At 60.7% G+C, this 224,130-nt stretch carries 232 protein-coding genes, 5 tRNA genes and 1 pseudogene (2 of these 238 only partly in view); 139 read left to right on the forward strand and 99 right to left on the reverse strand.

Going from position 1 to position 224,130, the window contains the following annotated elements:
- From ACX3P0_RS02450 to ACX3P0_RS02555, 22 genes are all read right to left on the reverse strand, one after another.
- Positions 1–169, reverse strand: the 5' portion of a protein-coding gene (locus ACX3P0_RS02450) for a hypothetical protein (protein WP_459086289.1). The gene continues 50 nt to the left of window position 1, outside the view; only the first 169 of its 219 coding nucleotides appear in the window; it begins with the start codon at positions 167–169; its stop codon lies off the left edge, out of view.
- Positions 159–530 carry a hypothetical protein gene (locus ACX3P0_RS02455; RefSeq protein ID WP_459086291.1) on the reverse strand — a complete coding sequence of 124 codons (372 nt, stop codon included), beginning with the start codon at positions 528–530 and terminating at the stop codon, positions 159–161. Before ACX3P0_RS02455 ends, ACX3P0_RS02450 begins: the two co-directional genes overlap by 11 nt.
- A gap of 1 nt (position 531) precedes the next feature.
- Positions 532–1,368 (reverse strand): hypothetical protein, encoded by an 837-nt coding sequence (locus ACX3P0_RS02460; RefSeq protein ID WP_459086292.1) that lies wholly within the window; start codon positions 1,366–1,368, stop codon positions 532–534.
- On the reverse strand, positions 1,365–1,748 hold the full coding sequence (locus ACX3P0_RS02465) for a hypothetical protein (RefSeq protein ID WP_459086294.1): 384 nt from the start codon (positions 1,746–1,748) through the stop codon (positions 1,365–1,367). The genes ACX3P0_RS02460 and ACX3P0_RS02465 overlap by 4 nt, the downstream gene beginning before the upstream one ends.
- Positions 1,748–2,107, reverse strand: coding sequence for a hypothetical protein (locus ACX3P0_RS02470; RefSeq protein ID WP_459086296.1), 360 nt, complete (start codon positions 2,105–2,107; stop codon positions 1,748–1,750). Before ACX3P0_RS02470 ends, ACX3P0_RS02465 begins: the two co-directional genes overlap by 1 nt.
- A 189-nt stretch (positions 2,108–2,296) precedes the next feature.
- Positions 2,297–2,515: a hypothetical protein gene (locus ACX3P0_RS02475; protein ID WP_459086298.1), complete on the reverse strand. Its 219-nt coding sequence runs from the start codon at positions 2,513–2,515 to the stop codon at positions 2,297–2,299.
- Complete coding sequence (locus tag ACX3P0_RS02480; RefSeq protein ID WP_459086300.1) at positions 2,512–2,910, reverse strand: recombination protein NinB; 399 nt, start codon at positions 2,908–2,910, stop codon at positions 2,512–2,514. The genes ACX3P0_RS02475 and ACX3P0_RS02480 overlap by 4 nt, the downstream gene beginning before the upstream one ends.
- A gap of 12 nt (positions 2,911–2,922) precedes the next feature.
- Positions 2,923–3,165 carry a hypothetical protein gene (locus tag ACX3P0_RS02485; protein ID WP_459086302.1) on the reverse strand — a complete coding sequence of 81 codons (243 nt, stop codon included), beginning with the start codon at positions 3,163–3,165 and terminating at the stop codon, positions 2,923–2,925.
- A 26-nt stretch (positions 3,166–3,191) separates the two neighbouring features.
- A complete protein-coding gene (locus tag ACX3P0_RS02490; RefSeq protein WP_459086303.1) occupies positions 3,192–3,947 on the reverse strand; it encodes a hypothetical protein in 756 nt (251 codons plus the stop codon).
- Complete coding sequence (locus ACX3P0_RS02495) at positions 3,944–4,618, reverse strand: 3'-5' exonuclease family protein (protein WP_459086305.1); 675 nt, start codon at positions 4,616–4,618, stop codon at positions 3,944–3,946. Before ACX3P0_RS02495 ends, ACX3P0_RS02490 begins: the two co-directional genes overlap by 4 nt.
- On the reverse strand, positions 4,615–4,785 hold the full coding sequence (locus tag ACX3P0_RS02500; protein WP_459086306.1) for a hypothetical protein: 171 nt from the start codon (positions 4,783–4,785) through the stop codon (positions 4,615–4,617). Before ACX3P0_RS02500 ends, ACX3P0_RS02495 begins: the two co-directional genes overlap by 4 nt.
- Positions 4,782–4,961 carry a hypothetical protein gene (locus ACX3P0_RS02505; RefSeq protein ID WP_459086307.1) on the reverse strand — a complete coding sequence of 60 codons (180 nt, stop codon included), beginning with the start codon at positions 4,959–4,961 and terminating at the stop codon, positions 4,782–4,784. Before ACX3P0_RS02505 ends, ACX3P0_RS02500 begins: the two co-directional genes overlap by 4 nt.
- Positions 4,958–5,239, reverse strand: a complete 282-nt coding sequence (locus ACX3P0_RS02510; protein ID WP_459086309.1) for a hypothetical protein — start codon at positions 5,237–5,239, stop codon at positions 4,958–4,960. The genes ACX3P0_RS02505 and ACX3P0_RS02510 overlap by 4 nt, the downstream gene beginning before the upstream one ends.
- Before the next feature lie 111 nt (positions 5,240–5,350).
- Positions 5,351–5,608 (reverse strand): hypothetical protein, encoded by a 258-nt coding sequence (locus ACX3P0_RS02515; RefSeq protein WP_459086311.1) that lies wholly within the window; start codon positions 5,606–5,608, stop codon positions 5,351–5,353.
- Positions 5,605–5,949 carry a Lar family restriction alleviation protein gene (locus tag ACX3P0_RS02520; protein ID WP_459086312.1) on the reverse strand — a complete coding sequence of 115 codons (345 nt, stop codon included), beginning with the start codon at positions 5,947–5,949 and terminating at the stop codon, positions 5,605–5,607. The genes ACX3P0_RS02515 and ACX3P0_RS02520 overlap by 4 nt, the downstream gene beginning before the upstream one ends.
- Entirely contained in the window at positions 5,949–6,401 is a 453-nt protein-coding gene (locus ACX3P0_RS02525) for a hypothetical protein (RefSeq protein WP_459086314.1), read from the reverse strand. Before ACX3P0_RS02525 ends, ACX3P0_RS02520 begins: the two co-directional genes overlap by 1 nt.
- 38 nt (positions 6,402–6,439) lie before the next feature.
- Positions 6,440–6,673, reverse strand: coding sequence for a hypothetical protein (locus ACX3P0_RS02530; protein WP_459086316.1), 234 nt, complete (start codon positions 6,671–6,673; stop codon positions 6,440–6,442).
- 49 nt (positions 6,674–6,722) lie between these two features.
- On the reverse strand, positions 6,723–7,025 hold the full coding sequence (locus ACX3P0_RS02535; RefSeq protein ID WP_459086318.1) for a hypothetical protein: 303 nt from the start codon (positions 7,023–7,025) through the stop codon (positions 6,723–6,725).
- Positions 7,026–7,383: 358 nt separating this feature from the next.
- Positions 7,384–7,788, reverse strand: coding sequence for a type II toxin-antitoxin system PemK/MazF family toxin (locus tag ACX3P0_RS02540; RefSeq protein ID WP_459086319.1), 405 nt, complete (start codon positions 7,786–7,788; stop codon positions 7,384–7,386).
- A gap of 54 nt (positions 7,789–7,842) precedes the next feature.
- The gene (locus ACX3P0_RS02545; protein ID WP_459086320.1) at positions 7,843–8,070 is read right to left on the reverse strand and encodes a hypothetical protein; all 228 of its coding nucleotides are present in this window, start codon (positions 8,068–8,070) and stop codon (positions 7,843–7,845) included.
- 46 nt (positions 8,071–8,116) lie between these two features.
- Complete coding sequence (locus ACX3P0_RS02550) at positions 8,117–8,323, reverse strand: Arc family DNA-binding protein (RefSeq protein WP_459086322.1); 207 nt, start codon at positions 8,321–8,323, stop codon at positions 8,117–8,119.
- Between the two features lie 426 nt (positions 8,324–8,749).
- Positions 8,750–9,166 (reverse strand): hypothetical protein, encoded by a 417-nt coding sequence (locus ACX3P0_RS02555; protein WP_459086324.1) that lies wholly within the window; start codon positions 9,164–9,166, stop codon positions 8,750–8,752.
- Between the two features lie 89 nt (positions 9,167–9,255).
- Between ACX3P0_RS02555 and ACX3P0_RS02560 the strand changes: the two genes are divergently transcribed.
- The 41 genes from ACX3P0_RS02560 to ACX3P0_RS02760 all read left to right on the forward strand — a co-directional run bounded on the left by ACX3P0_RS02560 (position 9,256) and on the right by ACX3P0_RS02760 (position 41,106).
- A complete protein-coding gene (locus ACX3P0_RS02560; protein WP_459086326.1) occupies positions 9,256–9,477 on the forward strand; it encodes a hypothetical protein in 222 nt (73 codons plus the stop codon).
- On the forward strand, positions 9,474–9,950 hold the full coding sequence (locus ACX3P0_RS02565; protein ID WP_459086328.1) for a Cro/CI family transcriptional regulator: 477 nt from the start codon (positions 9,474–9,476) through the stop codon (positions 9,948–9,950). Before ACX3P0_RS02560 ends, ACX3P0_RS02565 begins: the two co-directional genes overlap by 4 nt.
- Positions 9,951–10,023: 73 nt before the next feature.
- Complete coding sequence (locus ACX3P0_RS02570; RefSeq protein ID WP_459086330.1) at positions 10,024–10,338, forward strand: hypothetical protein; 315 nt, start codon at positions 10,024–10,026, stop codon at positions 10,336–10,338.
- On the forward strand, positions 10,339–11,142 hold the full coding sequence (locus ACX3P0_RS02575) for a hypothetical protein (RefSeq protein WP_459086332.1): 804 nt from the start codon (positions 10,339–10,341) through the stop codon (positions 11,140–11,142).
- Positions 11,139–11,459: a hypothetical protein gene (locus tag ACX3P0_RS02580; RefSeq protein ID WP_459086333.1), complete on the forward strand. Its 321-nt coding sequence runs from the start codon at positions 11,139–11,141 to the stop codon at positions 11,457–11,459. The genes ACX3P0_RS02575 and ACX3P0_RS02580 overlap by 4 nt, the downstream gene beginning before the upstream one ends.
- Positions 11,460–11,948: 489 nt before the next feature.
- On the forward strand, positions 11,949–12,323 hold the full coding sequence (locus ACX3P0_RS02585) for a hypothetical protein (RefSeq protein ID WP_459086335.1): 375 nt from the start codon (positions 11,949–11,951) through the stop codon (positions 12,321–12,323).
- A gap of 6 nt (positions 12,324–12,329) precedes the next feature.
- On the forward strand, positions 12,330–12,749 hold the full coding sequence (locus tag ACX3P0_RS02590) for a hypothetical protein (RefSeq protein ID WP_459086336.1): 420 nt from the start codon (positions 12,330–12,332) through the stop codon (positions 12,747–12,749).
- A 137-nt stretch (positions 12,750–12,886) separates the two neighbouring features.
- A complete protein-coding gene (locus ACX3P0_RS02595) occupies positions 12,887–14,275 on the forward strand; it encodes a DEAD/DEAH box helicase (protein WP_459086338.1) in 1,389 nt (462 codons plus the stop codon).
- A complete protein-coding gene (locus ACX3P0_RS02600) occupies positions 14,272–15,252 on the forward strand; it encodes a DNA-methyltransferase (RefSeq protein WP_459086340.1) in 981 nt (326 codons plus the stop codon). The genes ACX3P0_RS02595 and ACX3P0_RS02600 overlap by 4 nt, the downstream gene beginning before the upstream one ends.
- Positions 15,249–15,656 carry a DUF1064 domain-containing protein gene (locus ACX3P0_RS02605; protein WP_459086341.1) on the forward strand — a complete coding sequence of 136 codons (408 nt, stop codon included), beginning with the start codon at positions 15,249–15,251 and terminating at the stop codon, positions 15,654–15,656. Before ACX3P0_RS02600 ends, ACX3P0_RS02605 begins: the two co-directional genes overlap by 4 nt.
- Positions 15,653–16,186, forward strand: coding sequence for an endonuclease domain-containing protein (locus ACX3P0_RS02610; RefSeq protein ID WP_459086342.1), 534 nt, complete (start codon positions 15,653–15,655; stop codon positions 16,184–16,186). The genes ACX3P0_RS02605 and ACX3P0_RS02610 overlap by 4 nt, the downstream gene beginning before the upstream one ends.
- A complete protein-coding gene (locus ACX3P0_RS02615) occupies positions 16,183–17,004 on the forward strand; it encodes a YdaU family protein (RefSeq protein WP_459086344.1) in 822 nt (273 codons plus the stop codon). The genes ACX3P0_RS02610 and ACX3P0_RS02615 overlap by 4 nt, the downstream gene beginning before the upstream one ends.
- Before the next feature lie 58 nt (positions 17,005–17,062).
- Entirely contained in the window at positions 17,063–17,392 is a 330-nt protein-coding gene (locus tag ACX3P0_RS02620; RefSeq protein WP_459086346.1) for a hypothetical protein, read from the forward strand.
- Positions 17,389–17,754, forward strand: a complete 366-nt coding sequence (locus ACX3P0_RS02625; RefSeq protein ID WP_459086347.1) for a hypothetical protein — start codon at positions 17,389–17,391, stop codon at positions 17,752–17,754. The genes ACX3P0_RS02620 and ACX3P0_RS02625 overlap by 4 nt, the downstream gene beginning before the upstream one ends.
- Before the next feature lie 846 nt (positions 17,755–18,600).
- Positions 18,601–18,822 carry a hypothetical protein gene (locus ACX3P0_RS02630; RefSeq protein ID WP_459086349.1) on the forward strand — a complete coding sequence of 74 codons (222 nt, stop codon included), beginning with the start codon at positions 18,601–18,603 and terminating at the stop codon, positions 18,820–18,822.
- The gene (locus ACX3P0_RS02635; protein WP_459086351.1) at positions 18,819–19,082 is read left to right on the forward strand and encodes a hypothetical protein; all 264 of its coding nucleotides are present in this window, start codon (positions 18,819–18,821) and stop codon (positions 19,080–19,082) included. The genes ACX3P0_RS02630 and ACX3P0_RS02635 overlap by 4 nt, the downstream gene beginning before the upstream one ends.
- Positions 19,083–19,087: 5 nt before the next feature.
- Positions 19,088–19,351 carry a hypothetical protein gene (locus ACX3P0_RS02640; RefSeq protein ID WP_459086353.1) on the forward strand — a complete coding sequence of 88 codons (264 nt, stop codon included), beginning with the start codon at positions 19,088–19,090 and terminating at the stop codon, positions 19,349–19,351.
- Between the two features lie 195 nt (positions 19,352–19,546).
- Complete coding sequence (nusG, locus tag ACX3P0_RS02645) at positions 19,547–20,131, forward strand: transcription termination/antitermination protein NusG (protein ID WP_459086354.1); 585 nt, start codon at positions 19,547–19,549, stop codon at positions 20,129–20,131.
- Positions 20,132–21,049: 918 nt separating this feature from the next.
- Complete coding sequence (locus tag ACX3P0_RS02650) at positions 21,050–21,241, forward strand: hypothetical protein (RefSeq protein ID WP_459086355.1); 192 nt, start codon at positions 21,050–21,052, stop codon at positions 21,239–21,241.
- Between the two features lie 156 nt (positions 21,242–21,397).
- Positions 21,398–22,279 (forward strand): DUF4214 domain-containing protein, encoded by an 882-nt coding sequence (locus tag ACX3P0_RS02655; RefSeq protein WP_459086357.1) that lies wholly within the window; start codon positions 21,398–21,400, stop codon positions 22,277–22,279.
- Positions 22,279–22,470 carry a hypothetical protein gene (locus tag ACX3P0_RS02660; protein ID WP_459086359.1) on the forward strand — a complete coding sequence of 64 codons (192 nt, stop codon included), beginning with the start codon at positions 22,279–22,281 and terminating at the stop codon, positions 22,468–22,470. The genes ACX3P0_RS02655 and ACX3P0_RS02660 overlap by 1 nt, the downstream gene beginning before the upstream one ends.
- The gene (locus ACX3P0_RS02665) at positions 22,460–23,080 is read left to right on the forward strand and encodes a YodC family protein (RefSeq protein ID WP_459086360.1); all 621 of its coding nucleotides are present in this window, start codon (positions 22,460–22,462) and stop codon (positions 23,078–23,080) included. Before ACX3P0_RS02660 ends, ACX3P0_RS02665 begins: the two co-directional genes overlap by 11 nt.
- Before the next feature lie 153 nt (positions 23,081–23,233).
- Positions 23,234–23,683 (forward strand): terminase small subunit-like protein, encoded by a 450-nt coding sequence (locus ACX3P0_RS02670; RefSeq protein ID WP_459086362.1) that lies wholly within the window; start codon positions 23,234–23,236, stop codon positions 23,681–23,683.
- A complete protein-coding gene (locus ACX3P0_RS02675) occupies positions 23,670–25,199 on the forward strand; it encodes a hypothetical protein (RefSeq protein ID WP_459086363.1) in 1,530 nt (509 codons plus the stop codon). Before ACX3P0_RS02670 ends, ACX3P0_RS02675 begins: the two co-directional genes overlap by 14 nt.
- Positions 25,199–25,828: an FkbM family methyltransferase gene (locus ACX3P0_RS02680; protein WP_459086365.1), complete on the forward strand. Its 630-nt coding sequence runs from the start codon at positions 25,199–25,201 to the stop codon at positions 25,826–25,828. The genes ACX3P0_RS02675 and ACX3P0_RS02680 overlap by 1 nt, the downstream gene beginning before the upstream one ends.
- 48 nt (positions 25,829–25,876) lie before the next feature.
- Positions 25,877–28,264, forward strand: a complete 2,388-nt coding sequence (locus tag ACX3P0_RS02685; RefSeq protein ID WP_459086367.1) for a portal protein — start codon at positions 25,877–25,879, stop codon at positions 28,262–28,264.
- On the forward strand, positions 28,261–28,512 hold the full coding sequence (locus ACX3P0_RS02690; RefSeq protein ID WP_459086368.1) for a hypothetical protein: 252 nt from the start codon (positions 28,261–28,263) through the stop codon (positions 28,510–28,512). The genes ACX3P0_RS02685 and ACX3P0_RS02690 overlap by 4 nt, the downstream gene beginning before the upstream one ends.
- Positions 28,513–28,638: 126 nt before the next feature.
- Positions 28,639–29,646, forward strand: a complete 1,008-nt coding sequence (locus ACX3P0_RS02695; protein ID WP_459086370.1) for a hypothetical protein — start codon at positions 28,639–28,641, stop codon at positions 29,644–29,646.
- A gap of 12 nt (positions 29,647–29,658) precedes the next feature.
- A complete protein-coding gene (locus tag ACX3P0_RS02700) occupies positions 29,659–30,639 on the forward strand; it encodes a DUF5309 domain-containing protein (protein ID WP_459086371.1) in 981 nt (326 codons plus the stop codon).
- 89 nt (positions 30,640–30,728) lie between these two features.
- Entirely contained in the window at positions 30,729–30,935 is a 207-nt protein-coding gene (locus ACX3P0_RS02705; protein WP_459086373.1) for a hypothetical protein, read from the forward strand.
- Positions 30,928–31,236 (forward strand): hypothetical protein, encoded by a 309-nt coding sequence (locus tag ACX3P0_RS02710; protein WP_459086375.1) that lies wholly within the window; start codon positions 30,928–30,930, stop codon positions 31,234–31,236. The genes ACX3P0_RS02705 and ACX3P0_RS02710 overlap by 8 nt, the downstream gene beginning before the upstream one ends.
- The gene (locus ACX3P0_RS02715) at positions 31,236–31,904 is read left to right on the forward strand and encodes a hypothetical protein (RefSeq protein ID WP_459086377.1); all 669 of its coding nucleotides are present in this window, start codon (positions 31,236–31,238) and stop codon (positions 31,902–31,904) included. Before ACX3P0_RS02710 ends, ACX3P0_RS02715 begins: the two co-directional genes overlap by 1 nt.
- Positions 31,905–32,492, forward strand: a complete 588-nt coding sequence (locus ACX3P0_RS02720; protein WP_459086379.1) for a phage adaptor protein — start codon at positions 31,905–31,907, stop codon at positions 32,490–32,492. It abuts the gene before it with no gap.
- 9 nt (positions 32,493–32,501) lie between these two features.
- The gene (locus ACX3P0_RS02725) at positions 32,502–34,271 is read left to right on the forward strand and encodes a hypothetical protein (protein WP_459086381.1); all 1,770 of its coding nucleotides are present in this window, start codon (positions 32,502–32,504) and stop codon (positions 34,269–34,271) included.
- Position 34,272: 1 nt separating this feature from the next.
- On the forward strand, positions 34,273–34,674 hold the full coding sequence (locus tag ACX3P0_RS02730) for a hypothetical protein (RefSeq protein WP_459086383.1): 402 nt from the start codon (positions 34,273–34,275) through the stop codon (positions 34,672–34,674).
- An 18-nt stretch (positions 34,675–34,692) separates the two neighbouring features.
- Positions 34,693–35,343: a hypothetical protein gene (locus ACX3P0_RS02735; protein ID WP_459086385.1), complete on the forward strand. Its 651-nt coding sequence runs from the start codon at positions 34,693–34,695 to the stop codon at positions 35,341–35,343.
- On the forward strand, positions 35,343–35,531 hold the full coding sequence (locus tag ACX3P0_RS02740) for a hypothetical protein (RefSeq protein ID WP_459086387.1): 189 nt from the start codon (positions 35,343–35,345) through the stop codon (positions 35,529–35,531). The genes ACX3P0_RS02735 and ACX3P0_RS02740 overlap by 1 nt, the downstream gene beginning before the upstream one ends.
- Positions 35,532–35,534: 3 nt before the next feature.
- Positions 35,535–37,730 (forward strand): carbohydrate binding domain-containing protein, encoded by a 2,196-nt coding sequence (locus ACX3P0_RS02745; RefSeq protein WP_459086389.1) that lies wholly within the window; start codon positions 35,535–35,537, stop codon positions 37,728–37,730.
- Positions 37,731–37,855: 125 nt separating this feature from the next.
- Entirely contained in the window at positions 37,856–38,215 is a 360-nt protein-coding gene (locus ACX3P0_RS02750; RefSeq protein ID WP_459086390.1) for a hypothetical protein, read from the forward strand.
- Positions 38,216–39,148 (forward strand): hypothetical protein, encoded by a 933-nt coding sequence (locus ACX3P0_RS02755; RefSeq protein ID WP_459086392.1) that lies wholly within the window; start codon positions 38,216–38,218, stop codon positions 39,146–39,148.
- 92 nt (positions 39,149–39,240) lie between these two features.
- On the forward strand, positions 39,241–41,106 hold the full coding sequence (locus ACX3P0_RS02760) for a hypothetical protein (RefSeq protein WP_459086394.1): 1,866 nt from the start codon (positions 39,241–39,243) through the stop codon (positions 41,104–41,106).
- A gap of 11 nt (positions 41,107–41,117) precedes the next feature.
- Here the strand turns inward: ACX3P0_RS02760 and ACX3P0_RS02765 are convergent, their stop codons facing one another.
- Positions 41,118–41,396, reverse strand: a complete 279-nt coding sequence (locus tag ACX3P0_RS02765) for a hypothetical protein (protein ID WP_459086395.1) — start codon at positions 41,394–41,396, stop codon at positions 41,118–41,120.
- A 61-nt stretch (positions 41,397–41,457) separates the two neighbouring features.
- Here ACX3P0_RS02765 and ACX3P0_RS02770 point away from each other — a divergent pair, with 61 nt between their 5' ends.
- Positions 41,458–43,383 (forward strand): hypothetical protein, encoded by a 1,926-nt coding sequence (locus tag ACX3P0_RS02770; RefSeq protein WP_459086396.1) that lies wholly within the window; start codon positions 41,458–41,460, stop codon positions 43,381–43,383.
- On the opposite strand, the gene ACX3P0_RS02775 is transcribed toward ACX3P0_RS02770, so the two are convergent.
- The gene (locus ACX3P0_RS02775; RefSeq protein ID WP_459086398.1) at positions 43,367–43,579 is read right to left on the reverse strand and encodes a hypothetical protein; all 213 of its coding nucleotides are present in this window, start codon (positions 43,577–43,579) and stop codon (positions 43,367–43,369) included. The genes ACX3P0_RS02770 and ACX3P0_RS02775 overlap by 17 nt on opposite strands.
- Before the next feature lie 98 nt (positions 43,580–43,677).
- A complete protein-coding gene (locus ACX3P0_RS02780) occupies positions 43,678–45,525 on the reverse strand; it encodes a DUF4214 domain-containing protein (RefSeq protein ID WP_459086400.1) in 1,848 nt (615 codons plus the stop codon).
- A gap of 132 nt (positions 45,526–45,657) precedes the next feature.
- On the opposite strand from ACX3P0_RS02780, the gene ACX3P0_RS02785 reads away from it, so the two are divergent.
- From ACX3P0_RS02785 to ACX3P0_RS02805, 5 genes are all read left to right on the forward strand, one after another.
- Positions 45,658–47,820, forward strand: coding sequence for a D-Ala-D-Ala carboxypeptidase family metallohydrolase (locus ACX3P0_RS02785; RefSeq protein WP_459086402.1), 2,163 nt, complete (start codon positions 45,658–45,660; stop codon positions 47,818–47,820).
- 92 nt (positions 47,821–47,912) lie between these two features.
- Positions 47,913–48,623: a glycoside hydrolase family 108 protein gene (locus tag ACX3P0_RS02790; RefSeq protein WP_459086404.1), complete on the forward strand. Its 711-nt coding sequence runs from the start codon at positions 47,913–47,915 to the stop codon at positions 48,621–48,623.
- A gap of 260 nt (positions 48,624–48,883) precedes the next feature.
- Positions 48,884–49,105: a hypothetical protein gene (locus ACX3P0_RS02795; protein WP_459086406.1), complete on the forward strand. Its 222-nt coding sequence runs from the start codon at positions 48,884–48,886 to the stop codon at positions 49,103–49,105.
- Between the two features lie 262 nt (positions 49,106–49,367).
- On the forward strand, positions 49,368–49,604 hold the full coding sequence (locus tag ACX3P0_RS02800) for an ABC transporter permease (RefSeq protein WP_459086407.1): 237 nt from the start codon (positions 49,368–49,370) through the stop codon (positions 49,602–49,604).
- A 179-nt stretch (positions 49,605–49,783) separates the two neighbouring features.
- Entirely contained in the window at positions 49,784–50,065 is a 282-nt protein-coding gene (locus ACX3P0_RS02805; RefSeq protein WP_459086409.1) for a hypothetical protein, read from the forward strand.
- Between the two features lie 7 nt (positions 50,066–50,072).
- Here the strand turns inward: ACX3P0_RS02805 and ACX3P0_RS02810 are convergent, their stop codons facing one another.
- The 3 genes from ACX3P0_RS02810 to ACX3P0_RS02820 are packed head-to-tail and all read right to left on the reverse strand — an operon-like array spanning position 50,073 to position 51,067.
- Entirely contained in the window at positions 50,073–50,312 is a 240-nt protein-coding gene (locus ACX3P0_RS02810) for a hypothetical protein (protein ID WP_459086411.1), read from the reverse strand.
- A gap of 23 nt (positions 50,313–50,335) precedes the next feature.
- Positions 50,336–50,614 (reverse strand): hypothetical protein, encoded by a 279-nt coding sequence (locus ACX3P0_RS02815; protein ID WP_459086413.1) that lies wholly within the window; start codon positions 50,612–50,614, stop codon positions 50,336–50,338.
- Between the two features lie 18 nt (positions 50,615–50,632).
- Positions 50,633–51,067 (reverse strand): hypothetical protein, encoded by a 435-nt coding sequence (locus ACX3P0_RS02820; protein WP_459086415.1) that lies wholly within the window; start codon positions 51,065–51,067, stop codon positions 50,633–50,635.
- A gap of 384 nt (positions 51,068–51,451) precedes the next feature.
- On the opposite strand from ACX3P0_RS02820, the gene mgtE reads away from it, so the two are divergent.
- Positions 51,452–52,870, forward strand: a complete 1,419-nt coding sequence (gene mgtE, locus ACX3P0_RS02825) for a magnesium transporter (RefSeq protein ID WP_459086416.1) — start codon at positions 51,452–51,454, stop codon at positions 52,868–52,870.
- A gap of 205 nt (positions 52,871–53,075) precedes the next feature.
- Positions 53,076–53,462: a MerR family transcriptional regulator gene (locus tag ACX3P0_RS02830; RefSeq protein WP_459078382.1), complete on the forward strand. Its 387-nt coding sequence runs from the start codon at positions 53,076–53,078 to the stop codon at positions 53,460–53,462.
- 120 nt (positions 53,463–53,582) lie between these two features.
- Here ACX3P0_RS02830 and ACX3P0_RS02835 read toward each other — a convergent pair whose 3' ends face one another.
- The 3 genes from ACX3P0_RS02835 to ACX3P0_RS02845 form a co-directional block, all read right to left on the reverse strand.
- Positions 53,583–53,855, reverse strand: coding sequence for a hypothetical protein (locus ACX3P0_RS02835; RefSeq protein WP_459078381.1), 273 nt, complete (start codon positions 53,853–53,855; stop codon positions 53,583–53,585).
- A gap of 3 nt (positions 53,856–53,858) precedes the next feature.
- Entirely contained in the window at positions 53,859–55,046 is a 1,188-nt protein-coding gene (locus tag ACX3P0_RS02840) for a Gfo/Idh/MocA family protein (RefSeq protein ID WP_459086417.1), read from the reverse strand.
- Between the two features lie 192 nt (positions 55,047–55,238).
- Positions 55,239–56,057: an SDR family oxidoreductase gene (locus ACX3P0_RS02845; protein ID WP_459086418.1), complete on the reverse strand. Its 819-nt coding sequence runs from the start codon at positions 56,055–56,057 to the stop codon at positions 55,239–55,241.
- A gap of 680 nt (positions 56,058–56,737) precedes the next feature.
- Here ACX3P0_RS02845 and ACX3P0_RS02850 point away from each other — a divergent pair.
- A complete protein-coding gene (locus ACX3P0_RS02850) occupies positions 56,738–58,252 on the forward strand; it encodes a DegQ family serine endoprotease (RefSeq protein ID WP_459086419.1) in 1,515 nt (504 codons plus the stop codon).
- Between the two features lie 43 nt (positions 58,253–58,295).
- Here the strand turns inward: ACX3P0_RS02850 and ACX3P0_RS02855 are convergent, their stop codons facing one another.
- Together ACX3P0_RS02855 and serB are read right to left on the reverse strand one after the other, a co-directional pair.
- Positions 58,296–58,868, reverse strand: a complete 573-nt coding sequence (locus ACX3P0_RS02855) for a GNAT family N-acetyltransferase (protein ID WP_459086420.1) — start codon at positions 58,866–58,868, stop codon at positions 58,296–58,298.
- Entirely contained in the window at positions 58,865–59,752 is an 888-nt protein-coding gene (gene serB, locus ACX3P0_RS02860; RefSeq protein ID WP_459086422.1) for a phosphoserine phosphatase SerB, read from the reverse strand. The genes ACX3P0_RS02855 and serB overlap by 4 nt, the downstream gene beginning before the upstream one ends.
- Between serB and miaA the strand changes: the two genes are divergently transcribed.
- Positions 59,751–60,674, forward strand: coding sequence for a tRNA (adenosine(37)-N6)-dimethylallyltransferase MiaA (gene miaA / locus ACX3P0_RS02865; RefSeq protein WP_459086851.1), 924 nt, complete (start codon positions 59,751–59,753; stop codon positions 60,672–60,674). The genes serB and miaA overlap by 2 nt on opposite strands.
- A gap of 120 nt (positions 60,675–60,794) precedes the next feature.
- Entirely contained in the window at positions 60,795–61,586 is a 792-nt protein-coding gene (locus ACX3P0_RS02870; RefSeq protein ID WP_459086423.1) for a GGDEF domain-containing protein, read from the forward strand.
- 59 nt (positions 61,587–61,645) lie between these two features.
- Here ACX3P0_RS02870 and ACX3P0_RS02875 read toward each other — a convergent pair whose 3' ends face one another.
- On the reverse strand, positions 61,646–63,475 hold the full coding sequence (locus ACX3P0_RS02875; RefSeq protein WP_459086425.1) for an ATP-binding protein: 1,830 nt from the start codon (positions 63,473–63,475) through the stop codon (positions 61,646–61,648).
- Between the two features lie 406 nt (positions 63,476–63,881).
- On the opposite strand from ACX3P0_RS02875, the gene ACX3P0_RS02880 reads away from it, so the two are divergent.
- From ACX3P0_RS02880 to ACX3P0_RS02900, 5 genes are all read left to right on the forward strand, one after another.
- On the forward strand, positions 63,882–65,663 hold the full coding sequence (locus ACX3P0_RS02880; RefSeq protein WP_459086427.1) for an acetolactate synthase 3 large subunit: 1,782 nt from the start codon (positions 63,882–63,884) through the stop codon (positions 65,661–65,663).
- 80 nt (positions 65,664–65,743) lie between these two features.
- Positions 65,744–66,316 (forward strand): acetolactate synthase small subunit, encoded by a 573-nt coding sequence (ilvN, locus tag ACX3P0_RS02885; RefSeq protein ID WP_459078371.1) that lies wholly within the window; start codon positions 65,744–65,746, stop codon positions 66,314–66,316.
- A gap of 59 nt (positions 66,317–66,375) precedes the next feature.
- A complete protein-coding gene (locus tag ACX3P0_RS02890) occupies positions 66,376–66,972 on the forward strand; it encodes a LysE family translocator (RefSeq protein ID WP_459086429.1) in 597 nt (198 codons plus the stop codon).
- Between the two features lie 201 nt (positions 66,973–67,173).
- A complete protein-coding gene (locus ACX3P0_RS02895; RefSeq protein WP_459078369.1) occupies positions 67,174–67,326 on the forward strand; it encodes a hypothetical protein in 153 nt (50 codons plus the stop codon).
- Positions 67,327–67,413: 87 nt separating this feature from the next.
- Entirely contained in the window at positions 67,414–68,541 is a 1,128-nt protein-coding gene (locus ACX3P0_RS02900) for an ATP-dependent DNA helicase (protein WP_459078368.1), read from the forward strand.
- Here the strand turns inward: ACX3P0_RS02900 and ACX3P0_RS02905 are convergent, their stop codons facing one another.
- Entirely contained in the window at positions 68,542–68,940 is a 399-nt protein-coding gene (locus tag ACX3P0_RS02905; RefSeq protein ID WP_459078367.1) for a SpoIIAA family protein, read from the reverse strand.
- Between the two features lie 112 nt (positions 68,941–69,052).
- Between ACX3P0_RS02905 and ACX3P0_RS02910 the strand changes: the two genes are divergently transcribed.
- The 4 genes from ACX3P0_RS02910 (at position 69,053) to ilvC (ending at position 73,635) form a co-directional block, all read left to right on the forward strand.
- Positions 69,053–69,793, forward strand: coding sequence for a pyridoxine 5'-phosphate synthase (locus ACX3P0_RS02910; protein ID WP_459086431.1), 741 nt, complete (start codon positions 69,053–69,055; stop codon positions 69,791–69,793).
- A 103-nt stretch (positions 69,794–69,896) separates the two neighbouring features.
- The gene (locus ACX3P0_RS02915) at positions 69,897–71,816 is read left to right on the forward strand and encodes a potassium transporter Kup (protein WP_459078365.1); all 1,920 of its coding nucleotides are present in this window, start codon (positions 69,897–69,899) and stop codon (positions 71,814–71,816) included.
- A gap of 104 nt (positions 71,817–71,920) precedes the next feature.
- Positions 71,921–72,580 carry a TetR/AcrR family transcriptional regulator gene (locus ACX3P0_RS02920; RefSeq protein ID WP_459078364.1) on the forward strand — a complete coding sequence of 220 codons (660 nt, stop codon included), beginning with the start codon at positions 71,921–71,923 and terminating at the stop codon, positions 72,578–72,580.
- Positions 72,581–72,615: 35 nt separating this feature from the next.
- A complete protein-coding gene (gene ilvC, locus ACX3P0_RS02925; RefSeq protein WP_459078363.1) occupies positions 72,616–73,635 on the forward strand; it encodes a ketol-acid reductoisomerase in 1,020 nt (339 codons plus the stop codon).
- Positions 73,636–73,777: 142 nt separating this feature from the next.
- On the opposite strand, the gene ACX3P0_RS02930 is transcribed toward ilvC, so the two are convergent.
- Positions 73,778–74,278 carry a BA14K family protein gene (locus ACX3P0_RS02930; protein WP_459086433.1) on the reverse strand — a complete coding sequence of 167 codons (501 nt, stop codon included), beginning with the start codon at positions 74,276–74,278 and terminating at the stop codon, positions 73,778–73,780.
- Positions 74,279–74,447: 169 nt separating this feature from the next.
- Between ACX3P0_RS02930 and ACX3P0_RS02935 the strand changes: the two genes are divergently transcribed.
- Both ACX3P0_RS02935 and ACX3P0_RS02940 read left to right on the forward strand, forming a co-directional pair.
- The gene (locus ACX3P0_RS02935; protein ID WP_459086434.1) at positions 74,448–75,557 is read left to right on the forward strand and encodes an endonuclease/exonuclease/phosphatase family protein; all 1,110 of its coding nucleotides are present in this window, start codon (positions 74,448–74,450) and stop codon (positions 75,555–75,557) included.
- 10 nt (positions 75,558–75,567) lie between these two features.
- Entirely contained in the window at positions 75,568–76,284 is a 717-nt protein-coding gene (locus tag ACX3P0_RS02940; protein ID WP_459086436.1) for an NUDIX hydrolase, read from the forward strand.
- A gap of 147 nt (positions 76,285–76,431) precedes the next feature.
- On the opposite strand, the gene ACX3P0_RS02945 is transcribed toward ACX3P0_RS02940, so the two are convergent.
- Genes ACX3P0_RS02945 through ACX3P0_RS02955 form a run of 3 tightly spaced genes read right to left on the reverse strand, consistent with a single transcriptional unit; the run spans position 76,432 to position 79,646 of the window.
- Positions 76,432–77,640, reverse strand: coding sequence for an ABC transporter permease (locus ACX3P0_RS02945; RefSeq protein ID WP_459086437.1), 1,209 nt, complete (start codon positions 77,638–77,640; stop codon positions 76,432–76,434).
- Positions 77,637–78,344, reverse strand: coding sequence for an ABC transporter ATP-binding protein (locus ACX3P0_RS02950; RefSeq protein WP_459086439.1), 708 nt, complete (start codon positions 78,342–78,344; stop codon positions 77,637–77,639). Before ACX3P0_RS02950 ends, ACX3P0_RS02945 begins: the two co-directional genes overlap by 4 nt.
- Before the next feature lie 3 nt (positions 78,345–78,347).
- Complete coding sequence (locus tag ACX3P0_RS02955; protein WP_459086441.1) at positions 78,348–79,646, reverse strand: efflux RND transporter periplasmic adaptor subunit; 1,299 nt, start codon at positions 79,644–79,646, stop codon at positions 78,348–78,350.
- A gap of 113 nt (positions 79,647–79,759) precedes the next feature.
- Between ACX3P0_RS02955 and ACX3P0_RS02960 the strand changes: the two genes are divergently transcribed.
- The 3 genes from ACX3P0_RS02960 to ACX3P0_RS02970 all read left to right on the forward strand — a co-directional run bounded on the left by ACX3P0_RS02960 (position 79,760) and on the right by ACX3P0_RS02970 (position 82,191).
- Positions 79,760–80,668 carry a PhzF family phenazine biosynthesis protein gene (locus tag ACX3P0_RS02960; protein WP_459086443.1) on the forward strand — a complete coding sequence of 303 codons (909 nt, stop codon included), beginning with the start codon at positions 79,760–79,762 and terminating at the stop codon, positions 80,666–80,668.
- A gap of 198 nt (positions 80,669–80,866) precedes the next feature.
- Positions 80,867–80,942, forward strand: a tRNA-Lys gene (locus tag ACX3P0_RS02965).
- Positions 80,943–81,063: 121 nt separating this feature from the next.
- Positions 81,064–82,191 (forward strand): metallophosphoesterase, encoded by a 1,128-nt coding sequence (locus ACX3P0_RS02970; protein WP_459086445.1) that lies wholly within the window; start codon positions 81,064–81,066, stop codon positions 82,189–82,191.
- Between the two features lie 45 nt (positions 82,192–82,236).
- Here the strand turns inward: ACX3P0_RS02970 and ACX3P0_RS02975 are convergent, their stop codons facing one another.
- The 3 genes from ACX3P0_RS02975 to groES form a co-directional block, all read right to left on the reverse strand.
- Positions 82,237–82,416 carry a CsbD family protein gene (locus ACX3P0_RS02975; RefSeq protein WP_459086447.1) on the reverse strand — a complete coding sequence of 60 codons (180 nt, stop codon included), beginning with the start codon at positions 82,414–82,416 and terminating at the stop codon, positions 82,237–82,239.
- Positions 82,417–82,566: 150 nt separating this feature from the next.
- Entirely contained in the window at positions 82,567–84,219 is a 1,653-nt protein-coding gene (gene groL, locus ACX3P0_RS02980; RefSeq protein WP_459078353.1) for a chaperonin GroEL, read from the reverse strand.
- Positions 84,220–84,280: 61 nt separating this feature from the next.
- On the reverse strand, positions 84,281–84,577 hold the full coding sequence (gene groES / locus ACX3P0_RS02985; protein ID WP_459078352.1) for a co-chaperone GroES: 297 nt from the start codon (positions 84,575–84,577) through the stop codon (positions 84,281–84,283).
- Positions 84,578–84,847: 270 nt separating this feature from the next.
- Between groES and ACX3P0_RS02990 the strand changes: the two genes are divergently transcribed.
- The 3 genes from ACX3P0_RS02990 (at position 84,848) to ACX3P0_RS03000 (ending at position 88,367) form a co-directional block, all read left to right on the forward strand.
- Positions 84,848–85,336 carry a MarR family winged helix-turn-helix transcriptional regulator gene (locus ACX3P0_RS02990; RefSeq protein ID WP_459078559.1) on the forward strand — a complete coding sequence of 163 codons (489 nt, stop codon included), beginning with the start codon at positions 84,848–84,850 and terminating at the stop codon, positions 85,334–85,336.
- Positions 85,333–86,517, forward strand: a complete 1,185-nt coding sequence (locus tag ACX3P0_RS02995) for an HlyD family secretion protein (RefSeq protein WP_459086448.1) — start codon at positions 85,333–85,335, stop codon at positions 86,515–86,517. Before ACX3P0_RS02990 ends, ACX3P0_RS02995 begins: the two co-directional genes overlap by 4 nt.
- Before the next feature lie 314 nt (positions 86,518–86,831).
- A complete protein-coding gene (locus tag ACX3P0_RS03000; protein WP_459086450.1) occupies positions 86,832–88,367 on the forward strand; it encodes a DHA2 family efflux MFS transporter permease subunit in 1,536 nt (511 codons plus the stop codon).
- Positions 88,368–88,432: 65 nt separating this feature from the next.
- Here ACX3P0_RS03000 and ACX3P0_RS03005 read toward each other — a convergent pair whose 3' ends face one another.
- Positions 88,433–88,870: a CAP domain-containing protein gene (locus ACX3P0_RS03005; protein ID WP_459086853.1), complete on the reverse strand. Its 438-nt coding sequence runs from the start codon at positions 88,868–88,870 to the stop codon at positions 88,433–88,435.
- 302 nt (positions 88,871–89,172) lie between these two features.
- Here ACX3P0_RS03005 and ACX3P0_RS03010 point away from each other — a divergent pair, with 302 nt between their 5' ends.
- From ACX3P0_RS03010 to ACX3P0_RS03020, 3 genes are all read left to right on the forward strand, one after another.
- A complete protein-coding gene (locus tag ACX3P0_RS03010) occupies positions 89,173–89,997 on the forward strand; it encodes a DUF2189 domain-containing protein (RefSeq protein ID WP_459086452.1) in 825 nt (274 codons plus the stop codon).
- Between the two features lie 119 nt (positions 89,998–90,116).
- Positions 90,117–90,977 (forward strand): TIGR01459 family HAD-type hydrolase, encoded by an 861-nt coding sequence (locus ACX3P0_RS03015; RefSeq protein ID WP_459086454.1) that lies wholly within the window; start codon positions 90,117–90,119, stop codon positions 90,975–90,977.
- 14 nt (positions 90,978–90,991) lie between these two features.
- Positions 90,992–91,969: a bifunctional riboflavin kinase/FAD synthetase gene (locus tag ACX3P0_RS03020; RefSeq protein ID WP_459078346.1), complete on the forward strand. Its 978-nt coding sequence runs from the start codon at positions 90,992–90,994 to the stop codon at positions 91,967–91,969.
- 16 nt (positions 91,970–91,985) lie between these two features.
- Here ACX3P0_RS03020 and ACX3P0_RS03025 read toward each other — a convergent pair whose 3' ends face one another.
- Entirely contained in the window at positions 91,986–92,540 is a 555-nt protein-coding gene (locus tag ACX3P0_RS03025) for an HdeD family acid-resistance protein (RefSeq protein ID WP_459078345.1), read from the reverse strand.
- Between the two features lie 178 nt (positions 92,541–92,718).
- Here ACX3P0_RS03025 and ACX3P0_RS03030 point away from each other — a divergent pair, with 178 nt between their 5' ends.
- The 3 genes from ACX3P0_RS03030 (at position 92,719) to ACX3P0_RS03040 (ending at position 97,643) form a co-directional block, all read left to right on the forward strand.
- The gene (locus ACX3P0_RS03030; protein ID WP_459086456.1) at positions 92,719–93,528 is read left to right on the forward strand and encodes a MipA/OmpV family protein; all 810 of its coding nucleotides are present in this window, start codon (positions 92,719–92,721) and stop codon (positions 93,526–93,528) included.
- Between the two features lie 222 nt (positions 93,529–93,750).
- Positions 93,751–96,771 (forward strand): isoleucine--tRNA ligase, encoded by a 3,021-nt coding sequence (gene ileS, locus ACX3P0_RS03035; protein ID WP_459086458.1) that lies wholly within the window; start codon positions 93,751–93,753, stop codon positions 96,769–96,771.
- 185 nt (positions 96,772–96,956) lie between these two features.
- A complete protein-coding gene (locus tag ACX3P0_RS03040; protein ID WP_459086460.1) occupies positions 96,957–97,643 on the forward strand; it encodes a hypothetical protein in 687 nt (228 codons plus the stop codon).
- A gap of 27 nt (positions 97,644–97,670) precedes the next feature.
- On the opposite strand, the gene ACX3P0_RS03045 is transcribed toward ACX3P0_RS03040, so the two are convergent.
- Positions 97,671–98,123: a nucleoside deaminase gene (locus tag ACX3P0_RS03045; RefSeq protein WP_459078341.1), complete on the reverse strand. Its 453-nt coding sequence runs from the start codon at positions 98,121–98,123 to the stop codon at positions 97,671–97,673.
- 90 nt (positions 98,124–98,213) lie between these two features.
- Here ACX3P0_RS03045 and ACX3P0_RS03050 point away from each other — a divergent pair, with 90 nt between their 5' ends.
- The 8 genes from ACX3P0_RS03050 to gltX all read left to right on the forward strand — a co-directional run bounded on the left by ACX3P0_RS03050 (position 98,214) and on the right by gltX (position 108,545).
- Entirely contained in the window at positions 98,214–100,379 is a 2,166-nt protein-coding gene (locus ACX3P0_RS03050) for a pseudouridine synthase (RefSeq protein ID WP_459086462.1), read from the forward strand.
- Positions 100,360–100,914 (forward strand): 16S rRNA (guanine(966)-N(2))-methyltransferase RsmD, encoded by a 555-nt coding sequence (gene rsmD, locus ACX3P0_RS03055; RefSeq protein WP_459086463.1) that lies wholly within the window; start codon positions 100,360–100,362, stop codon positions 100,912–100,914. Before ACX3P0_RS03050 ends, rsmD begins: the two co-directional genes overlap by 20 nt.
- Positions 100,915–101,007: 93 nt before the next feature.
- On the forward strand, positions 101,008–102,375 hold the full coding sequence (locus tag ACX3P0_RS03060; protein WP_459086465.1) for a M16 family metallopeptidase: 1,368 nt from the start codon (positions 101,008–101,010) through the stop codon (positions 102,373–102,375).
- Between the two features lie 3 nt (positions 102,376–102,378).
- The gene (locus ACX3P0_RS03065) at positions 102,379–103,734 is read left to right on the forward strand and encodes a M16 family metallopeptidase (protein WP_459086467.1); all 1,356 of its coding nucleotides are present in this window, start codon (positions 102,379–102,381) and stop codon (positions 103,732–103,734) included.
- On the forward strand, positions 103,731–104,609 hold the full coding sequence (locus tag ACX3P0_RS03070) for a patatin-like phospholipase family protein (RefSeq protein ID WP_459078336.1): 879 nt from the start codon (positions 103,731–103,733) through the stop codon (positions 104,607–104,609). The genes ACX3P0_RS03065 and ACX3P0_RS03070 overlap by 4 nt, the downstream gene beginning before the upstream one ends.
- A gap of 96 nt (positions 104,610–104,705) precedes the next feature.
- Positions 104,706–106,382 (forward strand): NAD+ synthase, encoded by a 1,677-nt coding sequence (locus tag ACX3P0_RS03075; RefSeq protein ID WP_459086469.1) that lies wholly within the window; start codon positions 104,706–104,708, stop codon positions 106,380–106,382.
- A gap of 261 nt (positions 106,383–106,643) precedes the next feature.
- On the forward strand, positions 106,644–107,066 hold the full coding sequence (locus ACX3P0_RS03080) for a hypothetical protein (RefSeq protein WP_459078334.1): 423 nt from the start codon (positions 106,644–106,646) through the stop codon (positions 107,064–107,066).
- Between the two features lie 105 nt (positions 107,067–107,171).
- Complete coding sequence (gene gltX / locus ACX3P0_RS03085) at positions 107,172–108,545, forward strand: glutamate--tRNA ligase (protein ID WP_459086471.1); 1,374 nt, start codon at positions 107,172–107,174, stop codon at positions 108,543–108,545.
- Here the strand turns inward: gltX and ACX3P0_RS03090 are convergent.
- The 4 genes from ACX3P0_RS03090 to dgcA all read right to left on the reverse strand — a co-directional run bounded on the left by ACX3P0_RS03090 (position 108,463) and on the right by dgcA (position 114,108).
- Positions 108,463–109,620, reverse strand: a complete 1,158-nt coding sequence (locus ACX3P0_RS03090) for a DUF2865 domain-containing protein (protein ID WP_459086473.1) — start codon at positions 109,618–109,620, stop codon at positions 108,463–108,465. The genes gltX and ACX3P0_RS03090 overlap by 83 nt on opposite strands.
- A 184-nt stretch (positions 109,621–109,804) precedes the next feature.
- A complete protein-coding gene (locus ACX3P0_RS03095; protein WP_459086474.1) occupies positions 109,805–112,132 on the reverse strand; it encodes an NADP-dependent malic enzyme in 2,328 nt (775 codons plus the stop codon).
- Positions 112,133–112,266: 134 nt separating this feature from the next.
- Positions 112,267–113,046 (reverse strand): SDR family oxidoreductase, encoded by a 780-nt coding sequence (locus tag ACX3P0_RS03100; protein ID WP_459086475.1) that lies wholly within the window; start codon positions 113,044–113,046, stop codon positions 112,267–112,269.
- 78 nt (positions 113,047–113,124) lie between these two features.
- Positions 113,125–114,108 carry an N-acetyl-D-Glu racemase DgcA gene (gene dgcA, locus ACX3P0_RS03105; RefSeq protein ID WP_459086477.1) on the reverse strand — a complete coding sequence of 328 codons (984 nt, stop codon included), beginning with the start codon at positions 114,106–114,108 and terminating at the stop codon, positions 113,125–113,127.
- Between the two features lie 78 nt (positions 114,109–114,186).
- On the opposite strand from dgcA, the gene ACX3P0_RS03110 reads away from it, so the two are divergent.
- The 4 genes from ACX3P0_RS03110 to ACX3P0_RS03125 all read left to right on the forward strand — a co-directional run bounded on the left by ACX3P0_RS03110 (position 114,187) and on the right by ACX3P0_RS03125 (position 118,267).
- A complete protein-coding gene (locus ACX3P0_RS03110; protein ID WP_459086479.1) occupies positions 114,187–115,374 on the forward strand; it encodes an MlaE family lipid ABC transporter permease subunit in 1,188 nt (395 codons plus the stop codon).
- Between the two features lie 4 nt (positions 115,375–115,378).
- Positions 115,379–116,197 (forward strand): ABC transporter ATP-binding protein, encoded by an 819-nt coding sequence (locus tag ACX3P0_RS03115; protein WP_459086481.1) that lies wholly within the window; start codon positions 115,379–115,381, stop codon positions 116,195–116,197.
- A gap of 8 nt (positions 116,198–116,205) precedes the next feature.
- Entirely contained in the window at positions 116,206–117,579 is a 1,374-nt protein-coding gene (locus tag ACX3P0_RS03120) for an MlaD family protein (RefSeq protein ID WP_459086483.1), read from the forward strand.
- A gap of 91 nt (positions 117,580–117,670) precedes the next feature.
- Positions 117,671–118,267 (forward strand): ABC-type transport auxiliary lipoprotein family protein, encoded by a 597-nt coding sequence (locus ACX3P0_RS03125; protein ID WP_459086485.1) that lies wholly within the window; start codon positions 117,671–117,673, stop codon positions 118,265–118,267.
- Positions 118,268–118,355: 88 nt separating this feature from the next.
- Here the strand turns inward: ACX3P0_RS03125 and ACX3P0_RS03130 are convergent, their stop codons facing one another.
- A complete protein-coding gene (locus ACX3P0_RS03130) occupies positions 118,356–124,643 on the reverse strand; it encodes a coiled-coil domain-containing protein (protein WP_459086486.1) in 6,288 nt (2,095 codons plus the stop codon).
- A gap of 282 nt (positions 124,644–124,925) precedes the next feature.
- Here ACX3P0_RS03130 and ACX3P0_RS03135 point away from each other — a divergent pair, with 282 nt between their 5' ends.
- A complete protein-coding gene (locus ACX3P0_RS03135; RefSeq protein ID WP_459086488.1) occupies positions 124,926–125,294 on the forward strand; it encodes an Hpt domain-containing protein in 369 nt (122 codons plus the stop codon).
- Positions 125,295–125,502: 208 nt separating this feature from the next.
- Positions 125,503–125,823, forward strand: a complete 321-nt coding sequence (locus ACX3P0_RS03140; RefSeq protein ID WP_459086489.1) for a 2Fe-2S iron-sulfur cluster-binding protein — start codon at positions 125,503–125,505, stop codon at positions 125,821–125,823.
- A 27-nt stretch (positions 125,824–125,850) separates the two neighbouring features.
- Here the strand turns inward: ACX3P0_RS03140 and ACX3P0_RS03145 are convergent, their stop codons facing one another.
- Entirely contained in the window at positions 125,851–127,326 is a 1,476-nt protein-coding gene (locus ACX3P0_RS03145) for an MDR family MFS transporter (protein ID WP_459086491.1), read from the reverse strand.
- A gap of 291 nt (positions 127,327–127,617) precedes the next feature.
- Positions 127,618–128,235: a DUF922 domain-containing Zn-dependent protease gene (locus ACX3P0_RS03150; RefSeq protein WP_459086493.1), complete on the reverse strand. Its 618-nt coding sequence runs from the start codon at positions 128,233–128,235 to the stop codon at positions 127,618–127,620.
- A 120-nt stretch (positions 128,236–128,355) separates the two neighbouring features.
- Between ACX3P0_RS03150 and folP the strand changes: the two genes are divergently transcribed.
- Positions 128,356–129,207 carry a dihydropteroate synthase gene (gene folP / locus ACX3P0_RS03155; protein ID WP_459086494.1) on the forward strand — a complete coding sequence of 284 codons (852 nt, stop codon included), beginning with the start codon at positions 128,356–128,358 and terminating at the stop codon, positions 129,205–129,207.
- Between the two features lie 82 nt (positions 129,208–129,289).
- On the forward strand, positions 129,290–129,814 hold the full coding sequence (gene folK, locus ACX3P0_RS03160) for a 2-amino-4-hydroxy-6-hydroxymethyldihydropteridine diphosphokinase (protein WP_459086496.1): 525 nt from the start codon (positions 129,290–129,292) through the stop codon (positions 129,812–129,814).
- Here folK and ACX3P0_RS03165 read toward each other — a convergent pair.
- Positions 129,804–130,352, reverse strand: coding sequence for a DUF924 family protein (locus ACX3P0_RS03165; RefSeq protein WP_459086498.1), 549 nt, complete (start codon positions 130,350–130,352; stop codon positions 129,804–129,806). The two genes, folK and ACX3P0_RS03165, sit on opposite strands and share 11 nt — an antisense overlap.
- A 125-nt stretch (positions 130,353–130,477) precedes the next feature.
- The gene (locus ACX3P0_RS03170) at positions 130,478–132,262 is read right to left on the reverse strand and encodes a chloride channel protein (RefSeq protein ID WP_459086499.1); all 1,785 of its coding nucleotides are present in this window, start codon (positions 132,260–132,262) and stop codon (positions 130,478–130,480) included.
- A 132-nt stretch (positions 132,263–132,394) separates the two neighbouring features.
- Here ACX3P0_RS03170 and ACX3P0_RS03175 point away from each other — a divergent pair, with 132 nt between their 5' ends.
- A complete protein-coding gene (locus tag ACX3P0_RS03175) occupies positions 132,395–132,832 on the forward strand; it encodes a MarR family winged helix-turn-helix transcriptional regulator (protein ID WP_459078315.1) in 438 nt (145 codons plus the stop codon).
- A 54-nt stretch (positions 132,833–132,886) separates the two neighbouring features.
- Here ACX3P0_RS03175 and ACX3P0_RS03180 read toward each other — a convergent pair whose 3' ends face one another.
- A complete protein-coding gene (locus tag ACX3P0_RS03180) occupies positions 132,887–134,773 on the reverse strand; it encodes an ABC transporter ATP-binding protein/permease (protein WP_459086501.1) in 1,887 nt (628 codons plus the stop codon).
- Positions 134,774–135,353: 580 nt separating this feature from the next.
- Here ACX3P0_RS03180 and ACX3P0_RS03185 point away from each other — a divergent pair.
- Positions 135,354–136,727, forward strand: a complete 1,374-nt coding sequence (locus tag ACX3P0_RS03185; RefSeq protein ID WP_459086503.1) for a class II 3-deoxy-7-phosphoheptulonate synthase — start codon at positions 135,354–135,356, stop codon at positions 136,725–136,727.
- Positions 136,728–136,794: 67 nt separating this feature from the next.
- On the opposite strand, the gene ACX3P0_RS03190 is transcribed toward ACX3P0_RS03185, so the two are convergent.
- Positions 136,795–137,865 (reverse strand): GGDEF domain-containing protein, encoded by a 1,071-nt coding sequence (locus ACX3P0_RS03190; protein WP_459086505.1) that lies wholly within the window; start codon positions 137,863–137,865, stop codon positions 136,795–136,797.
- A gap of 303 nt (positions 137,866–138,168) precedes the next feature.
- Here ACX3P0_RS03190 and ACX3P0_RS03195 point away from each other — a divergent pair, with 303 nt between their 5' ends.
- On the forward strand, positions 138,169–138,588 hold the full coding sequence (locus ACX3P0_RS03195; protein WP_459086506.1) for a GFA family protein: 420 nt from the start codon (positions 138,169–138,171) through the stop codon (positions 138,586–138,588).
- A gap of 77 nt (positions 138,589–138,665) precedes the next feature.
- Entirely contained in the window at positions 138,666–139,025 is a 360-nt protein-coding gene (locus ACX3P0_RS03200) for a diacylglycerol kinase (RefSeq protein WP_459078311.1), read from the forward strand.
- 6 nt (positions 139,026–139,031) lie between these two features.
- On the opposite strand, the gene ACX3P0_RS03205 is transcribed toward ACX3P0_RS03200, so the two are convergent.
- Complete coding sequence (locus tag ACX3P0_RS03205; protein WP_459078310.1) at positions 139,032–139,448, reverse strand: VOC family protein; 417 nt, start codon at positions 139,446–139,448, stop codon at positions 139,032–139,034.
- A gap of 152 nt (positions 139,449–139,600) precedes the next feature.
- On the opposite strand from ACX3P0_RS03205, the gene ACX3P0_RS03210 reads away from it, so the two are divergent.
- The 6 genes from ACX3P0_RS03210 (at position 139,601) to lpxK (ending at position 145,183) form a co-directional block, all read left to right on the forward strand.
- Positions 139,601–140,944, forward strand: a complete 1,344-nt coding sequence (locus ACX3P0_RS03210; protein WP_459086508.1) for a TldD/PmbA family protein — start codon at positions 139,601–139,603, stop codon at positions 140,942–140,944.
- Positions 140,931–141,737, forward strand: coding sequence for a 3'(2'),5'-bisphosphate nucleotidase CysQ (locus tag ACX3P0_RS03215; protein WP_459086510.1), 807 nt, complete (start codon positions 140,931–140,933; stop codon positions 141,735–141,737). The genes ACX3P0_RS03210 and ACX3P0_RS03215 overlap by 14 nt, the downstream gene beginning before the upstream one ends.
- 68 nt (positions 141,738–141,805) lie before the next feature.
- Positions 141,806–142,051, forward strand: coding sequence for a DUF4170 domain-containing protein (locus ACX3P0_RS03220; protein ID WP_459086512.1), 246 nt, complete (start codon positions 141,806–141,808; stop codon positions 142,049–142,051).
- Positions 142,052–142,065: 14 nt separating this feature from the next.
- Positions 142,066–142,842, forward strand: coding sequence for a lysophospholipid acyltransferase family protein (locus ACX3P0_RS03225; RefSeq protein WP_459086855.1), 777 nt, complete (start codon positions 142,066–142,068; stop codon positions 142,840–142,842).
- Positions 142,839–144,155: a lipid IV(A) 3-deoxy-D-manno-octulosonic acid transferase gene (gene waaA, locus ACX3P0_RS03230; protein WP_459086514.1), complete on the forward strand. Its 1,317-nt coding sequence runs from the start codon at positions 142,839–142,841 to the stop codon at positions 144,153–144,155. Before ACX3P0_RS03225 ends, waaA begins: the two co-directional genes overlap by 4 nt.
- A 2-nt stretch (positions 144,156–144,157) precedes the next feature.
- Positions 144,158–145,183, forward strand: coding sequence for a tetraacyldisaccharide 4'-kinase (lpxK, locus tag ACX3P0_RS03235; RefSeq protein WP_459086516.1), 1,026 nt, complete (start codon positions 144,158–144,160; stop codon positions 145,181–145,183).
- Positions 145,184–145,185: 2 nt separating this feature from the next.
- Here the strand turns inward: lpxK and ACX3P0_RS03240 are convergent, their stop codons facing one another.
- A complete protein-coding gene (locus tag ACX3P0_RS03240; protein WP_459078304.1) occupies positions 145,186–145,419 on the reverse strand; it encodes a DUF2093 domain-containing protein in 234 nt (77 codons plus the stop codon).
- 224 nt (positions 145,420–145,643) lie between these two features.
- On the opposite strand from ACX3P0_RS03240, the gene ACX3P0_RS03245 reads away from it, so the two are divergent.
- Positions 145,644–146,498, forward strand: a complete 855-nt coding sequence (locus tag ACX3P0_RS03245) for a DMT family transporter (protein ID WP_459086857.1) — start codon at positions 145,644–145,646, stop codon at positions 146,496–146,498.
- A 68-nt stretch (positions 146,499–146,566) separates the two neighbouring features.
- Here ACX3P0_RS03245 and mutL read toward each other — a convergent pair whose 3' ends face one another.
- A complete protein-coding gene (gene mutL / locus ACX3P0_RS03250; protein ID WP_459086518.1) occupies positions 146,567–148,393 on the reverse strand; it encodes a DNA mismatch repair endonuclease MutL in 1,827 nt (608 codons plus the stop codon).
- 164 nt (positions 148,394–148,557) lie between these two features.
- Between mutL and ACX3P0_RS03255 the strand changes: the two genes are divergently transcribed.
- The 13 genes from ACX3P0_RS03255 (at position 148,558) to ACX3P0_RS03315 (ending at position 161,741) form a co-directional block, all read left to right on the forward strand.
- Positions 148,558–149,742 (forward strand): glycine C-acetyltransferase, encoded by a 1,185-nt coding sequence (locus tag ACX3P0_RS03255; RefSeq protein ID WP_459086858.1) that lies wholly within the window; start codon positions 148,558–148,560, stop codon positions 149,740–149,742.
- Entirely contained in the window at positions 149,742–150,776 is a 1,035-nt protein-coding gene (gene tdh, locus ACX3P0_RS03260; protein WP_459086520.1) for an L-threonine 3-dehydrogenase, read from the forward strand. Before ACX3P0_RS03255 ends, tdh begins: the two co-directional genes overlap by 1 nt.
- 47 nt (positions 150,777–150,823) lie before the next feature.
- On the forward strand, positions 150,824–151,711 hold the full coding sequence (locus tag ACX3P0_RS03265) for a VOC family protein (RefSeq protein WP_459086522.1): 888 nt from the start codon (positions 150,824–150,826) through the stop codon (positions 151,709–151,711).
- Entirely contained in the window at positions 151,708–152,541 is an 834-nt protein-coding gene (gene kdsA / locus ACX3P0_RS03270; RefSeq protein ID WP_459086524.1) for a 3-deoxy-8-phosphooctulonate synthase, read from the forward strand. Before ACX3P0_RS03265 ends, kdsA begins: the two co-directional genes overlap by 4 nt.
- A gap of 67 nt (positions 152,542–152,608) precedes the next feature.
- Positions 152,609–153,883 (forward strand): phosphopyruvate hydratase, encoded by a 1,275-nt coding sequence (eno, locus tag ACX3P0_RS03275; RefSeq protein ID WP_459086526.1) that lies wholly within the window; start codon positions 152,609–152,611, stop codon positions 153,881–153,883.
- 129 nt (positions 153,884–154,012) lie between these two features.
- The gene (locus ACX3P0_RS03280) at positions 154,013–154,336 is read left to right on the forward strand and encodes an FtsB family cell division protein (RefSeq protein WP_459086527.1); all 324 of its coding nucleotides are present in this window, start codon (positions 154,013–154,015) and stop codon (positions 154,334–154,336) included.
- Between the two features lie 172 nt (positions 154,337–154,508).
- Positions 154,509–155,543 (forward strand): pyruvate dehydrogenase (acetyl-transferring) E1 component subunit alpha, encoded by a 1,035-nt coding sequence (pdhA, locus tag ACX3P0_RS03285; protein ID WP_459078297.1) that lies wholly within the window; start codon positions 154,509–154,511, stop codon positions 155,541–155,543.
- Positions 155,544–155,555: 12 nt separating this feature from the next.
- Entirely contained in the window at positions 155,556–156,938 is a 1,383-nt protein-coding gene (locus tag ACX3P0_RS03290) for a pyruvate dehydrogenase complex E1 component subunit beta (protein ID WP_459086528.1), read from the forward strand.
- A gap of 18 nt (positions 156,939–156,956) precedes the next feature.
- Positions 156,957–158,306, forward strand: a complete 1,350-nt coding sequence (locus tag ACX3P0_RS03295; RefSeq protein WP_459086530.1) for a pyruvate dehydrogenase complex dihydrolipoamide acetyltransferase — start codon at positions 156,957–156,959, stop codon at positions 158,304–158,306.
- 80 nt (positions 158,307–158,386) lie between these two features.
- Positions 158,387–159,832, forward strand: coding sequence for a dihydrolipoyl dehydrogenase (lpdA, locus tag ACX3P0_RS03300; RefSeq protein ID WP_459086532.1), 1,446 nt, complete (start codon positions 158,387–158,389; stop codon positions 159,830–159,832).
- Positions 159,833–159,910: 78 nt separating this feature from the next.
- On the forward strand, positions 159,911–160,168 hold the full coding sequence (locus ACX3P0_RS03305; RefSeq protein ID WP_459078293.1) for a GlsB/YeaQ/YmgE family stress response membrane protein: 258 nt from the start codon (positions 159,911–159,913) through the stop codon (positions 160,166–160,168).
- 136 nt (positions 160,169–160,304) lie between these two features.
- On the forward strand, positions 160,305–161,270 hold the full coding sequence (lipA, locus tag ACX3P0_RS03310) for a lipoyl synthase (RefSeq protein ID WP_459086534.1): 966 nt from the start codon (positions 160,305–160,307) through the stop codon (positions 161,268–161,270).
- Between the two features lie 12 nt (positions 161,271–161,282).
- A complete protein-coding gene (locus tag ACX3P0_RS03315) occupies positions 161,283–161,741 on the forward strand; it encodes a type II toxin-antitoxin system RatA family toxin (RefSeq protein WP_459086536.1) in 459 nt (152 codons plus the stop codon).
- On the opposite strand, the gene ACX3P0_RS03320 is transcribed toward ACX3P0_RS03315, so the two are convergent.
- Entirely contained in the window at positions 161,729–162,229 is a 501-nt protein-coding gene (locus ACX3P0_RS03320) for a CinA family protein (RefSeq protein WP_459086538.1), read from the reverse strand. The genes ACX3P0_RS03315 and ACX3P0_RS03320 overlap by 13 nt on opposite strands.
- A complete protein-coding gene (locus ACX3P0_RS03325) occupies positions 162,226–163,419 on the reverse strand; it encodes a bifunctional 2-C-methyl-D-erythritol 4-phosphate cytidylyltransferase/2-C-methyl-D-erythritol 2,4-cyclodiphosphate synthase (RefSeq protein WP_459086540.1) in 1,194 nt (397 codons plus the stop codon). Before ACX3P0_RS03325 ends, ACX3P0_RS03320 begins: the two co-directional genes overlap by 4 nt.
- 165 nt (positions 163,420–163,584) lie before the next feature.
- Between ACX3P0_RS03325 and dusB the strand changes: the two genes are divergently transcribed.
- The 8 genes from dusB (at position 163,585) to hflX (ending at position 173,700) form a co-directional block, all read left to right on the forward strand.
- On the forward strand, positions 163,585–164,598 hold the full coding sequence (gene dusB / locus ACX3P0_RS03330) for a tRNA dihydrouridine synthase DusB (protein WP_459086542.1): 1,014 nt from the start codon (positions 163,585–163,587) through the stop codon (positions 164,596–164,598).
- Positions 164,595–165,737 carry a two-component system sensor histidine kinase NtrB gene (locus ACX3P0_RS03335; protein ID WP_459086543.1) on the forward strand — a complete coding sequence of 381 codons (1,143 nt, stop codon included), beginning with the start codon at positions 164,595–164,597 and terminating at the stop codon, positions 165,735–165,737. Before dusB ends, ACX3P0_RS03335 begins: the two co-directional genes overlap by 4 nt.
- A complete protein-coding gene (gene ntrC, locus ACX3P0_RS03340; protein ID WP_459086545.1) occupies positions 165,734–167,194 on the forward strand; it encodes a nitrogen regulation protein NR(I) in 1,461 nt (486 codons plus the stop codon). The genes ACX3P0_RS03335 and ntrC overlap by 4 nt, the downstream gene beginning before the upstream one ends.
- A gap of 145 nt (positions 167,195–167,339) precedes the next feature.
- Positions 167,340–169,616: a sensor histidine kinase NtrY-like gene (locus ACX3P0_RS03345; RefSeq protein ID WP_459086546.1), complete on the forward strand. Its 2,277-nt coding sequence runs from the start codon at positions 167,340–167,342 to the stop codon at positions 169,614–169,616.
- Entirely contained in the window at positions 169,606–170,967 is a 1,362-nt protein-coding gene (ntrX, locus tag ACX3P0_RS03350) for a nitrogen assimilation response regulator NtrX (protein WP_459086548.1), read from the forward strand. Before ACX3P0_RS03345 ends, ntrX begins: the two co-directional genes overlap by 11 nt.
- 90 nt (positions 170,968–171,057) lie before the next feature.
- Positions 171,058–171,921, forward strand: a complete 864-nt coding sequence (locus ACX3P0_RS03355; RefSeq protein WP_459086550.1) for a D-amino-acid transaminase — start codon at positions 171,058–171,060, stop codon at positions 171,919–171,921.
- Positions 171,922–172,062: 141 nt separating this feature from the next.
- Positions 172,063–172,308 carry an RNA chaperone Hfq gene (gene hfq / locus ACX3P0_RS03360; protein ID WP_066989720.1) on the forward strand — a complete coding sequence of 82 codons (246 nt, stop codon included), beginning with the start codon at positions 172,063–172,065 and terminating at the stop codon, positions 172,306–172,308.
- Positions 172,309–173,700 carry a GTPase HflX gene (hflX, locus tag ACX3P0_RS03365; protein ID WP_459086551.1) on the forward strand — a complete coding sequence of 464 codons (1,392 nt, stop codon included), beginning with the start codon at positions 172,309–172,311 and terminating at the stop codon, positions 173,698–173,700.
- Positions 173,701–173,706: 6 nt separating this feature from the next.
- Here hflX and mazG read toward each other — a convergent pair whose 3' ends face one another.
- The 9 genes from mazG to ACX3P0_RS03410 form a co-directional block, all read right to left on the reverse strand.
- Entirely contained in the window at positions 173,707–174,531 is an 825-nt protein-coding gene (gene mazG, locus ACX3P0_RS03370; protein ID WP_459086552.1) for a nucleoside triphosphate pyrophosphohydrolase, read from the reverse strand.
- A 267-nt stretch (positions 174,532–174,798) separates the two neighbouring features.
- Positions 174,799–175,617: an MBL fold metallo-hydrolase gene (locus tag ACX3P0_RS03375; protein ID WP_459086554.1), complete on the reverse strand. Its 819-nt coding sequence runs from the start codon at positions 175,615–175,617 to the stop codon at positions 174,799–174,801.
- Positions 175,614–176,414 (reverse strand): TatD family hydrolase, encoded by an 801-nt coding sequence (locus ACX3P0_RS03380; protein ID WP_459086860.1) that lies wholly within the window; start codon positions 176,412–176,414, stop codon positions 175,614–175,616. The genes ACX3P0_RS03375 and ACX3P0_RS03380 overlap by 4 nt, the downstream gene beginning before the upstream one ends.
- Before the next feature lie 2 nt (positions 176,415–176,416).
- The gene (metG, locus tag ACX3P0_RS03385; RefSeq protein ID WP_459086556.1) at positions 176,417–177,967 is read right to left on the reverse strand and encodes a methionine--tRNA ligase; all 1,551 of its coding nucleotides are present in this window, start codon (positions 177,965–177,967) and stop codon (positions 176,417–176,419) included.
- 88 nt (positions 177,968–178,055) lie between these two features.
- Positions 178,056–179,111: a DNA polymerase III subunit delta' gene (locus tag ACX3P0_RS03390; protein ID WP_459078278.1), complete on the reverse strand. Its 1,056-nt coding sequence runs from the start codon at positions 179,109–179,111 to the stop codon at positions 178,056–178,058.
- Positions 179,108–179,782: a dTMP kinase gene (gene tmk, locus ACX3P0_RS03395; RefSeq protein WP_459086558.1), complete on the reverse strand. Its 675-nt coding sequence runs from the start codon at positions 179,780–179,782 to the stop codon at positions 179,108–179,110. Before tmk ends, ACX3P0_RS03390 begins: the two co-directional genes overlap by 4 nt.
- 65 nt (positions 179,783–179,847) lie before the next feature.
- Positions 179,848–180,969, reverse strand: a complete 1,122-nt coding sequence (locus ACX3P0_RS03400) for a D-alanyl-D-alanine carboxypeptidase family protein (protein ID WP_459086559.1) — start codon at positions 180,967–180,969, stop codon at positions 179,848–179,850.
- A 96-nt stretch (positions 180,970–181,065) separates the two neighbouring features.
- Positions 181,066–182,277, reverse strand: coding sequence for a septal ring lytic transglycosylase RlpA family protein (locus ACX3P0_RS03405; RefSeq protein WP_459086561.1), 1,212 nt, complete (start codon positions 182,275–182,277; stop codon positions 181,066–181,068).
- Between the two features lie 218 nt (positions 182,278–182,495).
- Positions 182,496–182,888, reverse strand: a complete 393-nt coding sequence (locus ACX3P0_RS03410) for a GFA family protein (RefSeq protein WP_459086563.1) — start codon at positions 182,886–182,888, stop codon at positions 182,496–182,498.
- A 667-nt stretch (positions 182,889–183,555) separates the two neighbouring features.
- On the opposite strand from ACX3P0_RS03410, the pseudogene ACX3P0_RS03415 reads away from it, so the two are divergent.
- The 4 genes and pseudogenes from ACX3P0_RS03415 to ACX3P0_RS03430 all read left to right on the forward strand — a co-directional run.
- Positions 183,556–183,678: pseudogene (locus ACX3P0_RS03415) on the forward strand (hypothetical protein); the annotation flags it as partial.
- Positions 183,679–183,876: 198 nt separating this feature from the next.
- The gene (locus ACX3P0_RS03420; protein WP_459086874.1) at positions 183,877–184,044 is read left to right on the forward strand and encodes a hypothetical protein; all 168 of its coding nucleotides are present in this window, start codon (positions 183,877–183,879) and stop codon (positions 184,042–184,044) included.
- 69 nt (positions 184,045–184,113) lie between these two features.
- Complete coding sequence (locus tag ACX3P0_RS03425; RefSeq protein ID WP_459086564.1) at positions 184,114–184,263, forward strand: hypothetical protein; 150 nt, start codon at positions 184,114–184,116, stop codon at positions 184,261–184,263.
- 338 nt (positions 184,264–184,601) lie between these two features.
- Complete coding sequence (locus tag ACX3P0_RS03430; RefSeq protein WP_459086565.1) at positions 184,602–184,757, forward strand: hypothetical protein; 156 nt, start codon at positions 184,602–184,604, stop codon at positions 184,755–184,757.
- Between the two features lie 105 nt (positions 184,758–184,862).
- On the opposite strand, the gene ACX3P0_RS03435 is transcribed toward ACX3P0_RS03430, so the two are convergent.
- The 4 genes from ACX3P0_RS03435 to ACX3P0_RS03450 form a co-directional block, all read right to left on the reverse strand.
- Positions 184,863–184,952: transfer RNA gene (locus ACX3P0_RS03435), tRNA-Ser, on the reverse strand.
- A 398-nt stretch (positions 184,953–185,350) separates the two neighbouring features.
- Positions 185,351–186,037 (reverse strand): calcium-binding protein, encoded by a 687-nt coding sequence (locus ACX3P0_RS03440; RefSeq protein ID WP_459086566.1) that lies wholly within the window; start codon positions 186,035–186,037, stop codon positions 185,351–185,353.
- Positions 186,038–186,068: 31 nt separating this feature from the next.
- Positions 186,069–187,418 carry a DUF4214 domain-containing protein gene (locus ACX3P0_RS03445; RefSeq protein ID WP_459086568.1) on the reverse strand — a complete coding sequence of 450 codons (1,350 nt, stop codon included), beginning with the start codon at positions 187,416–187,418 and terminating at the stop codon, positions 186,069–186,071.
- Between the two features lie 66 nt (positions 187,419–187,484).
- Positions 187,485–187,856, reverse strand: a complete 372-nt coding sequence (locus ACX3P0_RS03450) for a hypothetical protein (RefSeq protein WP_459086569.1) — start codon at positions 187,854–187,856, stop codon at positions 187,485–187,487.
- 251 nt (positions 187,857–188,107) lie between these two features.
- On the opposite strand from ACX3P0_RS03450, the gene ACX3P0_RS03455 reads away from it, so the two are divergent.
- On the forward strand, positions 188,108–188,515 hold the full coding sequence (locus ACX3P0_RS03455) for a DUF930 domain-containing protein (RefSeq protein WP_459086571.1): 408 nt from the start codon (positions 188,108–188,110) through the stop codon (positions 188,513–188,515).
- Positions 188,516–188,698: 183 nt separating this feature from the next.
- Positions 188,699–189,355 carry a TerC family protein gene (locus ACX3P0_RS03460; RefSeq protein ID WP_459078272.1) on the forward strand — a complete coding sequence of 219 codons (657 nt, stop codon included), beginning with the start codon at positions 188,699–188,701 and terminating at the stop codon, positions 189,353–189,355.
- Positions 189,356–189,379: 24 nt separating this feature from the next.
- Here the strand turns inward: ACX3P0_RS03460 and recJ are convergent, their stop codons facing one another.
- The 6 genes from recJ to ACX3P0_RS03490 form a co-directional block, all read right to left on the reverse strand.
- On the reverse strand, positions 189,380–191,164 hold the full coding sequence (gene recJ, locus ACX3P0_RS03465; RefSeq protein WP_459086572.1) for a single-stranded-DNA-specific exonuclease RecJ: 1,785 nt from the start codon (positions 191,162–191,164) through the stop codon (positions 189,380–189,382).
- A gap of 139 nt (positions 191,165–191,303) precedes the next feature.
- The gene (locus tag ACX3P0_RS03470; protein ID WP_459080950.1) at positions 191,304–191,633 is read right to left on the reverse strand and encodes a hypothetical protein; all 330 of its coding nucleotides are present in this window, start codon (positions 191,631–191,633) and stop codon (positions 191,304–191,306) included.
- Positions 191,634–191,703: 70 nt separating this feature from the next.
- Positions 191,704–191,871 (reverse strand): Thivi_2564 family membrane protein, encoded by a 168-nt coding sequence (locus tag ACX3P0_RS03475; RefSeq protein WP_459086574.1) that lies wholly within the window; start codon positions 191,869–191,871, stop codon positions 191,704–191,706.
- Positions 191,872–191,982: 111 nt separating this feature from the next.
- Positions 191,983–193,296, reverse strand: a complete 1,314-nt coding sequence (locus ACX3P0_RS03480; RefSeq protein WP_459086576.1) for a homoserine dehydrogenase — start codon at positions 193,294–193,296, stop codon at positions 191,983–191,985.
- 52 nt (positions 193,297–193,348) lie between these two features.
- Positions 193,349–194,566: an LL-diaminopimelate aminotransferase gene (locus ACX3P0_RS03485; protein WP_459086577.1), complete on the reverse strand. Its 1,218-nt coding sequence runs from the start codon at positions 194,564–194,566 to the stop codon at positions 193,349–193,351.
- 47 nt (positions 194,567–194,613) lie between these two features.
- Entirely contained in the window at positions 194,614–195,006 is a 393-nt protein-coding gene (locus ACX3P0_RS03490) for a hypothetical protein (protein WP_459080954.1), read from the reverse strand.
- Positions 195,007–195,104: 98 nt separating this feature from the next.
- Between ACX3P0_RS03490 and ACX3P0_RS03495 the strand changes: the two genes are divergently transcribed.
- From ACX3P0_RS03495 to ACX3P0_RS03505, 3 genes are all read left to right on the forward strand, one after another.
- Entirely contained in the window at positions 195,105–196,940 is a 1,836-nt protein-coding gene (locus ACX3P0_RS03495) for a PHA/PHB synthase family protein (RefSeq protein WP_459086579.1), read from the forward strand.
- A gap of 336 nt (positions 196,941–197,276) precedes the next feature.
- Positions 197,277–198,332, forward strand: coding sequence for a YcbK family protein (locus tag ACX3P0_RS03500; protein ID WP_459086581.1), 1,056 nt, complete (start codon positions 197,277–197,279; stop codon positions 198,330–198,332).
- A gap of 170 nt (positions 198,333–198,502) precedes the next feature.
- Positions 198,503–198,577: transfer RNA gene (locus tag ACX3P0_RS03505), tRNA-Glu, on the forward strand.
- A 301-nt stretch (positions 198,578–198,878) separates the two neighbouring features.
- On the opposite strand, the gene ACX3P0_RS03510 is transcribed toward ACX3P0_RS03505, so the two are convergent.
- The 5 genes from ACX3P0_RS03510 to pcsA form a co-directional block, all read right to left on the reverse strand.
- Positions 198,879–199,946, reverse strand: a complete 1,068-nt coding sequence (locus ACX3P0_RS03510) for a BMP family ABC transporter substrate-binding protein (RefSeq protein WP_459080970.1) — start codon at positions 199,944–199,946, stop codon at positions 198,879–198,881.
- 50 nt (positions 199,947–199,996) lie between these two features.
- Positions 199,997–200,971 carry an ABC transporter permease gene (locus ACX3P0_RS03515; RefSeq protein ID WP_459080971.1) on the reverse strand — a complete coding sequence of 325 codons (975 nt, stop codon included), beginning with the start codon at positions 200,969–200,971 and terminating at the stop codon, positions 199,997–199,999.
- A complete protein-coding gene (locus ACX3P0_RS03520; protein WP_459086582.1) occupies positions 200,971–202,068 on the reverse strand; it encodes an ABC transporter permease in 1,098 nt (365 codons plus the stop codon). The genes ACX3P0_RS03515 and ACX3P0_RS03520 overlap by 1 nt, the downstream gene beginning before the upstream one ends.
- Positions 202,065–203,642, reverse strand: a complete 1,578-nt coding sequence (locus ACX3P0_RS03525; RefSeq protein WP_459086584.1) for an ABC transporter ATP-binding protein — start codon at positions 203,640–203,642, stop codon at positions 202,065–202,067. Before ACX3P0_RS03525 ends, ACX3P0_RS03520 begins: the two co-directional genes overlap by 4 nt.
- A 156-nt stretch (positions 203,643–203,798) precedes the next feature.
- On the reverse strand, positions 203,799–204,635 hold the full coding sequence (pcsA, locus tag ACX3P0_RS03530) for a phosphatidylcholine synthase (protein WP_459086586.1): 837 nt from the start codon (positions 204,633–204,635) through the stop codon (positions 203,799–203,801).
- Between the two features lie 193 nt (positions 204,636–204,828).
- On the opposite strand from pcsA, the gene ACX3P0_RS03535 reads away from it, so the two are divergent.
- Positions 204,829–206,028 carry a UbiH/UbiF family hydroxylase gene (locus ACX3P0_RS03535; RefSeq protein ID WP_459086588.1) on the forward strand — a complete coding sequence of 400 codons (1,200 nt, stop codon included), beginning with the start codon at positions 204,829–204,831 and terminating at the stop codon, positions 206,026–206,028.
- Here ACX3P0_RS03535 and ACX3P0_RS03540 read toward each other — a convergent pair.
- Positions 206,017–206,979, reverse strand: coding sequence for an AEC family transporter (locus ACX3P0_RS03540; protein ID WP_459086589.1), 963 nt, complete (start codon positions 206,977–206,979; stop codon positions 206,017–206,019). The two genes, ACX3P0_RS03535 and ACX3P0_RS03540, sit on opposite strands and share 12 nt — an antisense overlap.
- A 122-nt stretch (positions 206,980–207,101) precedes the next feature.
- Between ACX3P0_RS03540 and hspQ the strand changes: the two genes are divergently transcribed.
- Positions 207,102–207,425 carry a heat shock protein HspQ gene (hspQ, locus tag ACX3P0_RS03545; protein ID WP_459081040.1) on the forward strand — a complete coding sequence of 108 codons (324 nt, stop codon included), beginning with the start codon at positions 207,102–207,104 and terminating at the stop codon, positions 207,423–207,425.
- Positions 207,426–207,466: 41 nt separating this feature from the next.
- On the opposite strand, the gene aspS is transcribed toward hspQ, so the two are convergent.
- A complete protein-coding gene (gene aspS / locus ACX3P0_RS03550) occupies positions 207,467–209,257 on the reverse strand; it encodes an aspartate--tRNA ligase (protein ID WP_459086862.1) in 1,791 nt (596 codons plus the stop codon).
- A 198-nt stretch (positions 209,258–209,455) separates the two neighbouring features.
- Between aspS and rnd the strand changes: the two genes are divergently transcribed.
- A complete protein-coding gene (gene rnd / locus ACX3P0_RS03555; protein ID WP_459080978.1) occupies positions 209,456–210,607 on the forward strand; it encodes a ribonuclease D in 1,152 nt (383 codons plus the stop codon).
- A 4-nt stretch (positions 210,608–210,611) separates the two neighbouring features.
- On the opposite strand, the gene ACX3P0_RS03560 is transcribed toward rnd, so the two are convergent.
- The 7 genes from ACX3P0_RS03560 to ACX3P0_RS03590 all read right to left on the reverse strand — a co-directional run bounded on the left by ACX3P0_RS03560 (position 210,612) and on the right by ACX3P0_RS03590 (position 216,570).
- On the reverse strand, positions 210,612–211,031 hold the full coding sequence (locus ACX3P0_RS03560; protein ID WP_459080979.1) for an MAPEG family protein: 420 nt from the start codon (positions 211,029–211,031) through the stop codon (positions 210,612–210,614).
- Between the two features lie 25 nt (positions 211,032–211,056).
- Positions 211,057–212,559: an IMP dehydrogenase gene (guaB, locus tag ACX3P0_RS03565; protein WP_459080980.1), complete on the reverse strand. Its 1,503-nt coding sequence runs from the start codon at positions 212,557–212,559 to the stop codon at positions 211,057–211,059.
- A 273-nt stretch (positions 212,560–212,832) separates the two neighbouring features.
- Positions 212,833–213,618 (reverse strand): PopZ family protein, encoded by a 786-nt coding sequence (locus ACX3P0_RS03570; protein ID WP_459086591.1) that lies wholly within the window; start codon positions 213,616–213,618, stop codon positions 212,833–212,835.
- Between the two features lie 227 nt (positions 213,619–213,845).
- Positions 213,846–215,231, reverse strand: a complete 1,386-nt coding sequence (locus ACX3P0_RS03575) for a TolC family outer membrane protein (RefSeq protein WP_459080983.1) — start codon at positions 215,229–215,231, stop codon at positions 213,846–213,848.
- A gap of 171 nt (positions 215,232–215,402) precedes the next feature.
- A complete protein-coding gene (locus ACX3P0_RS03580) occupies positions 215,403–216,071 on the reverse strand; it encodes a protein-L-isoaspartate O-methyltransferase family protein (RefSeq protein WP_459086593.1) in 669 nt (222 codons plus the stop codon).
- Positions 216,072–216,157: 86 nt separating this feature from the next.
- Positions 216,158–216,231: transfer RNA gene (locus ACX3P0_RS03585), tRNA-Cys, on the reverse strand.
- A 66-nt stretch (positions 216,232–216,297) separates the two neighbouring features.
- Positions 216,298–216,570: a PGPGW domain-containing protein gene (locus ACX3P0_RS03590; RefSeq protein WP_459080985.1), complete on the reverse strand. Its 273-nt coding sequence runs from the start codon at positions 216,568–216,570 to the stop codon at positions 216,298–216,300.
- 193 nt (positions 216,571–216,763) lie between these two features.
- Here ACX3P0_RS03590 and ACX3P0_RS03595 point away from each other — a divergent pair.
- The 3 genes from ACX3P0_RS03595 to ACX3P0_RS03605 all read left to right on the forward strand — a co-directional run bounded on the left by ACX3P0_RS03595 (position 216,764) and on the right by ACX3P0_RS03605 (position 219,140).
- A tRNA-Asn gene (locus ACX3P0_RS03595) sits at positions 216,764–216,838 on the forward strand.
- 92 nt (positions 216,839–216,930) lie between these two features.
- Positions 216,931–218,319, forward strand: a complete 1,389-nt coding sequence (locus tag ACX3P0_RS03600) for a tyrosine-type recombinase/integrase (RefSeq protein WP_459086594.1) — start codon at positions 216,931–216,933, stop codon at positions 218,317–218,319.
- Positions 218,320–218,558: 239 nt separating this feature from the next.
- The gene (locus ACX3P0_RS03605) at positions 218,559–219,140 is read left to right on the forward strand and encodes a hypothetical protein (protein WP_459086596.1); all 582 of its coding nucleotides are present in this window, start codon (positions 218,559–218,561) and stop codon (positions 219,138–219,140) included.
- A 180-nt stretch (positions 219,141–219,320) separates the two neighbouring features.
- Here ACX3P0_RS03605 and ACX3P0_RS03610 read toward each other — a convergent pair whose 3' ends face one another.
- The 4 genes from ACX3P0_RS03610 to ACX3P0_RS03625 form a co-directional block, all read right to left on the reverse strand.
- Positions 219,321–220,181, reverse strand: a complete 861-nt coding sequence (locus ACX3P0_RS03610) for a class I SAM-dependent methyltransferase (RefSeq protein ID WP_459086598.1) — start codon at positions 220,179–220,181, stop codon at positions 219,321–219,323.
- 681 nt (positions 220,182–220,862) lie between these two features.
- Positions 220,863–221,153, reverse strand: coding sequence for a Dabb family protein (locus ACX3P0_RS03615; RefSeq protein ID WP_459081010.1), 291 nt, complete (start codon positions 221,151–221,153; stop codon positions 220,863–220,865).
- A gap of 232 nt (positions 221,154–221,385) precedes the next feature.
- Positions 221,386–221,514: a hypothetical protein gene (locus tag ACX3P0_RS03620; RefSeq protein ID WP_459086599.1), complete on the reverse strand. Its 129-nt coding sequence runs from the start codon at positions 221,512–221,514 to the stop codon at positions 221,386–221,388.
- A 112-nt stretch (positions 221,515–221,626) separates the two neighbouring features.
- Entirely contained in the window at positions 221,627–222,100 is a 474-nt protein-coding gene (locus ACX3P0_RS03625) for an Lrp/AsnC family transcriptional regulator (RefSeq protein WP_459081012.1), read from the reverse strand.
- 154 nt (positions 222,101–222,254) lie between these two features.
- On the opposite strand from ACX3P0_RS03625, the gene ald reads away from it, so the two are divergent.
- Positions 222,255–223,370: an alanine dehydrogenase gene (ald, locus tag ACX3P0_RS03630; RefSeq protein WP_459081013.1), complete on the forward strand. Its 1,116-nt coding sequence runs from the start codon at positions 222,255–222,257 to the stop codon at positions 223,368–223,370.
- Positions 223,371–223,611: 241 nt separating this feature from the next.
- Here ald and ACX3P0_RS03635 read toward each other — a convergent pair whose 3' ends face one another.
- Positions 223,612–224,130 carry the 3' portion of an OmpA family protein gene (locus ACX3P0_RS03635; protein ID WP_459081014.1) on the reverse strand. The gene runs 39 nt beyond the window's last position, so only the last 519 of its 558 coding nucleotides appear in the window; the start codon falls outside the window, past its right edge — the gene reads right to left on this strand; its stop codon occupies positions 223,612–223,614.

Raw genomic sequence — 224,130 nt, forward strand, 5'->3', positions numbered from 1 at the left:
GTTCGCGCCGCAACGCGTTCATTTGACTTTCCAGTGTAGGAAGCCAGTTCGCCGCAGCCTTGCGATGATCCTCAACACCGCTCGACCTGTGCATATTGGTCAGCGCGTGGACGTGCAGCAGCGTCTCGATCATCAGGCGGGCATAGGTTGAGCCCAATTCACTCGCCATGGTCGCCTCCATCAAGAGCGCGCAGGGCGGCGATGAGATTGTCGTGCTGAGTGACGAGGGAATGGTTGACGAACGAGAATTCCTCGCAACCAACCGCATGGACCGGCACCCCGCACGCTAGAGCGGCCCCGGCTTCGATGAACGCACCTTTCAGGACTTCGCCAGGTTCGCGATACAAGAGAACGGCGGTCGCCTTCGACGCCTCAGAGATGCAGCGCGACCACAGGCTTTCGAAGCATTTTGTTTCGCCCTCGCCGGCTTCGTCAATCCATGTCGAGTTGATTGGAAGCCCTGCCGCTCGTAGTTCTCGCCACTTCGAAGCGTGCGCCGTTTTGCTTGCGGTGTAAATCGACCCGGTCATCCTACCGCCCTCCCGTAGCCGTAGGAGCGGTGGGGGCAAGGAAGTCTGCGAGTTTGTTCGGATCGAGAACGTACACTTCGCCTGTTCGCTGCTCGACCTTGGCTATGGCCAACAGCATTGCGTCAAGCTGTTCCTGCCGCCACCCGTCAGCCGTAGCTGGGGAGACGGAGAGGGCGGCGTGGGCCTCCGCTCGTTCGGCACGCAACCGCAATTCTCGGTTTTGGCTTTCAAGAATACCGTTGGCGCGGCCCATGTCGTCGATCTTGTTCTGCCAAAGGCTGGATATTGGCAGCGCCTCTACCTCTCCCGAAGGGGGCGGGGAGGCGAGCCTGTACCCAATCAATTCTCTAGCTAGTCTCCCCGCATCGTCTGCCCGAAGATTTGCCCACTCTTGCAACTCATCGTCATCAACGGGCGCTCGATACATATTAGCGCCCGCTTCCCCATTGGATGCGGAGAGTGCTTTCTTGGCCTCATTCATCGCATTGTCGAACTGATCGTCGTTATCGTATCTGGTGCGGCCCTCAATTTCCGAGATGGCCCACTCCAGCGCCTTCATCCCCTTCACCGCTAGGGCGGGCTGCGGAGCGACTGGATCGCTTTCGTACAATTCGGCGGCGTTCTTGTCCCACACAGCCTCAAAGTCTCGCCCAAGTGGCTCCACTGGCTCGCCTGCTTGGGGCTGCGTGGCGGCAAGATAGGCAGTGATGGCGGCCTCCATAGCGGGCGCGACATTCTCCATCGCATAAGGATGCAGGCTGTCCCATGGGATCATACGGGCTTTTTCAGCGTATGCGTTCCATGCCGACTTCACGGCGCGCGGGTCCAGTGCGGTCATGATTTCCTCGCTTTCAGGATAAGGGCGGTCGCCGCCTCGATGTCGCCTGTGACGGAATACAGATCGGCCGCCAGGCCAAACGGATCGATGCCGTGATGTTTCCAGAACTCGAGTTCAGCGCCGGAATGCTGATCGCGGTGCTCGTCGGAGGTCAGGGGAAGCGTCCAGCAATCGTCTGGCTTCTGCTGCCCGCCAGTCCATTTCTTACGATGGACGGCGCTTCCTGCCCGGATATGGCAGGCTTGGCACCCATACGCGCCAGAGACAGCCGAAGGGAGTTTGCGAATGAACGCCAGATGCGCGGTATCTTCGATGCGCCTGGTGGCCTTGGATGACAGATCGCGGCTGAACGCTTCGGGGTGATAGGCTACGCGCGCCATTACTGCCACTCCCAACGATGGAGATAGCCGATGAAAGACTGTTGGCCGTAGCGGGCCTGAAACCAAGCGACCATGGCCGCATAGTCCTTGAACCCGTCGAGGCGGGCGAACTCGTCACGGTCGCGCGGATGCTGGCGAACGTCAGAGACGGTCAGGGATTCGGGCCGGATCGCGACATAGCCGACGAACGTGCAGATCGGATCGACCTCGACCAGCTTCCGGCAGTCCTTGGTGCGCTGGCCTGTGTAAAGCTGGATCCGGTTGCCTACCTTGGCGCGGCGCGTCTGACGGATCGTCTGCCGTTTCTCGCGGCGCTCGACGGGACCGGCAAATTCGGGTGAGAAGTTCAGAGCCGCCATGTCAGCCCCTCCCGCGAAGGGCCGCGTGCGTCGCTTGGCGTTTGACCTTACGGCCGCGCCCGATAGCCTGTGTGCAGCCAGTACGATAGCCGCGCCGTTCGATTTCATTCCCCTCGCGCCAGCCGGGAAGGGAAGCCATCGGGTTATGGCGACACTGCCACCACCGGATGATATTGGAGATCCAGCGGTTCATGCTTTCGGCTCCTGCTCTGGCTCGCCAAGAACAAGGATAGTGCTTTCGTCATCCATTCCTTGCCGGTACCAGCCACCTTGGCAGTTGTAGAAAGAGCCGCGATGGATGGTGACGTTTCTGTCTTTAAGCTTGCCGAGAAGGTCCTTTTCGATATCCCGCTCTGGCGTAAGTACGATTTGCTCACGGCCTTCCATGATGACGAGGGCGATTTTCATGCTGCCAAATCCTTGTAAGCAGGATCGGTCCATGCGACTTCGTGTCGGTCCCCGTATTCCTGGATGACGGTGATTAAATCGGCCATCTGGCGCACCGTGAGGCGCGAGGAACGAAAGCCGAGAGGGAATGGCCCGGAATTGTCCAGCCCTTCACAGAACTGCACCTGATGGCCTAGCGAGTGCATGAAAGCTGCCTTCCATGTCTCAGGCGTCCAGTGACGGCCTTCGGGCTTGGAACGGCTCACGTCTGACAGCATGGCCCACATGCGCGCGTTCTGGTCGAGGTTGCGGGTTGCTTCCTTGATCGTCAGCACGGCATTGAACGGTGCGCGGTCGATCAGGTTTTTCGCCACCGCCTTCTGTCGCGGCCCGTCAAGAATGACTGTCTGTGCCATTGTGGCCTCCCGTCAGAAAGGGATGTCGTTGTCGAGGATTTCTTCCTCGGTGGCCTTGCGAAGCTTTACGCTTTCGACGGGACCGAGTGGGCACTTGAAAGAATCCACGGCGGCAAGAACGACGAACAATTTGCCGGGAGAGCGCTCGGCAAGGCGTTTGGCCTCTGCCTGTGCGCTGTCTTTCGTGAGATGCTTAAAGGTCGGACTTCCACCGTCCATGCAGTAGACCATCCAGAATTTTGCAATCGGTTCCATTTTTCGGTCCTTTCTGGGGAGACGGATTAGCCGGCCAGCACGTTCCCGACCGCGCCTGTACGGTCGCCGGGAAAGTCTGGAATTTCGTCGTTGGTGACGATTGTTGACCGTCGCGCCGCAAACTTCGGGGCGGCGATGTCGCGATAGTCTTTCGACCAGTTGTCTCGGTTCACGATGAACGTCCAAGCCTTGGCGCATTTGTCCACGTCTGCGACGGTCGCGCAGTCGAGCAAGTCCTGCTCAATCGCCTCAAGGCCGCGCTTTTGCTCGGCGGCGCTGACCGGCTTCGGTTTTTCGGCTTGCTGCTTTTCTTCCTGGAACTCGCGCCCGACATCTTGGACGTATTTGCTATCGTCAAAGCGGCCCATAAAAATATCGCCGGCAAATCCGATCATCGACAGCGCCTTGATCAGCGCGTCGGTGACGGATTTCTTCGGAGCGTCTTCGTCGGTGAAGGTTTTGCCGCTGGCATATTTCCCGCTGAACGTGGTGCCGCCGATATGCTCGACTTCGCCGCGCTCGCCATTCCATTTGTACCAGACCTTCACCTTGGCGATGTGCATCTGTTCGTAGAAGCCATCGGAAATCAGCGCGCCGCGTTCGATGCGCTCGTCCACGGTGAAGCCCCAGCCGATGCCGATGGGGCCGAACGTCTCCGTCGCCTTCATGACGATCCAGTGAGGCTTGGGAGACGTGCCCTTGTAACTCTTGCCGGTAATGGCTTTGACGTGGGCAGGATCGGTCTTTTCGACCTGATGCCAAAGGGCGAGATTATCGGTCATGCCGCCAACTCCCCGAACGTGATCTGCATCTTGCGATGCACACTCCGAACGCGCTCGACATCATCGCGACAGTAGGAAGCAATCGCGTCGTATTCGCCACGCTGCCACATGCCGGCGACCATGGAGCCGTCAATGCCGTCCTTGCCGGGGATACCCAGCACCTTGCAGAGATTATCGAGGCTGATGCTGTCCTTCGCGCCGGCCCATGCCGTCATCGTGTCGAAGACTTCGCGGCTCCAAGGCTTGGGATCGCGCGGGAACCATGCCGGTAATGTGATGCCGAGAACGATTGCGCGCTGCATCAGAAAGCGAAGATCGAAGTTGGCGACGTAGTGGCCGACAATCGTCACAACGGGGACGCGAGAAACGCCGACGCTCATCCGGTCGAAAGCGGATTGGATGGTTTCACGTTCATCCGTGCCGATGGTGGACCGGGTTTCGAAATTGTCCCACGCCCAGCCGATGCAGCAAACCTTGCCGTAAGCGCCAGAGAAAGAGGTCTTTGCGACGGCTTCTTCGACCAGTCTCGGCTTCTTATCCACCTCCCAAGCTGCTATACTTTCGGGCTTGGAAATGTTGCCGGGGCATGTGATCGAAGCTGCAATTTCCGCGACCTTTTCAGCGTCGGTCGTCGGGATGGTTTCGATGTCCAAATATAGAAAATCGGTCATGCTGATGCCCTCCTGGAATTGGCGTATTGCTGCCATTTGATGATTGCCCGACGCAGCTTGGCGCGGGCGTAAATGAGCCTGCCGGGAAGGCCGGAACGCAGGATGAAATGCGCTTCCCTGCGGGCTTCCATGGCGTCGTGATAAAATCGGAATGCTGCATCGCTCATGCCGCTGCTTTCCTTTCGGTCTGGATTTTCTCGGCCATGCGGGCGTAAAGCTCCGCGTCGGCGCGCTGATGCTCGGCCTCGGCAATCTGGCCGGCGTTGATGAGGATCGGCCACCAGCGGGAAGCGTTGCGAGCGAGTGTCCGCGCCTCTTGCGCTGTAAGCCTGGGGGGGGTCATGGAGCGACCTCGCGGGCCAAAAGCATGGCGTCGGCAAGCTCGTATGCGTCACGAGCCACAGCCGCTTGAACATCTGCCTTGGTTGCGGGGCTGGGGAGTTCAAGCTGATGCTGGCCAGCGCTAGTGGCTATGAGAACGGAGGGCAAAATCTGCCCAGCGATCCAGTCGCGAAGCGACATTCCTTCGTCACAGGAAATTACCCTGACGCCGCTCGTCCCGTCCTCTTTGAAACTTTTCGGACGCGGGAACGCAGGACCGCCGTCGTGGTTCTTGCTCATGCGAGCCACCGTGTATCCATCTGTCCCGCGACCAAGATCAGTGCGATAAGCAGCACGCAGGTCCAGCGGGGGTGAGTTGCGAGCCAGTTGCAGGCATCGGTGAGGGCGCGGTCACACATGATCCGGTTCCTTCTGTGAGGCTGACAGGGACGCGGACGCAGCCCTCCGTTTGCGGTTCTCGCGCTTGATCTTGTGAGAGAACCATTCGCGCTGGATCATCTCGGCGCGGATTTCTTCAATCTGTTCGTCAGTGAAGAACGAAAGGCCGCGATAACGGGCAATGACGCGATGAACAGCATCGTCCAATTCACTGCCGGCCCATGTGTCCAGCATCTTGATCTGGTGTTCGTGGCGGGCGCGGGAGGTCATGACGCGCTCCCTGCGAGAGCGGCGGTGACGGTTTCGTAACCTACCCAATCCGCGTCCGACCACATGAGCGCGACCTTGAGCGCCGCGTCTTTCCTCGCGATCTGCTCCCTCAGCGCCTTTATTGTCTCTGCATCCTGAGAGGGGGCGCGACGGTTCCAAGCAGCGGTGGCGCGTTCCATCGTGTCGTTGTTTGGCCCGTAGTAGGCCGGGACAGCGGATGCGCCGCAGTTGATGCAAAACATCTGCCGTCCATCGCGGACATGCCGATCCGTGATGTGGGCGCTGCCACAGTGCGGGCACGGCAGAAGTTCTGGCAACAAGGGCGTGTTCTTGTCGGTCATCAAACCCTCCCAGCTTTGAAATTGGCGTAGGTGAACGGCTCGCGCTTGGTCTGGCGGCGAGTGTCGCGCTTGGCTCTCAGCTCAAGCTCCGCGTCATCACGGAACGATCCGGCGCGCTCATAGGCCAGCGCCAGCGAATTGACGGCCTTGCGGTTCAGCGGAACGATGGTGTCGAGCGCGGCAAGTCGTTGTTGCGTTTTAAGCTTTGGGTTGTAGGCATACCGCCAGTCGGAATAAGCCTCGGCAATGGCCTCGGTAATGCCTACCCCAGAATTGAGCGTGTACGGCAGGCCAGAGTTCGACGTGCTCGAATAGCTGCTCATCGTCCAGAATGCGGCCCGCCCCTCGGCAATTGCGTCAATCGCCTTTTCCCGGCCAACGGTGTCGGGGTTGCCGTAGACAGCAATCGCGTCGGCCAAGTTCGGGCGAACCGAAAGCGGCGTCTCGCCCATGTAGGCTTCGGCTTCCTTGGAAATGCGAGGGAGGGCGGTCACGATTGCACCTGCGTGTGACCGGCCCAATTGCCGCGCAGCGTTGCAAGCTGGCGCTGGGTGACTTTGCTGCCGAGTTCGTGCCAGCCACGAGGGCGGGTATCGAATCCCCGGCGCTCAAGCTTTTTGGAGCAAAGAATGTTCGAGAGAAGCCGGGCGCGTTCCATGCGATAGCAGGGATCAATCCGCTTCGTCGGCGTATGCGTGCTGTTCTGTTCGGTTTGGGCGTTCATAGCCGTAAAACTTTCTGCCGGGACTATGCCGCCCGGCTCGGCTGTGAAATCAGAAGCCGGTTTCGGTGAACTCTCGCGGCTGGTCGCCTTCGATGAGGCGGCTGACCTGCATGGTTTTGCCGTCGCGAAGGACCAAAAACATCGTGGGTGATTTCCAGACGGAGCCGATTGACGCGTCGGTCACTTCGTCCAATTCGAGGCCGAATTCCTCGTCTTCGACCATGGCGGCAGCCTTGGCTTTCGCCTCATCCAGGCTTTCAGCTTCGATGGTGACGCGAACTTCGCCCTCGACTGTGAACCGAGCTTCAAATTCGGTCGGGCGCTCGTTCTTCAGGAATGCGGCTTCGTCCATCTGTCTGTTCTCCCTTGCCTGTTCCGTCTAGGAGCCGGGTGGCTCGCTGGGGACAAGGAGAGAATTGCACGCAATAGCGGGCAGCGCAAGTCATATTCACGCTTTAGCGGGTATTATTTTTGAGTTGCCCGGAATTCATGCGGAGAAAAAACGAATCGCAGACAACAAAAAGCCCCGGTGATGAGCCGGGGCTGGGGAGGGAGAAGGGCTAAAAGAAAAGGCCCCGCCGAAGCGAGGCCTTCATTCTGACGCTACGATTAGCTTGCATCGCCGGTCGTAACGGCCCTTGGTAGGGACTTAAATCCCGGATATCTCCGGGGCCATGTTCAATATGTGCATTTTGGCGTGAAAGTCAACGTCAGAAGCCTAGTGCGACCTTCATGCAATCGCGAATTTCGTCCATTATTTCGGAGGATAGAACGCGGACATCATAGACACGATTGCCGTTGTGATCCTTGCCTTTGTCGAGCAGTTTGAGCCGGTGAAAGGCCACGCACATGACCATATCTGCCTTCACCCACATGCGAGGGGTATTGTAGGGAAAGGGTAAGGGTGGGTCTAATTCCAGCAAGCAATTATATGGCTGGCAGGGGCGCGGTTCAGTCGTGCTGAGCGGGACAATCGTACATAGTTGATCCCGTCCAGGTAATGCCGGCGAAATTACGATAGCCGGTCTCCGTTTTCGCATTTCTGGAACGCGAAAGCCGTCATTTAGATCTACACGGAGAATGGTTCCGACTTGCGGATGGTAAAGGACGCCCATGCGATTCCCCTGATGCCCATCCCTGCATAACGCCGTTTCAAGCCCGACTGCAACCTACGCGCTCCCCTCAGGCTCGTCGTCCCGATCGTCCAGCAATCCCGAATAGGCGTCGACAATAGCCTGCGCAATCGCCATGGCGAGAAGCTGGCTGTCTGCTTCAATCGCCGGCTCGTCCAATTCGCGGGCGGACAAGGCGAGCGCCGCACCTTCGCGCATCACAATCGCGCGGGCGCGCCGCGCGGCAAGCGATCTGATTTCTGCGTCAAGATCGTCGTCTTCCATCTCCTGATCTAACCGTCTTTCCCCACTGATCACAAGCGGGGCTTGGCTAGCCTCGGTCGAGAACGGTTATCGCGTCGTTCAATAGGGACCGGAGTTCCTGCCGTTTGGTGTCCGCCAGGTCGAACGAGCTTTCTAAGCGCAAGAACATCTCGGCATTGATGCTTCGGTCATTTTCCACGGCGGCCAGTTTGATCCGCTTCATAAGGGCGGGTGATAACCGGAGGTGAAAGCTTGTCGGATCGGACTGTGACATGGCCAGTCCTTATGGCCGAAAGCTTAACGCCCCGAAATCGTTCCATGAATTGGTATAAAGCTACCAGTTCCTAGTACCATATCCCCGCTATCCACAGGCGAATGCTACATCTTGAAATATTACGTTAACACGCCGCAAAGGCTTGTGACGGACCATGCGAGATAACAGGTAGCGCGAAATTCCGTTGACATCCGGGTAGGGAATAGTTCCTATTATGTTCTCGTAAAACGGGAGGAAGCCGTGATCAAAATTAATACAGAAGACGTGAAGCGAGCATATCAACGGTAATTCAGGGCAGGGGTATCATGATTGAATTTGGGCCGCTCGTCAGGACGCGGAACTGTGAAACGTTAGCAAAGTTGCGGGAAATGGCGGCGGCGCGCCCGCTCGATCCAGTGATAAGAATCAAGCGCGGTGCCGAGATGGTTATTTCCGGGCTGGCTGAACTTCATGGAGGAAAGTTCCGCGCGCTGATTGATCACGAGGACCCGTTTGTGTCGATCCGACGTTGTCAGCAAGCGCAGCCTTAATATTTTTCATCAGAAATGACACGTCATCCGACGTAAGCCCGTCGATGCTCTCCAAGGTCGCCAGGATTTGCGGCTCGGTCCGAGCGGGATGGTGAATCTTCGTCCCCGCAAATAGCTCGACGGGTGATAGGCCCAACTCGCCGGCCAATTTCAAGACGTGGTGAACGCTAGGCTCTTTAGGGGGCTTTGTGGCGCTTCCTCGCATCTGACCAATGAAGTTTGCGCCGAGCTTGGCGGCAAGGCTGATAGCCCTGTCGCTGCGCCCGTCAGCATCTATCGCTTTGAAAAGGCGGTCTTTCCAATCGGCTTCCATGGCCGAATTGCTAGCATGACGCGCGCAAAAGCGTGTGCACGTTATGGCGGGTATTGATATGCCCGCTAAAGCGTGTATATTGCCTCGACATGAGCACAAACCTCCTCACAGACATTGATCAATTCCTGCGCCAGACCGGCATGGGAGAGTACCGCTTTGGCATCCTTGCCGTGAGCAACGGCAGACTTCTGGAGCGGTTGCGAACGCCGCGATCCAATGGCCAGCCGGCTCGCGTCTGGCCTGAAACAGAAGCGCAAATCCGATCATTCATGGCCGAGCGCGCCCGTTCTCCGATGGAGAAAACAGCATGATGGGCTTTGTCTATGCTGTGGAATGCGGCCAGCGGATCAAGATCGGCTTTTCGAACCAGCCGGAACTTCGGTTCAGCAAGATCGCTTCCGATGCGCCGTTCCCGTGCCGGCTTCTCGGGTACTGGCGCGGCAGCAGAGCCGACGAGATTGCCGTGCATCGCAAGTTTTCGGAATTGCGCGTTCATGGCGAGTGGTTTGCCTCGACTGAAACCCTGCTCGACTTCATTACCGGCATGAGGGTGGATACGCCGCCCATGCGTTCTAGCGCGCAGCCCGTTGAGTTTTGCGGCGTCCTTGTTCCTCGCGGGACAAAGAGCCGTTTGGCGGAAGCACTCAACATCACTCCCGGCGCTATCGCGCAGTGGAAACAGGTGCCGCCCGACCGTGCAATAGACGTTGAACGCGTCACCGGCATTTCCCGGCATCTCCTTCGGCCTGATGTTTTTGGCGCAGTACCGGGTCGCGCAGCATGACCACCGATCCCTTCACATGCGTTGATCTAGCCCTATGGACCGCGCTGACGGTTGCCGTGTTTGTGAGGCTGGCATGAGCGGCGCAGTGAAGCTCCTTCACCTCGATCCCCTTTTGCGAGAGGCCGGTCACTACGAAGGCCGCAACTTCGACGCCGAAGTCGCAAGCGTCGTTCGCCGTCTGATCGATGTGGAAGAACGCATCGATCTCGAAAACAAGCGCAAGGCGATGATCTACGCGGAAGCGAAGATTGGCGACCTCGACATTGGCGCTCTCAAAGCCGTTGTCCGCACCATTCGATATATGCCGCAAAGCGAGGCGGACGGCCTTCATGGCCTCAGCGAAATCGTCAAGCGATATCTCGACCTCGCCATCGGGGAGAAGCGATAGATGGCCGTCACCTCCCAATTCCTCAAGAGCATTATGGCCGAAGCTGGCCCGATCATCGAGCGTCAACTGAACGACGCCAAGCTGATCGCCGGGTTCCGCGATGTTGTTGCGGCCAATGGCGGCGATTGGGGTGCCCTCAAGGCGCTTATCAAAGCCCACGTCGAAGACGAGAACGACGATGCGGGCGACGGCAAGCGCGTCAAGAAGATCGTGGACAAGGCCGACGACACCGCCGCCTACGCCGACATGCTCGGCTTGGCGAATATGAACGAGAATAATTTTTCTGCCAGCCAATCCTACGCAGAAGCAAAGGGAGTCGAGCCGAAGCATCCCCTTCTCCAAGCGGCCAAGGAAATGCGGCAATCGGTTCAGGAATTGCGCTCGACGCCATTCGATCCAGAAACCGGCGAAATCCTTTCGATCACAGACACCCAGGAACAGCCGGAAGAAACGGCAACGAATACCCCGGCCTCTCGAGTTCAGGAGATTACGGGCGGCAATCTCAGCAAACCAAGCCCCGATGCTGGCGGAGAGGACCGGGCCGCTACGGCGGTTCACATAAGCGCCCAATCGGAGCAAGCCGCCCAACCTATTCCCCATTCGCCTGCATCCAAGCCCTCCCAAGCCTTGCAGGCGAAGCCCGAGACGGATGAGGATCCTGTCTCGGGCGCAATTTCCAAGCCCCTCAATCCAAACTGCCGCCGCGCAGTAAAAGGCGAGCAATGCGCTCTCATGCATTCTCAAGCCTCTTGTTCGACATGCGCGAATTTGGCGATGCAGGCGATGCAGGCGAGGGCGGCATGACGCAGTTCCTCGACTGGAAAGCTGGCGACAAAGTTGTTTGCGTGAAGCGCATCGTCGCGGACGTTTGGGCTGGCGAAATCCTCCCGCTCGTCGGGGCCGTCTACACCATCCGCGAAATAGCTGTGTCCGTCACGGACGGGCAAGAGAGTGTTGGCATCCGGCTCAAAGAGGTTGTCAACGCACCGCGTCAGTACAGCAATGCGTTTGCCGAAGCGCTTTGGCCTATCCAGGCATTCCGCCCGGTCCAGACCCGCAAATCCGACATATCCATCTTCACGGCCATGCTTCACGGCGCAAAACGCTCGGTGTCAGCATGACCGCGCCGATCATCATTAGCCGGAAGACCGAAGGCCCGAGGTCTAGCCTTGCAGTCTCCCGGCCTATGCGGGCGGCTCCGCATTCCAATTCGACGCGCGGGAGTGCAACAGGCTCCCGAAACAGTTCCGTCTACCAGCCGCGTCGAATGCGGGCAGGTGGTAGTGACGACCGGTTCAACTGCCGGGACGGCATGTCGGTTCCCAAGCAATTCCTGCCCGCAAGTTTTCACCAATCCGCTGTCCTCCCGGCGGATACCGGAGCGCTGATCGCTGCCCTCTCGGCTGATCGCCTCCGGTTCAAATTCTTCGGAGCTTTTACGGCGCTCCGAGCCGTCTTTCCTGGCATTAGCCGCGCGCTCCAAGCCTGCAAGCAATCTGCGCGCCGCTTCGCCAATCGTCTCCATAGTCTTTCGTTGCTCCTTCCTGCTGCCGATCATCATGGCAGGAAGGAACGACAAGGTGCTGTCAAAGAGTGACAAGAGTACGTCAATGAGTGACACAACGTTCATGCAGAATAACTTGCCGGAGGTTTTCGATCCTCGACGGTATGGGAGCGTCAAAGCTGCGCAGTATGCGGCTTATGACTTCATGAAGGGGCGCGTCAGGAAAGAACTGAAACTTAGACGCATTCGTCAACTGTGGGAGGGCAAAGCCTCTCGCGTTGATGGCGAAGAAAAAGACGCCTTACGAGAGGCCAAAATCGAGGAAGCCCGGAATGAATATAAAGCCCTTCGTCGCCGTCTTGAGCATCTTGAGACGATGCTTGCCTTGGCCGGTCAGGAAGGTGGTGGCGCGGCACTGGATAGCGGTCGGAAGCCGCCGCGCAGATTGGGCACAAGCCCTAGCCCCGGAATTGAAAGGTGACGAGGAATGATGTGGTTCAAGCGCAATGACGATCAAGCGGACAACGTTCTCGGCCTATGCGATGAACTGACCAAGGCGTTTGCCGTTGGCGAACACGAGGCCGAAGTGCTTCCGGTCACGCCCGCGCCGCCGACGATCCTTGACCGCACGGCAAGCAGCTTCAGCGCCTTCCTAAGCGACGCCCGGTCTAACGAGGCTCGGCTGGTCAATGAACGGGCAGCACTCGACGCCCGCTATGCCGAGGACTGCGCAGCCAACGACGAACTGCTGCGCCAGACTCGCCTTGTCATCAAATCGGTAGGACCGGCGCTAACCGCGCTGGACGATGGCTACGACCCCGGCGATGACGGTCGCAAGAGCTACGAGGTAGCTATCGCGGCCAAGCGTAAGCGATCGGCCAAGCCCGTTCTTATCGCGGCAGAATAGCCATGACGGTAAATTCATCCTGCCCATGGTGGCGATTTTGGAACCCTCGAAGCGGGTTTGTTGGCGGTTTGATTTTCTTCACCGTGGGCATGCTCGCGTTCCTGCTTTTCATCTGGATACTGTGGGGGGCGAGGTAGATGGGCTACGCCGAGTTCCTCGCTCAAAAGCGCATCGTAGACCCGATGACGGGCATGGTCGACGTTGGCGACCTGCCGGCGTTCATGTTCCCGCATCAGCGCGATATCGTGGCCTGGGCGTTGCGTCGTGGCCGCTCGGCAATCTTTGCCGGCACTGGCCTGGGCAAGACGGCTATGGAGTTGGTATGGGGCGAGAAGGTCGCCGCGTACACCGGCAAGCCGGTCCTGATCTTCGCACCGCTTGCCGTATCCCTGCAGCATATCCGTGAGGCCGGCAAGTTTGGCCTGTCGGCTCGCATCGTCAAGGATCAGTCGGAAGTCGGGCCGGGCGTCAACGTCACCAACTATCAGAAGATCGGCCATTTCGACCTGTCCGCGTTCGGCGGTGTCTGCCTCGATGAAAGCTCGATCCTCAAAAGCGTCGACGGCCATTATCGGACTCGGCTTATCGAGGAATGCGCATCGATCCCGTTCCGACTGGCTGCGACCGCAACGCCAGCACCGAACGACTTCATGGAGCTTGGCAACCATGCCGAGTTCCTGGGCGTCATGTCCTACACCGATATGCTCGCGACGTTTTTCATCCATGACGGCGGCGACACGCAGAAATGGCGGCTGAAAGGCCATGCCGAAAACGAGTTCTGGAAATGGATGGCCGCATGGGCGGTGATGCTGCGCAAGCCGTCCGATCTTGGCTATCCGAATGATGGCTACGACCTGCCGCCGCTGGTTCAAAATCAGCATGTCGTCGGTGTCGACTATGCGCCGTCGCTCGATACCGGCCTTCTCTTTCCGATGGAGGCGCGGTCGCTTTCCGAGCGGATTTCAGCCCGCCGCGATACCGTTACCGAACGTGTTGCCATGGCCGCGAAGATCACGCCGACCGATCGGCCTTTCGTTTGGTGGTGCAATCTCAACGGCGAGGCGGAAGCGCTCGCACGGCAGATCCCCGACGCGGTGAACCTGACCGGTTCCGATACCGACGATGTGAAAGAGCGCAAACTGCTCGACTTCACGGAAGGCCGAATCCGCGTTCTGGTCACCAAGGCATCACTGACCGGCTTCGGCATGAACTGGCAGCATTGCTGCGATACCGGCTTTGTCGGCCTCAACGATAGCTTCGAGCAGGTTTACCAGGCCGTTCGCCGGTTCTGGCGCTTTGGTCAGACAAAGCCCGTCAACGTCCATTTCATCGCCGCTGAGACGGAAGGCGCTGTTGTCGCCAACCTCAAGCGCAAGGAAGCCGACGCCGAACGCATGGCCGCATCCATGGTGATGCACATGGCTGATCTTTCCAGCGCCACGGTGCGCGGCATGGTCCGCGACCGGCCCGACTACAACCCGACGAAACCCGTCATCCTCCCTCAATTCCTACAGGTGGCAGCATGAACCAGCATGAGAGCATCTTGGCGGTCGATCAGGTCATCATGCCGGATTATGCCATCTACCAGGGCGACGCCTGCGATCTGATCCGCGCAATGCCGGGTGATAGCGTTCACTTCGGTATCCATTCCCCGCCGTTCGAAGGTCTGTATCGGTTTTCGAACTTCGACCGAGATATCTCGAACAATGACGGCGACGGCTTCTGGCAGCACTATGCATTTCTGATCCAGGAATTGCTGCGCGTCACCATGCCGGGCCGTATCCATGCTGTTCATTGCATGCAGCTTCCCACGTCGAAAATCCGTCACGGCCATATCGGGATGCGGGATTTCCGGGGTGAGATTGTCCGAGCCTATGAGGACGCCGGATGGATATTCCATTCCGAGGTTTGCATCTGGAAAGACCCGGTAGTGGCGCAGCAGCGCACCAAGTCGATCCGGCTGCTTCACAAGCAGATAGAGAAGGACAGCACGATCAGCGGGCAGGGCCTTGCCGATTATATGCTCATGTTCCGCAAGCCCGGCGAAAACCCCGAACCAGTCGCAGGCCGGTTTGATCGCTATGTTGGATACGGCAACGCGCCGATCGCCGCCGAACTGCGCACCGACAAGGACGCGGAAGACGCAAAGCGATGGTATTCGATCGAGGTCTGGCAGCGCTACGCCAGCCCGGTCTGGATGGATATCAACCAGTCGCGCACCTTGCAGTATCGCGGCGGGCGGGACGAGAAGGACGAGCAACACATATCGCCGCTGCAACTCGACGTCATCGAGCGGTGCATCGAACTGTGGAGCAATCCCGGCGACGTGGTGCTGACGCCGTTCCTTGGCATCGGCAGCGAGGTCTTCGGCGCGGTGTCTGCCGGCAGGAAGGGCATTGGGTTCGAGCTTAAGCCGTCCTATTTCCGCCAGGCCGTTCGGAACATCGCGGAACTCGATAAGGCTAAGACCGACAACCTGTTTCAGATGGTTGCGGCAGAATGACCGTTTCCACCCCCACAGAGGCGAGGGGGCGGACATCGCACCTGACGGCGGCTGAATATCTGTCGCAGTCAGGATCGCCCGCGAAGCCGCGCAAGTATCGGAACACGCCGGTTGTGATCGACGGCAGGCGCTACGACAGCAAGCGCGAAGCCGCCTATTGCGAAAGCCTTATCCAGCTTGAGAAGGCCGGCAAGATCGGTGGCCTAGAACTTCAGAAGCGTTTCCCGTTGCTCGGCCCGAAAGGCGAGGTGATCTGCGTCTACATCGCGGATGCCGCCTTCTGGGACCATGAGCAGGACCGTTTCAGGGTGATCGACGTCAAGGGCGTCGAGACGGACGTTTTCAAGCTCAAGCGCAAGATGATGCGAGCCCTCAAGGGCATCGAGATCGAGGTGGTGAAGTGACAACCAAACTCACAGAAATGATTATGTCTGAGGCGAGGGACTGGGCCGAACAAGCTATGGTTGATGACGACTGCGTAAAAGGCGGGGCGGTGTCGAATACTGACAGCCCTATCGAAGCGCAGTTGCTCGTGGCAGCGGCGTTCTGCTTCCGCATATTGGGTGACGCTGTGCTCGTCGCGCCGAAGGGCGAAGTCCTGAAGCCCTCATTCTATGAGACGTTGGCACACCCGTACACGACGCTTATCATCCCCCAATTCAAGGTTAAAGAATACCGGCTTGATTTTGCCCTATTCAATAGGGCTGAGCCGAGCGTGAAAATCGCTATAGAGTGTGATGGCCACAATTTCCATGAACGCACGAAAGAGCAGGCGCAACGCGATAAATCCCGCGACAGGGCATTACAAACGGCTGGATATAAGGTTCTTCGCTTCACCGGAAGCGAAATCTACCGGAAGCCCATGGACTGTGCCCATGAGGTCCGGGATGCCGTGTTCTCTGCCGTCGAAGACGCATGGATGGCGCGAGGATGAGCAACCGTGCCTGGATGCCTCTCCATATAGACGATTACCTGGCTGACACCGGGCACCTGACGGGCGCTGAGCACGGCGCTTATCTGCTTATGATCATGCACTACTGGCAGAACGGTAAGATGCCTGAGAACGAGCGCCTAATCGCGCGTCTCGCTCGCATGGATAGCGCCCAATGGGAGGAAAGCCGGGAAGTCTTGGCGATGCTGTTCGGTCCCAACTGGACCCACAAGCGCATCGATGCCGAACTCACCAAGGCCGATGATATCATCGAGAAGCGCCGGGCCGCCGCCAATGGCCGCCACCAAAAGGGCAAAGGCGATGCAAGTGCAGTGCATGTGCATTCCACAAGCACTGATACGGGCGCGTTACCTAGAACCTTAGACCAAGGGTTAGAAAAACAAGAACCTAGCGGTTCTTCCAAAAAACGCGGGACAAGACTTCCCGATGATTTTTCGCCGGATATGGCGGCAGCGGTAGAGGCCGGCCTTTCCCAAGCCGAGGCCCAACGCGAAGCGCTCAAGTTCCGCGATTACTGGATTTCCCAGCCCGGGCAGAAGGGCGTCAAGCTCGACTGGCCAGCGACGTGGCGCAACTGGTGCCGCCATGCCGTCGAGCGCCGCCCGCAACAACGCGGCGGATCGCCACCGGCTGAAACGGTCGGCTCATTCTCCCGCAAGCAACTTTTCGAACAAAGGCAAAACGATGCTACCGACAATTCATCAGGACGTGTGGTCCAAATCGACGCCCGACGATTGGAGAACAGCCCTAGCGGCACTCGAACGTTTGCCGTCTCGGGCAACCTTCTCGGTCGAATCTGACCAGCAGGTTTATTTCATCGCGCTGGACGGAACCACGAAGCACGGCCTTGCCGAGGCGGTGAAGTTCATCCTTCGCGGCTCGCTTGGTCACACGTTCTATCCCAGCCCACCTGAACTGCGCATCCAGTGCGACAAAGCCATGGAATGGCACGATCGGGAACGGGAACGGGCGCACCGGCAAGACCAGATGCGGCAGGATCGGCCCGCGCCACGTCCAGAACCATCAGCGGCCGAACGCGAGCGGGTATCCCGCATCTATGCGGATTTCTGCCGGGGCTACGAGAAAGCCGAGGCCGAAGAGACGTTCAAGCTGGATCCGGAACTGGTCGCCCAAGTCGCGGATAATCCAAAGGCGCAGATTCATCAACGGCGAGGCAAAGCAGCATGAACACCCAACCGACATTCACCAAGCCATGGTTCCGGATGCTGCCAGATCAGCCCATCAAGCCGGTTCGCGACGATGACAGTTTCGGACTAGCCGCCATCGATCGTCGCGAAAAGATCAGAACCCGCGAGCGGGAGAAGAAGCGCCGGCAGCGCCACTTACAAGCGCTTCGACAGAAGATCGACGCGCCGGCAATGGCCCCGGTTCTCGGTGAGGTGTTTGAAACAGCATCGGGCATCCTGGCCTATCGCAAATTCATGCCGAACCTCGTGAAGCTTGGTGAGGCTATGAGCGCCAAGGGCGAGGGGACGAACATCAGTCTTCCTTGGATTTCGATCCTCGGTGCATCTGAGAGGACAGCATGAGTGCGACAAACCCCGAGGCGAAGGTGGCACGCATATGTTCAATCGACGGATGCGACCGCAAGGTAAAGGCGCTTGGCATGTGCGCAGCGCACTATACGCGCTGCGCCGTCCACGGAGACCCCTTTAAACGGTTGCGTCCAGCTAATGGCGAGGCTCAGAATTTCTTTAAGAATGAGGTTCTTAGCCATGCTGGACCGGATTGCCTTATTTGGCCATATAGGCGGGGGAGAGACGGATACGGCAGGCTATTCAACAAGGAGCGTGGGACTATGGATCTCGCTTCCAGAATGGCTTGCGAGCGTGCGAATGGGCCGCCACCGACCGCTGCCTATGAGGCAGCGCATACGTGCGGGAACGGAAGTGGCGGGTGCGTCAGCCCCGCCCACGTAGTTTGGAAAACTCGTCAGGAAAACGAGGATGACAAAAGAATCCACGGGACATTGCCGCTGGGTGAAGACAACCACTCCGCAAAACTAACACGTGAGCAGGTTTTGGAGATGAGGTCGATGAGGGGTTCTGTCTCTCAATCAAAAATCGCAAAGTCCTTCAACATATCTCAGAGCCATGTTTCCGCGATAATGAGCGGGAAAAAATGGGGGTGGCTCCAATGACGCCGGTCTCCACAAGCGCACTCCCGGAAAGCGTAATGGATAAAGCTCGTGAGGTCGTCGCAGGCCGGCATGCGAGCGGCCACGAAAGGCAACTTATTCGAGACGTTGCTAAAGCTCTCCTAGCCCGAGACGAGAGGGCGGCGAAGATCGCGGAGACATTCCTGCCATACGGCCACCCCGAAGGCGACCGAGAGCAGATCATGAAATCAATCGCCTCTGCCATCAGGAGCAAGACATGAGCAAACCCGGCAGCATAATTTACCTCAACGATATTACCGACGCCCCAGACGCCGAGATGATCCAACCAACAGTGGCATTGAAATTCGTTGGCGGTGTCCTTCACCAGCAATTCGAAATTCTAACTTACGGCATGGTCGAGGGGCTTAAGTCCCGTCGCGTCGAATGGCGTCCTGTGCCATCCGAACCCGGACCGATTAACGAGGATCAGCAGACATGAGCAAGGTCGAGGAAGTTGAGAAGGCTCTTTTTGAAGAATGGAAGCGCGGTTTCTCAAGTGGGGAAACATCTAAATATAACGACTGGGGCCGATACGCTCGCGCCGCTATCGAGGCAATAGACGCGGACGACGATGCTTTCGTTCATGCCGTTGGCGAGTTGATGCACGATGCTCGTTTCAGCGTATCCGGTGAAACTTATCCGGTGGTCCGCAATTTCATCCGAGCGCTCAAGGCCGCCGCTCTCTCCGAGGAAGGGTAAGCGCCATGAGCTGGACACCTTATCAAATCGAGATCGTGCTTCACCATCATGTCAGCCCGACCACGTTCCCGCGCAGCGCCGCGCCGGCCTACAGTCCAACGGTTTCCGATCTCATCCATGACGGCATCCTGATCGACCGCGATGACGGCGCGATCGAAACCACGGAACTCGGCAGAGCTCTAGTCGGCATGTGGTGCGCGCAGCCAATCCCAGTCGCGTCGTTCATCGATCCACGCTTCGGGCATCAACAAGGAAGGGTAATGCCATGAGCGATCAAGATTTACCACAAGTGGTCGTCTGCCAAGGCCCGCCGAGATGCGGCAAAGAAGGCGATGAAGCCGAAGCGGCGGCCAAGGCGGGGTGCATCTGGTGCGAGCGGCACACTTTGCTCCCTAGCGGCGAATGGCTCGTTGAGAAACCCGCAACGGCTTAGGCGCACCAACTGAAACGAGGGACAGGCAAGCATGAAGGCGGCAATCGACAAAGGCCTGAACTGGTATGTGGTTCGCGCCAACATCAAGAGCGAGACGAAGGCGGCGAACAATCTGCGGCTAGCGGGCTTCGACGTGTACTATCCTCGCCAGCGCTACGAGACGAAGAATAAGCGCACCCATATCGTCCGAGAGCATGAGCGCCCGCTGATGATGCGGTATTTGTTCGTCGGTATGCCCAAGGGGGCAGGGCGTCAGCACTTCGGCTTTGCTCGGGCTTGTGAAGGCGTCGAAAGCATCGTCGGCCCTCAGGGGACGCCTGTAATCGTCCCGGCGAAGGATATCGAAGCGATATTCTTGGCGGAAATAGATATGCGCTTTGACGACACCCGAGCCGCCCGCATTCACAGGAAGGAAGAGGCCCGGACCAAAAAGGAAACGGTGAGGATGGTGTTCAAAGAGGGAACGCAAGTCGATGTGCTTGGCGGGCCGTTCGCCTCATTCTCGGGGGTTGTCGAGGAAGTCACCAGCAGCGGCAAGGTGGAGGCGTTGGTTGCCATTTTCGGGCGCTGGTCAAAGATATCGTTCGATCCTGAACAGTTATCCCCAGCGGCTTGAAACGAGGTATTGTAATTAACCAGATTTAGGTTAATATCCGTCTCGGATGATTTGGTGACTGGCGGACCGCATCGGGACCACACGCCGGCCAAACCCAGCCCTGCCACAAGCGCAGTAGGCGCATCAGAGTTCTATTCCCAATTGCCCGCCAGTGCCTCTACAATCTTCATGAGCCACCGTGCCAGCAGAGAAGCCAGCGCGGGCAAGCAAATTCCGCGAAAGCGGTCAGAGTTGGGGAGCGCACCAGCAGAACGGGTGATATGATCCTGGCGCTGGATGCCTTCACGGAGAAACCGTGCTCGCCCCATTCATTTCAGTCGCCAGAGTGCGGTCAAGACCAGTTCAGGACGGCGGCGCAAGCCGAGGAATGTCAAGTCTGCCGGGATGTGATCTGAGGCCAGGGTAGGCCCGCGTCGCCCAAATATCAGCGAGCCCGGCCCGTCCTGAAATTATCCCGCAAGGGGTAGCGAGAACAGAACCTGCCACGCCTCTCCATTGGAAGCGCACCCCGGCGGGTCACTCATGCGAGGCGGCGGTGGTCACATAGTCGTGGCGATGCCGAAAGTCAGAAGCTGGACGACACTTGGGGCTCTGCCCGGTCGATAGGCAAAGGGTTTTCGTAAGAAAGCTGCCAGCCAAGCAGGTTCCGCCTCGCATCTACACTACAGGCTCGCCATGCGCGGACCTTTTTCAATTTCACATCGCGCCGTTGCCAGAACTGAATTTGGTAATGGGTAGCCGCCAAGGAACCTTTCAGTAGGGCGCGGCCTAAGTCGCACGTAGCAGCCAGCGACGGCGCGGTTCCGATCATTTTACCAATCACAGGTTGCGAACCTGCGCCGATGGCCAGCAAAAATGGTCGCGGCCACGGGGTTTATACAACCTCACGGTTGAAATCGCACCAATTCGAGGTTCGCAATGCCTGAACGTGGAAGGGCGACAGAAGAACTCGACGCTTTGTCGGACGCCGCTGTTGCTGACTATCTTCGCCGGGCAAACCGGACAGCCTTGGAAAACATGATCGCTCTCTGCCTCCATGCAATGACACCCAGCGAGGTGGTGGAATTCTTGCGAAAACAGGCGGATTTCATCGAACAGGATTTGGTTTGACCATCACATGCTCCCGCTGCGACGGGACCGGCCATGTCTGTGAATACCATCAAGCCAAGCCATGGCGCGGCATAAGCAAGCGTCCCGACGCCTGCGACTGCGGGGCAGGAATGCCCTGTCCAGATTGCGCTCCACCGGAAAAGATCGAGGTTCGAAATGGCAGCTAACCTTTATCAGCAGGGAACGGCGTTGCAGCCGGGTAATCCCACCGGTCCGAGAAACATCCAGTCCATGCCCCTGATGACCACCACGGGCATTCCGCAACAGCCAATGCCAGCCATGCCCATGCAGCCGAGAGCAAACGTGCAGTCTATGCCTCTGCCGGGTTCCATGCCGGCCGGTGGACCATCGCAGTCTCCATTCGTGCAGGGCGCACCGCTCTATGGCACATCGCCAGAGGATTTCCTCAAGCGCACGTATCAAGCCTATCTCGGTCGCCAGCCCGATGCGGGAGGGCAACAGTTTTACACCGACAAGATGCGGGGAGGAACCACGCCCTCCAACGTCCTCGATAGCGTTCGCAATTCGCCCGAGGCTCAAATCCGCGGCCTCTACAAGGATTTTCTCGGCCGCGAACCCGATCCAGAAGGGCTAACCTATTACGGGGCACAGTTCGATACGCTCGGCCCTCAGGCAATCCGCAATTCAATCCAGCAGAGCCAGGAGGGCCGCGCTTATTCGTTGGGCGACGGATTCCGCGATCAGGCCCGCGCCGCAACGCAGGGCATCAACAACATGCCCTATATCTTCTCGGACTTCGGCGGCATGGCCAGCGGATCGAGCCGCTCCCCGCTCACCGGTCTACAGGCGCTGTTCGGTGAGAATGCGGGACAGGACACGATCAACTCGCTTCAAGGGCTGCTTGGCGGCATCTTCGCTCCCGAGCCGGTGATTGAAGAAGACAAGCCGGAAGAAGACCCGACGAAGAAGCTGAAAGGCCCGGTCGGCGGTAATCAGGAGAAGGTACGACTAGGCGGCGGCCGGGGCGGTGCCGGATTTTACGATCCCGAGGCCCAAGGCAAGCTGCGGACGTTCTGATGCGCGATTATGTCGTTCGCCGCATGGCCAACATTGACGAGCCGGTAGACGCAGAGAATTACCCCGCCCGGACCGTGTTCGAGGAAGTCGAACTTATCGACATTGGTGTGATGGACTCGGACGGCAACCCGATAATGGCGCGCAAGCGGCTCGATCCGATTGGGTTTGTGAGGTGGAATGATGCTGGCTGAAGACGAGAGGGATGTTGCGGCTCGCCAAATCATTGCCGAAGCCACGAAGCCAAGGTCGCCTCGCTATCAGATGTATCCAGGGGCGATCTATAGCGGCGCGCTGGCAGAGTGCATCGGCGATGATTTGAGCATGACTGTCAGAGGATATCGCGCCTTCGATGATGCGGGTCTATTTCTCGTAGGAGATATTCTACGTTTTTACCGGGAAGAAGGAATTTTGGGCGCCGAGAGACGGTTGGGCCGGTTGCCGGGATGCGGCGCGACGACGGTGAGAGAAATCACTGGGGTATACAAGGATATGGAACGTCGTTTTCCCGACGCGCTGGAGCCTGCGGTTGCAGCTGACCACCCCGACGCTTACGACCTCCTTCCAAAGGCCGTTCGTCTGGAAATGTTCGGTGCTGTACTGAATGGCTGCGTTCAATTCAAAACAGGCGATCAAGTCGTTCTGAAGTCGGGCGGCCCGGTAATGACTGTTGATACATGGGGCCGCGATGATGGAGCGGTCGAATGTATGTGGTTCGGGCCAGACGGCAAATTGGAAGCCGCAGTTCTCGACATCAGATGCATCAGGGCCGCCGAACCGCCGGTCGCGCCTCCCGAGAATTAACAAACACCAGACAGGCCATCCTCTCACCCATTGCCAGCCGTCAACGGGAAAAGCCTTTGATCGTGGTTGTAGAAACCGTCGCGCGGCCTGTCTGGCTTGTGGATGCGCGTGACAAATCAGGGAAACGGCGAATTATTTCGAGGGTGACGATCCATGACTGACGAAGCCCGAGAGGTTGGGAGGCCATCCTCATTCTCTGCCGAAACCGCAGACAAGATCTGTGAGCGCATTGCGGATGGTAGGAGCCTTCGCTCGATTTGCGAGGATGACGAATTCCCGGACAAGGCGACTGTTTACCGTTGGCTAGCTGCGCACGAGGAATTCCGCGACCAGTACGCGCTCGCGCGCGAGTTGCAGGCCGACACGCTGTTTGATGACATTCTTGAAATATCTGACGACGCGCGCAATGACTGGATGGAGCGCCGCGGCGAAGATGATGCTGGATGGGCGGCCAATGGCGAACATATCCAGCGGTCCCGCCTTCGGGTTGACGCTCGCAAATGGATGGCTGGCAAACTCCGGCCGAAGAAATATGGCGACAAGCTTGAGCTTGGCGGACGCCTGACGATCAGCCACGAGGACGCTCTCGGTGAGCTTGAGTGATAAAGAGCGCGCGATCAGGCAGCGGCTCAAGAATGACTTCTCGCACTACGCCAGCAAATGCCTGCGCATCCGTGCCAAGGACGGCAAAATCGCGCCGCTGGTACTGAATGAGGCCCAATCCTACCTTCACACGAGGCTTGAGGCGCAAAGAGAGAAAACCGGCAAGGTTCGAGCGCTTGTCCTCAAAGGACGGCAGCAGGGCATATCAACCTATGTCGGCGGGCGCTTCTATCACCGGGTCACACATCACAAGGGCCTGCGGTGTTTCATTCTCACCCATGAGCAGGATGCTACAAACAACCTGTTCGGGATGGTCGATCGGTATCATCAGCACGTTCCCGAGGTTGTGAAGCCGAGCACATCGGCATCCAACGCCAAGGAATTACTGTTCGACAAGCTTGAGAGCGGTTACGCGGTCGGCACGGCGGGAGCGAAGGCGACGGGGCGGTCGCAGACGGTCCAGTTGTTTCACGGCTCTGAGGTGGCTTTCTGGCCCAATGCTGCGACCCACTTTGCCGGTGTGGTCCAGGCCATTCCCGATCTGCCGGGAACTGAGATTATTCTGGAATCAACCGCGAACGGCTTGGGCGGTGAATTTCACGAGCGCTGGCAGCAGGCCGAACAAGGCGTCGGAGACTACGAAGCAATATTCATCCCTTGGTTCTGGCAGCCGGAATATAGGCGAGAGGTTCCTGACGGGTTCGTTCTGGATGAGGTAGAGCAAGCCTATATGGACGCTCACCGCCTCGATCTGGAGCAGATGGCGTGGCGGCGCAACAAGGTTGCCGAACTGAAAGACCCGATGCTGTTCAAGCAGGAATATCCGGCAACGGCCGCCGAGGCGTTCCAGATGACGGGGCACGACAGTTTCATACCGCCTGAATTGGTCATCAAGGCCAGGAAAGCCGAAGTGCGGCCTTCGGGGCTGTTGGTCGTTGGGTACGATCCTGCTTGGAAAGGCTCTGACCGCCATTCGATGGCGTTCCGGCGCGGCCGCAAGGTGATGAAGGTCGAAAGCCGATCAAAGCTCGACACGATGCAGGGCGCAGGTTGGGCCAAGCAGGTGATCGACACCGAGAAGCCGGCACGCATGTTTATCGACGTGGGTGGCGTTGGTGCCGGTGTCTATGATCGGCTGATTGAAATGGGTTACGGCGATGTGGTCCGGGCGATCAACTTTGGTTCCGCACCATTCGAGCCTCCTATGCTGGACGAGGCAGGCCGGCCAAAAGGTGGGTATGCCAATCGCCGGGCAGAGATTTGGGGCAAGTCCAAGGATTGGCTTGATGAACCGGGTGGCGTGAGTATCCCGGACAGCGACCCGCTTCAAGCCGATGCATGTGCGCCGGGCTACAAATACGACAGCCTGAGCCGGGTTCTACTCGAAAGCAAAGACGACATTCGCAGGCGCGGGCTGCGTTCCCCGGACGAGTGGGACGCGGTGGCTCTGACATTTGCCGAGCCGGTCCACGAGACGATCACAATGCCAAAGCGCGATTTGAGTTGGGTGGTTTGATGCTGACTGACGCGGTCGAGGTCAATTCGAGCGGCTGGCTGTGGCCGAAGGGCGATCAATACACATGGCCGACTGTCATTGAAGAACTGGCGGAAATCCCGGAACTGGTCGAGTTGTGCAAGCAGCGCCGCGTTTGCGTCCAGGCTGGCGGGAATGGCGGGCTGTGGCCTGAAAAGATGGCCGGGCATTTCGAAACGGTGTTCACGTTCGAGCCCGATCCGATCCTGTTTCGCTGCCTCGTCAATAATGTGCCTCATGAGAACGTGGTGTTCACACAGGCGGCAGTCGGCGCGGCACCTGGTTTTATCGCCATGGATCGCTGGATGGGACAGGTAAACCCCGGCGCGAACCGGGTGCAGGCCGGCGGCAACATTCCAATGGTGACGATCGACAGCTACAGCATGGAAAACGTCGATCTGATCCAGTTCGATATCGAGGGCTACGAACTCAATGCACTCAGGGGCGCTGTCGAGACGATCATGCGGTGCAAGCCGGTCGTATGCCTCGAATTGCGCAATCACTCGGGGCATTTCGGCGCGACTGATGACCAAATCCGGCAGTTCATGAAGGACGCGGGCTACTCCATGGCCAAGCGCATGAACTTCGATGAATTCTGGACGGCTGAATAGCCTCCAACACCTTCCGTGCGGGTCCGATCCCCGCCGCAAAGGATATACATGGCCAAAAAATCCTCCGGCATGACGGACGGCGAACTCGTTTCGCTGCTCGACAAGGCCATTTCCAAGACTGCGACTGACGGCAAGTCCGCTGAACTGCGCGATAAAGCGCTCAAGTTCATCAAGGGCGAAGTCGATTTCCCGCATGAGAAGGGGAAATCCAGCGCCGTTTCGCATGATACCGCTGACACGCTGCATTGGATATTGCCGTCGCTCCTGCGGGCATTCCTGGCCTCGGAAAACGTCGGTATCTACGAGCCGCGCCGCCGCAAGATGGTGGACCAGCCAAAAACCGATGATAGCGGCAATCCGGTACACGATGAAAAGGGCGTTCCTGTTCAGGAACAAGTCGATATCTCGGAGGAAGAGGCAAATCAGGCGACGGATTACGTCAACTACATCCTGATGCACGACTGCCGGGGCTATTCGGCCCTTCATTCCGGCTTCTATGAGGGGCTGGCGTTCGGCAACGGGCTGATCAAACACTGGTACGATCCGTCGCCTCGCTATGCCACGGAAAGCTACTCCGATCTGTCGGACGATGCTTTCGCCATGCTGGTGGACGGCGATGACGTTGAGATCATAGAGCATACGCAGCGAGATGACCCGGATTGGGCACCGCCGCCTGTTCCCAATCCCGAAGAATTGCAGGCAATGGCTCAGCAGGCCATTGAACAAGGTGCAACGCCGGAAGATATCCAAGCCGTCGCCGCGCAGATGATGGAAGCCCAACAGGCTCCACAGGTCCACGATTGCAAGATCAAGACGAAGATTGCGGACGGCAGCCTGTGCGTCAAGGCGCTCCCGCATGAGGAATTTTTCATCGGCCCGACAGATACGGTGATCGATGAAGACGAGACTTTGCTTTGCGGCCATTCCTTCCGGGAGACGCGGTCCGAGCTTGTCCGGCAGGGCTATGACCGGGACAAGATCAACGATCTGCCGGTGGCGTCGGCTACCTCCACGGAAACCAGCACCTATGCACGCCTTGGCGATGTTGAGGAAGCTGAAGCCGATCAGGCGACAGAGCAGGTTCAGGTCCACGAATGCTACATCAAGTGCGACTATGACGGCGATGGTGTTTCGGAGTGGCGCAAGGTCGTTCTTGGCGGCGTAGTGGGTGAATTCTCCATTCTCGAAAATGAGGAATGGGGCGACGACCTGCCGTTCACCGATCTGGTCCCCGATCCGGTTCCGCACCGGTGGCGCGGGCGCTCTATCTTTGACGAGACGGTGGACATCCAGCGGATCAAGACGGTCCTGCTTCGCCAGACGATCGACAATCTTTACCAGACCAACAACCCTCAGAAAATCGTCCGCACAACTGGGATTAAGAACCCGGAAGCGCTTCTCACGCAGGATTTGGGCCAGTTGGTGTACACCGACGGAGATCCGGCAACTGCGGTGAAGGAGCTTGTCGTACCCTTCACGGCCGGCCAATCGTATCAGATGCTCGAATATCTCGACATGGTGCGGGAGTCGCGCACTGGTGTCTCTCGAGCCACGACAGGCCTTGATCTGGATGCGCTGCAAAACCAGACGGCAACGGCGGTCAACGCCTCTCAGTCGTCGGCCTATGCCAAGATGGAGAGCTACGCCCGCAACCTTGCCGAAAACGGCATGAAGCGCCTGTTCAAGTGTCTGCTTCGCCTGCTTGTGAAGCATCAGGACAAGTCGCGCATGATCCGCCTCCGGGGCAAGTGGGTCGAGATGAACCCGCGCGCTTGGGATGCTGAAATGGACGTGACGATCAACACCGGCCTCGGCTCGGGATCGCGTGATCGTGACCTTGCCATGCTCGGGGCAATCGTCGGCAAGCAGGAACAGGTCGTCATGCAGATGGGACCGTTCAACGAGTTCGTGAACATCGGCCAACTGTTCGATACCTATCGGAAAATGGCCGAAGTCTCCGGGATCAAGAGCGCTGAGAGCTATTTCCCTGACATCAGTCAGGATCAAATCGTGGCCATGCGCGCCAAGCAGGCGGCAGAGCAGGCCCAACAGCCTCCCGATCCAAAGGCCGCCGAGATGCAAGCGAAGCTTCAGATGGAGCAGCAGAAGCAGCAATTCGACATGAAGGCCACGGCTGTAAAAATGCAGGCCGATACCGAAGAACGCCAAGCCAAGATGCAGATGGATGCTCAGGCTAGGGCCATGGAGAACGCCGCAAATCTTCAGGCCATGCGCGAGGAAGCGTCGGCCAAGTTGCAGCTATTGCGCGAAGAAACCGCCGCTCGCATCCAGATCGCCCGCGAGGAAATGCAGATGAAGCATGAGATGCGGTTGGCTGAAATGCAGCTTGAGGCGGAACTGACGGCGCAGGCCAATATGGTGAAGATGAGCCAGTCCCGGCCTGTTGCCGATACCAACATCACAGGCGCGCAATGAACCAGTTTGACAGGGCACAGGCCGCGCGCCGGCTGCTTGACGAGCCGTTGATTGTCGATGCTCTGGAAAGCCTTGAGCGGCGGTCTGTGGACGAAATGTTGGCGGCTCCAGCATTCTCGATCTTCGGTGACAGAAAGCGGCGGCGGCTGGCGGATCGCGTCAATGCCATTCGTGCCTTGCGATCCGAGTTGGAGATGGAAATCGCGCTTGGCAATCAGGCGGCGCGGCCGACGATGGATCGGCCCTAGGAATTCGAGGCTTCGGCCTCAAATCGTCAGCCCCACGACACGGGGCAATGTGAAGCCACAATCTGCGGTGCGTCCGCGCATTGACGGGTCCGATCCCCGTCTGTGGAACATAAGGCAATCGACACCATGGAAGACGAACTGGAAAACACTTCGCCTGCGGGCGAGGTGATGACGGATGATGCTGCGGCAGACATCCTCGCAAAGTCCATGCTCGGGGACGAAACCGAGACAAACCAGCCGGACCCGGAAGCCGAGAACGACGATCTGCCGCGCGCTGACGACGATCCCGAGAACAAGGCAGACGGCGAAAAAGAATCCGACGAAGACGAGCCTGAATATTACGACATTGAAAAGCTCGACCCTGACATGCCGATGCGTCTGCGCGACGGAACTACGGTACGATGGGGCGACGTCAAGCGTGACATGGCCGAACTTCGTGAACTGCCGCGCCACAAGCAGGAGATTGAGACGCAACGCGCGTCCGTTTCCCAGCATGCGGCGCAGACTGCGCGGCAGGCGCAGTTCTTCCAGCAGGTAATGCCCCTCGTTGAACACTTCATGCAGGCCAACGCGCCCAAACCTCCCGAGATGCCGACCGAAGACCCCAACGACCCGCTAGGCAATAGCGAGCGCTGGAACCACTACAACCGGCAGGTCGCGGAGTTCCAAGGCAAACAGGCCCAAGTGCAGCAGTTGATGAGGGCGCGTGAGCATTTCCAAGCTCAGCAGAACCATCAGACGGAGGCTCAAAAGCAAGAGCAACTCCGGATGAACCAGCACAAACTCTTCGAAGTCATGCCAACTCTGCGTGATGAGGCAAAGCGGACGGAATTCGCCCGCGACATGAAGAAGTTCGGGCAGGACGTTTACGGGTTTTCGGAAGAGGAACTGAATGGAGTGGGCGATTATCGGCTTATCCCGATGATCCGAGACGCCATTGCCTACCGGAAACTCCAGGCATCCAAGCCGAAAGCTGCGGAAAAAGCCAAGGACGCCGCCCCGGTTAGACAACCGGGCAAGCGCACGTCCGACGCTGAACGTTCCAATTCTGCCTACCGGGAAGAACGAGCCAAGCTGCGTAAAACCGGGCGTGCGGATGATGCCGTCGCCCTCTTGGCAAAAGCACTTGGATAAGGAATAGCCAAAATGGCTGATACATATACCGCATACGATGCCAAAGGCATTCGTGAAGACCTCGAGGGGATGATCTACGACATCTCCCCATTCGAAACGCCTCTCCAGTCGAACGCTGGCAAGGTGAAGGTCACCAACCGCGCTCACGAATGGCAGACTGACGCCCTTCGTGCCGCATCGACCTCCAACGCTCACGTCGAAGGCGCGGCTTCTGTCAATGTTGCCCGCACCCCGACCGTGCGTGTCAAGAACTACACGCAAATCCTCAAGGATACGGCGGAAGTTTCCGGCACGCTGGAAGCGGTGGACAAGGCCGGCCGGGCCAAGGAAATGGCCTATCAGATGGTCAAGATCGGCCGTGAACAGCGCCGGGATTTCGAGGCCATCTGTCTCAACAACCAGGCCTCGCTTGTGGGCGACAACACCACGGCGTCGAAGCTTGGCGGCCTGCCTTCGTGGCTGACCTCCAACGTCAGTCGCGCATCGGGCGGTGCGTCGGGCGGCTTCTCGACTTCCACCGGCCTGACCGTCGCAGCGACGGACGTTACGACCGGCTTCAGGACGTTCACCGAAACGCTTCTGAAGGGCGTGCAACAGACGCTGAAGAAGAACGGTGGCGAGCCGACTATCCTGATGCTCGGCACCTACAACAAGGGCCAGTTCTCGAATGCGACGAACTTCCCCGGCATTGCCACGCTGCGTTCGAACGTAGCTCAGAATACCAAGGGATCGATGGCGACCGTGATTGGTGCTGCCGATGTCTATCTGGGCGATTTCGGCACGTTGCAGGTCGTGACGAACATCTTCCAGCGCGACAGGGATGCGTTCCTGATCGATCCTGAACACATCAAGATCGGCACGCTTCGTCCTCTCAAGCCGGAAGACCTGGCCAAGGTCGGCGACTCCGAACGGAAGCACATCGTTATGGAGAAGACTTTGGTGGTCAACAATGAGGCGGCGCACGGCATCGTGGCCGACCTTACGACCTCGTAAGGGCTTCGTCTTTTGAACAGTGAGGGGTGGCGTCCGCGCCGCCCCTTTTCTTGAGGTGAGCAATGTCACGCAAACGCAGGAAGCCCCAGATGATTTCAGAGATGGAAGCCGCGCCAGAAATCGCGTCACTGCCCGAGCCGACCGAGCGTCAGGTTCGCATGGGGCTTCGTCCCTGCATGACCTCGAAAGGCGCTTCCGACCACGGCAATCGCTGGGTGCGTCCCGGCGTCGAAATCCCGCTCCCGGCCCATGAAGCCGAAAATCTCGTCAGTCTGGGGTATGCCACATATGTCTGATCGCCGGCTGCTTCATCGGTCGCCTTTGGGTGTGACCGAATACTACGTGCCGACGAATGACGATCAGTTCGTCATCCAGCACGTCCAGGATGTTGAACCCTTGCTCGACCAGAACAAGGCGGATTTCAACATGGTCACGAACTCCGACCGCTGGGGTGACGGGAAAATGGTCGCTCGGATACCGGAGATCATCGCCAATGAGTGGTGGCGGAAGGGGTATTTCCGCGATGAAGCCAAGATCAAAGCTCTGTTGAACGACTCGGACAATCGGTTCATGAGGATCTGGCCGGGGCATCTCTGATGAGCGAGCCGGAAGTCCTCCCCAAAATTGCCGTCTGCGTCCCGACGCGCGACCTCACGGCTTCGGAATTCACCCATTCGTGGGTCAAGATGGTTGCTCATTTCTGCACCCATTTCGTCGGCACCGGACAGGCCGAGATCATCAATCTCACTGACCTCGGCACGCTCTTGCCCGACATGCGCAACATGCTTGCCAAGACCGCAATCGAGATGGAAGCCACGCATATCCTGTGGCTCGACAGTGACATGATTTTCCCGGCGGACACGATTGACCGTCTGTTTGCTCATTCAAAGCCGATCGTCGGGGCAGGGTATTCGCAGAGAAAGCGCCCGGCCAAACCAACGACATCGAAGGATGGTCTTTGGCTCTACACGGAAGATCAGACAGGCATTGAGCAGGTCGATTTCCTCGGCATGGGCGTGATGCTGGTGGAGACGGAGGTTTACAAAAACCTCGCCCAACCTTGGCATTGCCTTGGCTGGAACGAAGCCAAAAAGTCGATGGTTGGCGAGGATGTCTATTTCTGCCGTGAGGCCTCCAAGATCGGCGCAACGACATGGATCGACCACGATCTGACCCGCGAAGTCGGGCACATCGGCTACCACACATTCACCATGCAGGACGCGATCAACGACCGTCCGTTGCTCGTGGGCAAGGGGACGAAGTAGATGGCCCTGTCGTCTTATTCCGACCTGCTCACGTCGATTGCCTCCTTTGCATGGCGGGCCGGCGATACCGAGTTTGAAGACGCAATCCCGACATTCATCGGACTGGCGGAAGAACGCTTCAACCGCGAGCTACGCGTTCGCTGGATGGAAGCAAGCGATACAATCACCATCACCGATGGCGTCGGGGTGCTGCCCTCAGACTATCTGGAATTCAGGCGGGTGAAGGGCGCGCATTGTGACCTTGAGGTCACCGATGAAGGATGGGCTGACCGCCACGAGGAAGGCCCGTATTTCACCATTTCAGGCTCGAACATCCGCGTCTTCGACAAGGCCGCGACTGTCGATCTTGATTACTACCAGACCGTCCCGGCCCTGACCGTATCCAACCAGTCAAACTGGCTGCTGACGCGCTATCCCAGCCTCTACCTTTACGGCGCGCTGATCGAAGCCGCGCCGTTCATGGCCGATGACCAGCGCATGGGCGTCTGGGGCGCGATGTTCGACAAGGCAATGACTGGCCTCGTTAGCGAAGACAACGGCGCAAAGTTCGCTCGGGCCAAAACCCGCGTTCGCGGCGCGACCCCGTAGGAAATCCCCATGGCATCATCCCCCACCTCACGCCTGCGACTTATGAAGCAGGCGACATACGACAATCCAGACTCCTGGGGCGTCGAACTCAATCAGGGTGCGCTCGATCTTGCCGATGAAGCATTTGGCGTCTCGGAAATCGCGGTCGCGGCCAACGTCACGCTGACCGTTGCGAATTACCTGTCGGATCAGGCTCGGCGGTTCGTCCTTGTCGCTACCGGGGCCGGCGGGTTTATCGTCACGGTTCCGCAGGTGGACAAGCCCTATTGGGTCGTCAACAATTGCGCCGCCGATATTACCGTAACGCCACAGGGCGGAACAGGCGCGGTTATCAGGGCCGGCACCTATGCCATGTGGTATTGCGACGGGACCGATGGCTTTGTCTGCGATATGACGCTGGACAAGGTTGCGAAGCCTACAGCCTCTCTCGATCTCAACAGCCAGAAAATCATCAATCTTGCTGATCCGGTTGCTGACGGCGATGCGGCGTCAAAAGGCTATATCGACACGCTGGCGGCCTCAAGCGATTTGGGGACCGTCGCAGCAATAGCGCCTCAAATCGTCACGCTGGCGCATATTCAGGACGGCACGACCGCAACAGACGCGATCACCGACCTTGCTGCGGTTGCAGCCAGTGTTGCGCTGCTGGGGCCGATCTCCGACGACATTACGCAGCTTGCCGGCATGTTCGTCGGGGCGAGTGCTACCGATCCGGCAACAAGGCTGGATGGTTCAGCGCTACAGGCCGGCGATTATTATCTCAACACGGCAGCTACACCAACCATCAATATCTACGATGGAAGCGCGTGGAACGCGGTCCTTGTTCTGGCTCTGGCGACACAAGCCGAAGCCGAAGCGGGGACGAACAACACAAAGGCAATGACACCGCTGCGAGGCGTCCAGCAGATCGCGGCACTGGCGCACGGCTATCAAGAGTTTCTCGCAAGTGCCGCATGGACCAAACCGGCAACCGCGAAGTGGGTGTATGTCGAGACATTAGGTGCTGGCGGCGGGGGCGGATCGGGCCGTAGAGAGACTGTATCCACAAGTAAGACAGGCGGCGGCGGCGGCGGTGGCGCTCCATCAGTCTCCAAGTGGCTTAATCCGACCGAATTGGCGAGCAGCGTGACGGTCACTGTCGGTGCCGGTGGGACCGGCGGGCCGTCCGTTACCGTGAACGGGCTGGGGGTGGCTGGTACTGATGGCGGTACGTCTTCCTTCGGCCCCTACGTATCTAGCGCGGGCGGTAAGGGCGGTGGCGGTGGTTCCTCATCAGTCTCCGGTGGGGATGGTCCCGGTTGGGGTAGTGTTCTGTCCTCAACAAAAGACAGCGGGTTCGCCGGCTCATCCGGCGCTACCACAGATTCCGATAGAAGCACGATCTTTGGTGGCGCTTGCGGCGGCGGTTCGCCGGGTACTGGCCCTGGCGTACCCGGTAGCTCGTCAGTCAGATCAGGAAGTGGTGGTGGTTGCGGCGGTGGTGAAAGCAGCGCCAATGCGCTTACGGCTCCCGGCGCGGGTGGCCTCTCCGGCTCGAACACATATGGCGGCGGCGGCGCAGCGGGTGTGAGCCATGCGACCGCCTCGACGGCTGGGGGCGACGCCCCTGGTCCGCTTTCTGGCGGCGGCGGTGGTGGTGGTAACCAAGGCGGTGCGGCGAGCCGAGGCGGCAATGGCGGCTTGGGTGCGGGCGGCGGCGGCGGCGGCGGAGCGCGTAACAACAATTCCGGTGCTGGCGGCAACGGCGGCGGCGGCCGTGTCCGGGTTTGGTGGGGTTGATATGATTAGAGCAGCCATCATCAAAAGCGGCGTCGTGAAGAACGTCGTCAACGTCGAAACCGAAGGGTTTGCGGTATCGCGGGGCTGGATAATCCTCGGGCAATATCAGGTTTGCGGCACCGGCTGGACCTATGACGGTGAGACGTTTTCGCCGCCGCCGCCGGAGCCTCCGACCATTCCTGACCGCGTGACCTCGCGCCAGTTCAAGCTCCAGCTTCTCGCTGCTGGCTTGATCGATGATGTCGAGGCATGGATCGCGGCACAGGATCGCGCCATCCAGATCGCATATGAGACGAGCGGCACTTTCCTTCGATCCGAACCGATGATGCAGGCGGGTTTCGCCGGCCTCGGCTATTCGCCTGAACAGGTGGACGCCTTCTACTCCGCTGCGGCGGAAATCTAAAACTTCAGGAGAAAAATCATGGCAGGTTTTGGAGGCCTTGGCGGGCTGGGTGGCTCGTCATATCCGCAACGCAGCGGTTCGCCCGCATCCAAACAGGTGATGTCCGATACGGAGTTTACGAACGATTGGCAGTCGCGCCTCGATGCGATCCCTCAGACGGTTGACGCTTTCGGCCTTCGTGACGTTCAGTTGGTCCCCGGATCAACGGGCTATAACGCCGATTTCGCGAAGCAGTTTATCCCGCAGGTCGAGCGGGCGGCATCCCAGTTTGGCGGCCTTGCCCCGGACTCGCAATATTACACCGGGGGTGGCGGCAGCCATGTCCTGAGCGACCAGACCGTGATGGTGGGTCAGGAAACCAATCCCGAATATCTGGCGATGCTCCAGCAAGCCCAGCAAGCCCAGCAGCAGCGCGGCGAGAACCAAACACGCCAGCAGCAGGCCTATGGCTCGATGAACGGCTGGGGCCAGCTTAACGGCGTCATGGGCGCTAACTACACCGATCCGAACTTCGGGCAGATCAGCGGACAGGCCGGGGGACCGCTCACGGCTCCCACGATGCCGGATGGCGTCGATCCATCTTGGACTTCCGGCGTGTTCGATCCAAGCGGCGGACTGACCGGCGTCTATGGGCCGAACACCAGCAGCAAAAAGCAGGGCTTCCTTTAATGGGCCGCCCGATCCCACGTATTCGCGTCGTGGTGTCCAACGAAGAAGCCGAATTGCAGGCCTTGGCGGATGGCAAGACAAGCGCGCAAGTGACGGCGCTGCTTGCCGAACGCGAAGCCAACCAGAAGGCCGTGCAGGACGCTTACGACCACACGCCTCCCTCTACGCCATACCGGCCGCAGGAATAGTTCATGCCGCTGTTCACCCCCCAATTCCGCGCAGGCATCAACAAGGTCGATACCAGCCTTCAAAACGAGGGCGGGTATTCGGACAGCAACCACGTCCGGTTTTATCGCAAAATGCCGCAGGTCGTGGGTGGATGGCAAATAGCGGTCACGGCCCAATTCGAGGGCAAGGCGCGGGGCTGTCATTCGTGGCGGACACTGGAGGGCAAGCGCGCTTTCGCATTCGGGACCAACGAAAAGCTGTATTCTCTGATCGGCGGGGCGCTGCGGGACATTACGCCGGATTTGCACAACACTGTCCTGACCGATGCTTTCACGACCGTGGACACCTCGAACATCGTCACGGTCTATCTCGATTTCCATCGGCTTGAGGCCGGGGACACGTTCACGTTCTCCAATCATCAGTCTTCAGTTGGTGGGCTGGTCTTCGACGGCGATTACACGGTCGATGAAGTGCTCACCGAGGCGCGCTTCACGTTCGATGCGGGATTGCCTGCCACGTCCACGGTGACGACGCCGGGCGGCGGGAATATCGATTTCGTTGCTGCCTTGCCTGTCGGGTTGGAAGATAATCCGCTGACTGGCTACGGGTCGGGCACCTATGGCGACGGGCCATATGGATCATCGGGCGAAAGCATCACCGAACTCAGGGTGTGGAACCTTGATAATTGGGGCGAGTATCTCCTTGCCAATCCATCCGGCTACGGGATCTTCGAATACGAGCCGGAGGTTCAATATCTCGACCTCGCCTATAATGGTGATTTCGATACGGACGCGGGCGGCTGGGCGCTTGGAACGGGCTGGACTTGGGGAACGGCCAAGGTTTCCAAGACCGCAGGAACCGCGTCAAACCTGTCTCAGGACGTGGACGGTGTTCTTGAAGGCGGGCGGTATTACAAGGTCAAATTCGATGTCACGCTGACGGCTGGCACGCTCAAGTTTCGCATGAACGCGGGCCTGACCCCGGCCGTGATCGACGTTGGAACGGCTTCGGCTGCAATTTCCAAAGTCGGGACGTTCACGGTCGAACGCATCTTCCTGTGCCCTGCTGATGCGGTGGATGTTGTTTTCGAAGGCGATGCCACTTTCGCCGGATCGATCGACACTGTCAGCTACCAGCTTCTCGACAAGGCCTACCGGATCATCACGGCTCCCCCTCGGGTTGACGCCATGTTTGTCGATCCTCGGGGCGTTGTGGTGGCGCTCGGGACGACGCAGGTTGACGGGCAGTACAGCGCAACGGCGGTTCGTTGCAGCGATATTGGAAACAACCGCTCATGGGTGCCTGACACCAGTAGCATCGCATCCGAGTTCACCTTGCGCGGCGGCGGCGGCAAGCTTGTAGCAGGCCTCGCTACACGCCAACAGAACCTCGTCTGGGGCGATGAAGGGGTTTTCTCGCTCCAGTGGCTCGGCAACCCTGGAGAGGCCTTCAAGGCCGATCTACTCGGCACCAGTTGCGGGCTGATTTCCCGTCATGCCATGTGCGAGCAAAACGGCTTCGTCATGTGGATGGCAAACACCAAGCAGTTCTTCATGTTCAGGGGCATGGGTGCGACCTCGTTGGGCGTTCCGGAAATCCTGCCATGCGCCGTTCGCGAGGAAGTGTTCGACAATCTGGACGATAACCAGTTGGCGAAGATCCACGCCGGCATCAACTCGGCATTCTCGGAAGCGTGGTTCTTCTTCCCCGACGCGAGAGATGGAAGCGAATGCAGCCGTGTTGCGGTGGTTTCATGGACCGAAGGCTCTGATGACGGCGTTCCGTGGGTCCTGCACCAGATGGCTCGCACAGCGTGGGAAGGGCAGGGCGTCCTTACCAATCCCTACGGCCTGACGACAGACGGGCTGATTATGGAGCATGAGCAGGGCTATACCGCCAATGGTCAAGCCCTGAACGAATATCTCGAAACCTCGGATTTCGACATCGAGGACGGCACGAACCTTCTGTTCCTGAGCGGGATCATGCCTGACTTCAAAGGCCAGACAGGAAATATCCAGTTCAAGGTGACGACGCGGAATTATCCGAACGGGCCGCAGATTGAAAAGCTTGCCGGCGTCTCGACCCCGACCACGCTCAAGGTCAATTTCCGCGCCATGGCCAGACAGGCAAAGCTTCGGCTTACCGGCCAGACTTCGGGGGCTTTCTGGCGCTTGGGCGCGATCCGGCTGGAAATAGCGAAGTCCGGCGCGAAACGCTGATGAAGGCCCTAAGGGGTAACCCCAAATATGCACGTTAGATCAACGTGTTACGAACGGGGTAACCCCTTATCGGCGGGGTGCAGGCGAATGGGGTTACCCCATAGGCTCAAAGAGGTCGCGATACGTTGATGTTGGATGAATATGCCCGCGTCTGGCCCATGCTTGAAAGGGCAGTTCGGCGCTACGGGAACCTGCATACGAAGGAAAGCATCCTCCAACGGCTTCTGGATGGCCGGGCACAGCTTTGGACCGACAAGGACGCCGCTGTCGTCTCCCGCATCGAGCGCTACGACACTGGGTTTGTCGAAATCGAATGCTGGCTTGGCGGCGGGAAAATGGCCGGCTGTCTGCGGCTCGAAAAGCGCATCGAAGCGTGGGGCAAATCCATCGGTGCAAATCGGATCGGCATCGTCGGCCGCAAGGGCTGGCCACGTGCGCTGCCCGGCTACCGGGAAATCATCACGATAAGTGTGAAGGACATATAGATGGGCAAGGGTAGCGATACTCAAACGACCACCAGTTCAACGAACACGGCAGGCGGCACCAGCTACGCACCGTGGACGCAGGACATGCAGAAGGGCCTTGCCGGTCTTGGGCTGGGCCTGACGCAGAATTTCCTCGGCAACGCTCCGACGCAGGCCTTGGCCGGGTTCAATCCTGACCAGAACAAAGGCTTCGACATGCTGCGGGGTACGGCCCTGCAATATGGTGGGGACAATGCGTCCGGGCTTATTCAGGGTCTTGGTGATCGGTCCCAGGCACAGGCCGCGCAAATCGACACCGACCGCATTGGCGAGTTGATGAACCCGTACTTGCAGAATGTCGGTCGGAACACCGTCGATAGCATGCGACGGGAATACCAGAACAACGATGCGGGAATAGCCGCTCGATACGCCAACGGATCGGCATTTGGTGGGTCGGGTGAGGCTCTTGCTCGCGGGCAAGCCTCTCGCGGCTACGGCAAGAACGTTGGCGACATGGTTTCCCAGCTTATGGCTCAGGGCTACGACACTGCGTCGGCTCAAGCCTTGGCCGAAGCGCAGATGCGCCAGCAGACGAACATCTCCAATTCGAACAATGCGGTCAACGCGGCTCAGGCGGCATCGGGCATCATGACCGCCGATCAGCAGCGCCAGATGGGCGCGATTGGTGGGCTTCTGGCAGGTGGGCAGACGCAGCAGGACTTGTCTCAGAAGAGCCTCGACGTGCCTTTCGACATGCTCAAGTACCTCGCCTCGATGACCCCCGGCGTTTACGACACGGCCTCATGGGGAACGACTGAGGGCACGAATACCCAGCCGGACAATTCGCCGTCCACGTTCCAGCAGCTTCTTGGCCTCGGCGGGACTGTCCTTGGCGGCACGTCGAGCACTGGCGGCACGGTCGGCGGTGACCTTCTCAGCAAGCTTTTTGGGTGATTGACATGGCAGGTGGTCTTGGTGGCCTCGGCGGCGGAATTACCGATTACGTGAATTCCCCGACTGGCGGAAATATGCTTCAGGCGTTGGGCATGTCGCTCATGTCCAGCCCTCGCAATGCGCCGTTGCAGGATTTTGGCAAGTTCTATGGCGGGCTGCAAACCCAGCAGATGCGTCAGAATGCGATCGATCAGGATCGCTCCGACACGCTGGCGTCTCGGGACGCCATGGCTCAGGCCTTGATTGCCTCTGGCGTTTCCGAGCCGGAAGCAAAAGCCTTGGCGATCAATCCGCAGGCCGCGAAAATCCGGCTGGATCAGATTTCATCTGAAAAGGCCAACGCCGCTAACGATCGGTTCTTTTCCCAGATGCCATCTCTCGATGGCCCAAGCTACACTGGAGCCTCGCAGCCGTCGCCTGAGAGCGCCGTGACCTATTCGGGCGTCAGTGATGCCTCTGCCTTGCCGCCCGCCGCAGAGCGCCTGCAAATGCCGCAGGAATACGGCGGCGCGAATGTGTTCTCAGAGCGCGGCGCGGCCCAGCCGGCTGGCTTCAATGTCGGCGGGCCGATTGCGGATACCGGCTACCTCGAAGCGGCTCCTGCTCCCGGTCCCGGCGCTGAAATCCCGTTGGCGAAACCGGATCGTGGACTGCCGGCCACTGCGCGGCCCGGCACTATCCTTCAGGGCAATGACGGCAAAACGTATCAGTACGCCGAAACGACCGGAATGGCCGGCGCGACAGGCGGTCAGGGCTGGATCGAGGTCAACCCTTCCGCGTCCGGTGGATCGGCCGCTCCAAACAAGACCGTCGCATGGTTGCAGCAGAACGACCCGGAAGCAGCCGCGCTTATCGATCAGGGCTTCTCAGCCAAGGACGCGCTTGACATTGCCATGGTGCGGCAGAAGTCGCGCAAGCCGGCGCAGGCTGATGCGGGTCCGACACAGGTTGCGCAGGCGCAGACTGGACAGGGTGTTGACCTGAACGACCTGCACCGCAAGCGCGATACGATAGCGCGGTACCTGGCGCAGGCTCCCAGCAAGGAAGCCTTCGACAAGGGCAAAATGTACCTCGATATTTACGACGAACAGATCAAGCGGGCGACCCCGAAGGAACAGCCGTCGAACATCCGCGAGTACGAGTACGCTAAGTCACAGGGCTTCCCCGGCTCGTTCGTGGATTTCCAACTTGCGCAGAAAAAGGCCGGTGCAACCAACGTCAGTGTCGGCGGTGACGGCGCTCCAGGCCTTGGAAAGCTGTCTTCTGATTATGGCTATGTGCTTGATCCAGAGACGCGCCAGCCAGTAATTGATCCCAATACCGGGCTTCCAAAGGCGGCGGCAATTCCGGGGTCGCCTGCCGATCTTGCTGCTCAGGCGGCGGCAAAAGAACAAGATCGCCTGAACGCCGCCAAGACGCGTTCGGACGCTGATAAGGCGGAAACAACGATGGACGCAACGGCGTCTGTCCTCGACATTTTGAAAAACGCCGACACTCCAGCCACAGGCACTCTCTCGCGCCCGTTTGCTCTGTATTCCGGCACGCCGGCGGGCAAGGTGCGGTCCTATGTCTCCACGCTGCAAAGCGGCGTGGCTCTCGGCGCAATGACCCGTCTCAAAGAGATGTCCTCGACCGGGGCGACGGGTTTCGGCGCTCTGAGCGAGAAAGAGCTTGATTTGCTCATCAGCGATATTGGCGCGCTGAACCCCGACAATACCGAGCCTGAAATCTTCCAGAAGACGGTGGAGCGCATTCAGAACCGGTCGAAGCGGATCGCGGATGATATCGTCAAGAACGTCTCGCCAGAACGCATTCAGGAACTTGGGTTGCAGCCGTTTATCGACTCTTACAAGGGCGGCGGCGGTGACGGGTTGCCGAAGGTCGGGGATGTCGTTGACGGCTATCGCTTCAACGGCGGTGATCCGGCAAGCCCAACGAGTTGGGACAAAACGGAGTAGCGGCGATGCCTTCAGTTCATCCTTTGGCCGGGTGGAGGCGCTTCCTCGCGCGGTGCTGCGAGCACATTCTGGATAAATTGCAGGGTGGTGGGAGCAACGCGCAGTTTGGCGCAGACACGGGCTTTGTGAGTGGCATCGGTACCAAACCCTTCGACAACGAGCGTTGCCAGCGTCAGATGCAGAACGCCGTCCAGTATCCGAATATCGGCAACCAAATCGGCGTAGACGGGCAGCAGGTCACCCGGATCAATTATCTCGGCGGAAACATCTCCCAACTTGATACTCGGCATTTGTCGAACCTCCCTTGCCTCGAAGATCAATTCAAGCACCGCAAGTGACCGGAGTCCACTAATGCTAGCACCATGGGAACGGTATCAGCGACAGGCCGCAGAAGGGCCTTGGTCGAAGTATCAGAAGCCGGCAGATACCGCCGCGCCTTCCGATACGGACGCTGTCAGCAAAGCGCGCGTGCTGTCCGGTGGCATTCTGGAAGGCATTCCCGTTGTCGGCCCATTGATCCGGGGCGGCGTGGAACGTGCGGCCGCGCTCACGCTCGCGCCGTTTTCAGACCAGAATTACTCGCAAATCCTCGACCGTATCCAGCAGGGTTCGGAAGCGGAAAAGGAAGCCAATCCTAAGCTGAACACCGGGGCGCAACTGACTGGCGCTGTTGCTGGGACGGCACCGATGGTTATGGCGGCACCGGCAGCATTTGGGGCAGGGGGCGGCAATCTGCTTCTGCGATCCGGGGCCAGTGCGTTGACGGGGGCCGGGATCGGCGGCGCTGATGCAGCGGTAAGGTCGGGCGGCGATCCAAACGCTGCGATCAATGGTCTAAAATGGGGTGCGGGTCTTGGTCTACTTGGTCCAGCCGCAGGCGAAGTCATCGGCGCAGGCGTTCGCGCCGTCGCAAACCGTGTCGGCAGCGGCACTACGGCGGCTGAGCGCCTGTTCTCACGGGCGGCGGGCGCGGATGATGTCACGGACGTTACGTCCCGGCTTTCCTCCATGGGGCCGGACGCAATGCCGATGGACCTTGGTCCAAACCTGCAAAGGCAGGCCGGCGCACTTGCGGCTTCCCCCGGCACGGCCCAGCGCGTCGTTCGTGATGCTATTGGCACCCGGCAGGCAGGGGCAGGGCAGCGCGTAACGGGGGCGATGGACGAAGCCCTTGGCGGGCCGGTCGATGCCTCAGCCATGGCCGATGAGATTATCAGCAAAGCCAAGGCAACCGCCGGGCCGCTCTACGACGCTGCCTATTCCAAGCCGATCCCATGGACGCGGACACTGGAATATCTTCTCAAACGTCCTTCGGCGGCGGATGCGCTCAGGAAGGCGCAGCGAATGGCGGCCGACGAAGGTTTGCCTTCCAAGCAATGGTTTGCCCAGGTCGCGGATGATGGAACCGTGAATATCAAGAATGTCCCCGACGTTCGCCAACTGGACCTGACGAAGCGCGCGCTTGACGATATGCACTCTGCCGCCAAACGCGCCGGCAATGACAACGAGGCCCGTCTTCTCGACAATATCCGCAAGGGCATCCTTCAGCAAATGGACAATCACGTCCCTGAGTATGCGGCGGCGCGCAAGGCTTATTCCGGCCCAGCACAGGTGCGGGATGCGCTTGAGGAAGGCCAGAACGCTTTCGCCAGCAATCTGACCCCGAACCAGTTGCGGGCGCAGATGCTGAAAATGGGCGGTGCGGAGAAAGAAGCGTTCGTTCAGGGAGCGCGCTCCAAGGTATCGCAGATCATGGGTACGGCCCGGAATGACGCATTGGCCGCAAGGTCGGCCTTCCAGAAGGGATGGAACAAGGAAAAGCTGGAAGTGCTTGTCGGCAAGGATCAAGCGTCGAAGCTTCTGGACTCGCTCGATGCCGAGACGGCTTTCACCAAGACACGGGATGTTGTCACCGGCAATTCGGAAACGGCGGCAAGACTGGCAGCGCAGCAGGATGTCGGCGCTGGTGCTCGCAACCCTGGCGTTCTTGAACGGGCCGCGAATATGGACTTCGGCACGGCGGCGGCTCGGATGAGCGATAAACTGTTCGGCAACGCACGATCAGCCGCCCAACAGCGGACGAACACTGAACTGGCCAACCTCTTGGCTTCGAATGACAAGACTTCGCTCAACCGGGCTATTCAACTTGTTCGGGCGGCCCAGAAGCGTGGGGATATTGCCGCCGACAAGGCGAACCTTATCACCCGGTCGGTCTTCACGGCTTTCGCGCAGAAGCGCAGCCCATTTGAGGTGATGGCGGCTAGTCCATCTCCCTGACGCGGCGGGAGGCAAGGGCAAATAAGCCAACGCCAAGAAAAGCGCCGACAACAAAGCCTGTGCCAAAATCGACGCTGATGCCCGTCATTAGCCAGTGAATGCCCGCCATGGCTGCGGCAAACAGGATGAAGCAAATACCGTAGAGGATACCGGCGCGGTTTCGGCGGGATAGTCCGGGGTTGTGATCGATCTGCATGGCAGAGAAATAGCAGTTCACTCGAGGGAATTCCAGAGCGTCAAAAAAACCCGCCACCAGGAACTTCGGGCAGCGGGCTTTGAAAGGAGAAATCGGGGTTAGACTACTGCCCCAATATCCAGAACAATGTGGTTTATGCCGACCACGGTCACGCCGTCAGCCCCGATCGCTTCGAGCTTAATGTCGTATTGACCGACTGCGGGTACATCTGACGGATCATTGTCGAACCATGCGACGTTCTGGATGTTCTGAGTGACTTTGCCCGTCGAGCCATCGCCACCATCATCGATTATGGGGCCGAGTGTCAAACTGCCGTCGCTATCGCTGGCGCTGTGGTCCCATTGATAGATAGAGTCACCCAGATTGTAAGAAAACACGTCGGTTGGGTCTCCAGCGGCAAGCTCGAATACTTGATAATCCTGCACGCCCGCGTCAGGATCGGTGTCTATCCATAGCTTGAACGTGTTGGCGGACAGCGTGTCGTCATCAAGAGACGCAACCGAATAAACGAAGCGGGCGGTGGATGCGTCGAGAGTGTAGTGCAAAACACCTTCAGAATCTGCCGCGCCGGCAACGGGACCTTCATTGTCAATCCAGCCGACAAGCCCGAGTTCAATCTGTGAGGCTTCCGAGACGACCGTGGCGAAGCCAGTGTTAGGATTGCCGGTCCCAGCGTAAAGATTTCCCAGCACATGGGCGGCAAGGTCACCAACGCTCTCGGTCGATGTGCCCTTGTTGCTTTGGATCACGATAGCGGTTTCGGCCACAACCGTATCGGTGTCTTTGATCGTAGCCGTGAGGTTTACATCGTAAGTCTCGCCGGCTTGGATATCTCGGTCATCGTTGTACCACCGAATGGCTTGGATGTTTTGTGTCGTCGTTCCTTCGCCGCCATCATCAACGATGCTAACGAGAGGGTCGATAAGATCGCCAGCGTCGTCGATCTGCACCCAATCGTAATGGGATGGGCGTGCGTCGCTATCGCCAGTGTCTGCGTCGGGCACCAACTTGAACGTCGCGAAATCAGTGTCGGCACTGGGGTCCGTGTCTATTTGCATTGTGTAATCGTAGTTGGCGAGGTCGATGCCGCTTGCCGAATAGGCGAAGCGGACAGCAGCGCCTTGATCTGCGTCAACGACGAAGACATTACCGTGATCAAGCGGAACATCAGGCCCTACGTTTTCGTATCGAACGTCAAGGCCAAGCTCGATAGTGCCGCCGCTATCTTTGCCGATCATGAAGCCGTTAGAAGGGTTGCCACCACCAGCCAAAAGGTTGCCATGCCCGTCATTCGCAGCGAGGTCGCCATAGGTTGCGCCCGGGACGGTAATTCCGCCGCCTCCGCCGCCGCCTCCGCCTCCACCACCAGTGTCGCCACCGTCATCAACCGGGGGGTTGAAGAAATCATCGGAACCGCCAGTGGATCCGGCCACGGTAGAAGGATCGGAAGTTACGGTTTCGATAACGCCATGCGCTGAATCGTTGGCGGCGTCATTCAAGCGCCCGTTGTCGTCGTAGATGTCAACGCCGCTGTTGGCCGCTTGTTCCGCCCAATACAGGCCGGCGTCGACCTTGTTTTGGATATACTGCTGATCTGGGCTGCCATCGTTCGTGTCGGCATTGCCGAGAATGGAAGTCACAACGCTGCCGGGGTCTTCTCCAGCCTCAAGACGCGCGAGATAATACGCCATGCCATCGGCATCGATCGGGCGACCGAACACGTTCATGTAAACCTGGCTTAGAAAGCCTTCGACATCCGAACCGAGGTCTGAAAGAAACGAATAGGTTTCAGATGCTTCCGGGGAAGCCGCAAAAGAATCCCCGATGTCCTGGATCGAAACGCCAGCATCCATGCGGCCAAGCCAATATTCAAGACCAACCGGGTCAGGCGCTCGATTGTAAAACCCAATGTAAAGCTGCGTAATCAGTTCTGCGTTCGTGGTCATGCTCGCTCCCTACCCTTACAATAATTGAAAAATTCAGGCCGTTTTCCCGTGCAAGGTCGCCCGGCTTCTATCGTTTACCGCATTCGACGTATTGTCAATCTATTCACCATGTTTGCTTGAACGGGATCATCTATGGCAGAAATAGCACGCGATCTAGTCGGGACCATTCTTGGCGAGGCCGGCGGGAAAACGACTGCGCAGCGGTATCAAGACATGTTGGGCATCGCCAGCGTTGTCGCAAACCGTGCCGCCGCGACCCGCAAATCCGTCCAAGACGTGATCAGCGCGCCGAACCAGTTCAGTGCGTATGGCAAGGCGCTTCCTGCTGGCGTCGAGAAATTCGACGCGCTTGCCCGTATGGCGATCGATCAGGTTTCAGCATGGGGGCCGGTCAACAATGCGACCTATTATGCGACCCCGGCCGCTGTTTCCAATCTCCCGAGCAATCTCTTGAGCGAAGATGAGACGGTCGCGCATCAGTATTTCAGCGACCCGAAAAACCGCTCGATCCGCACGGCAACGGGCTATGTGACGCCCGACCCGGAAGCAATGGCGATGGGATACGCGCCGACGCCGGATGTTTCGGCGGCATCAGCGGCTACGGCAGCAATGGCGAGCGCCGATCCCGGCACCATTGCCGGTTTTAGCCGGGCCGGCTTGACGCCCGGCATTGATCGAGTGGCCGACGCAATCAGCGCGGTAAATCCGGGTTTGGGCATCAATTCCGGCTATCGAAGCCCTTCAAGAAACGCGGCTGCGGGTGGGGCAAAGCATAGCCAACATATGCTTGGCAACGCCCTCGACGTGGATATTTCCGGCCTGAACGATACGCAGAAGGCGACGGCGCTGAATGCTGCTCTTGAGGCAGGGGCAAAGGGCATAGGCCTGTATTCGAGCGGCAACGTCATGCACGTCGACGCCCGCGAGAACCCCGCCGTTTGGGGCATGATGCCTGGCGCATCCTACAAGGGGATGCCTGTGTCCATGGCTCCAGGGTGGGCGCAACCGGGCTTGCAGGATATGTTCGATGCCGGCCAATTCGACGTTACGCCCCGGAACACGCCACCAACGCCAACGCAGCGTCCCGCTCCCGAAACCGCAGTTGCCCAAGCCGCGGCCATGTCCTTCACCGGGCCGGAAGCACAAAGCGTGCGAACCACCTCCGTCCCCGGCACCCCAACTACAGCGCCCGATACGACCGGCCTTGGCTTCTTCGCCGGCAAGCCCGGTGCAATGGCTGGTGTTCCGGCTCAATCCGTCCAGTCGGTATCGTACACGCCTGATATGGCCATGGCTGACGCTGCGCCGGCAACGCCTACCCCCGACGAAGCCTTTTCCGGCACGACGCAATCGCCGTCATCCAGAGCGCTTGCTGAAATGGCGAAGGCCGACGATCAAAGCATCTCGGAAATCGCAGGAACGCAAGTTGGAGCGGTAGCGCCGTCGAATGCCTACGCAACAACGAATTTGCCCGACTTCGCACCGTCCGTAAATCCAGCCTTGCAAGCAGCCGTTGCGCCCGTCACGGTCACTCCCCAGCCCGCTGTGAGGCCTCCCGCCGTCCCGACGCCCAAAGTCACAGCCCCGACCATCACAGCGCCACAGACACGCGCCCCGGCCCAATCCATGCCGTCTGGCGTTCAGGCTGCGATGGACTTCCATGCCGGGATCAACAACGCGGCAATGGCTTCGAACGGGAATACGCTCACCCGCGATGCTCTTGGCAACTCCTACAATTACAGCCCTTCTTTCGATGTAACGACCATTTCCGACCCGACAGGTAGGACGGTCGGCGTCAAGCAGGGCAAGGTTTCGCCTGATATGGCTGGCCCATCGGCAGCCGCTGCATCCACGTCCACGCCCAGCGCGTCGAAAGGCCTGTTCTCGGGCATAGGCGATACCCTTGGCGGCATCTTCTCCGGGGACAACGTGTCCAACGCTGTTGTCGGCGGGCTTGGTGGTCTTGGCGGTGCTGCGGTCGGGAGCCTTCTCGGCCCGGTCGGAAGCATGGTCGGTTCGGCAATCGGTCGCTCGCTCGCGGTCCAGCATAATCCGTTCGCTTCGAACCCGGCAGCAATACAGGCCCAAAACCTTGGGCTTGCCGGGATCGGCGGGCTGGGTGGGTTAGGTGGCGGCGGCTTCGATGGGAGCCTGGGGGGCATTCACGATGCATTCGGCAGCCTTGCCGATGCAATTGGGGGTGGCATGCAATCGAACCGGTCGACGGGCGGCATGGGCGGTATATCCCCCGGCGCTGCAAATGCCATCGGCAAAGGTGGCGGGGGGCTTTATTAGCCGCTTCGCGCCCGCGCGAACAGGGCGACCCGCCTAACACCATAGCCGGACAGGAATAGGCCGGCAATCAACATCATCTGAAAGGAAATGCCATGATCCGCAATTTCGAGCGGAGCCTTTCGCTCGTCTTGAAATACGAGGGCGGCTGGTCCGATCATAAGGCCGACCCGGGTGGCGCGACCATGCGCGGGATCACCCTTGCCACCTTCCGCCGCTACGTCGAGCCGAAGGCTACCAAGGACGATCTGAGGCGCATAACGAGCGCGCAAGTCGCCACGGTTTACCGGCAACAGTACTGGAATGCCGTGAAGGGTGACGATCTGCCGGACGGCATCGACTTTGCCGTCTTCGATTTCGCCGTCAACAGCGGACCGGGCAGGGCGGCGAAGTATCTGCAAGCCATCGTCGGCGCGAAGCAGGATGGCAAGATCGGCCCGGATACGCTGGCGAAAACTCGGCCCATGGTGCGCGGCACGGTCATCAATGACCTGTGCGACAAGCGTATGGCGTTCCTGCGCAGGCTCTCGACATGGGGCACGTTCGGCAAGGGCTGGACCTCTCGCGTTTCGTCGGTTCGATCCGAGGCGTTGAAAATGGCGACCGCCACCGGCCCCATATCCGGCCCGCCAGAGCTTGGAACGCCTATCCCCGGCACCATGAAACCTGATTTGGGCACCACCCCTAAACCCAGCAATCCCAAGGCATCCAGCGCCGAAACAGGCGATTTGGGCACCACCCCCAATCGCTCGATTTGGGCCGCGTTGCTCGATCTCATTCTGAAACTTCTCGGAAGGAAGGCTTAGGAAGATCGGTTGGCGATCATGGTTTCGGCCAATCTTTCGCATTCGCCGGCCCATTGCAGGCGCTCTGCATCGGTCAACCTGTCGGACGCTCTGGCCATGCGGAATGCATTGTATTGCTCATCCAGCTTTGCTCCGTGAAGACGATCAGCCTCGGCTCTCATTATCGGATCGAGAGAGCCTCCAGTTTGGACGAAAACGGCGGCAATTGATTTTGCAAGCATCCCAAAACCCTATCAGATTCAACGTCGAAAGGCAAAGCCATGGAAGCCGAAGAGACAGTCGTGCAACCCTCATCGAACCCAACCCGAAAGCTCTCCGCTGCAGTCATTGGTGCGGCCCTCATGGCCGTCGCTGGCCTGATCGTCAAGAACTCCGCTCCCGAATGGTACGACCCGGAGGTTTTCGCGGCTCTCACCCCTATCGTGATCTTCGGCCTCGGGTACTACGTCCGCGATCGCCCAAATGTCGTGGTGTCGGAATGAGCGCCGCCGGCTGGTTCTGTCCGGCGTGCCAGAAGCATCACGCGCCGCATGTCGAGACGTGTCCGGCTCCTGCCGACGCCATCAGTTCGTTCCGCATGCCCTATTTCGGTCCAAGATCGAACGAGCACCCCGGTTATGACCCATGCGCCAACTGCAAAGGCGCATGCGGCAATGTGGCTTGTCCCAAGCTCGTGACGGCCACATTCGAGAATGCATCGCCCGTAACGCTCGGCTGGTTCAGTACTGATCTGGTGAGGCCGACATGACCGCGATCCTGACGGGCTTTCTGGCCAATCCCACCATCATTGCCATCTTCGCCGCGATCATCGGCGCGCTGGGGTACGGCTTCCAGCAACGCCTTGCCGGGGCAAAGGCCGAACGGAACAAACTCGCGGCAAAGGAGCGCGATAGCTATGCGAAACACCTGCAGGACATTGCTGACGCTGCCAATGCTCGCCCTTCTGGCAAGCTGTCAGACGACCCGAACAACCGGGATTGACAAAGCCGTGTGCTCGATCTGGACGCCGGCAACCTATTCGGCGTCGAAAGACAGCGCGGAAACCATCGACGGCAACCGGGCATTGAACGCCAAGCGCGCCAGCTATTGCGGCTAGCGGCAACCATACCACCATCAAAGCATTGAACTAAGGGGCCGGGCTTGTGAATGAGCGGACAGACATGGACAATGGCGACCTTCGCTCCCGAATGGTGAGCGCAGAACACATACTCCAAGGCAACAGCCAACGGCTGACTGTGCTCGAGACTTGGCAGCGCCAAACGGAAATAGGCGAGGCCAAGCGCGGGGAGCAATGGTCAACGCTCCAACGAGACATGGGCGCGATCACCACAAGCATTAGCGAGGTCCAAGGAACATTACGCTGGATTGGCCGAACCATCATCGGCGGCATCATCATTGCGATCATGGCGTTTCTCGTTGGCGGCGGCTTCTCGCCCGGCTAGTATCGATCTATCTCCTTGTGTCTGCCGGCAGCGCCCCTGCATGGTGGCGAGGAAACCGCTTCTCCAGAGGTGGCTTCTTCAGGTCTTTCGACGTGAACCATATTGCTGTCTCGGTCCCATCTTCATGATAGAAGGCCAGAAACCACCGATCCCTGCCCATGTGTTCTAGATGAGCGCCGCGCGCTGCGACAATCTCATCCAGCCTGCTCCCGTCGAATTCGATGCGGTCAACAATGTTCTCGCTCATCGTTCTATCTCCCATCTCATGGGTCAAAACCCCAAAAGCCAGTTCAGCACTCCCGGTTGGTTTGCGCCTTCACGATTGGTCATAACGATTAGGCGGCTTCCCGGATGCGGCTCTTTGCGCTCGTTCGGTTCGGCAAAGGAAGCCTCCTGTTCCAATTCTCGACATATCCCAGCCCACACCCAAAGCGGGGGCGTTCCTCCATTCCATCCCAGCGTTTCTGCCCGGGCGAAAACCTTATCTCGCCCGGCCTGATCGATCATGCTCTCGACATCGCTTGGCGTCAGTTTTGCTGTTTCGCTCATCGTTCTCTCCCTATGTCGCTAGGCGGCTAGACGTTCTGCAACATACCAGTCGCGCAATGCTTTCGCATCTGAAAGTGCATTGTGCTGCAAATCCGGCTTCAAATCGGGAACGTCTTTCAACAGGACGGCGGCGCAGGGAATAGAGAAACTTGTGGTATGGTCTACCCCGGCGAACGCATTGAAGAAATGTGCGAGATCAGTGTACCAGTCGGCATGGATTGTCGGGGCTTCGAACTGCCCCAGAAAAATACCTAGCGACATTTGGAATTCGTTCAGCTCGATTGCTTCTTTGAAAAGGATCGGAGCGACATTCTCCGCGACCCACGGATCAAGACGGTCTGTCATGCGGACAACCTGGTACCATTCTTCGCCATTTTCGCCAACGAGGGCCATGGACATCAGCTTGCCGCCGAATCCGTTGAATTCAGTATCAATGAAAAGTCGTGTGCTCATCCTGATCTCCTATAGCCTAAACGGGTGCGGGCTAGGCCCGGGATTATTAAATGGTATCAAGGGTTGAGGTGAGGGGCGTTTTTCTGCTAAGTCCTTCGCCTGTCCCATAGTGCTACAATTCTCGACCGCACCATTTTTTCTTCTATCGCAATTCGAATGCCCAGCCGACATTCGCCAAAGGTGGATGGGGCCAAAGGCGGCGCATTTCGTTTGATACTCCCGTGCTTTGCGCGCCAGAGCGCCGTGCGTCCAATTGGACGCACAAAGGACGCTCTAACATTTTGATTGAGCATCGGAATAATCCGAAAACCGATTTCACTTTTCGGTCCGATGCTCTAGACGTGACGCGCATCCTTTCCCGGATTCTGGTAGCGGGACGAGCCGATGGAAAGTCAGAACGAACAGCATACCGGCGCCAAGGCGGCCGATACCACCCGCGCCGACATCTATGGCGAGGATGGGGTCATGCTTGGCTCTTTCCTGGCGCAGGTCGGGGCGGCGATCGCCGATCGCGATACGCCGGCGCTAAAGCGATATGTCGACGACCTGCACCAGTCTGAACTGGGCGACCTGCTCGAAGCGTTGCAGCCCGAGCAACGCCGCTCGCTGGTGGAACTTCTCGGCTCCGATTTCGATTTCTCCTCGCTGACCGAAGTCGATGAGGCGATTCGTCTTGATATCGTGGACAGCCTGCCGAACGCCCGGATCGCACAGGCGGTACAGGAACTCGATTCGGACGATGCGGTCTACATTCTGGAAGATCTCGACCAGGAGGATCAGGACGAGATCCTGTCCCAGTTGCCGTTCACGGAACGCATCCGGCTGCGGCGCTCGCTGGATTATCCGGAGGAAACCGCCGGTCGGCGCATGCAGACCGAATTCGTCGCGGTGCCGCCATTCTGGACGATCGGCCAGACCATCGACTACATGCGCGAGGATAATAATCTCCCCGAGCGCTTCAGCCAGATTTTCGTCATCGACCCGAACTTCAAGCTGCTCGGCGCGATCGATCTCGACCAGATCCTGCGTACCAAGCGCGGCACCAAGGTCGAGGACGTCATGCACGAAACGCGGCATGCCATTCCAGCCACCATGGACCAGGAAGAGGCCTCGCGCGAATTCGAGCAATACGATCTTCTGTCGGCGGCCGTCGTCGATGAGAACGAGCGGCTGGTGGGCGTGCTTACCATCGACGACGTCGTCGACGTCATCCAGCAGGAAGCCGAAGAGGACTTGCTGCGCATGGGCGGCGTCGGCGACGAGGAACTGTCCGACAGCATATTAGCGACGTCGCGCTCACGCGTGCCGTGGCTGCTGGTCAATCTGTTCACGGCATTCCTGGCCGCCTCGGTCATCGCCCTGTTCGACCGCACGATCGAGCATATCGTGGCGCTTGCCGTGCTGATGCCGATCGTGGCGGGCATGGGCGGCAATGCCGGTTCGCAGACCATGACGGTTACGGTCCGTGCGCTGGCGACCAAGGATCTCGACATCTACAATGCCTGGCGCATCATTCGCCGTGAGATGGGCGTCGGCTTCATCAACGGCATTATCTTTGCCGTCCTGATCGGGATCGTTGCCGCATCCTGGTTTCGCGATCCCAATCTTGGCGGCATCATCGCGGCGGCGATGATCATCAACATGTTCGTCGCGGCATTGGCCGGCATCCTGATCCCGCTGTTGCTGGACCGGTACAAGATCGATCCGGCCGTAGCCTCCGCGGTCTTTGTCACCACCGTGACCGATGTCGTCGGCTTTTTCGCCTTTCTGGGCCTTGCCACCTGGTGGTTCGGCGTTTCCTGAAGGGATCGACGCTTTCGCGACCTGGGTCGGGCGTGCGCGCCGGAAACTGGCACAGCGGTCGGGCATGCCTTTAATTGACTTTTACGTAATGCCCGTGCGAAGCTTGTGCTGATTATGGGATGAATCGTCGCTTGATTCCGGCAAGGTTGGCAGCGCAAGACGCCGGCATACTTCGATGTTTTGCCGTGCCGGGTATGGAGCATCGATGCGCGAGTATTACTCGATTACTGAACTGACCCGCGAGTTCGAAATTTCGACCCGTACGCTTCGGTTCTACGAAGACGAAGGGCTGGTCCAGCCTGTACGCAGGGGGCGCACGCGGTTGTTTCGCCCCTCGGACCGCCATCTGGTGCGGCAGATCATGCGGGGCAAGCGTCTCGGCTTCTCGATCAACGAGATTCGCGAGATCATCCAGATGTACAAGACGCCGCCCGGCGAGGTCGGCCAGCTTAAGCTGATGATCCGGCGCATCGAGGAAAAGCGTGAGAGTTTGCGGCAGAAGCGTCGCGACCTGGAAGAAACACTCGCCGAACTCGACCAGGCCGAAGAGTCCTGTGTTGAGCGGTTGGTGGAGTTGGGCGTCAATACCTGACAGCCCCCAATCTCCGACCGCGTCCACGCTGTTACGCGGCGGATTCACATGCAAGGCGCGTCAAGACTTCGCCGTGCGTGCGCCCGTGTCCTGATTGGTCAGGAGACCGCGACGGGGCGGCTACGCATCCGGGCTATGGTCTCGCGCTCGGCGTGTTTGCAGATTTGCGGCGGCGACGCCGGCCCGGATATGCTTGCTGCATACAGCCTTTGCAGGGCATCGAATCGACGATCCCGGCGCGTCGGCATAGACGACGACCTTAGCCAACCCTTGCAGGCGCGCCATGACTTCCGGCTCGAAGATCATGTCGAGCGTGCGGGGTTCCGGGTCGGCAATCAGGATCAGCGGCTTGGCGTCAAGGACACGGGCACTTTCCTTCAGGGCATGCGGCAACAATCAGAGCGATAAACGGCAATCCGCCCAGTCGCCTGATGCGTTGGACTGGATTGCCGCCTCGATGAATTTCACGCCTTTTGCGCCGTCGATGACGTTCGGATAGGTGAGCAGCCCTTCCGGCAAGGTCCGGCCGGACCGGCGGGCATCGATGGCCACCGCTGCTTCAGTATAAAGATTGGCCCAGGCGTCGGTCAGCGCTTCGGGGGTGCCGCGCGGCATGCGGACAAAACGGACCGCGGGTTCCAGCATGCCCGCACCATAGCCGCGCCCGATGATCTGGGTTGGCGAGTCCAGTGAAGTGAAGCGAACGAAGTCGGGGTTTTCTTGGTCCCACTCCAGCCCGGCCAGAGTACCGAACACGCGCAAGCGCAAGCCGCACTGAGTTCCGGCCGCCGCCTGCGACACCATCAAGGTGCCGGGCACGTTGCCCTCGAAGCGCAGATGCATGAAAGCTGTGTCCTCCAGTGCCTTCGGCTTGCCGGAAACGTGGAACTGCGCCCGAACCTGATCGACATCGCGCCCGGTCGCGAAACAAGCCAGATGATAAGCATGCGTGCCGATGTCGCCGACCGTGAAAACCGGACCACCTTTTGTGGGATCGAGACGCCAGGGTGCGCCGTCTTCCTCGTCGGTAACGTTCAGCGCCCATTCCTGGAAATACTCGACATGGACCTGCCGAATATCGCCCAGCATTCCGGCGCCGATCATTTCGCGCGCTTGGCGAACCATGGCATGCGAAGCGTAGGCGTAGCTGACCGCGAACACCAGGCCGGTTTCCTTTTGCCGGCGCACCAGGTCAAGCGCATCGGCAAGGTTTGTGGTCAGCGGCTTGTCGGAAATGATGTCGATCCCTGCATCCAGGAACGTGGTGGCGACAGCGTGATGGAGGTGGTTCGGCGTGGCGATCACGACGGCATCGATGCCATCGGCGCGTGCTGACCCACGCGCGGCCATTTCGCGGAAATCCGTGTAGATGCGATCTGCCGGCAGCATCCATTGCTCGCCGGAACGCCTCGAACGTTCCGGATCGGACGACAATGCACCGGCGACCACCTCCCAGCGGTTGGAAAGGCGTGCTCCGTTGGCATGGATTTCGCCGATCAGCGCTCCCTGTCCGCCGCCGACAAAGCCCAGTCGAAGCCGCCGCGAAGGGCGGGGAAACTCCGGCTTCGGTGCATCTGCCGTCATCGTCCAATCCTTCGTTGCCGGTCTGGGGTCTTTGTCGCTCGAGGGAGGAAACTGGCTGGCTCCCAGAAAGAATTTGGGGCAGGCGGCGACGCATAAGTTCCTCCCGAACAGTTACGGTCCTACGACAGAAATCCACTATTAATTTCAGTTTTCCATTTTATGGAACGTATGTTCCATTTCGTGTATGGCGAGTCAACGCGCCAACGTCATGGGCGCATCCGGGACGGGCATCTGCATCGCGCCGCCCCAGACGGACTGGTCGTAGTTGATGATCGCGCCGGTCATCATGCCGGAATCGTCAGACGCCATGAAATTCACCGCGCGAGCGGCTTCCTCCGGATTGATCAGGCGGCCGAAGGGCAGGGCGGCGGCGGCCTTGGCTTCCCAATCCGCATCGCCCGAAGATTTTTCCTGCAGCGTCCGTTCGTTGTCGGAAGCCATCCAGCCGACATTGAGCTGGTTCACCCGGATGCGGTTCTTCATGACGGCGAAAGCGGTGTTTCGTGTCAGGGTCGTCAACGCGCCCTTGGAGGCGCAATAGGGGCTGATGAAGGGTTGTCCCGCATGCGCCGAGATGGATCCGATGTTGACGATCGAGTCCTCGATGCCGTCGCGAATCATCAAACGGATCGCCTCCTGCATCAGGAAGAACGGCGCCCGCACATTGACGGCGAAAAGCCTGTCGAAAAGATCCGGTGCGGTGTCGAGTATCGTGCCGCGATCGGTCAGCCCGGCGGCGTTTACCAGGACGTGGACCTTACCGAAAATCCGGTCCGTTTCGGCCAGCACGTTTCGGCAGTCGTCAACACTCTCCATATCGGCCCGCACAAAATGGACCGGAACATTGGTGGCCGCGGTTACGGCCTTGGCGACGGCGCGCCCTTTCGTTTCGTTACGTCCAAGCGTCACGATGCCCGCAGCGCCAGCCTTTGCCAAGCGCTGCGCGATCGCCGCGCCCAACCCTTGCGTCGAGCCTGTTACGACGCAAATCTTTTCATCCATGCGGTTCATTCTCAAGCCTCCACTCTGTACCCGGCTACGATCATTTCGAGCCGTGGGTCCTTCACCGAATCCCGCTCCGCCTCGACCACGAGCCAGCCTTCATAGCCATGACTGGCCGGCCGAATGCCCTTGCGGGCCTCGGCCTGCGCCTCGTGCGCTTCGCGTAACTCCTTGCGGGCGCTGACGGCGGGCCCGCCGACATCCCACCAAGTATCGCCCGGCGTCCAGGTGAAGGCGTCGGAAACGATGCGCCACCCTTGGCGTTCTGCAGGCGGTTGATGACTGCGTAGCCGCCATTGTCATAGACGATCAGGATCATCTTGTGGCCGGCGAGCACTGAGGGTCGGCCATGGCGGCTTGAGCAAGGGGTGCTTACGCCGCACATCGCCGGGTTGACGGAGGAAGGCGCAGAGCGAATGGCGATTCCAGCGTTCAAAACGTGTTTGATTTCTTTGACGGCCATATCGACCCGAAGCTTCTCGTTCACGCCGGCATTTCATCGGGCAGATAAGCCGGCCCTGCGTGTTGGCCTGATTGCGCATGCTTTCGGCTTCGCAGCGTTCAGACAGGATAACGCAGGATTTATCTTTCCGGCATGGTCAAGGTCGCAAACGTGCCGTATTCCTTGCCAAGATGAGGCGAGGTGGCATGTGGGTCGCCGAGCCAGCTTTTCAATGCCGGGAGTTCATATGACGTCCAGAACCCTTTTGCGCGCCCTTCGCAGCACGCATGCCGCTGTCGTGGCCGTGGCGCTGCTTGGCGCTGCGGCAACGCCCGCCTACACAGCCCCCGTTACCGGGCATGGGCCGGAATCCGTGGCGGACCTGGCTGAAGGCCTGCTCGGGGCGGTGGTCAACATCTCGACCTCGCAAACCGTCAAGGGAACGGAAGGCCCCGGCGCGGTGCCGATGCCGCAACTGCCGGAAGGCTCACCCTTCCAGGACTTTTTCGATGACTTCTTCAAGAATCGCGAAGGCGAAAAGGGCGGCGGTTCGCAGAAGGTCCAGTCGCTCGGCTCGGGTTTCGTCGTGGATGCCGACCAGGGCATCGTCGTCACCAACAATCACGTCATTGCCGATGCCGACGATATAGAGGTGAATTTCTCGGATGGCGTAACACTGAAGGCGACATTGGTCGGCACCGACACCAAGACCGACATCGCCGTGCTCAAGGTCGACCCGAAAGGCCACAAGTTGACGGCGGTAAAGTTCGGCGATTCCAACAAGATGCGGATCGGCGATTGGGTAATGGCGGTCGGCAACCCGTTCGGTCTTGGCGGATCGGTCACCCTGGGCATCGTATCGGCGCGTAACCGCGACATCAATTCCGGCCCCTATGACGATTTCATCCAGACCGATGCCGCGATCAATCGCGGCAATTCCGGTGGACCGCTGTTCAACATGGATGGCGAGGTTATCGGCATCAATACCGCGATCATCTCGCCGTCGGGCGGGTCGATCGGCATCGGGTTTTCGATCCCCTCGCAACTCGCCTCGGGCGTGGTCGGCCAGTTGCGCGAATTCGGCGAAACACGGCGCGGGTGGTTGGGCGTGCGTATCCAGCCGGTAACGGACGATATTGCCGAAAGCCTCGGCATGGCGACGGCCAAGGGCGCGCTGGTTGCCGGTATCATCAAGGGCGGGCCGGTCGACAACGGTTCGATTCAACCCGGCGACGTCATCGTCAAGTTCGACGACAAGGACGTTCACGAAATGCGCGACCTGCCGCGCGTCGTGGCCGAAAGCCCTGTCGGCAAGGCCGTCGACGTGGTGATTGTGCGCAAGGGCAAGGAACAGACCGTCAAGGTGACGCTCGGGCGGCTCGAGGATGGCGAGAAGGCGGTGACCGAAGAAGAGGGCACTGCCGGGGAGGATCAGGGGGAGGAAGACAGCGCACCGGTTGCGACCGCCTCGGTTCTCGGCATGACCGTAGGCGAACTGGACGACGACGCGCGGGCGAAGTTCGGCATTGCGGCGGACATTTCAGGCGTCGTGATTACCGAAGTTGCCAAGGATTCGGCAGCGGCCGAACGCGGCATTAAGCCCGGTGAGGTCATCACCGAAGTCGCGCAGGAATCGGTCGCGACACCCAAGGACGTGATGGACCGGATCGGTTCCCTTAAAGAGCAGGGACGCAAGAATGCGCTGCTGATGCTGGCATCGAAAACGGGAGAATTGCGCTTCGTGACGATCCGAATGGATTGAGGGAAACGCCAGAAGCGATTGCTTTATAATGAAGAAAGGGCGGCTACAGAGTCGCCCTTTTTGCTATCTCCCAATCGGCGCGCTTCAGCCTGTAAAAGAGGTGGTGCTTCAGGTGCGGGTGGCTGTCGGACACGCCGGGATGATCGAAGTCGCTTGACGGGTCGGCCTTCATGCCGATGCGTTCCATGACGGCCGTGGAACGGCGATTGGCTGCGACCGCAAAGGAAACGATCTCGTCAAGTCCAAGCGTGTCGAAGCCAAAGGCGAGCCAGGCCTGTGCTGCCTCCGTGACATAGCCGTGGCCCCAGAATTCCGGCGCGACCCGCCAGCCGATCTCGACCGTGCCTTCTGGCAGGAACGGCATGTGATCGGCATCCGTGATGCCGACGAAGCCGATGCATTCCCCGGTGGCGGCGATTTCAGCAGCCGTCCAGCCAATGCCATGCGTGTCGATTCGCTGCCGGAATTCGTCCATCTTGACGTCCGCCAGCGCTCGATCGCGACGGAACGGAAAGAATTCCATGACCTGTTCATCGGAATTGATGCGATGAAACAGCGTGCGGTCCCGCTCTTCCCAATTGCGCAGGATAAGCCGCTCGGTGTGGATCGGGGTCATGCTGAAAACTCAGCGCTTGTATAGCCTTGCAGATAGAGCAGGGCGGTCAGGTCGCCATGGTCGATGCGCACGCCCGCTTCCGCAGCCACGGAGGGCTTGGCATGCAGAGCGACGCCGCAGCCGGCGAGATGGATCATGTCGAGATCGTTGGCGCCGTCGCCCACCGCGATGGCATCGGCCGGCGTCAGTCCGAGGCGGGTGGAAATCTGGACAAGCGCATCGGCCTTGGCGGCGCGCCCGAGAATCGGTTCGGCTACCTCGCCCGTAAAGCGGTCGCCCTGCGCGATCAGGTGGTTGGCGCGGTGCTCGTCGAAGCCGAGCTTTTCCGCGATTTGCGTTGTGAAAACGTCGAAGCCGCCGGATACCAGCGCCGTCCAGGCGCCGCTTGCGCGCATGGTCGCAACCAGCGTCCGCCCGCCCGAGGCCAGCGTCAGCCGGTTGGCGACGATACGATCCACCACCGCCGCCTCAAGACCCTTCAGCAAGGCCACGCGCTCGCGCAGCGCCGGCTCGAAGGCGATCTCGCCATTCATGGAGCGAGCGGTGATGGCCGCGACATGGGTTTTCAGGCCGATCTCGTCGGCCAGCTCATCGATGCACTCCTGGTCGATCATGGTCGAATCCATATCGGCGATCAGGATTTTTTTGCGCCTGCCTTGCGTGTCCTGTACGGCAACGTCGATCGGGTGCGGGTCGAGCGCGGCTCGCAGGGTTTTCAGCATATCCGCATGGACGGCGCTGCCCGGCAAGGCGATATCGCAGGCAATTTCGTCGGCCAGCCAGAGAACGGTGCTTGCCCCGACCGCCTTTGCCGCCATATTCGCAATCGCCGGCGACAACGCGCGGGCGGCGGGGTGGGAAACAAGCGTGGCAACAAGCGACATGACAGGTTCCGGTGCGGGCGAGGGGCGGGTGAAAAACGCCATCCTGATAGCCGGGCCGACCGCCAGCGGCAAGTCGGCCTTTGCGCTCGACCTCGCCGAACGCCACGGGGGCGTTATCGTCAACACCGATTCCATGCAGGGTTATTCGATCCTGAACGTCCTGACGGCCCGGCCCGGTATGGCGGAACTGGCGCGCGTGCCGCATCACCTCTACGGGCACGTTCATCCGTCCGTCGCCTACTCGACCGGTGAGTGGATGCGCGATGTGACGAAACTGATCGACGACGGGGCGTTGTCGGCTGGTCCGACGATCTTCGTCGGCGGCACCGGGCTTTATTTTCGCGCGCTGATCGACGGTATTTCCGAAATGCCCGACATCCCGACCCCGATTCGCGACCGCTGGCGCACCGAGTTGCATGAACAGGGGGCGGCGCGGCTGCATCAAATTCTCATGAAGGAGGACGCTGGCGCGGCGATGGCGCTGAAGGCCAGCGACGGCCAGCGCATCGTGCGGGCGCTGGAAGTGCTGCAGGCGTCCGGCCGGTCCATCCTCGACTGGCAGGCATTGCGCGGAACGCCTCTTGTCGACAGGAACAGCGCCCGGCTTTTCGTAATCGAGCCGGACCGGTCCGAACTGGTTGCGCGCATCGACGCGCGTTTCGACGCCATGATCGGATCAGGTGCTCTGGACGAAGTGGCGGAACTTCTCGCGCTTGATCTCGACCCGGCGCTGCCGGCGATGAAAGCCATCGGCGTACGGGAATTGCAGGCGGCGATGTCCGGAGAGATGACATTTCCTGACGCAATCGAGCGCGCAAAGATTGCAACGCGGCAATATGCCAAACGGCAAACGACGTGGTTCAGGCATCAGTTGGACGCCACCTGGACGAGATTAAGCGGCGGCAAGCGCCTGGATATCTAAATTTTTCGAGTATCGCCAAAAGCGAAGGGCGCAACAAAATACACGTTTTTGTTGTGGAGATTAACGCTCTGTAAGCCGGTGGGTGGCATAACCCACTTCACCGATCTGGCCGGAGAAAATATGCGCTTCCACAAGGCGGAATCAGCCTTTTTCGTCTTTATTGCTGTGATCCTCGCTGCAGGCCTGGTGATGGCGCACGCCTATGATTTTGTGCAAGCCAACGCCACCGACTTCTGGCGCCCTTCCGCGATCGATAGCCTAGCCTATCTGAACACGCTGCTTTTCCTGACCGGCGTGCTTCTGGCGACGGCCTTGTTCTTCGGCGTTTTCTTCATCTACCCGCTCATCCGCGGTCAGGTGAAGGAAGAAGACAAATTGCGCGCCATGACCGTTTCACTCAGCGCCCGCTCCGAGACACTGGCGCATGCGGCGCTGACCGACGGTCTTACCGGGATGCAGAACCGCCGCTATTTTGACGACGCATTACGCGAATATCTCGTGGAGTTCCGGCGCGTCGAGCGGCCGATAAGCTTGATGATCCTCGATCTCGACCACTTCAAGCAGGTCAACGATACGCATGGCCACGACATTGGCGACGAGGTGCTGAAAGCCGTCGCTAACTGCCTGAAGGACTTGACCCGGCACCACGACGTGGTTGCCCGTCTGGGTGGTGAAGAGTTCGCGGTCGTCACGCCGAACATGGATGCCGAGCTTCTGGCGACGTTCGCCGAGCGTATCCGCAAGGCAATTGCGAACCTCTCGATCATGTCGGGAAACGTGCGGCTACGGGTTACCACCAGCGTCGGCCTGGCTGTCTGGGACAGGAAGGAAACCGCCGAGGAATTTTACCGCCGCGCCGACCGCCAATTGTACGAGGCAAAGCGAACGGGCCGCAACCGGATCTGCGCCTGAGGTCGAAGGCAAGCCGCACTGCCGCTGGTGTTTCCGCCCGGCTTCCGGTCCGGTGGCAATCAGTCGTTTTGCGGCCGCATCCCGAAAGTGGCCGGTTTCAGGCCGTAGCGAAGATCAAGATCGTCACTCGCCTGGATACGCAGTGCAGCGGGCTTCCTGTAGTCTGGATCGCCGGCTTGCCGCGCTGTATCCACTGGCTGAACCAGGCTCATGGCGGGCTGAGGTTTCGTCACATTGCGCAGCCGGTCGACGATTGCCGCAAGGTCGACATCGCCGTTGTCTCCGTCGGCATCCGTAACGGTCTGTTTGGCCGCGCCTGGCAACAGAGCCTGATCCAGTTTGGCGAACTTCATCCGCATCGTGGTGGCAACCCCTTCGCCGAAGGCGATGGCTTCGCGTTGACCCATCGAGGACAGGAACGACAATGTCGAGGCCGAGGAGTCGGCGATGGCCGACCGGATGATCGCCTGATCCTTCTCGTTGGCCAGGCGCATGGCAAAGAAGGTCGAGCACTGCGACAGGATCGTCGGATCGAGTTCTCCGGGCCGCTGCGTGACGACGCCGAGGTAGCAGCCATATTTTCGGCCTTCCTTGGCGATGCGGGACAAAGCGTGCCGCGTCGGAGCGAAGCCGAGGCGGGGATCGGACGGCATGTAGCGGTGGGCTTCTTCGCACATCAAAAGCAGTTTCAACCGCCCCTCGCTCCATAGCGCGAGGTCGAAGGCAAGGCGCGCAAGCACGGAGCAGACGGAATTGACCACCTCGGCCGGCATGCCGGCCATTTCAAAACACGTTACCGGGCGTCCCTGGTGCGGAACGCGGAAGATATGGCCGATCGTTTCGTGGATGGAATCCTCGACCATGCGGGAATTGAACATGAAACGGTAGCGCGGGTCAGCGGCGGCGGAATCGATGTGCGCCCTCAGCGATTTGAGGATCGGCCGGTCGTTCTTGCTGTCCAGCATGCCGACGCGCTCATCGATCTGCCGGATGAGGTCGGCGATGCGATAGGGCACCGGCGTATCGGCCGTCATCGTCTCCGAACCCCGCCGAACATAGCTGCCGGAATTGCCCGTGCGATAGATGTTCTTGGCAACGGGAATAAGCTCGCGAAGCAGGTCGACCTCTTCTTGTATCGTCTCGCGGCCGCGAAACAGCACTTCGGCAAATTCTTCCAGCCTGAACATCCAGAAGGGCAGGTCGAGCGTCGTCGAATCGATCCTGACACAATATTCGGGAAGAGACGCCGCGAACTCGTTATGCGGGTCGAGGATCAGCACGCGGAGATCAGGGCATGCGGCGATCGATTTGCGCAAAAGCAGCGCAACCGCGGTGGATTTTCCGACGCCAGTTGTGCCGACCACGGCGAAATGGCGGGCCAGCGTGTCGTCGATGGCAATTTTGGCGTCGATAGCCTCGTCCTGGGACAGCGAGCCGATGGTGATCGCATGGCGTCCAGCCAGGTCGTAAACGGCCTGCAGGTCGCGGCTGCGAATGCGATGGGCCAGCGCGCCGATATGCGGATATTCGGTAATGCCGCGATCGAAGAACGGCTTTGCGTTCGGCTCGGAACCATCGCGAACCTCGCCGACAAGCTCCACGCTGACTTCGATGGCGTTTTGGGCCTCGTTGTCCCATGCGCGGTCGGCCTTGTCGATGGAATAGACCAGGCCCACTGTGCGAATGGCGCCGAGATTGATCGAAATCATCTTGCCGACGGTCCAGCGGCCGGTGTCCAGGTCGCCGCTTTCGTCGGCAAAGGCCGATATCACGGCTCGCGCACCGTCGCATTGCACCACATTGCCGAGAATGCGGCGGTCGGCCTGTGCGGCCGCACGACGCTCTTGCGAGGTCGCTTCTCCGGCGGAAGCTTCGCGTTCAACGAACATATATACTTATCCAGTACCCCAGAAGACCCGAACCTACAGGACGCGCGTTAAAGCGAAGTGTTGCCGGATGGTTTCGTGCTCCTTAACGCGCGTTCGAGTATTTGATGCATGCTTGCCGCCGGCAGCTATGCGGCAGGGGGGCTCAGTCTAGCGCTGGCACGAGCCGGCGGCGAGCCAAGCAACAATCTGTTTTCACCCCATTGACGGGGGCACGTTTTCGCCCTTATTGTCCGCGCCCATGAACAAGAAGATCATTCTCGTAGTAGGAAGGCGTGTGGGCAAGGCGGTGTAACCGCCGGGCGAAATCCTCCCATGCGCAAGACACAGGCTCCCTCGGGGGCCTTTTTTATTGCCGAAAACCAGACTAAACCGCTGGAAAAGCGAAAAGAAAACGGAAGCCAGACCGATGAGCAACGGACAAAACGAGCGGCGCGAAATGACGGGCGCCGAAATGGTGGTGCAGGCGCTGATAGACAACGGCGTCAAGCATGTTTTCGGCTATCCGGGCGGTGCTGTCCTTCCGATCTATGACGAGCTTTTCCAGCAGGACCAACTCGAACATATCCTGGTGCGCCACGAACAGGGGGCCGGGCACGCTGCCGAGGGCTATGCGCGCTCGACCGGCAAGGCGGGCGTCATGCTGGTCACTTCCGGTCCGGGCGCCACCAATGCGGTGACGCCGCTGCAGGATGCGCTGATGGATTCCATCCCGCTGGTCTGCCTGACCGGGCAGGTGCCGACCTCGCTGATCGGCTCGGACGGTTTTCAGGAATGCGACACGGTCGGTATCACCCGGCCCTGCACCAAGCACAACTGGCTGGTGAAGGACGTCAACGATCTGGCCAAGACGATCCACGAAGCGTTCCACGTCGCAACGACCGGGCGTCCCGGCCCCGTGGTGGTCGACATCCCCAAGGACGTGCAGTTCGCGCGCGGCATCTACGTGTCGCCACAGACAGCACCCCGCACCAGCTATCAGCCGCAGGTCCAGGGCGACCTGGAGAAGATCAAGGCGGCTGTCGCCTTGATGGCGGGCGCGAAAAAGCCCGTTCTCTACACGGGCGGCGGCGTCATCAACGCCGGCCCGGAGGCCAGCCATCTGTTGCGCGAACTGGTCGAACTGACCGGCTTTCCGATCACCTCCACGCTGATGGGCCTCGGTGCCTATCCGGCGTCGGGAAAGAACTGGCTCGGCATGCTGGGCATGCACGGCACCTATGAAGCCAATCTGGCCATGCACGATTGCGACGTGATGGTGTGTATCGGCGCGCGCTTCGACGACCGCATCACCGGACGGCTGAATGCCTTTTCTCCGAATTCGAAGAAGATCCACATCGACGTAGACGCTTCGTCCATCAACAAGAACGTGCGCGCCGACATCGGCATCATCGGCGACGCCGGTCGCGTGCTGGAAGATATGGTGCGGCTGTGGCGCGCGACCGTGAAGCCCGACAAGAAGGCGCTGTACCCGTGGTGGGAGCAGATCTCCCGCTGGCGCGCGCGCGATTCGCTCGCCTACAAGCCGAACCCGGACGTCATCATGCCGCAATATGCCATCGAGCGGCTTTATGAACTGACCAAGGACATGGACACCTACATCACCACCGAGGTCGGCCAGCACCAGATGTGGGCGGCGCAGCACTATCATTTCGACAAGCCGAACCGCTGGATGACCTCGGGCGGGCTGGGAACGATGGGCTACGGCCTGCCGGCGGCACTTGGCGCGCAGATCGCGCATCCCGATGCGCTGGTCATCGATATCGCCGGCGACGCTTCCGTGCAGATGACGATGCAGGAAATGTCGGCGGCGGTGCAGCACAATGCGCCGATCAAGATCTTCATCCTGAACAACCAGTATATGGGCATGGTGCGCCAGTGGCAGCAATTGCTGCACGGCAACCGGCTGTCGCATTCCTACACCGAGGCGATGCCCGATTTCGTCAAGCTTGCCGAAGCCTATGGCGGTCACGGAATTCGCTGCGACAAGCCCGACGAACTGGACGATGCCATCCGGGAAATGATCTCGGTGAAGAAGCCGGTGCTGTTCGACTGCCGCGTGGCGGCGCTCGCCAATTGCTTCCCGATGATCCCATCCGGCAAAGCGCATAACGAGATGCTGTTGCCCGACGAGGCCACGGACGAAGCCGTGGCCAACGCCATCGACGCCAAGGGCAGGGAACTGGTTTAGTCGATTTCCGATTGTTTCCTGTCGCGATAATCGTGCGGAAACAAAGTGGTAGCTCAAGTTTTTAAGATCGAGATCGCAACATGAACGCACAGCTTCAACCGACCGGATCGGCCTATTTCATCGCCAAGGAAACCGAAAAGCCGGAAAAACACACGCTTTCCGTGCTGGTCGATAACGAGCCGGGCGTGCTCGCGCGGGTCATCGGCCTGTTTTCCGGCCGCGGCTACAATATCGAAAGCCTGACGGTTTCCGAGACCGAGCACGAGACGCATCTGTCGCGCATCACAATCGTGACCAGCGGGACGCCGCATGTGCTGGAGCAGATCAAGCACCAGCTGGAGCGCATCGTGCCGGTGCATCGCGTCGTTGACCTGACCGTGCGCTCGCAGGAGTTGGGGCAGGAACGGCCGCTCGAGCGCGAGCTTGCGCTGGTGAAGGTGGCCGGCACAGGCGTCAACCGCGTCGAGGCGCTTCGTCTTGCCGACGCCTTCCGCGCCCATGTGACGGACGCCAATACCGAGCATTTCATTTTCCAGCTTACGGGCAAAAGCTCGAAGATCGACCAGTTCATCGCCATCATGCGGCCGCTCGGCCTGGTCGAGATCTGCCGGACCGGCGTGGCGGCGATGAATCGCGGCGCACAAGGCATGTAGCCAAAACTCCCGGCCTTTGCGCCGGGAAGACGCCATCTATCGAACCTTGGATAAGCCAGATGTCCTACGACATGCTGTTCGCATTGCTCGTCTATGCCTTCGTGACGTCGATCACGCCCGGACCCAACAACCTCATGTTGCTGGCTTCGGGCGTTAATTTCGGGTTCGCCCGCTCTATTCCCCATATGTTGGGGATCGGCATCGGCTTCGTCGTGCTTCTGCTGGCGGTCGGCCTGGGCCTGGGCGCTGTACTGACGGCTTTTCCGGCGTTGCATACCGCGCTGAAAATCGCCGGTGCCGCCTATCTGCTCTATCTGGCGTGGAAGATCGCCATGGCGCGATCCATGGACAGCAAGGCTGGGAACGATGCCCGCCCGCTGACCTTTCTCGACGCCGCCGCGTTCCAGTGGGTGAACCCCAAGGCCTGGGTGATGGCGATCACCGCAATGGCTGTCTACACGGTTCCCGAACGCCCGTTTTTATCGGTGCTGCTGGTGGCCGGCGCGTTCGGCGCGGTGAATCTGCCCAGCGTCTCGGTCTGGGCTGGTTTTGGCACGGCCTTGCGCGGCTTTCTGGCCGACCCGGTGCGGTTGAAATGGTTCAACATCGCCATGGGCCTGCTGCTCGCCGCGACGCTGTGGCCGATGCTGCGTTGAGACTGGCTACTTGCGTGGACGATGCGCCCGCTTTGGCTTTTTGTCTGGGCGCATCACAACCCGGTGGCCTCACGCTCTGATCGCTAAATGTCGATTGGCCCTGGCTTCCCGAAGCAAACAAGGAGTTCCAGACGACGACCGTAGCAGTTCTCATCGGCAGCCTGCGCAAGGAATCTGCGCCAGTCGCTGGCCTTCCTCAACATGCCGGTGCTTGCCCAACCGGAAGCCTATATCGGCAATTCCGCCAGCCTGTTTGCCGAAACCGGCGGGTTGACCAACGACTCGACGAAGGAGTATCTGGTTGCGTTCGGCAAGGCGTTCGAACACTTCATCCGCCACAACGCCAGAAAATAGGCCGGTGCGACTGTTTGCCGGCAGCAGGCGGCGACGGAGGGATGCAAACGCCTTGCCCTACGCCGACGAATCCTGTCTCTCAAGGACATGGAATTTTCACCCCAACAAGATGAGGCCCTGAAGGCCGTCGCGCGCTGGCTCAAGGCGAGCCGCCCGCAGGTGTTCCGGCTGTTCGGTTATGCGGGCACCGGCAAGACGACGCTTGCGCGCTATTTCGCCGAGCATGTCGACGGGCAGGTGCAGTTCGCCGCCTTCACCGGCAAGGCAGCCCAAGTGCTGCGCTCCAAGGGGGCGACCAATGCCCGCACCATTCATTCGCTGATCTATCGGCCCAAGGGCGAGGAATCGGTGGAAGACGAGGTGACGGGCAAGACCTCGATGTCGCCAACTTTTTCGCTCAACCGGCAAAGCCCGATTTCGAAAGCGGCGCTGGTCATCATCGACGAATGCTCGATGGTGGACGAACAACTCGGGCGCGATCTGCAAAGTTTCGGCACGCCGATCCTCGTGCTGGGCGATCCCGGCCAGTTGCCCCCGATTTCCGGCGGTGGGTTCTTCACTGAGCACGAGCCGGATTTTTTGCTCACCGAAATCCATCGGCAGGCACGTGACAATCCCATCATCCGGCTGGCGCTGGACGTGCGGGAGGGGCGCGAGTTCCCGCGTGGCGACTATGGCACCGCGCAGGTGATCGGCAAGGAAGAGGTAACGCAGGAACTGGTGCTGAAGGCCGATCAGGTTCTGGTAGGCACCAACCGCACCCGCCGGCGCTACAACCAGCGCCTGCGCGAGTTGAAGGGCTTTTCCGCCGACTACCCGCAGGCCGGCGACAAGTTGGTCTGCCTGCGCAACGATCCCGCCAAGGGACTGCTCAACGGCTCGCTGTGGAAGGTGATGACCTCGTCGCGGGAAACCGTCAAACCCGGCATCAACCTTCTGGTTTCGCCGGAGGAGGACGATCCCGATCGCGGCGTCGCCAAGATCAAGCTCCTGAAAGCCGTGTTTGAAGATCCGGACGCCGACATTCCCTGGCAGCAGAAGAAGCGGTTCGACGATTTCGATTATGGCTACGCGCTGACGGTGCACAAGGCGCAGGGCTCGCAGTGGAACGAGATCGTACTGTTCGACGAAAGCTATGCCTTTAAGGAAACCCGCCAGCGCTGGCTCTACACGGCGATCACGCGGGCGGCAGAGCGGCTGACCATCGTGCGGTAGTCATGCCGGGAGCGGCTTGGCGCCGAGCCATGCCCATGCGTCGGGCTCGTCTTCCGTGTCGAAATGACGAAGGTCGGTCGGCAGCGTCGTGAACAGGCCTTGCACCTGGCCGGTCCAGTTCGGCTCACCGACCGTTGCACATCGCTGGACGTGCTCGATGGCATTGGCCTTTCCACGTTCGAGTGTCTGTCTGGACAGTTCCGCCCAATCGACGCCGTCATGCTCGATGAGGCGCACCAGCACATCGATTTTTGGATGAAGCGCATAGGCGGCCTCCAGCAGCCCGAACAGGTTTTCCGCATCGGCGGCCGAAACATGGCCGACGATATCGACTGCGAGCAGATCGTCTCGGTCGGTGTCGATACGTCGGATAGCGGGCACGGACTCAAGAGAATTCATGATTTTTCCTCGTCCGGGATTGTCATTCCTGGTTGTGGAACACCGAAATACCCCTGCGTGTTCCCTTCAAAGGCTCTATAGGTGGCGCGCCAAGCGATTTCAGAGGCCGATCATGCCCACAAAACTATCCGTCAATCTTAATGCCGTCGCCATGCTGCGCAATCGGCGCAACCTGCCATGGCCGAGCGTTACGTGGCTGGGACGCATCGCCCTTGCGGCCGGCGCACACGGTCTGACGGTTCATCCGCGCCCGGACGAGCGCCATACACGCCTCAGCGACCTCCCGGAAATCCGCGCCCTGATCGATGACGAGTTCCCCGGCGCCGAATTCAATATCGAGGGGTATCCGACGGAGAAATTCCTGGCGCTTGTGGAAAAGAACCAGCCGGAGCAGGTGACGCTGGTGCCCGACGACCCGGCCCAGGCGACGTCCGACCATGGCTGGAATTTTGCGGAAAAGGCCGAATACCTCGCCCCGATCGTCCGCCGGTTGAAAAAGGGCGGCTTTCGCGTTTCCTTGTTTTGCGATCCCAATCCCGGTGATGTGGGGCAGGCAAAGGCAACCGGATGCGACCGGATCGAACTTTATACGGGGCCTTATGGCAGCTTCCATTCGAATCCAGGTAAAGCGGCCAACGAATTGGAAAGGCTGGGGAAAACTGCTGATGCGGCACTGGCCGCAGGGCTTCAGGTCAACGCCGGGCACGACCTCGTCGTTAGCAATCTGGCTCCCTTGATAAAGCGCATTCCCGGGCTGGCTGAAGTCTCCATTGGCCATGGGCTGACAGCGGATGCGCTTGAGTACGGCATGGCGGGGACAGTCGGCCGGTTTCTCAAGGCTTGTGGGTGGTGACAAGTCCCCTACATCGGCCTTACGCGGAGAGGCAACTTGCATTGGTCCTTGATATTGCGATGCAGCAAGGCTAGAGCACCCAGCGCTTAACGGAGAACCGTCCATGGCCCTTGCCGACAATGGTGGTGAGGCAGAGTCCATTGATCAGCTAGGTCAGCCCGAGACAGAACAACACGGCACCAAGGTGCTGATGCTCGGTGCGCTTGGCGTGGTCTATGGCGACATCGGCACGAGCCCGATCTATGCGTTCCGTGAAGCGCTCGTTGCGGCGACGGGACCCGGCGGTGTCGAGCGGGGTCAAATTCTTGGCGTTCTGTCGTTGATCATCTGGTCGCTGACCATCATCGTCACGATCAAATACATCATGTTCGTCTTGCGGGCCAACAACCGCGGCGAGGGCGGCGTGCTGTCGCTGATGGCGCTTGTGCGCAACGCCCTGCAGAAGCGGCCGGCCATCGTTTTGGGCATAGGCATGGTCGGCGCATCGCTTTTTTACGGCGATGCGGTGATTACGCCAGCGATTTCCGTGCTTTCGGCGGTGGAAGGCATCAATGTCATCACGCCGACGTTTGAGCCTTATGTCGTCCCGATGACGCTCGTCATTCTCGCCATCCTGTTTTCGGTGCAGCGCTTCGGCACCGGAAGCGTGGCGATGATATTCGGGCCGATCATGGCCCTCTGGTTCCTGGCGATCGGCTATTCGGGAATTATCCATATCGTCGACGATCCGGAGATATTGCTGGCGATCAATCCGATCTACATCGTCGGGTTCCTGCAGAATTCACCGGAAGTCGCTTTCATAACGATTGGCGCCATCTTCCTGGCGGTCACGGGTGCCGAAGCGCTTTATGCCGATCTTGGTCATTTCGGCCGCAAGCCCATCGTGCTTGCTTGGCTTTCCATCGTTTTCCCGTGCCTGCTGCTCAATTATGCCGGACAGGGCGCTTATGTGCTGGCCAAAGGCGGGCAGGTCGGCCATCCGTTTTTCGAGATGAACGAAGGCTGGATGCTGATCCCGATGGTGGCATTGGCGACAGCGGCGACCGTGATCGCCAGCCAGGCGGTTATTTCGGGTGCGTTCTCGCTGACCCGGCAGGCCGTGCAGTTGAACATCCTGCCTCGCCTCGAGATCCAGCACACGTCGGAGAAGCAATCGGGGCAAATCTACATGCCGCGCGTCAACCTGATCCTGGCGCTGGTGGTCATGCTGCTGGTGGTGGGCTTCGAGGAGTCCAGCGCGCTGGCTTCCGCCTACGGCATATCCGTGACGGGCAACATGCTGGTGACCACCGTGCTGCTGTATTTTGTGATGACGCGTATCTGGAACTGGCCGCAGTGGCGCGCGGTAGCCTTGACCGCCGTGTTCGGCTTCATCGACATCGGCTTCTTCTTTTCCAACATCGTCAAGGTTTTCGAAGGCGGTTGGGCCTCGCTCGTCGTCGCGTTTACCGTGGTTTTGACGATGTGGACCTGGGTGCGGGGCAGCCGCTATCTGTTCGACAAGACCCGGAAGAACGAAGTCCCGCTGGATTTCCTGGCGGCCAACCTCGTGAAGAAAAAGCCGCATCTGGTGCCCGGTACGGCGATCTTCCTGACCAGCGACCCGTTCAGCGCGCCGACCGCGCTGATGCACAGCCTCAAACACTACAAGGTGCTGCATGAGCAGAACGTGATCCTGTCGGTGGTGACGGCGCCCCAGCCGATAGCCTCCCGCGAGGAGCGGGTGAAGATCGAAGCCGTCAACGACCTTTTCATGCGGGTGACGCTGACCTTCGGCTACATGGAGCAGCCGAACATCCCGCGCGCGCTCGCCACCTGTCGAAAGCAGGGGTGGAAGTTTGACATCATGACGACTTCCTTCTTCCTGTCGCGGCGCTCGCTCAAGGCATCGCCCAATTCGGGCATGCCGATGTGGCAGGACCGGTTGTTCATTGGCCTGGCCCGCACCGCGGCGGATGCCACGGAGTACTTCCAGATTCCTACCGGGCGCGTCGTCGAGATCGGTACGCAGGTGGCGATCTAGCTGCGATTATGGAGCCGTCTGCGAATAGCGCTTGACTGTTCAGCGCAATGCCACTTATAGCCGAACCGTAACGTACGGTACGCATCGCTTGCGATGTGTGCCAGATGGCCGGAAGCGACGTGTTGCAGAAAACCGTTCTCAACGAGGACAAAAGGGTCCTGACCGAGCGCCAGCAGACAGTGCTGGACGCGGCGTTGCGCCTTTTGGTCGAGGATGGGGACAATCTGACCATGACGGCGGTGGCGCGGCGCGCAAGCTGCTCCAAGGAAACGCTCTACAAATGGTTCGGCGATCGCGACGGGCTGTTGATCGCCACCGTGCAATGGCAGGCTTCGAAAGTGCGGGTAACGCCGGTCGATCCCGGCAATGTCGATCTCGCTTCGCTGACCGAAAGCCTGGAAGGGTATGCGCGCGATTGGCTCAAGGTCATCGCCAGCGACACGTCCATCGCGCTGAACCGGGTTGCCGTCAGTCATGCGGCGTCCGGCAAGGATAATCTCGGCGCCATCGTGCTCGAAAATGGGCGGTTTGCGCTGGCCAAGCGGCTGAAGCCGGTGCTGGACGCCGGCAAGCGCGCCGGTTATCTCGTCTTCGACAATGCCGAAACGGCGTTTAGAACCTTTTTCGGCCTGGTCGCGCGCGACGTGCAGATCAGGCTGCTGCTGGGCGACTGGCCCGGCCTGACGGAAGCGGCCATAGAAGATGACGCGGCGCGCGCCACAAGACAGTTTCTCGCCCTCTATGGGGCAAGGAAAGATCCATAGAAACCACGGTTTTCAAGCACGGGAAGGAAAGTAACATGCGTGTCTATTACGATCGCGACGCCGATCTCAATCTCATCAAGGGCAAGAAGGTCGCCATTATCGGCTACGGTTCGCAGGGGCGGGCGCATGCGCTCAACCTGAAGGATTCCGGCGTCAAGGAAATCGCCATCGGCCTCAAGGCCGGTTCGGCGACCGCCAAGAAGGTCGAAGCTGACGGCCTCAAGGTCATGACCGTGGCCGAGGTCGCCAAGTGGGCCGACCTGATGATGATGGCCACGCCTGACGAGTTGCAGGCAGACATCTACCGCGACGAGATCGCGCCGAATATCCGCGATGGGGCCGCGATTGCGTTCGCGCACGGGCTCAACGTGCATTTCGGGCTGATCGAGCCGAAGGATACGATTGACGTCGTCATGATCGCGCCAAAGGGGCCCGGCCATACCGTGCGCGGCGAATACCAGAAGGGCGGCGGCGTGCCGTGCCTGGTTGCGGTCAACCACGACGCATCGGGCAATGCCCACGATCTCGCGCTATCCTACGCCTGCGGCGTCGGCGGCGGCCGCTCGGGCGTCATCGAGACGAACTTCAAGGAAGAGTGCGAAACCGATCTGTTCGGCGAGCAGGTGGTTCTGTGCGGCGGTCTGGTCGAACTCATCCGTGCCGGCTTCGAGACGCTGGTCGAGGCCGGTTACGCACCCGAAATGGCCTATTTCGAGTGCCTGCACGAAGTGAAGCTGATCGTCGACCTGATCTATGAGGGCGGCATCGCCAACATGAACTACTCGATCTCCAACACGGCCGAGTGGGGCGAATACGTGTCGGGTCCCCGCATCATCACCGCCGACACCAAGGCCGAGATGAAGCGCGTGCTGAACGACATCCAGACCGGCAAGTTCACGTCGGAGTGGATGCAGGAGTACCGCGCCGGCCTGTCCCGCTTCAAGGGCATCCGCCGCAACAACGACAGCCACCAGATCGAGGAAGTCGGTGCGAAGCTGCGTGCCATGATGCCGTGGATCGCCAAGAACCAGCTCGTGGACAAGGCCAAGAACTGATCCCATGCCTTTTTCGCCTGCACGTCCTGGGTTTTCGGGGCGCACAGGCCGAAGACTCAAGGTTGGAATCAAAAAGCCGGCGAAGCGATTCGCCGGCTTTTTGTTTTAGATAAAGCCGCAGCGCGGGCTGTGCTTTGCTACCTCACCGATATGGCGAATAGCATTGCTGGCGCGGACCGTTATAGGGCTGGAACGTATTGTCCGCTGCGCGGTAGGAGCGGTAGCGGTTGTAGCACCAGCGGACGTGCGCGTTGGAACCGCGATAGACACGACGCGGTTCATAATACCGAATCGCCGGTCCGATCGCCATGCCACCCAGCCCGAGATAAAAGCCGGAGCCGCCATAGTGGCGCCGATGACCGCGCCAGCGCCGATCATTATAGTAGCGGCGATGCGCGTTGTTGTGGTTCCAGCGGTTGCCTTGCCAATGACGGTTGTGCCGGTCACGGCGCCAATAGTCGCCGCGGCTGTTCCCGCCGGCCCACGCGTCGCGTACGGGGATGATTTCAGGCGCCGCTGTGCTCGACGGCACCGAGGGGGCAGGCTGCGGCATGGGTCCGGCGAATGTTGGACCCGCCAGTCCGAACACCAGTCCAAGCGCCATCACGCTTGTTTTGATCGAATGGGCAAATAGCGGTTTCATTTGCACTCTCCAGCAATTCATTGGCCCCGCGCCACGAGTCCGAGAATGGCTACAATGCTGAACCTTTCACCCTGAACGGAGAATGAACGAGAAAGTTCCAGGTGCTGGCCCTGAAGGGATTGGCCCATGTGCCCTTGTTTTCAAGGCCCCCAGCGGGCAAACGTCTTGCATGTCCTTGCGTCTTGCAACGTTTAACGTCGAAAACCTGATGAGCAGGTTCGATTTCTCCGGTTATCAAAACCATGGCCAGGATCGGACACTTTCGCTGTTCGACATTGGCAGCGAAGCCGAGTACCGGGCGTTGGAACAGGCCCGCGCAATCGCGCAATCGGACGATACGCGCCAGCTTTCCGCGCTCGCCATCGCGGCGACCCGCGCCGACATCCTGTGCCTGCAGGAGGTCGACAATATCGAGGCGCTCAAGGCTTTCGAGTATGGGTATCTGTTCAGGATGATCGGCGAGGGCTACCGCCAGAAATACACCACGGCCGGCAACGATACGCGCGGTATCGACGTCGCGGTCATGATGCGTCATGAAACGGCGGACGGCGAGCCGATCGAGTTTGTGCGCATGACCAGCCATGCCGATGTCACTTACGAGCAATTCGGCCTGCATACGCCGGAACTGGCGGCCACCGGTAACGCTGCCAACGAGCGTATTTTCAGGCGCGACTGCCTGGAGATAGACGTCACTGTCGGCGGCAAGCCGCTGACGCTCTATCTCGTGCATTTCAAGTCGATGGGGCCGCCGCGCAATGGGCTTGACGGACGCCAGGCTTCGATGCCCATTCGGATCGCCGAGGCTCAGGCGGTCCGCCGGATCATCGAGGAAAGGTTCGGCAAGGAACACGCCACCGCCATGAACTGGGCGATCTGCGGGGATATGAACGACTACCGCCAGCGCGTTAAGGTCGACGGCGACCAATTTGGCGGCTACCGCTTCGAGGTGCTCGCTGAAGACCGGTCTTGCCTCGATGTCCTTCTGGCCGATGGTTTTTGCGAGAATGTCGTCGAGCGGAGGCCGGAAATGGATCGCTGGTCGTTTTACCACACAAGAGGGCCACAGGAGCGACACCTATGCCAGCTAGACTATGTCCTGCTGTCGAAGGGGCTTGCCGCGCGAAATGCTACCGCTATTCCCGATATTGTCCGTAACGGGCAACCCTGGCGCACCGTCTTTCCGCCGGGGCAGGAGGTGGAACGGTTTCCACGCGTGGGCTGGGACAGGCCGAAGGCGTCGGACCATTGTCCGGTCGCTGTTACACTGAAGATGAGTTGAGGACATTGGCATGAGTTTCGACCTCCCGAGAGACATCGTCCTTCCGGTCGAAGATATCGACGTAAGGCTCGATCCCGCCCCGCATCCGCTTGAACAGACACACTTGCGGGAGATCGACGCCAACTGGGCTTACCAGATTTCCGTCAATCCCCATTTGTTTGATGGGCGGGTGGCGCTGCTTTCCGAGCTTTCCTACGCCAGCGGGCGGCTTGTCGGGCGCTGTCATATCGTGCGCTACGCGACTTTCATGTATTGGCGCGGGAACCGCGAGATGCCGGGTGTCGGCCATGTCTTCGCGCACGCCATGCTCGTCTCGAGCGACAATGCGCTGGTGGCCATCCGCATGGGCAAGCACACGCTGAACGCCGGCAGGGTGTATTTCGCGGCCGGCTCCTTCGAACTGGAGGATTTTCGCGATGGGCTGGTCGATGTCGACTTCAACATGCGGCGCGAGGTCAAGGAGGAAACCGGCATCGATATAAGCGAGGCATCGCCTGCCAAGCGCTACTACCTTTTATCGACGCGCAGCGGCACGGTCATCTTCCGCCGTTACCGCATGCCGATGACGGCCAATGCCATGATTGCCAGCATCAATGCCTTCGTCGCGGCGGAAGCCAACCCGGAAATAGAGGCGCCTGTCGTCATCCATAGCGCCGGCGACCTGCCCGACGACCTTGCCGGCCATATGAAACCGCTGATCGAGTGGCATTTCTCGACGCAGGGCTGAGAGTCCGTTTGGAAACTCTACCCAGCCGGACATCTGGCGCAATTTTCTGCGCTTCCGGTGCTCACGTACTTGTGTACGCTCCGCTCCGGTTCTCGAAAACCACGCCATATGCCTCGGCTGGGCGAGTTATCAAACGGACTCTGAGGCTCACTCGTGCCGTAGCGCGTCGATCGGGTTGAGCCTCGCGCCGCGCAAGGCCGGGAAGAAGCCGAACACCATGCCGATGAGGGCGGAAAAGCCGACCGCGATCAAAATGGTTGCAAGGCTGGGCGCAAACGGGATGGCGAGTGTCAGCGAAGCGATACCGGCCAGCGATAGGCCAAGCAGGATGCCGATGATGCCGCCCATCAGCGACAGCACCGTCGCCTCGACCAGAAACTGTATCAGGATGTGCTTTTCATGCGCGCCGATGGCCAGCCTGATGCCGATCTCGCGCGTCCGCTCCGTTACCGACACCAGCATGATGTTCATGATGCCGATGCCGCCGACCAGCAGGCTGACGCCGGCCACCGCGCCCAGCATGCCGGTCATGGTGGTGGTGGCCGCAGCCATCGTGTCCGCGATCTGTGTCATGTCGCGGATGGAGAAATTGTCTGCCTGGTCGGGGCCGATGCGCCTTGTGTCGCGTAAAATGTCCTCGACGCGGGGCAGGAGCACGCTGGTCGGCGTCGTATCGTCGGCTGCGACATAGATGGAATCGATATCGCGGTTTCCCGCGATGCGACGCTGGTAAGCGGCAAGCGGCATCAGCACGACGTTGTCCTGGTCCTGCCCGAAGCCGGTAAAGCCCTTGGATTCCAGCAGGCCGATAACTTTGCAGGAGGTCCGGTTGACGCGGATCGTCTCGCCTTCGGGATCGGCAGAACCGAAAAATTGCTGCCGCACCGTCTCGCCGATCAGGCAGACGCCGGCGCCGCTGCGTGCCTCCGAATCCGAAAAGGACCGGCCCGAGGCGATCTGCCAGTCACGTGCCACCAGATAGTCGCTATTCGTGCCGGTCACGCCGCTGGTGAGGTTTTCCGTACCGTAGATGACGCGAACCTGTTTTTGGGACGCGGGCGATATGGCGCGCGCGCCGACGAGGTGCTTGGTAAGGGCTTCGACATCCTTGTCGTTGAGCTGACGCGCGACATTATCGGTGGCGCTGGGACCGCCGGCCCGGCCTGAACGCACGACAAGCAGGTTGGAGCCGAGCTTGGCAATGTCCGCCTTGACCTTCTCGGTCGTGCCGTTGCCGATGGTCAACATGGCGATGACGGCGGCGACGCCGATAACGATGCCAAGCAGCGTCAGGAACGAGCGCAGCACATTGCGGCGGATGGACAAGAGCGCGAGACGGACCGTTTCCCAGATCATTTCGCGGCCACCATCCTTGGCGTGTCGGCGGCGACATTGCCGTCGAGGAAATGGATTGTCCGTTGCACATAGGCGGCGACATCGGCTTCGTGCGTCACCATGACGATGGTCAGACCAAGTTCCGTATTAAGCCGGGTCAGGAGTTCCATGATTTCGTGGCTGCGGGCGGTATCGAGATTGCCCGTCGGCTCGTCCGCTACCAGCAAGGTCGGCCGTGTGACGATGGCGCGGGCTATCGCCACGCGCTGCTGCTGGCCACCTGAAAGCTCGCCGGGCGTATGGTGTTCGCGGTCGGTCAGGCCAACCTCCGCCAGCGCCTGCATGGCAAGCGCGCGCCGCTCGGCCCTCGGCACGCCACGATAGATCAGCGGCAGTTCGACATTTTCGGCTGCTGTCGTGCGCGGCAGCAGATTATAGCCCTGGAAGACGAAGCCGACATACAGATTGCGCAAGATAGCGCGGCGGGTACGGTCGAGCCGGCCGGCATCGACGCCCATGAAGGAATAGGTGCCGGCGCTGGGCGTATCGAGGCAGCCGATGATGTTCATCGACGTGGATTTGCCCGAACCGGAAGGCCCCATGATCGCCACGAATTGCCCTTGCCGGATGGAAAGGTCGACGCCGGCCAGCGCGTTGACCCGCGCTTCGCCCTGGCCGTAGCTTTTCCAGACCTTGTCGAAGGTGATGAGGAGCGGCGCGGCCATTGTTTAGCCGCGCTGCTGCGACGCCGTGATGACCGCGTCGCCTTCGGACAGGCCGGAAAGGATTTCGGTCAGTTCGCCGTTCGTGGCGCCCGTCTTGACGTCGACCGCATGCGGACGGCCATCCTTCAGGACGTAAAGCGTGCGCGATCCGTCAACCGGCTTCGCGGCCGCCTGTGAGCCCCCGCGTCCACGCCGACCGCCCATGCGCCCGGTAAACATGCTTGTCAGGCTCCAGCCGCCGCCGCTGCGCGCAGCAGCCGCGGGCTTGTAGCGGAACGCGATGGCGGGCACGGCAAGAACGTCCTTGGCCTGCTTGGTGACAACGGAAACGGTCGCCGTCATGCCGGGGCGCAGGAGCAGTTCGTCATTGGCGACATTCAGGCGTGCATCGTAGGTCACGACCCCGTCGGTGGTCAGCGAGGCAAAGGAGATGTCGCGAATTTCCGCATCGAACGGCCGCTCTGGAAATGCATCGACGGTGAACCGGGCGTGCTGGCCGGCCTTGACCGAGCCGATATCGGCCTCGTCGATGGCCGCCTTCAACTCCATGCTTTTCAGGTCGGCGGCGATGACGAAAAGAACGGGCGCCTGCAGCGAGGAGGCGACCGTCTGGCCGGGGTCGACCGAGCGCGTCAGTACGATGCCGTCGATGGGCGCGTAGATGGTGCTCTTGTCGAGGTCCGACTGCTGCAACTTCAAATCCGCTTGGGCGATGGCAAAATTGGCTTCGGCGCTGTCCAGGGCCGCCTTGGCGCGGTCGCGCGTGGCGGTCGCGGCTTCCAGCGCCTGGTTCGTGGTCTGGCCGCGCCTGGCCAGCTCGGCGGCACGCACCAGCGCCTGCTCGTTCTCCTTCAGGGTGATCCGGGCATTTTCGACATTGGCTTGCGCCGCCTTCGACGAAGCCTGCGCCCGCTCGACCTGCGCCTGCAGGCGCGAGGTGTCGAGCGCGGCCAACACGTCGCCTTTCTTGACCTGCTGGTTTTCGTTGACCGCCACGGACCGGACAACGCCGGAAAGCTCGCTGGAAATGTCGACCTGGGTGAGGGGTTGCAGCGTGCCCGTGGCGGTAACCTGTACGGTCAGGTCGGCCTTGGCTGCCTGCACAGCCGTGTAGTCGGTTTTGACGGCGGAGCCTGCATACCATTGGTAAGCGAAAATGGCTGCCGCAACGATTACCAGAGCCGCCAGCCCATAAAGCCAGCCGCGGCGACGCTGCTTCTTCTGGCCGCTACCGTCCAGCCCCAGGGCCGTCTCGATGGTGGCAGCGGATTCACCATTTGGCGGATTGACAAGCTGGTCCACGCAAGACCCCTATAATGCGTATGTCGTCCCTAAGCGTGGACACATCAGGCTTAACGGCCGGAATTACAAATTAAATTTCGCCCATGTTGGGCGATGAGGCGAGGAGTGGGCCGATGGTTGGCCGGAAATACATGCTCTACGACGTGTTCACCAGGACGCCGTTGGCCGGCAATCCGCTGGCTGTCGTTTTGCAAAGCGAAGGCCTCGAGACAGCTTCCATGCAGGCGATCGCGCGAGAGTTCAACCTGTCCGAAACCGTCTTCGTCCTGCCGCCCGAAAACGCCCGACATCGCGCTCGCATCCGCATCTTCACGCCGGAATACGAAATGCCGTTCGCTGGTCATCCGACAGTCGGCGCGGCGGTGGCGCTGGCGGAACTGACCGGTGAAAAGGCCGCCGGCATCTTCGTGCTGGAAGAAAATATCGGACCTGTGCGCTGTGTCGTGCAAACAGGCGAGGGCGCATCCTATGGCGAGTTCGACCTGGCCAAGCTGCCGGAGCGCCTTGAATTTTCGGCTGACGCGGACGCGATCGGCGCGGCACTCGGCCTCAGCCCCCATGAAATCGGCTTCGAGAACCACCGGGTCTCGTTCTGGTCGGCTGGCGTTCCCTATGTGACCATCCCCGTGGCCGGCCTCAAGGAGGCTGCGCGGATAAGGCTGGACAATCAGGCCTGGGCCGAACTCGCGCCAGCAAAGAGCGAGTGGGCCAATGCCAGCCCCTATGTCTATTGCCGCGAGACGGTAAGCCACGACAGCGCATTTCATGTCCGCATGATCGTGCCCGGAACGCCGTCCTACGAAGATCCTGCAACCGGTTCGGCAGCGGCGGCCTTTGCCGGCGCGATCATGCATTTCGACGGTCCGCGCGACGGCACCGCACGCTACTGGCTGGAGCAGGGCCTGGAAATGGGACGTCCGTCGCGGATTCGCCTTGAGTTGGAGGTAGCCCAAGGCCGGCTAGCGGCAGCGCGTATCGGCGGCCATGCGGTCAAGGTCGCGGAAGGCACGCTTTATGTGTGAGTCGTGCCTGTGACCCGCTGATTAAGAGTCAGCTGCTCTACCAGCGGAGCCAAGCACCGATTTTTGGCTGTTTCTAAGGCGTCATGGCAATGCTTTGGACATAGTGGCCCGATTTCCAGAGAAATCCCGGCATAGGGCTGGACATGGCCAATGGTGCCGGATATATGCCCGCCAGCGCTGGTTTTTCCAGCGCGCCGTGGGTGCGTAGCTCAGTTGGTAGAGCAGCTGACTCTTAATCAGCGGGTCACAGGTTCGATCCCTGTCGCACCCACCACAAACTTCTTTCGATACATACCGCTGTGACTTTTCCTTGAAGAGTTGGTAAAGGTGCCGCGCAGGCCAATTTCGCGAGCGCTTGACTTTGTCGGCGGCGATGATGTTCAAATCGTTGCGCCATGAAAAAGCGACTCCCAATCCTCTCGCGGCGCACCTTCCTCGCGGAGATGGCTGGCGTGGCTGCATTGGGCGTCCTGCCGTCAGGCGCTCGCGCGCAATCGACACCGGTCATTCCGCCCGTGGATGCGACGTTTCTGTTCATCAGCGACGTTCACGCATGCCGCATGGCGAGCGGCCTTAGTCCCCATTGCCAGCAGGAGGGTAAGACCGACGCCGCTTTGCTGCGCAATGTAGCGGCGCTGAACGCCATAAGCCTCAGGGAATGGCCAAGTGAGATCGACGGCGTGCCTACGGCCTTGCGCTCTGCGGGCCAGCGTATCGATACGCCGCTCGGCATCGTCGTTGGCGGCGACATGACCGACGACGGCGGCGGGCAGGTGACGCTGCCCAGCGAAGGCACGCAACTGCTCCAGTTCAGCCAACGCTACCGGCAAGGCGTCGGGCCGGATCGTGTCCATGTGCCGGTCTATGTCGGGCTCGGCAACCATGATCTCGATCAGAACGGTCCGCGCCGCCATGTAAACTGGTACCGGCGTGAAATGCGCGACTATGTCGAAGTCAATCACCGCCCCAGCGTGTTCTTCAAGCCGGCGGTTCCAGCGGGCAATTACGATGTGGAGTCCGATTGCTATTCCTGGGATTGGGGCGGCTTGCATCTTGTCCAGACGCACCGCTTCGCCGGCGATGTCGGTCATGGCGCGGTAAGCGGCCTGTCGTGGCTGAAGGACGACTTGGCGAACAATGCCTCGGATGGCCGGCCAATTGTCCTTTTCCAGCATTATGGCTGGGATACGTTCTCGCTGGAAAAATGGGATCCGGCTGCGCGAATTTTCGACGACCAGGGCACGGGGCCGGCACATTGGTGGAGCCGGGCGGAACAGGACGCATTGCTGGCCGCCCTGAAAGGCTACAACGTCGTCGGCATCTTTCATGGGCACCAGCATGAAACGCCCATGATCTACAAACATGGCGACCTCGATCTGTTCAAGCCGAAAGCGGCCTATATGGGCGGCTTCGCGCTCGCACGGATAACAAGCAGCGCGTTGGACGTGGTACTCGGCGAGTCGGCGGGCGACAGCGGCGAGGTGAGATTCACCAACGCCTTCAGCAAGGCGCTCATTCAATGAAAAAGGCAGCCGAAGCTGCCTTTTTCATTGAATGGTGGTGACGCGTCAGAGGGCTTTCTTGACCTTTTCCTTGGCGTCTCCAAAGGTCTTTTGCACTTTGCCTGCTGCCTTTTCGACCTTGCCTTCGGCCTCGGTCTGCTTGCTTCCTGTCACTTTGCCGGCAGCTTCCTTGACCGATCCCTTGGCCTGCTTGGCCACGCCGGCAATCTGATCCTTGTTCACCATATCGCATCTCCTGGGGGTTCGTTTCGACTTGCGGACCGAAACGGGCGAACGCCATCCAGGTTCCGGGCGGCATTCGATTTGTGCGGTGAACACAACAAAAAAGGGCGCCCGAAGGCGCCCTTTCCGTAAGCAAGGTTTTGGTAGGCTGGATTAGAAATCCATGCCGCCCATACCGCCCATGCCGCCGCCCATGCCGCCAGGCATGCCGCCGCCGCCATTGTCCTTCTTCGGAGCATCGGCAATCATGGCTTCGGTGGTGACGAGCAGGCCGGCAACCGAGGCTGCGTCCTGAAGTGCGGTGCGAACGACCTTGACCGGGTCGACGATGCCGAGCGCGATCAGGTCGCCATACGTGTCGTTGGCCGCGTTGTAGCCGAAGGAAACGCCCTTGTTGTCGAGGATCTTGCCGACAACGATCGAGGCTTCTTCACCGGCGTTCGAGGCGATCTGACGGCACGGTGCCTGCAGAGCCTTGCGAACGATGGAGATGCCGGCAGTCTGGTCGGTGTTCGCGCCGACAGCCTTGATGTTGGTGGAAGCGCGCAGCAGAGCAACGCCGCCGCCCGCCACGATGCCTTCTTCGACAGCAGCGCGGGTTGCGTTCAGCGCGTCGTCAACGCGGTCCTTCTTTTCCTTGACTTCGACTTCGGTCGAGCCGCCGACGCGGATCACGGCAACACCGCCGGCGAGCTTCGCCAGACGTTCCTGCAGCTTCTCCTTGTCGTAGTCCGAGGTGGTCTCCTCGATCTGCTGCTTGATCTGGGCAACGCGGCCTTGGATCTCGGCCTTCTTGCCAGCGCCGTCGATGATGGTGGTGTTCTCCTTGGAGATCGACACCTTCTTGGCGCGGCCGAGCATGGCCAGCGTAACGTTTTCGAGCTTGATGCCGAGGTCTTCGGAAATCACCTGGCCACCGGTGAGGATGGCGATGTCTTCCAGCATTGCCTTGCGGCGATCACCGAAGCCCGGCGCCTTGACGGCGGCGATCTTCAGGCCGCCACGCAGCTTGTTGACGACAAGCGTAGCCAGAGCCTCGCCTTCGACGTCTTCCGAGATGATGAGCAGCGGCTTCGAGGACTGAACGACAGCCTCGAGGATCGGTAGCATCGCCTGCAGGTTGGACAGCTTTTTCTCGTGGAGAAGAATGTAGACGTCCTCGAGATCGGCGATCATCTTGTCGGGGTTGGTGACGAAGTAGGGCGACAGGTAGCCGCGGTCGAACTGCATGCCTTCGACGACTTCGAGTTCGGTCTCGGCGGTCTTGGCTTCTTCAACCGTGATAACGCCTTCATTGCCGACCTTCTGCATCGCTTCCGCGATCATCTTGCCAACCGACTCGTCGCCATTGGCCGAAATGGTGCCAACCTGAGCGACTTCTTCGGAAGTCTTGATCTTCTTGGCCGACTTGACCAGCTGGGCGACGACGTCGGCAACAGCCAGGTCGATGCCGCGCTTCAGGTCCATCGGGTTGATGCCGGCCGCAACATACTTGTGGCCTTCCTGAACGATGGCCTGAGCCAGGACGGTGGCGGTCGTGGTGCCGTCGCCGGCCTTGTCGTTGGTCTTCGAAGCGACTTCGCGGACCAGCTGTGCGCCCATGTTCTCGAACTTGTCTTCAAGTTCGATTTCCTTGGCGACGGTGACGCCGTCCTTGGTGATGCGCGGTGCGCCGAACGACTTGTCGATGACGACGTTGCGGCCCTTGGGACCAAGCGTCACCTTCACCGCGTCGGCGAGGATGTTGACGCCGCGCAGCATGCGCTCGCGGGCATCACGGGAGAATTTTACGTCTTTGGCAGCCATTATTGTGCTCCTGGGCTTTGCGCCCGAAATTCAGTTGATGGTGCGGGTGGAAACGGCGTGATTAGCCGATGATGCCCATGATGTCGGATTCCTTCATGATCAGAAGGTCTTCGCCATTGAGCTTGACTTCGGTGCCCGACCACTTGCCGAACAGGATGCGGTCGCCGGCCTTGACGTCGAGCGCAATGATCTTGCCGCTATCGTCGCGGGCGCCGGAGCCGACGGCGACGATCTCGCCTTCCTGCGGCTTTTCCTTGGCCGTGTCGGGGATGATGATTCCGCCAGCCGTCTTTGCTTCGGATTCGACCCGGCGAACGACCACGCGGTCATGAAGCGGGCGGAACTTCGATTTTGCCATTTGTGTTTCCTCGGTCATGGTGAGAAATAATCTCGGTCCGGCTGTGCCGGTACTCGGTTAGCACTCATAAGAGGCGAGTGCTAACGTAGCCGTGAGATAGTGCCGGCGCTGGCGAGAGTCAAGAATGTTCCGGCTTGCGGCGTCCGATCATCGGCGATCACGCATAAATTACCATGAGCCATGCCGGCCGTGCCGCAACGCGCCATTTTTTTCATGAATTGTGCGCTGCAGTATCTTGAATGGTAAGCACGCTTATTATATATGGCGCTCATGGTTACGGACGGCACGGAAAGACTGGGATTTCTGATCCACGACGCGGCGCGGTTGTTGCGCCGGCGCTTTGAGGCAAAGGCCAGCGGCCTTGGCCTTTCGGCGGCACAGTGGCGGCTTCTGGTCTGGGCCGTGAAGGAAGAAGGCATTGCGCAGGCCCGGCTCGCCGAAATTCTCGAAATCGAGCCGATCAGCGTTTCGCGCCTTATCGACAGAATGGAGGAGGGCGGCTGGATTGAACGTCGTGTGGATGCGGCCGACAGACGCGTGCGCATGATATTCCCGACCGAAAAGGCGCGCGAAGCTTTTGCCGGCGTCAAGGGAATGGCCGGAGAGGTTTATGAACGTGCGCTTGCCGGCCTGTCTCCACAAGACCGCCGTAGCCTCGTCAACGGGATATTGAAACTCATCGAAAACTTGTCGGACGACGAAACGCCGTCTTGCAAATCCGCCAACACGACTAAATCTGCAGAGAGCGCAGCAAAATGAACGCCCGAGTAAAAGTGAACGACGACGTGACAAAGCTGGAAATTGAAAGCCCGGCTCAACCCTCCGTACCGGCCACGCCGGCTGCGGTAGCACTTCCGCACAATCCGGAACCGGCGCCGAAACGCAAGGCGCGCCGGCCGGGGCGTTTTGTGCTGATGCTGGCGGTACCGGCGGCCCTTGTCGCGGTTGGCGGCTATTTCTGGGTAACCGGCGGGCGCTATGAGGAGACAGAAAATGCCAATCTCAGGCAAGCCCGTGTTTCGATAGCCTCCGATACGGCGGGCCGGATCGTCAACGTGAACATCGCCGAAAACCAGCATGTCAAGAAAGGCGACGTGCTGTTCGCCATCGACCCGGAGCCTTACCGGATCGCGCTCGCTCAGGCCGATGCCGCGGTTGCCGTTGCGCGGCTGAATGTGGAGCAACTGCGCGCAGCCTACAGCCAGGCCATGGCGCAGGAACGCTCGGCGGTCAGCGAAGTCGATTACGCCCAGTCTCAATACGACCGCGCGGCCGATCTGGCGAAGAAAGGCATCAACGCCAAGTCCTCGCTCGATGAAGCACGCAACGATCTTGCCAAGGCCAAGCAGGAGGTAGCCGTGACCCGGCAGGGCATCGAGAGCGCCAAGGCGGCGCTGGGCGGCAATCCGGACATCGAAACGGACAAGCACCCGACCGTCATGTCGGCGCTGGCCGCGCGTGACAAGGCTGCCTACGACCTGGCGCAAAGCACCGTTCGCGCCCCGGCCGACGGCGTCATCGCTCAGGCCTCGTCGTTCAAGATAGGCCAGTTTGTCGGCTCCGGCGCTACCCTGTTTTCGCTGGTGGAGACGGGCGATACCTGGATCGACGCCAATTTCAAGGAAACCCAGCTTACGCACATGAAGGCCGGCCAGAAGGCCGAAGTCGTACTCGACACCTATCCGGGCAGGACCTTCGAGGCGACCGTGCTGGCGATAGGTGCAGGCACCGGCGCTGAATTCTCGCTACTGCCCGCCCAGAACGCCACCGGAAACTGGGTCAAGGTCACGCAGCGCATTCCGGTTCGGCTGGAGTTGACCGACCCGAGCGCGAAGATCGCGTTGCGGACCGGCATGAGCGCCGAAGTCACGGTCGACACGGGTGTCTCGCGCGGCTTTCCCAAGCTGTTCGGCCATGCGACGGCAGGCGAAGCGGACTAACCCGTTCGATGGTCAAGCGGGCCAGGGAAAGATGAAATTTCAGATTGTCCCGACAGGGTATTCGGTAAGGTCAAGGCTTTCGTCTTTGGTTCCGGTTGCGGAATCAAGGCCGCTAAAGCGGATCTGGACGAAAATCGTCGGGACTCCGGTTTCCGGGCGGCAACAGCCCTGATGAAACGAGACGCTCGATCGATGTGACCCCCGCATCGATTTCGTGTCCCAACGCGTTGAACGCCTCGCTTTAGGCAGGCTTTGCCGCTCGGGAACCAGCATCGCACTTATACGACTTTATTCCGTCGCGGAAGTTCCGTCCCATGAGCACGCCCGAAACCCATCGCGAAGTGCCGCATCGTGGCCTGATCACCATCTCGATCATGCTGGCCACGGTCATGCAGGTGCTCGACACCACAATCGCCAATGTCGCGCTGCCATCCATGGTCGGCGATCTCGGCGCCTCGGCCGATACGATCAACTGGGTGCTGACATCCTATATCGTCGCCGCCGCCATCATGACGCCCGTAACCGGCTGGCTGGCCGACCGCTTCGGGCGCAAGGAACTGTTCCTCGGTTCGGTCGTGGGGTTCGTCATCTTCTCGATGCTGTGCGGCATCGCCACGAGCCTTGAGGAAATGGTGCTGTTTCGCCTGATGCAGGGTGTATTCGGCGCGGCGATCGTTCCCCTGTCCCAGACATTCCTGCTCGACATCAACCCCAAGGAGCGCCACGGCCAGGCCATGGCCATCTGGGGCGCCGGCATCATGGTCGGGCCGATCATCGGCCCCACGCTCGGCGGCTGGCTGACCGAAAGCTTCAACTGGCGCTGGGTTTTCTTCATCAACCTGCCCATCGGCATCATCGCCTTCCTCGGCATGGCCGCCTATCTGCCCAGCATCGCCCGACGCGCCCGCGGCTTCGACTTTTTCGGCTTCGCGATGCTGTCGCTCGGCGTCGGCGCGCTCCAGTTGATGCTGGACCGCGGCGCCGATGCCGACTGGTTCTCGTCACCGGAAATATGGATTGAACTCGGCCTGGCCATCACGGGGTTTTGGGTATTCATCGTCCATCTTTTGACGAGCGAGAACCCGTTCATCGATCCGAAGATATTCCTCGACCGCAATTTCGCGACCGGCCTCGTCTTCATCTTCATCATCGGCGTCATCCTGCTGGCCAGCCTGGCGCTGCTGCCGCCGATGCTGTCGACCATCTTTGGCTATCCGACCATCACCGTCGGTATCGTAATGGCGCCGCGCGGCGTCGGTACGATGATTTCCATGCTGGTCGTCGGACGGATCATGCACAGAGTCGACGCCAGGCTGCTGGTGGTCGTGGGCCTGCTGCTGACGTCGCAGTCGCTCTACACGATGTCGGGTTTTACGCCGCAGATGGACGACTGGCTCATCATTTCGTCGGGCGTCGTCCAGGGGCTGGGGCTTGGCCTGGTGTTCGTGCCGCTGTCGACGGTTGCCTTCGCCACGCTCGACGCACGTTTTCGCACCGACGCCACCGCGCTGTTTTCGCTGGTGCGCAACATCGGTTCGTCGATCGGCATTTCGATCGTGTCGGTGATGCTGGTGCGCAATACGCAGGTCAACCATTCGGAGCTTTCGGCCTTCATCACGCCGTTCAACCCCAATCTGATTGCGGCCTCGCCGGCCGCGGCCGCGGGCGATCCGGCCGCGTTGGCGCAGATAGACGGCCTGGTTAACATCCAGTCGCTGATGATTTCCTACGTCAATGACTTCAAGCTGATGATGGTGGTTACGCTGTTTGCCCTGCCGCTGGTTCTGCTGTTGCGCAAGCCTAAGCCGAATCGTGCGGGCGGCGGCGCGCCGGCGGCGCACATGGATTGAGGTGGGCGGGGAATAGGGAATATTGATCTGCTTTCCCTACTCCCTACTCCCTACTCCCTACTTACTCACTTCCCCAACACCAGAGCCCAGTACCGCCAGTCGACATTCTTGGCGTCCCGCACGTAGGCGAGGCCGAACCGCGAGAAACGCGGATCAAGCATGTTGCGGCGATGCGGCGGCGAATGCATCCACATGTCGACCAGTCGGGCCACGTCCATGCGGCCCTCCGCGATATTTTCGGCGGCAGCGCCTTCGATGCCGTTTTCCTTGATGCGAGACGCAAAATCCTTGCCCCACCCGGTCGTGTGCGCCATGCGCCTGGCGCTCGCCATATAGCGGGCCTGCTGCAAGGCGGCCTGTTCCAGCCGGGAATCGGGAGACAGCGGGCCCAGCCCGTTGGCGCTGCGGGCAGCGGCCAAAGCGCTGCTGGCGGAAGCGGATGCTCCAGCGCCGTTGCCGGGTCGCAGCGTGCCGCAGGCGGCAAGCCCGAGCAGCGCCGCCATGCCGCCGCCCAACACCAATGTGCGCCTGTCGAGTTTCAACGAGGCCGCTTCGGGCAGGGGGTATTTTCAATATCGGTATGTGCCATGTCCGCCTGACATAGCCGCGATCATGGCTTTTTTGGAAGAAGGGCCGCGCAAAAATCGAAACTTTGCCGCTCGTATGGCGTTCAAGTGATTGAGAGCACGAGAACAAAACGACGACAGGCCGGGCCGGATGCGCTATGATTTGGCCTGTTACTGGAATTGGCGCCCACGGGCGGCCATCCTGGAGGTGACCGTCCCCGACATACGGGAGGAAGGTTATGACCAGCTTTCATGTCATGGCAGACGCACGCGGGACGCTCGCGCAGCCCGCCATACGCCGCATTACAATCGCGGATATAGGAGACGCGCTGCGCCTCGGCTTCGACGATTTCTGGGCCAAGCCGTCCCACTATGTCTTTCTGGCGCTGATCTATCCCATCGTCGGGCTGATCCTGACCCGCTGGTCCAGTGGCGCCAACGCGATCCATCTCATCTATCCGCTGATGTCGGGTTTCGCGCTGCTCGGGCCGCTTGCCGCCATCGGCCTCTATGAGATCAGCCGTCGCCGCGAACTGGGAATGGATACGGCGTGGCGCAACGCGCTGGCGGTGCGTCATTCGCCGGCGCTGCCCTCCATCCTGACGGTAGGCGCGATGCTGGTCGCCCTGTTCCTGTTGTGGCTGTTTGTCGCTCAATCGATCTATGCCGGCCTGTTTGGCGATCAGGCGCCTGCATCGGTCGGCACTTTCCTGCGCGACGTGCTGACGACGAGCAATGGCTGGACGCTGATCGTGGTCGGCAATCTCGTGGGCCTCGTTTTTGCCGCTGTCGTGCTGGCAACGACGGTGGTGGCCTTTCCGCTGCTGCTCGACCGCGATGTCGGCGTGGTCGCGGCCATCGAGACGTCCGTCCGCGCGGTGGTGTCGAACCCGGTGCAGATGGCGGCGTGGGGCTTGCTGGTGGCCGCGCTGCTGGTGATCGGCTCGATCCCGCTTTTCGCCGGGCTCGCCGTGGTCATTCCTATCCTTGGCCATGCGACGTGGCATCTCTACCGCAAGCTGGTCGTTCCAGAGCGGGGCGAGGTATCGCGACGGCCAATGTGACGGCGTGCCTGTTGGCGTGCTTGGCCAAAAGCGGGTGACAGGGTGATGCAGTTCGGCTAATCCGGGCCGGCTGGACGCTGCATGGTCGCTGGTGTCCTCAATCCTGACACTGGAACGGCATGCCGCATTTACCCGAAAAGATCGCCTCGCTATCGCAGATGAACGGTCGCTATGGCGCGTTGCTTTGCGACGTATGGGGGGTTGTCCACAATGGCGAAGTTGCCTTTGCGGAAGCCTCGCAGGCGCTGGCTGCTGCCCGCGACAAGGGCATTGCAGTCGTTCTCCTCACCAATTCGCCCCGGCCTCATGCCGATGTCGAGGCGCAGATACGCGTGCTTGGCGTGCAAGACAATGCGTGGGACCGCGTGGTTACGTCCGGCGACGTCACCCGCGACCTGATTGCGGCCGGCCCACGCCGGATTTTCCATCTGGGGCCGGACCGGGACTATCCCATTTTCGAGGGGCTGGACGTTGAAATGGCCGAGGAATTCGAGGCCGATGCGGTAGTCTGCACGGGTCTTTTCGATGACGAGGTGGAAACGCCGGAGGATTATGCGGAACTTCTGACGCGGCTGCGTGCCCGAAACCTGCCGTTCATCTGCGCCAACCCCGATCTGGTGGTGGAGCGCGGCGACCGGTTGATCTGGTGCGCCGGCGTCCTGGCGCGCGATTTCGCCCAGCTTGGCGGCCGCACGCTGATTGCCGGCAAGCCGCATGCCCCGATCTACGAGGCCGCGTTGGCGGCTGTTGCCGCGGCGCTCGGCCGTGAGGTTTCGCGCAGCGAAGTGCTGGCCATCGGTGACGGCATGATGACCGACATCAAGGGTGCGGCCGACAACGGTATCGATGCGCTCTATATTTCAGGTGGCATCCATGCGCGCGAACATGGCGATGCACTGAACCCCGATGCCGAAAAGCTGGCGTCCTTCCTCGGCACGCACGGCTATCGGCCCGTCGCGACCATGCCGAAACTGCGATAGTTCCCGCAATGAGAATGCCGTGCGAACGTCTGTCCGGTTCGATACCCCTGCCGCCGCAATTGCGCGGCGGCGTCGTGGCGATCGGCAATTTCGACGGCGTCCATCGTGGCCATCAGGCGGTTCTGGAGCGTGCGCTCGATGAGGCGCGCCGGCGAAAGGTGCCCGCCTTGGCGCTGACCTTCGAGCCGCATCCGCGAAAAGTCTTTCGGCCGGATGTTCCACTCTTCGTGCTGACGCCGCCGCCGATGAAGGCGAAGCTCTTGTCGAAGCTCGGCTTTTCAGCGCTGGTCGAGCAACCGTTCACGCGCACCTTCGCCGCCTCGTCGGCGGAGACATTCGTGACGGACGTGCTGGAAAAGACCCTCGGCATCAGCCATGTCGTCACCGGCTTCAATTTCCATTTCGGCAAGGATCGGCAAGGCGGCCCGGCCTATCTGATGGAAGCAGGCGCGCGCCACGGCTTTGGCGTCACGCTGGTGGATGCCTATCGGGACGAAGGCGCGGAGGTGGTGTCGTCAAGCCGCATCCGCACCTTGCTCGCCGATGGGGAGCCGGCGCAGGCCGCTGGCCTGCTCGGATACCGCCACACCGTCGAAGGCGAGGTTGTCGGCGGCGAGAAACTAGGCAGGACGCTGGGCTTTCCGACCGCCAATATGCGGCTTTCGCCGGAATCCATGCTCAAGGAGGGCATTTACGCCGTGCGCTTCCGGCAAGCCGACGGTACGCTGCACGACGCCGTGGCCAGTTACGGCCGCCGCCCCACCGTTGACGACAATGGCGCGCCGTTGCTCGAAACATTTTTGTTCGATTTTTCCGGCGACCTTTACGGCCAGGTTTGCGACGTGTCGCTGTTCGGCTATCTGCGCGGCGAAGAAAAATTCGACGGACTGGACGCGCTCGTCGCCCAGATGAAGCGCGACGGCGAAGAGGCGAGGGCGCTGCTCGCCGGCGTCAAGCCCTTGTCGGAGTTGGACGCCGCAATCGCCTTTTGAGGCGTGCCGGCTGCCGCTACTTCTTCAGCGCCAGCCCGAAGGCGATGAAAGTCCAGCCCTGGAAGACGAGATCGATGGCCAGGAACAGGCCGAGCACCCAGAGGCTGTTGACCGGCCAGCCCATGGCGATAATCAGGCCCGCCAGCGCGGTGACGACGCCTGCCGTGATGATCCAGCCCGATCCCTTTTCGGCACGGTGGTGATAGCCGACCCACACCCGCAGCAGGCCGGAAGCCACCAGCGCCACCGCCAGCAGGAAGGTAAACACCGTCGAGGCAAGCAGCGGATTGTCGAAGGCGAAGAAGCCGGCAACCGCATAAAGCAGGCCAGAGAGCAGCCAGTAGAAGAAGCGGCCCCAGGTTTTTACGCCGAAGGCATGGATGATCTCCACGATGCCGGCCATCAGCATGAGCCAGCCGACGACATAGACCGAGGCTACCGTGGCGATGAACAGATTGCCGAAGGCGATGCCGCCGAAGATCAGCAGCAGCACTCCCAGCGCCACGAACCAGCCCCATTTGGCGCGGGTCTGGCCGATTGCGTTGTTCAAGTCATTCTCACTGAGGGTCATTGCCGCCTCCTGATGTTGGCCATACAATCCTGCAAACGATAATCGCAACAGTTGCATCGGTCCAGCGCGCCTCTCAACGAGCATCCCGGGGTTCGGTTGATGCAGGTTTAAATCAAATTTTACCACCTGCGCCTCAATGCTTATCGACCTTGAGTTGTAGTGCGTGTACGGAGTGACGATGCGTTTGAATCTGGTTTCGGCGGCGCTGGGCGTTGCACTCATCGGAAGTCCCGTTGCGGCCAATGCCGGCGAGGGCACCTTCGGTTGGCTGTCGGGCGACTGGTATCTGACGGTAGGTGCTTCCGGCATCGTCGCGCCCAATTTCGAGGGCAGCAAAAAATACATGTTCAGCGTCGCGCCGCTTGTGTCGCTTGGCAAGGCGGGAAACGCGACGCGCTTTTCATCGCGCAACGACAATATCTCGCTGGCGCTGTTTGACAGCGGCGGCGTGCGCGGCGGCGTTACCGGCAAATTCCTGTCCGGGCGGGACGACGGCGATTCCGACGCCTTGAAGGGGTTGGACCCGGTGCGCTGGGGCGGTGAAGTCGGCGGCTTCGCGGAATTCTACCCGACCGACTGGCTGCGCGTGCGCGCCGAGGTGCGGCAAGGCATTCGCTCTCACCACGGCGTGGTAGCCGATGTCACTGCTGACGCCTTCTACGATGTAACGCCCGACATCAGGATTTCCGGCGGTCCGCGTCTGTCTTTCGCGTCGGCCAAGTATTTCGATGCCTATTACGGCGTCAACGCGCAGGAATCGGCTGCGTCCGGCTTAAGCCAGTACGATCCGGGAAGCGGCCTGAAATCGGTCGGTGTCGGTGGCGCCGTTACCTGGAAAGTGACCGACCCGATAACCGCCAGCGTGTTCGGCGAATATTCCCGCCTCACGGGGCCGGCGGCGGATTCGAGCCTGGTCCGGGAGAGCGGCGACAAGAACCAGTTCATGTTCGGCCTGTCCACGACCTACCGCTTTGACTTCACGCTGTAGCGGCGGCAGGAAAAGCTTTATTCCGCCCGCTCTATCCGCTAGAAGCGCGGCCATGACGCGCTTTTTCGCGATACGAATTATTGGCCCGGTGTTCCGGCTGGCCTGAAAGGTCACCGGAACTGCCGGGTTTTGCGCGTAAAAACAATCCCTCGCGCTTTTTCCAGTTCATGATAGTTCAACGCCCGAGGCTTTTTGCCGACGGGCAATCCATATGGCAGACCGATGACCGATACCGCTGAAACGATCGACTATTCCAAGACGCTCAACCTGCCGCAGACGGATTTTCCGATGCGCGCCGGCTTGCCTGAAAAGGAGCCGCTGATGGTCAAGCGCTGGCAGGACATGGACCTCTACGCGAAGCTGCGTGAGGACGCCAAGGGGCGCACGAAATACGTGCTGCATGACGGCCCGCCCTACGCCAACGGCACCATCCATATCGGCCACGCGCTGAACAAGATCCTGAAGGACGTCATCACCCGCTCGTTCCAGATGCGCGGCTACGACGCCAATTACGTGCCGGGCTGGGATTGCCACGGCCTGCCGATCGAATGGAAGATCGAGGAGCAGTACCGCGCCAAGGGCAAGAACAAGGACGAAGTGCCGGTCAACGAGTTCCGCCAGGAATGCCGCGAGTTCGCCGCACACTGGATCGGCGTGCAGGGCGCGGAATTCCAGCGCCTGGGCGTCATCGGCGATTTCAAGCACCCTTACACGACGATGGCTTTCCATGCCGAGGCGCGCATCGCCGGCGAACTGCTGAAATTCGCCATGTCGGGCCAGCTTTACCGCGGTTCCAAGCCGGTGATGTGGAGCGTGGTCGAGCGCACCGCGCTGGCCGAAGCGGAGGTCGAGTATCAGGACTATGAGAGCGACACCATCTGGGTGAAGTTTCCGGTGGCTCATGTCGATACCAGCCCCACGACAATCTTCGCCGCGCTTAGGACGCAGCTAGACGACCAAGGTGATGCTGAATTCAAACGGCAGCTTGAAGAAACAGAGCAGTTCATTTCAGACCTGCGTTCCGCAGCTGTGGTAATCTGGACCACGACGCCGTGGACCATCCCCGGCAATCGTGCGGTCAATTTCTCGCCGCGCATCAATTATGGGCTTTACGAAGTCATGACGGCCGAAAATGCCTTTGGTCCGCAGCCCGGTGAAAAACTGATCTTTGCCGATGCATTGGCGGGCGAATCGTTCGCGAAGGCGAAACTCGAGTTTCGGAAAATTCACGACCTTGACGACCACGAACTTCGTCATTTGACGCTTTCGCATCCGCTCAAGGGTCTGGGCGGCGGCTACGAATTCCCGGTGCCGATGATTCCCGGCGACCACGTCACCGACGATGCCGGCACCGGTTTCGTCCACACGGCACCCGGTCATGGCCGCGAGGATTTTGACGCCTGGATGGACGCCGCTCCCCTGCTAAGGGAACGCGGTATCAACACGGCGATCCCGTTCACTGTGGATGACGCCGGCTTCCTGACCAAGGACGCGCCGGGCTTCGGGCCGGACCGCGAGGGTGGGGCCGCCCGCGTCATCGACGACAACGGCAAGAAGGGCAACGCCAACCAGGCCGTCATCGACGAACTGATCAAGCGCAACGCGCTGTTTGCGCGCAGCCGGCTGAAGCACTCTTATCCGCATTCGTGGCGCTCGAAGAAGCCGGTCATCTTCCGCAACACGCCGCAATGGTTCGTCCATATGGACAAGGATTTGGGCGACGATACCACCCTGCGCACGCGCGCTCTGAAGGCCATCGACGACACGCGTTTCGTGCCTGCCGGCGGCCAGAACCGCATCCGCGCCATGATCGAGGAGCGGCCTGACTGGGTGCTTTCGCGCCAGCGCGCCTGGGGCGTGCCGATTGTCGTTTTCGCCGATGCCGACGGCAATGTGCTGAAAGACGAAGCGGTCAACGCCCGCATCACCGAGGCCTTTGAAAAGGAAGGCGCGGACGCCTGGTTCGCGGAAGGCGCACGCGAGCGTTTTCTTGGAAGCCGTGCCAGCGAGCCGTGGAAGAAGGTCACCGACATTCTCGACGTCTGGTTCGATTCCGGCTGCACGCATGCCTTTACACTGGAAGACCGGCCCGACCTGAAATGGCCGGCCGACGTCTATCTGGAAGGTTCCGACCAGCATCGCGGCTGGTTCCATTCCTCGCTGCTGGAAAGCTGCGGCACGCGCGGTCGTGCGCCTTACGACACCGTCGTCACCCATGGCTTCACCATGGACGAGGAAGGCCGCAAGATGTCGAAATCACTCGGCAACACGGTGGTGCCGCAGGATGTGATGAAGCAGTCGGGTGCCGATATTCTGCGCCTCTGGGTGATGACAACCGACTATTGGGAAGACCAGCGCCTCGGCAAGAACGTGCTGCAGACCAATATCGACGCCTACCGCAAACTGCGCAACACCATCCGCTGGATGCTCGGCACGCTGGCCCATGACGATGGCGCGGAAGTTCCCCTGCAAGACATGCCGGAACTGGAGCGGCTGATGCTGCATCGGTTGTCCGAGATGGATGAACTCGTGCGCACCGGCTATGACGCCTTCGAGTTCAAGCGCGTTACCCGCGCGCTGCTCGACTTCATGGTCGTGGAACTGTCGGCCTTCTATTTCGACATCCGCAAGGATGCGCTCTACTGCGAAGGCCCGTCGAGCCTCAAGCGCAAGGCTTCCGTTCAGGTCGTGCGTCATCTGTTCGACGCCATCGTGAAATGGCTGGCGCCCATGCTGCCGTTCACCATGGAGGAAGCCTGGTCAGGCAGGCATCCCGATGCCGTTTCGGTGCATCTGGAGCAATTCCCGGCCATCCCGGCGGAATGGCGCGACGAGGCCTTGGCCGAAAAGTGGCGCAAGGTGCGGCAGGTGCGTCGCGTCGTCACCGGCGCGCTGGAAATCGCCCGTGCGCAGAAAGTCATCGGTTCGTCGCTCGAGGCGGTTCCTGTCGTCTATCTGGATGATGCGGCGTTGGAAGCAGCGATCGCCGACGTCGACATGGCCGAGATGGCGATCACCAGCGGGCTGGAGTTCGCGCATGGCGCGGCGCCGGCCGACGCGTTTACGCTGGATGACGTCAAGGGCGTTGCCGTCGTGGTGGAGAAGGCCGAGGATCGCGGACTGCACAAATGCGCCCGGTCCTGGCGCTACACCGCCGATGTCGGCAGCGATCCGGAGTTTTCGGATGTTTCGGCGCGCGATGCGGCTGTCCTGCATGAATTGAAGGCGCTTGGCCGGCTTTGAATGGATGCACATATGCAACGCGCAGGGCGAATGGCGGCCCGCGCGTTGCCCTTAACGGACGGTTGAGGTAAAAGCGGGAAACTCCGTAAGACAAATTGTCGCCGGATTCTCCGTACACTGAGCAGAAGGCACCGTCCGGACTTGCCCGGTCGCAATCAGAGGTTTGAGAAGTGGGACTTTTTGGCATGACCGAGAGACACCGTGCGCGTGTCGCGCTGCTGGTGCCGCTGGTGGTATCGGGACTTGTGCTGTCGGGGTGCATGAGTTCGCCCACCTATGGCACGGACAAGACGTCCGGCGAGCAGCTTGCCGAAGACCTCACCAATGCCTTTTCGTTTGCACCGAAGCGGAAGGATCATATCGAATACAAGCCGCGGCCGGCCTTGGTGACGCCGGCGGAGGGCCAGAAGGAAGCGCTGCCGGTGCCGCAGGACAGCATCACGCAGACGGCCAGCGCCGAGTGGCCCGAATCGCCCGAACAGCGCCGTGCCCGGCTGCGCGCCGACGCAACCGCGCATCAGGACGACCCCAATTACCAGGCCCAGATCATCGACGATGTGCAGTCCGATCCTGTTGCGATGAAGCAGGCGCTGAAGGAATCGGGATCGAATCGCCCGCCGCCGCCCGGCAATTCAGCTCTTGGCAGCGCCGAACGGCGTGCCGAAATCAACCGCCGTATTGCCGAGGGCAAGCAGGGCGACGCGACAAGCCGGAAATATCTGAGTGAACCGCCCTTGGACTATCGCGTTGCCGCCGGCACCGCCCCGCAAGGCGACATCGGCGAAGACGAGTACAAGAAAGAGCGTCGCCTCAAGAAAGAGGCTGCGGCCAAGAGCGGCAAGAAGGGCATGTTCGACTGGCTGCCCTGGTAGGCATTCGCAATCGGCGATAGCCCGCGTTCAGGGTTCGCGCCGCTGGTCGAAGAACCCGCGCAGCAGCGCTGCCGAGTCGGTTTCCGCCAGGCCCGCATAGACATCGGGCGCGTGGTGGCAGGTGGGCGAGGCAAAGAAACGAACCCCGTTGACCACGGCCCCGCCTTTTTCGTCGACGGCACCGAAATAAAGTCGGCGCAGGCGTGCAAACGAGATAGCGCCCGCGCACATGGCGCAGGGCTCCAGCGTGACATAGAGATCGCAGCCGGTCAGCCGTTCGGCCGATAGGACTGCGCAAGCCTGCCTTATCGCCAGCATTTCGGCGTGCGCCGTCGGATCGGCCAGTTCACGGGTGCGGTTGCCGGCAGCGGATAGGGCGACGCCCTCTCTGGCGATCACCGCCCCGACAGGCACTTCGCCCCGCCCGGCAGCAGCCTGCGCCTCGGCCAGTGCCAGCGCCATGAAGTCCGGACGCTTCACGCGATTGTCATTCCGGTTGCCCTTCTACTTATATCCTCGCCACTTGGGCGCGTTCCTGTTATCTACCCGCGCAAACGAGCAAAGGCCACAATGGACGACAACGACAAGAAATACCCGCGCAAGAGCGGCCCGAAGTCGGCTGGCCCTCGCGGTCGCCCTGCCGATGCCGGCCAAGGCCGAAAGACAGGTGGCAAGCCTGCTTTCGGAGAGAAAAAGCCGTTCGTGAAACGTGATGGGCCGCGCAAGCCTTATGCGCCCCGCGGTGACCGTCCGATGGCTGCCGATGGCGAACGTCCCAAGCGGGATTTTGCCCCGCGTGGCGCCGGTGAGGCAGAACGCCCACGTTCTGAATTCAAGCGTGAGTACAAGCCGCGCGAAGCTGGCGACGCCCCCCGTGACAATCGTCCTTTCAGCAAGGGGCCGCGCCCCGAAGGCAAGCCTTTCGTGAAGCATGACGGGCCGCGCAAGCCCTATGCGCCACGCGGCGACCGGCCCATGGCCGCTGACGGCGACCGCCCGAAGCGCGATTACGCGCCGCGTGTTGCCAGCGAAGGCGGGCGTCACGATTTCAAGCGCGAGTACAAGCCGCGCGAGGCCGGCGAGGCACCACGAGGCGAACGGACCTTCAACAAGGGACCACGCCCCGAAGGCAGGCCGTTCGTGAAGCACGATGGCCCGCGCAAGCCCTATGCACCGCGTGGCGACCGTCCGATGGCTTCTGAAGGCGAGCGCGGCGAAAAGCGGTTTGATCGTCCCAAGCGCGATTTTGGCCGCGATGCCGGCAAGCCCGCCGATTCGGGCGGGTTCAGGCCGCGCCCACGTCTTGACGAGGCAACGGAAGAAGCCGGCGAGCGCATTGCCAAGCGGTTGGCACGCGCCGGTCTTGCCTCGCGTCGTGATGCCGAGGAACTGATCGAGGCGGGCAGGGTCAAGGTCAATGGCAGGGTGCTGACCTCGCCGGCCTTCAACGTCATGCTGGGCGACATCATCCATCTCGACGGCATGGAAATTCCGCCGATCGAGCGTACGCGGCTGTTTTTGTTCCACAAGCCGGCTGGCGTGGTTACGACCAACCGCGACCCGGAAGGGCGCAAAACCGTTTTCGACGTATTGCCGGCCGAGCTGCCACGCCTGATGACCATCGGACGGCTGGATATCAATACCGAGGGACTACTTCTGCTGACCAATGACGGCGGCCTGTCGCGCGTGCTCGAATTGCCGGCTACCGGCTGGCTCCGGCGCTACCGCGTCCGCGTGCATGGCAAGGTCGAGGAAAGTGCGCTTACCGGCCTACGCGAAGGCATCGCCGTCGACGGCGTGTTTTATGGCGCGATAGAAGCCACGCTGGACCGCGAGCAGGGCTCCAACGCATGGCTGACGCTGGCGCTCCGCGAGGGCAAAAACCGCGAAGTGAGGAACATTCTCGGCGCGCTCGGCCTGGACGTGACGCGGCTGATCCGCATTTCCTACGGACCGTTCCAGCTTGACGATCTGAGGGAAGGCCATGTTCTCGAGATCAATGGGCGTGTGTTGCGCGATCAGCTCGGCGAGCGGCTGGTGGAAGAATCCGGCGCGAATTTCGATGCTGAAATCACAAAACCTTTCTCCAACCGGCCGGTACGGCGGACCGAACCGCGCGTCGAAGAGGCGCCAAGGCCGGCAGCCTCACGCGAAGGCGACCGCCGCCCGATCGGTGAGGGCGGGCTGATCAAGAACCGCAAGCGCCGCGAGGGAAGCCGCGACGAGGCGCTGGGCAAGCTTTCGACCCGGCCCGAGGGTGGCTTTTCGGATCGTGGTCCCAAACCTGAACGGGGAGAGCGGCCTGAACGCGGTGAGCGGCCCGAGCGTAGTGAACGGCCAGATCGCGGCAGCTTCGGCGAACGCGGGCCAAAGCCGGGTGGCTTCGGCGCAAAGCCGGCTGGATTCGGGGGCAAACCGGCACGCGGCGGCAAGAAGTCCGAGCGCGAGCAGCGTCCGATAGAGCCACCGGGCCAGCGCAAGGCCAATGTCTGGATGGCGCCGGGCGCACGTCCCATCGGCAAGGGCCGGGCTGAGGCCGAGAAGGCGGAAGTAGACGCCAAGAAGGCGCGCAAAACGGCGATGTACGGCAAGCCGGCGGGTGGAAAGCCTTCTTTTGGTAAGCCACGCAATGACCGTCCAGCAGGCAATCGAGAGAGCGGCAAGGACGATCGGCCGCGCGGCGATGGCCCGAAAGGACCACGGCGAGGGGGAAGCAGTGCGGATCGTCGGCGGTGAGTTTCGCGGGCGTCCGCTGGCGGCGCCCCGTACCGCTGCAATCCGCCCGACCACCGACCGCACCCGCGAGGCCGTCTTCAACATTTTGGCGCATCGCTTTCCCGAGCGGCTGGACGGCGCGCGCGTACTCGACCTGTTTGCAGGGACGGGCGCACTTGGCCTTGAGGCGCTGTCTCGCGGCGCGTCCTATGGCGTGTTCATCGAGGAGTCGGCGGAAGGGCGCGGCCTGATCCGCACTAACGTCGAAACCTTCGGCCTGACCGGGCGCACCAAGATTTTTCGGCGCGATGCCGTGGCCTTGGGCGAGGCGGGGACGCTGGCGCCTTTTGGCCTGATCTTCGCCGACCCACCCTATGGCAAGGGGCTGGGCGAGCAGGCCCTGCGCTCTGCCAGAGCCGGCGGCTGGCTGGCCGCGGGTGCGCTCTGCGTGGTCGAGGAGGCGGCCGCAGCGTCTTTCGAGCCGGGAGAGGGCTTTGTCGTTCTGGACGAACGAAGCTACGGCGAAACCGTGATCCGATATATCGAGGCGGCCTGACTTCCACCTCTTTTGGCGGTCAGATGACGAATAATTCATTTTTCCCCCGGCAACACGCTGCCTATCGTTCATGCACGAACTTCCGGAGTTGCAATGACATTCAAGGCCGATTGGCTACGCCTCCCCATCCTGGCCGCCGCCGCAGCGTTTTGCCTGATGGGGCCTGCCTTGGCGCAAACCGCCCCGGACGGCTGGAAGGTGACGGATTTCCAGCTCGACAACGGCATGGAAGTCGTCGTCATTCCCGATCATCGCGCACCGATCGTTACCCACATGGTCTGGTACAAGGTCGGCAGCGCCGACGAGCCGCCGGGGAAGTCCGGCATTGCCCACTTCTTCGAACATTTGATGTTCAAGGCAACGACACATCATAAGGCCGGCGAATTCGACGCCGCGATCTCCGCCATCGGAGGCTCGAACAACGCCTTCACCTCCTACGACTACACCGCTTTTTACGAGACGGTGACGCCGCAGGCCCTGGGTGAAATGATGGGCTTCGAAGCCGACCGGATGCGCAATCTGATTTTGAGCGACGACGTGATCGCGACCGAGCGCGACGTCATCCTCGAGGAGCGCCGCTCGCGCATCGACAATAATCCGAGCGCCCTGCTCGACGAAGAGGTCAACGCCACACTCTACCAGAACCAGCCCTACCGCATCCCGGTCATCGGCTGGAAGCAGGAGATGGAGCAACTCAATCGCACCGACGCCAGGGCCTTTTACGATCATTACTATACCCCGAACAATGCCGTGCTGGTGGTGGCAGGCGATGTCGAGCCGGAGACGGTCAAGGAACTGGCTGAAAAGACATTCGGCAAGCTGGCGCGTGGCCCCGATTTGCCGCCACGCATCCGTCCGGTCGAGCCGGATCAGAACACCGAGCGGACGGTGACGCTGCGCGACGCCCGCGTCAGCGTGCCTTCCTTTTCCACGCAATGGGTCGTGCCTTCCTACCATTCGCAAAAGCACGGTGAGGCCGAAGCGCTCGACCTGCTCGCCGAAATCCTCGGCGGCGGCACTCGCAGCCGCCTCTATCAGCAACTTGTCGTCAAGCAGGGCATTGCCGCAAGCGCCGGGGCGTCGTTCCAGGGCAGGATGCTCGACGATACCAGCTTTTCCGTCTATGGCGCGCCGCGCGGCGACGCCAAGCTTGCCGACGTGGAAGCCGCGGTGAATGCGGAGGTCGCGCGCATCGCCAAGGACGGGGTTAGCCAGGATGAACTGGACAAGGCGAAAGACCGGTTCGTCCGCTCGATGATTTTCGCGCGCGACAAGCAGGCGGCCATGGCGAATATATACGGCGCCACATTGGCGACCGGCGGCAGCGTGCAGGACATCGAACAGTGGCCCGAGCGCATACGCAAGGTCACGACCGATGAGGTCAAGGCCGTCGCCGCCCGTTACCTGGGCATGGACCATGCGACGACAGGCTATTTGTTGCCGGCGCAGGCGGGGAACTGAACGATGGCTTATTTCATGAAGTTCCGCGCGCGCCTTGCAGTTCCGGTCGCGACATTGTTGCTGTCGATGCTGTTTCTGGTGCTGCCGGCAATCACGGCTCGGGCCGCCGTCACCATTCAGGAGGTCAAGTCCGATTCCGGCGTGTCGGCCTGGCTGGTGGAAGACTATTCGGTGCCCATCGTCGCCATCCAGTTCGTTTTCGATGGCGGCAGTTCCCAGGATCCGGCCGGCAAGGAAGGCCTGGCCAATTTGATGACCGGCCTGTTCGATGAAGGTGCCGGCGATATGGATAGCGAGGCCTTCCAGATCAAGCTGGACGAAGTCGGGGCGGAGATGAGGTTCAACCAGACCCGCGACGGCACCTACGGTGCAATGCGCTTGCTGGCGGACCGCAAGGACGAGGCGTTTCGCCTTCTGAAGCTCGCTGTCGAGGAGCCTCGCTTCGACCAAGCGCCAATTGACCGCATCCGCGGCCAGATCCTGTCTGGCATCATTTCCGGCGAGCGCGATCCCAATCAGGTTGCGGCGCTGAAATGGGCGCAGGCGCTTTATCCCGGTCACCCTTATTCCAGGCCTGACGAGGGCACCAAGGAGAGCATTGCCACGATTACGGCAGACGATTTGCGCGCATTCCACAAGGCAAACTTTGCCCGCGACGGCCTTCATGTCGCGGTTGTCGGCGCCATCGACGCCAAGACGTTGAAATCCGAGCTCGACCAGATATTCGGCACCTTGCCCGAAAAGCAGAAGCTGGTGCCCGTTGCAGATGTCGAACCCAAGCTTGCCCAGGAAATGCAGGTCCCTTACGACCAGCCGCAGACATCGCTGCAGATGGCCTATCCCGGCGTGAAACGTTCGGCGCCCGATTTTTACGCGGCGGCGCTGATGAACGAGATACTCGGCGGCGGCACCTTCACCTCACGCCTGTTCAAGGAGGTGCGTGAGAAGCGTGGACTGGCCTATAGCGTCAGTTCCGGGCTGGCCGGCAGACGCCATAGTTCGGCGCTGGTCATAGGGACTGCGACCCGCTCGGACCGTGCAACTGAGACGCTGGGCGTGGTTCGCGACGTGGTCAAGCAGATGGCGGAGGAGGGACCGAGCGAGCAGGAACTGGCAGCCGCAAAGGAATATCTGATCGGGTCCTATGCCATCAACAATCTGGACTCGTCGGGCGCCATTGCCGGCACTTTGCTTCAGCTTCAACTCGACCATCTCGGCATCGACTACATGCAGAACCGGGAAGCCTATCTGCAGGGGGTAACCCTCGATCAGGTCAAGGCGGTGGCGACCAAGCTTTTGTCGGCCAAACCGGCGATCATGGTCGTCGGGCCGGAGCTGCACGACGGGGAAAAAAGGTGAGCCCGACCTTCGGCATCGCCTTTGGCGGCGGTGGCGCGCGCGGTCTGGCGCATATCCACGTCATCGAGGCGCTGGACGAACTCGGCATCCGCCCGGTGGCAATCGCCGGCTCGTCCATCGGCGCCATCATGGGGGCCGGCATGGCGGCCGGCATTGCCGGCAAGGACATTCGCGAACACGCCCGTTCGATCCTCACGCATCGCGCTCAGGTCGCGACCCGGATGTGGCGGGCCCGGCCTGGCACGTTTGCCGAAATGATCGAGGGCGGCTTTCGCGTCAGCCAGTTCAATATCGAGCGGATTCTGAAGGCATTCCTGCCGGAAGCCGTGCCAGCCACTTTTGCGGAACTGAAGATCCCGCTGAAGGTAACGGCCACCGATTTCTTCGGCCACAAGCTTGCTATCCTGTCGGAGGGCGACCTGCATTCGGCGCTGGCCGCATCGGCTGCGATCCCGGCGGTGTTTCGCCCGGTCATGCGCGACGGCCGCATGCTGATCGACGGCGGCATTTACAACCCGGTTCCGTTCGACCTGATCGAGAACGAAGCCGACATCATTCTTGCCATCGATGTCGTCGGCGCGCCTTCCGACGTTGAGCGCAAGCTCCCGTCGACCGTTGACCTGATGTTCGGTGCAACGCAGTTGATGATGCAGTCGATCATCACCAACAAGCTCAAGCGGTGCCGCCCGGATATATTGATCCGCCCGCCGGTTTCGCGCTTTCGCGTCCTCGATTTCATGAAGGTCGACGCGGTGATGGCCGAGACGGCTTCAGTCAAGGATGAGGTCAAGCGCGCCATCGAGACGGCCATAGAGGCCAGGTTGGACGATGGCAAAGGCAAGAATGCCACGCGCGCCAAGCGCGCCGCGAAATAGACCGGCCGTTCGCACTGCCCTGCCATGCAGATGAAGCGCCGTGTGCGCCAATGAAGCGGATTGCCCGCGCGGCTGGGGCGCGATAATAGGCGTCTCATGAGCACGCCCCCCGATACGATCCGCATCGCCGTCGCCCAACTGAACCCCACTGTCGGCGACATAGCAGGCAATCTTGCCAAGGCACGCGAGGCGAGGGCCGACGCAGCCCGGCAGCGTGCCGATGTCGTGCTTTTCACGGAGCTGTTCATTTCCGGCTATCCGCCGGAGGATCTGGTGTTGAAACCGGCTTTCCTGAAGGCGTGCGAACGCGCCGTCGATGATCTGGCCAAGGATACCGCCGATGGCGGGCCGGGCGTCATTATCGGGACGCCGTTGAAGCGCAAGAGCGGTACGCACAATTCGATCGTTGTCGCCGATGGCGGCAGGATCATCGCCGAGCGCTTCAAGGCCGACTTGCCGAATTACGGCGAATTCGACGAGAAGCGCGTTTTCCAGGCGGGGCCGGAATTGCCGGGGCCGGTCAATTTTCGCGGCGTCCGTTTGGGCATCCCGATTTGCGAGGACGTCTGGGGCGACCTCGGCGTTTGCGAGACGCTGGCCGAATCGGGAGCGGAAATCCTGCTCGTGCCGAACGGCTCCCCCTATTATCGCGGCAAGATGGACGCCCGCCAGCAAGTCGTTCTCCGGCAGGTCATCGAGACTGGCCTGCCCATGGTCTACGCCAACCAGCTTGGCGGGCAGGACGAATTGGTGTTCGACGGCGCTTCCTTCGCCATTCAGGCCGACAAGTCGCTGGCTTTCCAGATGAGCCAGTTCGAGGCGGCGGTTGACGTCACCACCTGGAAGCGCGGTGAGGAAGGCTGGACCTGTACGCAAGGGCCGATGTCGAAGGTTCCCGAAAAGGAAGAGGCGGACTATCGCGCCTGCCTGCTCGGGCTGCGCGACTACGTCAACAAGAACGGTTTCAAGAATGTCGTGCTTGGCCTTTCCGGCGGTATTGATTCGGCCATCTGCGCCGCCCTTGCCGTCGATGCGCTGGGCGAGGAGCGGGTGCATGCGGTGATGATGCCATATCGCTACACGACCAAGGATTCGCTGAAGGATGCGAAGGATTGCGCCCGCGCGCTTGGCTGCCGCTACGATATCGTTCCGATTGCGGAGCCGGTCGACGGGTTCGCGCACGCTCTAGCACCGCTATTTGCAGGCACGAAGCCGGATATTACCGAGGAAAACCTGCAGTCTCGCGCGCGCGGAACCATCCTGATGGCACTTTCCAACAAGTTCGGCTCGATGGTGGTGACGACCGGGAACAAGTCGGAAATGTCGGTGGGCTATGCCACGCTCTACGGCGACATGAACGGCGGCTTCAATCCGATCAAGGACATGTACAAGATGCAGGTCTATGCGCTGTCGCGCTGGCGCAATGCACATGTGCCATCCGACGCGCTTGGCCCTGCCGGCGAGGTTATCCCCGCCAACATCATCGACAAGGCACCGTCGGCCGAATTGCGGGAGAATCAGACCGATCAGGACTCGCTGCCGCCTTATCCGGCGCTGGACGACATCCTGGAATGCCTGGTCGAGAATGAAATGGGTGTCGACGAGATCGTCGCGCGGGGCCATGACCGCGCAACCGTCACCAGGGTAGAGCATCTTCTATACATAGCCGAGTATAAACGCCGCCAGGCGGCGCCGGGCGTCAAGATCACTCGAAAAAATTTCGGCCGCGACCGTCGATACCCGATCACCAACAGGTTTCGCGATCGCGGCTAGAGCATCGGACCGAAAAGTGGTTACCGGTTTTCGGAAAATCCGATGCTCAAACAAAAGGATGGAGCGGCAGCGCGGATTTATCCGAGCGTCCGCCGCTCTAGCGGGCGTTATCCGCTTCAACTCCCTTGGAAAGACGAAACGCCCGCCGGACCCGGCATTCGGGGTATCGTCGATCACGATATGTGATAGGATTTGTCATATCGTGATCGGATATCGCGGTAGTTTCCGAGAAACCATGGATAATTACAAGGGAGAAAAACAATGTCCATTGGAGAGAACTTCAGCGCCTATCGGCCTTCGAAAGCTGTATGGTTCTGGTCGTGCATCGGTGCGGCTGTCCTGACGATCATTGTCGGCTTTTCGTGGGGCGGCTGGGTAACGGGGGGAACCGCGACGAAACAGGCCGAGGCGTCCGGCGAACACGCAGCGGCGCAACTCGCTGCAAACATATGTGTCAACCGCTTCCTCCAGGCGCCTGACGCTACCGCAAAGCTGGCCGAACTGAAGAAAGTCGACTCCTGGAAGCGTGATAGCTTCGTAAGCGACGGCGGATGGGTCACATTCGCCAAGATGGAGAAGCCGGTCACCGGTGCTGCCGAAATTTGCGCCGATCAACTGGCAAGCGCGGAACTGCCGGTGGCGGACGCGACAGGAACCGCTCCGCAGCAGGATTCCGTCAACTAGACATTCGGCTATTTGACCGCATATCCTGCGAGGCGCGCTCGAATGCGCGCTTCGCAGGATATGGGTTCTGTTGCAAAATGCGGAGCCATCCTTTAGGCCCCGTACATGACAGTCACCGTTCGTTTCGCCCCTTCGCCCACCGGCCGCATCCATATCGGCAATGCGCGCACGGCTCTGTTCAACTGGCTTTTTGCTCAAAAGCACAAGGGCCGCTTCATCCAGCGCTTCGACGATACAGACATTGCGCGCTCGAAGCAGGAATATGCGGATTCCACCCTCTATGACCTGCATTGGCTGGGTATTTTTCAGGACGCCACGGAATATCAGTCGAAACGCTTCGACATCTACGATGCCGCCGTCGAAAAGCTGAAGGCGGCAGGCCTGCTTTATGCCTGTTATGAAACGCCGGAAGAACTCGACCTTCGGCGCAAGGTGCGGCGCACGCGCGGGCTGCCACCGGTTTATGGTCGCGAGGCGCTGACGCTGACCGCCGAGCAGATTGCGGCATTCGAGGCGGACGGGCGCCGGCCGCATTGGCGCTTCCTGTTGCCCAACTTCACCAGCGATCCATCGGAGCCGCAACGCACGGAAATTCATTGGCACGATTTGGTGCGCGGCGAAGAGACGGTCGATCTCTCCTCGCTATCCGATCCGGTTCTGGTGCGCGAGGACGGCACGTATCTCTATACGCTGCCTTCGGTCGTCGACGATATCGATCTTGGTGTCACCCATGTCATCCGCGGCGACGACCATGTCACCAATACCGGCGTGCAAATGGCAATCTTTCGGGCACTGGGTGCCGAAGTGCCGGTTTTTGGCCACCATAATCTGCTGACCACGACTTCGGGCGAGGGGCTTTCCAAGCGCACCGGTGCGCTGTCCATCGAAGGCCTGCGCGAATCCGGCATCGAGCCGATGGCGGTTGCCTCGCTGGCCGTGCTGGTCGGCACCTCCGAGAATGTCCAAGCCATCCCGACAATGGCTGAACTGGGCGACCATTTCGATCCGGCCGCCACCTCGAAGTCCGCGTCTAAATTCGACCCGGATGAGTTGGTGGTGCTTAACCGCGTCCTGCTGCATCACATGCCTTTTGCGGAAGCGCGCGACAGGCTGGCATTGCTCGGCATATCGGACGAGCGCGCGGAGCCGTTCTGGATAGCGGTGCGCGGCAATCTCGACCGGCTTAGCGATGCCGGCCGGTGGTGGCGGATCGTCAACGAAGGCCCGGAAGAAAAGCCGGAGCTTTCCGACGAGGATGTAGCCTATCTGCGCCGTGCTTTCGACCTGCTGCCGCAGGAGCCGTGGGAGGCATCGATCTGGAAAGACTGGACGAATGCCGTCAAGAAGGACACCGGTCGCAAGGGAAAAGCCTTGTTCATGCCGCTTCGGCTGGCGCTTACCGGGCTGGAGTCGGGCCCGGAACTTGCAGATCTATTGCCGCTTCTGGGGCTGGAAGGAACGCTGGCGCGACGACCCTGACTTTCCGGTCGGTGGCGAGAAGGCTGGGCTGGTTATCGGGTTCCAGGACGTGTGAGGCTTCATCGGGCGCGGGCTTGACTGGCTCGGCAGGACTGGGTTTTGCGGCAGGTAGTGGCGCAAAGGACGTGATGCTGGGAGATTCCGGCTTGGAGCTTTGCAGGCCTGTAACGGAACGGCCGCCGATGACGTCGAAACCTTGAGCCGCATTGCAGCCGCAGGCCGGTGCATCCGGATTGCTCGGCTTCTTGTAGAGATAGGCCGTCGGCAATTCGGTATAGGGCCTGCCCGTGACGGACGATGTCATGTTGGCCGAATCGTCGGCGATGCCGCGCGTATAAAACACCTGCATTTCGGTCCCAGGGCAGCTCGACTCGCAGTTCTTCTGGTCGCGCTCGAAATCCCGCAGGGAAGCCGCATTCGACATTGGAAAGAAATAGCCGTCGCAGGTGCGCACGCACATCGTGCGGAATTCGCCACGAGGGGCCTCGGCCGTGGTCACGCGCGTCAAGGTGTTGAGATAGCCCTTGTCGGCCGGTTCCACCGGTTCCGCCTGCAACTCATCGTCGAGATCGATGTTGCGTTGCGGCTTTTCCAGGAGCCAGTCGCCCGTCTTCTTTCTTTCAGGAAGTTCTTTCGCCGCCGTTTCGGTTGCGCGGCATTTTTTGGCCTTCAGCGCGGCCATGATCTGCGAACGGTCACGGCGCGCGGTTCCCTTGGCAAGTTTGGCGCGGTCGCGGCGCAGCGTGTCGAGGTTTTTTGCCATGCGGTCCAGGGAAGCGTTCAGCGCCGCGCAGGCGCTGACATTCCCGGCAAAGATTGAAAATCCGCAACCGGCCTGGCGCGCCCTGCTTCGCGCCTTCGTCATTTCCGCGCCCTGCCTGGCAATGGCGGAATCGTATTTCCGGATCTGTGAAGGGCGTGCCCGGCCACCGCTGCCTGCACTGGCAAGCTCGGCTTCCAATTGCCGGCAGGCGCTCGAAGCAGCGAAAGCGGTGCCAATGTCCGCGAACGAAACGGCAAGCGCGCCAAGCAACGCCAGGGCGAAAAATGCCGTCTTGCTCGTGCCCCTCGCCATTTTTCCTCCGTGCCGCCGCTGCCCACTGGCAAACAGAACAGGCACCCGGTGCGCCAACCCTGGAATTTATCGCATCCGTGTTACCCGTTTCCTAGAGCGCCGTGCGTCCCTTCGGGCACCGGCGCTCCAATTCTTTAATCAGCATCGGAATAACCCGAAAACCAGTATCCACTTTCGGTCCGTTCTAGCAGGCTGCCTCCGCAGCCTGCGCCGCCTTCTGCGTTGCCTCGACCACGGCAAGCGCCGTCATGTTGACGACGCCGCGCGAGGTTACGGAAGGTGTCAGGATGTGTGCCGGTTTGTCCGTGCCGAGCAGGATCGGGCCAACATGCAGCGCATCCAGTGTCGCCTGCAACGCCGTCAGCGTGATGTTGGCCGCGTCGAGCGTGGGGAACACCAGCAGATTGGCTTCGCCCTTGAGGCGCGAATGCGGATAGACGCGCTGGCGAAGCGCGCTGGACAGGGCGGTATCGGCGTGCATTTCGCCGTCGCATTGCAGTTCGGGGGCCAAATGTGCCAGAAGGGCCGCCGCCTTGCGCATCTTCAGTGTGCTTGGCGTATCGCGGGAGCCGAAATCGGACAGCGACAGCAAAGCGGCCTTCGGCTCGATGCCGAAGCGCCGGATTTCATCGGCCGCAAGAATCGTCATTTCCGCGATCTTCTCGGCGGTCGGATCGACGCAGACATGGGTGTCGGTCAGGAACAGCACCCCGCGCTGCGAGATCAGCATCGAAAGCGTTGACAGTTCGTGATCCTTGATGCCGGTTCGCGGCCCGATAATCAGGTCGACGTTCCGCAAATGGCGAGCAAAGCGTCCCTCCAGTCCGCACAGCATCGCATCGGCGTCGCCGCGCTTCAGTGCCAGCGAGGCAATCACCGTTGTGTGCGTGCGCACCATGGTGCGGGCGGCTTCCTGCGTTATGCCGCGCCGCCCGCCAAGTTCGATGAACAGGTCGACATAGTGGCGATAGCGCGGATCGTCCTCGGGGTTGATCAGTTCGAAGTCCACGCCCGGCCGGATACGCAGGCCGTGGCGCTTGAGCCGTACCTCGACGACATGCGGGCGCCCGATGAGGATCGGTTCGGCAATGCCTTCTTCCAGCACCACCTGGGCGGCACGCAGTACGCGCTCGTCTTCGCCGTCGGCATAAATGACGCGTTTGGTGGTCGAAGCCTTGGCCGTCGAGAATACCGGCTTCATGACTAGGCCGGAGCGGAAGACGAAACGGTTCAGCTTGTCGATATAGGCCGCCATGTCGGTGATCGGCCGCGTCGCGACGCCGGTATCGCAGGCCGCCTTGGCGACGGCTGGCGCTATGCGCAAGATGAGGCGGGGATCGAACGGCGAGGGGATAAGGAATTCCGGACCGAATATCGGCGTCTCACCGGAATAGGCGCGCGCCGCGACATCGGACGGTTCCTCGCGCGCCAAAGCCGCGATGGCGCGCACGGCGGCCATCTTCATCTCCTCGTTGATGGCGCTCGCGCCACAGTCGAGCGCGCCGCGAAAGATGTAAGGAAAACAGAGTACGTTATTGACTTGATTGGGAAAATCCGACCTGCCGGTGCATATCATCGCGTCGGGCCGCGCGGCGCGGGCGAGATCCGGCATTATTTCGGGATTCGGATTAGCCAGTGCCAGGATCAACGGCTTTTCCGCCATCAGCTCAAGCATTTCAGGCTTCAATACGCCGGCGGCCGAAAGACCGAGGAAGACGTCGGTGCCGGGCAGGACATCCGCCAGCGTGCGGGCATTCGTATCCTTGACGTAAGGGTCCTTCCAGCGGTCCATTTCCTCGGTTCGCCCCTTGTAGGCGACGCCGAAGCGGTCGGTGACCCAGATGTTCTCGATCTGCACCCCGAGCAGGACCAGCAGATTGAGACAGGCCAGCGCCGCGGCGCCGGCCCCTGATGTAACTACCTTGATGTCCTTGATTTCCTTGCCGGCAAACTCCAGGCCATTCAGGATGGCAGCGGCAACGATAATGGCCGTGCCGTGCTGGTCGTCGTGGAAGACCGGGATGCTCATGCGAGCCTTCAGTCGCTCCTCGACATCGAAGCATTCCGGCGCCTTGATGTCTTCGAGATTGATGCCGCCGAAGGTCGGCTCCAGCGCGGCAATCGTTTCGACCATGCGGTCGATTTCCAACGCGTCGATTTCGATGTCGAATACGTCGATGCCCGCGAATTTCTTGAACAGGATCGCCTTGCCTTCCATCACCGGCTTGGAAGCAAGCGGGCCGATATTGCCGAGGCCGAGCACCGCCGTGCCGTTGGAGATGACGCCCACGAGATTGGCGCGAGCGGTGTAATCGGCGGCCGTTGCCGGGTCGTCCTGGATGGCAAGGCAAGGTGCGGCGACGCCGGGCGAATAGGCAAGCGCCAGGTCGCGCTGGTTGCCGAGCGGCTTGGTCGCCTGGATTTCGAGCTTGCCCGGAATTGGATATTTGTGGAAATGGAGGGCCGCTTCATCCAGATCCGACCATGTGGTCTTGGTGCTATCGCCTTCCATGGTCGCGGTCCCCCTCTATTGACTGCAAATCATCTACCATGTGGCGGCAGATTTTCGAGGGTGAAAATGGCGCCGCCGCCCTTGGCTCCAAAGAACCGCTTCTGAAGTTGGAAAGCCCCCCGCTATCCGCGCCTTCAAAACGCGCTGACGTAAAGCCCGCCATCCACCGGTATGTTCTGGCCCGTCAGGTATCCCGCGTGAACCGAACACAGGAAAGCACAAATCTGGCCGAACTCTTCTGGCGTACCAAGCCGCTTGGCGGGAACGTCGGCCGAAATGCGCGTCTTGCGCGCCGCAGCGGCAGCCGGGTCTTCGACGCTGCCGGCTTCGTGCGGGCCGCGCAGGCGGTCGGTGTCGAGTTTGCCGGGAAGCATATTGTTGATGGTGACGTTCTTGTCGGCAACGGTGCGGGCAACGCCTGCCAGGAAAGATGTCAGCCCGGCGCGCGCGCCCGACGACAGGTCGAGACCGGCAATGGGCACATATACCGACAGCGAAGTGATGTTGACGATACGGCCGAAGCCGCGCGCGGCCATGCCGTCGATTACCGCTTTGACCAGTTCGATGGGGGTGACCATGTTGTTGGTGACGCCTTCGAGGATTTTCTCCCGGTCGAGTTCGCGGAAGTCGCGGAAAGGCGGTCCGCCATTGTTGTTGACGAGAATGTCCGGATCGGGACATGCGGCCAGTAGCGCCTGTTGCACCTCGGGCTTCGAAACGTCGCCAACGATTTCTATCACCTCGACGCCGAATTTTTCGCGCAATTCAGCGGCCGTGCGCGCCAGCAACTCGCCATTGCGGCCGTTGACGACAAGGTCGCATCCAGCTTCGGCAAGGGCAAAGGCGCAGCCCCGCCCCAGTCCCTTGCTGGATGCACAGACGATGGCCTTCTTCCCGCGAATTCCGAGATCCATGAAACATACTCCTTCAAAGAGCCGCAAGCTAACCGCCCGCATGGCAGGCGGCAACCACGATCCTGTTATCAGGGCCAGTCAGCCCCACAGGGCATTTTGCGGAGGCGAGACGAGCGAGCCTTCATAGGTGAGGCCGGGCGTGCGGTCGCGCGCCAGCAGCAGCGGGCCGTCGAGATCGACAAACTCCGCGTCCTGCGCCAGAAGAACCGCCGGTGCCATGGCAAGCGACGTGCCGACCATGCAGCCTACCATGATGCCGAAACCCAGTTCTCGCGCTCTGTCGCGCAACAGGAGCGCTTCCGTCAGCCCGCCGGACTTGTCCAGCTTGATGTTGACGACGTCGTACAGGCCAAGCAGCGACGGCAGGTCAGCCGCGACATGCACGCTTTCGTCGGCGCAGATCGGCACGGGATGCGCCATATCGCGCAAGAGCGCGTCCTTGCCGACCGGCAGCGGTTGCTCGATCAGCGCGATACCGAGTTCGGCCGCGACCGCCAGGTTCTCGGCGATGTTGTCTTCGCTCCACCCTTCATTGGCATCGAGGATGATTCGGCTGGATGGTGCCGCCTGCGTCACGGCGCGAATGCGGGCGATATCCCCGTTGCCGCCGCCAATCTTTACCTTCAGAAGCGGCCTTGCGGCATTGGCGCGGGCCTGCGCCGCCATTGCTTCCGGCTCGCCCAGCGACAGCGTGTAGGCTGTTTCGAGCGGGCGGGGCACCGTACCGATGCGGGCGGCGACCGAAACGCCGCTGGTTTTTGCCTCCAGATCCCACAAGGCGCAATCGACGGCGTTGCGGGCGGCACCCGCTGGCATCGCGGCAACCAGGTCGGCGCGACTCATCCCGTTGGCCACATCGGCGCGCGCCGTATCGATCTGCGCAAGCACGCTTTCCATCGTTTCGCCGTAGCGCCGGTAGGGTACGCATTCGCCGCGCCCAAGGTGGTTTCCGTCTCGTATCGTGCAGGCAATGACCTCGGCTTCCGTTTTGGAGCCGCGTGAAATGGTGAAAACGCCAGCAATGGGGAACCGCTCGGCTACAACCGAAATGACACGCGCCATATTTTTCTTCTCCAGCCGTGCTTAAACAGGGACTTCGTCAAATCGACAGGCCTTGTTCATCACGCTAAACAGGACGCCATGTTGACCATCGGGAAACGGGACGCAAGCACGACAGCTACCGCCGCCGCCAACCACCAGCCGCGCATAGAAGTGGGCGAGGAGGATGGTGTGCTTGGCTGCGCCTTTTCCGGAGTCTGGACGACGCGCACGATCGCCTTGATCGACGACGAGATGCGCAAACTGGAAAAGCGCAAGGGATTCAGCAAGCTTGCTCTCGACCTCTCCGGTATCGACAAGATCGATACGGCGGGCGCATGGCTGATCGACCGCCTCATAAAGGCCTTTGAGGGCGATGGAAGCCAGGTTGCCGTGCAGGGACAAAGCAAGGTCGCGTCGATCCTGCTGGATGCCGTCGGCGAGGCCGGCAAGCACGACAAGGATTCTGGCGCGGACCCGAAGCCGAATATCGTCATTCGCGTGCTGGAAGCCGTGGGGCGGCGCGTCTACGAGATGCGCGACGACTTCCTGTCCGCCATGAACATCCTCGGCGCGACGATCCGCGGCGCGCAGATGAAACTCGGCCGGGGCCATGCCGTCAATCCGGCCGCCATCTTCAGCCAGATTGACCGCATGGGCGTAGGCGCCATCCCTGTTGTCGTGCTGATGTCGGCGATCGTCGGCGCGATCGTTGCCCAGCAGGGCGCCTACCAGCTCAGCTATTTCGGCGCCGACATCTTCGTCGTCGATCTGGTCGGCGTGCTGGTGTTGCGCGAGATGGGCGTGCTGATGACCGCGATCATGATAGCGGGCCGCTCCGGCAGCGCCATCACCGCCGAAATCGGCTCGATGAAGATGCGCGAGGAGGTCGACGCCCTCAAGGTGATCGGCCTCAACCCTATTGGCGTCCTGGTCTTTCCGCGCCTCGTCGCCCTGGTGATTGCCTTGCCCTGCCTGACCATCATCGCCAATTTCGCCGCGCTCGGCGGCGGCATGGCGGCGGCGTATTTCTATTCCGACATACCACCCGCCGCCTTTGTCGATCGGCTGCGGTCCGCCATCGACACGAGCACCATCTTCGCCGGTCTCATCAAGGCGCCCTTCATGGCGATCATCATCGGTACGATCGCTTCGGTCGAAGGCATGAAGGTGGGCGGCAGCGCCGAATCGCTCGGCCAGCACGTTACCGCCTCGGTGGTGAAATCGATCTTCGTCGTCATCATACTCGATGGGCTATTTGCCATGTTCTATGCGGCGATAGAGTTCTGAGATGATGGCTGTCGAAGACGCGCCCGAAATAGCGGCTCCCAAGGGCAGCGACGAAATCGTTCTTTCCGCGCACGACATCACGGTCGCCTTCTCCGGCAAGGTCATCCTGGACCATCTGTTCCTAGATATACGGCGCGGCGAGATCTTGGGTTTTGTCGGTGCCTCAGGCGCAGGAAAATCCGTGCTGCTGCGCACCATTCTGAACCTCAACAAGAAGCAATCCGGCACGATCAGGCTGTTCGGCGTCGATGTCGAAGAGGCGAGCGACCTGGGTCGATTGCGAATCGACATGCGTTTGGGCGTTCTTTTCCAGCACGGCGCGCTGTTTTCGGCGCTGACGGTGCTGGAAAACGTGCAGGTGCCGATGCGGGAATACCTCGATTTGCCGCCCAGGCTGATGGATGAACTGGCCATGCTCAAGATCGAGTTGGTCGGGCTGCCGCCTGATGCGGCGCGAAAGTACCCGTCTGAACTTTCCGGCGGCATGATCAAGCGGGCAGCGCTGGCGCGTGCGCTGGCGCTGGACCCGGACATCGTCTTCCTGGACGAACCGACCTCCGGTCTCGACCCCATCAGTGCCGCCGAATTCGACGAACTCGTCGTCAAGCTTCGCGACACCATGGACCTGACCGTCTACATGGTCACGCACGATCTTGATTCGCTTTTTACCGCCTGCGACCGTGTAGCGGTGCTTGGAAACAAGAAGATTCTGATCGAAGGCACGATAGACGACATGATGAAGAGTGAAGAACCCTGGGTAAAATCCTATTTCCGTGGCAAACGCGCCCGGCAACTTGATCTTGCCGCACGCACACAACCATAATCACGGCAATGGAAACCAGAGCCAACTACGTTATCGTCGGGATATTCACGCTGACCGCCATTCTTGCGGCGTTCGCCTTCGTCTACTGGACCGCCGCGATCGGCGACCGGGGCGAGACGGTGATGCTGCGCGTTCGTATTCCTGGTTCGGCGTCCGGTCTTGGGCGCGGTAGCTTCGTGTTGTTCAACGGCATCAAGGTGGGCGACGTCAAGCGCGTCTATATCGACGTGAGCAACCCGACAGCGGCCATCGCCGATACCGAGGTTGACCGCACGACGCCGATCACCAAGTCTACCAAGGCCGATATTGGTCTCGCGGGCCTGACCGGGCAGGCCAATATCGAACTCAAGGGGGCGGACCCCAAAGAGGTCAATCTCCTTGACCAGGCCGAGTTGGAAGGCAAGGTTGCCGTAATTGTCGCCAACCCATCGGCGGTGACGAACCTGCTGCAGACGGCACAGGATATTTTCCAGCGCGCCGACGCGGTGCTTTCCGAGTTGGAAGGCTTTGCGAAAGACGTTCGCGGCCCGCTGACCCAGACCGTTCAGAACGCCCAGGCGTTTTCCGACTCTCTGGCGAAGAATGCCGACGGCATCGATAAATTCCTGGCCAGCGTGAGCGCGCTCTCCGACACGGTAAGCAGCGTTTCCGGCAAGCTCGACGGAACCCTGAAGGCTGCGGAGGGATTGCTCAATTCGGTGGACAAGGATCAGGTCAAACAGATCGTAGCCAATATCAACACCGTAACCAACAATTTGAAAGAGACCAGCGGGCAGTTCGAGCGGGTGGTCAGCAACGTCGATACCGCTGTCGGGTCGATCAACGATTTCGCCAAAAGTACGCAAGGCACCTTGGCCAAGGTCGATGGTGTGCTTGATGCCGTCAATCCGGAGGATGTCCGGGCGGCGCTCTCCAACATCCAGAAAGCCAGTGAAAACGCAAATAAGGCAGCTGCCGATATCGCCGTGGTTACGGATAAATTCGCCGACGGGGCTGACGATATCGACCAGACCATCCATGACGCGAAGCAGTTGGCCTCGCGTCTCAACGCCGCCTCTGTGCGCGTCGATGGCATCTTGCTCAAAGTCGACAAACTGCTGGGTTCCGGCGAGGCCAATGGCGTCATGGCCGATGCAAGGGAAACGCTCAAATCGTTCAAGCAGGTGGCGGATACGCTGAACGCGCGCCTTGGCACGATCACCGACAATCTGGCGCGCTTTTCGGGGCAGGGTCTGCAAAACATAAATGCCCTGGTGCAGGATAGCCGCCGCTCCATCGGCCGTATCGAGGAAGCTGTCACCGACCTCAGCCGCAATCCGCAGAAGATTCTTTCGGGCGGATCGGGCGAGGTACGCCAGTATGACGGGCGGGCGCGGCGTTGACATCGCCCCTTACCCGCCCCAGAAAATCGACTTCGGCGCCACAAGGGCGGTCCGAACGAATTGAGGTCCGCAGAGACAACGGGGATCGCGCGTGAAATCGATCAGGCTCTATTCGAGCGTAGCACTCCTTGTCTTTTCCCTGGCCGGGTGCGCGGCGCTGCCGGGCGGCGGCCCCGCGCCGCTCGACACGTTTGAGTTGTCGGCCCCGTCGGTTTCGACCAAGGCCCACAGCCGCCGTCAGATCCTGATCGCGGAACCGTCGGCGCTCAAGGCGCTGGACAGCCAGAATATCGTCATCAAATCGTCGGCGCGTTCCATCCAGTACCTCAAGGGCGCGCAATGGGCCGATCGCCTGCCGCTGATCGTGCAGGCGCGACTGGCCGAGACGTTCCAGCGCTCGGGCAGCTTTGCCGGCGTCGGCAAGCCGGGCGAGGGGCTGGCGATCGACTACCAGATCATCGTCGAGGTTCGCTCGTTCGAGGTTCAGGTCGACGGCGCACAAAACGCTAGCGTCGACCTGTTCGTACGCGTTCTGAACGACCGCAACGGAGAAGTTCGGGCTTCGAAGGACTTCACTGCGTCGGCCCCCGTCTCGGGAAGCGGCAACCAGGCCTATGTCGCCGCGCTCGACAAGGCGTTCGGGACTGCGGCGCAGGAAATCGTGCGCTGGACGGATTCCGTGATCTGACCGGGTGACCTCGCCCGCATGGCGCGCCGTAGTTCAAGAAAAAGGCCGGAGCGATCCGGCCTTTTCCTTTTTCCGTCGTAGTGGCCGGTCAGCCCAACCGACCGCTGGCATGGGCAAGCATGGTGTAGACCTTGCCGGTATCCGAGGTCAGATAAGTCTGCGTGACCATGTTGTCGCGGTCGTTGCGCGACACGTCCTTCAACAGCTTTTCGAAGTCGTCGCAATACCGGTCGACAGCGGCGCGGAACTCCGCTTCTGCCTGATATTTGCGGCGAATCTCGTCGAAGGTCTGCTGGCCTTTCAATGTGTAGAGGCGGCGGGTGAACACGTCGCGTTCGCCACGGCGATAGCGGTTCCACAACTCGATCGAGGCTTCATGATCGATGGCGCGCGCAATGTCGACTGAAAGCGAGTTGAGCGATTCCACGACATGCAGGGGCGAACGCGGGGCAGGCGCCGCACGCGGCGTCTCGACCGGAGCAGGCTGGCCATTGTCGTCGCGCGATGCACCGGCGAGCAACCCCTGAACCCAACCCTGGGCGGGACGCGTGGCTGCATCGCGTTGCCGCAAAGTGGTTTCAGCCTGCCGCTGGGGTTCGATCGGCCCGCGAAGCGTTGTCTCGCCCAGCGGAGCCTGGGGAGCGCGACGCTGCGGCTCCGGTGCGCGCGCGGCTGGCGCTTGCGGCGCGGGACGCAGGGAGCGAGGTTCCGAAACATCGACACTGCGGCCAGATTTCGCAACGATATCCGACAGTTCTTTCAGTGCGTTGATTTGTTCCGACACGGCGCGCCGGATTGCCGTGGTCGATTCCTTGGCCTCTTGTGGCATCTCCACCACGCCTTTTTTCAGTTCGGCACGGGTGAGATCGAGTTCGCTCTTGATGGAGCCGGCAGTGCGCCGCATTTCCTCGGTGGCATCGGCGAAACGCTTGGTAGCCGATTCGACGACGTCGGTGATTGCAGCGCGGATCTTGTCTGCGGACTGCAACGTCTTGCCTTCGGCGTTCTCCAGCGTCTTTCCGACGAGGTTTTCGAAAGAGCGCATGACCCTTTCGAGGTCTTCGGACTTCTTGACGAGGCCGACCGCCAGATCCTCGATCGAGGATTGGCGCTCAAGCGTATGTTCCAGATTGCTTTGCGCCGAGCCCAGCAGGCTGGATGCCGACGACAGGAGCCGGCTGTGCTCGTCGAATTTCGTGGCAATCGACGCCACTTCGCGCAGCGTGGTCGAGGAAAGCTCGGTCAGCCTTGTCGTGTTTGAATCGACCAGGCGTGCCGAACTGGCAAACGTCTGCGCCGCCTTCTCGGTCGTTGCCGCGAAGCTTTGCGTGCTTTGCGCCAAACGCCCGTCGACCTGGCCAAGATTGGCCGCCGCATGCTCGATCAGCTCGTTGAGCTGCGAACTGGACGCGGTCATGCGGCCGATCAAATTGTGAACGCTGTCGGCAAGCGTTTCGCGTGCGCCTTCGACTGCCGAGAGGGTCTCGGCCGTGCGGCTGGCGAGGGCATCCACGAGTGCGGCATTTTCCTCGCGCAGCTTGGTAGTCGCGCGTTCGGTCGCTTCCTGCATGGAGCGCTGCAATTCGGTGCCGCCTTCGGCGAAGCGATCGACCAGCGGCCGTGCCGTCTCGTCCAGGATCTTGGTGATCTCGGCAGAGCGGGTAGCAAGCATGGTGCTCAGTTCACGCGTATTGACGCCGATGGTCTTTGCCGCCTCGTTGGTGCTCTGGCCGATATGCTGGCCGACGGCTGTGAACGTTTCGGCGATGACATTGGCGCGCGAGACAAGCTGGTTTTCCGCCTGCGCGATCTGCTCGCTGAGCTTTTGGCCCATCGTGTCGGTCGTCTGTGCGAACCTGTTCTCTACGCTGGAAACCTGCTCCTCGACGCGGGCATGTGTTGCCGCCGCACTGGCTGCGAGGCGTTCATCGACGCCGGAAAGGGCCTGCTCGATCTGGCGGGCATGCGCTGTAAGTTCCTGCCCGGTCTGGCGGGAACGCTCGGCAACGCGCTGCTCCGTCTCGGCGAACGCGCCTACGATATGATCGGCATGTCCACCAATCGAGGAGGCCGTTTCGGCGATGCGTGAAACCATGCGGTTGTCGGCATCGTCGAAGACACGCCCGATTTCCGTGACGCGGGCGGAAAGCGCTTCCGAGCCTTCGGTGATGCGGGCCGTCAACTGTTGATCTGCGCTGTCGAAGATGCGGCCGAGGTCCGAGGCGCGCGAGGCGAGCGCTTCGGCCGATTCGCCGATACGGGTGCCGAGGCGCTCGTCTGCAGCTTCGAAGTTGCGCAGGATGTCGCCGGCACGCGCGGCCAACGACTGGGCCGTTTCAACGGCGCGCGCGACGAGCTTCTGATCCGCCGCGTCGAACGTGCTGGCAATGGCGCTGGCGCGTGCGGCCAGTTCGTCCGCGGTTTCTCCGGCACGCGACAGCATGGCGTTGGAACTGTCCTGCGCCCGCACCGAAATGCGCTGATCCGCCTCCTCGAAGGTACGGGCAATGTCTTCGGCCCGCAGCAGCAGGGCGGCCGCGGTCTTTTCGGCACGCTCGGCGATCTTGCGGTCGGCGTCGCTGAAGGCGGCTCCTGCCTGCTCATGCAGGACAGCGGTGACTTCCATGACCTTGTCGCGCAATTCGCCGGCAACGAACACCGCACTCTTTTCGAGAACGCCGCGAATATTGTCGACGCCCGATGAAAGCGCTCGTTCCATGGTGCCTGCGCGCTCTTCGATGACGCCGGTCTGGCGATCGAAAACGGCCTCGATCTTCTGCACGTCGGCAGCGATCGCGTCGGAAATGCCCGTGCTCTTGGCTGCAATCTGGTCGATATGACCGGAAACGGCGAGGTCGATGCCGCGACGCGCCTCGGTAAGCTTGCCGAGGTCGTCTTCCAGTGCACGGGTCAGCATGTCGCGGCCATCGGCGAGCTTGCCGACGTGACCGACGATGACATCGTCTATGTCGCCACGGGTTGCCGCGAGCTTCTGCAAATCGGCTTCCAGCGCGCGCTTGAGGATATCGCGGCCCTCGGCCAGCTTCTCGACCTGGCCGGCGACCAGTCCGTCGATGCTGGAGCGGCTTTCGGCCAGCTTGGTGAGATCGTCCTCGAGCGCCTGTCCCAGGCTGGCACGATCCTGCGTCAGTCTTTGCATGTGATCCTGCAAAAGACTGCTGACGCTGTGGAGATCGGCGTCGAGCGCCCGCGAGAATTCGTTGCGGTCCTCCACCAGTTTCTGCGATTGACCGGCAACCGCGCCCTGAATCGTGTTGAGATCAGCCTCCAGCGCGCGCTTGAGGATATCGCGTCCCTCCGCCAGTTTCTCGACCTGCCCGGCAACCAGTCCGTCGATGCTGGAACGGCTTTCGGCCAGCTTGGTGATGTCGTCTTCCAGCGCTTTTGCAAGGCCTGCACGGTCCTGCGCCAGTTTTTCGGATTGACCGGCAATAACACCGTGGATCGCGGTGAGATCGGCTTCCAGCGCACGCGACAGCGTGGCGCGCTCTTCGGCGAGCTTATCGTGGTGTCCGGAAATCGCCCCACGGACATGATCGAGATCGCCTTCGAGGGCCTGCGAAAACTTAGAACGGTCCTGCACCAGACGGTCGGACTGATCGGCGATCACGTTCTGGATGGTATTGAGGTCAGCCTCGAGCGCGCGCTTGAGAATATCGCGGCCCTCGGCCAGTTTCTCGACTTGGCCGGCAGCCAGCCCATCGATGTCGGCGCGGCTTTCCGCCAGCTTGGCGAGGTCGGCCTCCAGCGCGCGCTTGAGGATATCGCGGCCCTCGGCCAGTTTCTCGACCTGACCGGCAACCAGTCCGTCGATGCTGGAGCGGCTATCGGCCAGCTTGGCAAGATCGTCCTCCAGCGTGCGCGAAAGGTTGACGCGCTCTTCGGCAAGCCGGTCGGCGTGCTCGGAAACGGCGCCGCGCACCTGGTCGAGGTCGCTTTGCAAGACCTGCGAAAGCTTCGAACGATCCTGTACCAGCCGGTCGGATTGATCGGCAATCACGCCCTGGATGGTGTTGAGGTCGGCTTCCAGCGCACGCTTGAGAATGTCGCGGCCTTCGGCCAGCTTTTCCACCTGGCCGGCAACGAGCCCATCGATGCTGGAGCGGCCTTCCGCCAGCTTGGCGAGGTCGTCCTCCAGCGTACGCGAAAGCAGGCTGCGGTCTTCCGCAAGCTTCGCTGAGTGGCTATCCATCAGCCCCTTGATACCGCCGATGTCGGTTTCCAGAGCCTTGGCCAGCGTCGCGCGGCCCTCCGCGATCTTTTCGACCTGACCGGCGACCAGCCCGTCGATGCCGGCGCGGCTTTCGGCCAGCTTGTTCATGTCGGCTTCCAGCGCGCGCGTCAGAATGTTGCGGCCTTCAACCAATTTACCGACATGACCAGAGACCATTTCGTCAATGATCGAGCGGGCTTGGACCAGTTTCTCCGAGTCTTCATTCAACGCATGAGAAAGCCGGTTGCGGCCCTCGTCCAGACGCTCCAGATGGCTTCCGAGCGAGGCATCCATCGCCGCGCGGGATTCGTTGACCTTGCGCAAATCCTCTTCGAGGGCTCGCGAAATCAGATTGCGGCCTTCGGCAAGCTTCTGCACCTGGCCGGTAACGACGGCATCGATGTCGGCGCGGCCTTCACTGAACTTGGCCAGATCCTCGTGCATGGCCGCAGCCATGCGCTCGCCGCTTTCCGCCAGCTTTCGGCTATGCTCCTCAACGGCGCTCTCGATGCCGGCGCGAGCGTCGGTCAGGCGCTGGATATCGGTATCGAACGATTGTGAAACGGCGTGGCGAGCCTCTTCCATGCGGCCGGCAAAATCGGTCGCGCGGGCTTCCAGCATCGTCGACGTGGAGGTGACGATGTCGGCCATATTGGCGCCGATCTGGGCCTTGCCCTGGTCGATCATCACCGACAGGTCGTCCTTGCTCTGCGTGAAGGCGTTGGAGATATCGCGGGCACGCTCAACCAGCGTCTCGTTGATCTGCCGGGCGCGGGCCTCAAGGGCCGCGTTCAGCTTCTGCGTGCCGGTATCAAGTGCTTCGGCGCGGGTCTGGAATTCGCTGATCAAGGCCTGTCCGCGTTCAGCCAGCGTCCGTTCAATGCCGCTGAGGCTGGCCTCGAACTCGGTGTTGAGCGTGCGTGCGGCACCGCCGAGCAGTGACACCATCCCGGCCGTACGGTCGTCCAGAAGGTCGGTCAGCGAGCGCGTCAGCCCATCGGTACTGTCGGTCAATTTGGCGATGCGCGTGTCGAGCAGGCTGGCGAAAGCCTCGCCGGAGGTCGAAAGACGGTCGGTAATGGAATCCAGGCGGCCTTCGACGGAATCGAAAATCGACATCGAGCTTTGGTTGATGCGGTCGATCAGCGTATCGCCGGAATTGGTGATCGTCATCGACAGGTTGGTCGACGCGCTCATAATGCTGTCGCGGATGGTATCGCCGGCGGAATCGATTTCTTCTTTCAGGGTTTCGTGGGCACCCATAATCGAGGCCCGCACGCGCTCCGCGTGGCCGACCACGGCTTCGCGCTCGCTGCCGAGACCATCCACGAGCGAACGGATGCGCGCTTCGTTCTCGGTATAGGAGCGCTCGATCTGATTGACCTCGCTATGAACCAGCGTTTCAAGCTCGACGGCGCGGGCCAGCGTGCGCTCGATGCCTTCACCCATGGCCGCCACTTCGCGGCGCACGGCCTGGCCGATCATCATGACGCGGTCCTGGGCGAGATTTTCCGGCTCGGCCAGGCGAAAGGCCACCTCGGTCATCGACTGTGCCGCCAGACGCATGTCCTGCGCGCGGCGGATCATGGTTGCGAACGCCCAAAACAGGACAATAGGCAGCACCGTCGCCACGGCCAGCCCGATCAGTCCCGGTTGGGCCAGCAATTGGTCGAGTGAGCGGATTTTCCAGATGCCGTTGCCAAACATCATGTTGGCAATGGCGCCCGCACCGACGATCCAGGCCAGCGATACAAAGGCAACCACCCAATAGATCGCGCTGGAAGAGCGCCGGTTAAGCGCATGCAGCAGGGAACGATAATCCTTCTGGCGGTCGTCATTGGCCGGCGCAAAGCCAGTCTGCGCGGCACCGAATTGTTCGATCGGCCGCAATTCCGGCTGTGACGGCTGCTTGGCCACGGGCTTCGCAGGCGCGCTCACGGGCGCATCCGTCGCACCCTTTTCGCCGCGCCCGGCACGGGCCAATTCGTCGGCCGCCTGGGAGATTTGTGCTTCCAGATCTTCCATGGAAGCCGCCATGTCGATGCCGCCAGCTTCGTTTGCCAAGTCGAGATCCAGCGCTTTTTCAAGCTCGCTGGCCACGTCATTGTCGAGATTCTTGGAGGTCGTCGGTTTCTTCGCCATGCCTTCGCTACCCTGTACTAGCTGCCGCGGAGCCTGTTATTATCGATTCTCTAGCCCCGCGCATGAGGCTCAATATGGACCCCGCGTATCGTAATGACACAGGGGGGTAAAGAAAACATGCATTCGGCGCGATACGTAAAACTTTAAATATAAGGTTAACAGGAGCGTGATTTGGACGCCTTCGATCCGCTATTTTTTCGCAACGTCTCATTAACTCGCTAGCCATAACAATCGGTCGGATATCGGCTGCTTTGGGCTGTCTGCAAGGGAATTGAGGCGATTATGAGCGGTGACCTCGGGATGGCCTTTTCAATGCCGGGCGGCGAGACAACTATTCCGGCCCCTCCACGCCCGATCGATATGGCGCATCTATCGCGCCAGACAATGGGGGACCGTGCGCTGGAGCAGGAAGTGCTGGCGCTTTTTCTCCAGCAGGCACTCGGCATGGCGCAGAAAATGGCTGAAACCGATACGAAAGGCCGGTTGTCGCTTGCGCATGGGCTCAAGGGTTCGGCGCGCGGGGTAGGGGCCTTCGCCATTGCCGAATGTGCCGCCGATATCGAGGGCTGCCCAGACGAAGCGCGTATCTGGAAGCGGCTCGACGGGCTTGTCGAGGCCGTTCGCGATTTCATCGCCGCCATCGCGCGCTGACCTAAAGCACGTAGCGACCTTTCAGGTTCGCTTTCCGTGCTTTAGGTCGTTGTTTCTCGCATGTCTTTGCCCCGAAACCGGTGCCCACTTTCGGGAGACATGCTTTAGCGGCACACTTTCCAGAAAACGGCACCGAACGACGCTTTCGCGCGCCAGTTGACTTGTGCGCCGGAGTGATTATCTCGGCGCAGACTCTTTCAGGTGACATATGACAAAGCTGACCTACATTGCCCACGACGGCACCCAGTTCGACGTGGATGCCGAAAACGGCTCGACCGTCATGGAAAACGCGGTTCGCAATGCCGTTCCCGGCATCGAGGCCGAATGCGGCGGCGCCTGCGCCTGTGCGACCTGCCACGTCTATGTCGACGAAGCGTGGACGGCAACGGTGGGCGAACCGCAGGCGATGGAAGAGGACATGCTGGACTTCGCCTACGATGTGCAGCCCAACTCCCGCTTGTCCTGCCAGATCAAGGTTCGCGACGATCTGGACGGCCTTGTGGTGCGCGTTCCCGCCCGACAGGGTTAGCCAAAGCGCTTTCGCGTTACGCCTCGGCTATTCAAGCGCAGGGGTGACGTCACGCCCGCGCAGCGGCTTTTCCGGCATCAGGGCGAATGTGACCATGGCGAGCACCATGGTTGCGGCGCAGGCGAAGAAGATCATCATGAAGGCCTCCTGGGAGGAATTCCCGGCGGCGGTCTCGGCCCCCTCCCTGCCAAGCGGCATGCCATAACCAAGCGCGACCGCGCCGAGCATAGCCACGCCAAGCGCGCCGCCCAGCGTCCGCAGGAAGGTCAGCACGCCGGTAGCTACTCCGAGATGGGCGCGGTCAACGGCATTCTGGACGGAAACCGTGGCAACGGGGAAAGTGGCGCCGGTACCGATGCCGACGCAGGCGGTGAGGATTTCGATCTGAAGCAGAGACGCATGCGCGGGCATGAAGCCCAGCGCCATAAAGCTGACCATGCTGAGCGCCACCCCGAACATCGCGATCCGCTTGTAATGCCGGATATGCGCAACCAGCGTTCCGGCCGCCGCCGCCCCGACTACGGTGCCCAGCAATAGCCCGAGCATGGCAATGCCGGAATCGCTGACGGATAGGCCCAGTATTGTCTGCATGTAGACAGGCAGGTAGATCGCCAGCCCAACATTGGCGCTCTGGACAAGGAAGGTCGATAGCGTTCCGCACAAGACGATCGGGTTGCCGAGCACTTCGAGCGAAACCAGCGGTTCGGCAGCCCGCATCAGCCGAAGCGAAAAACCGGCCCAAAACAGCGCCGAGCAGCCGACAAGCCCGAGAATTTCCGGTGAAAGCCACGCATAGCGACTGCCGCCCCAGTTCAGCGCGAGAAGAAGTAGGGACGTAGCGACGACGAGAAGGGCAGAGCCCCAGCCGTCGATACCGTGGTTTTTTGCCGCGATGGGCAGCTTCTTGAGCGGGTTGTTGATGATCGCCATCGCCAGCAGTCCGAGCGGGATATTGATCCAGAATATCAGCGACCAGTGCAGATGCTCGGCAAAGGTGCCGCCCAACAGCGGTCCGGCGATGCTGGCGACGGCCCATGTGCCCGATATCCACGCCGAATAGCGGGCACGCTCGAGCGGTGGGACCAGGTCGCCTATGACGGTCTGCGACAGGGCGAACAAGCCGCCGCCGCCGGCCCCCTGGATAGCTCTGCCAAGGATGAGGGCCAGCATGTTGGGAGCGGTCGCAGCGACGATGGACCCAGCCAGAAAGAGAAGGATGGCCGCATAGATCGTCGGCCGCCGCCCGTACACATCGGAGATCTTGCCGTAGAGCGGTGCGACCGCTGTTGCGGTCAGGAGATAGGCCGTGACGATCCACGGCAGGTATTCGTCGTGGCCGAGCGCTGCCCCTATGGTTGGCATGGCGGGCGCGACGATGGTTTGATCGAGTGCTGCCAGCAGCATCGACAGCAGGACGCCGGCAATGATGACGTTCTTTTCCTTCTCCGTCAGGGGTGGCGCCCTGAAACCCTGGTCGGTCTTTTCCTGAAAGGACTTGTTCATCGACCCATTCATCCCGCTCATTGTCGCGCGCCACTTCCGAAAGCAACCCTGTAGCGAGATGCTGCCTGGAGCGGCATGATCGCAAAGGGATACCTTGGCAGGCTGTGGACCACGTCGATGGGACGGGCTTCGGACCCTGGCGGGTCGCCGGACTACCAACCGGCACGCGTTTCCTTAAAACAGCGCCGCGGGAATTATCAGGTGTCGCGGGACGTGTCGAGCCAAGGTGGGCGCGGTGCCGGGATCGTTACCGTTCTTTTGGGCCAGTTGAAACGCACCGCCACCTCTCGCTCAACCCGGCAGGCGGCCGCTTTCGATCCGTTCGATTCTGTAGTGCAGCAGCCGCAGCATGCGGCTTTCGAAATTGATGCCCTCGACTTTGTCGAACTGGGCCTGCGCTCGCTCGTGGTGTGCAAGTATCTTCTCGGAAATGGTCTCGGCCTTGGCTTTCGCCGCCGCGCAATCCTTCTGGCTGCCGGTTGCCAGGAGCGCCTGTTCCAGCTTGCGGGCGTGGTTCTTGGCAATGACGATGTGGCTTTCCTCATGGCGCTTAATATCGGCGGACAGCGTATCCCAGAACAGTTTTACGCCGGCATCCGCCTTGCGCGGGCGATGCCAGCGGGGAAGGATGACATGCACCTTCACCGTCACGTTCGCGGAAACGATCCGGCATGAGTCGGGTTTTTCGGCAAAGCCGAGGCGGGTCTTGAACGCCATTCGCGTCGCGCCGGGGTGACGGTTGCCGGTACTCTTCACTTGCGGCCCCTTCGTCGAAAGCTGGTTCTCGATCTCTTCCAGCGTGCTGCCCCCTATGCGAAAATAGGAGTAGCTTTTGACGAGGTCGGCGGCCTGGGCCGGCAGGCCAGTGATCGCCAGCAGCAGGACGCCGAGCAGGAACCGCTTCATCATGTTGCCTCTGTCGCATCCTTGCTTTACGCCAACGATCGGCGCAACGGGTATTCATCTGGACGGCGCCCGCCCGGTTGTACAAGCAAAACGTTACGCGATCTCCACTCTGGTTGACCGGCAATGATGATAAGACGATGGCAATTGGCGCATGATCGCCATCTTGTGTTTGGCGCCAAGGCCCATGTCATGGGCATTCTCAACGTCACGCCCAACAGTTTCTCCGACGGAGGCCGGTTCGACAGTTTCGACACGGCGATCGAACAGGCACGCCTGATGGCGCGGGAAGGGGCTGTCGTCATCGATGTCGGCGGCGAATCGACCAACCCCCGCGCCGAGCCGATCACGGCCAGGGAAGAACAGGCGCGCGCGCTGCCGATAGTCGAGGCGCTGGCCGATCTTCCCGATATTCTGATCTCCATCGACACCTATCGCGAGGAGACGGCGCGGCTTGCGGTTGCCACCGGCGCCCACATCATCAACGATGTGTGGGGCCTGCAACGCGAACCCGGCATCGCCCGAGTCGCAGCGGAAACAGGCGCGGGGCTGATCATCATGCATACGGGCAGGGAACGCGAAAAGCTGCCGGACGTCATTGATGACCAGTTTTTCTTTCTTGAAAAGTCGCTGGAAATTGCGCGGCAGGCCAATGTCGCCCGGGATCAGATGATGCTTGATCCAGGCTTTGGTTTCGCCAAGGAAACGGCTGCGGAAAACCTCGATCTGATGGCGCGGTTTTCCGAACTGCACGCTCTGGGTTTTCCGCTTGTCGCCGGCACCTCGCGAAAGCGCTTCATCGGAACCGTCACCGGCCGCGACGCCGATGAAAGGGCCGTGGGAACGGCCGCCACCAGCGTCGTCCTGCGGCTGAAGGGAGCGCATCTGTTTCGTGTCCACGATGTCGCAATCAACGTGGACGCATTGGCTGTTGCCGATGCTATTCTGGCGCGCGAAATCAATGCGGGTGGGCATTAACAGATGTATGGAAGCCCTATGGAATATTGTATTTTCTGCGTCGGCAGGGCGATTGCCTGGCAACGATCCGCAGCCTGCTGAGATGAATTCACAAGCCGGCAACACCACCGTTTACCTTAGTCTCGGCGGCAATCTGGGCGACCCCGCCAGTGCCATGCGCGCAGCCTTGCGCATGCTGGACGCCGATGCGGATATTACCGTGATGGCGGTTTCCTCGCTCTACCGAACGCCGCCATGGGGAAAGCTCGATCAGCCGGATTTCCTCAATATTGCTGCCGAACTTTCAACGACGCTGGAGCCGCGCGCGCTGCTCGACCGTTGCCTCGATGCCGAACACCGGCTGAAGCGGGTGCGTGAGGAGCGTTGGGGACCGCGCCTGATCGACATCGACGTGCTGACTTACGGCGACCGGGTTATCCGTGAAGCCGGACTGGAGGTTCCACACCCACGCATGCTGGAGCGCGCCTTCGTGCTGGCTCCGTTGGCGGAGATCGCGCCGGGCTTGATGGTTGCAGGGCGCAGCGTTGCCGAGCGGCTGGCCGTGGTCGACGCCTCCGGCATCGAGAAGCTACCGAAAGGCGCCGGATGGTGGCAGGTCAGCCGCTGAACCCGCCCTCGGTCAAAAATACCTGCTCATCGGGCGTGGTTTTGCGCCCCAACACCCTGTTTCGGTGCGGAAAACGGCCGAAGCGCTCAATGATATCGCGATGCTCGATAGCATATTCGAGATAGGCCTCGGCGTTGGCCGCATGTAGCGCGACCGATTTTTCCTGATCAGTGGCATCCTCGGAATGTTCGAACGGCAGATAGAGAAAAACACGTATTTTGTCTTCGAGCGCCAGATCGATGCCGGCATCGATGGCTCTTGCCGCGAGGCTGCGCGCCAGCGGGTCGGTGGCATACATATGGCCGGTGCCGCGAAAGCAGTTTCTCGGGAACTGGTCGAGCAGGATCATCAGCGCCAGCGCGCCCTCGGCATGCTCCAGCCAGTTGTCGCACTCGCGCCGGGCAGCCGCGAAATGCAAATCCAGGAAGCGGCTTTTGAAATCCGCATCGAAGGCTTCGTTTTTGGCGAACCAGGCATCGGCTCCGGCATCCCGCCAGAATTTCGTGACGGATAGCGCACGCTCGTCCAGCTTTTTCACAGCATCACTCCTGGGATCAGTATCCGGCGATTTGGCAGATATTGACAAGCCTATCCGCATGCCGGGGACCAAAGCAAAGGGAACTGTCCCGATGCCGTTTCCGCCCTAATAGCTCCTGGTCCCGATTATCGCGAGGCTTTTTTGCTTCCGGCCATGCGGAAGAAGCGTGCGCGGTCCTGCTCTTCGGCCCGTGTCTTGGATCGTACCCGCATCAAATCCTTCCAGCCGACATAGCCGATCAGGCGGTTTCCTTCGCGCGATACGACCGGCAGATGCGATACATTGGCTATCTGCAACTTGTCGGCCAGACCCTCGAGATACTCGTCCGGGTAGGCCAACGTGATCTTGCCGCCGGCGAGCAGTTCCGCAAGCGTCGTGTTGCGATGCGTGCCGGCGCGCCGCCAGCGCAGGATCGCGGGAGGATCGATCACGCCCAGGACATGGCCCTGTGGATCAACCACGGGAAAACTCGGATGCCGCGTTTCAGGCGCTGTCATATAGGCTGCCGCGCCATGCAGCGTCATGGTGGAGGGAACGGTTTCAACCGTCGTCGTCATCACTTCGCTGACGCGGGTAAGGGCAAACGGATCGACCCGGTACTCGCGCACCAGATGCAGGCCGCGCCTTGCGATTTTTTCGGTAAGGATCGAGCGCTTCATGAGCAGCACCGTCACGACATGCGCGGCCGAGCACGCGGTGATAAGCGGCAGGAGCATATGGGTGTTGCCGGTCAGTTCGACAGCGAAGAAGGTGGCGGTCAGGGGCGCGCGCATCGTGCCGCCCATTGTCGCCGCCATCGCCAGGAGCGCCCAGAAACCGGGGTCGGCCGCCGGCAGGAAGCCGCCGACGACCACCCCCATGGTTCCGCCGATGATGAGCAACGGGGCCAGTATGCCGCCAGACGTTCCAGAACCCAGCGCCACGGACCAGATGATCGTCTTGACGACGAACAGCAGGATCGCCGTCTTCGCCAGGGTTTCGCCGGTCAGCATCTGGGCGATGTTGTCGTAGCCGACGCTCAGCGCATTCGGGTCGATCATCCCGCCCACACCGACGACGAAACCACCGATCATCGGCCACCACATCCAATGGATGGGCAGTTTCAGGAACGCGTCCTCCCAGGCATAGACGATCTGCGTGAGCAAGCCCGACAGCAATCCGCCAGCCACGCCGATGGCGACCCAGCCCATCAGCCCGATCAATGAAATGTCCATGCCGCCTTGGAAAGCAAAGAGCGGCGAGGGCAGGTGCAGGGCCGTACGCTCGACTTCGGCGACGATGGCCGCGACGGCTACTGGAATGAAGCTGCGCGGCGTCCACTCGAACAGCAGGAGTTCGACAGCCAGCATGATACCGGCGATCGGCGTGCCGAACACGGTCGTCATGCCTGCCGCGGCGCCGGCCACCAGCAAGGTCTTTCGCTCGTTGTCGGTCACCGAAAGCGCCTGTGCAATCAGCGAGCCGATTGCCCCGCCGGTCATGATGATCGGCCCTTCCGCCCCAAACGGGCCACCCGTGCCGATCGAGATGGCCGACGACAGCGGCTTGAGGATCGCGACCTTGGCGTCGAGCCGCGACCGGCCGAGCAAGATCGCCTCCAACGCTTCCGGAATACCGTGGCCGCGAATTTTTTCGCTGCCGTAACGCGCCATCAAGCCGATGATCAATGCACCGGCCATCGGAACGAGAACTGCCCACCAGCCAAGCGGGTTGGCCGCGATCTTGAGATCGGCAAGGGTGAACTGGCCGAAGTAGGCTAGGTTGGTAACGAGTTTGATCAGCTTGATGAGCAGGATGCCAGCACCTACCGACACAGTCCCGACAATGACCGCGATTGCCGCGATGACCAGCACCCTGGCGTCTGTCGTGAAGTCGCCCAGATGGCGTGGCAGGTCTGGTTCCGATTTCATTTCTAAGTTCTTTCTGGGGCCGTCGATATTCGAGTATGGTCTTGCTGGCAGCGAAGGGGCTGGCTGCGAACCATGTCGCCTCTATCGTAACACGATATATACATACAAGCGGTTATCGCCGCGGGGGTTTGCATGAACGAGAAAAAACCGGCGGGAACGCAGCGATCCGAAATCACGACGACGGACTATCAGACGCTCTCGGATTTTCGATATCTTCTGCGGTGCTTTCTGGAATTCAGCGAGAAGGCAGCGCGCAAGGTCGGCATTCAGCCGCGCCAGCACCAGGCACTGCTGGCGATCAAGGGCATCATGGAAAAGGGCCCGGTCACGATCGGGGACCTGGCCGAACGGCTACGCATTCGTCATCACAGCGCGGTCGAACTTGTAAATCGCCTGGGCGAAGCCGATCTGGTTGTCCGTCAGACCGACACGGAAGACCAGCGACGGGTCATCCTGCACCTGACGGAGCGGGCCGAGGCGCATCTGGCGAAACTATCGGCGGCGCATCTCGACGAACTGTCGCGCATCGAGCCGATGCTCACGCGCATTCTGTCGCGAGGTAAAGACTGATTTCTGGGCGAAGCCGTGCGAAACTCTTGATTGAGCGGTCATCAGGGCAACGGTCTATTTCTGCCGCAGCCTCAGGCGGCGTACGCGCGGCCAGTTCTCTTCGAATGCTTCCGGGCGTGTGAGGATGGTGGTAAGCTCCGCCGGCAGCACAGGCACGAGCGACTTCTTCGCAGCGACGCCATCGGCGATGATCAGGACACTATCGTAGAAATCGTGGCCGCTCGCCGATTTAGGCGGGACTGCTTCGTGCATGACACTGATGACGGTCACGTTCGCGCAATTGTCCTTGATAGCCTGATGGAACGCGGTCTTGCCTTCCGGATCGAGCGCGCCGGTGGCCTCGTCAAGAAACAGCAGGCCCGGCTGCTGCAAGAGGATTCGGGTCACGACAAGCTTCTGCTTCTGGCCGCCAGACAGAAGCTGATCCCAGCTTTTCCCTTGCCGGGATTCTTGCCCCAGAAATTCGATGAAATCGCCCAGCCCGGCCTTGTGGAGCGCCGATGCCGCGCACGCATCCGTGAAAGCCTCCGGTCCGTCCGGCAGACACACGAGTTCCTTGAGGGTAAGCGGCGGCAGCTTTACTTCCTGCGCCGCATAGAAGGATTTGATGCCTTCCGGGAAGGTTATCGAGCCGCGCCCGTAAGGCCATAGGCCGTTGATGGCCTTGATGAGCGAGGTCTTGCCGCAGCCGGACTCACCCTTGACGAAGGTCCATTCGCCGCGCTTGAAGCGCAGCCGTTCGGCGGTCAGGAAAGGTGTCGCCTCGTGACCTTGCTGCGTCAGTTCGAGGCCAAGAATGCTCAGGCCGAACACCGGATTCTGACGGTCGTAGCGGAAATCCGAACTGCCGGTCTGCTGGTAGAATTCGCGCGGGTGCTGAACGCTTTCAATCGCCTCTGCAAGATCGATGACGCGCCGGCTGTTTGCCTTGAGTGTAGCGATCGCCGGCATGACGTGAATGAACCATGAGCACTGGCTGATGAGTGCGTTCACCAACTCCGCACCGGTGATGTAGCCCTTGAGGTCGACGCGGTTGGTGATGAACGGCAACAGGCCGGGTCCATAGGCGACGACGCGGGCGCCGATAAAGTTGTATATCCGCTCGAATGAATCGTAGCTGGCATGCACCACATTCATCCGGCCCCAGGTCCGGTCGATATCCACATACAGCCGCTCGTGCATGGCCTTTTGCGCGTTTTCACCCCGCGAGGCCGCGACATGGAAGCTTCGGCGCAGGAACGTGGTCAGTTCGCCGCGATAGCTGCCCTCCGCCGTCTGCATGCGAATGGATAGCCGCTCGAGCAGTCCGCCGATCTTCATGGCGATGCCGGTGTTCAGCGGCACGTAGATCGCAACCGCGGTCAAGGCCAGTACGGCGCTACCGTAACGGCCTAAAAATTCCAGCCCGTCAATCTCGGTGGACATTTCCATCAATTTCTGGCCGACGAAGAAAAGGGACGTTGCGACCGCCATGACGCCCATGGCCAAGCCGATGGCGCCGCCGGTCATGCCCTTGATCGATTCCTGGACACGCTGGTCGATATTGTCGGGGGCGGCGCCGTCCGCTCCCTGCTGCGCATGGAAATGCGTGTGGTTGCCGTCGAGCAGCGCCTCGTTGAAGCGGCCGTTCAGCCAACTGCGCCATTTGCGGTGCAGAGTTGCCGAGATGAAGCTTTTGGTGCCCGTGATGCCCGCATCCTTTATGATGACGAGCAGGACGAGGGATCCGGCGTTGGTCAAGAGGGACCGCAGCGGCGTGGTATTGGCGGCATCGTGGTAAAAGGCGATCGAGTTGATCAGTTCGCCCGACATTTCCGCGAACCAGACACCGGTCTTGCTGGACAGTGCGGTGAGCAGCGCGATCGCAATGGTCAGGCACCAGGCCTCTTTCCAGTGGCTGGAGAACCAGTAGGCGCGGATCAAGCCCCAGAAGCTGCGCATGGTTGACACCGGCGTCAGGAGTGGCGGCTTTGATGCCCCACGATGCCATCGTTTCAATATTGAGTGTCGCGGTTGGTCGGCGCGAATCACGATCCCATCCAAATCAGTCATGCTTTGTTACAGATGGTAACAGCAATTGATCATTTTCTATTAATTTTGTCTGCGGCGCGGAATATTGGGATCGGAGTCGTTGCGGTTGGGCAACACCGATGGAAGCCGACGCAGTTGGAGGAACGAAAAAATCTTTTTAATACAAATGGATAAAGAGGCTCTCTGTTGACGCTTCACCCGATCTCCAGGTTCCTTGACGGCGTGAAAAATGTCGACTTTCGAGGTCTTTCTGAAACAAAGCTGCCTGATCGCTCTGCGATGCCGGTATCCGGTGTAGGGTTCGGCAGTTCCGACGTGATGAATCGGACCGACGAATCACTGCTGCGACGAGCAAGCGAATCGTCTTGTTCAAGTCGCCACCGCCGCAAATCCGGTCTAGAATGCAAATCCGGCATCGTGTAAGGAGCCGCGATCCCTATATGAGGGAAATCGCGGGGTGTTGCCCGCAGGAAAGAGCGTTGGTGCGATGATGACGAAGTGGTCCCCTAATTCCTGGAGAGCAAAGCCTATTCAACAGGTTCCGGCTTTTCCGGACATGAATGTGCTGAATGCCACCGAGGCCCAGCTTGCCACGTTTCCGCCGCTGGTTTTTGCAGGTGAGGCGCGCAAGCTGAAGAAGCAGCTTGGCGTTGTCGCTGCCGGTGACGCATTTCTCCTTCAAGGTGGCGATTGCGCCGAGAGCTTCGCCGAACATGGCGCGGACAATATCCGCGACTTCTTCCGCGTGTTCCTGCAAATGTCCGTCGTGCTGACATTCGCCGGCTCGCAGCCTGTGGTGAAGATCGGCCGCGTTGCGGGGCAGTTCGCCAAGCCGCGCTCGTCGGACAATGAGACGGTAGGCGACGAGACGCTGCCCAGTTATCGCGGCGACATCATCAATGGCATTGAGTTCGACGCCAAGTCGCGCATTCCCGATCCGCAGCGGCAGGTCATGGCTTACCGGCAGTCGGCGGCGACGCTCAATCTTCTGCGCGCCTTCGCGCAGGGCGGCTATGCCAGCCTGGAGAACGTCCACAAGTGGATGCTGGGCTTCGTTTCCGATAGTCCGCAGGGCGAAAAGTATCAGTCGCTCGCCAATCGGATTACCGAGACGATGGACTTCATGAAGGCCGTCGGGATCACGTCCGAGACCAATTACGCATTGCGCGAGACGGATTTCTACACCAGCCATGAGGCTCTGCTGCTTGGCTATGAGGAAGCGCTTACGCGGGTCGATTCCACGTCGGGCGACTGGTATGCGACGTCGGGCCATATGATCTGGGTAGGCGACCGCACGCGCCAGCCGGATCATGCGCATATCGAATATTGTCGCGGCATCAAAAATCCGCTCGGGCTGAAATGCGGCCCTTCGCTGACGCCGGACGGGCTGTTGCAACTCATCGACCTGCTCAATCCCGAGAACGAGCCGGGACGGCTGACGCTGATCGCCCGCTTCGGCGCGGACAAGGTGGCGGACCACCTGCCCAAGCTGATCAGGGCCGTGCAGAAGGAGGGTCGCAGCGTGGTGTGGTCGTGCGATCCGATGCACGGCAATACGATCACCGCTGCCGGCTACAAGACCCGACCGTTCGACCGCATCATGAAGGAGGTTCAGACCTTCTTCGATGTGCATCGCGGCGAGGGCACGCATCCGGGCGGCATTCATGTCGAGATGACCGGCAAGAACGTCACCGAATGCACGGGCGGCGCTCGCGCGATCCGGGCCGAGGAACTTCATGACCGTTACCACACGCATTGCGATCCGCGTCTCAATTCGGATCAGGCAATCGAACTGGCGTTCCTGGTTTCGGATTTGCTGAAGAAGAAGCAGCCGGCGGTGCACAAGCAGGCCGTGAACGGCTGAATTCGTGCCTGCCATTAAAAAACCGCCGGCGAAATCCGGCGGTTTTTTGTCTCCCGCTGAGAGAGGCTCAGTCTTTCTGATAGAGCAGCCAGTTCTTCAGGGAGCGCCCTGCCATCGACGAATATTTCGTCACCCGATTGCGGCCGCTGACTTTCGAGCGGTAAAGCGCGCGGTCGGCCTTGGTGTAGAGATCTTCGGCGCTTTCGGCGTCCGATGCCATGCAGATGCCCATCGACACGGTCACCGCGCCGTAGTTCGCACCGGTCTGGCTGCTGGCAAACGGCGTCTGCTCGATCAGAACGCGGATGCGCTCGGCAATCTCGTAGGTGCTGTCCTCGCTTGCGCCCTCGACGATCAGCGCGAATTCCTCGCCACCGGTACGCGACACGAACACGCCGTCGCGAACCCCCGTCTGGAAGATGTCGGCGATGTTCTGAATGATCTTGTCGCCGACGGGATGGCCGAAACGGTCATTGATGCTCTTGAACCTGTCGATGTCGGCAAGGATCAAGGCATTGAATAGGATGCCCCGGTTGCTGTTATAGATTTTGGCGATTTCCTTGTCGAAGGCGCGCCGGTTGCTGATGTGGGTAAGGGGATCGGTGTCGGCCAGCCGCTTGTATTCTTCCAGCTTGGTCTTGACGCTTTCTAGCTCCGCCGTCTTTTCGCTCAACGTTACCGCAACCTGCTTGCCGTGATCGATTGTCGAGGTGGTTGCGGCGGACATGGCGCCGACGATCTTGTGCAGGAGTTCGCTCGAAATCAGGTTGCGGTTGCCAAGCCCGGTCGACGTTTCATGGAGGATTCGGCCGTATTTCTCGACATGGTTGCGCTCGCTGCGCAGCAATGCGGCGATATCCTCCAGTTCCCTGGCGACCGCATCGCGAGCCTGCTCGACGATGCCATGGGCGTGGTTCTGCGTAAAGAACCTGTGCCCTATACGGTCGAGTTCTTCTTGCGTCGGCCGCTGGCCTAGCGACAGCACGGCCAGGCGCAGTTCGTCGTTGGAACCAGCGAGGGCTTCGTAGAAGATTTCATAATTGCGCGGTAGCCCCAGGATGCCCAACTGGCGCATGGTCGCCACGACGGTAGCTGCTATATCGGTCGCTCGTTCGGCTTGAGCAAATACCGGCTGCATCCCACTCCACCCCTATTATACGCGCACCGCTTTGCGTTGCTTCGATCGCCGTCCGGGGAGTGCGCATGGCACATGGCCCAATCGACATGAAGGCGCGGACCCCAATCCCTCCGACCTCCATGCCGATATAGTAAATTCAACGCTGCTAAAGTTTCCTTAATTGCTGACCGGGGAGCATTCCGCCGCGTAGAGGAATTGCTGCATGTGTAATCGCGAAGGCGTGCATGTCGCATTTGCTTCACCCTGGCGGCCAAAGATGCGGGATGCTGCCTTGAAGGATTCTCAGGGGAGAGCGTGATTTTCATGAACACGACGCATACCGGATCATGCCTGTGCGGCGCCGTCCGCTTCACGACGCGGGGGCCGCTGCGGGGCGTGGTGTACTGCCATTGTACGGAATGCAGGCGGCAGACCGGCCATTTCGTGGCTGCCACCAGCGCCAAAGATTGCGACATCACCATAGAGGGTGCGGAAAAGCTTGTCTGGTATGGAGCCTCCAGCGTAGCCAGACGCGGGTTCTGCGGCACCTGCGGTTCGGTGCTGTTCTGGAAGCATGACGAACTGGATACGATCTCGATCATGGCCGGATCATTCGACCGGCCGTCCGGGCTGGCCGGCGAAAGCCACATCTTCGTGTGCGACAAGGGCGACTATTACGAAATCGAAGACAGCCTGCCGCAATTCTCAGAATCAGCGCCTTCGATCAAGGTTGCATCGGGCTGAAAGACATCGGATAAGCGCGTCGTTTCGTTGAACGGGCCGGGTGCGTATTTCCGGTTGCCGGTTCGAAAGGGGTACGCATGAAGCGGCTGCTCAGCGCATATTTAAATTCGGCCCGCGCATTTCGCCAGCTGGCAACGAGCGAAGCCGCTCTGCAGCAGGAACTGGTTGTCCTTGCGCTGGCTTTTCCGATCGGCTGGTTCGTCGCTTCGTCCTGGCAAGGCTATGTCCTGCTGATTATCGCCGTGCTTTTCCTGATCGTGGTCGAGGTGCTGAATACCGGCATCGAAGCGGCCTGCGACGCCGTAAGCCGCGATTTCAACGCCGATATTCAATTCGCCAAGGATTGTGGATCGCTGGCGGTTCTCATCTCGATCGTGATCGTTGCCGGAATCTGGGGCGTGGCGCTCATCGAGCGGGTTGCTGCGATGCTTGCCTGATCGCGTTCAGTGCGCGAAAACCTGTTCAAGCGAACGAAATCCCTTGAACTCCAATGCGTTGCCGGAAGGGTCGCGGATGAATAGCGTGGCCTGTTCGCCCGGTTCTCCCTTGAAACGCACCATCGGCCGCTCCAGCCAGTCGATGTCGGCGCGCGCTTCAAGGCGCTCAGCCAGTTTTTGCCACGCGTCCATCAACAGAACCGCTCCGAAATGGGGGATCGGCACCGCTACGCCGTCGACCTTGCCATCCTTGGCGGCGGCGACCGCTTGCGGCCGCAGATGGGCGGACATTTGATGCCCGAACAGGTCGAAATCCACCCAGGTCTGCGACGAGCGACCGATCGCACAGCCAAGCACATCGCCGTAGAAGGCGCGGGTCTGATCGAGATCGGTAACGGGAAAAGCAAGGTGGAAAGGCGTCATGGCGAGGTTTCCGACTGTTGTTTCTCAAACGGTTCATCGATGGCGGCAGCGGTCGGGCGGCAACGTTCTGCTTATCTCCCATTGCACAAGCCGGGCCGGAACAATAGATGGTGCGCAGGGCTTCATGCGCCGAAAATAGCAGGATTACGCCTATGACCAATACGCTGGATGCAGCGAAACTGACGGATCGCGTTTCGGCGTTGGTGGACGCGGCCAAGCGTGCCGGCGCCGACGCCGCCGATGCGGTTGCGGTGCTCGGCCGCTCGACGGGGGTTACTGTACGCCTTGGCAAGGTCGAGGCCACCGAAAGTTCCGAGAGCGAGGATGTGTCGCTTCGCGTATTCGTCGGGCAACGCGTCGCAAGCGTTTCGGCAACGGCGACGTCCGATCCGAAGACGCTGGCCGAGCGAGCCGTTGCGATGGCTCGGGTTTCGCCCGAAGATGCCTATCAGGGTCTTGCCGACCCGGCGCTTCTGGTCAGGCAACCGCGCGATCTCGACCTGTTCGACGGCACGGAAGTGTCGGCGCAACGATTGAAGGACGATGCGCTTGCCGCCGAGGAAGCGGCACTTGCCATCAAAGGCGTCACCAATTCGGGCGGAAGCGGCGCGAGCGCCGGTCTTGGCGGCCTGGTGCTTGCCACCTCGCACGGCTTTGTCGGCCAGTATGTCGCATCGCGCTTCTCGCGTTCCGCCAGCGTGATTGCGGGCGAGGGTACCGGCATGGAACGCGACTACGATTATTCTTCGCACCAGCATTTTACCGATCTGGAAGCGCCTGAACTCATTGGCCGCAAGGCCGGCGAACGGGCCGTGCGGCGCCTGGGAGCGCGCAAGGCGGCGACCGGTCCGGTCGATGTCGTCTTCGACCCCCGCGTGGCTCGCGGCATTGCCGGCCATCTGGCAGGCGCGATCAACGGCGCATCCGTCGCGCGAAAGACCAGCTTTTTGCGTGATATGATGGGCAAGCAGGTCACGGCGGCGGCAATCACAGTCAGCGACGAGCCGCTGCGCAGGCGCGGCCAGGCATCGCGGCCCTTTGACGGCGAGGGCGTCGAGGGCGAAAAGCTCCTCATGGTGGAAAAGGGCGTCCTGAACCATTGGTTCCTGTCCACGTCGGCGGCACGGGAACTCGGCCTGACAACCAATGGGCGCGGTTCGCGCGGTGGATCGTCGGTGTCCCCGTCCTCGACGAATTTTGCCATCGAAGCCGGCGACAAGACGCCGGAGGAATTGATCGGATCGCTCAAATCCGGTTTCTATGTAACCGAGGTGTTCGGACAGGGCGTCAACATGATTACCGGCGAATACAGCCGTGGCGCATCCGGATTCTGGATCGAGAACGGCGCGCTTGCCTATCCCGTCTCCGAAGTGACCATCGCCTCCAACCTGAAGACGATGTTCCTTGGCATGGTTGCCGCCAATGACCTCGACCGTGGCTTTGGAACCGCCTCGCCGACGCTTCTTGTCGAAGGAATGACCCTTGCGGGCAGTTGAAGAAGGCAGTCTGCCCGACGCCGCAGAGGATCTCGCGCTGCTTCTGGATGCCGCGCGTCAGGCGGGCACTATCGCCATGGGCTATTTTGGCAAAAGCCCGGAAGTGTGGATGAAGGGTGGTACGTCTCCCGTAAGTGAAGCGGACTACGCAGCCGACAAATATTTGCGCGAAACCCTGCTTGCGGCACGCCCGGACTATGGATGGCTGTCGGAAGAAACAGTGGACGACCTCACCCGGCTTTCCGCGCCCCGCACATTTGTTGTCGATCCCATCGATGGCACGCGGGGCTTCCTGCAGGGCCTCGATACATGGTGCGTCAGCGTTGCCGTCGTCGAGCGGGGCAAGTCGCTTGCGGGCGTGCTGGAGTGCCCGGCCAAACGCGAAACCTACCGGGCGGTACGGGGAGAGGGCGCGTTCCTCAACGACCGTCCCATCCGTGTCAATCGGCCCGGCCAAATGTTGAAAATGGCCGGCCCCAAGGCGATGATCGACCTTCTTTCGCCGGGTTGGCAGGAACGGCTGACGCGGATACCGCATATCCCATCGCTTGCCTATCGGCTGGCCATGGTCGCCAGCGGCACGCTGGATGCAACCTTTGTCAAGCCGAACGCTCACGATTGGGACATTGCCGCTGCCGACCTTATCTTGCGAGAAGCGGGCGGCGAACTGATCGGTCGGGACGGCCAGGCGCCCAATTATGGCGGCGAAGCGATCCGCCACGGTGCGCTTGCCGCAGGCAGCGGCGAACTGTTTGCCGCTCTCGCCGATATAGTCGCGACGCTTGACCGCTAGGAAGCGGTTTTCAAGGCGTCTGCTTTGCTCTAGACACAGCGCTAATCACGGAGCGTGAAGGACCCGACATGGCTGGCAATGGCGAAAAGAAGCAGTTGCTTCATCTGGTTTTCGGCGGAGAGCTGACAAATGTGGGCGGAACTGAATTCCGCGACCTCCATGCGCTCGACATCGTCGGTATCTACCCGGACTATGACACGGCGCAGACGGCATGGAGGGCAAAGGCCCAGGCCAGCGTGGATGATGCCCATATGCGCTATTTCGTCGTTCACCTGCACCGGCTTCTTGATCCCGACGGCAAGGCCGACGCGTGACGACGGACCAGTGCATATCGGAAGTGCGAGCGGCTACGCCCCCATCTGACAAGAAGCGCGGCGGAAAGGCGAAAGGGCTGTGGCGCAAGATACGCCAGCCCTTGGCGAAATCGCGGTTCGTCAAAGGTGCCATCGCCAGCCTTTTCGCGACCGGCCTGCGGTTCGTGCGCCTGACCAACCCGCTGGTCGAAGGCTCGGCGAAAATCCTTGGTGATTCGTATTCCGATATCGAGCCGGTGATCGTTGCCCTCTGGCATGGCCAGCATCTGCTGGCTCCAGCTTTCTACCCGCGTGGAAGCGGCCTGGCCGCAATGGTATCGCGTAGCGCCGATGCGGAACTCAATGCGGGGGTACTCGCAAAATTCGGTATCGAGAGCGTTCGCGGGTCAGGCGGGCGCGAGGCCGCGCACAATACCGACAAGGGCGGCGCAAAGGCCCTGATCGCCTTGAAAAAGACCCTGAAGGCAGGCACCAATGTGTGCATGATCGCCGACATCCCACACGGTACGCCCCGCGATTCCGGCATGGGCATCATCCTGCTGGCGAAATTGTCCGGTCGGCCCATACTGCCGGTTGCCTTCACCACCAGCCGCCGCAAGGTGCTGGAGAAAAGCTGGGACAAGACCACGATAAACCTGCCTTTCGGACATGGGTCGACAGTGGTCGGTGCGCCCGTCTTCGTTCCTTCGGACGCCGACGACGCCGAAATGGAGCGCAAGCGGCAGGAACTCACCATCGCCCTCAACGCGGCGACGGCGGAAGCCTATCGCCTGGTGGATGACCGGCGATGAGCGAGCGCTGGGCGCGCACCGTATTGATGCTGTACCGCTGCGCCGGTGCCGCCGCCTATCCGGTCATGGGATCCTATGTGGCGTGGCGCGCGGCCAGGGGCAAGGAAGAGCGCAGCCGCAGCCGCGAGCGCTATGGCATCACCACGCGCGAGCGGCCGCAAGGCCCGCTCATCTGGGTTCACGCCGCAAGCGTGGGCGAAACCATCGCCGTGGTGCGGCTGGTGGAGAGCATTCTCGACTACGGCATCCATATCGTTCTCACCACCGGCACGGTGACATCCGCCAAGGTTGCCGAAGAACGGCTTGGCCAGAGGATCATTCACCAATATGTTCCGCTCGACCTGAAACCGGCCGTCAGCCGCTTCCTGAATCACTGGCGGCCCGACCTCGCGATTATCGCCGAGTCGGAAATCTGGCCGATGACCATTCTGGAACTGGGTGCCCGCCATGTGCCGCAGGTACTCGTCAATGGCCGGCTTTCCGACCGTTCCTTCGCCTCCTGGAAGAAGCGCGCCAATATCGCGGCGGCGCTGTTCGAAAACCTCGCCCATGTCGTTGCCCAATCCGAGATCGACAGCGAACGTTTCAAGGAACTGGGCGCGAGGCCGGTAACGGTTTCGGGAAATCTCAAGGTCGATACCAGCCCGCCGCCAGTCGATGACAAGGCGCTGCACGCGCTGAAGCATCAGATCGCTGCGCGCCCGACCTGGGCTGCCGTGTCGACGCATGAGGGCGAGGAAATCGTGGCGGCCGAGGTCCACGTGACCCTGGCAGCGCGCCATCCGGGATTGCTGACGATCATCGTGCCGCGTCATCCCGACCGGGCGCAGGCGCTTGGCGAGCAATTTGCCGGGATGGGGTTGAAGGTGGCGCGGCGTAGTGCCGGCGACAAGATCACGCCCGACATCGATATTCTGCTCGGCGATACGATAGGCGAAATGGGCCTTTACCTTCGGCTCACGGAGATCGCCTTTGTCGGCCGGTCGCTTACCTCCGAGGGTGGGCAGAACCCACTTGAACCGGCAATGCTCGACACCGCCGTTCTTGCCGGCCGCAACGTCCAGAATTTCCGCGATTCCTATCAGCGCCTGATCGATAAGGGCGGCGCCAAGCTGGTGCGCGACCGGGCCATGCTGGCGGGGGCCGTCAATTTCCTGCTGACCAACGAGGGCGCGCGCCATGACATGATGGCGGCTGGTGCGGCGGCGGTCGAGGAAATGCGCGGTGCGCTCGCCTGTACGCTAAAATCGCTCGAGCCGTTTATCCAGCCTCTCGTTTTGAAGGCGCGCCTGAAGGGCGCGAACGGCAGGTAGGCGTGGTTTCGGAAGCCCCTCCGTTCTGGTGGGAAAAGCCCGACTGGCGTGCGCGCGCATTGTGGCCGCTTTCGATGCTGTACGGGGCGGTTGCCGGCCACCGCATGAAAGCGGGCCCCCGCGAAAAAATTGGCGCGCCGGTGCTGTGCGTCGGCAATCTGACGGTTGGCGGCACTGGCAAGACGCCTGTGGCGATTGCGTTGGCGAAACGCGCACGTCGCATGAACCTCAAGCCGGGCTTTCTGTCACGCGGTCATGGCGGCAGCTTTGGCGAGCCGCACATCGTGGACGCGGCACATGACAGCGCCAGGCATGTCGGCGACGAACCGCTGCTGCTTGCAGCCCATGCGCCGGTCGCCGTCACGCCCAACAGGGCGGCGGGGGCTCGCCTGCTTCTGGAAAAGCAGGGTTGCGATTTCCTCATCATGGACGACGGCTTCCAGAGCGCGCGGATCCATATCGACTATGCGCTGGTGGTGGTCGACGCCCGCTACGGCCTGGGCAACGGGCATGTCATCCCTGGCGGGCCATTGCGGGCCAGCGTTTCGAACCAGCTTCTGTTCACCGATGCGGTTCTGAAAATGGGGGACGGGCAAGCGGCCGATGCGCTGGTGCGCCGGGCGGCGCGTGGCGGGAAGCCCATTTTCGAGGCTCGCACCAGACCGCTTGGCAAGAAGGCATTTGCCGGAAAAAGGCTGCTCGCTTTTGCCGGCATTGGCCATCCGGAAAAATTCTTCGCTACCCTAGCGGAAGCCGGCGGTATCGTTGAACAGACGCGCTTCTTCCCGGACCACCATTTCTATCTCGAGGATGAACTGGCGGATCTGGAGGCGGAAGCGAAAAAGACCGGTCTCGAACTTGTCACGACGGCAAAGGATGCCGTGCGCCTGCATCACGACGCCCCGCAGGGTTTTATCGATCAACTCGCGGTCATGGAGATCGAGACCGTGTTCGACCCGGAACAGGCGCCCGAAAGGATCATCGGCGAGACGCTCGATGCCTGGCAGCGCCGCCGGCTGGCGGGCTGAAGTCAGTGGCGGCTACGCAATTCCGGGTGGCTGGCTAGCTCTCGCTCAAGTGCTGCTGTCGCGGTAGCATAGGGTTCCTGCCGCGCCACGCTCCAGTATTTCAGCTCGTCAAGCGGGATGGATTCACCGGTTACCGCGCAGCGGACGAACGCGCCGGCGCTGATGACCTGGAAATCGCCATCGAGATAGCGGACGCGGGCTTCCTTGCTGCCGGGGCCTTCGAAACGGTTCATCATTGTGCCATACCTGACGTTATCGGTGTGTCATCACCATAAATCCATTCCAGGTCAAGCATCACGATTTTTGCGGCATGGCGATAATTGGCCTCGGGCTGGCAGCGTGGCGTCGAAGTCTTCCGCCCGGAATCGGGTGTCTGCCAAGCTGGAAAGGCGATAGCACCGAAGTCCTTGCGTAGGAGCGACCTGTGAACCCCACCCTGAGCGCCGAAAAAAAGCTTCCGATGGACATGGTCGCGTTCATTGCCATTTTCGTCACCGTGGTGGGCTGGGCCTCGTCGTTCCCGGCGATTCGCGCGGGGCTTCATGCTTTTGGCCCTATCGAACTGGGTTCGCTGCGTTTCACCATCGCTGCGGTGCCGGCAGCGGTCTTTCTGGCACTCAAGCGGCCGCCCATGCCCCGGCCCAGCGAATGGTGGCGCTTTGCCTGCGGCGGCATCGTCTTCGTCGCGCTCTATACCGTCATGCTCAATATCGGCGAGCAGACCGTGTCGGCCGGGGCCGCCAGCTTCATCATCAATGTCGCGCCGATCCTGACTGCCATCATGGCCATGCCGCTGCTTGGCGAGCGCTTTTCACTGCTTGCCTGGATAGGCACGTTCCTCTCCTTTGTCGGCATCGGCATCATTGCGCTTGGCGAAGGTCAGGGCCTGGTCTTCGATCACGGCGCGGTGCTGATTCTCGGCTCCGCCTTTTGCACGGCGGTCAATACGATCGTGCAGAAACCGCTTTTCGCGCGCCATCAGCCGCTGACCGTGGCCGCCGGCAATATGGTAATCGGGGCGCTCTGTCTTTCGCCGTTCCTGGCGAGCGGACTGGCGCAGGCTGCCGTCGCAAACACCGCCGACCTGGCGGCTGTGCTTTATCTGGGCATCGTGCCGAGCCTGATCGCCTATGCGACCTGGGCCATAGCCCTGTCCCGGCTGCCGGCCGGGCGCGCCTCGAACTTTCTCTACTGCGTGCCGCCGGTGGCGACGCTCATCGGTTTCGTCTGGTTGGGCGAGGTGCCGACGGCGCTGGGCATCGTTGGCGGCGTTCTGGCGCTGGGCGGCGTCGTGGTGGTCAATCTGAAGCGGTGAGCCGCTCTATCTTCTTGTTTGAGCATCGGATTTTCCGAAAACCGGTACCCACTTTTCGGTCCGATACTCTAACGCCGCCCGAACAGGCGCTCGATGTCCGCCAGCTTCAGTTCGATGTAGGTTGGACGGCCGTGGTTGCAGGTGCCGGACCCCGGCGTTGCTTCCATCTGGCGCAGCAGGGCGTTCATCTCATCGGGCTTGAGCAGGCGACCTGAGCGCACGGAACCGTGGCAGGCCATGGTCGAGGCGATGCGGTCCAGCCGCTCGGTCAGCGTATCCGTCGTGTCGTTGTCCGCGATTTCATCGGCAAGATCGCGGACCAGTTGCTGGACGTTGGTTTCGCCCAGCATCGACGGCGTTTCGCGCACGGCGACCGCTCCCGGACCGAAACGCTCAAGGCGAAGGCCGAACCGGGCCAGCGTTTCCGAATGCATGGCCAGCCGTTCGGCATCGTCTTCCGGCAGATCGACGATTTCCGGCAACAGCAACATCTGCGACGGCACGGGGCGGGCATAAAGCGCGTTTTTCAACGCCTCATAGACCAGTCGTTCATGCGCGGCATGTTGGTCGACGATAATCAGCGAATCGTTGGTTTGGGCCACGATATAGTTCTCGTGCACCTGCGCGCGGGCCGCACCCAACTCCCTGGAGAGCAAGGCTTCCGCCGGCTCGCTCAAGCCGGCGCGGCTATCCGCGCTGAAGGCAGACTGGAGGTTTTCTCCAAACCCCGCCACGAGGGGGCGGTGCGGCGAAGTGGAAAGATCGAAGCCCGAAAAGCTGGATGCCCTGTGCGCTGCGTCATAGCTGCGATGGTCGGCAGCGGCGGCTGGATGCGCGTAAGGTGCCGCACCCTGCCGAAACGCGGCCATCATGCCGGCAGCGCCCGTCGTGGCGGCGCGGATGCCTGCCCCTTCAAGCGCTTGCCGGATAGATCCCACGATCAGCCCGCGAACCAGTCCGGGATCGCGGAAACGCACATCCGCCTTGGCGGGGTGGACATTGACGTCGACCGTCCCCGGATCAAGGGTCAGGAACAGGACCGTCACCGCGTTTCGGTCGCGCGGCAACACGTCCGCAAACGCGCCACGAATGGCGCCCGCGATCAGCTTGTCGCGTACTGGGCGGCCGTTGACATAGGCATATTGCTGCAAGGCGTTGGCGCGACTGAAGGAGGGAATGGAGACGTAGCCGGTCAGCCGGACACCCTCGCGCATCGCATCGATGAGAAGTGAATTTTCGGGAAAGTCCTTGCCCATCACCTGCGCGATGCGCCGCAATTGACCCTCCGGCGTGTCGTTGGTCGCCGGCAGTTCGAGCGTCGAACGGTCCGGTCCGGCCAGCGTGAAGCGCACCGAAGGGAAGGCGATGGCAATGCGCTTGACCACGTCTGCGGTGGCGGTGCTTTCGGCACGCTCGCCCTTCATGAATTTCAGCCGGGCCGGGGTGGCGAAGAAAAGGTCGCGCACCTCCACCGTGGTGCCCCGGTTGGCTGCGGCCGGCCGGATCGGCAGGATATGGCCGCCTTCGATGCCGATTTCGGCGGCATTCTCGCTTGATGCCGTCCGCGACCGGATGGACAGCTTTGCGATCGACCCGATCGACGGCAGCGCCTCGCCACGAAAGCCCAGCGAGCGGATATCGTGGATGTCGTTTGAAAGTTTGGAGGTGCAGTGACGGGCAATTGCCAGCGCCAGTTCGCCCTGCGAAATACCCGCGCCGTCGTCGGTAACGCGGATGAGCGACAGGCCGCCGCCGGCGGTGGCGATGTCGACCCGGCTGGCGCCTGCGTCCAGCGCGTTCTCGACCAGTTCCTTGACGACGCTGGCAGGTCTTTCAATGACCTCGCCGGCCGCGATCTGGTTGATCATCGTTTCGGAAAGCTGGTGAATTGGCATAAGTGGATTATAGGCAGATTCGCCCGGAGACGATACAAGCCACATATTTCTGGTGGCCGAACTTATGCCAATCCCCGCGCGACAGGCAGACATCGGGCTTGCATCGTTTTACGGTGGATTTTTCGCTGGAGCAGCGCAACAGTTTCCAGACCAAAAGGGCGGCCATGACCACGACATTTCTTTCCCATCTTGAAAGCGAACTGGACGGCTTGAAAGCGGCTGGCCTCTATAAGGCGGAGCGCGTGATTACTTCCACGCAAAGCGCCGAGATCGAAGTCGGCGGCGACAAGGTGCTGAACTTCTGCGCCAATAATTATCTCGGCCTTGCCGACAATGCGGAACTGCGCAACGCGGCGAAAAAGGCGCTCGACCGCTATGGCTACGGCATGGCCTCCGTGCGCTTCATCTGCGGTACGCAAGAAGAACACAAGCAGTTGGAGGCGCGGATTTCCAGCTTCCTCGGCCTGGAAGACACAATCCTCTACGGCTCGTGCTTCGACGCCAATGGCGGCCTGTTCGAAACGCTGCTCGGGGAAGAGGACGCGGTCATCTCCGACGCGCTCAACCACGCCTCGATCATCGATGGCGTGCGGCTTTCGAAGGCAAAGCGTTTTCGCTATGCAAACAACGACATGGCTGCGCTGGAAGAAGAGTTGAAGAAGGCCGATGGAAGCCGCTTCAAGCTTATCGCCACGGATGGCGTGTTCTCCATGGACGGCATCATCGCCGATCTGGGTGGTGTCTGCGACCTTGCCGAAAAATACGGCGCCATGGTGATGGTGGACGACAGCCATGCGGTCGGCTTTGTCGGCAAGCACGGGCGCGGTTCGGCCGAGCATTGCGGTGTCGAGGGCAGGGTGGACATCATTACCGGTACGCTCGGCAAGGCTCTCGGCGGCGCTTCCGGCGGCTACACGTCGGGCAAGCGACCGGTCGTCGACTGGCTGCGTCAGCGTTCGCGCCCGTATTTGTTTTCAAATACGCTGATGCCGGCGATTGCCGCCGCTTCGCTCCAGGTATTCGACATCATCGACAATGGCGATGCGCTTCGCCGCCATCTCTATGCCAATGCGAAGCAGTTTCGCGACGGCATGACCAAGCTTGGTTTCACGCTGGCTGGAGCCGATCACCCGATCATTCCCGTCATGCTGGGCGATGCGGCGCTGGCGCAGGAAATGGCGTCGCGGATGTTGAAGCGCGGCATCTACGTTATCGGCTTTGCTTTCCCGGTCGTGCCGAAAGGCCAGGCGCGCATTCGCACGCAGATGTCCGCCGCGCACTCGACGGTCGACATCGACCGCGCGGTGGAAGCGTTCGGCGAAGTCGGCCGTGAACTGGGGGTGATCTGATGTCGAACATGATGCGCGCGCTCGTCAAGGCCAAGGCCGAGCCGGGCATATGGATGGAACAGGTGCCGATCCCGGAAATCGGCCCCAACGATGTGCTGATCAAGATCAAGAAGACCGCGATCTGCGGCACTGATGTCCATATCTACAATTGGGACCAGTGGGCGCAAAAGACCGTGCCCGTGCCGATGGTGACCGGTCATGAATTCGTCGGCACGGTCGCGGATTTCGGCGCGGCGGTGACTGAATACAAGGTCGGCCAGCGGGTTTCGGGCGAAGGGCATATCGTTTGCGGCCATTGCCGCAACTGCCGGGCGGGAAGGGGGCATCTGTGCCGCAATACGCTTGGCGTCGGCGTCAACCGGCCCGGCGCGTTCGGCGAATATCTATCCATTCCCCAGCACAATGTGGTGCCGATCCCGGACGACGTGCCGGACGAGATCGCCGCGATTTTCGATCCGCTCGGCAATGCGGTTCACACCGCTTTGTCGTTCGACCTTGTCGGCGAGGACGTGCTGGTGACGGGTGCCGGACCGATCGGCATCATGGGCGCGCTGGTGGCGCAATGCGTCGGCGCGCGCAAGGTGGTCATCACCGACATCAATCCGGTGCGGCTGGCGCTGGCAAAAAAGCTTGGCATCCAGCATGTGGTGGATGCATCCAAGGAAAAGCTCCGCGAAATCATGCCCAGCCTCGGCATGACGGAAGGGTTCGACGTCGGCCTCGAAATGTCGGGTGCCGCACCCGCCTTCCGCGACATGATCGACGCCATGAACAATGGCGGCAAGATCGCCATACTTGGCATCGCGCCGACCGGATTCGAGATCGACTGGAACAAGGTCATCTTCAAGATGCTGACATTGAAGGGCATCTACGGCCGCGAGATGTTCGAAACCTGGTACAAGATGATTGCGTTGGTGCAGGGGCCGCTTGACGTAAGCGGTCTGATAACGCACCGCATCGGCATCGATGACTACATTTCAGGCTTCGAGGCGATGAAGAGCGGCAGTTCCGGAAAAGTGGTGTTGGATTGGTGAGGGCCCGCCCTTGATAGGATGCGCGGTTTGATGCACACGGCATGCCGATGACCCAGACCTTGCCCGAGTTCCCTCATCCGCTCGACCATCTCGTGCTGCCGACGGCGGACCTTGCGGTCGCCCGCACGCGGCTGACAGCACTTGGCTTTACCGTTGCGCCGCGCGGCATCCACCCCTTCGGAACCGAAAATTGCTGCGTCTATTTTTCGGGCGGGACTTTTATGGAGCCTCTCGCGGTCGGCGATGCGAACGCGGCGAGGAAGGCGATTGGCGAAGGCAACGTCTTCGTGGCACGGGATCGCACCTATCGTGATTGCCTGGGCGATGAAGGTTTTTCGGCCGTGGTGTTCGGCACGGCTAATGCCGACGCCGACCATGCACGTTACGTCGCGGCGGGCGTTTCGGCCGGCGACCGGCTCGATTTCTCACGCCCGTTCGTCGATACGTCCGGGAAAAGCGACATGGCATCTTTCCGGCTGGCATTCGCCACCGCCAAGGCTGCGCCCGAATCCTTCCTGTTCTCCTGCGAGCGGGTCAACGCGCCGAATGTGGATCGTTCCGCGCTTCAAGCCCATGCCAACGGCGTCAGCGGCATCGCCGAGATTGTGGCGGTCAGCCTCGATCCTGCCGGGCAACGCGACCTGCTGCGCATAGCCGCCGGCGCCGATGACGGGGTTCCCGGAAATACGCTGGACCTGCCCAACGCGACGCTCACCGTGCTTGATGGTGACGCTTTCGAGAAACGCTTCGGTGTTGCGCCCAATGCGGCTTCCAATTTGCGCTTCGCGGCGGTCGTATTTTCCGTCGACAGCCTGAAAGCCGTCGGCGAACTGCTTGCGGCCAACCCTGTCGCGCACCATTTGCGCGGTGACGCCATCGTCGTTTCGCCAGTGCCAGGACAGGGCGCAATTTTCGTTTTCAGAGAGATCGCATGACCAAGCCAAACGCATCCGTGACAGCCGGCAAGGTTGTTTTCGACAATCATGGGCCATTGTCGCTGATCGCCGGTCCGTGCCAGCTGGAATCGCGGCAGCACGCCTTCGACATGGCTGGCGCGCTGAAGGAGATGTGCACGAAGCTTGGCATCGGCCTCGTCTACAAGAGCAGTTACGACAAGGCCAACCGTACGTCGCTTGGCGGCACACGTGGAGCCGGGCTCGATGCCGCGTTGCCGGTGTTCGACGATTTGCGCCGGGAGTTCTCGCTGCCGGTTTTGACCGACGTTCACACTGAAGAGCAATGCGCCATCGTCGCGCCGCATGTCGACATCCTGCAAATCCCGGCCTTCCTGTCGCGTCAGACCGATCTTTTGATCGCGGCGGCGAAGACCGGCAAGATCGTCAACGTCAAGAAGGGCCAGTTCCTGGCGCCCTGGGACATGAAAAACGTCGTGGCCAAGGTCATCGGTTCCGGCAACGCCAATGTGCTGGTCACCGAGCGCGGCGCTTCCTTCGGCTACAATACGCTGGTTTCCGACATGCGCTCCTTGCCGATCATGGCCGAGATGGGCGCGCCGGTCATTTTTGATGCCACCCATTCCGTGCAGCAGCCGGGCGGGCAGGGCGGTTCGACGGGCGGCGAGCGCCGCTTTGTCGAAACGCTGGCGCGCGCGGCGGTCGCTGTCGGTGTCGCCGGCGTCTTCATCGAAACGCATCAGGACCCCGACAACGCGCCCTCCGATGGCCCGAACATGGTGCCTCTGAAGGATTTGTCGGCGCTGCTTGAACGGCTGATGGCGTTCGACCGCATCGCCAAGGCGGCATAACTGGACGAGTTATCAAACAGCCTCTAAGACGTTCGCAAACTCCGATCTTATAAAATAGGGACGTATAATGACCGCCATCATCGATATCGTCGGCCGTGAAATCCTCGACAGCCGCGGCAATCCGACCGTCGAGGTCGATGTGTTCCTCGAAGACGGCTCGATGGGCCGCGCTGCCGTTCCTTCGGGCGCGTCCACCGGCGCGCACGAGGCGGTCGAGTTGCGCGACGGCGGCTCGCGCTATCTCGGCAAGGGCGTCGAGCGCGCGGTCGAGGCGGTCAATGGCGAATTGTTCGAGGCCATTGGCGGCATGGAAGCCGAAAACCAGATCCATATCGACCAGACTATGATCGAACTGGACGGGACGCCCAACAAGAGCCGGCTCGGCGCCAATGCGATCCTCGGTGTGTCGCTGGCGGTGGCCAAGGCTGCGGCGGACGCTGCCGCTCTGCCGCTCTACCGCTATGTCGGCGGGGCGAATTCGCATGTCCTGCCGGTGCCGATGATGAACATCATCAATGGCGGCATGCATGCCGACAACCCGATCGATTTCCAGGAATTCATGGTGCTTCCGGTCGGCGCTCCGTCTATCCGCGAGGCCGTACGCTGGGGCTCGGAAATTTTCCACACGTTGAAGAAGCGGTTGAAGGATGCCGGCCACAACACCAATGTCGGCGATGAGGGCGGCTTTGCGCCAAACCTGAAGAGCGCGCAGGCAGCACTCGATTTCATCATGGAATCCATCGAGCAGGCCGGGTTCAAGCCGGGCGAGGAAGTGGCGCTCGGCCTCGACTGCGCCGCGACCGAATTCTTCAAGGACGGCAATTATGTCTATGAAGGCGAGCGCAAGACGCGCGACCCGAAGACCCAGGCCAAATACCTGGCCAAGCTCGCCGCCGACTACCCGATCATCACGATCGAGGACGGCATGGCTGAGGACGACTGGGAAGGCTGGAAGCACCTCACCGACCTGTGCGGCAAGAAGGTTCAACTTGTCGGCGACGATCTGTTCGTCACCAATACGGCGCGCCTGAGGGACGGCATCCGCATGGGCGTCGCCAATTCCATCCTCGTCAAGGTCAACCAGATCGGCACGCTGAGCGAGACGCTCGATGCGGTCGAAACCGCGCACAAGGCCGGCTACACGGCAGTGATGTCGCATCGCTCCGGCGAGACGGAAGATTCCACCATTGCCGACCTCGCGGTCGCTACCAATTGCGGGCAGATCAAGACCGGTTCGCTGGCGCGCTCGGACCGCACCGCGAAATACAACCAGTTGATCCGCATCGAGCAGGAACTCGGCAAGCAGGCGCGCTATGCAGGCAAATCTATCCTCAAAGCATAGGCTTTGAAGCAATCGGCATGAAAAGGCGGGGAATTCCTCGCCTTTTTTGTTGCCCGCCCTGCCGCAATGGTGCTCCGTAACCGTCCATTAAGCACAATCGGCGACAAGGAACGGATAAGGATTCGGGCCATGTGGACACGCCAGCACAAGCAGAGAAATACCGGGCGGTTGATCATTCCCCTGCTTTGCGCGGTGTTCGTTGCCTATTTCGGCTATCATGCGTATCATGGTGAATTCGGCATCACCTCAAGATCCCGCCTTCAGGCTGAAACGGCGGGGCTTCAGGCGCAACTCGATGCCGTCAGAACGCGGCGCGTCGATCTGGAGAGACGCGTCCGGCTTTTGCATGATGGCACCATCGAGAAGGACATGCTGGACGAACAGGCGCGCAGCGCCCTCAATTTGTCTCGCGAGGACGAGATCACCATCATGTTGCCTTCCGCATCGAATTAACCGGAATTCGGTTAATCGGCGATATTATCAATGATTTTAATCGCTTAGATGCATGCCAGCCATGCGTTTTTCCACATGGCGAAAGCTGGATTTGCGTGTTAGCCTTTTCCCTACCGGTTGGGAGAACGGTCTCCCTCAATGTCCGTAAAGAGACGCCATCAGGGAGTGATGCATGGCTACCGCCGCCAAGAAAGCGCCTGCCAAATCCAGCAGCAAATCGCCGGGTCTTTCCACGCCCAAGCCCGCGGAATTCTCCAAGGACGATGAACTCGCCGCCTATCGGCATATGCTGCTCATCCGCCGTTTCGAGGAAAAGGCCGGGCAGTTGTACGGCATGGGCTTCATCGGCGGCTTCTGCCATCTCTATATCGGCCAGGAAGCCGTCGTTACCGGCATGCGGATGGCTCTGATCGAAGGTGATCAGATGATTACGGCCTACCGCGATCATGCCCATATGCTGGCGATGGAACTGTCGCCGCGCGGCATCATGGCCGAACTGACCGGGCGCCGAAGTGGCCTTTCCCACGGCAAGGGCGGCTCCATGCACATGTTCTCCAAGGAGAAGCATTTTTACGGCGGTCACGGCATCGTCGGGGCGCAGGTGTCGCTTGGTACCGGGCTAGCCTTCGCCAATCGCTATCGCGGCAACAAGAATGTGTCGCTGACCTATTTCGGCGACGGGGCGGCCAATCAGGGGCAGGTCTACGAGAGCTTCAACATGGCCTCGCTATGGAAGCTGCCGGTGATCTACATCATTGAAAACAACCGCTACGCCATGGGCACAGCCGTGACCCGCTCGTCGGCGGAAACGAATTTCTCGCATCGCGGCGCTTCCTTCCGCATTCCCGGCATCCAGGTCGACGGCATGGATGTGCGGGCGGTGAAATCCGCCGCCGACATGGCGACCGAATGGTGCCGTTCGGGCAATGGCCCCATCATTCTCGAGATGGAAACCTACCGCTACCGCGGCCACTCCATGTCCGATCCCGCAAAATACCGCACCAAGGAAGAAGTGCAGAAAATGCGCTCCGACCATGATCCGATCGAGCAGGTCAAGGCGCGGCTGATCGGCAAGAAGTGGGCCAGCGAAGACGAACTCAAGACCATCGACAAGGAAGTTCGCGACATTGTCGCGGATGCAGCCGAGTTCGCGCAAGCCGATCCAGAGCCGGATGCGTCCGAACTCTGGACCGATATCGTACTCTGAGGGGAGCAGGACATGCCCATCGAAATTCTCATGCCTGCCCTCTCGCCAACCATGGAAGAGGGCAACCTTTCAAAATGGCTGAAAAACGAAGGCGACAAGGTCGCGGCTGGCGATATTCTGGCTGAAATCGAGACCGACAAGGCAACGATGGAAGTCGAGGCCGTCGATGAGGGCACGATCGGAAAGATCCTGATCGCGGCCGGCACCGAAGGCGTCAAGGTCAATACGCCGATTGCGGTGCTGCTGCAGGATGGCGAAAGCGCCGGCGATCTGGACAAGGCAGCCGCGCCTGCGAAGGCCGAAGCGACCGCATCGGAGGAAAAAACGCCGGACACCAAGCCGGCGGCCGCACCGGTCGCCGCTGCGCCGAAGATGGAGATTGCCGCCGATCCCGACATTCCCGCCGGCACCGAAATGGTATCGACGACGGTGCGTGAAGCGCTACGTGACGCGATGGCAGAAGAAATGCGGCGCGACCCGGACGTGTTCGTCATGGGTGAGGAAGTCGCCGAGTACCAGGGCGCCTACAAGATCACGCAAGGCCTGCTCCAGGAGTTTGGCGACAAGCGCGTCGTCGACACGCCGATCACCGAGCACGGCTTTACCGGCGTAGGCGTCGGCGCGGCCATGGCCGGCCTGAAGCCGATCGTGGAATTCATGACCTTCAACTTCGCCATGCAGGCGATCGACCAGATCGTCAACTCGGCCGCCAAGACGCTTTACATGTCGGGCGGCCAGATGGGCGCGCCGATCGTGTTTCGTGGCCCGAACGGGGCCGCCGCGCGCGTCGGTGCCCAGCATTCGCAATGCTATGCCGCCTGGTACAGCCATATTCCCGGCCTGAAAGTGGTGATGCCCTACACGGCAGCCGACGCCAAGGGTCTGCTCAAGGCGGCGATCCGCGATCCAAACCCGGTGATCTTTCTCGAAAACGAAATCCTGTATGGACAGCATTTCGACGTGCCGAAGCTTGATGATTTCGTCCTGCCCATCGGCAAGGCGCGCATCCACAAGCAGGGCAAGGACGTCACCATCGTCTCCTTCGGCATCGGCATGAGCTATGTCGTGAAGGCGGAAGCCGAACTGGCCGCACTGGGCATCGATGCCGAGATCATCGATCTGCGGACGATCCGTCCGCTCGACCTGGACACCATTCTTGCCTCGGTGAAGAAGACCAACCGCCTGGTCGTCGTGGAAGAAGGCTTTCCGCAATCCTCGGTCGGCGATCACATCGCCAGCCAGGTCATGCAGCGCGCTTTCGATTTCCTGGACGCGCCGGTCATCACGATTGCCGGCAAGGACGTTCCGATGCCCTATGCGGCCAATCTGGAAAAGCTGGCACTGCCCAATGTCGGCGAAGTCGTCGAGGCGGTCAAAGCCGTCACGTATCGCTGAGCGCCGGGGGAGGACAACATGCCGATCAACATTACCATGCCGGCCCTTTCGCCCACGATGGAAGAGGGCAATCTCGCCAAATGGCTCGTGAAAGAAGGCGACAAGGTTTCGCCGGGCGATGTCATCGCCGAGATCGAGACTGATAAGGCGACCATGGAAGTGGAAGCCGTGGATGAAGGCACCGTTGCCAAGCTGGTCGTTCCGGCTGGTACGGAAGGCGTCAAGGTCAACGCGTTGATCGCAATTCTGGCGGCCGAGGGCGAGGATGCCGGCGCTGCCGCGAAGAGCGGTGGTGACGCTGCACCAGCGAAGGCAGAAGCGCCGAAGGAGGAAACTCCCAAGGTGGAAGCGCCTAAATCGGATGCCGTGGTTGCGCCAACCCCTGCGGCGGCTCCTGCTCCAAAAGCTGAGGCCAGCGGTGAACGCAGCTTCGCGTCGCCTCTGGCGCGGCGGATCGCCAAGGATGCCAGCGTCGATGTTGCATCGGTGACCGGCACCGGCCCGCGCGGCCGCGTGGTCAAGGCGGATGTCGAGGCGGCGATTGCCGGCGGCGGCGCGAAAGCGGCCCCTGCTGCAAGTGCGGCACCGGCTGGAGCGGCCGCACCCGCACCCAAGGCGATGTCCGACGAGCAGGTCCTAAAACTGTTCGACAAGGATTCCTACGAACTCGTCCCGCACGACAACATGCGCAAGACGATTGCGCGGCGTCTGGTCGAAGCGAAAAGCACCATCCCGCATTTCTACCTGACGCTCGATTGCGAACTCGACGCCCTCCTGGCGCTGCGCTCGCAACTGAACGCGGCGGCTCCCGTCAAGAAGACGGAAAAGGGCGAGATTCCCGCCTACAAACTATCCGTCAACGATATGATCATCAAGGCCATGGGCCTGGCGCTCAAGGCCGTGCCGGATGCGAATGCGTCCTGGACCGATACGGCGATGGTCAAGCACAAGCACGCCGATGTCGGCGTCGCCGTGTCCATCCCCGGCGGGCTGATCACGCCGATCATTCGCAGGGCCGAGGAAAAGACGCTGTCGGTCATCTCTAACGAGATGAAGGATCTGGCCGCCCGCGCCCGGACGCGCAAGCTCAAGCCGGAAGAATACCAGGGCGGCACCACGGCGGTGTCGAATTTGGGCATGTTCGGCATCAAGGACTTTGCGGCCGTCATCAACCCGCCGCATGCGACCATCCTGGCGGTCGGGGCAGGTGAGGCTCGGCCGGTGGTGAAGGATGGCGAGATCAAGGTCGCGACCGTCATGTCGGTGACGCTGTCGACCGACCATCGCGCTGTCGACGGTGCGCTCGGGGCCGAACTGCTGGTGGCGTTCAAGCGGTTGATCGAAAGCCCGATGAGCATGCTGGTTTAGCATCGGCTTATGAAAGCATTCCCTTGCTGCGGTTACGCTGACTTGTGACTGCGACGCGGGGCGTAACGGGAGAAAATACCGTGGCTGAGAATTACGACGTCATCATCATCGGCTCCGGCCCCGGCGGCTATGTCACGGCCGTTCGCGCAGCGCAGCTTGGCTTCAAGACAGCCATCGTCGAACGCGAGCATCTGGGCGGCATCTGCCTGAACTGGGGCTGTATCCCGACGAAGGCGCTGCTGCGCTCGGCCGAAATCATGCATTACGCCGACAATCTGAAGGATTACGGCCTGAAGATCGACGGCAAGGTCACCGCCGACACGGCAGCCATCGTCGATCGCTCGCGAAAGGTTTCGCTGCGGCTGAACGGCGGCGTCGGATTCCTGATGAAGAAGAACAAGGTCGACGTGATCTGGGGCGAAGCCAAGTTTACCAAGCCAGGTGAAATTGTCGTGTCCAAATCGGCCAAGAAGCCGATGGAGCCGCAGCCGCCAGCGCCGAAAGGCACGAAAGGCGAGGGCACCTACACCGCCAAGCACATCATCGTCGCGACCGGTGCGCGTCCGCGCGTGCTGCCCGGCATCGAGCCTGACGGCAAGCTGATCTGGACCTATTTCGAGGCGATGGTGCCGCCGGAAATGCCGAAATCGCTGCTGGTTATGGGATCGGGCGCTATCGGTATCGAATTCGCCTCATTCTACCGCACCATGGGCGTCGATGTGACCGTGGTGGAATTGATGTCTGCGGTCATGCCGGTCGAGGATGCGGAAGTTTCGAAATTCGCGCAGAAGCAATTCGAGAAGCAGGGCATGAAGATCATCCTCGAAGCCAAGGTGACCAAGGTCGAGAAGGGCGCGAACTCGGTCACCGCGCATATCGAGATGAAGGACGGAAAGGTCGAGAAGATCACGGCCGACCGGATGATTTCCGCTGTCGGCGTCCAAGGCAATATCGAGAATCTCGGACTGGAAGCGCTTGGCGTGAAAACTGATCGCGGCTGCGTGGTGGTCGACGGTTTCGGCAAGACCAACGTTGCCGGCATCTATGCCATCGGCGACGTCGCCGGCCCACCGATGCTGGCGCACAAGGCCGAGCATGAAGGCGTCATCTGCATCGAGAAGATTGCAAATGTGCCGGGAGTGCACGGGATCGACAAATCGAAGATACCGGGCTGCACCTACTGCAACCCGCAGGTAGCGTCAGTCGGTTTGACGGAAGCAAAAGCGAAGGCCGAGGGGAAGGAAATTCGGGTCGGCCGCTTCCAGTTCGCCGCCAACGGCAAGGCGATCGCGCTTGGCGAAGATCAGGGTTTTATCAAGACAATCTTCGACAAGAAGACTGGTCAGTTGCTCGGCGCGCATATGGTCGGCGCGGAAGTGACCGAACTGATCCAGGGCTTCGTCGTGGCAATGAACCTCGAGACCACCGAAGAAGAACTGATGCATACCGTGTTCCCGCATCCGACGCTTTCGGAAATGATGAAGGAAAGCGTGCTCGACGCCTATGGGCGGGCGTTGAACGCATAGTGCGGGCCTTGCGGGAACCAAATCGCGGATTGGTGCGTTTCTAGATGCTTTTGTGTGCATCATATGAGGAGAGGGTGAATGGACGTAAACGGCGTAGGCTGGATAGGAGCTATTATAATTGGCGGTTTGGCCGGTTGGCTGGCCGAAATGTTTATGAAGAGCAATACGGGCGTCTTCATGAATATCATTCTGGGTATCATCGGCGCTGTGGTGCTCAACGCCATTTTGCAGGCGTTGAACTTCAGCAGCTTCGGTGTGGGCTGGCTGGCTTATCTGATTACGGGCTTTATCGGAGCCTGCATCCTGATTGCCGTTGGACGCATGATACGCCGTTAAACCGGCATACTACTCGCTATGCGAAAAAGGCTGTTGCGGCATGCGCCGCAGCGGCCTTTTTTCTTCTGCCGAAAAGCCTTAGATGTCTTTGTGAAAGCAGGAGCTACAGAGTGCCTGCGCATGAACTGGATTTCAGATGGTCACCGTTCTAGATTCGCTCGCCAACCCGCCCCGAGTACGGCATCCTGAAAAGGCCCATCGGCCCGATCAGGAAGTCTTGCGCAAACCCGACTGGATTCGGGTCCGGGCGCCGGTTTCCAAAGGCTATGCCGAGACGCGCGAGATCGTGAAATCGAACAAGCTGGTTACGGTGTGCGAAGAGGCCGGGTGCCCCAATATCGGTGAGTGCTGGGACAAGAAGCACGCCACCTTCATGATCATGGGCGAGATTTGCACGCGCGCTTGTGCTTTCTGCAACGTTGCCACCGGTATCCCCACCGCGCTCGACGCGGACGAGCCCGCGCGCGTGGCACATGCCGTCAAGCAGATGGGGCTGGCGCATGTCGTCATCACCTCCGTCGACCGCGACGATCTCGACGATGGCGGCGCGCAGCATTTTGCCGAGGTAATCCGCGCCATTCGCGCAGCCACGCCTTTGACCACGATTGAAATCCTGACGCCCGATTTCCTGCGCAAGGATGGCGCATTGGAGATCGTGGTTGCCGCCAAGCCGGATGTGTTCAACCACAATCTGGAAACCGTGCCGTCGAACTACCTGACCGTTCGGCCCGGCGCGCGCTATTTCCATTCGATCCGGCTGCTTCAGCGCGTGAAGGAACTGGACCCGACCATCTTCACTAAATCGGGCATCATGGTCGGCCTCGGCGAGGAACGGCACGAAGTCCTGCAATTGATGGACGATCTGCGTTCGGCAAACGTCGATTTCATGACCATCGGCCAGTATCTGCAGCCGTCGAAGAAGCATCACCCGGTGATCCGCTTCGTCACGCCGGAGGAGTTCACGTCCTTTGCCACCATCGGCAAGACCAAGGGCTTCCTGCTGGTGGCTTCAAGCCCGCTGACGCGGTCGTCGCATCATGCCGGCGATGACTTTGCCCGCCTGCGAGCTGCGCGCGAAGCGTCCATCAAGAAAATTGCATAAACGTCTGCCTGCATGCCGAAATTCGAAGCAAAACGCCGCGTCGCCCATACGCCAGACCAGATGTTTGCGCTGGTTGCGGACATCGAAAAATATCCGCAGTTCCTGCCTTTGTGCGAATCGCTCACCGTGCGCTCGCGCAAGGAGCGCGATGGCCGGACCATGCTCGTTGCCGACATGAGCATCGGCTACAAGGCCATACGCGAAACCTTTACGACGCAGGTTCTGCTCAAGCCGGACGAGAAGACGATCGACGTGAAATATATCGACGGGCCGTTCAAATACCTGACCAATATCTGGCGTTTCGAAGCGTCCGGTGACGGTTGCGACGTGTGCTTCTTCATCGACTACGAATTCAAGAGCCGTATCCTCGGCGCTATCATGGGAACGATGTTCGACCGGGCATTCCGCATGTTTTCGGAAAGCTTTGAAAAGCGCGCCGATGCAATCTACGGAGCGGCTCAGTCGGCCTGATCGTCGGCGAGCGCCCGCAGGCCCATCTCAAGCGCATGCCGGACCGTTTCGCGGCGGATGAAATCACGCCCACGGTTCTCGAATAGCCGCTTTTCCGCAAACACCGGCTTGCCCTTCAACGCCAAGCCGAACCAGACCAACCCGACCGGCTTTTCCGCACTACCACCGTCCGGCCCGGCAATTCCGGTGACCGAGAGCGCGATGCCGGCATGGGAGCGCGCCAGCGCGCCGGCCGCCATTTCCTGTGCCGTCTGGAGCGAAACCGCGCCATGCGCATCGAGCGTGGCGGCGGCAACGCCGATCATCTCCATTTTGGCGTCGTTGGAATAGGTGACGAAGCCGCGATCGACCATCGAGGACGAACCGGGAATATCCGTCAGCCTGGAAATGATCATGCCGCCCGTGCAGCTTTCCGCCGTTGCGACCAAGATCTTGTGGCGCGCGCATGCTTTCAGGAAGCGATCCGCGAGGTCGTCCAGTCCGCTCATGCCGGGATTTCTCCTGGAAAGGCCACGGTGGCCGTTGCAATTGCCGCGATGCCTTCTTCCCGCCCGAGGAAGCCGAGCTTTTCGTTGGTGGTCGCCTTGACCGAGATGCGGTCCGGGGAGAGGCCGAGGATGGCCGACAGCTCGGCCGTCATTGCGGGGCGATGCGGCCCGATTTTCGGAGCCTCGCAGATCAGCGTGATATCGACATTGGCGATGCGCCCATCGTGTTCGCGCACCAGCTTTGCCGCATGCTCAAGGAAGATATGCGACGCGGCACCTTTCCATTGCGGATCGGAGGGCGGGAAATGCGTACCGATGTCACCGGCCCCGCAGGTGGCGAGTAGCGCATCCGTCAATGCATGGAGGCCGACATCGGCATCCGAATGGCCGGAAAGTTTTTTGCCATGCGGGATCGCGACGCCACAGAGCATGACGTGGTCGCCCGCTTCGAAAGCATGGACGTCGTAACCGTTGCCCGTGCGGATATCGGGGAAATTTGTCGCTGAAAAACGTTGATCGGCCATGGAAATGTCCCGCGCCCAGGTAAGTTTCGTATTCTCTGGCGAGCCGGCGACGAGTTTCACCGGCAGCTGCGCCCATTCGGCAATCGAGGCGTCGTCGGTGAAATCCGCCTTGCCCTGCTGATGCGCCTTTTCGTGTGCGGCAAGGATTGGCTCGAAGGGGAACCCTTGCGGTGTCTGGGCGGCATACAGGCCCAGACGCTGCACCGTCTCGCGGATCATGCCATTTTCTTCGCGCTTCAGCGTATCCGAAACCGGCAGCGTCGGCAGCGCGCCCTGATGCTCGCCGATGGCGTCGATCGTGCGGTTGATGAGATCGGCGTCCAGAAATGGGCGCACGGCATCGTGGATGAGCACCCGTTTCGGCGCGACGGTGCGAAGGGCCAGCAGGCCAAGCCGCACGGAATCTTGCCGCGATGGTCCGCCTGTCACGGCGGTAACGCTATCTGCATCAGCGCCCGCCGCTTCCCGGAACAGGCGGTAATCGTCCGGGTGGATGACCACGGCGACCGGGCCGGTGCGGGGATGGGCCAGAAATACGTCAAGTGTGCGGGCGATAACGGCGCGGCCGCCGATTTTCCGGTACTGCTTCGGTCCATCGCCCTGGCCTGCGCGCTCGCCTCGGCCGGCGGCGACGATGACCACGGCGACCTTTTCATCTGTTGTCACGGATAATAGACCCTGTCTGCCTCGCTTGCAGCAAGAGGCTTACAAGCGGCTGTCGTGGATGGCCAGTGGATTCCCAAAACCGCCTTGTTGTCTGCCTATGCGTTGCGCAACGAAGCCGTTCTGTCTAATGAATAGGCAGATAATCAAATTGCATGGTTTTTGTGCATGAACTCTTTGAGCAACCTGGCTGAGCCACTCGACCTTGGCGGCGTGACAATCCGCAACCGCGTGTTTCTCGCGCCTATGTCGGGAATTACGGACGAACCGTTTCGCCGCCGCGCTTATGCGCACGGGGCCGGGTTGGTCGTGTCCGAAATGGTGGCGAGCGGCGAGCTTGCCAAAGGAAGGGCCGGGCACAATCTGCGCATCCGCCACAGCGGCTTGCCGGTTCATATGGTCCAGCTTGCCGGGCGGGAGGCTTCCCATATGGCCGAGGGAGCGCGGATCGCAGTGGGCGAGGGCGCAGACATCGTCGACATCAACATGGGTTGCCCCGCAAAAAAGGTGACCGGCGGTTATGCCGGGTCGGCGCTGATGCGCGACCTCGACCATGCCTTGACCCTGATCGAAGCGGTTGTCGGGGCGGTGAAAGTGCCGGTGACGCTCAAAATGCGGTTGGGCTGGGACGACGACACCCTCAATGCGCCATTGCTGGCGAAGCGGGCCGAGAATGCCGGCATCGCGATGGTGACGGTGCATGGCCGCACCCGTTGCCAATTCTATCAGGGCAAGGCCGACTGGCCGGCGATTGCCAGCGTCAAGCAGGCGGTTTCCATTCCCGTCGTCGCCAATGGCGACGTTTCCACCCCGGCCGAGGCGTTGGTGATACTCGAACAGTCGGGTGCTGATGCGGTGATGATCGGCCGAGCCCATTACGGCGCGCCATGGCTGGCCGGCACGATCGTAGCCGCTGCTGCCAGCCATACTGTGCCCGAAGGGGGCCAGGCGCTCGCCAGCTATGTCGGCGCGCATTACGAAGACATGCTGGCGCTCTACGGCATCGAGAGCGGCTTGCGGCAGGCACGAAAGCATCTTGGCTGGTATCTGGACCGTCATGCGGCGGGGCTTCCCACCGCACAGCGAAAGGCGATCCTGACGTCTTGCGACCCAGTGCAGGTTCTGTCTCTTTTGCGCAGCGCTTTCGAAACGGAGGCGCAAGACATGCGCAGCGCGGCATGAGCGGGTCTGCCGTCCAAATGCCCGGCATGGCGAGTGCGGCCGAAATCGTCCTCAACACGATCCGCCGCCCGGTCATCATGGTCGATGGGCAGGGAATTGTCAGTTACGCCAATGCCGACGCGGAGGACTTTTTCCGGTCGAGTTCGGCAATGCTCGCCCGAAATTCGCTGTCCCAACTGATTCCTTTCGGAAGCCCGTTGCTGTCGCTGGTCGATCAGGTGCGGGAACGCGCGGTGCCGGTCAACGAATATCGCGTCGATGTCTCGTCGCCGCGGCTCGGTATCGAAAAGATGGTCGACCTCTACGTCGCGCCGGTGCCTGAATTTCCGGGCTCCGTCGTGGTGATGTTTCAGGAACGCTCGATGGCCGACAAGATCGACCGCCAGATGACGCATCGCGGGGCCGCACGCTCCGTCACCGGCCTGGCGGCGATGCTGGCGCACGAGATCAAGAACCCGCTTTCAGGCATCCGGGGGGCGGCCCAACTGCTGGAGCTTTCCGCATCCGACGAAGACCGTGCGTTGACGCGGCTAATCACCGAGGAAACCGACCGGATCGTCTCGCTGGTGGATCGCATGGAGGTCTTTTCAGATGAACGGCCGATCGACCGTTATCCCGTCAACATCCACGTCGTCCTCGATCATGTGAAGGCAATAGCCCGGAACGGATTTGCTAGGAATATCAATATCCTAGAGGAGTACGATCCATCGTTGCCTCCGGTCTTCGCGAACAGGGACCAGTTGATCCAGGTGTTTCTCAACCTCATAAAGAATGCGGCGGAAGCCGTTGGCGGCGATCCGCGTGGCGAAATCACGTTGTCCACCGCCTTCCGTCCGGGCATTCGCGTTTCTGTTCCGGGCACGCAGGATCGTGTTTCGCTGCCATTGGAGTTTTGCGTGCGCGACAACGGATCGGGCGTGCCGGAAGACATTTTGCCGATCCTGTTCGACCCGTTCATCACAACCAAGCTGAACGGTTCTGGGCTGGGCCTTGCGCTGGTTGCCAAGATCGTCGGCGAGCATGGCGGGATCGTGGAGTGCGATGCGACGCCCAAGGGCACGACCTTCAGGGTTCTAATGCCGGCCTGGAAGGAACCACTGCAAAGTGACAATCAGGAAAATGGGGAGATCGTCGCATGAGCGAGCGTGGCACCATTTTCGTTGCCGACGACGACGCTGCGATCCGCACGGTGTTGAACCAGGCGCTTTCGCGGGCAGGCCACGATGTGCGCGTCACATCCAATGCGTCGACGCTGTGGCGCTGGATCGCGGCCGGCGAAGGCGATCTTGTCATAACCGACGTCGTCATGCCCGATGAGAACGCCTTCGATATGATGCCGCGCATCAAGAAGGCGCGGCCGGAATTGCCAATCATCGTCATGAGCGCCCAAAACACGTTCATGACGGCCATCCGTGCTTCCGAAGCCGGGGCTTATGAATATTTGCCAAAGCCCTTCGACCTGACCGAACTGCTTGCCGTAGTCAGCCGCGCTCTTTCGGAACCGCGCCGCCCAAAGATCGAGCAACGCACAGAAGACCAGATCGAGGCGATGCCGCTCATCGGCCGGTCCGCATCGATGCAGGACATATACCGGATGCTGGCGCGCATGATGCAGACGGATCTGACGGTGATGATCAGTGGCGAATCCGGGACCGGCAAGGAATTGGTGGCGCGCGCGCTGCATGAATATGGACGCCGGCGCGTGGGGCCGTTCGTGGCGATCAACATGGCGGCAATTCCGCGTGACCTGATCGAATCGGAACTGTTCGGGCATGAGAAGGGTGCTTTTACCGGCGCCCAGAACCGCTCCATCGGCCGTTTCGAGCAGGCAGAAGGCGGCACGCTGTTCCTGGACGAGATCGGCGACATGCCGATGGAAGCGCAGACACGGTTGCTGCGGGTGCTGCAGCAGGGCGAATATACGACCGTCGGCGGCCGCACGGCGATCAAGACGGACGTGCGCATCGTTGCCGCCACCAACAAGGATCTGCGAACGCTTATCAACGAAGGCCTGTTTCGCGAGGATCTGTTCTACCGGCTGAATGTCGTGCCGCTGCGGCTTCCGCCGCTGCGCGAGCGGTCTGAGGACATTCCCGACCTCGTGCGGCATTTCTTCAAGGCCGGCGTGAAGGAGGGGTTGCAGGCAAAGCATATTTCCGCCGGCGGCTTGGAAACGATGAAGCGCTATGGCTGGCCGGGCAATGTTCGCGAACTGGAAAATCTCGTCCGCCGCCTTGCCGCGCTTTATCCGCAGGACGAAATTTCGAACGAAATCATAGATATAGAGTTAAGTTCCGCCCAACGGTCGCCGGAACAGGACGGCAGTGGACGCTTTTCCGAAGAGTTTACGATCGGCCAGGCGGCTGAGCAGTATTTGCAGCGCTATTTCAAGGCATTCGGCGACCAACTTCCGCCTGCCGGCCTCTACCAGCGCATTCTGGAGGAAGTCGAGCACCCCCTGATCCTGGCATCGATGACCGCCACGCGCGGCAACCAGATCAAGGCTGCCGAATTGCTCGGTCTCAACCGCAATACGCTGCGCAAGAAAATCCGCGAACTTGGCGTCAACGTCTACAGGGCGTCCAAGCCGGATTAGCACCAGAATTCCAGCCGCCGGATCGAATAGCTGGGTACTACCGAGGCCATCCACGCTGAAAGATTTCCGTCCGGCGTGGAATTGTTGCATAATCGCCACAATGCGCTGCATACATCCGGTTTGATTTCCGGTTCCCGATGGCAATATGGCGATACAGATACCGACAATGAAAGCGCCACTTTTCAGCGAGACCTCCGCTCGAGAGGGGCGACGGCTGCTTGCGCTGCCCGGCGTGGTGACGATTGTCGGCGCGCTGATTGCGGCTGGCGTATCTTTCGCCATTCTTGTCGGCGCAACCCCGATAGCGCCTGATGCGACGGCAACGCTGACGTTGATTGCGCTCAATGCAGCCTTCATCCTGCTTCTCATCGCGCTGGTCAGCCGCGAGGTCCATCGGATCGTGATGGCGAGGCGCAGGGGCAGGGCGGCCTCCAAGCTGCATGTGCGCATCGTTACGATGTTCGCGCTGGTCGCGGCGATCCCGGCCATCATGGTCGCGATTGTCGCGTCGATAACGCTCGATATCGGGCTGGACCGCTGGTTTCAGATACGCACCAAGACGATCGTCAACTCCTCTCTGGCCATAGCCGACGCCTATGTGCAGGAAAACGCGAGGAACCTTCAGGGTACGACATTGTCGATGGCATACGACCTCGACAGCGCCCGCACGCTTTACGGCCTCGACCGCACCGGGTTCCTCGATTTGTTGAGCAAGGAGGCGACCGGGCGTGGGCTTGCGCATGCCGCTCTCGTCAAGCCGGACGGCTCTTTCGTCATGAGCGCAAAGACCGATGCGGATTTTGGCATGCCGGAACCGCCGGAAGGGGCTATGTCCACAGCCGCCAACGGCCAGCCGCTGCTGATTGAGCCCAAGACGCGCAACATCATGGGCGCCATCATCAAGCTGCGCGACATAGAAGGACTCTACCTCTACACGATTCGGCTGGTCGATCCGGAAGTCATCAAGGCGCGCCAGATCGTCCGGTCCAATACGGACGAATACAAGGGGCTGGAGGCCAACCGGCGAACGTCGCAGGTGGCGTTCGCGCTGCCTTATCTGTCGTTGACGTTGATTATCATCCTGTCGGCCATCTGGACCGGCATCGCCGTCGCGGACCGGCTGGTTCGGCCTATTCGCCAGCTTATCGGCGCGGCTGATGAGGTGGCGACGGGCAATCTGGATGTATCCGTGCCCGTGAGGCAGTCGGACGGAGATGTCGCATCGCTCGGCGACACCTTCAACACGATGCTGCTCGAACTGAAATCGCAACGTAACGAGATACTCTCGGCCAAGGACCTGATCGACGAGCGCAGGCGGTTTTCGGAAGCCGTTCTGGCTGGCGTGACCGCCGGTGTCATCGGCGTGGATTCCGATGGCATCGTCACCATCGTCAACCGCTCCGCCGAAACCATGCTCGGGATTTCCGCGCAGGCGGCCGTCGGGCAAAACCTTTCCACGCTGATGCCCCATGTCGGGCGCGTCTTCGAGATCGGGCGCAATTCCGGCAAGCCGGTCTATCGCGAGCAGGTGACTTTCTACCGGGCCGGAGCCGAACGCACCCTAAGCGTCCAGATCACCATCGAGGAGGAGGAGGTCGAGGAAGAAGGCAAATCCTACGTCGTCACCGTCGATGACATTACCGATCTCGTCCAGGCACAGCGCACGTCCGCGTGGGCAGACGTCGCGCGGCGCATCGCCCATGAGATCAAGAACCCGCTGACGCCGATCCAGCTTTCGGCCGAGCGCATCAAGCGGCGCTACGGCAAGGTCATCACCGAGGATCGCGAGGTCTTCGATCAATGCACCGACACGATTATCCGACAGGTCGAGGATATCGGCCGCATGGTCGACGAATTCTCTTCCTTCGCGCGCATGCCCAAGCCGGAGATGAAAGTCATAGACCTTCGCGAACCGCTTCGAGAAGCGTCGTTCCTTGTCGAGGTCAGCCGTGCCGATATCTCCTTCGAGCGCGTTTTCGGCGACGAGGCGCTGAAAGGCACGTTCGACAGTCGGCTACTGTCGCAGGCGTTCGGCAACATCATCAAGAATGCGGCCGAAGCGATCGACGGCCGCGAGGACGACGACACGCGCGGCGTCATCCGCATCAAGGCCGGGCACGAAAACGGCGCTATGCGGGTCGACGTGATGGACAATGGCAAGGGGTTGCCGCGCGAGAATCGTCAAAGGCTGCTCGAGCCCTATATGACAACGCGCGAGAAGGGCACCGGCCTTGGCCTCGCCATCGTCAAGAAGATCGTGGAGGACCATGGCGGCAAACTTGAACTCCACGATGCGCCAGAGAGTTTTTACGGAGGGCGGGGCGCGATGATCAGCGTGATCCTGCCTCCTGCCGCGGCGGCGCGCGGCGCATCCGTTCCGGCACGCGAACGAGAAACTGAAAAGGTCGATAATGGCGTCTGATATTCTTATCGTCGACGACGAGGAAGACATTCGTGAACTCGTCGCCGGTATCCTGAGCGACGAAGGACACGAAACCCGCACGGCATTCGGTGCCGACAGCGCGCTGGCGGCCATTGCCGACCGGGCGCCGCGGCTCATTTTCCTCGATATCTGGTTGCAAGGCTCGCGGCTGGATGGGCTGGCCCTGCTCGACGAGATCAAGGTCATGCATCCCAATCTGCCGGTGGTGATGATTTCCGGGCATGGCAACATCGAGACGGCGGTATCGGCGATTCGCCGTGGCGCCTATGACTTCATCGAAAAGCCGTTCAAGGCCGACCGGCTGATCCTAATCGCCGAGCGTGCGCTCGAAACGTCGAAGCTCAGGCGCGAGGTATCCGACCTCAAGATGCGCAGCGGCGAAACGTTCGACCTGATCGGCATGTCGTCGGCCATGAGCCAGTTGCGCCAGACCATCGAGCGCGTCGCGCCGACCAATAGCCGGGTGATGATCCTTGGACCGTCCGGTTCGGGGAAAGAACTGGCCGCGCGCGCCATTCACGCCCTTTCTGCGCGCAAGAGCGGGCCATTCGTGGCGGTCAACGCCGCCAATATTACGCCGGAGCGCATGGAAATAGAACTGTTCGGAACCGAATCCAACGGCACCGAACGCAAGGTGGGCGCGCTCGAGGAAGCGCATCGCGGTATTCTCTACATCGATGAAGTGGCCGACATGCCGCGCGAGACGCAAAACAAGATTTTGCGCGTGCTGGTGGAACAGCAGTTCGAGCGGGTAGGGGGCACCAAGCGGGTTAAGGTCGATGTCCGCATCATTTCCTCGACCTCGCAAAATCTGGAAGCGATGATCGCGGACGGGCGGTTCCGCGAGGATCTCTACCACCGCTTGGCGGTTGTCCCCGTAATGGTGCCGGGCCTTGCCGAGCGCCGCGAGGACATTCCTTATCTGGTCGATAATTTCATGAAGCAGATCGCCCGCCAGTCCGGCATCAAGCCGCGGCGCATCGGCGACGACGCGCTGGCCGTGCTGCAGGCGCACAACTGGCCCGGCAACGTCCGCCAATTGCGCAACAACATCGAGCGCTTGATGATTCTGGCGCGCGGCGACGATGTCGATTCGCCGATCACCGCCGATCTGCTGCCGGCTGAAATCGGCGATGTGATGCCGCGCACGCCCAGCCAGTCCGACCAGCACATCATGGCGCTGCCATTGCGCGAGGCGCGGGAACAGTTTGAAAAGGACTATCTCGTCGCCCAGATCAACCGCTTTGGCGGGAATATCTCCAAGACGGCGGAATTCATCGGAATGGAGCGGTCGGCCCTGCATCGGAAGCTGAAATCGCTGGGGGTGTAAGAGCGCCGGCAGACCGGCTGGCCCATGCATTTCTTCGTTACGACGATGGCGGAATCACGTAGAAGAGCCTGATTCTCCGGGGATGAAGCCATGCCGCGCATTGCCTATGTCAACGGGCGCTATGTCGCCCACGCCGATGCTGCCGTGCACATCGAGGACCGCGGATATCAATTCGGCGATGGCGTCTATGAGGTGTGCGAAATATCGCGCGGCTTCATCATCGACATGACCCGGCACCTCGACCGGCTGAATCGTTCGCTCTCCGAACTGGCCATCGAATGGCCCATGGCGCGGGCAGCGCTGGTCGTGGTCATGCGTGAAGTGATCCGCCGGAACCGTGTCGAGAACGGCCTTGTCTATCTTCAGGTAACGCGGGGCGTGGCGAGCAGGGATCATTTCTTTCCATCGCCCGACATCCGGTCGGCCCTGGTGGTCACCGCCAGGAAGATCGATCCGGCATCTTATGTTCGCAAAGCCGAAGCTGGGCTGAAAGTCATCACCGTGCCGGAAAACCGGTGGGACCGGGTCGACATCAAGAGCGTTGGCCTGCTGCCCAATGTGCTGGCCAAACAACAGGCCAAGGAAGCCGGCGCCTACGAGGCCTGGTTTGTCGACAAGCAGGGCATGGTGACGGAAGGCGCTTCGACCAATGCCTGGATCGTCACCAGGGACGGCACTCTGGTCACGCGCCCGGCCGAACATGGAATTCTCCGGGGAATTACGCGCACCACCCTTTTCGACGTGGCAGCCAAGCTCGGACTGAAGATCGAGGAGCGCGGTTTCACGGTGACCGAGGCCAAGGCGGCGCGCGAGGTATTTATCAGTTCCGCAACCACGCTGGCCATGCCGATCGTAGCGATTGACGGCGACCCGGTTGCCAACGGCCATCCGGGATCAATCACACATTCGCTCCGGCGGGCATTTTTTGACGTTGCGGAAAAAAGTCCAGCCTGATAACCGCAGGGATGGTATCGACGTTAATTTAACTCATTCTGCTGTCGTTTTTGAGAGCGGAGGAGTTTGCAGGATCCAGGACGCCGAATAAATTGGCGCACCGCCCTGCAAACTACGGGGATCGGGCGAAAGATAAGAAAAATGGCGGAACGATCGCAAAATCTTCAGGACCTGTTCCTGAACTCAGTTCGCAAGAGCAAAAACCCCCTCACGATATTTCTCATCAATGGCGTGAAATTGACGGGCGTTGTGACCTCGTTCGATAATTTCTGCGTATTGCTGCGCCGCGACGGCCACTCCCAGCTTGTCTACAAGCACGCCATTTCCACCATCATGCCGAGCCAGCCGGTTCAGATGTTCGATGGTGAAGAAGGCCAGGGCGCCTGATTGGCCCGCAAAAAGGACGGGGACCGTCAGGTCCGCGAAAAAGTTGACAACGCAGCGGGCGAGCGCGCCACGGGACCGACCCGTGCTGTCGTCATCGTGCCCGCGCTGACGCGCCACCAGCACCGCGACGAGGACACCAACCGTCCCCGGTTGATCCGCTCGTCCGAAGCCCGCCACGACGAGGCGGTCGGGCTTGCCCGCGCAATCGACCTCGATCCGGTCCATACGGCCATCGTTACCGTCAACGATCCGCGCCCGGCCACCTTGCTCGGCAGCGGCAAGGTCAAGGAATTTGCCGAGATCGTGAAAGAGACGCAGGCGGAACTGGTCATTGTCGACCATCCGCTGACGCCGGTGCAGCAGCGCAATCTCGAAAAGGAACTCGACGCCAAGGTGCTGGATCGCACCGGGCTGATTCTTGAAATCTTCGGCGCGCGCGCCCGCACCAAGGAAGGGACGCTGCAGGTCGAGCTTGCCCATCTCAACTACCAGAAGGGCCGGTTGGTGCGAAGCTGGACCCACCTTGAGCGGCAGCGCGGCGGCGCAGGTTTTCTGGGCGGTCCGGGCGAAACCCAGATCGAGGCGGACCGGCGCGCCCTCCAGGACAAGATCGTCAAGCTGAAGCACGAACTGGAGACGGTGCGGCGCACGCGCGACCTGCACCGGGCAAAGCGCAGGAAGGTGCCTTTCCCGGTCGTGGCCATCGTCGGCTATACCAATGCCGGCAAGTCGACGCTTTTCAACCGCCTAACCGGGGCGGAAGTGCTGGCCGAGGATATGCTTTTTGCGACGCTGGACCCCACATTGCGCCGGCTGCGATTACCGCACGGCACGCCGGTGATCCTGTCCGACACGGTGGGCTTCATATCCGATCTGCCAACGCATCTCATCGCCGCGTTCCGCGCCACGCTGGAAGAGGTCGTGGAAGCCGACATCATCTTGCACCTGCGTGATATTTCCGACCCGGATACCGCGGCCCAAGCCGAAGATGTGGAGCATATCCTGACCGATCTCGGCGTCGATCCCGCCGATCCGAAACGTGTAATCGAGGTCTGGAACAAGATCGACCGGCTCGACGACGGCAATCGGGAGCGGCTGCTGGCCGGGGGCGAACTTGCCGCGCCTTCACCGCCAATCGCCATATCGGCGGTAACCGGCGAGGGGCTGGAAGCGCTCAAGGCTGCCATCGAGGAAAAGGTTTCGGGCGAACTGCAACCGGTAACGGTGACGCTGGCGCCGGCCGAACTGGGGCTTGTCGACTGGCTCTATCGCAACGGCGAAATTGTTTCCCGAACCGACAACGAGGATGGCAGCGTCACGATCGCGCTCAATGCGACGCAAAGCGCCCGGGAAGAAATTACAGCCAGATTACATCGTAAAAACAAAGGGTAAGGTCTTTTATTTAAAGCGCTTTGCCTGTTGCCACAGCTCTTCCATTTCTTCCAGCGAAGCGTTTTCGAGCGACCTTCCCGATGCTTCGAGCGCCTCCTCTACATAATGGAAACGCGCGAGAAATTTGTCGTTGGTGCCACTGAGCGCCGCTTCTGAATCGAGCTTCAGGTGCCGCCCGAGATTGACGAGCGCAAAGAGCGTGTCGCCGAACTCGTCCTTGATCGATGCCTGGTCGCCTTTGGCCAGGGCTTCGCGTAACTCGCCGATTTCTTCCTCGATCTTGTCGAGAATCGGTTCCGCTTCGCTCCAGTCGAAGCCGACGCGCGCTGCCTTTTCCTGCAGCTTCAGGGCGCGGGTCAGTGCGGGCAGGGCTACCGGCACGCTGTCCAAAAAACCCTTGCCATTGTCTTCCGGGTCAAGGCCGCGCGCCAGGCGTAGGGCGCGCTTTTCGGCCTTTTCTTCTGCCTTGATCCTCTCCCACATGCCTTTCGCCATGCCGGCGCTGCGCGCTTTCTCGTCGCCAAAGACATGCGGATGGCGTCGGATCATCTTGGTGGTGATGGCCTGAACGACATCCGGGAACGCGAACTCGCCGGCTTCCTCAGCCATGCGCGCGTGATAAACCACCTGCAACAGCAGATCGCCCAACTCGTCGCGCAGGTCGTCAAGGTCGCCACGCGCAATCGCATCGGCGACTTCGTAGGCTTCCTCGATCGTATAGGGCGCGATGGTCGAAAAATTCTGCTCGACGTCCCACGGACAGCCGGTGTCCGGCGCGCGCAACGCCGCCATGATCTCGATCAGACGGGAAATCTCAGTGGAGGGTTTCATGGCCGGGATGCTACTGCGCCAAGTGGGCCAGCGCCAATGCCGTCAGCGCGAGCACTCAGCTTGTCCACAAGCCTGAAAGAGACATCTTACTCTGTCCATACGAAAGTCGCATAAGATAGATTATGGAACTGAACGATGTTTGATGAATGCAGAAGTAGCCCGGCTTTTGGGCCCTGATCGCCGAATTTGGTCGGCGTTCCTCGATAACTTCAATAGTCGCCTGAAGCGCTGGCGTTCGATCTATCAGGCAACCCTGTCGATAAGCCGTCAAGCGTCGCGGTATGGAAGCTCGATAGTCATGCCATCATAAGCCGGCTCGACGTGGCTCGGCGTGTCCGCCGCGACAGCCGAATAATCGAGCGGTACGTGCATGTGTGTAAGCACCGCCTTTTTCGGTTTCAGCCTGTCGATCCAGTCAAGAGCCTCATCAAGCGACAGATGGCTGGGATGCGGCTGAAGTTGCAGCGCATCGATTATCAGAACGTCCAGTTCATGCAGGCGTTCGACCGTTGCATCGGGGAAATCGCTGACGTCGGGGCAATAAGCTAGTGAGCCAATACGGAAACCCAAGGAGATTATGTCGCCGTGAACCTGCGGTAGCGGTTCAAGGGTGAGGGTGCCGCCCTCGCCTTCGATGCGTACCGGTTTGGCGTGATCTATACGGTGCGGCTTGAGTATCGGCGGGTATGAACTGCCGGGAGGCGTCTCGAAACAATAGCCGAACGCGGCATACAACCGTTCCATGGTGGAATCGTCGGCATGGATGTCGATGCGGTGGCGCTGCTGCAGAACGTAGCCGCGCAAATCGTCGATGCCGTGAATGTGGTCGGCATGCGGATGCGTATAGACGACGGCATCGATGCGCTCGGCCGCCGCCATCAGCATTTGCGGGCGGAAATCGGGGCCGGTATCGATAACAACGACCGTCTTGCCGCCTGTCGGGGAAATGCGCTCGACAAGGGCTGCCGCCCGCATGCGCCGGTTCTTCGGGTTAGCTGGATCGCAAGCGCCCCAATCGCCGGTGATGCGCGGCACGCCCGGAGATGAGCCGCAACCGAGGATGGTGAGGCGCAGGAGGTCGCTCACGGAGCGGAGTTCCGGGCGTCGGGACGCGGCATTTTGGTGAACAGCCGAAAGAAATTATCGGTGGTGATTTCAGCGATTTCGAGGTCGCTGACACCAATCGTTTGCGCCAGTACCGTGGCCGTCTGCGCGACGAAGGAAGGTTCGTTGCGCTTGCCGCGGAACGGGACCGGGGCCAGATAAGGCGCGTCGGTTTCCACTAGCAGCCTGTCACGCGGCACGTCTGCCGCGATGGCGCGCAGTTCGGCCGAATTCTTGAAGGTCAAAATGCCGGAAAAAGAGACGTAGCCGCCGAGCGAAACGCCCACCTCGGCCAGCCGGCGGCCCGACGAAAAGCAGTGCAGAATGAAGGGGAACGCGCCCTTCCCTGTTTCTTCCTCGAGGATGGCGGCCATGTCGTCATCGGCGGCACGGGCATGGATCACCAATGGCAAACCGGTCATGCGAGCGGCGGCGATATGGGTGCGCAAGCCCTGCGCCTGCGCCTCGCGCGGTGCCTTGTCGTAGTGAAAATCGAGGCCGGCCTCGCCGATCGCCACGACTTTCAGGTGCTCTGCCAGCCGCACCAATTCGTCGGCGGTTACGTCCAGTTCCTCGTCCGCATTATGCGGGTGCGTGCCGACGGAGCAGTAAACCTCATTGAATTGCTCTGCAATTTCAAGGAGCTGCGGAAATTTCTTGACCCACGTCGAGATCGTCACCATGCGTCCAATCCCGGCCGCGAGCGCGCGTGCGACGATGGCCTCGCGCTCGTCGGCGAAGTCCGGGAAATCCAGATGGCAATGGCTGTCGACCAGCATCATCAAGCTTCTGCGGCGGGTTCAACATAGCGCGGAAACACCGGCGTCGGTGCCGGCAGCGGCACGCCCGAGGCCAGCGCGCGAACCTCCCCGACGTCCGCCATATTGCGGCACTCGGCAGGTACGGCAAGCAGGTCGAGCAGCTTTGCAGCCGATGCCGGAATGAATGGCTGGCACAGGATGGCCACACGCCGGATCGTCTCGGCCGTTGTCCAGAGCACCGTTTCCATGCGAGCCGGATCGGTCTTCTTCAACGCCCATGGCTCCTGCGCCGCGAAATAGCGATTAGCCTCGGCAACGACGGCAAAGATCGCGGCCAGCGCCAGATGGATCCCCTGCTCCGCCATTGCCTTGCGCGCGGTGGCGAGCGCGGCGGTCGCCTGATCGAGAATGGCCTTGTCGGCCTCCGCCAGTTCGCCGCGTTTTGGAACGACGGCACCGCAGTTCTTGGCGATCATCGACAGCGACCGCTGTGCGAGGTTGCCGAGATCGTTGGCAAGATCGGCATTTGTGCGGTTGACGATGGCCTCATGGCTATAGCTGCCATCCTGCCCGAACGGCACCTCGCGCAGGAAGAAATAGCGTACCTGGTCGAGGCCGTAGTGCTCGACCATCGTGAAAGGATCGATGACGTTGCCGAGCGACTTCGACATCTTCTCGCCGCGGTTGAACAGGAAGCCGTGGCCGAAAACGCGCTTCGGCAATTCGATGCCGGCCGACATCAGGAAGGCTGGCCAGTAGACTGCGTGGAACCGCACGATGTCCTTGCCGATGATATGCGCATCGGCTGGCCAAAAGCCCCATTTCTCATCATTTTCATCGGGATAACCGATTGCGGTGATGTAGTTCGTCAGAGCATCCACCCAGACATACATGACGTGCTTTTCATCGCCTGGAACCGGCACACCCCAGTCAAAGGTGGTGCGTGAGATCGAAAGATCCTTCAATCCGGATTTGACGAAGCTCATGACCTCGTTGCGCCGCTCCGATGGCCCGATGAAGCCGGGTTGATCCTCGTAGAGCGCCAGAAGCCGGTCCTGATAGGCGGAAAGGCGGAAGAAGTAGCTTTCCTCTTCGACCCACTCGACCGGCGTTCCCTGCGGGCCATAGCGGACCTTGTCGGCGCGAACCTCGGTTTCGTCCTCGCCGTAATAGGCTTCGTCGCGCACCGAATACCAGCCGGCGTAGCCGCCCTTGTAGATGTCGCCGTTCGCAGCCATGGCCTTCCAGATGGCCTGGGAGGCGCGGTAGTGGCGCTCTTCCGTCGTGCGGATGAAATCGTCGTTCGACGCACCAAGCACCTTTGCCATCTGCTGGAACTCGGCGGTGTTGCGGTCGGCCAGTTCGCGTGGGGAAATGCCTTCCTTCTTGGCCGTTTGCAGCATCTTGATGCCGTGCTCGTCGGTTCCGGTCAGGAAGAAAACGTCCTTACCCTCCAGCCGCTGGAAGCGGGCAAGGGCATCAGTTGCGATCAATTCATAGGCATGACCGATATGCGGCTTGCCGTTGGGATAGGAAATCGCCGTGGTGATATAATATTTTTCGCGTGACATGATCGAACCGTTTTGAATGCCGGATGAAAGAAGGTCGCGGTGGGATAGCGTATCGGAATTGCCGGCGCTACCCGAGAGGCAGTTGCGATCACATTCGCATCGCGGTGTTCAGGCGGTCAATCATCATCAATGCGTGCTGCTTCTTGTCGAGATTATACGTCTCGGTCTCGGATATCGCGTTCAACGCTTCCTGCCAAGTATCCGCCAGCGCTTTGGCGCGGCCGATGGACCCTGCTTGCGCCGCCGTTCTCGCCGCGTCCGACAACAGGTCGAGGGCCCGGCGGTTGAAGATGTCGAAGGCGATTGCGCCGTCGCGGCCCGACACGCCTTCGGCAATGCGATAGGCGCCGGTCATGTCGAGCTTCCGAGCCGCGAGCAGACCGTCCAGCGCTTCGGCGATTTCGATCCCGCCATATTGCGCCAATAGAATCGCCGTTCGCACGCTGCCCCCTGCCCGCCTGGCCAGCGCCTCCTGTGCGGCAAGATCGGCCGGCAGCGGTTGGCCTGTGGCATCCAGCACCTGCATCAGTTCATCGGGGGCAAGCGGGGCCAGCCGCACAAGTTGGCAGCGGGACCGGATGGTTGGAAGCAGGCTTCCGGGTGCATGCACCACCAGAATGAAAAGCGTGCGCACCGGCGGCTCTTCAAGATTCTTCAGTAACGCATTGGCCGCATTGGTGTTCATGTCATCGGCGGGATCGATGATTACCACCCGGTAGCCGCCGTCATGCGAAGTCATCGACAAAAAGCGATTGACCTTGCGGATTTCGTCGACCGTTACGACCGTCTTGAAGGACTTGCTTTTTTCGTTCATCGGCCGGGTCAGGTGCAGAACCGCCGAATGCGAACCGGTGGCGATCTGCCGGAACAGGGAAGACGACGGATCGGGAACGGCCAGTGTCTCGGGCGCTGCTTCGGCGTTAGGGTATTTCAGCAGATGATGCGCCAGATGAAAGGCGAACGTCGCCTTGCCGATGCCGACCGGTCCGGCGATGAGCAGGGCATGCGGCAGTTTGCCGGCCCTGTACGCCGCAGTCAGCATGGCAGCCGCTTGTGCATGCCCGACCAGCAGGGCCGTCTCGGACGGTTCCGGCACACCGTCCAGCGTATCGTGCTGCTCCGGGGCTATCCGCTCGAAACTCATGCCAGCGCCTGTCCTTGCGGCTGCGCAAGCAGGTGCCGTTCAAGTGCGGCGAAAGCTGCTGCCGTGACCTCATTGTCCACGATCTCGGGGGCTGCCGCCGCATCGATGACGACGCAGCGCTCCGGCTCGGCTTCGGCGATGGCCAAAAATGCCTCGCGCCGCCGCTGATGGATCGAGAGCGTCTCTTTTTCGAAGCGGTCGGCGACGGCTTCCTCGCCTCGCCTGGCGGTCGCTCGCGCCAGCCCTTCCGCCGGGTCGATGTCGAGAATAAGCGTCAGATCGGGCACGGTTCCATGTACCGCCACGCGCTCCAGGGCGTCCATGAAGCCGGCATCCAGACCGCCGGTTACCCCTTGATAGACGCGTGATGAATCCATGAAACGGTCGCACAGCACGATTGCACCGCGTGCGAGCGCCGGCCGTATGAGTTGCTCGACATGGTCGGAGCGCGCCGCCGCAAAAAGCAACGCCTCCATCTCAGGTCCGAGCGGTTCGGCGGCGCCGGACAAGATTACATGGCGAACTGCCTCGGCACCCGGCGAGCCGCCCGGCTCACGGGTTACGACGACATCATATTTCTTGGCGCGAAGCTTCTTCGCCAGCAGATCGATCTGAGTCGATTTGCCGGCCCCTTCCCCGCCCTCGAATGTGATGAAAACGCCTTTTGCCAAGCGAACAACCCTATTGCGGAGACCGTCATAGTCCGCGTCGCCCGAAAGGTCCACGGCGGTTGTTTCTATCGAAGCCAGCCGATTGCCAGTTCTTTCGCGGCATCGAGAGCGCGGCTTGGCAGCGATCCGACATTGACGGTTTCGCCTGCGAAAAGCGGCGTTTCCTGGCTTAGCGTATCGCCGATCCATACGCGCAGCGACCCGACGGGCTGCCCCTGCTCGACCGGCGCGGTCAAGGGACCATTATAGACGATGCGCGCCGTCATCTTGTCGCGATTGGTGATCGGCAAAAAGATATCGATCGGCCCCTTCGCTTTCAAGGGCACAGTGGATCGAGTCCCGCCGAACACTTCGGCTTCCCCTACCACTTCATCCTTGGCGAATATCTCGGTCTTCTCGAACGAACGCAGCCCCCATTCCAGCAGCTTGCGGGCTTCCTCCGCACGTTCCTTGTCGTTGGCAAGCCCGCTCATCGCGGCGATCACCCGCTTGCCGCGTTGACTGGCGGAGCCGACGATACCGAATCCGGATTGCTCGCTGGCGCCGACGGCCAAGCCGTCCGCGCCGATGTCCATGGCCAGAAGCGGATTGCGGTTCCTCTGGAAAATCTTGTTCCAGGTAAAATCCTTCTGCCCGAAATATCGGTAGAGATCGGGGTATTCGCGCCAGATATGCAGCGCGAGAAGGGTGAGATCCCTCACGGTCGTCTGCTGTGCGTCCGCCGGCAGTCCGGTCGAATTGGCAAAGACTGAGTTCTGCAACCCGATTTTGCGCGCGCGCTCTGTCATCTGACGCGCGAAATTGTCTTCGGAACCAGCGATCCCCTCGGCGATGACGATGCAGCCGTCATTGGCTGCCTGCACCGCTACGCCCTGGATCAAATCCTCCAGCCGGATGGTAGACTTGATCTTCGCAAACATGGTGGACGTGCCCGAAGGGGCGCCGCCCGTTCGCCACGCATTTTCGCTGACGACGAAGGTATCGTCGAGCTTCAGCCGGCCTGCCTTGATAGCGTCGAATGTCACCTCCATCGTCATCAGTTTGGCGAGCGACGCCGGCTGGATGATCTTGTCGGCGTCCTTGGAGAAAAGCACGGTGCCGGTTTCGGCGTCGATCATGAAAGCCTGGGCGGCCTTCGTCTCGAAGAGCTGGGCCGAGGCCGGCCCGGCTGACAGGCAAGACAGCAAGAGGCAAAGAAGGGCAACAGGGGCTAGAGCCTTGGACCGAAAGGCGGAATCGGCTTTCCGGTTATTCCAATGCTTGAAGCCGCCGAAGCCCAAAGGTCAATCGCGCACGGCAAGAGCGTCGGGCGCACCATGCGACCATGCCGCCTGCAGCAAGTCATCAACGGTGCCGTGACCGTCGGCATAGAGGTTCACCGAATACCAGATTTTGCCGTCGTGCTGCAGCCGCTGCACTTCGGTCTTGCCGAAGCCGGCAAGCTGCGAGGCGATGTTCGCGGCTTCAAGCGCGTCGTCATAGGAGCCTGCCGCCACATAGTCGCCAGATCTGGCGCTGTCGGCGAGCGTCGCTTTTCTCCAATCGGGTTGCCCACCCTGGTCCAGGGCGGCGAACGCGCTTGCCGCCTGCGGCTTGCTCTCCTCGGCATAGGACAATGAGGCCACGGCGAACGGTACCGTGGGCACCAGTGCGGGCCGCTGCGGCACGATCGGACCGAAGTCGGGCAGCGGCGCGAAGCCGAATGCCTGTGCGGCCATGACCGGCCCGTCCGAAAAAGCCGGCTGCGAATTCGTCAACTGGCCCGGAAATGGCGCTGCCGGTGCATTTGCCGCGCCACTCGGCGTCGAGCCGTTCATGGCAATCATCACGCCGGTCGGCAGACCGTCGGACGGATCGGGAGCCCTGCTTCCGGGATGGTACGACGCCATCAGATACTGATCGTCATGGCCGTCGAGCGGTGCGCGGCCGACATATTCGACCTTAACTTTGGTCGTACCGGAATGCGCATAATCGAGCATGTCTGCGGCTCGTTCCGACAGGTCGATGATCCGCCCGTGTGCATAAGGGCCGCGATCGTTGACGCGTACGATGACGGAGCTTCCGTTCTTCAAATTGGTTACCCGCGCGTAGCTGGGCAAGGGCATTGTCGGATGCGCAGCCGTCAAATGGGTCATGTCGTAGACTTCGCCATTGGCGGTCAGCCGGCCGTGGAACGCATCGCCATACCAGGAGGCCGCGCCGATCTTGGTGTAGCCTTTATCTTCCTTGGGATAGTACCATTTGCCGCGTACCTGATAGGGCTTGCCAGTCTGATCGCGGCCACCGCCGCGTCTCACATCGGTCTTGCTCAAGGTCACGCGCGGGCTGGCTTTGACGCCATATTCGGACTCGGCGAAATATTCTTTCGAGTGCGTCTTTTTGTTGACCGCCACTTGCGGTTGCTGGCTGGCGCAGGCGACCAGCAAAGCCGCCGACCCGGCAAGCAACGCAAAAACGGAAACGCGGCGGAGATGCAGGCGCGCCGATGTCTGCATGTTCTGATTGTCCCCTGCCCGTCGTAAATGCCTGTCGACGCCAAAAACCGCAACTCAGACATTCCCGCAGGATGTTTGAGCAGCGTGCGCCCCATTCCTTCTATACAGGAAGTTCTTATGACGCCCTTAACCGACTATGTCCGGAAGCGGGCAAGATTGTGGCAGGCGCTTGGCGTGGCGAGCGCCGGTAAACCGGAGGCGTTCGCCGATGGTCCCACCTATTGCACAATACGACCAGAGGCTTCGCGATCGCGCTCATAACGCCGCGCAAGCGGAAACGGCGGCAGCCATGTTTCGCGGCGGATGGTCCACAGTTCGTATGTCGGCGCGAACTGGTCAGGGGCGTCCAGAGATCCCAGGCTCACCTCGATTTCATCGTCCGTGCGTGCGTAAACGGACGAGCCGCAACGAGGACAGAAAAACCGCCCGGCATAGTCGCGTGTTTCACCCTCGATTGTCACCGCGTCCTGAGGGAATATCGCGGAAGCGTGGAAAAGCGCGCCGTGGTGCTTGCGGCAGTCGAGACAGTGACAGAGGCCGACCCGATACGGACGCCCCGACGCCACAATTCGAACGTCACCGCACAGACAACCGCCCGTGATCCGGTCCATGCTGCATATCCTCCTTGCAAATTCCTGTCGTGCGCGATGATAGGGCCGACTGGCACTTTTGACACCTCGTTGTGTGGGACCAACCCGGAGATTGGGGAGTCGCCGATTACGCTGGTCGCGTCAGGTGGCGTGCCGGATACGGAATAGCCAAAGTCGATTTGGTGAAGAGAGTAAATCGGGATTTTCGGGGAGACGAATGGCGGGGGCCGAATAATGGACATCCAGCTTAACGGCCACCCGTCCTGTCCTGGCAGAATTTTATGCGGGCTGGAATGCAGGATGTGAGTAACTATTTGAAGAACTCCTTCTAGCTCACTCCAAGAATCTAAACTCATTGATGATGTTTTATTTTTAGAATGTTGGATTATTGATTTTAGAATTTATTCTTGAATCTAAATCACAATAAATCAAGCATTTTAGACGATCCTCCAGTAATGGAGTTCTTATCCTATCAATTTTTCGTGCTTCATTCCCTACTTGCTGGCTGGTTAATCTTTCAGTAGAAATTCTCGGCCGGGGGGCGCATTCTTCTTTTCAATGGCGAGTAATCCTGCGGGGTCTTTACCCCAGGCTCTTCGGGCAGACCACCGGCAACGGCGATCTGCAAGGGCTTGAACTGTCCCGCGCCGGACAACGGCTCGGCGTCTGCTTGCACGCACAATAACCATTGGACAAAAGGGTCGCCCACGATGGCAACCAATGCCGAACTCATCGCCCAGATATAGGTTTCTATGATCGTGCTCCAGACCCGGTTGGGCTGCAGTATTGGATTGGCCGTCTCGAGGCGGGCGTCTCCATCCAGGACATCGGCGATTCCTTCGCTGCTTCGCCCGAAGCTTCCGATACCTACCCCTATTTCGGCTCTTCCGGCCTGTTGGGGCCTGATGATTTTCTGGCGCAGGTCTACCAGAAGGTTTTCGGCCGCGCGATCGACGCCGATGGCCTGGCCTATCTGCAAAACAAGGTCGACGCCGGTCTTCATTGGTCGATGGAAGCGGCGGCGACGGATATCGGTATCTATCAGGGAAACGGCCGCTTGACGGATCTGGCGGACGCATCGGCTCATGGCGTCATCGACGGCATCACCACTGACCCGGTGACGATCGGCGCGGCCAATGCGGAGTCGGACGCTTACTTTGGCGGTGACGGCCGATGAGGTGGAGGTGGCGAGATGGCGGAGGTGGCGTAAGCCATGCCTTCACGCTCACTGAGGCTGTGGGTGAGAATGTTTGTTGGCACCCAGGGTAGTGACACGTTTATTGGCGTTCTCGACAACGCTGGCGGGACCGATGGCGGTACGTTCAACGTCGGTGACGCGGTCGATGGTGCTGGTGGCATCGATACGCTCAATCTAATCGTCGCTGGCGCCAGTTAGCTCCCGGCGGGTGCAGGCATTTCGAGCATTGAGATCATCAATTTCAATCTGACCAGCGGCGCCAGCTTGGCAGCGCCCCTCGATTCCTCGATTTTCGCTGGTGTCCAGCAACTCTGGCAGCGGCTGGAGACCTGACTTCCGTTTCGGTATCAGGTTCCGTTGCTGCCACGGCAGGCAGCCCGGCCATTCCCGGTGTTGATCTTGATTTCGGTGGTGACTTCACCGGCCCTGGCGATACGCCTCCTGCCCCCCCCCCGGTTCCGCCCAGCATTCTCACGCTGACTGCTACTGCTACGGATGTCGAGGCTTTGCACGTATCGCTGTCTTCGGATACCACGGTGACCCTCAGCAATTTCCACGATCTCGACACCTTTGACGCTTCCGGCTCGACAGGGGGCTTGACGATTGACTTGGGCATACTGGACGGGCTGGCTTCGGCCACGTTTGGCAGCGGCAACGACACGCTGAACATCGATGCGCCAGACGACACGTAAACCCAACACGATTGTTAACACCCATCGTGAATGTGGGATGAAACGGGACGCGCACCTATTTCTTCGACAAATATCTCTTATTATTCAATGATATCGTTAGGTATTTGGCGGAGGGAGTGGGATTCGAACCCACGGTGAGCTTGCACCCACGCCGGTTTTCAAGACCGGTGCCTTAAACCGCTCGGCCATCCCTCCAGTATCGATCTCGTCGGTTTTTCTGATCCTGCTGCAACCGCTTAGAGCATCGGATCGAAAAGTGGAATCGGTTTTCGGATTATTCCGATGCTCGATCAAGCTGCTGGAGCCTCCTTTGTGCGTCCAATTGGACGCACGGCGCTCTAGTGGTCTGCTGCTCCCATTTTGCTACCGATGACCTTTTACGTCTTCGCCTTTACCGCGCGCTGGATCGCAGCGTCAACCTGTTCGGCTGCATCTGTCTGTATCCCCCGGCATTGCGTGGCTATGGAGATCAAGCGTGGTCCCGATCAGTGCCCAGCCCAATTCACGGTAACCCACACAAGCCATCAAAGAAAAACCCCGCCAGGTGAGGCCAGCAGGGTCGATTGTTGGATCACTCTCAGGTGAGAGAGTGATTAGGCGAAGACGATGTCCGCAGCAGTAATGGGGACACCACCGACGATATGAACAACAAGATCATTGGCGGCGTTGAAGTTGCCGTCATTATCAAGGTCGGCAAGTACGTAGGTGTTGCCGGCCTCCGTGAACGTCGCGACCGCCAGGGTGACGCCGCCGACGTCGAAGAAGTCCGTAGCGCCGCCCGCAAGGCCAGCGATTGTCGTCTGGGTGGTGTTGCCAGCAGCGACGGTGCCCGTCTCGCCGGTGAGATCGAACGCCGACAGGTCAATCGTGTCCGTACCCGCTGTGCCAAACGTATTAATCGTGTCGAAGTTCACATAGGTCGAGTCAGCCTGTGCGGTGTAAATGACATTCTCATCGCCATTACCCAGATCGATCCCGTCGCCGCCAGCACCGGCATTGATCGTGAGTTCGTTACCGGCACCGGTTATGCTCGCGTCAATATAGTCGGAGCCAGCACCGGTGTTTACGACCGCACCGTCGGAAGCCGCGCCAAGGAATACCTGATCATCGCCAGCACCCGTGTTGATCACGGCATCTTCGGCGTCAAACGCGACGGTATCGTTTCCCGAGCCCGTCGTTGCCGTTTCGAGATCGGGAGATGTGATCAAGGAGAGGCCTACGTCCCCGGTCGCTGCCGAAGCGTCGACCGTCTCAAGCGCAGTCGAAGAAGTGATGATCATGACATCCCCTGCACCGGTTACGGTCAAGCTTTCAAGACCGGTAAACGGAAAAAGAGTGACGATATCCGGCGAAGGTATGGGCCGCTGCATCCCCGTTAGCTTCTAGGATGATGTGCTCAATGTCGGCCGAATTGGGAAGGGTAAAGTCCCCACTCGCGGTCGCGAACGCTACGGTGTTGACATTGTCGGCGACAGCCAGATGAAGCGTGTCGTTGGTTCCTGCGAGGCTTGCATCGATGCCAATCAGGACTTGGGCGGCGCCCGTGGCCCCAAAAATGGTGGCGAGCGAGGCATGGGAATAGACAGCATCGGCAGAGGAATTTATCTGCTTTACGCCCGTGACGTTGCTGAGGTCCAGAGGAGTTAACACAGTGCTGTTATTGTTGATGGTCTCGACATTCGAGATGACGGGAGCCGCACCGGGGACAAGACCGCCAGCGCTGATGTTCAACACGTCGTTGCCAGAACCACCGTCGATGACGTCCGTGCTGTCGAGGGAGTTCGCAAGAATAGCACGGATAGTATCGGCACCATCCGCACCGTGGATGACGTCAACGCCGCTGGTTTGAACGTCCGTATTATTGGTGAGCGTGAAGATGGCACCAGGAGCGTCGCCGCCAAAGTAGCCATCGGTTTCCGCGTTGGCCGCTTCAACCGTCGCCGGGTCGGCGGTGATGCCGTCGAGGACGCCATGCGCCGCATCACTGGCCTGGTCCGTCAGGCGGCCGTTTTCCTGATAGATGGCGGCATTCGTTGCCGCTGCCTCAAGCGCCCAATGAAGGCCGGCATCGACCTTGTTCTGCAGAAAGGCCTGATCGTAGCTGCCTTCGTTGGTGGCGGCGTTGCCGAGGATCGAGGCGACCACACTGCCAGCCGATTCGCCGGCCTCCATGCGGGCGCTATAATAGGCCAGGCCATCGGTGTCGATCGCGCGGCCGAACACGTTCTGATAGACCTGCGCCAGGAAATCATCGGGGGTCAGCAGGTCGGGAAACTGGAAATAGGGATAGGTATCGGAAGCTTCGGGCGAGGCCGCGAAAGAATTGCCGATATCCTCAAGGGAGACGCCTGCCTCTAGTCGGCCAACCCAATACTGCAGGCCAACCGGGTCTGGAGCACGATCGTAGAAACCAATATAAATTTGGGCGATGAGTTCGGCATTGGTTGCCATCGTTGGCGATCCTTTTTTTCCAATGGTATTGTGCATGCAAGCAGACGCCGAGCCATTGTCCGGCACGGGATAGTTCAAGCCTTGCAGATCGCCGCCGCCGGTGGTCTGTCCGAAGATAGTGGGGAAAAAACCCGGTGAATACTCGCCATTGAAAAGAAAAATACGATCCCCAGCCGGGAAATTTCTATTTAAAGATTCGTCGACCAGCAAGCGGGAACTGCGGCACGACATAGGCCGGTATAGCGTCCAGCCCTCCCAAAGCGCAGGCGATAAAACTCAGTCGCGCTCGACATAGACGTTGATGAAGTGTCGGTATATCTCGACGTGGATCAGGGGCGTTCCATTCAGGATCGCTCGCTTCGCAGAGGCGGCAAAAGTCCCGCTGTTCAGCATCCTTTCAAGGCGAGCCCTATTGGCTTTGTCGTTGAAGAAAGAATCCGACTCGTCTTCAGGGTCGTTGGAGCCGTAGACATAGAAATTCGCCCGGTCCTGCCGGATGATTGCGGCGGCACTGGCGAGGCGCGCGCCGTTGGAATTGAAATGATCGGCAGCGCTTAGCCGCGCCGTGTAACTGTCGAGCATTTGCTGGGCAGATGCCGTGGCAGACGCGCCCAACAGGACGGCTGCGGTCAAATACAAGATCTTCATAAATCCCCCCACAAAGATGGAGTGTAACCTTGCGCCGCTTCGCCGTCACTCCATATCCGTTGCGGCCGCCCGCGACGAACCGCGTAATCGGCGGTCCATAGTCGCCAATGCCGGGAAGAACCTCGCGGCTCGAGCCGATCGCGCGGCGTGCTTGCTGGTCAGCGAGCGGGCGTTCGCCATGCCATGGTTCTCGCCGGAAGGCAGCGAACCGTTCACGAACGGTCGGTTGGCCTTGATTTTCGCGGCATACTATGATGATTTCCCGCGCCATGAGGACATTTTGCCTTGCAACCCTCGCTTTGCTGACCTTGGGCCTGCCTGCCCACGCGATGGACACGCGGCTGCGCGCCGGCTTGCTGAAGCTCGATCCACAGACGCGGCTTGAGCAGCGCTGCGACGCGGAAGTGCTCGACCGAATCACCCACGACAAGACTGGCTATGCGGCGGATCGGGTCGTGGCCTATGCCTTCGCCACGCCGGAGATGGGCGATAATTCGATCAAGAGTCCGGGCGCGGCGTTTCGCAGTAAAGGTCAGTGGTACAGGCTGAAATTCAAATGCCAGACGGCTCCCGACCATATGAAAATCGTACAATTTCGCTATCGCATCGGGGATCAGATTCCGCTTAGCGACTGGTCGAAATATAATTTGTATCCATAGATCCTGATCCAAGGCCTACGTCGCCGCTCTCCCTGAAAATTGCTGGCAATCCTTGGCCGACTTGTGCAAATAACCCATGGCGTCTTGCTCGGCTGATGGTCCGTCCAACGCTTGAACGTGTGGTCGTGCAGGCATTACCGCGGCACTTCACGGATCAATGAACTGACGGAAGGCAATCGGGCGATGGAGATTTTCACAGCGGCGGGTTTTACGGCATTGCTGCAAGTCATTGCCATCGATCTCGTGCTGGCTGGAGACAATGCCATCGTTATCGGCCTCGCCGCTGCGGGCTTGCCGGCCGAACAGCGAAAGAAAGCCATCCTTATCGGCGTGCTGGCGGCGACTGTGCTGCGGATCGGGTTCGCTGCCGTCACCGTCAAGCTGTTGGCTGTCGTCGGGTTGCTGCTTGCCGGCGGCATCCTGCTTTTGTGGGTTTGCTGGAAGATGTGGCGCGAATTGCGCACCTCGCACGCCGACGAGCAGGAAGCCACGGAGGCTCTGTCCAATTCCGGCACGGGCAACGGTCGGTCGGCCGCGGGCAAGCCGCGCAAGACGTTGATGCAGGCGGCAATGCAGATCGTCATTGCCGATGTCTCCATGTCTCTGGACAATGTGCTGGCGGTTGCCGGTGCTGCCCGCGACCACCTCTCGGTGCTGGTTATTGGCCTGGTCCTGTCGATCGGTCTGATGGGACTTGCGGCGAGTTTCATTGCCAAGCTTCTGCATCGCCATCGCTGGATCGCCTATATCGGCCTGCTGATCATCCTCTATGTGGCGCTCGACATGGTGTATCGGGGCGTCGTGGAAGTATGGCCGCACGTTAACGGCGTGGTCGGCTGACCCGCTGACCTGTGCGGGCGTCGCTCAGGCGAGCGCCGCGTCGACGATACGGAATTGCACCGTCTTGTTGCCGTTCCAGTAGTTGCCGGACAGCGAGCCGGCAACGTGGACAGTCTTGCCGCGATTGTTGAGCAGGAAATCGCCAAGCGCCGTATCCACCGCGCGAAAGGCCATGGCCTGCACCCGCCCGCCGCTGGCTGATTGCAGTTCGACACGAATGTGATTGGTGCCGACCAGCCGCGCATCGGCCACCCTATGACGAGGCAGGACAAATACCGGCGAAACATGCCCGGCACCGAACGGTCCCGCCCTTTCGAGCGCATCCAGCAGAGCAAGCGTTGCGCCTTCCGCGGCAAGGGCGGCATCAATGTGCAGCGCCTCCTCATCCTGTAGACGGAACACGTCGGCCGCCGCCTGCTCTTCGAAAAAGGCCCTGAGCGCACCGAGTTTCTCTCGTTCGACCGTAATGCCGGCAGCCATGGCGTGGCCCCCACCCTTGACGATCAGCCCGGCATCCGCCGCTGCCCGCACCAGACGGCCGAGGTCGAAGCCGGCGACCGAACGGCCCGAGCCCGTTCCCGTGCCGCTCCCGTTGAACGCGATAGCAAAGGCCGGGCGGCGGGCATGGTCTTTCAGGCGCGACGCGAGCAGGCCGACAATGCCTGGATGCCAGGCGTCGCTGGCGGTGACGACAACCGCCGGTCCATTGCCGCCGGCAAGCTCGGCATCGGCCTCGGCGCGGGCTTGCGCCAGCATCTCCTGTTCCATTGCCTGCCGCTCCTGGTTGAGACGGTCGAGTGTTTCGGCAATGGTTTGCGCCTCCACCGGATCGTCGGTGGCAAGCAGCCGGCTGCCGAGTGCTGCGTCACCAATACGTCCCCCGGCATTGATGCGAGGCCCGATCAGGAAGGCCAGGTGAAACGGGCCTATCGGCTCGCCGATGCGCGCGACCCGCGCCAGGGCCACCAATCCGGCGTTCTTTTGCTGGCGTATGACCTGCTGTCCCTTGACGACAAAGGCACGATTGACACCGGTGAGAGGCACCACGTCGCAGACGGTTGCCAACGACACCAGATCGAGCAGGCCCAGAATATCCGGCTGCGCCGCGTCGGGAAGACTGGTGCGCAGGACCTTAGCCGTCTGCACCAAAGCGAGAAAAACGACGCCGGCCGCGCACAGATGCCCCTGCCCTGAAAGATCGTCCTCGCGGTTGGGATTGACCACGGCGCGCGCCGCCGGCAACGGTCCGCCGACCTGATGGTGGTCGAGCACGACGACATCAGCCCCGGCAGCGTTGGCGGCGTCGATGGAAGGGCCGCTGTTGGTGCCGCAATCGACGGTCACGATCAGGGTGGCGCCGCGCGAGACAAGATCGCGCATCGCTTCCGGGTTCGGGCCGTAGCCTTCGAAAATGCGGTCGGGGATGTAGATTTCCGACGGCACGTCGAAATGCGCGAGAAACCGCTTCAGCAGCGCCGACGAAGCAGCGCCATCGACGTCATAGTCGCCGAAGATCGCCACTTTTTCCCGCCGCACGATGGCTTGGGCGATCCGAGCCGCTGCCTTTTCCATGTCGGTCAGGGAGGCAGGGTCGGGCAGCAGTTCGCGGATCGTCGGATCAAGGAAGCGTGCCGCATCGGCAGCGCTGACGCCGCGTCCGGCCAGCACACGCGCGACGATATCGGGCACGCCCTGCCCCTGCGCTATCGCCAGCGCCACCATGTCCTGCCTTTCGGTCAGTCGGTGCTGCCAGGAAACACCGGTTGCCGAGCGCCGGACATCGAGAAAGAAACGCTTTTCGCCGGTCATGCGTGAGGTCGTCTGTGAATCGCCATGCTGCACAATAGGCGACACGCCAACGGGACGGTATCCGTATTCGACGCCTTTGCGCATCCGGAAAGAACAACGGCGCCACAAGGGCGCCGTTGGCAGGAAAAGCGAACCGGGCTCAATACCAGCGGCGGCTGCTGGAACCCGAAGATTGCGCGACAAGCATGCCGAGAACAAACCCGATAGCGCCGCCAAGCGCCAAAGCCGTCGAGACCGTGCCGGGGTTTTCCTGAACCGTCTCGGAAACCGTCTGGGCCTTGGCCCGCAACTGGCTGGCGGCGCGCGACGCGCCATCGGATGCGCTGTCGTACCAGCCCGAGGCCTGTTCCGCGACGTCTTCGGCACGCGCTGCCAGCGTCTTGTTGATCTTGTTCATCTCGCGGCGAAGATCGGCAATCTGCTTCTTCATCGCGTCCTGGATGTCTTCTGCCTTGGGAGTATCAGCCATGGGTAATTCCTTATGTATGAGATTGTGGCAGACATAATGCTGCTATGCCCGCGATCCGCTGTCCGAAGGCCTAGAAAACAGAGAGGTATTTCAGCAGCGAAATGATGCCGATGATGATGATGACCACCTGCACGATCTGGCGCGTGCGCCCGTCGAGAGGCAGTCTCTGGACGAGATAGAGTACGAGAACGATTACAAGAAACGTAATGAGAATACTGATCAGAAGACTTGCAGCCATGTGTCCCTCCTTGATGGTGTTTCAATCAAGGCGGGTAACGGCTGGGTCCGTCAAAAAGTTCCGAACGTGTTTCGCCGAAGCCTCAGCGGCCGGCGGTTCGTTGCAACGAGCCTAGCCGGCCCGCTCGATGCGGATGACCTGCGGCTTCGAGGTCAAGTGACCGTCCCTGGTGACACCGTCAACGGCCTTCCGCACCGCAGACTCCGTCGTTTCGTGGGTGACGAGGATGACGGTCTTTTGCTGCGGCGTCTGCAAACCCGTGGCGTGCTGGACGATGGATTCCAGCGAAATGTCGCTGTCGGCCATGCGCTTGGCGATTGCCGCGAAGACGCCGATGCGATCGTGCACCGTCAGCCGGATGAAATATCCGCCCGCGTGGGCCCGCATCTGCGCCTTTTTATACGGCGTCAATTCCTTTGCCGGACGGCCGAACACTGGCCCGTGCTGGAAGCCCGGGCGGCTTTTGGCAATATCGGCGATGTCGCCGATGACGGCCGATGCGGTGGCGTTTCCGCCGGCTCCCGGCCCCGATAGCAGCAGTTCGCCAAGAATGTCGGTCTCGATGGCGACCGCGTTGGTGACGCCGTTGACCTGCGCGATCACGGATGCGGTCGGCACCATGGTTGGATGGACACGCTGCTCGATACCGCTTTCCGTGCGCTGGGCGACGCCGAGCAGCTTTATCCGATAGCCCAGTTCGCCTGCCGCGCGGATATCGGCCTGGGTGATATTGGATATGCCCTCGAGATAGATGCTGTCGGCGGCAATCTTGGTGCCGAAGGCAAGACTGGTCAGGATGGCCAGCTTGTGCGCCGTGTCGTTCCCCTCGATGTCGAAGGTCGGATCGGATTCGGCATAGCCGAGCCGCTGCGCGTCTTTCAGGCAGTCCTCGAAGGACAGGCCTTCGGCCTCCATGCGCGTCAGGATATAGTTGCATGTGCCATTGAGGATGCCGAACACACGCGAGACGCTGTTGCCTGCCATTGCCTCGCGCATGGTCTTGATGACGGGAATTCCACCGGCGACGGCAGCTTCGTAGTTGAGCAGCACGCCTTTCTTTTCCGCAATTTCGGCTAGCGCCACACCATGCTTGGCAAGCAGCGCCTTGTTGGCGGTAACGACATGCCGGCCAGCTTCCAGCGCTGCCTTGACGCACGCACGCGCTGGTCCCTCTTCCCCGCCGATCAGTTCGACAAACACGTCGATATCGGCCTTTTCCGCCAATTCGACCGGATCGTCGAACCACTTGACGGCGCTGAGGTCCACGCCCCGGTCGCGCTTGGCGTCGCGGGCCGATACCGCCGAAATGACAATATCGCGGCCGCATTGACGCGTCAGTTCCGCCGCCTTGTCGCGCAGCACGCGCGCTACGGAGGCGCCAACAGTGCCCAGACCGGCAATTCCCACACGCAATGCTTCAGCCATGGTCTGCGGCGCCCCTCGAAATCAATTGATGCTATGCTTTACGATGCGACATTCAGCGATGGGCCGAAAGCGAAACGACGTTGTCCGGCTCGCCTGCCCTGGTCGACAGGAAACGCTTGATGCTTCGTGCGGCCTGCCGGATGCGGTGCTCGTTTTCGACCAGCGCCAGACGCACGAAGTCGTCGCCGTGCTCGCCGAAGCCGATGCCGGGTGCAACCGCGACATCGGCGTGCTCGATCAGCAGTTTCGAGAATTCCAGCGAGCCGAGATGACGGAACGCCTCGGGTATCGGCGCCCAGGCAAACATCGAAGCGACAGGCGCCGGAATGGTCCAGCCGGCGCGGCCGAACGCATCGACCATGACGTCACGGCGCTTGTGATAGACGGTGCGTACTTCCTCGATGTCGGCACCGTCACCATTGAGTGCCGCCGATGCGGCAACCTGAATCGGCGTAAACGCACCATAGTCCAGATAGGATTTGACGCGAGTAAGCGCGGAAATGAGGCGCTCGTTGCCGACCGCAAAACCCATCCGCCAACCCGGCATGGAAAAGGTCTTCGACATGGAGGTGAATTCGACCGCCACATCGACAGCGCCCGGCACCTGCAGCACGGAAGGCGGCGGATTGCCGTCGAAATAGATCTCCGAATAGGCGAGATCGGACAGGATGATGAGGTCGTTCTTCCTCGCGAACGCCACCACGTCCTTGTAGAAATCAAGCGAGGCAACCTGCGCCGTCGGGTTCGAAGGGTAGTTGAGGATGAGCGCCAAGGGTTTTGGGATGGAATGGCGCATGCCGCGCTCGAGCGCCGGGATGAAATTGTTGTCCGGCTCGACCTGCATCGACCGGATGACGCCGCCCGACATGATGAAACCGAAGGCATGGATCGGATAGGTCGGGTTCGGGCACAAGATCACGTCGCCCGGCGCGGTGATCGCCTGCGCCATGTTGGCGAATCCCTCTTTGGAGCCCAGTGTCGCGACGATTTGCGTGTCGGGGTCGAGTTTTACGCCGAAGCGCCGGGCATAATAGCCAGCCTGTGCACGACGCAGGCCCGGAATGCCCCGCGACGACGAATAGCGGTGCGTACGCGGATCGCGCACGACCTCGCATAATTTGTCGACAATGGCCTTTGGAGTCGGCAGGTCCGGATTGCCCATGCCGAGATCGATGATATCGGCGCCTTTGGCGCGGGCGCTCGCCTTCAGCCGGTTGACCTGCTCGAAGACGTAGGGCGGCAGGCGGCGAACCTTATGAAATTCTTCCATGGCAAATCCCGGCGAACGCAAGCGGCTTTTCGGTGCGCGCTATAAGCTTATTTGCATGTCGGGTCGAGTGCGGGGTCGCACTTCCCTTCGATTTGCTTCAGCGTATCGGTCCCATGGGTTGCGGCCAGATGGTCGAGTGTCGCAGCATCTGACGCTTCGGTGGTCGTTCCGGGAAGGGCCGCCGCATTCGCCCGATCTGCCTGCAACTGGCTGAGCTTGGCCGTCTTTTCGGCATCGGTGAATTGCTGTGCCGCGACCTCCGGCTTGATGTTCAAATTGGGATAGGTGCCCGTGTCGCGTGCGCCCTGAGAAATTGGAGCGGCACTTTCGACGGGCGAACTGGTGCCGCAGCCGCCCAGCGCCAGCAGCGCTGCCATCATGGCAACGATGCAAACGCCCGAAGCGCCGGAAAAACCGGATTGCGCGATAGTATTTGTCATATTCGTTCCTTGGCGATCGAGCTAAAGCGCATTGGACCGGGGCATTCGTCTCGTGATAATATGTCAGCAAAATGCCTCGGGAGGAACTGCTCAAGCCTATGGCCAAAGCAAACGAGCCGCACAAGACGACCGAAACCGAGACATCGCCCGTCGAGCAGTATCTGGTCAAGGACCCGGAGCGCTTTGCGCTGAACATGGCGCGTATGATCGAGCAGGCCGGAAAGGCCGCCGCCGCTTGGGCCGAACCGCGTGAAAAAGGAGAGGTGCGCGACCAGGGGGCCGAGCCTGCGGTCGATATGATCAAGACCTTTTCCAAGCTTAGCGAATACTGGCTGTCCGACCCGCAACGCGCCCTGGAAGCACAAACGCGTCTTTTTGCCGGCTACATGAACGTCTGGGCGAATGCAGTCCAGCGCGCCAGTTCCGGCGAAGAGGATCAAGGCGCGGAGATACAGCCCGATCGGGGAGACAAGCGATTCCAGGACCCCGAATGGGGCCGCAACGCGTTCTTCGATTTTCTCAAGCAGGCTTATCTCGTCACCTCGCGTTGGGCGGCAGATCTCGTCGAGCATGCCGACGGCCTCGACGAACATGCGCGCCACAAGGCTGGCTTCTACGTCAAGCAACTTACCAACGCCATCTCGCCGTCGAATTTCATCCTCACCAATCCCGAACTGTTTCGCGAGACCGTGGCGTCGAACGGCGCAAACCTGGTCCGCGGTATGAAGATGCTGGCCGAGGACATAGCCGCAGGCAAAGGCGACTTAAAACTGCGGCAGGCGGACGATTCGACCTTCGAAATCGGCCGGAACCTGGCGATGACACCCGGCAAGGTGGTAGGCCGCAGCGACGTGGCCGAGATCATCCAGTATACGCCCTCCACCGAAACCGTGCTCAAGCGTCCGCTACTGATCTGCCCGCCCTGGATCAACAAATTCTATATTCTCGATCTCAACCCGCAAAAATCCTTCATCCGCTGGGCGATCGAGCAGGGCCACACCGTATTCGTCGTCTCCTGGATCAACCCGGACGAGCGCCACGGCGCCAAGGACTGGGAGGCCTACATTCGCGAGGGGCTTCAGTACGGCCTCGATATTGTGGAGAAAGCGACGGGTGAGCGGGAGGTCAATGCCATCGGCTATTGCGTCGGCGGCACGCTGCTGGCGGCGGCGCTGGCGCTTCTGGCGGAGGAAGGCGATCACCGTATCCGTTCCGCCACCCTGTTTACCACGCAAGTCGACTTCACCTATGCGGGCGACCTCAAGGTGTTCGTCGACGAGGACCAGGTGGCCGCGGTCGAACGTTCGATGAACGAGAAGGGCTATCTCGACGGCACCAAGATGGCCACGGCGTTCAACATGCTGCGCTCCGGCGACCTGATCTGGCCCTATGTCGTCAACAACTACATGCGCGGCAAGGAGCCCCTGCCCTTCGACCTGCTTTACTGGAATGCGGATTCGACGCGTATGGCGGCGGCCAATCACTCCTTCTACCTGCGCAATTGCTATCTCGAAAACAACCTGTCGCAGGATCGGATGGAGTTGGCGGGGCACATGGTTTCACTCTCGAACGTCACCATTCCGATCTACAATCTGGCTGCCAAAGAAGATCATATCGCGCCGGCGCGTTCGGTCTTTCTCGGGTGCCAGTATTTTGGTGGAGACGTCGAATATGTGATGGCTGGCTCAGGCCACATTGCCGGGGTCATCAACCCGCCTGCGGCCAACAAGTACCAGCATTTCGTCGGCGGCAAGCCGGTTGGCGATTTCGATGAATGGGTCGCAAAAGTCACGGAAATCCCCGGTTCGTGGTGGCCGCACTGGCAAAAATGGATCGAAGAGAAAGAAAATACGCGTGTTCCGGCGCGCGCGCCCGGCCAGAATGTCCCGACGCTGGGCGACGCACCCGGCACCTATGTCCGGGTGCGCGTGTAACACACTGTAATGTGCGGTGAGTTGACGGCTGGCCAAAAGCTGTCGAAATGGGCACGTCAACTGGCAAATACCCCAATCGGGTCGTCCGGCATCAATAATTTTCCGGGGTTGCTAATTTGGCACAGAAGCTCTCTCAAGCTTCGCCGTTCAATTGCGTGGGAACTTCGCTTCAATAGTTGAGCACGCGCCGCAAAGCGGCACCGAGTGGGGAATTATGGTTTGAAATCATGTGGATCGCACATTGCGAGGAAAGGCGCTTATGCCCTCGCGGCCGCGCTGTTTTCCGCTTTCCTGGCGTCCTGCACTTCTGCCGGAGATCCCTCCGCTTCGTTTACCATGCCCGGATACGCGGAAGGCGTTGCCGGTTCTGTCGATCCGTCGGGCGTAACGGCCGATTCGGCTGCAACGCAGACCCTTAGCCCGCAGACGCTCATGACTGCCGAGGGCGATGCCGAATTACCCGCCCAGGTCGCTTATCTGCCGACCACGAACCCCAGCGCCGGGTTCCCGGTAGTCGCACCGGCGAGCGCGGTGGAGATCGCGGGGAGCACGCCGCAGGCGTTGGAAGCCGACGCCAAGGCCCCCGCCGCAACGACGAGCGCAGACATTGCCGCCTCGCAACCCGTGCCGCAAGAGTCAAAGCCTGCTGCGGCGACGGACGATCCGGTCTATGCAACAGCAAGCGAGATGCCCAAGCCGGAAACTTCAGCGCCGAAGAAGAAAGGGTTTTTCGCATCGCTGTTTGGTACTTCGCAAGCGCATGCCAAGCCGGCACCGATCGTCGAAACGAGCCCTGCTCGAGAAGCCGTCAAGCCGGTCATCACGCTGGCCTCGGCCGATGCCGGCGACGAGCCAATCGTGAACACCAATGAAATCGTTCACGCTTCCATGAACGGCGCCCTGCCCGGCGTGCGTCAAACCGCGCTGTTCGAGATAAAGCGCAAATCGGGCATCGACGATGAAAGCGACGTTGACCTCAATGAAGACGAGGGCACCGGCCTGTACCATCTGGCGTCTGCAGCCGGCTTGGCGCGCCTGGCGCCGAATGGCCTTCTGAAGCAGACGGAGGGCGTCGACGTCGCGTGTCTCAAGCCATCGCTGGTGCGCGTCCTGAAAACGATCGAACGCCACTACGGCAAGAAGATGATCGTTACTTCGGGCTATCGCGATCCGAGCAGGAATCGCCGAGCCAATGGCGCCAGAAACTCCCTGCACATGTATTGCGCGGCAGCGGATATCCAGATTCCGGGCGTCAGCAAGTGGGAACTAGCCAATTATGCGCGTGCCATGCCCGGTCGCGGCGGCGTCGGAACCTATTGCCACACCAAATCGGTGCATGTGGATGTCGGCCCGGAGCGCGACTGGAACTGGCGCTGCCGTCGCCGCAACTAGGCGGGGTAATGCTGTTTCGTCGGATTCGGCCTACACGGCCGAAGGCAATTGGCCGAAATCGTTCCGTCATTTCGCCGGGCATCTCGGCGATGAAGAAAAAAATCCATTCAAGCTTGCCTGATGGCTTGCCCGTTTGCATTCACGTCACTATAAGCCGATCTCAACTGAGCGCGCCCATCGTCTAGCGGTCAGGACACCGCCCTTTCACGGCGGTAACAGGGGTTCGATTCCCCTTGGGCGTACCAGTTCTTTCCAAGCACATCGAGACCTGATCAATCAGCGCGGCTGAGGCGTGTCGCCCGCAAGCGGTAACCGGTTTCGCTGCAATGGCGAGCATCACACAGCGGTTTAGATCACACCGTGTGAAGAGCCGTTCAAATCGTGCAGCGCACTTCTATGTGGAAGGCGGCTTGTATCGGTCTCATGTCGCATTATCCCCGTGCGGTCGCCCCTGACCTCAAGTCACCACCTTGAGAGCGATTATCTCCGCCCAACAAAAAGGGCGCCGTTGAGCGCCCTTTTCATCTTTGTGCTCAGGCGTGCCGCTTATTGCGGAAGCTTGTCGTCGACGCCCTTGACGTAGAAATTCATGCCGAGCAGCGTGGCATCGTCGGCAACTTCGCCGTCCTTCAGCCACGGCGTGCCGTCCTGCTTGGCAATCGGGCCGGTGAAGGGGTTCCAGCCGTCGGCGATCTTCTTTTCGGTCGCCACCGCCATTGCCTTCGTCTCGTCGGACATGTTGGTGAACGGGGAAAGATGGACGGCGTCGTCCTTGATGCCCAGCCAGACATTATCCGACTTCCAGGTGCCATCCAGAACAGCCTTGACGCGCGAGACGTAGTACGGCCCCCAATTGTCCGTGTTGGCGGTAAGCTGTGCTTTCGGCGCGAACTTGATCATGTCGGACGACTGGCCGAAGCCATGCAGGCCGCGTTCTTCCGCGACCTGAAGGGCTGCGGTCGAATCGGTGTGCTGGGTGATGATGTCGGCACCCTGGTCGAACAGCGCCTTGGCGGCATCGGCTTCCTTGCCCGGATCGAACCAGGAGTTCACCCACACGATCTTCGCCTTGAATTCTGGATTGATGGAGTGCGCACCGAGCATGAAAGCATTGATGCCCATCACCACTTCGGGGATCGGGAAGGACACGATGTAACCGGCAACACCGGTTTTCGATTCCTTGGCCGCGATCTGGCCCATCACGTAGCGGCCTTCATAGAAACGGGCGTTGTAGATACCGAGATTGTCGGCGGTCTTGTAGCCGGTGGCGTGCTCGAACTTGATGTCGGGGAACTTCTTGGCAACCTTCACTTCCGGGTCCATGAAGCCGAAGGAGGTGCCGAAGATGATCTTGCAACCCTCGCGAGCCAGACGCTCGAAGGCGCGTTCGGCGTCCGGACCTTCCGCGACGTTTTCCAGATAGGCCGTCTCGACCTTGTCACCCAGTTCCTTCTCCACCTCGAGACGCCCCTGATCGTGCTGGTAGGAATAGCCGAAGTCGCCGATCGGGCCGACATAGACCCAGCAGGCTTTCAGCTTTTCCTGGGCTTGTGCGCTCACCGCCATTGAAACGGCAGCGGTGGTCGTCATCAACGCAACGAGTAGTTTTTTCATTAGGTTACCTCTCCGTATTAATCTCTACGCCTGTGGTTCGTCTATCGTCGTCAGCGGTCCGGGACGAATGGCTGCCCTAGCGAAGCAGGCGTGTTCATCATCGTCAGGCGCTTGTTACGCGAGATTAGAACGAGAACCACCACGGTTGCCAGATAGGGCAGCGAAGAAAGAAGCTGCGGGGGGAAGGATTTTATGATTTCCATCAACTTGTAGGCGATCCAGGGCGCGCCGACAAAGTCGGCAAGGTCGATTGCCTGGATATGCAATTGGCCGATCCAGATGGCGCCGAAAATATAGGCGCCGGCCAGAACCCGCCAAGGCCGCCAGGAGGCGAAAACCACCAGCGCCAAAGCGATCCAGCCGCGTCCCGAACTCATGTTTTCCACCCATTGCGGCGTGTACACCAGCGACAGATGGCCACCAGCCAATCCGGCGCATGCGCCACCAAAGATGACGGCCAGATAGCGGTAGCGGATAACCTTGATACCAAGCGCATGGGCGGAGCCGTGGCTGTCGCCGATGGAACGCAAGGTCAGGCCGCTGCGCGTGCGAAACAGGAACCACATGACGGCTGCGGTCAGCGCGATCGAGATGTAGAAGATCGGGTCCTGGCCGAACAGCAGCCGGCCGATGACGGGGATCGAGGTCAGGCCAGGAATGTCGAGATTGGGCAGCCTTTCTCCGGGCAGGCCGACAAAGCCCGTTCCCATCATGCCGGAGAGGCCGAGGCCAAGAATGGTCAGCGACAGGCCGGTTGCCACCTGATTGGTTGCAAGCGTCAGTGTCATCACGGCAAAAAGCAGCGAGAATGCTGCACCCAAGGCAATGGCGGCCAGCATGCCGATCCAGGGCGATCCGGTGTAGTAGGCCGCACCGAAGCCGCCGACGGCCCCCATGATCATCATACCCTCGACGCCGAGATTGAGGACGCCGGAGCGCTCGACCACCAGTTCGCCGATTGCCGCGATCAACAGCGGCGTGGCTGCGGTGACAATGGTCATCAAGATGTTGACGGTGATGTCCATCAGCGTGCCTCCTCAACGGTTGGTGAAGCCGTCAGGCCAACCAGCCGAATGCGATAATGGATGAGTGTGTCGCAGCCCAGAACAAAGAACAAAAGCATGCCCTGGAATACGCGCGCCACCTTGTCGGAAACGCCCAAGGCGGTCTGTGCGGCTTCACCGCCGAGATAGGTCAGCCCCAGCACCAGACCAGCCGCCACGATGCCGAGCGGATTAAGGCGGCCAAGGAACGCCACGATGATTGCGGCAAAGCCATATCCGGGTGAAATCGAAGGCTGCAACTGACCGATCGCGCCGGAAACTTCGGAAATTCCGGCCAGACCTGCCAATGCGCCTGAGAGCATGAAGGCGAAAAACACCATCTTGTTGAAGCCGAAGCCGGCGAAGCGCCCTGCCCTGGGGCTCGACCCAAGCACGCGAATTTCAAAGCCCTTGAGCGTCTTGCTCATCAGGATCCACACCAGCACGGCTGCCACCAGAGCGAAGACGAAGCCCCAATTGGCGCGGCCGGCGGCCGGGAAAATCTCCGGCAAGGTCGCGGAATCGCTGAACAGCACGGTCTGGGGGAAGTTGAAGCCCTTCGGATCGCGCCACGGCCCACGCACCATCCAGTCAAGCAAAAGCTGTGCGACATAGACCAGCATGAGGCTGGTCAGGATTTCGTTGGTGTTGAAGCGAGCTTTCAGGAAGGCCGGGATCGCGGCATAGGCGGCACCGCCTACCATACCGAGCAGCAACATCAGCGGCAGGACCAGCGGGCCTTGGAAATCGGGGTACATCACCGGGATGATCGATCCGACAATGCCGCCAAGGATGAACTGGCCTTCGGCGCCGATGTTCCAGATATTGGCCTTGTAGCAGACGGACAGGCCGACCGCGATCAGGATCAGCGGAGCCGCCTTGATGGCCAGTTCATGCAACTGCCAGACTTCCGTTACCGGCGAGATGAAGTAGGTGTACAGCCCCTTGACGGGGTTGACGCCGAGAAATGCGAACAGGATGGCGCCAACTGTCATCGTCAGCAAAAAGGCGATGAATGGCGACAGCATTGAAAACAGCATCGAGCGCTGCGGGCGTTTGACGAGTTCGAGGCGCATCATGCCGTCTCCAGCGCGTGTTCGGAATGGCCAGGTTCGGCACCGCCCATCAGCAACCCGATTTTCTCGAAGGTCGCTTCGGCAACCGGCATCGGCTTCGACAGGGAGCCGTCGTGCATGACGGCGATGGCATCGGAAATCTCGAACAATTCATCGAGGTCCTGGCTGATGACCAGTACGGCCGATCCTTTTCGCGCCAGTTCGATCAGCGCCTGCCTTATATGAGCGGCAGCACCGGCATCAACGCCCCATGTCGGCTGGTTCACCACCATGACAGCGGGGGCGCGGTCGAGTTCGCGCCCGACGATGAATTTTTGCAGATTGCCGCCGGACAGGGCTGCCGCTTCAGGATCCGGCGCGCTCTTGCGCACGTCCATTTCCTTGATGATGCGCTGCGCCGATCCATAGACCGCGTCCGCCTTGATCAATCCGGCAGCGCCGACGAAAGCCTTTGCGTCTGTGGCATGGCGCGACAGGAGAAGGTTATCGGAGAGCTTCATGTTGGGGGCCGTGCCATGCCCCAGCCGTTCCTCCGGCACGAAAGCCGCACCCAGAAGGCGCCGGCCCGTGATGTTCAGGTCGCCGGCGTCCTTGCCCCGAATGCGCACTGAAGCGCGATCCTGCTGCCGCACCTCGCCAGAGATCGTTTCGAAAAATTCGCCTTGGCCGTTGCCGGCGACGCCCGCGATGCCGATCACCTCGCCTGCGCGGACACTCAGGTTGATGTTACGCAAGGGAATGGAAAAAGGCGTTGCCGGCTTGCGGCTGAGATTTTTGATTTCCAACAGGGTTTGCGCCTGTTCAATCCCTTCGGCGGGCGCACGCACGATCGCCTGCACCTCGTTGCCGACCATCATGCGCGCCAGGGACGATGCCGTTTCCTCACGCGGATTACAGTGACCGACCACCTTGCCGTGGCGTAGCACGGTGGCGCGGTCGCATATGCGCTTCACCTCTTCCAGCCGGTGCGAAATGTAGAGGATCGACTTGCCCTCAGCCCGCAGACGCTCGAGCGTTTCGAACAATTTGTCCGCTTCCTGCGGCGTCAGCACCGAGGTCGGTTCATCGAGAATGATGAGTTGCGGCGTCTGCAAAAGGCAACGGATGATCTCGATGCGCTGGCGCTCGCCAACCGAGAGGTCGCCAACCAGCGAGTCTGGGTCGAGCGGCAGGCCATAGCTGTAGGAAAGCGCCCTCGCCTTGGCCGCGATACTGCCGATGGGCGAGCCGTCATCCAGTGATAGCGCGATGTTCTCGGCAGCCGTCAGCGCTTCGAACAGCGAAAAATGCTGGAACACCATGCCGATGCCCAGTTTTTTCGCAGCGCCGGGGTTGGCGATCCGCACCGCTTCGCCGTTCCAGAATATCTCGCCGGAATGAGGTTCGAGCGATCCGAACAGCATTTTGACAAGCGTGGACTTGCCGGCGCCGTTCTCGCCGAGAAGCGCGTGAATCTCACCTTTGGCGATGTCGAGATTGATATGGTCGCAAGCGGTAAGCGTACCGAATATCTTCGTCAGCCCGCGAACCTCAAGCAGGTTGGCGGCGTCATGTTGTGCACTCACAGTGCCTCCCATCTGTTACCAGACATGTTCTGCGTTCCCGGAAGCATCGTAGGCGCGGCTTTGCATTTAGGCAAAGTGGGGCACGGGTTGAAAGAGCTTCAAGATTTTCAGCGAAAACTCAAGCGTCAGGGACAGTGTTCCGCCGCTGTTTTCACGGTGAAGCCGCGTTCAGGTTTTTTTGGCGCCGAGGTTCGGGAAAAACTGCATGACGCCGCCGATGCAGAATAGGTAAAGGCCCGTTGCGGCTATCCCTATCTTCGTGAAAAGGCTGACGTTTTCTGCAAGCACGCCGATCTGGCTGTAAAATTGCGCCAGCGCCGATTCTGCCAGCGCCAGGACACCGAACCCGCACCAGAGCAGGGTGATGGTCAGGTTGACCGGCCGCAGCCGCTTGACCCGGACCGGGTGCAGGAAGTTGATCGGAACGAACGTCAAGAGACCGGCGATCACCACCACGGCGAAGGAAGGCCATTCGCCCGGCCCGATGACAAAGAGCGTAAACACAACCATGTTCCAGACCACGGGGAAGCCCTTGAAGAAGTTCTCCTTGGTCTTCATGCCGGTATCGGCATAGTAGATCGCGCTCGAGACGACGATGATCGCGGCGGACAGGAACGACAGTTTTTCGCCCATCAAGCCGAACTGGTAGAGCGCGAAAGCCGGGATGAGCACGTAGGTCACATAGTCGATGATGTTGTCGAGCAGTTCGCCCGACCAGGTCGGCAGGATCTCCTTCACCTCCAGCTTGCGCGCGATCGGCCCGTCGATGCCGTCGACGAACAGTGCAAGGCCAAGCCACCAGAACATGGCCGTCCAGCGCTCTTCGCTGGCCGCGACCAGCGACAGGAAAGCCAGAAACGAACCCGACGCGGTAAGAAGATGGACCGAAAAGGCCTTCGCCTGTGGCCATGTCACTTTCTTCTTGGGCCGAGGAATCCGGTCGGCGATCTTCTTGCTGCGTGTTGTCTTGCGCACGGTCACCGCCAATTTGCCTGTTCGTCCCATAGCAGGAAGACTAAACAGCAGCCCCCGTTCCCGGACAAGGGGAATAGCTCTCGCAAACCCGGTTAGGCACGGATCATTGCGCCAGATTTAACCGCCCGTCCACGTTGATCAAGCCTCGGCAAACACCCTATATGCAAAGGCATAGGGGTTCGGTGACCAGACCGTACCTGCAACGCAATGCGGATGATCGACCTTGGCCAGCCACAAGACAGCGCAAATTCTGGTTGCAGGGACCGGCCCGGCGGGCCTGATCGCCGCCCTTGGCCTGGCTCGCGCCGACTTTTCCGTCACGCTGATCGGCCCGGAAGCGGCTGTTGCCGATGGCCGCACGACCGCGCTGATGAACCCTGCAATTTCCGTACTCGATTCTATCGGCGTGCTCGATCAATTGGTCGATCGGGCAGCACCGCTGAAAATCATGCGGATTGTCGATGCGACCGGCAGGCTTATCCGCAGCCCCGTTGTCACTTTCCGGGCCAGCGAGATTGGTGAAGAACTGTTCGGGCTGAATTTGCCGAACAGCGCTCTTGTGCCCGCGCTGGCCGCCGCCGTATCCGCCCATCCTGCAATCCAATGGCGAAAGTCCCTCGTTGCCTCATGGCGTCTTGAAGCCGAGCAGGCCGTCGCCGTGCTGCCGGATGGCAGCGAGGTTTCCGCTCAACTGGCAGTCGCGGCGGATGGGCGACTTTCCCCGGCTCGCGAGGCCGCCGGCATCGGCACCTCGATCCGTGCCTATCCGCAGGCAGCGCTTGTGCTCAACTTCGGCCATGGCCGCGAGCACGCTTTCACCTCGACCGAATTCCATACCGAAACCGGCCCTTTCACCCAGGTTCCCTTACCCGGCAACCGCTCCAGCCTTGTCTGGGTCGTAGAGCCCGAGACAGCCAGCGATCTCGCCGCGCTCGACGATGCAACCCTTTCGGTTCGGGTCGAAGAGAAAATGCAGTCCATGCTCGGTCGCGTGACGATAGAGCCTAGACGGCAGATTTACCCGCTTTCGGCGGTCACACCCCGGAGCTTTGCACAAAACCGCGTGGCTCTGGTCGGCGAGGCCGCGCATGTGTTCCCCCCGATCGGCGCACAGGGCCTGAACCTTGGCATAAGAGACATCGACGATCTCATTGGGATTGCTTGTCAAAATCGTACCGACCCAGGTGCAGCCAAGGCACTTGCTTTCTACGACCGGAAGCGTCGCCCCGACATTCTGGCGCGTTCCAGCGCGGTCAACCTGCTCAACCGGTCGCTGCTGTCCGATATGCTGCCTGCCCAGTTGGCCCGCAGCGCCGGCCTCGGCGTTCTAGGTGCCCTGACGCCGCTTCGCGCTTTCTTCATGCGCGAAGGGTTGCGGCCAGGAAGCGGCTTTGCCGCCGTGACCGGCAGGCTACGGAAATAGGTCCGGCGGCAAGATGCCGTGCGTGATGGCGTAAAGCAGGCCTGTTACCGTTACGACCGACAAGCACGTCGTGATAAGCACGCTGGCGGAGGCACGCTGCTCCCAGACCTGATATTGCTGGGCCATCACAAAGACATTCGTCGCCGTCGGCAGCGCTGCCAGAAGCACCGCCGAAAACAGCCAGGTTTGCGAAAAATCGCCGATTGCGCTCAAAACGACGTAGCAAAGCAGCGGATGCACGACGAGTTTCAAAATGGCAATCGGGGCCATTTCGTGCGGCACCCGTTTCAGCGGCCTCAGCGCCAGCGTCACACCCATGGCAAACAGGGCACAGGGTGCTGCGGCGCTCGAAAGGTAAACGAGCAGGCGCTCGATCGCCACAGGCGGCTTGAGGGCGAAGAATGCCGCTGCAACGCCGAATGCGGTGGCTATGATAAAGGGGTGCAGCACTATCTTTTTCAGAACGGAGACCACCAGTTGCAGTGGCGTGCTCTTGTCGTCGCCGGACAGTGCCATCATCATCGGCAAAATGGTGAAGTGCATGATGTTTTCGAAGCAGAAGATCAGCGCAACCGGCACAGCTGCCGCGTCCCCGAATGCCAGAATTGCAAGCCCCGGCCCCATATAGCCGATATTACCATAGGCCGCGGCCAACCCCTTGATGGTCGATTCCGCTATTTCGCCTCGCGAAACCAGCAGCGAGCCGGCAAACATCATCATAAATATCGCAAAGGTGGAAAGGACCGAACCGGCGATGAAGCGCCATTCCGTCAATTGTTCGAACGGCGTCTTGGCGAGCAACTGGAAGAACAAGGCAGGCAGCGCCAGATAGATGACGAAGGTATTCATCCAGCCGAGCGCTTCCAGCGGCTGGCGCGTAATGCGTGCCACGATGAAGCCGAGGAAGATCAGGCCGAAGAACGGAAGAACGAGGCCGATGACTTCCGACATGGCGTTTCCTGTCAATGCGAGGTATCGCGGCTAACCCGAGGCTCGAACCCGCGTCAAGCCCGGACAGGATTGAAAAGCCGCGATGTCTGCGCCAAATAGAGTTGGTTAGTAGGATAAGTATGATGAAAACGGCCAAATTTTCGATCGGGCAGGTAGTGCGCCACCGGCTGTTTGCGTTTCGGGGCGTGGTTTTCGACGTCGACCCGGAGTTCGCGAACACGCAGGAATGGTACGACGCGATCCCCGCCGATGTTCGGCCGCGCAAGGATCAGCCTTTCTATCACCTGCTGGCCGAGAACTCGGAAACGGAATACGTCGCCTATGTTTCCGAACAGAACCTGCTGGAGGACGACACGGGCGAACCCGTGCGCCATCCGCAGATCAGGGAAATGTTCGAGAAGACGCCGGACGGCCGTTATGCGCCAAGAGGCCAGTTGCGGCACTGACCCAGCTTTCAGCGCCAGCATAGCCGGCGCGCTGAAAAAGATCAGGCTTCCTTCTTGGTGACAGCGACACGCAGCGAAAGATCGCGAAGCTGCTGCGGGGTTGCTTCCGACGGCGCGCTCATCAGCAGGTCGTAGGCTTGCTGGTTCATCGGGAACATGGTGATCTCGCGCAGGTTCTTTGCGCCCAGCAACAGCATGACCACCCGGTCCACGCCCGCCGCCATGCCACCATGTGGCGGCGCGCCATACTGGAAAGCGCGGTAGAGGCCGCCAAAACGATCCTCGACCGTCTGGCGATCCAGTCCGACAATTTCGAACGCCTTGACCATGGTTTCCGGCAGATGGTTGCGGATGCCGCCGGACGCGATCTCGAAACCGTTGCAGACCATGTCGTACTGGAATGCCTTCAGGCTGAGCGGGTCTTGCCCGTTCAACGCGTCGAGACCGCCCTGCGGCATCGAGAACGGGTTGTGGGCAAAGTCGACGCGCTTCTCGTCCTCGTTCCATTCGTAGAACGGGAAATCGATGATCCAGCACAGTTCGAAACGCTCACGGTCAACGAGGTTCAACTCCTCGCCGGCGCGCGTACGTGCGGCACCCGCGAATGCCACGAATTTTTTCGGATCGCCGGCAACGAAGAAGGCAGCGTCGCCTTCGGCCAGTCCAAGCTGCTGACGAATGGCTTCCGTGCGCTCTTCGCCGATGTTTTTGGCAAGCGGGCCGGCCCCTTCGATCTTCTCGCCTTCCTTGCGCCAGAAGATGTAGCCGAGCCCCGGCTGGCCTTCGCCCTGCGCCCAAGAATTCATGCGGTCGCAAAAGGCTCTGCTGCCGCCGGTCTTGGCCGGAATGGCCCATACTTCGGCCTTGGCGTCATTCGCCAGGATGTTTGCGAACACCTTGAACCCCGAGTCGCGAAAATGATCGGAAACGGCTTCCATCTCGATGGGGTTGCGCAAATCCGGCTTGTCGGAGCCGTATTTACGCATGGCAACGTCGTAAGGAATACGGCGGAAGGTCTGCGTCACCGGCTTGCCGTCCGCGAAAGCCTCGAACACGCCGCGCATCACCGGTTCCATCGTGCCTAGCACGTCGTCCTGCTCGACAAAGCTCATTTCGAGGTCGAGCTGGTAGAATTCACCCGGCAGGCGGTCGGCGCGCGGATCTTCGTCGCGGAAGCAGGGCGCGATCTGGAAATAGCGGTCGAAGCCCGACACCATGATCAACTGCTTGTACTGCTGCGGGGCCTGCGGCAGTGCGTAGAACGTGCCCGGATGGATACGCGACGGCACCAGGAAGTCGCGCGCGCCTTCCGGCGAGGATGCCGTCAGGATCGGTGTCGAGAATTCGGTGAAGCCGGCGCTTTCCATGCGCTTGCGCATTTCGGAGATGATCTTGGTGCGCTGGACGATATTTTTGTGCAGCGTATCGCGGCGCAGATCGATAAATCGGTACTTTAGGCGGATATCTTCCGGATAATCCGGTTCGCCGAATACCGGCAGCGGCAATTCCTTCGAAGCGGACAGCACTTCGATCTCGCGTGCGAAAATCTCGATCTGGCCGGTCGGCAGGTTGGCGTTGGCAGTTTCGGCAAGCCGCGCCTTAACCTCGCCATCGACACGGATCACCCATTCGCCGCGCACCGTCTCGGCGATCTTGAACGCTGGCGAGTCGGGATCGGCGACGATCTGCGTCAGGCCGTAATGGTCACGCAGATCGATGAACAGCAAGCCGCCATGATCGCGCACCCGGTGGACCCAGCCTGAAAGGCGAACGGACGAGCCGACATCTTCCTTTCTCAATTGAGCGCAGGTGTGACTACGGTAGCGATGCATTGTCATGGGGAAAAATCCGGGCGTTAAGTGCGAGCCATGGCCTTGCGGCGTGGTTCCAAATTGGGCGGAAAAGCGCATGAGAGACCTTATTTGTCAAGGTAATGCGGTCCGCTTGTCACCAGTATGGTCACAAAGCTTGACGAAAGCGCCATCGACTGAAATGGAAAGAGACCTCTCCATTATGAAAAAAGCGATTTGATGCACGTCATCACTACACAAAGAGAGCTGGAAACCGTTCTCTCCGCGTTCGAGAAATCCGAATTCGTTACAGTCGATACCGAATTCATTCGCGAAACCACATTCTGGCCGATTCTGTGCCTGATCCAGATGGCCGCGCCCGGCGTCACCGCCCTTATCGATCCGCTGTCGCCCGAGATCGACCTAAAACCGTTTTTCGAGCTGATGGCGAATGAAAAGGTCGTCAAGGTTTTCCATGCCGCAAGGCAGGACATCGAAATCATCGTCCATCTTGGCGACCTGGTTCCCCATCCGGTCTTCGACACGCAGGTCGCGGCCATGGTCTGTGGTTTCGGCGATAGCGTTTCCTACGACCAGCTTGTCCATAAAATCACCAAGACGCAGCTCGACAAGTCGTCGCGCTTCACCGACTGGCGTCATCGGCCCCTGTCCGAAAAGCAACTGGATTATGCGCTGGCCGATGTCACGCATCTGATCGACGTCTACCAGCACTTGATCGCCCAGCTGGAGCGCGAGGACCGCGCGCATTGGCTGAACGAGGAGATGGTGGTGCTGACCTCGCGCGATACCTACGATCCCAAGCCCGAGGATGCCTGGAAGCGGCTGAAGATGCGCCTGCGCAAGCCGCAGGAATTGGCGGTGGTGCAGGCCGTTGCCGCATGGCGCGAGCGCGAGGCGCGCGAACGCGACGTGCCGCGCGGGCGCGTGCTGAAGGACGACGCCATCTACGAAATCGCGCAGCAGGGGCCGCGTGATGTCACCGCGCTTGCCAGGCTTCGCACCATCCCCAAAGGCTGGGAGCGGTCGTCTACAGCGGCGGCTCTGCTTGAGGCCGTCAATTCAGCGCTCGACCTGCCCAAGGAAGAGATGCCGAAGCTGCCGAAGCCCTTCCAGCCACCGGAAGGCTCCAACGCCGCTGCCGAGTTGCTCAAGGTGCTGTTGCGTCTCATCGCCGACAAGGAGGGCGTCGCGGCCAAGGTTCTGGCCAGCAGCGACGACATCGATCATATCGCAGCCGAAGGTGAAAAGGCCGACGTGCCAGCTCTGCAGGGCTGGCGACGCGCCGTTTTCGGCGAGGCAGCGTTGCGGTTGGTGCGCGGCGAGGTCGGCATCAAGTTCGACAACCGCAAGATCGCGGTGTTCGATCTCTGACGGCTCAGACTGCACCGGCCAGGTGCAGCGCAAACCACAGCCACATAGCGGCCAGGATCAGGAACCCGGCGGCAAAAGCCGGGCTGCGGTAGCGTAGATTGTTGCTGCCGACGTGGATGAACGCATGGACATAGCGCGCCACCACGAACAGCCAGGCGAGCGTGACTGCCACGTAGGAAACGCCGTTGGTCGCAAAGAAGGCCAGGCACGCGACATGAAACAGCACCGGCAATTCGAACTGGTTCATCAAATTGGCCGCGACTGTCGCGCTGATGTCCGGCTCGCTTGAACGCGTCTTGAACTGCCCTGCCCGCACCGCACCGCTGACGATCGCAATGCGCCGCCGCCAGCCGAGCAGGCAATAGACCAGGCAAACCAGAAGGACATGCGCGACCATTGGCCAGAAAATAGCTATCGGGTTCATCCGCGCCGCTCCTGTCGGGTCTTACTCACATGCCGCCGGGGTAATTGGGGCTTTCGCGCGTGATCGTAACATCATGCGTATGGCTCTCGCGCAGACCTGCATTCGTTATGCGAACGAAGGTGGCGCGCTCGCGGAAATCGGCAAGGTCATGACCGCCGACATAGCCCATCGCCGCCTTGAGACCACCGGCCAGTTGGTGCAGCACGCCCGACACCGGCCCCTTGTAAGGCACCTGCCCTTCGATGCCTTCCGGCACCAGTTTCAGCGTGTCGCGGACCTCGGCCTGGAAATAGCGATCAGCCGAGCCGCGCGCCATGGCGCCGACGGAACCCATGCCGCGATAGGCCTTGAACGAGCGACCCTGGTGCAGATAGACCTCGCCGGGCGTTTCGTCGGTTCCGGCGAGCAGCGAGCCGATCATGGCGGCACTCGCGCCGGCAGCAAGCGCCTTGGCAAGATCGCCGGAAAACTTCATGCCCCCATCGGCAATGACGGAAATATCGGATTTCTGGGCGACTTCCACCGCCGACATGATCGCCGACAATTGTGGCACGCCGACACCGGCGACGATGCGAGTCGTGCAGATCGATCCCGGACCGATGCCGACCTTGACGGCGTCCGCGCCGGCATCGATGAGCGCCTGCGCGCCTTCGGCGGTGGCGATGTTGCCAGCCAGGATGCGTACGGAGTTGGAGATCTTTTTCGCCCGCGTTACCGCTTCCAGAACACGCTGCGAGTGCCCATGTGCGGTGTCGATGACCAGAAGGTCCACGCCCGCGTCGATCAGGCGCTCGGCACGCTCAAAGCCATCGTCGCCGACGCTGGTGGCCGCTGCGGCGCGCAGGCGTCCCTGCGCATCCTTGCTGGCGTTGGGATTGAGCTGCGATTTCTCGATGTCCTTGACGGTGATGAGACCGACGCAATTGCCTTGCTTGTCGACCACCACCAGCTTTTCGATGCGGTGCTGGTGCAACAGGCGCTTGGCTTCGTCCTGATCGACGTTCTCCTTGACCGTGATCAGGTTCTCGCGGGTCATCAGTTCGTAGACTTTTTGCGCCGGATCCGACGCGAAGCGCACGTCGCGGTTGGTTAGGATGCCGACGAGGCGGCCCGATTTGTGACCGCCGGTGCCGCCGTTCTCGACCACAGGAATGCCCGAAATGCTGTAGCTACGCATCAGGCCAAGCGCATCGGCCAGGGTCGCGTCCGGTCCGATGGTCACCGGGTTTATGACCATGCCCGATTCGAACTTCTTAACCTGGCGAACCTGTTCGGCCTGCTCTTCCGGCGTAAAGTTGCGGTGAATGACGCCAATGCCACCAGCCTGCGCCATGGCGATGGCGAGGCGCGATTCGGTCACCGTATCCATGGCGGCGGACAGGATCGGGATGTTGAGATCGATATCGCGGGCGATGCGCGTGCTGATATTGGTCTCGCCGGGCATCACTTCGGAATGGCCGGGCTGCAAGAGCACATCGTCAAAGGTAAGCGCCAGCGCGCCGGTGGACGTTTCAATGATTTTTGCCATGGCCAGTCCCAATGCACGAAACGCGCTGCAACCAGAATTACAGCGCCGACTCGTCGTTTTTCCCTATCAGGGTTGGCGCTGGCTGGTACCACTTCTTTCCGGCGATGAAAAGCGATCACCGTGCCAAGAAGTCAATCGCGGCAACATTCATTTTCGCGCGTTCGACCGGCGCGTGCGATCGTGCCCTCGCGCAAAATACCTCAATCGAAGCATTTCAAAGACTTAAGTGGAGTGGTTGCAGGATGTCTGCAGTCGCTGCAATACGCCGGAAAATCAGGCGCCGCGGGCCACGCGCTCGATTTCTTCCCGCACCAGCCGTTCGACAAGCGTTGGAAGATTGTTATCGAGCCAATCCTGCAGCATGGGCCGCAACATCTCTTCGGCCATTTCATCGAAGGATTTCTTGCTGCGGCTGGCAAAGGCTTCGGAAAGCTCGCCAAAAGCGGCGGCAACCTGACGGCCGGTATGTTCCGAAACGATCGCCGGCCGTGCCGTTGCCTCGACCTTGACCGGCATGTCGTCCGACGCCTCATCGGACGATTGTGACAGCAGCGAAAAATCGTCTGCCAGTTCGCCTTCGAAAATTTCGACTTCCGGTTCTGGATACGCCGCCTCGGGATTTTGCACCGGCTGGCCGGCCGTGGCGATGTCGCGGCGCCAGTCTGCTACCAGCACATCCGCGCTTTTGGTGTCAGGCACGGTGCTGGCGGCCGAGGCCTCGACATGCGCGCCCCCGCTTGCCTCCGCTTCGACGGACGCCAAGGAAGCGCTGTCCGTGGACCCGGTCTGTTCAGAAGCATGCGCTTCAGCCGTCATCCTGGCTTGCACGTCTGCCAGGGTGAAAGGCTTCCGGGCCTCCGACCCGGCCCTGAGTTCGACGCGGAATGACGTGATTTCGGCTTCCGCTCGCTCCCCGGCGACCGGCTCGAAATCCTGTTTCAACTCAGCGCCATCTTCAGTCTGCTTCCGGCCGGGGTCGCTATCCTCGATGATCCTGCGAATGGAAGCCAGTATTTCTTCCATCGAAGGTTCGCGCTGTGCGCTGCTTGCCGTTGCCATTGTCACGTTTGTCGCCCTTGTGACCATTTTCACGCTCGCAGTGCAGGGCGAACGCGTTCGAATCATCTACGCGAGCGTACTCGACAGACGGCGATACGAGAATCCCCAATCTGGATTCATGGCGGATTTCAACAGATTGGGGTTTTGGTTCGGCAAGCCGTCAGCAAGCTACCGCGTACGCCGCCTGCGGATTGCCATCGATCTTCATGAGGCAAACAGGCCGCGCGTCAGCGACCGTCAGGCGTACGCAGGCCGATCCATTTGTCCTTGACGGCGTTGTAGTGTTCCTCGGGCTTGTACTTCGCCACCTGCAGGCCGAGCCTTTCCGTCGAAAGGCGACCGGTCGCCGACAGGATCGCGTAACTGGCCACCACCACGTCGCGTTCGGAACTGACCAGATTGATCTGGGCGGAGATGACGGTGTTTTGCGCATTGAGCACGTCAAGCGTGGTGCGCTGGCCGACATTGCGCTCTTCGACGACGCCGTCGAGGGCTAGCTGCGCCGCCGCCACCAGCGCGCGGTTGGCGTCAACGCCTTCCCTGGCCGCAGTGTACTGCGTCCAGGCCGACGTAACCGCCGCGCGGACATTGTCGCGGCTCACATCAACCTCGATCCGGGCCTGGCCGAGTTGCTCCTTGGACTGGCGTACCTGTGCCGATGCGCGGCCGCCCTGATAGATCGGAACCGTCAGCGTCGCGCCGATGCTGGCGGAATTCGTGTAGCCATCGGAAGTGCCGGCAAGCGTCGAACCCTCCGTATTGCGATAGTCGCGCGAAACGCCAGCCGAGGCGGACAGTTGCGGCAACAGGGCGCCCTCTGCCGATTTGACCGAGAAGGAGGCCGCGTCAACGAGATGCTCCGTCGCCAGGATCGCCGGATGCTCGTTGGAGGCGATCGCGATTGCCGAAGTGAGGCTGGACGGCAGCAATTTGCTTACCGGAGAGGCGGCCTTGAGCTTGCCCGGCTCCTCGCCGACGATCTGGTGGTAGATCGCGGCGCTGGACAGTGCCTGTGCGCGCGCGGCACTCAGATTGGCAATGGCGGATGAACGCGAAGCGTCTGCCTGGGCGACGTCTGTCCGTGTCCCCTCGCCGACCTCGAAGCGCGAACGGGCGGCCCGGACCTGCTCGGTCAGGAATTTCAGGTTCTGCTCGGTCAGAACAGCGATCTTGCGATCCTTGATGACGTCCATATAGGAAGTCGCTGCATTCAGCAGGATATTTTCCTCGGTGTTACGCAGGCTTTCAACCGAGGCCGACACGCGCGCGTCAGCTGCCGCCACGTTGTTCTTGGTCTGAAAACCGTCGAACAGGGTCTGGTTGATCTGCACACCGAAGCCGCCCGTCGTCAGGCGCGTGCTGGCGTTATTGCGCGATGCACTCGAATAACCGATATCGGCCGTTCCATTGATCCTTGGACGGTAGCCCGATTTCGCGATGGCCACGCCTTCGTCCGTGACGCGCACACCGGCGCGGGCCGAATTCAGTTGGGAGTTGTTCTGATAGGCCTTGGACAATGCCCCGAGAATGCTTTCGGCCGAAGCTGAAATCGGAGACAGGGCGGTTGCCGACGCCAGAAAGACGCCAAGTGCTATTTTGCTTATACGCGACACAACGTATCCCTCATTCATTTCCACGGGAACCACGCCACGACCGCTGCCCAACTACAGTCGACGCGACATTTTTTCCCTGCTGTTTACGCACGGCCCCCGACGTCTGGATCAGGCAATGATTCCAAAAGATAAGGCCAACACGCCAACGCGCTGGCCGCAAGAAGAAACCATTCAGAAATTAAACGCTTGCGCACGTTCGAAACCGGGTAGTGGCTTTATTGCCGCATTAAATGTGCGCCTGCCGGTAACGACGCCGTCTGTTTTTAGGAATAACCGGGCAAGCCCGGCATTGCCCCTGCCCTCCACCGCAACCAGCCGACCGCCCTCACCGAGTTGTTCAGTCAGGCCTTCGGGCACCTCGTCTATGCTGCCGTCCAGGAAAATGACGTTGTAGGGAGACTTGGCGGCGTAACCCTCGCGAAGCGGCCCTTTCACCACGGTAACATTCTCATAGCCCAGGCCCGACAGGGTGGACGCCGCCGATTCCGCCAGGCCAGGATCACTCTCCAGCGCCACGACCGACATTGCCAGGCTGGACAGGATGGCGGCCGTATAGCCGGTCGCGCAGCCGATCACCAGGACATGGTCGGTCTGCGAAACATCGGCAATTTGCAAAAGCTTGGCCAGCGGCGACGGTTCCATCAGATAGCGCGTGCCTTCTGGCCCGTCGGCGACGCGGATGTCTTCGTCGATATAGGCGATGGCGCGCTGGCTCTCGGGCACGAACGCTTCGCGCGGGACCGACAGCAGCGCTGCCAGCAATGGGGCACTGGTAACGTCTGTCGTGCGAATCTGGCCGTCGACCATTTTTGTACGAAGTTCGGAGAAATCAGCGTTCATGATGCCGTCCCGCGCCCGGCGCCGAGACGCTCGGTTTCTTTTCCCATGGACCCCGCTCCCGCGCATTCGCGCGGGAGGCCGGGGATTGGAGGCCTCGCCCGGAATCGAACCGGGGTGCAAGGATTTGCAGTCCTCTGCGTAACCACTCCGCCACGAGGCCTCATCACTCCGGCGTTCCGTCCGGTTCCAATAGGTTGCCCGAAATTTTGCGTCAAGCCATGCAGCTTCATTGTGAACGCTTTCCCGCCCGCCGTCTTTCCCACCAGACGACGAAACGGCGTCTGGCGCGGCGCACGTAAGCAAACTCATAGGACAAAATGAGCAGCCCGAGCGGGACCATCCAGAAACCGAGAATCGGAAGGAAGCCGAAAATTCCCAGGATCACCAGCACCGTGCCGATGGCGATTCGCGCGCCGCGCGATCGTGGCATCCTGAAGTCCCGCCCAAAGACCGAAATCTTGCGGATCGGTGGGGCTGGGTTATCGCCATCTGCGGCCATGGTGAACTTGTTGTCCGTCTTGCGTGTGGGTTGCGCTTGATGCCGCAGTCCGCGGCAGAGTGCCTATATAGGGCGTGTCAAATGGGGATTACGACAGCGGCGAGGCAAAAGAGCGAGAAAAATGCGAAATGCTTCTTTGCAAAGCTGAAAAGGGTTTGCTATAGGCTGCCCCGGTCACATAGAGAGCCCCCGTTCCCCGGTAGCTCAGTGGTAGAGCAACCGGCTGTTAACCGGTTGGTCGCTGGTTCGAATCCGGCCCGGGGAGCCATTTCACCATGAAAAGCCTTGAAACCCAACGTTTGTAAGGGTTACAGCTTCCCCAGAGATACACCGCGCGATACAATGCGGGGTACACTGGGAATGATGATTGACGTGAAACACGTACAGAAACGCGGCAAGGCTGGGTGGCGCTATAGGCGCAAAATCCCCGACGAATTGCGGGCCATGATGGGCAAGCGGGAGATACTGGTCCCGCTCGGCAGCACCGAGGCCGAAGCCCTCAAGAAATGGCCGAAAGTCCACGCCGAAGTCGAGAGGCTATTGGCAGAAGCGACGAACCGCGCCAACGGGCCGGAACCGACAGAGTACGGCTATTTCCGCGAGGGATTGGCAGCGGCGCGCAAGCTAGGCTTTCGCCAAGACCGCGATTTCCCTTCTCCCCGTGACATCGAGAATGACCCCGACTGGCAAGAGCGCATGAAAGCTGTTGAGAAGCTTGCCCGCAAGTATGTGCCGGATTTAGACGATCTGGACGACGATGACGACGCGCCCCTACCCGACTTTGTGCCCTCGGAAGCTGATACGGCATTGGCACACGCGATCTTTCTCAACCCGGAGGGAACCCCAAGGGCAACATTGGAGGACGCGCGGCGGCTTTATCTCGCCGACCGGGTTGGCGACGACAAGACCAAGACGATGGAGTTGGACCGCATCTTCAAGCTGGTGCGTGAGGCGTTAGGCAAAGATAGAATGCTGGTAACGGTGAAGCGGGCCGACGCCCGTGAAGTTCGCGACCACATGGCCGATGGTCGCAAAGCGTCGTCAGTCGACCGCTATCTCAACGTGGTCCGTGCCGTCATCAATTACGCAATCCGCGAGTTTGACCTAACGGATTACATGAACCCCTTCATGAACCTTGAGGCTGCCTCCAAGGATAAGGCCGAGCCTGACCGGGACAAGAGACGACCGTTCACCCCCGAGGAACTGAAGGAGGTCAATGGGCGTATGGCCCTTTTGGCCCGTCCCGACCTTCGAACCTTGTGGCGAATGTTGGAGGGCACCGGGTGCCGGTTGGCCGAAGTGGCTGGCCTACGGGTGTCCGATGTCCACCTTGACCACACCATCCCTTATCTCGGGGTCGAGTGGCACGACACGCGGCGCATCAAGAATAAGGTGTCCCGGCGCAATGTGCCCCTCCTCGGAGACGCTCTAACGGCGGCAAAAGAAGCTGTAGGAGCCGCCAAGGGGGAAGCGATGCTGTTTCCTGCGTATGGCCGGAAGGGTGGCCCTGCGTCCGCCTCCGCTGCCCTTGGTAAGCATGTTCGGGCATGTGTGACGGACCCTAAGGTAACGACGCATTCCCTGCGGCACCTCATGAAAGACCGAATGCGCTTGGCGGGTGTCAGCAAGACAGACCAAGACATTGTCCTTGGGCACTCCTCGGGGAGCGTTGGGGAGGACTATGGCGGTGATGAGGCGCGGCTTGAGATGGCTAGGCGGGCGCTTGAGAAGGCGCTGGGGACACCCTAGGGGAAGGCTGTCCGAAGGAAATTCAAGACAAGCCCGGGGTGGAGTATGTGGAAAAAATCCCCGCCACCTCGGATGATGATACCCGAGAAGTAAGCGCTGAACCTTGCCCCCTCGCGACAGATGACAAATGCGGAGCCCCCGCTCATCCCGTCCGGATTAACTGTCATTGGGGATGCCGCGCGCACCTTGCACAATGCTGGATCGGCAGACAGGCTGTCTGGTAGGCAGGCTGGCATCGCGTGACGGCAGCACGGTCCCTTGGCAAGACCTTCATTGAGGCTGAACAGGTCTTCATGGAGAAGCCGGGCGATGTCGATGAGATGTGTTGGCTGGCCCTTAAGGCGAACCTGACGCCGGGCCTGAGGCTGACCAATGCGGAGAAGGCGGCATCGCTTCGGCATTACGTGAAGGCGCTCCAGCATCGACATCCGGGTCCCCGTGGGGGTCGCGCTAATGGCCCCTTCAAGACCCTCAGAGAAATTGGCAGGGACCTTGGCGGGATGCACCATGAGACCGTCAGTCGTCACCTTGCGAAACATGCTCCGAACACCCTCAGGGCCATATTGGAGGCCGACCTAACGGCATCTGAAGATGAACCGGCAGAGCCGATCAAGGGTCAGTTCAACGTGGACACGATGCGGGGACGGAAGGCGGCTGAAGCGGTCGCTGACCCTAGCGCGCCAGTTCGGGTCACCCGAGGGGGAATGCCGGTTTGGAAGAAGGACCGCACCATCGGCGCGTGGGCGGGCATTGACGTGGTGGAGAATGACGTGACGGGATTAAGGGCGGTGAAACATCGACCGTTTCCCGCGAGGCTATAGGCCCATAAGGCTGCGCGGTAGCGGGGCAGGAGAGGCGTTCGGGGGTTGGTAGTGTAAGGACACCGGAGAACCTTCGAAGCGCTCTATGAGGCGCTCTACATTCACCACAACGTGAACGCCGGCTGAGGACTTCCCCGAGGGGGTCAGGTCGCAACCCAGCGAACCCTCACCAATCCGCCCCTAATATTCCGGCCTCCGTCTCGCTAAGACTGTAGTGTAGACGCTGTCCCTGCGTATGTCGGTCTCGAAGCCACTGACTTCGATGACATCGAAAGTCTTTGCCATCAACGTCTCTACCATGGTGGGGGTTAGCAGCCATAAATGCTGGCAGGTTCGATTGGCGCGTTGCCAATCGAGGCGGTGCGGCAAAACATGCTCGGGTACGGGGTCGCTGAAGGTTCGAGCGTCGGGGACCGTGAGATAAATGAGTCCACCGGGAGCGAGCGCGCCAGCTATCAATCCCAGCACATCCTCAGGGCTGATAACATGCTCCATTACGTCCGTCAGCACCATCAGATCGGCTTTGGGTATATCGTCGGTTGGGTTTTTCAGGAATGGTTCGATGTATTGGGGTACGAAGCGCACGTTTGCCAAGGACCCGTAAAATTTGGCTTCCACCTTGGCATCACCTTCAATGGCGAATACACGGCTTTCAGGGAGCCTCGTGGCAAAAACGTGAGAAAAGCAGCCCTCCCCTGCGCCAAGGTCATAAAGAACGGCGTTTGCGGCCATCTGACCATGGCTTAGCACCCAGTCAAAGCGTGCCTCATTAAGCGCCTGCTTCTTGGTATCGATGAACATAGCGCCCACATCGTGCTCGACATATTTTTCGACCGGGAAGTACAGGTTGACCGCAGAATAGGAGCTGCATTCAGGGCATCGAAACATAAATTCGGGATAGATCAGATCGGACGTTTTGTTCGTTACTCGCCAAACTTGATTTTGCACTTTCTGGCGCGTTGTCCCGCATACGCAGTTCTCACGCTCGTTGTGAGCGGCGTAGCGTCCGCCCCCAATCCAATTCCTGAAAGCATCACTCAATTGCTTTGCGGATGTAACCATATGGCCACTAGGTTCCTTTGGTTGCCTGATGGAAGCCCAACGGCATGTCAGATTTCTACCCCACTCTATTCGCAGCAATCAAGAGCGTTGCCGAAACCCAGGCTTCCATTCCTGACCGTCCTCCTCCAGATCGGCCTCGCCGTCGATTTCGTCCAGCAATAACAGCTAGGCTTCGATGACGTTCTCGATAAGACCACGCATGCCAACGTCACGCTGATCGCGCCGTGGAGAGGCTTTGGGCCCCTACGCTGGGGGACCAGCGGGCACCATCATAGGGGCTGATCGGTCCCCATCAAGAGACGAAACGCGGGCTGTGCGATACACCACATTGTCTGGCAAACGGGCTTGACCAAGAGATACACCGCTGGTACCCCTCGAGATACACCAAGGCGGCAGGTGCTTTGGGAAAGTTGCCTCTATACCACGTTGAATTTACAAGCTTTTCTGGTGCTTTTTTCCACGGTTCGATTTACCAAAGTACACCGGCCCGGGGAGCCAATTTTTTCAAATATTTAGCGAAAACTCGGATTGCGGAACGGTCTGATCGGCCTTCGGCCATCAGAACGCGCGATAGCGGCTCGTTTTTGGCGAGGCGACGCGCTGCGGATTGATCAACCGAATCTCGGCAGCTCGCACGCCTGCGGCGCGCGGCGCGGCGAATCAGATGTCGGCCTTGATGTCGGCTGAAAACCGCAGCTCGCGCATCGGCTTAACCTTTGCAGTCGTGTCGGCATAAAGGGGATGCGCCTTGAAAGCGGCAAGCGCGGCCTCGTCCTCGAATTCGGCATAGACGACGAGGTCAATCTGATCGCAGAAAGGGTCTACCTTGGTGTTGTAGGCAACATCGAAGTGGCTCGAATGTGGAATCTTGCCCAGCGACATCAGGCCGGATCGTACCGCCTCGATTTCATCTTTCCGTTTCACGCTGAAGAAAACGATGTGGCGAATCAATGCAGTCTCCTTTGCCAGAGCATCGGGTCGAAAAACGGCTGCCGACTTCCGGATTATTCCGCCGCTCAATCAAAATGTCTGAGCGTCCTTTGCGCCCAGTTGGACGCACGGCGCTCAAACTGGCGCGTGACGGAAATCCGATGAGCAGGAGGTCTTTTGTTTCAGCAATCCCGCCACGTCAATCGGCAGGATGTCGCGCCGGCGAGCCCCACGCTTCGAGAGGCAATCGCGTTCAGCCGGTGATGGTGCGGACGACGGCCGTAACTCCCTTGACCGAATGATCAAGGTAGCGGCCGCCATTGTACAGCCCGTCCCAGATAATGAACGCCGCGATGCTGGCGATGATGATGACATAGCGCATGGCCGATCATGCCATGCCTGTCGGGTTTGTCATAGGCGATCGACGCCCGCGGACCGTGTGCCCCCAGGAATTTTAACGTACAGGGCGTCGAAACGGAACTGGCGGCAAAAAATTACGCCATTTCCGACTTCAGCCCCATGGCCGTCCGATCGACGATCTCGCGCAAAGCGAAGGACGAGTTGATCTTGGTGACATGCGGCATAGCCGACAGCCATTCCTTGTGGATGCGTTCGTAGTCGGCGAGATCCCGCGACGCGATACGCAGCACATAGTCGTATTCGCCCGACATGAGATGACACGACAGCACGTTGGGGCATCGCTTGATCGCCGCTTCGAAATCCGACAGCGTTTTTTCGAACTGGCCCGACAGCGATATGTGGACGATCGCCGTCATCTGATGACCAAGTGCGGCGTTCGACAGGCGGGCATGATAGCCGCGGATGGCACCGGATTTTTCCAGATTGTCCAGCCGTCGCGAACAGGCGGACTGCGACAGGCCGACCTTCTCGGCAAGCGCTGCGTTGGGCATGCGCCCATCCTTCTGAAGAGCATCCAAAATGGCGATATCGATCCTATCGAATGACATTCTTCGCGCTTTCTTCCAAAAAATGATGGTTCTGCGCAAATATTACCGATTGAAATCGCGCTCTACAAGCGCATTCGCAAATACATGCGCCGGAAATCGTGGTTGACTTCGTCGGTCGGGAACATGGCCATTCAGCCAACAGGAGAACACCGCAATGCGTGTCGGTTGCCCCAAGGAAATCAAGAATCATGAATACCGCGTCGGGCTGACACCCGGCTCCGTCCGCGAATATGTGGCGCATGGCCACGACGTGCTGGTGGAGGCGGGCTTGGGCGAAGGGATCGGCGCAGACGACAACGCCTATCGCGCCGCCGGCGCGACGATTGCCAAGACTGCTGCGGACGTGTTCGCCAAATCGGACATGATCGTCAAGGTCAAGGAGCCGCAACCCGGCGAATGGGGGCAGCTTCGCGAAGGCCAGATCCTCTACACCTACCTCCACCTTGCGCCGGACCCGGAGCAGACCAAAGGCCTGCTTGGATCGGGCGTTACGGCGATAGCCTACGAAACCGTGACCGACGACCGGGGCGGCCTGCCGCTGCTGGCGCCGATGTCCGAAGTTGCCGGACGCCTGTCGATCCAGGCCGGTGCGACCGCTTTGCAGAAGGCCAATGGTGGGCGCGGCTTGCTTCTCGGCGGCGTGCCGGGCGTGCTTCCCGGCAAGGTTACCGTTCTCGGCGGTGGCGTCGTTGGCCTGCATGCGGCCCGCATGGCGGTCGGGCTCGGTGCGGACGTCAGCATCATCGACCGGTCCATTCCGCGCCTGCGCCAGTTGGACGATCTCTTCAACGGGCGTGTTCACACCCGCTACTCGACGGTCGAAGCCCTGGAGGAAGAATGCTTCTCGGCCGATGTCGTCATCGGCGCGGTGCTCATTCCAGGGGCAACGGCTCCCAAGCTCGTTACCCGAGAAATGCTGTCCGGCATGAAGAAGGGGGCTGTGCTGGTCGATGTCGCCATCGACCAGGGCGGCTGTTTCGAGACCTCGCATGCCACGACCCATGCCGATCCGACCTATGTGGTCGATGGCGTCATCCATTATTGCGTCGCCAACATGCCCGGTGCCGTCCCGGTCACTTCGGCGCATGCGCTGAACAATGCGACGCTGCATTACGGCCTGCAACTCGCCGACAAGGGCCTGAAGGCATTGGTGGACGACCATCATTTACGCAACGGGCTCAATGTCCACAAGGGCAAGATCACCAATCGCGCGGTCGCCGATGCGCTGGGGTACGAGTTGACGGAGCCCAAGACAGTATTGGCGGCCTGAAAGACCGCCCTGCCGTCGCGAGCTTTCGAATGTCGGTTTGAATGGGGTTTTGATAACAAAAAAGCGGGGCAAAAACCCCGCTTCCTCGTCTGTCGCGACCTGCCGCCGGTACATCCGCGGTCGGTAAATCGTTCGACATGTGCCTGATACCGCGCCTATGCGACGGCTTCATGACGATATTCATCCATAGTGCGCGACCTTGGTTAATGAATGGTTAACCAAGGTCGCGGCGCTCGAAAGCCTAGCGGATGAATTCGTCGAAGCGGCGCAGCGTCACGCGGCGATTCTGCCAGTTCTCGTTTTGCGTTGGCACCAGCAAAAACTCTTCGCCATAGCCGACCGTCTCGAGCGAACGGCTGGGAACGCGGAATTCGCGGACCAAAGTCCGCTTCAAAGAGGCCGCCCGCTGCTCCGACAGCGCCTGATTGGCGCCGAACGAACCGATCGCGTCGGTGTGGCCTTCGATCAGCACGCGCGCACGCGGCTGCCGGCGCAGGATGCGGCGCAGGCCGTCGGCGATATTCTCGACCTTGTCATACTGCGAACGCGGGATATCAGCGGAACCGAAGGCAAAGTTGATCGACTGGATTTCGATCGCGGGGGCGGCACGGCGAAGATCGGGCCTGCGCTTGAATTCCTGCACCGTGACGCGCTGGTTCTTGTTCAACCGCATGCGGGGCGCCGCCTCAAGCTGACGCTCGATCTGAGCGCCGGAGGGCGTTCTTGCCTGAGCCAAGGCAAGGCTCGGCATGGCCAATGC

The organism is Mesorhizobium sp. A556, assembly GCF_054489545.1.

Bases quoted from the DNA above. Each gene is read 5' to 3' on its own strand.
- ACX3P0_RS03050 (WP_459086462.1), top strand. From the start codon at position 98,214: ATGGACGACAACGACAAGAAATACCCGCGCAAGAGCGGCCCGAAGTCG.
- lipA (WP_459086534.1), top strand. From the start codon at position 160,305: ATGGTCACCGTTCTAGATTCGCTCGCCAACCCGCCCCGAGTACGGCAT.
- ACX3P0_RS03195 (WP_459086506.1), top strand. From the start codon at position 138,169: ATGAACACGACGCATACCGGATCATGCCTGTGCGGCGCCGTCCGCTTC.
- ACX3P0_RS02680 (WP_459086365.1), top strand. From the start codon at position 25,199: ATGCTGACTGACGCGGTCGAGGTCAATTCGAGCGGCTGGCTGTGGCCG.
- ACX3P0_RS03265 (WP_459086522.1), top strand. From the start codon at position 150,824: ATGACCCAGACCTTGCCCGAGTTCCCTCATCCGCTCGACCATCTCGTG.
- miaA (WP_459086851.1), top strand. From the start codon at position 59,751: ATGACAGGTTCCGGTGCGGGCGAGGGGCGGGTGAAAAACGCCATCCTG.
- ACX3P0_RS02650 (WP_459086355.1), top strand. From the start codon at position 21,050: ATGCCTGAACGTGGAAGGGCGACAGAAGAACTCGACGCTTTGTCGGAC.
- ACX3P0_RS03120 (WP_459086483.1), top strand. From the start codon at position 116,206: ATGGAAACCAGAGCCAACTACGTTATCGTCGGGATATTCACGCTGACC.
- ACX3P0_RS02465 (WP_459086294.1), bottom strand. From the start codon at position 1,748: ATGGCGCGCGTAGCCTATCACCCCGAAGCGTTCAGCCGCGATCTGTCA.
- ACX3P0_RS02900 (WP_459078368.1), top strand. From the start codon at position 67,414: ATGGAATTTTCACCCCAACAAGATGAGGCCCTGAAGGCCGTCGCGCGC.
- ACX3P0_RS02540 (WP_459086319.1), bottom strand. From the start codon at position 7,788: ATGGGCGTCCTTTACCATCCGCAAGTCGGAACCATTCTCCGTGTAGAT.
- ACX3P0_RS03030 (WP_459086456.1), top strand. From the start codon at position 92,719: ATGCGTTTGAATCTGGTTTCGGCGGCGCTGGGCGTTGCACTCATCGGA.
- ACX3P0_RS02505 (WP_459086307.1), bottom strand. From the start codon at position 4,961: ATGACCCCCCCCAGGCTTACAGCGCAAGAGGCGCGGACACTCGCTCGC.
- ilvN (WP_459078371.1), top strand. From the start codon at position 65,744: ATGAACGCACAGCTTCAACCGACCGGATCGGCCTATTTCATCGCCAAG.
- ACX3P0_RS02520 (WP_459086312.1), bottom strand. From the start codon at position 5,949: ATGACCGACAAGAACACGCCCTTGTTGCCAGAACTTCTGCCGTGCCCG.
- ACX3P0_RS02525 (WP_459086314.1), bottom strand. From the start codon at position 6,401: ATGGGCGAGACGCCGCTTTCGGTTCGCCCGAACTTGGCCGACGCGATT.
- ACX3P0_RS03025 (WP_459078345.1), bottom strand. From the start codon at position 92,540: ATGACCCTCAGTGAGAATGACTTGAACAACGCAATCGGCCAGACCCGC.
- ACX3P0_RS03485 (WP_459086577.1), bottom strand. From the start codon at position 194,566: ATGGAAGAATTTCATAAGGTTCGCCGCCTGCCGCCCTACGTCTTCGAG.
- ACX3P0_RS03020 (WP_459078346.1), top strand. From the start codon at position 90,992: ATGCCGTGCGAACGTCTGTCCGGTTCGATACCCCTGCCGCCGCAATTG.
- ACX3P0_RS02870 (WP_459086423.1), top strand. From the start codon at position 60,795: ATGCGCTTCCACAAGGCGGAATCAGCCTTTTTCGTCTTTATTGCTGTG.
- ACX3P0_RS03205 (WP_459078310.1), bottom strand. From the start codon at position 139,448: ATGACGCCTTTCCACCTTGCTTTTCCCGTTACCGATCTCGATCAGACC.
- ACX3P0_RS03410 (WP_459086563.1), bottom strand. From the start codon at position 182,888: ATGGACCGGATCACGGGCGGTTGTCTGTGCGGTGACGTTCGAATTGTG.
- ACX3P0_RS03450 (WP_459086569.1), bottom strand. From the start codon at position 187,856: ATGAAGATCTTGTATTTGACCGCAGCCGTCCTGTTGGGCGCGTCTGCC.
- ACX3P0_RS02630 (WP_459086349.1), top strand. From the start codon at position 18,601: ATGAGCAAACCCGGCAGCATAATTTACCTCAACGATATTACCGACGCC.
- ACX3P0_RS03570 (WP_459086591.1), bottom strand. From the start codon at position 213,618: ATGGCAACGGCAAGCAGCGCACAGCGCGAACCTTCGATGGAAGAAATA.
- ACX3P0_RS02705 (WP_459086373.1), top strand. From the start codon at position 30,729: ATGATTTCAGAGATGGAAGCCGCGCCAGAAATCGCGTCACTGCCCGAG.
- ACX3P0_RS03475 (WP_459086574.1), bottom strand. From the start codon at position 191,871: ATGGCTGCAAGTCTTCTGATCAGTATTCTCATTACGTTTCTTGTAATC.
- ACX3P0_RS03315 (WP_459086536.1), top strand. From the start codon at position 161,283: ATGCCGAAATTCGAAGCAAAACGCCGCGTCGCCCATACGCCAGACCAG.
- ACX3P0_RS02935 (WP_459086434.1), top strand. From the start codon at position 74,448: ATGTCCTTGCGTCTTGCAACGTTTAACGTCGAAAACCTGATGAGCAGG.
- ACX3P0_RS03075 (WP_459086469.1), top strand. From the start codon at position 104,706: ATGAGCACGCCCCCCGATACGATCCGCATCGCCGTCGCCCAACTGAAC.
- groL (WP_459078353.1), bottom strand. From the start codon at position 84,219: ATGGCTGCCAAAGACGTAAAATTCTCCCGTGATGCCCGCGAGCGCATG.
- metG (WP_459086556.1), bottom strand. From the start codon at position 177,967: ATGTCACGCGAAAAATATTATATCACCACGGCGATTTCCTATCCCAAC.
- ACX3P0_RS02795 (WP_459086406.1), top strand. From the start codon at position 48,884: ATGGAAGCCGAAGAGACAGTCGTGCAACCCTCATCGAACCCAACCCGA.
- mutL (WP_459086518.1), bottom strand. From the start codon at position 148,393: ATGCCAATTCACCAGCTTTCCGAAACGATGATCAACCAGATCGCGGCC.
- ACX3P0_RS02615 (WP_459086344.1), top strand. From the start codon at position 16,183: ATGAGCAACCGTGCCTGGATGCCTCTCCATATAGACGATTACCTGGCT.
- folP (WP_459086494.1), top strand. From the start codon at position 128,356: ATGATGATAAGACGATGGCAATTGGCGCATGATCGCCATCTTGTGTTT.
- ACX3P0_RS03600 (WP_459086594.1), top strand. From the start codon at position 216,931: ATGATGATTGACGTGAAACACGTACAGAAACGCGGCAAGGCTGGGTGG.
- ilvC (WP_459078363.1), top strand. From the start codon at position 72,616: ATGCGTGTCTATTACGATCGCGACGCCGATCTCAATCTCATCAAGGGC.
- ACX3P0_RS03010 (WP_459086452.1), top strand. From the start codon at position 89,173: ATGACCAGCTTTCATGTCATGGCAGACGCACGCGGGACGCTCGCGCAG.
- ACX3P0_RS03425 (WP_459086564.1), top strand. From the start codon at position 184,114: ATGTTTGTTGGCACCCAGGGTAGTGACACGTTTATTGGCGTTCTCGAC.
- kdsA (WP_459086524.1), top strand. From the start codon at position 151,708: ATGACCAAGCCAAACGCATCCGTGACAGCCGGCAAGGTTGTTTTCGAC.
- ACX3P0_RS03240 (WP_459078304.1), bottom strand. From the start codon at position 145,419: ATGATGAACCGTTTCGAAGGCCCCGGCAGCAAGGAAGCCCGCGTCCGC.
- ACX3P0_RS02735 (WP_459086385.1), top strand. From the start codon at position 34,693: ATGGCAGGTTTTGGAGGCCTTGGCGGGCTGGGTGGCTCGTCATATCCG.
- ACX3P0_RS03335 (WP_459086543.1), top strand. From the start codon at position 164,595: ATGAGCGGGTCTGCCGTCCAAATGCCCGGCATGGCGAGTGCGGCCGAA.
- ACX3P0_RS03040 (WP_459086460.1), top strand. From the start codon at position 96,957: ATGACCGAGAGACACCGTGCGCGTGTCGCGCTGCTGGTGCCGCTGGTG.
- aspS (WP_459086862.1), bottom strand. From the start codon at position 209,257: ATGCATCGCTACCGTAGTCACACCTGCGCTCAATTGAGAAAGGAAGAT.
- ACX3P0_RS03305 (WP_459078293.1), top strand. From the start codon at position 159,911: ATGGACGTAAACGGCGTAGGCTGGATAGGAGCTATTATAATTGGCGGT.
- ACX3P0_RS03245 (WP_459086857.1), top strand. From the start codon at position 145,644: ATGGACATGGTCGCGTTCATTGCCATTTTCGTCACCGTGGTGGGCTGG.
- ACX3P0_RS02725 (WP_459086381.1), top strand. From the start codon at position 32,502: ATGGCATCATCCCCCACCTCACGCCTGCGACTTATGAAGCAGGCGACA.
- ACX3P0_RS03490 (WP_459080954.1), bottom strand. From the start codon at position 195,006: ATGACAAATACTATCGCGCAATCCGGTTTTTCCGGCGCTTCGGGCGTT.
- ACX3P0_RS03405 (WP_459086561.1), bottom strand. From the start codon at position 182,277: ATGCAGACATCGGCGCGCCTGCATCTCCGCCGCGTTTCCGTTTTTGCG.
- ACX3P0_RS02490 (WP_459086303.1), bottom strand. From the start codon at position 3,947: ATGACCGATAATCTCGCCCTTTGGCATCAGGTCGAAAAGACCGATCCT.
- ACX3P0_RS03000 (WP_459086450.1), top strand. From the start codon at position 86,832: ATGAGCACGCCCGAAACCCATCGCGAAGTGCCGCATCGTGGCCTGATC.
- ACX3P0_RS03255 (WP_459086858.1), top strand. From the start codon at position 148,558: ATGACCACGACATTTCTTTCCCATCTTGAAAGCGAACTGGACGGCTTG.
- ACX3P0_RS03590 (WP_459080985.1), bottom strand. From the start codon at position 216,570: ATGGCCGCAGATGGCGATAACCCAGCCCCACCGATCCGCAAGATTTCG.
- ACX3P0_RS03470 (WP_459080950.1), bottom strand. From the start codon at position 191,633: ATGGCTGATACTCCCAAGGCAGAAGACATCCAGGACGCGATGAAGAAG.
- recJ (WP_459086572.1), bottom strand. From the start codon at position 191,164: ATGACCGGCGAAAAGCGTTTCTTTCTCGATGTCCGGCGCTCGGCAACC.
- ACX3P0_RS02495 (WP_459086305.1), bottom strand. From the start codon at position 4,618: ATGACCGATTTTCTATATTTGGACATCGAAACCATCCCGACGACCGAC.
- ACX3P0_RS02515 (WP_459086311.1), bottom strand. From the start codon at position 5,608: ATGACCTCCCGCGCCCGCCACGAACACCAGATCAAGATGCTGGACACA.
- ACX3P0_RS02695 (WP_459086370.1), top strand. From the start codon at position 28,639: ATGGAAGACGAACTGGAAAACACTTCGCCTGCGGGCGAGGTGATGACG.
- ACX3P0_RS02585 (WP_459086335.1), top strand. From the start codon at position 11,949: ATGAGTGACACAACGTTCATGCAGAATAACTTGCCGGAGGTTTTCGAT.
- ACX3P0_RS03380 (WP_459086860.1), bottom strand. From the start codon at position 176,414: ATGCTGGTCGACAGCCATTGCCATCTGGATTTCCCGGACTTCGCCGAC.
- ACX3P0_RS03110 (WP_459086479.1), top strand. From the start codon at position 114,187: ATGTTGACCATCGGGAAACGGGACGCAAGCACGACAGCTACCGCCGCC.
- ACX3P0_RS02685 (WP_459086367.1), top strand. From the start codon at position 25,877: ATGGCCAAAAAATCCTCCGGCATGACGGACGGCGAACTCGTTTCGCTG.
- ACX3P0_RS03495 (WP_459086579.1), top strand. From the start codon at position 195,105: ATGGCCAAAGCAAACGAGCCGCACAAGACGACCGAAACCGAGACATCG.
- ACX3P0_RS02785 (WP_459086402.1), top strand. From the start codon at position 45,658: ATGGCAGAAATAGCACGCGATCTAGTCGGGACCATTCTTGGCGAGGCC.
- ACX3P0_RS02640 (WP_459086353.1), top strand. From the start codon at position 19,088: ATGAGCTGGACACCTTATCAAATCGAGATCGTGCTTCACCATCATGTC.
- ACX3P0_RS02570 (WP_459086330.1), top strand. From the start codon at position 10,024: ATGAGCGGCGCAGTGAAGCTCCTTCACCTCGATCCCCTTTTGCGAGAG.
- ACX3P0_RS02555 (WP_459086324.1), bottom strand. From the start codon at position 9,166: ATGGAAGCCGATTGGAAAGACCGCCTTTTCAAAGCGATAGATGCTGAC.
- ACX3P0_RS03440 (WP_459086566.1), bottom strand. From the start codon at position 186,037: ATGATCATCACTTCTTCGACTGCGCTTGAGACGGTCGACGCTTCGGCA.
- ACX3P0_RS02880 (WP_459086427.1), top strand. From the start codon at position 63,882: ATGAGCAACGGACAAAACGAGCGGCGCGAAATGACGGGCGCCGAAATG.
- mgtE (WP_459086416.1), top strand. From the start codon at position 51,452: ATGGAAAGTCAGAACGAACAGCATACCGGCGCCAAGGCGGCCGATACC.
- ACX3P0_RS02715 (WP_459086377.1), top strand. From the start codon at position 31,236: ATGAGCGAGCCGGAAGTCCTCCCCAAAATTGCCGTCTGCGTCCCGACG.
- ACX3P0_RS02530 (WP_459086316.1), bottom strand. From the start codon at position 6,673: ATGAACGCCCAAACCGAACAGAACAGCACGCATACGCCGACGAAGCGG.
- ACX3P0_RS03145 (WP_459086491.1), bottom strand. From the start codon at position 127,326: ATGAACAAGTCCTTTCAGGAAAAGACCGACCAGGGTTTCAGGGCGCCA.
- ACX3P0_RS03095 (WP_459086474.1), bottom strand. From the start codon at position 112,132: ATGGAAGGCGATAGCACCAAGACCACATGGTCGGATCTGGATGAAGCG.
- ACX3P0_RS02710 (WP_459086375.1), top strand. From the start codon at position 30,928: ATGTCTGATCGCCGGCTGCTTCATCGGTCGCCTTTGGGTGTGACCGAA.
- ACX3P0_RS03295 (WP_459086530.1), top strand. From the start codon at position 156,957: ATGCCGATCAACATTACCATGCCGGCCCTTTCGCCCACGATGGAAGAG.
- ACX3P0_RS02760 (WP_459086394.1), top strand. From the start codon at position 39,241: ATGTCGCTCATGTCCAGCCCTCGCAATGCGCCGTTGCAGGATTTTGGC.
- ACX3P0_RS03060 (WP_459086465.1), top strand. From the start codon at position 101,008: ATGACATTCAAGGCCGATTGGCTACGCCTCCCCATCCTGGCCGCCGCC.
- ACX3P0_RS02670 (WP_459086362.1), top strand. From the start codon at position 23,234: ATGACTGACGAAGCCCGAGAGGTTGGGAGGCCATCCTCATTCTCTGCC.
- ACX3P0_RS02895 (WP_459078369.1), top strand. From the start codon at position 67,174: ATGCCGGTGCTTGCCCAACCGGAAGCCTATATCGGCAATTCCGCCAGC.
- ACX3P0_RS03015 (WP_459086454.1), top strand. From the start codon at position 90,117: ATGCCGCATTTACCCGAAAAGATCGCCTCGCTATCGCAGATGAACGGT.
- ACX3P0_RS02940 (WP_459086436.1), top strand. From the start codon at position 75,568: ATGAGTTTCGACCTCCCGAGAGACATCGTCCTTCCGGTCGAAGATATC.
- ACX3P0_RS03620 (WP_459086599.1), bottom strand. From the start codon at position 221,514: ATGCGCTATGTCATCATCATCGCCAGCATCGCGGCGTTCATTATCTGG.
- ACX3P0_RS02975 (WP_459086447.1), bottom strand. From the start codon at position 82,416: ATGGTGAACAAGGATCAGATTGCCGGCGTGGCCAAGCAGGCCAAGGGA.
- ACX3P0_RS02850 (WP_459086419.1), top strand. From the start codon at position 56,738: ATGACGTCCAGAACCCTTTTGCGCGCCCTTCGCAGCACGCATGCCGCT.
- ACX3P0_RS03560 (WP_459080979.1), bottom strand. From the start codon at position 211,031: ATGAACCCGATAGCTATTTTCTGGCCAATGGTCGCGCATGTCCTTCTG.
- ACX3P0_RS02810 (WP_459086411.1), bottom strand. From the start codon at position 50,312: ATGAGCGAGAACATTGTTGACCGCATCGAATTCGACGGGAGCAGGCTG.
- ACX3P0_RS02820 (WP_459086415.1), bottom strand. From the start codon at position 51,067: ATGAGCACACGACTTTTCATTGATACTGAATTCAACGGATTCGGCGGC.
- ACX3P0_RS02775 (WP_459086398.1), bottom strand. From the start codon at position 43,579: ATGCAGATCGATCACAACCCCGGACTATCCCGCCGAAACCGCGCCGGT.
- ACX3P0_RS03520 (WP_459086582.1), bottom strand. From the start codon at position 202,068: ATGATGCGCCTCGAACTCGTCAAACGCCCGCAGCGCTCGATGCTGTTT.
- ACX3P0_RS02500 (WP_459086306.1), bottom strand. From the start codon at position 4,785: ATGAGCGATGCAGCATTCCGATTTTATCACGACGCCATGGAAGCCCGC.
- ACX3P0_RS03500 (WP_459086581.1), top strand. From the start codon at position 197,277: ATGCCCGGATACGCGGAAGGCGTTGCCGGTTCTGTCGATCCGTCGGGC.
- dgcA (WP_459086477.1), bottom strand. From the start codon at position 114,108: ATGGCGCGTGTCATTTCGGTTGTAGCCGAGCGGTTCCCCATTGCTGGC.
- ACX3P0_RS03320 (WP_459086538.1), bottom strand. From the start codon at position 162,229: ATGAGCGGACTGGACGACCTCGCGGATCGCTTCCTGAAAGCATGCGCG.
- ACX3P0_RS03170 (WP_459086499.1), bottom strand. From the start codon at position 132,262: ATGAAATCGGAACCAGACCTGCCACGCCATCTGGGCGACTTCACGACA.
- ACX3P0_RS03090 (WP_459086473.1), bottom strand. From the start codon at position 109,620: ATGGCGAGGGGCACGAGCAAGACGGCATTTTTCGCCCTGGCGTTGCTT.
- ACX3P0_RS02475 (WP_459086298.1), bottom strand. From the start codon at position 2,515: ATGAAAATCGCCCTCGTCATCATGGAAGGCCGTGAGCAAATCGTACTT.
- ACX3P0_RS02665 (WP_459086360.1), top strand. From the start codon at position 22,460: ATGCTGGCTGAAGACGAGAGGGATGTTGCGGCTCGCCAAATCATTGCC.
- ACX3P0_RS03480 (WP_459086576.1), bottom strand. From the start codon at position 193,296: ATGGCTGAAGCATTGCGTGTGGGAATTGCCGGTCTGGGCACTGTTGGC.
- ACX3P0_RS02470 (WP_459086296.1), bottom strand. From the start codon at position 2,107: ATGGCGGCTCTGAACTTCTCACCCGAATTTGCCGGTCCCGTCGAGCGC.
- ACX3P0_RS02890 (WP_459086429.1), top strand. From the start codon at position 66,376: ATGTCCTACGACATGCTGTTCGCATTGCTCGTCTATGCCTTCGTGACG.
- ACX3P0_RS02560 (WP_459086326.1), top strand. From the start codon at position 9,256: ATGAGCACAAACCTCCTCACAGACATTGATCAATTCCTGCGCCAGACC.
- ntrX (WP_459086548.1), top strand. From the start codon at position 169,606: ATGGCGTCTGATATTCTTATCGTCGACGACGAGGAAGACATTCGTGAA.
- mazG (WP_459086552.1), bottom strand. From the start codon at position 174,531: ATGAAACCCTCCACTGAGATTTCCCGTCTGATCGAGATCATGGCGGCG.
- ACX3P0_RS02480 (WP_459086300.1), bottom strand. From the start codon at position 2,910: ATGGCACAGACAGTCATTCTTGACGGGCCGCGACAGAAGGCGGTGGCG.
- ACX3P0_RS03080 (WP_459078334.1), top strand. From the start codon at position 106,644: ATGTCCATTGGAGAGAACTTCAGCGCCTATCGGCCTTCGAAAGCTGTA.
- ACX3P0_RS02655 (WP_459086357.1), top strand. From the start codon at position 21,398: ATGGCAGCTAACCTTTATCAGCAGGGAACGGCGTTGCAGCCGGGTAAT.
- ACX3P0_RS03115 (WP_459086481.1), top strand. From the start codon at position 115,379: ATGGCTGTCGAAGACGCGCCCGAAATAGCGGCTCCCAAGGGCAGCGAC.
- ACX3P0_RS03515 (WP_459080971.1), bottom strand. From the start codon at position 200,971: ATGGACATCACCGTCAACATCTTGATGACCATTGTCACCGCAGCCACG.
- folK (WP_459086496.1), top strand. From the start codon at position 129,290: ATGAATTCACAAGCCGGCAACACCACCGTTTACCTTAGTCTCGGCGGC.
- ACX3P0_RS03525 (WP_459086584.1), bottom strand. From the start codon at position 203,642: ATGGGAGGCACTGTGAGTGCACAACATGACGCCGCCAACCTGCTTGAG.
- ACX3P0_RS02745 (WP_459086389.1), top strand. From the start codon at position 35,535: ATGCCGCTGTTCACCCCCCAATTCCGCGCAGGCATCAACAAGGTCGAT.
- ACX3P0_RS02550 (WP_459086322.1), bottom strand. From the start codon at position 8,323: ATGTCACAGTCCGATCCGACAAGCTTTCACCTCCGGTTATCACCCGCC.
- ACX3P0_RS03130 (WP_459086486.1), bottom strand. From the start codon at position 124,643: ATGGCGAAGAAACCGACGACCTCCAAGAATCTCGACAATGACGTGGCC.
- ald (WP_459081013.1), top strand. From the start codon at position 222,255: ATGCGTGTCGGTTGCCCCAAGGAAATCAAGAATCATGAATACCGCGTC.
- ACX3P0_RS02930 (WP_459086433.1), bottom strand. From the start codon at position 74,278: ATGAAACCGCTATTTGCCCATTCGATCAAAACAAGCGTGATGGCGCTT.
- ACX3P0_RS02595 (WP_459086338.1), top strand. From the start codon at position 12,887: ATGGGCTACGCCGAGTTCCTCGCTCAAAAGCGCATCGTAGACCCGATG.
- ACX3P0_RS02730 (WP_459086383.1), top strand. From the start codon at position 34,273: ATGATTAGAGCAGCCATCATCAAAAGCGGCGTCGTGAAGAACGTCGTC.
- ACX3P0_RS03200 (WP_459078311.1), top strand. From the start codon at position 138,666: ATGAAGCGGCTGCTCAGCGCATATTTAAATTCGGCCCGCGCATTTCGC.
- waaA (WP_459086514.1), top strand. From the start codon at position 142,839: ATGAGCGAGCGCTGGGCGCGCACCGTATTGATGCTGTACCGCTGCGCC.
- ACX3P0_RS03135 (WP_459086488.1), top strand. From the start codon at position 124,926: ATGAGCGGTGACCTCGGGATGGCCTTTTCAATGCCGGGCGGCGAGACA.
- ACX3P0_RS02660 (WP_459086359.1), top strand. From the start codon at position 22,279: ATGCGCGATTATGTCGTTCGCCGCATGGCCAACATTGACGAGCCGGTA.
- ACX3P0_RS02580 (WP_459086333.1), top strand. From the start codon at position 11,139: ATGACGCAGTTCCTCGACTGGAAAGCTGGCGACAAAGTTGTTTGCGTG.
- eno (WP_459086526.1), top strand. From the start codon at position 152,609: ATGACCGCCATCATCGATATCGTCGGCCGTGAAATCCTCGACAGCCGC.
- ACX3P0_RS02485 (WP_459086302.1), bottom strand. From the start codon at position 3,165: ATGGAACCGATTGCAAAATTCTGGATGGTCTACTGCATGGACGGTGGA.
- ileS (WP_459086458.1), top strand. From the start codon at position 93,751: ATGACCGATACCGCTGAAACGATCGACTATTCCAAGACGCTCAACCTG.
- groES (WP_459078352.1), bottom strand. From the start codon at position 84,577: ATGGCAAAATCGAAGTTCCGCCCGCTTCATGACCGCGTGGTCGTTCGC.
- ACX3P0_RS02635 (WP_459086351.1), top strand. From the start codon at position 18,819: ATGAGCAAGGTCGAGGAAGTTGAGAAGGCTCTTTTTGAAGAATGGAAG.
- ACX3P0_RS02700 (WP_459086371.1), top strand. From the start codon at position 29,659: ATGGCTGATACATATACCGCATACGATGCCAAAGGCATTCGTGAAGAC.
- ACX3P0_RS02805 (WP_459086409.1), top strand. From the start codon at position 49,784: ATGGACAATGGCGACCTTCGCTCCCGAATGGTGAGCGCAGAACACATA.
- dusB (WP_459086542.1), top strand. From the start codon at position 163,585: ATGAACTCTTTGAGCAACCTGGCTGAGCCACTCGACCTTGGCGGCGTG.
- hspQ (WP_459081040.1), top strand. From the start codon at position 207,102: ATGAAAACGGCCAAATTTTCGATCGGGCAGGTAGTGCGCCACCGGCTG.
- ACX3P0_RS02565 (WP_459086328.1), top strand. From the start codon at position 9,474: ATGATGGGCTTTGTCTATGCTGTGGAATGCGGCCAGCGGATCAAGATC.
- ACX3P0_RS02950 (WP_459086439.1), bottom strand. From the start codon at position 78,344: ATGGCCGCGCCGCTCCTCATCACCTTCGACAAGGTCTGGAAAAGCTAC.
- ACX3P0_RS02690 (WP_459086368.1), top strand. From the start codon at position 28,261: ATGAACCAGTTTGACAGGGCACAGGCCGCGCGCCGGCTGCTTGACGAG.
- ACX3P0_RS03140 (WP_459086489.1), top strand. From the start codon at position 125,503: ATGACAAAGCTGACCTACATTGCCCACGACGGCACCCAGTTCGACGTG.
- ACX3P0_RS03210 (WP_459086508.1), top strand. From the start codon at position 139,601: ATGACCAATACGCTGGATGCAGCGAAACTGACGGATCGCGTTTCGGCG.
- ACX3P0_RS02945 (WP_459086437.1), bottom strand. From the start codon at position 77,640: ATGATCTGGGAAACGGTCCGTCTCGCGCTCTTGTCCATCCGCCGCAAT.
- ACX3P0_RS02790 (WP_459086404.1), top strand. From the start codon at position 47,913: ATGATCCGCAATTTCGAGCGGAGCCTTTCGCTCGTCTTGAAATACGAG.
- nusG (WP_459086354.1), top strand. From the start codon at position 19,547: ATGAAGGCGGCAATCGACAAAGGCCTGAACTGGTATGTGGTTCGCGCC.
- ACX3P0_RS02765 (WP_459086395.1), bottom strand. From the start codon at position 41,396: ATGCCGAGTATCAAGTTGGGAGATGTTTCCGCCGAGATAATTGATCCG.
- ACX3P0_RS03625 (WP_459081012.1), bottom strand. From the start codon at position 222,100: ATGTCATTCGATAGGATCGATATCGCCATTTTGGATGCTCTTCAGAAG.
- ACX3P0_RS02740 (WP_459086387.1), top strand. From the start codon at position 35,343: ATGGGCCGCCCGATCCCACGTATTCGCGTCGTGGTGTCCAACGAAGAA.
- ACX3P0_RS03345 (WP_459086546.1), top strand. From the start codon at position 167,340: ATGGCGATACAGATACCGACAATGAAAGCGCCACTTTTCAGCGAGACC.
- ACX3P0_RS02600 (WP_459086340.1), top strand. From the start codon at position 14,272: ATGAACCAGCATGAGAGCATCTTGGCGGTCGATCAGGTCATCATGCCG.
- ACX3P0_RS02545 (WP_459086320.1), bottom strand. From the start codon at position 8,070: ATGGAAGACGACGATCTTGACGCAGAAATCAGATCGCTTGCCGCGCGG.
- ACX3P0_RS03100 (WP_459086475.1), bottom strand. From the start codon at position 113,046: ATGGATCTCGGAATTCGCGGGAAGAAGGCCATCGTCTGTGCATCCAGC.
- ACX3P0_RS02995 (WP_459086448.1), top strand. From the start codon at position 85,333: ATGAACGCCCGAGTAAAAGTGAACGACGACGTGACAAAGCTGGAAATT.
- tdh (WP_459086520.1), top strand. From the start codon at position 149,742: ATGTCGAACATGATGCGCGCGCTCGTCAAGGCCAAGGCCGAGCCGGGC.
- ACX3P0_RS02910 (WP_459086431.1), top strand. From the start codon at position 69,053: ATGCCCACAAAACTATCCGTCAATCTTAATGCCGTCGCCATGCTGCGC.
- ACX3P0_RS02960 (WP_459086443.1), top strand. From the start codon at position 79,760: ATGGTTGGCCGGAAATACATGCTCTACGACGTGTTCACCAGGACGCCG.
- ACX3P0_RS02535 (WP_459086318.1), bottom strand. From the start codon at position 7,025: ATGGACGAAGCCGCATTCCTGAAGAACGAGCGCCCGACCGAATTTGAA.
- ACX3P0_RS03540 (WP_459086589.1), bottom strand. From the start codon at position 206,979: ATGTCGGAAGTCATCGGCCTCGTTCTTCCGTTCTTCGGCCTGATCTTC.
- ACX3P0_RS03455 (WP_459086571.1), top strand. From the start codon at position 188,108: ATGATGATTTCCCGCGCCATGAGGACATTTTGCCTTGCAACCCTCGCT.
- ACX3P0_RS02460 (WP_459086292.1), bottom strand. From the start codon at position 1,368: ATGACCGCACTGGACCCGCGCGCCGTGAAGTCGGCATGGAACGCATAC.
- pdhA (WP_459078297.1), top strand. From the start codon at position 154,509: ATGGCTACCGCCGCCAAGAAAGCGCCTGCCAAATCCAGCAGCAAATCG.
- ACX3P0_RS02770 (WP_459086396.1), top strand. From the start codon at position 41,458: ATGCTAGCACCATGGGAACGGTATCAGCGACAGGCCGCAGAAGGGCCT.
- ACX3P0_RS02920 (WP_459078364.1), top strand. From the start codon at position 71,921: ATGGCCGGAAGCGACGTGTTGCAGAAAACCGTTCTCAACGAGGACAAA.
- ACX3P0_RS03280 (WP_459086527.1), top strand. From the start codon at position 154,013: ATGTGGACACGCCAGCACAAGCAGAGAAATACCGGGCGGTTGATCATT.
- guaB (WP_459080980.1), bottom strand. From the start codon at position 212,559: ATGGCAAAAATCATTGAAACGTCCACCGGCGCGCTGGCGCTTACCTTT.
- ACX3P0_RS03190 (WP_459086505.1), bottom strand. From the start codon at position 137,865: ATGCAGCCGGTATTTGCTCAAGCCGAACGAGCGACCGATATAGCAGCT.
- ACX3P0_RS03290 (WP_459086528.1), top strand. From the start codon at position 155,556: ATGCCCATCGAAATTCTCATGCCTGCCCTCTCGCCAACCATGGAAGAG.
- ACX3P0_RS02780 (WP_459086400.1), bottom strand. From the start codon at position 45,525: ATGACCACGAACGCAGAACTGATTACGCAGCTTTACATTGGGTTTTAC.
- ACX3P0_RS03175 (WP_459078315.1), top strand. From the start codon at position 132,395: ATGAACGAGAAAAAACCGGCGGGAACGCAGCGATCCGAAATCACGACG.
- ACX3P0_RS03355 (WP_459086550.1), top strand. From the start codon at position 171,058: ATGCCGCGCATTGCCTATGTCAACGGGCGCTATGTCGCCCACGCCGAT.
- ACX3P0_RS03150 (WP_459086493.1), bottom strand. From the start codon at position 128,235: ATGATGAAGCGGTTCCTGCTCGGCGTCCTGCTGCTGGCGATCACTGGC.
- ACX3P0_RS03220 (WP_459086512.1), top strand. From the start codon at position 141,806: ATGGCTGGCAATGGCGAAAAGAAGCAGTTGCTTCATCTGGTTTTCGGC.
- pcsA (WP_459086586.1), bottom strand. From the start codon at position 204,635: ATGGGACGAACAGGCAAATTGGCGGTGACCGTGCGCAAGACAACACGC.
- ACX3P0_RS02875 (WP_459086425.1), bottom strand. From the start codon at position 63,475: ATGTTCGTTGAACGCGAAGCTTCCGCCGGAGAAGCGACCTCGCAAGAG.
- ACX3P0_RS03185 (WP_459086503.1), top strand. From the start codon at position 135,354: ATGACGAAGTGGTCCCCTAATTCCTGGAGAGCAAAGCCTATTCAACAG.
- ACX3P0_RS03510 (WP_459080970.1), bottom strand. From the start codon at position 199,946: ATGAAAAAACTACTCGTTGCGTTGATGACGACCACCGCTGCCGTTTCA.
- ACX3P0_RS02905 (WP_459078367.1), bottom strand. From the start codon at position 68,940: ATGAATTCTCTTGAGTCCGTGCCCGCTATCCGACGTATCGACACCGAC.
- ACX3P0_RS02455 (WP_459086291.1), bottom strand. From the start codon at position 530: ATGACCGGGTCGATTTACACCGCAAGCAAAACGGCGCACGCTTCGAAG.
- ACX3P0_RS02815 (WP_459086413.1), bottom strand. From the start codon at position 50,614: ATGAGCGAAACAGCAAAACTGACGCCAAGCGATGTCGAGAGCATGATC.
- ntrC (WP_459086545.1), top strand. From the start codon at position 165,734: ATGAGCGAGCGTGGCACCATTTTCGTTGCCGACGACGACGCTGCGATC.
- ACX3P0_RS02720 (WP_459086379.1), top strand. From the start codon at position 31,905: ATGGCCCTGTCGTCTTATTCCGACCTGCTCACGTCGATTGCCTCCTTT.
- ACX3P0_RS03460 (WP_459078272.1), top strand. From the start codon at position 188,699: ATGGAGATTTTCACAGCGGCGGGTTTTACGGCATTGCTGCAAGTCATT.
- ACX3P0_RS03420 (WP_459086874.1), top strand. From the start codon at position 183,877: ATGGAAGCGGCGGCGACGGATATCGGTATCTATCAGGGAAACGGCCGC.
- ACX3P0_RS02830 (WP_459078382.1), top strand. From the start codon at position 53,076: ATGCGCGAGTATTACTCGATTACTGAACTGACCCGCGAGTTCGAAATT.
- gltX (WP_459086471.1), top strand. From the start codon at position 107,172: ATGACAGTCACCGTTCGTTTCGCCCCTTCGCCCACCGGCCGCATCCAT.
- ACX3P0_RS02755 (WP_459086392.1), top strand. From the start codon at position 38,216: ATGGGCAAGGGTAGCGATACTCAAACGACCACCAGTTCAACGAACACG.
- ACX3P0_RS02510 (WP_459086309.1), bottom strand. From the start codon at position 5,239: ATGAGCAAGAACCACGACGGCGGTCCTGCGTTCCCGCGTCCGAAAAGT.
- ACX3P0_RS02855 (WP_459086420.1), bottom strand. From the start codon at position 58,868: ATGACCCCGATCCACACCGAGCGGCTTATCCTGCGCAATTGGGAAGAG.
- ACX3P0_RS02915 (WP_459078365.1), top strand. From the start codon at position 69,897: ATGGCCCTTGCCGACAATGGTGGTGAGGCAGAGTCCATTGATCAGCTA.
- ACX3P0_RS02840 (WP_459086417.1), bottom strand. From the start codon at position 55,046: ATGACGGCAGATGCACCGAAGCCGGAGTTTCCCCGCCCTTCGCGGCGG.
- ACX3P0_RS03180 (WP_459086501.1), bottom strand. From the start codon at position 134,773: ATGCGCAGCTTCTGGGGCTTGATCCGCGCCTACTGGTTCTCCAGCCAC.
- serB (WP_459086422.1), bottom strand. From the start codon at position 59,752: ATGTCGCTTGTTGCCACGCTTGTTTCCCACCCCGCCGCCCGCGCGTTG.
- ACX3P0_RS02625 (WP_459086347.1), top strand. From the start codon at position 17,389: ATGAACACCCAACCGACATTCACCAAGCCATGGTTCCGGATGCTGCCA.
- ACX3P0_RS02970 (WP_459086445.1), top strand. From the start codon at position 81,064: ATGAAAAAGCGACTCCCAATCCTCTCGCGGCGCACCTTCCTCGCGGAG.
- ACX3P0_RS02590 (WP_459086336.1), top strand. From the start codon at position 12,330: ATGATGTGGTTCAAGCGCAATGACGATCAAGCGGACAACGTTCTCGGC.
- ACX3P0_RS03005 (WP_459086853.1), bottom strand. From the start codon at position 88,870: ATGGCGGCGCTGCTCGGGCTTGCCGCCTGCGGCACGCTGCGACCCGGC.
- ACX3P0_RS02605 (WP_459086341.1), top strand. From the start codon at position 15,249: ATGACCGTTTCCACCCCCACAGAGGCGAGGGGGCGGACATCGCACCTG.
- hfq (WP_066989720.1), top strand. From the start codon at position 172,063: ATGGCGGAACGATCGCAAAATCTTCAGGACCTGTTCCTGAACTCAGTT.
- ACX3P0_RS02845 (WP_459086418.1), bottom strand. From the start codon at position 56,057: ATGAACCGCATGGATGAAAAGATTTGCGTCGTAACAGGCTCGACGCAA.
- ACX3P0_RS02990 (WP_459078559.1), top strand. From the start codon at position 84,848: ATGGTTACGGACGGCACGGAAAGACTGGGATTTCTGATCCACGACGCG.
- ACX3P0_RS02575 (WP_459086332.1), top strand. From the start codon at position 10,339: ATGGCCGTCACCTCCCAATTCCTCAAGAGCATTATGGCCGAAGCTGGC.
- ACX3P0_RS03065 (WP_459086467.1), top strand. From the start codon at position 102,379: ATGGCTTATTTCATGAAGTTCCGCGCGCGCCTTGCAGTTCCGGTCGCG.
- rnd (WP_459080978.1), top strand. From the start codon at position 209,456: ATGCACGTCATCACTACACAAAGAGAGCTGGAAACCGTTCTCTCCGCG.
- ACX3P0_RS03580 (WP_459086593.1), bottom strand. From the start codon at position 216,071: ATGAACGCTGATTTCTCCGAACTTCGTACAAAAATGGTCGACGGCCAG.
- ACX3P0_RS03390 (WP_459078278.1), bottom strand. From the start codon at position 179,111: ATGAGTTTCGAGCGGATAGCCCCGGAGCAGCACGATACGCTGGACGGT.
- ACX3P0_RS02800 (WP_459086407.1), top strand. From the start codon at position 49,368: ATGACCGCGATCCTGACGGGCTTTCTGGCCAATCCCACCATCATTGCC.